Raw genomic sequence first — 230686 nt, 5'->3', positions numbered from 1 at the left:
CATCTCTCCGTTGTTGAGGCGCATAATATAAGGCTTTGAAAATGTTGTAAACCCCTAGTTGAACTGATTGGATGTTTACTGCGCAAATTTGTGGTTTGTGTTGTTTAAATAAACAAAAACTCCCCCAAAAAGGGGAGTTTGAATAGTATATGGATTGCTAGGTATTAATCGTTTTTAGAATAAAAACGCTGTAACTCAGTTAAACCTTGCATCAAAACTGGCAACTTCGGTGCATCATCTCGAAGTCGTTTGTAGTTTTTGTCATACAGCTTGTAGTTGCCAAACTTATCGATCACTGTGGTTTGTGAGCTAGTAATTAAGGCAAGCTCGCGAGTATCGCCCGCCAAGATCCAGCGACGACGGCTTTCATCGAATAGGTTGCGACCACTACTGTAATCATATGGGTTGGAAGATACGCCGAGCATATCTTGCAACAGTGTAACCGAGAGGTCCAAGTGGCTTGTGCTGTGATTAAACTCGCCAGCCAGCATTCCAGGCCAATGGATCACCATCGGAACTTGTAATTGATAACGGCTGTAGTTGCTGTTTGCTCCCCAGCTGTTCGTATTGGTTTCGTTAAATTCACTACCGTGATTAGAAGTGATGATTACGATGGTGTTTGTCAGTTGTCCCGTCGTTTCTAGTTCATCAATAATACCGGCGATAGTTCTATCCGCCGACTTCACTGCATATTCATAAGCTTTTTTGAATCGCTCACTTGCGGGCATTTCTTCGTCATTATTTGAAGGAATCGATTCAAAATTATCAACGGTGGTGACTTCGATGTAACTAAACCATGGCTGACTTGCTTTCTCTGCTAACCATGTATTCCAGTTTGCGATAGATTGTTTATCGGTATGAGCTTGCGTGCCATCTAGGTCTTCCGCTAAGTTCAAGTCGCGGAAAATAATTTCTGAGTAGAGATCATCTTCAAACCCACTGCCACTGAATAAACCAAAGTTGTAGCCCTGATCTTTCAGTACATCGAGCAATACTGGGGAAGCACCTTGCGCCTTGATGCTTGATGCATAACTGGTCGGTAAGCCATAGAACAAACCAAAGGCCCCGTATGTATCATTACTTGAGCTGTAATGATTACGGAAGTTCTGATTGTTTTCAGCAAACTCATAGAGGTTAGGCATCTCTTCTTGGTTAAGCGCATCCGCTCGTAAATTGTTTATGCTGATCATCAACACATTGAGCTTATTAACTCGGCGGTTAAACTCAAGCTTTTCAAGAGGATAGTTGACTAACTCTACGTTGCCTTCGTTTTCTGCTAAACGTTTTAGGTATTCCTCACGGTCAAGTAGACCATGTTTTTCCATAAAACTCTTCGCCGTCATCGGGTAAGACAACGGGAAGTTTGAACGCTGGCTAGTAATTGGGTTATAAAAATACGCATCTGCCCAAATGTAAACCAAATGGCTGGTCATAAAGCTGAGGAAAAAGACGGCCGCGAGAGGGCGTCCTACGTGCTTATGAGATAGTTTGCGCTGTTTTCGCCATACCCATTCGGATAGTGCGAGTTGAATAAGGAAGATCAGCGGCATCACAACAAATAAATGTTGTAGGTCAGTGCTGAGTGCACTTTTGTCTTCGCTGAATAGTAACTCCCAGACAACGGGAGTTAAGTGCAAATTGATCGACTGATACGCTTGGGTATCAATTAATAATATGGTTTGCCCAACGGTTGCGAAAATCACTGCCACCAAACGGAACAATTTCCGCGATGGCAGGATAAACGTCAACGGGAATAGAACAAGCAAGTAAAGTGCGAAAACTAGAAAGCCAAAGTGACCAACCCAAGAAACCGCCAGATAAAACTGACCAAGTAACGTCTCGGGCCAAGGAGACTGAACAATGTAGCGTGTGCCTATCAACATCGACGCAACGATATTGAAGAATGCAAACCAGTGACCCCAACCAACTAGTCGAGATACACGTTCGCCGTATGAGTTTCCGCTGTCTACCATGTATGTGTTCTATTGTCCGTGATTAGTGTGTTTTTGGTGTTTCTAAAGAAGACATCAGCGCCTGAGCAAATTTTTCAGCAATCGCTTTGCGTTGTGAAGCAGCAACACGTTGATTTAAGACATTGGTTGCGATATTTCCGGCAATCATTAGCGTCAACTCAGGAGAAGCAGCATGTTTTTCAAGAACTGTTGCTACTTCAGCAAGAATTTTTTCTACTTGCTCGTCAGTATATTTAGATGTAATCGGCATAAAGACTCTAATAATGATAGTAAAAGCGGCTTATGATAACCTACAATGCCCATCAACTAAAACCTTGTAGCAAGATAAAATCACTATGAGTCTTCATCTTTCAAACGTTATTCTGCATCAACTGTGCAAAAACGATCAGGACGAGCTGGTTGTAAACTTTCGTCCAGCATCATTAGAGAACGATGCATCTACAGAAAACTTAGTCGCTGAGCTTCACCGAGTATTCCATTCTAAAGCTGGTAAAGGTTTTGGCGCTTTCCAGTCAGACAGCGAATTTCAATTTTGGCTTCAAGAAATGCGCAAAGGAGAGCGAGATTTTTACGACTTCTCACAAATTAGTGCAAATCGCTTGAAAGAAGAGTTGATTAAGTACCCATTTGCGGATGAAGGTATCTTGGTTTTCGCTGAGTATCAGAGTTTAGCAACGGACTACTTGTTCATCGGTATCTTACCAATGAATCAGAGTTTAAAAGTGACCGAAGGTTTGGACATCAGTGCGACAGATTACCTTGATATCACCAAAATGGATATTGCCGCACGCATCGACCTGTCGAGCTACGAGACCGACAAGGAATCCAATCGTTATCTGCAATACATTAAAGGACGCGTTGGCCGTAAAGTGGCGGACTTCTTCCTAGATTTTCTGCAAGCGGATATTGGCTTAGATACTAAACAACAAAACTTAGTGTTGATGCAGGCGGTGGATGATTTTTGTGCTGACTCGAAGCTAGAAAAGCAAGAAGTGAACGAGTACAAGAAACAAGTTTACGACTACTGCAATGAGCAAATTAAATCCGGTGATGAGGTTCAAATCTCAGAGCTTTCCGGAGAGCTTCCTCAAAGCCAAGATGGCACGAGCTTTATGGATTTCACCAAAGAGCAAGGGTACGAGCTTGAAGAGTCTTTCCCAGGTGATCGTGCGACGGTTCGCAAACTGACTAAATTTGTTGGAGCTGGTGGTGGTTTGAATATTAGCTTCGATAGTCTCTTACTTGGCGAGCGTATTTTTTATGATCCAGAGACGGATACCTTAACGATTAAAGGGACGCCTCCAAATCTAAAAGATCAGTTAAGTCGCAATTAAAATCATATCGTTAAATAAAGAGAGCAAACGGCTCTCTTTTTTTATGTGAATAAGAAACATCCATAGTATATGCTTGTAATTAATGGAGATATGCGAGGGGCAAGTGTTGCTGAAGCTAAAAGAAGGAATACGGCGGTTTGTTTGGTTCTGGTTCGTTTTGTGGTGTGTTTTAGCACTTGGCATTTGGCTGCAAGCCAAACAAACGATTCAAACGATTTCGACTGTAAATGAGTTAGGAAGTAAAGTTGAAGAAGTCAGGCACTTTTTTAACTTCGATCTGCCTTACCGTGTTAAACACGTCGACCAAATTTCACTGAAACTTCAGTTGGCTTATGCAGTTCGCTTACAGCTTGAAAGTGAGTTTTCTGAAGGGAAAATCACACCAGATATCACTCAATTGCTTTATACGACCGACCGATTTTTAGAAAGTGCTCGAGCTTTTGTAAGAAGTGACAGTGAATTGGTTTCGTTAGCAGAACAGTTACGAAGCAGCCGTGCTCGAACAGAAAACTCTGAGCAAATTCAGGCAATGTACTATCGCTTAGGTGCGCTTGTTTTTGAGTCTGTCTTTAGTGACTCTGCAACGAATAGCGATACTTACCGTGACTTAGACCGACTTTTTATTGAATCAGAGACGCTCTCTCCCGAAGAGCGAAGCGCTCTTCAGCGCCAGCTTGCTCAAACCTCAAGCGCACTATCTGCTCAGGCACAGGGCAGTTATTTATCCAATCACCTGCTTAATCCAGATTTCCCGAACCAGTTAACTTCGATAAATGATCAGTTGGAACAGAAGCTAATGACTTTTATTGTTTGGTTGTCTGTAATCAGTGGTTTGCTCCTTTTCCTCATTTCATGGGGAGCCTTCTCCCCAAAAACGATTCAACCGATACCACTACCCAGAACCGATGATAAAAAGTCAGAGCAAGTTGGCGATGATGAAAATGGAGCTAACGCTGTTCCCTCAGCTCAGTCAGAAAATTTTCAAAACGTCCAAATGAACGAAGAAAGTTGTAATGAGGTGAATTCATCACAAGTGGAAGTAGTGGAACGTGAGCCGTACATAGATATCAATAAAATGTTAGATTCTCTGTCTGGTGACGAGGGCGCTGTGCGGATGTTACTGGAGGTCTTTATTCAGGATCACTCTGGCGATGGCACTAAAATGTATCAGCTGTTAGAAGAGGATAAAGAGCAAGCGCAAAGAGCCGCACACAGTCTTAAAGGGGTCTCAGGGAGTTTAGGTGCAATGCCATTGCACTGTATTTCGGGTGATATTGAACTGTTGATTAAACAAGGGCAAAAAGTGCCGGAAGAGAAGTTGGCATGTTTAGATGATGTCCTAAAACAAACCATACTTTTTGCTAATAATGTTCTCAATAGTGAAAAGATAACAGAAGCGCTAACAGATTGATATTGCTCTGACTTAATGTCATAAGAGTTGAGGTAATAAAGGCTCGAACTATATGACTTAGTTCGCTTTATTCCTGTTCTATACAATTTGTTAAAGGTGTTTTCATGTCCGTTCGCCGAATGTCTTCAATGATGTTGATAGGGCTGGTTATGATGCTTTCAGGGTGCTCCCTGCTCGAAGTCAAGATCGAGAGTCAAACCGTCCCTCTTACCAAACAAGAGCTCAATATGCGTCTTTTGACTCGTGAGTATGCGCAGCAGTTTTTTGCTCAGGTTGAGCAAGCAGCAGATGCACTACACGAACAATATGATCCTCATGATAAAGTTCATCAATCTTATATTTTACTTTGGAAGATAAATGCTGAAGAGGGCATCCAAGCTTCTGCGTATCAAGTGTCCCCAATGGCTGCACTGATTGATACATGGACTTTCACGCTACAAATGGAACAGTTCTTTACTACCGCTTCTGGTAATGAGCTCTTTGCGTCTGATGAGGCCAAGTTAGTTTCCGTTTATTTAGCGAAAGAGGTAGATAAACTGGCTCAATCTTTATTGAAGAAAGAAGCATACATCAAGACACAAACGTTTGTTGCAGAGTTCGCCAAGCAGCATCCATTCGCTGATTTAAGCATGATTAGGACTCCGGCTTACCGTAGGTGGTTAGATGCAAACCAAATTAGCGAAGAGGAAGCCGTTACAACGCTAGGCACGATGCCAGAAGCACTTGGGGATGTCTCTGATCGTCTAAGTCTGGTATCAGAACAGACACCAAAAATTATGACGTGGAAAGCGCAGTTGTTGGCCTTGAATAGCTCTGCCAGTATCGAAAAAGTCAATGCGGCGCTCAATAGTTTGCAAGTTACCGCTGATTCGATGAGGGATTTTATCGATAACAACCCAGAGTACATGCGTTATTTGGCAGAACAAATGGCGCTGGAGTTACAACCTTTGGTTGACGATATCGATCAAAGGACGGAGGCGCGTTTATCTCAGTTGGGTGAAGAACGCCAAGCTATAGAGCTGATGGTTGCCAGAGAACGTCAAGAAATCGCACAGATCATTACCCATGAGCGCGAGAAGTTTGCTCAAGATATGGATCGAGTGTCGCAAGAGGTTGTGAATCTCGCCATGACTAAGCTGATTGAACTTGTCAAAAGTACCATCATCTACTTTATTCTGTTCATTGCCGTTATATTCTTTGCACCGCTTGGCTTGGGCTATTGGTTTGGGAAGCGTGCAGCCGTAAAAACGCCAGTAAAACAAAGCTAACGATTTGTTTTGGAAATAAAAAAAGAGCGCTTTAAAGCGCTCTTTTTTAGTATTGAATTCGGAAGGGAGGTTCTTCCTATCTCTACGAAGTTAAGCGGTTTGCTGCTTCAATTCGCCTTCAGCTTCTTCAACTGCTTCTGCTGTTGGTTCGCACTTATCAACAAACCAACCCATGTAAGAAGTGAAGATCGTTACGATGATACATACAAAACTCAGCCACATGAACGGGGCATAAGACAGTGTAGCAACACCCAAAATACTGGCCATGTAGATACCGTTGTCACTCCAAGGGACCATACCTGAGGTTAGCGTGCCGCCAAATTCTGCGTTACGAGACAAATTCTTACGTTTGTAGCCTAGACGGTCATAGTTCTTCGCACAGATTTTTGGGGTCAGAATAAGTGAAACGTACATCGCTGAACCAAATACGTTGCCCATAAAGGCCGTACCAATTGTGCTTGTTGCCAATGAACCTGCACTTTGAACGCGTTTTTCAAACAGCTTCGCGATAGTCTCTAGCACGCCTACTTTATCTAGTAGACCGCCAAAACCAAGGCCGAATACGATAACCGCTACCGACCCAAGCATTGAAGACATGCCGCCACGGTTAAGGATTGAGTCAATGAAATCTACGCCAGATGAGATTGCAAACGGAGCCCAAGCCGTGTTGAACGCGGTTAGGAAATCGACATCTTGGATCATCACTGCCCAAATAATACCTAGCAGAGAACCAAAACTGATCACTGGGAATGAAGGCATACGCATCGCTAGAAGTGACAATACGATGATCACAGGAACAAATGAGTAAGGGGTGATGTAGAACTGCTGTTCCATCGCTTTAATGACAGAGTCTACCTGGCTCATGTCAACTTGACCTGCGTAGTGGAAGCCAAATGCAGTAAACATAATGCCTGTAATAATGTAGCTAATGAGTGCTATCGGCAACATGCCTTTAATATGTTCCATCACTTCAACGTTAGACATAGATGAAGCAAGGATTACTGAATCCGATAGAGGCGACATTTTGTCACCAAAGTAACAGCCTGAAAGTACGGCACCTGCAGTGATTGGCGCAGGAACACCAAGACCTTGACCGATACCCATCATTGCAATACCTGCCGTGCCAGCCGCACCCCAAGACGTGCCAGTCGCTAGCGCAGTCAATGAACAGATGATCATGGTCGCGAGCAAAAAGATGGAAGGGTGGATTGCTTTAAGGCCGTAGTAAATAATGGTTGGAACAATACCACCAGAGATCCAAGTACCTACAAGCGCGCCAACGGCCAAAAGGATTAAAACGGCTCCAAGTCCATTGGAAATGCCATTTAGTGCTGCTTTTTCCAGATCTTTATACTGATGGCCAAGCTTTATGCCCAATATCATGACAATGAACCAACCGATGTATAGCGCTAGCTGAATCGGTAGGTCTAGCTTGGCTGTGAACGAAAATGCCAGCAGGAGAAATAAACCGAGCGAGATAAATACCTGTATCAAGCTTGGTAGGCGTGGTGTAACTTGCTTCATATGTGCCTCTGTCAATCTTGGAGCAATAGAGGAAGGCGCTCCTTGTTGTAATCGCGCATAACATACATTAACAAAAATTATATTTCGAACATTTGGTGTTTTATCTTGATGTTCGTCGGTAAAAACGTTTGCTTGTGAAATTAACTGTTAGTTTGTTTTAACTTTTTTGGTTTTAAATGTTGTGTAATGTGAAATTATTGTGCTTCATGTGTTATTTTCTCATTGAGTGGTAAGACCAATTAGGGGGCTAAAGTGCTTTCCCTACTTGAAAAATGGTTAAAACCGCAAACCAAACACTAAAAAATCTCGTGTAACCCGGTTTTTCAGAGGAAAAGGTTAAAAAACGCGCTTATTTACAAAATAGGGGTTGAGATTTTGCTGTGAAAAATTAACTATGGGGTAGGTTTTTTAATACATGGAGAGTTAATACGATGAGAGTTGGTTTAGTTGGTTGGCGCGGTATGGTTGGTTCAGTCCTTATGCAGCGTATGGTTGAAGAGAAAGACTTCGACCTAATCGAACCAGTATTCTACAGTACTTCTCAAGTTGGTATTCCTGCTCCTAACTTAGGAAAAGACGCAGGCTTACTGCAAGACGCGTATGATATTGAAAGCTTAAAACAGCTTGATGCGGTAATCACCTGTCAAGGTGGTAGCTACACAGAAAAAGTTTTCCCTGCACTTCGTCAGGCTGGTTGGAAAGGCTACTGGATTGATGCGGCCTCTACGCTACGTATGGCTGAAGATTCGATCATCACACTTGATCCAGTGAACTTAAAGCAAATCCAACAAGGCATCCACGGTGGCACGAACACATTTGTCGGTGGTAACTGTACGGTTAGTTTAATGCTAATGGGGCTAGGTGGTCTATTTGAGAAAGGCCTTGTTGAGTGGACAAGCGCAATGACTTACCAAGCCGCATCTGGTGCTGGTGCGCAAAATATGCGTGAATTGATCTCGCAAATGGGCGTTATCAATGACTCTGTGAGCTCTGAACTTGCAAACCCATCAAGCTCTATCCTAGATATTGATAAGAAAGTTGCGGATACAATGCGCAGCGGCTCTTTCCCTACCGATAAATTCGGTGTGCCACTAGCTGGTTCGTTGATCCCATGGATCGATGTGAAGCGCGATAATGGTCAGAGTAAAGAAGAGTGGAAAGCGGGCGCTGAGGCGAATAAAATTTTGGGTTCTCAAAGTTCATCTGTTCCAATTGACGGTACTTGTGTGCGTATTGGCGCGATGCGTTGTCACTCTCAAGCACTTACTATCAAGCTTAAACAAAATGTACCAATGGACGAAATCGAAGAAATCATCGCCACTCATAACGATTGGGTGAAAGTGATTCCTAACGACCGTGACATCACTGCTCAAGAGCTAACACCGGCAAAAGTTACGGGCACAATGTCTGTACCAGTGGGTCGTTTACGTAAGATGGCAATGGGTGATGATTTCCTAAATGCTTTCACTGTTGGTGACCAACTGCTTTGGGGTGCTGCGGAGCCATTGCGTCGTACTCTGCGAATTATTCTGTCTGAGAAAGCATAATCACATCAATCCTTTATTTGATGACAAAATAAAAGAGCTCCTTAGGGAGCTCTTTTTTCATGCGTCGTCTTCCGTTCGAACGACTCTTTTGTCTGGATCGGCCAGTTCACTACCACAATGTTTACAGTAAATTGCGTCAGAGTCGTGCCCTGCGTGGGAGCAGTTTGGGCATTTCACCAATACTTTGTGCGATTGCATCTCTTGGTGCAGTTCGGCAGTGAAAATACCTGTAGGTACCGCCAAAATGGAATAACCCAGTAACATGGTGAGTGATGCAAGCCCTTTACCTAGGTCTGTTTGAGGGACCAAGTCACCATACCCAACCGTTGTGATGGTCACGATCGCCCAATAAATACTTTTAGGAATGCTAGTAAATCCGTTTTCAGGTCCTTCAATGATAAAAATCAATGAGCCGAAAATCGTTACCATAATGGCGACTGAGCTAAAGAAGATAAAAATCTTTCTGCGCGCCATAAGCAGTGAACGTAAGAGGATATTGGACTCTTGGAGGTATCGGACTAACTTGAGTATGCGGAATATTCGCATCACTCGCAGCGCCCTGATCACACCCATAAACGAAGCCGATGGGAAGAAGAGTGCTAAATAAGTGGGCAAAATCGCAAGTAAATCGACGACACCATAAAAACTCTTTGCGTAGGCGGCAGGTTTGGGGGAGCAATAAAGCCTTAGAAGGTATTCAATCGTGAATAGGCCAGTAAATGTGTATTCAATAAACTTCAGCTCTTTTTCCCACTCGGCCCGAACGGAGGGTATCGAATCTAACACCAGTACGATTAACGAACTGATGATCGCGATAATGAGAGCAATATCGAACGTTTTACCAGCTTTGGTATGAGTACCAAAAATGGTGACATATAGAGTATGTTTAAGAGAGTCAGTCGTCATGACAAAGCGATCCATTGTTGAATCGCTCTATCATACAATTTTATAGAAACTCAGGCTAATCCTGGAAATAAGTTGCGTAAGCCATTCGCAATGAACTCTATGCCAAGTGCGCCCAATATCAAACCCATGATACGAGTAATGACGTTGATTCCAGTTTGACCTAAAAATCGTACGATCAATGGGGCAGAACGGAATAATAGCCATGAACAAAGGCAGAACAAACCAATCGTAATACTAATGCCCACGGTATCGAACATGCTTGGGTAGCGTGCACCATAAACAATAGTCGAACTGATTGCACCAGGACCTGCCATTAAAGGCATTGCAAGAGGGACCACACCAATCTGTTCACGACTGACGTATTCCGTTTTCTCTTGTTTGTTCTGCTTATCTTCCCCCAGTTTACCGCTCATCATCGAGAATGCGATGCTAAGTAATAGCAACCCGCCAGCGACACGAAACGAATCCAGAGAAATACTGAACATGTCTAACAGTAACTGACCAGCAAAAAGCGAAATGATCAGGATGATCGCAACAGCCACATTTGCTGTTGTTGCCGTATTGCGCTTTTCGTCGGGTGTCATATGCCCGGTTAGTGACACAAACACAGGCATGATACCAACAGGGTTTACTGCGGCGACCAAACCGAGAAAAAACTGCAAGAAGATAGCAAGTTCAAAAGTTTGCATGTTGCGTACTCATCAAAGTTCACATTAGTGAAAAGGAGAAGGGGTAATTTGGGCGTAATGTAAGGCAAAAGTTAGGTTGTAAGAAATGAAAAAAACTAACGCATTCCCTGCCATTTAAGTGAGAAAAACTAATTCTTTAATAAACTGTATCTAATCTGGAAAGGAAATGTTACGTATAAAGTTGCTGATAAATTGCACTGTTTTATATAAACGTTAACATTCGCACATTTTTGATAAAAACCAAGGTGGTTTGTAGAGAGATGTATTCGGTTCGATATACTCTCAGTAGCACAAAGAATTGGGCCTACATGTAATTTTGTTGGTCAAAAATGAAACTTTTTTACAGGTTGTTGTAGTTTCTTTTATTTATTTGTCCATTTGCTTCTTTTTTACTCAATAAAAAATGAGAGTTAATTTATTTGTTTATCAGTGATTTATGTCATTTTGGTGTGATGAGGCACCACTTTGGTAGTATTTAGGTGGTGAGAACTGATCCAAGTCAATTTTTTTCACACTCTGAAATATTATACTCAGTCCTGAAAGCAATTTACTAAGACGTTTGTTTTCTAAGTGACTGATAAACAGTAAAAACGATAAGTAATAGCCTTAGTAAAAAGTTTTTAATATTTGTTAATTTTAGGAGATTCCCTATGCCTGTAACTAATATGGCTGAACTAGATGCAATGGTTGCTCGCGTTAAGAAAGCGCAAGAAGAGTTCGCTACTTACTCTCAAGAGCAAGTAGATAAAATCTTTCGTGCAGCATCGCTTGCAGCTAACCAGGCCCGTATCCCGCTAGCTCAACAAGCGGTAGAAGAATCTGGTATGGGTATTGTTGAAGATAAAGTAATCAAGAACCACTTCGCTTCTGAGTTTATCTACAACAAATACAAAGACGAACAAACGTGTGGCATCTTAGAAGAGGATGACAACCTAGGTACTATGACTATCGCTGAGCCTGTAGGCATCATCTGCGGTATCGTACCAACGACTAACCCAACTTCTACAGCGATCTTCAAATCTCTAATCTCTTTGAAGACTCGTAACGGTATCATCTTCTCACCACACCCACGTGCGAAAAACTCAACTAACGATGCAGCTAAACTCGTTCTAGATGCAGCAGTAGCAGCAGGCGCACCAAAAGACATCATCGGTTGGATCGACCAGCCTTCTGTTGAGCTTTCAAACGCTCTAATGAAACACGATGACATCGCTCTTATCCTTGCAACTGGTGGTCCAGGCATGGTTAAAGCCGCTTACTCTTCTGGTAAGCCAGCAATCGGTGTAGGTGCAGGTAACGTTCCGGTTGTTATCGATGAAACAGCAGACATCAAACGTGCTGTTGCTTCTATCCTAATGTCCAAGACTTTCGACAACGGTGTAGTATGTGCTTCTGAGCAGGCGGCAATCGTAGTTGATGAAGTATACGACGAAGTGAAAGAGCGTTTTGCTTCTCACAAAGCTTATGTCCTAAGCAAAGCAGAAGCTGATAAAGTTCGTAAAGTTCTTCTTATCGATGGCGCGCTAAACGCGAAAATCGTAGGTCAGCCAGCAGCAGCAATCGCTGAAATGGCAGGCGTTAAAGTTCCAGCAGACACTAAAGTTCTTGTTGGTGAAGGTCTGGGCAAAGTATCTCACGATGACGCATTCGCTCACGAGAAACTATCTCCAACTCTAGGTCTATTCCGTGCTGACAACTTCGAAGACGCGGTTGCTCAAGCGGTAACTATGGTTGAGATTGGTGGTATCGGCCACACATCTGGTCTTTACACTAACCAAGATACTAACGCTGACCGTATCCGTTACTTCGGTGACAAGATGAAGACAGCTCGTATCCTAATCAACATCCCGACTACTCACGGCGGTATCGGTGACTTGTACAACTTCAACGTTGCGCCATCTCTAACGCTAGGTTGTGGTTCTTGGGGTGGTAACTCTATCTCTGAGAACGTAGGTCCTAAACACCTAATCAACAAGAAAACTGTAGCGAAGCGAGCTGAAAACATGTTGTGGCATAAACTACCTAAGTCAATCTACTTCCGTCGTGGTAGCCTTCCAATCGCACTGGGCGACCTAGAAGGTAAGAAACGTGCATTCCTAGTAACTGACCGTTTCCTATTCAACAACGGTTACGCAGATGACGTAGTAAGCCTACTAAAAGCTCAAGGCATGGAAGTTCAAACATTCTTCGATGTTGAAGCTGACCCAACACTGTCTGTAGTAGAAAAAGGTGCGGCTCAAATGGCTAGCTACCAACCTGACGTTATCCTAGCGCTAGGCGGTGGTTCACCAATGGATGCAGCGAAAATCATGTGGGTAATGTACGAGCACCCAGAAACTCACTTTGAAGAACTAGCAATGCGCTTTATGGACATCCGTAAACGTATCTACAAGTTCCCTAAAATGGGTAAAAAAGCTGAGCTTGTATGTATCACTACAACTTCAGGTACTGGTTCAGAAGTTACTCCATTCGCGGTTGTTACTGACGACAAGACTGGTGCGAAATACCCACTAGCTGACTACGAAATCACGCCAAACATGGCAATCGTTGATGCGAACCTAGTAATGAACATGCCTAAGTCTCTAACAGCATTTGGTGGTTACGATGCCGTAACTCACGCTCTAGAAGCTTACGTTTCTGTTCTTGCTAACGAATACTCAGATGGCCAAGCTCTTCAAGCACTTAAGATGCTAAAAGAGTACCTACCATCAAGCTATGCGAACGGTGCAAATGACCCAATCGCTCGTGAGAAAGTACACAACGCAGCTACTATCGCTGGTGTTGCATTTGCGAACGCATTCCTAGGTGTTTGTCACTCAATGGCTCACAAACTGGGTGCTGAGTTCCACTTGCCACACGGCCTAGCTAACGCACTACTTATCTCTAACGTGGTACGTTACAACGCGAACGACAATCCAACTAAACAAACTGCGTTCTCTCAATACGACCGTCCACAAGCACGTCGTCGTTACGCTGAAGTTGCTGACCACCTAGGCCTAAGCCAAGAAGGTGACCGCACTGCTCAGAAGATTGAACGTCTACTAGCATGGTTGGATGAACTAAAAGTTAACCTAGACATCCCAATGTCTATCCAAGCGGCAGGTGTTGCTGAATCAGATTTCGTAGCGAAACTGGATGAGCTAGCGGTAGAAGCGTTCGATGACCAATGTACTGGTGCGAACCCACGCTACCCTCTAATCAGCGAACTTAAAGATGTGTTGATGGCTTCTTACTACGGTAAAGCATTTGTTGAAGGCGAAACTTTCGAAGGTACAACTGTTATCAAGAAGAAAGCAGACCAAGAAGCAGCAAAAGCAGCACCTAAAGCAAAGAAAGAAAAAGCTGACGCGTAATTAAAAAATCGAGTGAGCAAGGTTTTCGCTAGCACGAAACCTTAATCGGGAAAAGGTTAAAGCCCCAGTCAAGTGACTGGGGCTTTTTTATTTTGGTGCAGGAGTTACATCTGGCTCGGGAAAACAGAGTTGCTGTGTATGCTTACACTTCGGTCGCAACTACTCGGCCACTGAAGTATTCATTCGCGACGATGTATGCTGTGTTGCGGACTAGTTCGTCTTGGATCTCAGCCCAGTGCCTCTCGTTGAGCTCTTCTTTTGTATGATTTACCGAGGGAATAACGCCGCCCACTCGAATGTTGAATGGTGTGAGTTCTTTTGCCCAGCTGTGAGTAAAACCTGACACCAACGCCGCCATGCTTTCAACTCCCGTAAAGTCTTCATGGTTGTCATGAGAAATGACGTTAACAATGACGCCTTTCTTGTTTCTGGCTCGAAAGCGCTCTGCTCCTACTTGGCCGTAGGTATAAAGGAAGCGTGCCGCAGACGACAAGTGATCAATGTAAGTACTCATTGGTTCTGGCGCCATTAAGCCAGGCATAGGGGAGCTGGTCCAGCAATTAACAATCACATCTGGTGTCGCACGTAGCTGTGATTCTATCTGGTCAAACAATAAGTTAATGGACGTTGTGTTATCACTACACACATTCATCGCATACACTTTGTCAGTGAAAGCGCTGATTTGCTCATAGCTCGCTCTCAAAGCGCTAGAATTTTGGTCACAAAGAATCAACGTTGCTCCAAGGTGAGCAAAGTGATTTGCACAGGTTCTTCCTATAACCGAACCTGCAGACGTGACGAGAATAATTGATTCTTTGATATCCATAGCACCTTCACTGTATCCATATGTGAAAAACAATACACCAGTGGTTTGTGCTAATAGCATGGTTGAAATTCGTTGGGTTCAGTGTGAAAGGCTTCAAACTAACGCTTTCGAGTGAGGACTATTGTGCGGTAATTTGTAAGACGTCACATTTCTGACGTGTAGGTATTGCAAGCTATTGGATAAAAAGCGGATCTCTATGCTTTAGCTTGAATTTGATGCTGACGTTGAGCCGTCACTAGCTGATTATATAGCCCAGCATCTGGGATCAGTTGTTTGTTGCGTTCGCCCAATCTGCGTCGCTCATGACCAGATAGGTTGTGATAAACCTCCTCTGGTAGGTTGAATGTGTCTTCAGGCAGGTAAGTCAGCGCATCTGGTTTTAGGTAATGGCTCAGCTTTGCGGAAGGCAATCCTGCATCGTGAAACTGTTTCGCTTGTTCAGCTGCGAGTTCATAGCTGCTGCTATCAGAACGAAGAGCTTGAGGTTGCGATAAACCCAATTGTTGGCGAAGAATACTGTCACTGGTGATGACTTCCTGGACCTCTTCAACTGGGACCACATCGCGAACATCATTAGAGAACATAGACAGAATCAGCGAGAAATCCGCACGACGACCTTCGTGTACGGCATGGTTAATACCATTACCGAACTGAAGTTCGTTGATAATTGCAGCTTTGTCTAACGTATGAATTTGCATGATGTTCCTCGCTCGATGCTCTGTTAACGGCGTGGATAAGAAAAACTTTAGTAAAAGAGGGAATTATTTAAAGGTGCTAGGGAAGGCGAAACAAAAAAGCCCGCTAAATAGCGAGCTTTTGAATAAGACTAAATTGAACTTAGGGGGAAGTATATTACTTCGCTAGGTTCTCAGCTACGAAGTCCCAGTTTACTAGAGCCCAGAAGCCGTTCATGTAATCAGGACGTACGTTGCGGTAATCGATATAGTACGCGTGTTCCCATAGGTCAACAGTTAGAAGTGGTGTTGTACCTTCTTCTGTTAGAGGAGTAGCAGCGTTAGAAGTGTTAACGATCTCTAGAGAGCCGTCAGCTTTCTTAACAAGCCAAGTCCATGAAGAACCGAAGTTGTTGATTGCTGAATCAGTAAACTTCGCTTTGAATTCTTCAAAAGAACCGAATGCTGCGTTGATAGCGTCTGCAACTGCGCCAGTTGGCTCGCCGCCCGCATTTGGAGCAAGACAGTGCCAGTAGAACGTGTGGTTCCAGATTTGCGCTGCGTTGTTGAATACGCCACCAGTAGAAGTCTTGATGATCTCTTCTAGAGTTTTGCCTTCGAACTCAGTACCAGGGATAAGACCGTTAAGCTTAACAACGTAAGTGTTGTGGTGCTTACCGTGGTGGTAGTCTAGAGTCTCTGCTGAGATGTGTGGTTCTAGTGCGTCTTTCGCGTAAGGAAGAGCTGGTAGTTCAAATGCCATTACTCGATTCTCCATTGATTTGAAAGGATGACCTTTCGATTGCTTCCAGTGTTTTTTATAGCTATGTCGCCTTTAAGGCTGACTTGCTAAGTATTTTAGCAAGTTTTTACTTTATTAAAACCCCGATATGAAAATATTTTAAGAGGTTAGCAGTGGTGAAGTGCTGCATTGCTCGCCAATGAGCAACCTAAAATTAAGCCTTATTAATTATATGGTTTTTATTCTGTCGTTATTGAGTAGAATGTGGCAAATAAATAAAGTTCAAACCCATGAATGAGGAAGCGATGGAAACTATCGACAAAATCAAACAGCAGATCTCTGAAAACTCAATCCTGCTGTACATGAAAGGATCACCGAAACTACCTAGCTGTGGTTTCTCTTCTCAAGCGTCACAGGCACTAATGGCATGTGGTGAGAAGTTCGCTTACGTAGACATTCTGCAAAACCCAGATATCCGTGCTGAGTTACCAAAGTACGCGCAATGGCCAACTTTCCCTCAACTATGGGTTGAAGGCGAGCTTGTCGGCGGTTGTGACATTATTCTAGAAATGTTCCAAAAAGGTGAACTGCAGCCTCTAATCAAAGAAGCAGCAGCGCGCGCTGAAGATCAAGCTGAGTAATTCGTAAATACTCACATTTAGCGATAGAATACGAAGGAGCCGTACTGGCTCCTTTTTCTTTTTAGGTTAGTGGAATGAACATAAAGCTTTACTACGTGCATGACCCAATGTGCAGTTGGTGTTGGGGTTACAAACCAACGCTGGATAAACTAAAACAGCAACTGCCAGGTGTGATTCAGTTTGAGTATGTGGTTGGTGGTCTTGCGCCAGATACTAATTTACCGATGCCGCCCGAGATGCAACAAAAACTCGAAGGTATTTGGAAGCAGATTGAGCGCCAGTTAGGCACTAAGTTTAACTACGATTTCTGGAAGCTTTGTACGCCAGTTAGAAGCACTTACCAATCTTGTCGTGCGGTTATTGCAGCGGGCTTTCAAGACTCTTATGAGCAGATGCTAGAAGCGGTTCAGCATGCGTATTACTTACGTGCGATGCCTCCTCATGAAGAAGCCACTCACTTGCAACTAGCGAGAGAAATTGGCTTGAATGTTCAGCAATTCAAGAATGACATGGATGGCTCTTTCTTAGAAGGTGTGTTCGAAGATCAATTGAGCCTTGCAAAGAGCCTAGGTGTGAGCTCTTACCCTAGCTTGGTTCTTAAAATTAACGACGCTTATTTTCCGATTGCCATCGATTACCTGTCGACAGAACCAACCTTGAAGCTGATTCGTGAGCGTATTATTGACAATATGCCAGCGCAATAACCACAGTTATGAATAACAAAAAGCCGCTCATTGAGCGGCTTTTTCGTAACTAAATGTATATCCATCCAAACAATAGTATTAAAGCACCATTGCTGCAATCCAACCAAAGATGATTAGAGGGATATTGTAATGGATAAAGGTTGGAACGACTGTTTCCCAAATGTGCTCATGTTGACCGTCGGCATTTAGACCAGATGTAGGGCCTAATGTAGAGTCAGAAGCTGGAGAGCCTGCATCACCTAACGCCGCTGCAGTACCTACCAGTGCAATCGTTGCCATCGGCGAGAAACCGAATGCTAGCGCAAGAGGAACATAGATGGTTGCAAGGATTGGAATCGTAGAGAACGATGAACCAATGCCCATTGTTACCAACAGACCAACGATCAGCATCAGTAGTGCAGCTAAAGGCTTATTGTCACCGATGCTGGTTGATAGCGATTGTACTAGTGTTTCAACACCGCCAGTTTGCTTCATTACTGCTGCAAAACCTGCCGCTGCGATCATGATGAAGCCAATCATTGCCATCATGTGTACACCTTTAGTGAACACGTCGTGCGTCTCTTTCCATGCGATAACGCCGCCGAAAGTGAACACCATAAAGCCAGCTAGAGCACCGATAATCATTGAACCCGTGTAAAGCTGAACACCCAAAGCAGCGACAATACCAAGTGCCGCAACTAAGATGTGCTTTTTATTGATGACATGATCGGTTTCGTCAACGACAGTCAACTCAGTTTCTTTGTAGACACGCGGTTTACGATAGCTCACAAAGATAGCCAGTAATAGACCAAACAGCATACCTGCACCTGGCAGTAACATGGCGGTTGGGACTTGGCTTGCAACCACATTATCCAAACCGTTGTCATGTAGGTTCTTTAACAGAATGTTGTTTAAGAAAATACCGCCGAAACCAACAGGCAAGATCATGTAAGGTGTGATCAAACCGAAGGTAAGAACACACGCGACCAAACGTCGGTCGAGTTTAAGTTTCGCGAATACGCCCAAAAGAGGTGGAATCAAAATTGGAATAAAGGCGATATGGACCGGAATTACGTTTTGAGATGACATAGTGACAAGAACGAGCGCGACTAACACCGCGTACTTTAACCCGGTAGTTGACGCCGAGTTTTCTTTACCATTTAAGCGCTTGATAACACTTTTGGCCAGTAGATCCGTGATGCCTGATTTCGAGATGGCAACAGCGAAAGTACCTAACATGGCGTAGCTTAGTGCGATAGTTGCACCGCCACCTAGACCACTTTCAAATGCGGCAACCGTATCCCCAAGGCTCATGCCTGCGACTAGGCCGCCTACGATGGCACTAAACGTGAGGGCAACCACCACGTTTACGCGCATCAATGCTAACACGAGCATGACGCACACTGATATAACGACAGGATTCATACTTTTCCTAATATGTTGTGTTTACTTATTATTCTTCGTCGACAAGCGGCCAACCGCCGAGGGCCTTCCATTTGTTGACAATACCGCAGAATAATTCTGCTGTTTTTTGTGTATCGTAAAGCGCAGAGTGTGCTTCACGGTTATCAAATTCCACCCCGGCTGTTTTGCATGCTTTAGCGAGAACTGTTTGGCCATAAGCAAGGCCACTTAATGTAGCCGTATCAAAAGTAGCAAAGGGATGAAAAGGGACTCTTTTTAGTTTACAGCGTTCATTTGCTGCGTTTACAAAACCCAAGTCGAATGCAGCGTTATGAGCAACCATAATTGCACGTGAGCAATCTGCGGCTTTTTGTTCTTTGCGAATAAGCTTATAAATTTCCTTTAGCGCCTCTTGCTCAGAAACAGCACCTCGAAGAGGGCTGAAAGGGTCACGAATACCGTTGAATTCAAGCGCTTCTTTTTCTAAATTAGCGCCTTCAAATGGTTCCACATGAAAATGAATGGTGGAGGCCGGATGCAACACGCCATGTTCGTCCATTTTCAACGTAACGGCACAGATTTCTAAAAGTGCATCAGTTTGAGCGTTGAAACCAGCGGTCTCAACGTCTACTACCACAGGGAAATAACCACGAAAGCGTTTTTTCAAGGTTAGAGCTTCATTTTCTAGTGTCATGTTGGCTTATTTTTGTGTGACGAAGGCTGCATTATTGCAGATTATACCGATGAGAAAAACCGCAATTTAAGAGAAAACCGGAATTCTATTTTGCATCCAATCAATAAGTTTGTATTGCATATTATGTAGACGTTTATTCGCCATACTTTGCATCATGTAAACCGATAAAACATGAGGAAGTAAAACGCTAAGTGGCGGTTAAGGTGATTGGAACACTATGGCTCACATTAATGGCAGTGTGACAGATATTCCGATATTGGCGAGATTTTTGCATGCCCGTTGAAGTGTTTTTATTGATGCAATTTGACGGCAACAGACTGCCGTTTAAGAGACAGTATTAGATGAAGAAATGGCTGATTACCAGTGGTGTTGTATTTTCGTTGTTTAGCACAAGCAGCTTCGCTTTGATGGGCAAACGTTATGCTGCAACTCCACAGCAATCTCAATGGGAAATGGTGGTCAATACACCATTAGAATGTCAGCTTGTACACCCCATTCCAAGCTTTGGAGATGCGGTATTTTCATCTCGTGCGAATAAAAAAATTAATTTAGACTTTGAGTTAAAAATGCGTCGTCCGATGGGAGAAACACGTAACGTCAGTCTCATTTCTATGCCGCCACCTTGGCGGCCAGGTGAACACGCCGATCGAATTACAAACCTAAAGTTTTTTAAACAGTTTGATGGTTATGTCGGAGGGCAAACAGCATGGGGCATTTTGTCTGAGCTGGAAAAAGGCCGTTATCCGACTTTTAGTTACCAAGATTGGCAGAGCCGAGATCAGAGAATTGAAGTCGCATTGTCATCAGTACTATTTCAAAACAAGTACAACGCGTTTAGCGACTGTATTTCCAACTTATTGAAATATAGTTTTGAGGACATTGCTTTTACGATTTTGCACTACGAAAGACAAGGTGATCAGTTAACCAAGGCTTCTAAAAAGCGTTTATCACAAATTGCAGATTATATCCGACATAATCAAGATATCGATCTCGTGCTGGTGGCGACGTACACAGATTCAACCGATGGTAAAAGTGCGAGTCAAAGTTTATCAGAGCGACGTGCAGAGTCACTTCGTGATTACTTTCAGTCTCTAGGGCTACCGGAAGATCGAATTCAAGTGCAAGGGTACGGCAAGCGTCGTCCTATTGCAGATAACGGTTCGCCAATAGGAAAAGACAAAAACCGCCGAGTCGTGATATCTCTAGGGCGAACCCAAGTGTGATGCTTATAAAAACGCCGAAGCTGAAAGCTTCGGCGTTTTTGATTTACTGACGTTGTTAATAATATTTTAGTGGTATTGTGCCAAGCACGTTTCGGTGATTCCTGCTGTATAATTTGAATGTTAGTTTAAGCGGAATTTGGCAATGACTTCGCAATTGGTGGCGGTATCTATTTTTTCAACCTGTTTGGCAATAGCCGGATTAGGGTGACGCTTCATAAAATCTATCAACGCCTTAGTACAACATCCTATCGAGTCGATAAAGCTTGCACACTCTTTATTTGGGCATTGTGGGATAAGTGTTAAGACTTTCTCAGAGGCCAGTTGAAGGTATTTGAGTTCATAGTCAGTATCTCCAGCCCAACGCCAGAACTGCGCTAAGTTATGACAAGAAATCACAGAAATTAATAATCGCTCGTCCGCCTCAATTTCCACACATTCGCTGATATCTTCACTCAGGCTTAGGGCTTGCTGGTAATGAAGAATGCTGCGAACAGGGTCATCTAGTTGAAGTGCCGTATCGGCTAGAAGTGTGTGTTTTTCCCATTCACTGATCATTATCGTAATCCCGCATATCGAAGTTGCGGATAAATCTAAACGATAACTATTATCAAGTAAAGAGTTTTGTTTATAAAAGGACAGGCAGATCGCAGACCTGCCTGTAATCGGAGTTCAACTTGCAGTACAAGTGATTATTAGAAGTGCCGCTTAGCCTTCAAGACCTGCTGAAGCTTGCTTGTTTTGAATAAGCTCAATCATATAACCATCTGGGTCTTTTACGAATGCAATGTGCGTGCTTCCGCCTTTTACTGGACCTGGCTCACGCGTCACATTACCGCCCGCCGCTTTGATAGCGTCGCAAGTTGTGTAGATATCGTCAACACCAATGGCGATATGACCAAAAGCGGTACCTAAGTCATACTCAGTTTTACCCCAGTTGTAAGTCAGTTCGATCACTGCACCTTGGGATTCGTCACCATAACCAAGAAACGCTAGCGTGTATTCGTACTCTTTATTTTCGTTAGTACGAAGCAGCTGCATGCCCATAACTTCAGTGTAAAACTTGATGGATTTGTCTAGATCACCTACGCGAAGCATAGTGTGGAGAATTCGACCGTTTGACATTTTTTGCTCCTAGCTTTGATTTACAAATAGCATTAGCTATCTGGGTATACTTTCTCTTTATATTCGCACAAATCTTCGATAATACAGCTACCGCAGCGAGGCTTTCTTGCTACGCACGTATAACGACCATGAAGAATGAGCCAGTGGTGCACATCGAGTTTGAACTCTTTTGGCACAACTTTTAATAGCTTCTGCTCGACATCATCAACCGTTTTTCCCATCGCAAATTTAGTGCGATTCGACACGCGATAAATGTGCGTATCGACGGCAATAGTTGGCCAACCAAAAGCGGTGTTGAGCACGACGTTTGCGGTCTTGCGACCTACGCCTGGTAGCGCTTCTAACGCGGCACGATCTTCAGGAACTTCACCATTGTGTTTTTCCAACAAGATCTTACAAGTCTTGATTGTGTTTTCTGCCTTTGAGTTAAACAAACCGATGGTCTTTATGTATTCTTTTAAGCCATCGACTCCCAAATCGAGAATACTTTGTGGTGTATTAGCGACAGGGAAAAGCTTGTCGGTGGCTTTATTGACACTTACATCGGTTGCTTGCGCTGATAGTAATACCGCGATTAGCAGTTCAAAAGGGGAGCTCCAGTTAAGCTCAGTTTGAGGATTCGGATTGTTTTCTCGTAATCGCTCAAGAATTTCGATTCTTTTTATTTTGTTCATTGCTGACTTCCAATACCGTCTCTGCGGTTTATGAAAAAGGCTCCTATGACAGAGCCTTATCTTGTTATGCGTTGGTGACGCGAGCACGTTCTATGGTTGGTTTTTCTTCTTTAGGTTGACGTGCCTGGACTGAATTATCGATGACATTTTTAAGCGCTATCAACAGACCAACACCGATAAATGCACCGGGTGGAAGAAGCGCTAGCAGAAAGCTGTTGTCAAATTGGAAAACTTGAATGCGGAGAGCGGATGCCCAGTCTCCTAATAGCAGATCTGCCCCGTCGAATAGTGTGCCATTACCAATTAACTCACGCATGGCACCTAGCACGACCAAAACGCTTGTCATACCAAGCCCCATCCATAAACCGTCTAATGCTGCAGGCGCAACATCATTTTTTGAAGCATATGCTTCAGCTCGACCAATAATGATGCAGTTGGTTACAATCAGAGGAATAAAGATACCAAGAGATAGGTATAAACCATACGCATAGGCATTCATCAATAACTGAACACAGGTAACGAGAGAGGCAATGATCATCACGAACACAGGAATGCGGATCTCTTTTGGTACGTAATTACGAATAAGAGAAACCGTGACGTTGGAGCCGACCAGCACTAATAAGGTTGCAATACCAAGACCTAAGGCATTGGTTATCGTGGAAGAAACCGCTAGTAGTGGACACAGACCCAGCAGCTGTACGAGAGCAGGGTTATTGCTCCACATACCGTTTTTCATCAGCAATTTATTTTCACTCATTACTGCTCTCCTTCACAGCCCAAAGGCTGGCTAAGAATGTCTTCACGAGATTGGTTTACGTAGTTAACGGTATTTCGCACCACTTTTACGACGGCTCTTGGCGTGATCGTTGCACCAGTAAATTGATCGAAATCGCCGCCATCTTTACGAACTTTCCACGAATTCCAATTGTTTTCCGTGACTTGTTTTCCTGTAAAGCTCAGGATCCAGTCGGTGACACGAAGATCGATTTTATCGCCCAGACCAGGGGTTTCTTGGTGGTTTAGGACGCGTGTCCCCAAAATATTGCCCTGATTATCAATCCCAGTAATTACTTTTATCTCACCATTGTAGCCATCTGGCGCGATAGATTCTATTGCGATTGCTGTTGGTTCACCATTCTTCGTGGCGAGGTAGGCTGGCATCGCACGTAATGTCCCCAGATCTGGAGACGTGACCATTGTACAAGCTTGCGTGAGTGCGTTGTCATGCATGTTTTCTGGAATGACTTGATTCAAAACAGAAAGTAATTGTTTTTGCTCTTGTACCTTGATTTGGTCTTTTGTTAGGTACTGAGTAAGGGCGACTAATCCGGTTGTTGCACATGCAAATATAGCGAGTGTCAGACCATTTTTTCTAATAGCGGTTAACATGTTTACCTCAGTGACCGTAAGTTCTAGGTTTGGTGTAGTAATCGATCAGTGGCACACACATATTTGCAAGCAACACTGCAAATGCAACACCATCTGGGAAACCGCCCCAACTGCGAATGATAAAAACCAAAGCACCAATAAGCGCACCGAAGATTAAACGTCCTTTGACGGTGGTAGACGCCGAAACGGGATCGGTTGCAATAAAGAATGCGCCAAGCATGGTTGCACCAGATAACAAGTGTAAAATTGGCGACGCAGTTTCCCCTGGCGTCAGCAACGTGAACACTAGGCTAAACAGAGTCAGACTCGCAAGGAAACCTGCTGGAATATACCATTGGATGATACGCTTTTTGATCATGACTATGCCGCCAAGAAGGTAAGCAAGGTTTACCCATTGCCAACCAATACCACCTAAGCCATCAAATATTGGCTGCGACATTACTTCGCTTGGAGTGGCACCTGTAAGAATGCCAGTCTTAAATGCATCAAGTGGTGTCGCCATTGTCACGCCGTCAACTCCTGAGCGAACTTGCTGAAGTGATAAGCCGTCGTAATCATAGCCCGTAAAAATTAAAGAGAGTGTATCTGCAAAATTTACATGATCAGGTATGAGTGATGTCGGTGCACTCCAACTCGTCATTTGTACTGGGAAAGAGATCAACAAGACCACATAAGCGACCATTGCAGGGTTGAATAAGTTTTGTCCAAGGCCACCATAGAGGTGTTTAGCGATTACTATCGCAAAAATAAGCCCGATCACCATAATCCACCACGGAGACCATGGTGGTATAGCAACGGCTAACAACCAAGCGGTAACTATTGCACTGTTATCACGTAGCGCTCTCATTGGTGAGCGTTTACGACAGATCATGACTAAGGCTTCAAGGGATACAGCGACTGCAATGGCAAAAATCAGTTGAATAAGCGTACCCCAGCCAAAGAAGTAGGTTTGAGCTACTAAACCTGGAAGTGCGCAAAGTGCCACCCATTTCATTAAGTCTGGCGTACTACGACGACTGTGGGTATGCGGTGAACTGGCAATAAAAAACGACACTACTCGTTCTCCTCAGTATTATTTTTATTAGCTTCTTGTTGCGCTTTGCGTGCCTTCGCGCGCGCAATTGCTGCGGCAACCGCGGCTTTTTTCGGATCTTCGGTTTGCTCGGCAGGTGCTTCAGCTTCTTCCGCTTCAGTTGAGTCTGCTTGTTTCGCTTTACGAGCCTTCGCGCGTGCAATGGCAGCAGCAACCGCGGCTTTTTTCGGATCCACTTCTGGTTCTTCAGAAGTTGCGTCTTCAACAGGCTCAGTTTGCGTTTCTTGCTTCGCTTTGCGCGCTTTGGCTCGAGCGATGGCAGCAGCCACGGCGGCTTTTTTCGGATCGTCGGTTTGCTCGGCAGGTGCGTCAGCTTCTTCCGCTTCAGTTGAGTCTGCTTGTTTCGCTTTACGCGCTTTGGCACGTGCAATGGCAGCAGCCACTGCGGCTTTCTTCGGATCGTCGGTTTGCTCAGCAGGTGCTTCAGCTTCTTCCGCTTCAGTTGAGTCTGCTTGTTTCGCTTTACGTGCTTTGGCACGTGCAATCGCGGCAGCCACGGCGGCTTTTTTCGGATCTTCGGTTTGCTCGGCAGGTGCTTCGGCTTCTTCCGCTTCAATTGAGTCTGCTTGCTTCGCTTTTCGTGCTTTGGCACGTGCAATCGCAGCAGCCACGGCGGCTTTTTTCGGATCTTCGGTTTGCTCGGCAGGTGCGTCAGCTTCTTCCGCTTCGGTTGAGTCTGCTTGCTTCGCTTTGCGCGCTTTGGCTCGAGCAATTGCAGCGGCAACTGCGGCTTTTTTCGGATCGTCGGTTTGCTCAGCAGGTGCGTCAGCTTCTTCCGCTTCAGTTGAGTCTGCTTGCTTCGCTTTACGTGCTTTGGCACGTGCAATGGCAGCAGCAACCGCGGCTTTTTTCGGATCGCCGTCTTGCTGCGCAGACGTTTCCGATTCTACAGATTCAGTTGAATCTTCTTGTTGTGCTTTTTTCGCTTTAGCTCGGGCGATGGCGGCCGCAACTGCCGATTTTTTATCATCAGCGTTATTGTCTGGCGTTTCGCCTTGTTCTTTTTGCGCTTTACGTTCGCGAGCAAGACGTTTGCGTTCTTCGCGCAGTTTTGCCATTTCTGAGTTATCAGGTTCACTAGAGCCTGCTTTAGCTGCTGCCGCTTGTTTCGCCTTCGCTTTGGCAATGGCTGCCGCTACGGCTGGTTTTACTGCTGGCTCTGCTTTTTCAGTGGTTTCTGTCTTTTGAGCTTTCACTCGTGCGATCGCTGCTGCTATCGCATCATCGCTACCAGAAGACTTCATCTCTTTTCGGCGTTGATCGGCAGCTTTCTTGAAGCGATTTTCACGTTCTGCTTTTTCGCGTTCCATACGCGCTTTTTTCTCTTCAAAACGCAGTTTTGCTCGCTCTGCAGCTTCCGCTTCTTGTGTTCTAGTTCTAATTTCTGCTTTCGCTTGGCGGTAGTACTGTACAAGCGGAATTTCACTTGGACATACAAACGCACAAGCGCCGCACTCGATACAATCCTTTAAGTTTAATTCTTCGAGTTTGTCATACTCTTCAGCTTTCGCATGCCATTGCAGTTGTTGAGGCAGCAGCGAAGCAGGGCATGCTTCGGCACATTGGCTACAGCGAATACATTCCATCTCATACTGGTGCGGAGAGATCTCACGACGAGTCGGAGCAAGGATACAGTTTGCTGTCTTGGTAATCGGCACTTGGGAGTGAGGAAGGGTAAAGCCCATCATTGGCCCACCCATAATTAAACGCTGTAACTTCTTATCTGCTTTATAGCCAAACTCATCCAACAGTGCTTGTACTGGTGTCCCTAATAATGCCCAAACGTTGCGTGGTTGTTTGAAGGTTTTACCAGTGAGAGTCACGATGCGTTTTATCATCGGCTCACCGTCGATGACTGCGCGTTTTATAGCGTAAAGAGAACCAACATTCTGAACCAAAATACCAATATCGGCTGGAATCGCGCCACTTGGTACTTCTTTATTGGTTAAAATTTTGATCAGCTGTTTTTCACCGCCAGAAGGGTATTTAGTCGGGATAACGCGAATAACGATATCTTTGTTTATAGCCGCAGCTTCTAGCGCTTTGATTGCTTCTGGCTTGTTATCTTCAATGCCAATAATCGTGAGCTTTGGTGTCAGTATATGTTCGACAATTTCGATACCTTGAATAAGCTCTTCGGCATGTTCTTGCATGAGCTTGTCATCAGACGTGATGTATGGCTCGCACTCTGCTGCATTAACGATAAGAATCTCGGTACGAGCAAAACCTGATTGGATTTTTTTTGCAGTAGGGAAGCCTGCGCCACCCATACCAGAAATACCAGCGAGACGAATAATATCAATCAGTGCGTCAGGGGTTTCTTGTTGGTAATCTGCGACGGGGTTTCTTTCACACCATGCATCTTTCCCATCAGGCGTGATGACTGCGCACAACTCACTTAACCCAGAAGGGTGCGCGACAGTTCGTGGCTCAATCGCGGTGAGCGTACCTGATGTTGGAGCATGCACTGGAACCGTAAAGCCGGTCTCCGATTGCGTTAATGGCTGACCTTTTAATACGTAGTCACCTTCGGCAACCAGTAGGTTACCCGCTTTACCAATGTGCTGTTTTAGCGGCAATACAATTTCTGACGGGATAGCCGCATGAGCGAGTTCAGTTTTGTTGGACTGCTTTTTATTTTCTGCCGGATGCACACCACCTGGGAAATCCCAAAGCGCGCCTGTACGAATTTGTTCAATCAAAGACAACATGTGAAACCTTACTTAATTGAATCTTTCACGTTCGCTGCATTGTCGGCAGCATCCGTAATGTTAAGTACCGGAATGGAGTGAAGTTGCCACTTCCAGCTTTCTGTGGTCGTTGCCACAGGAATCATTTCAATACAATCAGTCGGACATGGGGCAACACACAAGTCACAGCCCGTACATTCGTCTTTGATTACGGTATGGACCGCCTTTGTTCCGCCTACAATTGCATCCACCGGACACGCCTGAATACACTTAGTGCAGCCAATACACATGTCTTCATGAATAAACGCAACGGTTGGGATTTTGCTGTCGAGATCGTGCGCAGATTCTTCTGGCTCAACACCCATTAAGTCGGCGAGCTTTTCGATTGTTGCCTGACCACCAGGGGGACATTTGTTTATGTGGTCGCCATTTGCAATTGCTTCAGCATAAGGGCGGCAACCAGGGTAGCCACATTGACCGCATTGAGTTTGCGGTAAAATGGCGTCGATTTGATCCACAATAGGGTCCGCTTCAACTTTAAAGCGAATAGAAGCAAAACCAAGTATCGCGCCGAAAATCGCAGCCAGAACCGCTAACGCGATAATCGCAATTAAAATCGTACTCATCGCTTACTTCACCAAACCTGTAAAGCCCATAAAGGCGAGTGACATTAAACCTGCTGTAATCATTGCTATTGATGCACCTTTAAAAGGTACAGGAACATCGGCGGCGGCTATGCGCTCTCGCATGGATGCAAAAAGTATCAACACCAATGAGAAACCAACAGCGGCGCCGAAGCCGTAGATGATCGATTCAATAAAGTTATGGTTTTCATTAATGTTAAGAAGTGCCACGCCCAATACTGCGCAGTTTGTTGTGATCAGCGGTAAGAAAATGCCAAGCAAGCGATAAAGCGTCGGGCTGGTTTTGTGCACAACCATTTCGGTGAACTGCACCACAACGGCTATCACCAAAATAAAACTCATGGTTCGAAGGTACTCAATACCCAGTGGACGAAGGATGTAGCTTTCCACTAAATACGCACACACTGACGCGAGCGTTAGCACAAAAGTTGTCGCTAAGCCCATACCTATTGCTGTTTCCAGTTTTTTGGACACACCCATGAAAGGACATAGGCCCAAAAACTTCACCAGTACAAAGTTGTTCACCAGCACAGTGCCGACCAACAACAAAACATATTCGGTCATAGTTATTACGTTCTTAAAATCCGATCTTGATATTATCGTGTTTTGTGACACCAATAACAACCAGTGAACGATGTGGTTTTACATACACGATGGAAAAATAGTCGTCTATTTGATCTATTTTGATGAATCAATAAGAAATTGAATCGTTTGCTGAATGTATTGTTAGCGAGAGGATACTACCTATTAATTTTCATCTAATGTGTGATTTTAAAAAAAGCCCGCCTCTCCCAGGTAGAAAAGAGAAGCGGGCAATGCATATTTACAAGCTAATTATTTAAATCTTCTGAGTGCTTGATGGACTATGTTTATATCTTACTTGTGAAAGTACGAGTGATGACGTCTTGCTGTTGCTCTGTCGTTAGAGAGTTAAAACGTACCGCATAACCAGACACTCGAATCGTCAACTGAGGGTATTTCTCTGGATGTTCAACCGCATCCAATAACATCTCTCGGTCTAGAACGTTGACGTTAAGGTGTTGACCACCTTCAATCGCAATGCCCTCGTTGCTTGCTTCGTGATGGAAGTAACCATCCATTAGCGCAGCTAGGTTCTTCTTCTGACTCAAGTCATCTTTACCCAATGCGTTAGGCACAATTGAGAAAGTGTAAGAAATACCATCTTTAGCGTAAGCGAACGGTAATTTAGAAACCGATGCCAGAGACGCAACCGCCCCTTTTTCATCACGACCGTGCATTGGGTTTGCACCCGGGCCAAAAGGCATACCTGCGCGACGGCCATCTGGTGTATTACCCGTTTTTTTGCCGTAAACCACGTTAGATGTGATCGTTAGGATCGATTGAGTTGGCACTGCTTCGCGGTAGGTGTGCATCTTCTGAATTTTCTTCATGAAGCGCTCAACCAGATCACAAGCGATGTCATCAACACGGGCATCATTGTTACCAAATTTTGGATAATCACCTTCGATTTCAAAATCAACGGCGATGCCATCTTCATCACGAACAGGCTTTACCGTTGCGTATTTAATTGCTGCCAAAGAGTCTGCGACAACAGACAGACCTGCAATACCACACGCCATCGTGCGGTGCACGTCGCGATCCATCAGTGCCATCAGTGACGCTTCGTAGCTGTAACGGTCATGTGAGTAATGGATGATGTTCAACGCTGTGACGTATTGCGTTGCTAACCATTCCAACATGTTGTCGAAACGAGGCATCAAAGCGTCAAAGTCGAGAATTTCATCTTGAACTTTGTCCACTACCGGACCCACTTGCGCTTTCGATTTTTCATCGATACCACCATTGATGGTGTAAAGCAGTGCTTTTGCAAGGTTGGCACGTGCACCAAAGAATTGCATGTGCTGACCAACAACCTGCGGGCTCACACAACAGGCAATCGCGTAGTCGTCATTGTTGAAATCAGGGCGCATTAGATCGTCGTTTTCGTATTGAACCGAAGAGGTATCAATCGACACTTTTGCAGCGTATTGCTTGAACGCTTCAGGTAATTGATCTGACCAAAGAATCGTCATGTTTGGCTCAGGAGCAGGGCCCATAGTATGTAGTGTATGTAAGTACCGGAATGTCGTTTTAGATACTAGCGTACGGCCATCAACGCCCATACCAGCCATGGCTTCGGTTGCCCAGATTGGGTCGCCAGAGAACAATGAATCGTATTCTGGTGTGCGTAGGAAGCGAACCATGCGTAGCTTCATGATGAAGTGGTCAATCATTTCTTGCGCTTGTGATTCATCAATCAAACCGTTTGCGATATCGCGTTCTAGATAGACGTCTAGGAAAGTCGAAGTACGGCCCAGTGACATTGCTGCGCCGTTTTGCGATTTAACCGCCGCTAGGTAGCCAAAGTAGGTAAATTGGATCGCTTCTTGTGCTGTTTTTGCAGGTAGCGACATATCAATGCCGTATTTCAGACCCATTTGATGAATGTCTTCAAGCGCTTGAACTTGATCAGCTATTTCTTCGCGAAGACGAAGTGTTTTCTCAAGATCGTTGCCTTGTTCTAAGAACGTTTGTGTTGAGTTGTATTGTTCTTTTTTGTCTGCTTTTAAGAAGTCGATACCGTATAGGGCGAGACGGCGATAGTCACCAATGATACGACCACGGCCATAGGCATCAGGAAGACCCGTGATGATGCCTGATTTACGACAGGCTAGAATTTCTTTGGTGTAAAGGTCGAAACACGCTTTGTTGTGAGTTTTACGGTATTCAGTGAAGATCTTTTCAACCGTTGGATCCAATTCGCGGCCATAAACTTCGCACGAGTTTTTTACCATGCGAATCCCGCCATTGGCGATGATTGCACGTTTTAGCGGTTGATCAGTTTGTAAGCCAACGATCTTTTCCAGATCTTTGTTGATGTAGCCTGCATCGTGGGAAGTGATTGTTGAGGGCAAGTCTGTGTCAAAATCAATAGGGGCGTGTGTGCGGCTTTCTTGTTTTATGCCTTCAAGCACTTGGTTCCATAATGCTGAAGTGGATTTGCTAACCTCGGCTAAGAAAGACTCGTCTCCCTCATAGGGTGTATAGTTTTTTTGGATGAAGTCACGAGTGTTGACAGAGTTTTGCCATTCACCAGCAGTAAATCCAGCCCATGCATCTAGCATGTCAGTTGTCGGAATAGTCATAAGTAAATCCCTAAGTTATTGATAATTAGAATGGAGGCGACGAGTAGGACGGAACCATTCTTAACCCTTTTAATCGTATGGATTTATTTGGTATGAGTAAAATGAATGCTTTTCATTTTTTCAATGATTAAATTGCATTAATAATAGATTCAATTGGTTATGATTGTTTTTTGCTAGAAAAGAGACAGAATTAAATGTGTGGTGCTGTGAGAACACTATCTATGACAATGTTATGAGTTCTGTAATTTGAACTTATTTCGGTGTGATTTTATGACGCCTAGATTGGCTTAGATTTCATGGCGATTAAGATACAAAAAAAGCCGTGTCTTGCGACACGGCTTTTCTATAATCTGGCTCCTCCTGCTGGGCTCGAACCAGCGACCTGCGGATTAACAGTCCGTCGCTCTACCAACTGAGCTAAGGAGGAATTGCTTTGCTTGAAAGCGGGACGAATCTTACCGAGCACTCAAACTACTGTCAACAGTAAAAAAATACATTTTTAGCAAAAAATATTGAGTTAAGGGCTTTACTTTTCTGTATGGCTTGCCAGTAAAGGCTCGAGGTTAGTTATCCACTAAATTTGTGGATAAGTATGTTGATGAGATCTGGGTAAAGAAAATCGATATGCAACTAAGTTTTTATTTAATGAATTTTTAGTCAGAGTTATGCGTAAAATAAGCAAATAAAACAGAGATTTATCGATGTTAATCAAAAGGTATTCAAAGTGGATAAAAATCAATCTTTTGGGGATAAGAAAGTTTTAAGCTAATTTTTGGGGAAAAGTTGTGGAAACTATAATGTGAAGAATGTGTGTAGCTCTTCAACTAGGGCGAAGTACTATATCAGAGTCACTTTTGTATGGCTATAGCATTCTAGACAAACAAGAAAATTTATTAACAATGATGGTTAAATTCTCGATAGACGTAGATTTCATTAGCTAAGGTGTATATATATACAGCCAAAGCGCAGTAAAATTGAGGAAGGGTATGAGTAAAGTCTATGAATTGGTCTCCGATTATCAGCCGTCGGGCGATCAACCAGGAGCGATCAATCAGTTGCTTGAGGGGCTCGATGCTGGGCTAGCACATCAAACCTTGTTGGGGGTCACAGGCTCAGGTAAAACCTTCACACTAGCGAATGTGATTGCTCAAGCCCAACGACCTGCAATATTACTTGCGCCAAACAAAACGCTTGCTGCTCAGTTATATGGTGAGATGAAGTCATTCTTTCCTAATAATGCGGTTGAGTATTTTGTTTCTTACTACGATTACTACCAACCTGAAGCGTACGTTCCGACCACGGATACCTTTATAGAGAAAGACGCTTCAGTTAACGCGCATATAGAACAAATGCGTTTGTCTGCTACAAAAGCACTACTAGAACGTAAAGATGCCATTATTGTTGCATCGGTATCGGCTATCTATGGCTTGGGTGATCCTGAATCGTATCTACAAATGATGCTGCACCTACGTCGCGGTGATGTGATTGACCAGCGCGATATGCTACGCCGTCTTGCAGAGCTGCAATACTCACGCAATGACGTTGCATTTGAGCGTGGCCAATTCCGTGTTCGAGGTGAAGTGATTGACATCTTCCCAGCCGAATCAGACCAAGACGCTGTGCGCGTTGAGATGTTTGACGATGAGGTGGATTGCATCAGTGTGTTCGATCCATTGACAGGCGTGGTGAAACAACGAGACTTGCCGCGCTATACCATCTATCCCAAGACGCACTATGTGACGCCAAGAGATCGCATTCTTGAAGCGATTGAAAATATTAAAGTCGAACTAGAAGTGCGCAAAAAGCAGCTTCTAGATAACAACAAGCTACTGGAAGAGCAGCGAATTAGCCAGCGCACTCAATTCGATATCGAAATGATGAATGAGTTGGGCTTTTGCTCCGGTATCGAAAACTATTCTCGTTATCTCAGTGGACGCTCGGAAGGTGAGCCGCCACCAACCCTGTTTGACTACTTACCTCATGATGGCTTGTTGATCATCGATGAATCTCACGTGACAGTACCGCAGATAGGTGCCATGTATAAAGGCGACCGTTCGCGTAAAGAAACGCTGGTGGAGTTTGGTTTCCGGTTACCTTCAGCTTTGGATAATCGTCCACTGAAGTTTGAGGAGTTTGAAGCACTAGCGCCACAAACGATTTTCGTCTCTGCTACTCCTGGAAATTACGAACTAGAAAAATCGGCGGGTGATGTAGCGGATCAAGTCGTTCGTCCTACAGGCTTGCTTGACCCTGAGTTGGAAGTTCGCCCAGTAGCGACCCAAGTCGACGACCTATTGTCTGAGATCCGTATTCGCGCTGCTAAAGATGAACGAGTTCTGGTTACAACACTGACCAAACGAATGGCTGAGGATCTCACCGAATACCTTCACGAACATGATGTTAAGGTACGTTATTTACACTCAGACATTGATACTGTTGAGCGTGTGGAAATTATCCGTGACCTTCGTCTTGGGGAATTTGACGTGCTGGTGGGAATAAACTTATTGAGAGAGGGCCTGGATATGCCAGAGGTCTCGTTAGTTGCAATTTTGGATGCGGATAAAGAGGGCTTCTTGCGGTCTGAACGCTCACTCATTCAGACCATTGGTCGTGCTGCGCGAAACATCGAAGGTAAGGCGATTTTATACGCTGACCGAATCACCAACTCAATGAAAAAGGCGATGGATGAAACTAACCGTCGTCGCGAGAAGCAGGAAGCGTACAACGAAGAAATGGGTATTTCGCCACAAGCGCTCAAACGAAATATCAAAGACATCATGGAACTTGGCGATATCACTAAGTCTAAACGCCAGCGTAACACTAAACAGGTACCATTATCGAAAGTGGCGGAGCCTTCGCAAACTTACGAGGCACTGTCCCCTCAGCAGCTAGAAAAAGAAATCAGTCGACTGGAGGCAGCGATGTATCAGCATGCGCAAGATTTAGAATTTGAGTTAGCGGCACAAAAGCGTGACGAGATTGAAAAACTACGAGCGCAGTTCATCGCAAATAGTTGAACAAACTTACCGATTTAACTATCCAAGCATTTTAGATCGCTTGTAAAAAAAGAAGCCAATAGGCAGTCGGGTCTATTGGCTTGTTTTGTGAACATATCGTTCACTAACAACGTCAGTTGGCTAGGTGACCCGAGGGGTCACTATCGTTACAGCATGGTTTGTGCCACTTTTTAAATAATTGATATTATTTTTGAATTTTTTCCTTTGCCCATAATTTAGCTAATGTTATTTGCAAAATGCAAAGCGTAATGCGATTATTGTTTAAAACACAACAAAATAATAGCTAGGTTATGCAACAAAAACCCGAAGGCCCAAAGTCTCGTTACCTTTTAATGGTCGAGGACACCGCATCTGTTGCGGCTCTGTACCGCTCATACCTGACACCGCTTGGCATAGATATCAATATTGTCGGCACAGGTAGGGATGCCATTGAGAGCCTAAATCATCGAATTCCAGATCTTATTTTACTCGATCTCCGTCTGCCAGATATGACGGGGATGGACGTTTTACATGCCGTTAAAAAGAGTCATCCCGACGTACCTATAATCTTTATGACCGCTCACGGTTCTATCGATACCGCTGTCGAGGCCATGCGTCATGGCTCACAAGACTTTTTAATCAAACCGTGTGAAGCAGACCGTTTACGTGTCACGGTTAACAATGCCATTCGTAAAGCGACCAAGCTAAAAAATGAAGCCGATAATCCAGGTAATCAGAGCTATCAGGGGTTTATCGGCAGTAGCCAAACCATGCAGCAGGTTTACCGTACGATAGATTCAGCGGCGAGCAGTAAAGCGAGTATTTTTATCACAGGTGAAAGTGGTACTGGTAAAGAGGTATGTGCCGAGGCTATTCACGCAGCAAGTAAACGTGGTGACAAACCTTTTATTGCAATTAACTGTGCTGCAATTCCAAAAGATTTGATTGAGAGTGAACTGTTTGGTCACGTAAAAGGGGCCTTTACTGGCGCTGCGAATGATCGTCAAGGGGCAGCTGAGTTAGCGGATGGCGGCACACTTTTTCTAGATGAGCTTTGTGAGATGGACTTGGATTTACAAACCAAGTTGCTACGATTTATTCAAACGGGCACATTCCAAAAAGTGGGTTCCTCAAAAATGAAGAGCGTGGATGTGCGCTTTGTGTGTGCCACTAACCGTGATCCCTGGAAAGAGGTACAAGAAGGTCGATTCCGTGAAGATTTGTACTATCGTTTGTATGTCATTCCTTTGCATTTACCGCCTTTACGCGAACGAGGCGAAGATGTTATTGAAATTGCATACTCACTGTTAGGTTACATGTCACACGAAGAAGGAAAAAGCTTCATACGTTTTGCGCCTGATGTCATCGAACGATTCAACAGCTATGAGTGGCCGGGTAACGTTCGTCAGTTACAAAACGTGCTACGCAATATCGTTGTTCTAAACAACGGTAAAGAGATTACGTTGGATATGTTACCGCCACCGTTGAATCAACCGCTTGACCGTCCGTCGTCTGTGGCTAAATTAATTGAGCCGAAAGCGATGACCGCATCTGAGATTATGCCATTATGGATGACGGAAAAAATGGCAATCGAGCAAGCGATTGAAGCATGTGATGGCAATATTCCTCGAGCGGCGGGATACCTTGATGTCAGTCCGTCGACGATTTACCGCAAGTTACAGGCATGGAACGGCAAGGAAGAGCGGCAAAAAGTATGAGTGTAAATGTATTAAATCAGCAAAAAATAGATGAACTGTCGATGGAAATTGGCAGTGACAACGTACCTGTACTGTTCGATATCTTCCTAGGAGAAATGGATACCTATATCGAGAACTTATCCCAACTACAGGGGGCAGAGCGATTAGCTTACTCAAAAGAAATCAGCCACGCGCTGAAAAGTAGTGCTGCGAGCTTTGGGGCAGATCGCCTTTGTGAACTGGCGATGTCCATAGACAAAAAAGCGAAAGCCGATGATTTAACTGCGGAGTCTGAGGAATTAGAGGCGATGTTCGATCTTTTGCACGAAACTCGAGATGCTTATCGCTCTTGGCGACAGTAGCTATTTATTCCTATTAACCATTTTTTCTTAGTAAACATCTGTTCTTACTGGATGCCTGAACTAAAACCCTTCGATGACAGAAGGGTTTTCATTATCAATAAACAACTTAAAAGAGGGCGCTAGTCAGGTAACGTGCTCCTAGATAGAAAGTTGTAGCTGATTTTCAATCGCTAGTTTGAGCTTGTTTCTATCGTGACGCCAGTCTCGGTTAGAGGAGGCGAGTGACTCCGTCACTACATTCCATTGACTTAAGACGTCTTGCTCGGTTTTCTCTGCTAGAACCACGTCTATTTTTCTTCCTTGACAGGCACGTTCACACCATTCTAATTTTTGAGCCATCGTCATTCGTCCCGCTGGGCCGTATTCTGGACTCAGGTTAGCAACAAAAATGACTTTTGCTTTTGTGTTTGCTGCAATCGCTTTGCCGAGTTCAGGCAGCAATAAAGGAGGCATGATACTAGTTAAAAAACTGCCAGGGCCAAGAATAATCGCGTCCGCTTCCGCCAAAGCTGTGATGGCTTCTTTGGTAGCAGGCACTTCTGGTGAAAGATCCAAACGTCGCAAGTCTGCTTTCATTTCGTCGACATTTGTTTCTCCCGTAACCCACTTCCCATCTACGGATAACGCGGAAAGATCCGAAGGGTGTTCGGACATAGGAAGGATGTTAACATCGACTTTTAACATATTGCGAATCAGATTAATGGCATCTAAAGGTCTGACCGATAAGTTATCGAGTGCAGTAAGCATCAAATTACCAAGATTATGACCATCAAGTTCGCCAGTGCCTTTGAAGCGATATTCAAACATCATAGAACTGATCGAAGGCTCTGTAATGAGCTGATTAATACAGTTACGTGTGTCTCCCCAAGCGATTCCTCCTTGGCAGTGACGAATTCTTCCTGTTGAACCACCATTGTCAGTCGTGGCAACAATCCCAGTTGCATTGCTGCCAAAATCTCGTAATGCGGCCAGCATTCGACCTAAGCCATGACCACCGCCAACAGCGACCACTTTTTTATCTGTGTAGATATTCATTATGTTCTTCTAATAATCTAATAAAAAACGGCTACAATTTATCTTAAGGAGTGTCTTAAAGGTACTCACTTAGCGGTAAATTGTGTCTCTAGAGAGTTTTTTATCACTCAAGTCTGGATTCCATTACAAATATTAAGTATTTTACACCGCAAAGCTATCAGAGATTTCATATCTCTGGTTGCCATAACTCCGAGCTCACTATTGCTAAGTCCTTGGATAAGCGTTTTGAGCCAGTGGCATACTGTCACAAGGGCATGATTGGAAATGGCCATGCCTCCCGTGTTTGGAAAGGTGTTCCGTGGCGCAACAATTCGAAGACAAATTTCATCGTAAGTTTTATTACTTGCGTCTGTCTGTGACCGACGTATGTAATTTCAAATGTACCTATTGCCTTCCTGATGGCTATAAGCCTTCGGGCAATAAAAACTCGTCTTTTTTATCTCTCCCTGAAATCAAACGGGTCGTAAAAGCATTCGCTGATTGTGGCACGTCAAAAGTGCGCATCACTGGTGGTGAGCCTAGCTTACGCAAAGATTTTACCGACATTATCCATTCAGTAGCGGCGACGCCAGGCATCAAAAAGGTGGCGACGACGACCAACGGCTACAGAATGGCGAAGCAAGTTGCAGACTGGCGTGAAGCCGGTTTAACAAACATCAACGTGAGTGTAGATAGCCTTGACCCGCGTATGTTTCATCAAATCACAGGTGAAAATAAGTTTACTGAAGTCATGAATGGTATCGAACGTGCGTTCGAGGTCGGTTATGAGCAAGTAAAAGTTAATGTGGTGTTGATGAAAGATCTGAACCATCACGAGCTGCCAGCGTTTCTTAACTGGATAAAAGATCGTCCAATCCAACTGCGTTTCATTGAGTTGATGCAAACGGGTGAGATGGATGAGCTATTTAATAAGCACCATGTATCCGGAGTTGCAATTCGTAACCAGCTAATTGCAAATGGTTGGTTGCTGAAAGTGCGCTCGCATAATGATGGTCCTGCGCAAGTATTTGTTCATCCTGATTACAAGGGTGAAATAGGTCTTATCATGCCTTATGAAAAAGACTTTTGTGAAAGCTGCAACCGACTGCGCGTTTCTGCGATGGGTAAGCTGCACCTATGTCTGTTTGGAGACCACGGTGTAGAATTGCGTGATCTTTTGGAACGTGATGAGCAAGAGAGTGAGCTTATTGAACGTATCCAGGCGCAGTTACAAACCAAGTCGGTAAGCCATTTCTTGCATGATGGCAATACTGGTATGACGCCACACCTCGCGTCTATCGGCGGCTAACTTCATTCAACTTTTAGAGCGAGCTTAGTGATAAGCTGGCTCTAACTTTTTCCGAATCGATACCAAGCGTATCAAAGCTAATTAAGAGAATAGGTGAACAAATGGGTCACGCTGAAAGCAAATTCCAACCTGCAAATATTGCCGTTCTAACGGTATCTGACACTCGTACTGAAGAAAACGATACCTCTGGTCGTTACCTAGCTGAGCATGCTCAAGAAGCGGGTCACAACGTAGTAGACAAGCAAATTGTTATTGATGACATGTACAAGATCCGCGCGATTGTTTCTCAATGGATTGCTGATGAAAGCGTACAAGCGATCATGATTACTGGCGGTACAGGTTTCACCTCACGTGATAGCACGCCAGAAGCACTTAAGCCTCTATTTGATAAAGAAGTTGAAGGTTTTGGTGAGTTGTTCCGTATGGTGTCGTACGAAGAGATCGGTACGTCTACGATTCAGTCTCGTGCGATTGCTGGTTTTGCTAACCACACCGTGATCTTCGCAATGCCAGGTTCAACTGGTGCGTGCCGCACAGGCTGGACAAAAATTATTAAACAGCAGTTGGATGCAAGTCATCGCCCTTGTAACTTCATGCCACACCTATCTGTATAACCTTTCCTAAAAGCGAAGGAAAAACAATGACCCAATTTACACATATCAATGCTTCTGGCGAAGCAAACATGGTTGACGTGTCAGCAAAAACGGAGACGGTTCGTGAAGCTCGTGCTGAAGCATTTGTTCACATGGCCCCAGAAACACTTCAACTGATTGTCTCTGGCCAGCACCATAAAGGTGATGTATTTGCGACGGCTCGTATTGCTGGTATTCAAGCTGCGAAGAAAACCTGGGATTTGATTCCACTTTGTCATCCGCTACTACTCTCTAAAGTTGAAGTTCAACTGGAAGCTATCGAAGCAGAAAACAAAGTTCGCATCGAATCAGTATGTAAACTTGCGGGTAAAACTGGTGTGGAAATGGAAGCGCTCACGGCAGCTTCCGTTGCTGCTCTAACGATTTACGATATGTGTAAAGCAGTACAAAAAGACATGGTCATTGGTCAAGTTCGTCTACTAGAGAAAACGGGTGGTAAATCTGGTCACTTTAAGGTGGAATCATGATTAAAGTACTTTTCTTTGCTCAAACTCGCGAGCTGATTGGCATCGACAGTGTCGAGTTAGACGGGCCGTTTGAAACGGTTGAATCAATTCGTGCACATCTAGTGGAAGAAGGCACTGAGAAAGATGGCAAGTGGGATTTAGCGCTCGAGCCAGGAAAGCTACTTGCTGCAGTGAACCAATCCATCGTCCCTCTGGATACACAAGTAAAAGCAGGTGACGAAGTTGCGTTTTTCCCACCGGTAACTGGGGGTTAAGATGGATTCTCGTGTTTCTGTACAAATTGAAGACTTTTCGGTTGAGCAAGAATATCAACGTCTATCTGAAGGGACGGCTGCCGGCGCTGTCGTTACATTCGTTGGTAAAGTTCGAGATATGAACCTTGGGGATAATGTCATTGGTTTACATCTAGAGCACTATCCGGGGATGACAGAGAAGAGCTTGAGCGACATTTGCGATCAAGCTGAGTCTCGCTGGCCACTATTAGGTGTACGCGTGATTCATCGTGTCGGAGACATGGATAGCGGTGATCAAATTGTATTTGTGGGCGTTTCCAGTGCGCACCGCGGCGCGGCATTTGATGCGTGCGAGTTCATCATGGATTATCTGAAAACCCAAGCACCATTTTGGAAAAAAGAGCGTACGACGAATGAAGATCGTTGGATTGAGTCGCGCGACACCGATCATCAAGCTGCACAGCGTTGGGAAAAATAGAACTAACCCGCATTCTAGTGAAAAAAGCTAAGTGCTAATGGTACTTAGCTTTTTTTGTATTTATCTTCATTGTATTGCTCACTTTGTTTCAATATTTCCTATCTTTTGTCTGGTGATATTCTTCACAATAAAAGTTTTTTGCCCAATATATAAACAATTATTTGTTAGACTTGATTTGTCATAAATGTTAAATGATGTGTAAATATCTAGCATAAGATGCTAGTAAATGGTTTAAACTCAGATTAATCGAAAGTTTCGCCTGTTAAATGTCGCTTCTGGTCTTTATTTGGCTGGTGAATGCTTTGGGGTTAGAGTTTACTGCTAGATATGTGTGGTTTAGTCAGCATTATTGGTTTTTTTGCTACATTTTTATGGCAAATTACTTCAATGATTGCTAATGTGTGCCGCAGTCTTTGTAAGGTTTTAGACTTTTGTGCTCAGAAAGTGCACTAAAAAAATCTAAAACTCTGACCGTTCCAGGCCCTTACAAAGAAGTCATGGATGCTAACGAAAAAATTTGGAGTTTTACGCATGTATAAGAATAAAATCACGCGCGCTTTATTTATTGGTGCTGGTCTTTCTCTCGCTCTAGCTGGTTGTGGTGAAAAGCCTGCGGAGAAACAAGCTGCTGAGCCTGCTCCGGCTCCAGCCCCTGAAGCTAAATCTGATTCTAAAGAGCCAAAACTTGCTGCTGTTCAAGAATTGGTGCGTGGTAACGGTACAGAAGTTGCGACAATAGACCCTCATAAATCTCAAGGTGTTCCAGAATCCCACGTGATTCGCGATCTTCTTGAAGGCCTTGTAAACCAAGATGCGGACGGTAACACTATCCCTGGTGTTGCAGAATCTTGGGAAACTGAAGACAACAAAACATACACTTTCCACTTACGTGAAGACGCAAAATGGTCAAACGGTGATCCTGTCACTGCAGGTGATTTCGTTTACAGCTTCCAACGTGCAGTCGATCCAGCAACCGCCTCTCCATATGCTTGGTACATGGAATACACCAAGATGAAGAACGCAAAAGACATTGTTGCGGGTAAAAAAGATAAGAGCGAGTTAGGTGTTAAAGCGGTTGACGATCACACGTTAGTGGTTGAGTTAGATACTGCAGTACCATATTTTGTAATGATGATGGGCCACACGACAGTGAAACCTGTTCATCAAGCAACTGTTGAAAAGTTCGGCGATCAATGGACGAAGCCAGAGAACTTTGTAGGTAACGGTGCTTATGTTGTTGACAACTGGGTTGTAAACGAGCGTTTGGTTCTAAAACGTAACGAACAGTACTGGGACAACGAAAACACGACGCTTGACCAAGTTACTTTCCTACCAATCGAGAACCAAGTAGCGGAAATGAACCGCTTCCTAGCGGGTGAAATCGACTTCACGAACGAGCTGCCTACAGAGCACTTCAAGCGTCTGAAGAAAGAGCACCCACAAGAAGTGTCTGTAACCGGTAACTTATGTACTTACTACTACATCTTCAATACGAAGAAAAAGCCGTTTGATGATGTTCGTGTGCGTAAAGCGATTTCTTATGCGATTGACCGTAACATTGTGACCGATGCGATTTTAGGTCAAGGTCAAAAGCCAGCTTACTTCCTAACACCTGAAATTACGGCAGGTTTCAACCCAGAAATTCCTGCATACGGCAAAATGACGCAAGAAGAGCGTAACGCAGAAGCTGCGCGTCTATTGGAAGAAGCGGGTTACGGCGCAGACAACCCTCTTGAATTTAACCTTCTATACAATACATCAGAGAACCACAAGAAACTTGCGGTTGCACTGGGTTCAATGTGGAAGAAGACACTTGGTCTAGACGTTACGCTAGAAAACCAAGAGTGGAAAACTTATCTATCTACCAAAGATTCTGGCAACTTTGAGGTTGCTCGTGCAGGTTGGTGTGGCGACTACAACGAAGCTTCATCTTTCCTAACGCTGATGATGAGTAATAACACTACTGGTGGTATTCACTACGACAGCAAAGAGTACGATGCGATCATGAACAAAGCATTTGCTTCAACTTCTGACGAAGAGCGCCAAGCACTTTACCTAGAAGCAGAGAAGTTGATGGCAAAAGATATGCCAATCGCACCTATCTACCAGTACGTGAAATCACGTCTACTATCACCGAAAGTTGGTGGCTTCCCAGTAAATAACGCGGAAGACAAGATTTACTCTAAAGATCTCTACATCACAGAGTAATTCGTAACTCGATAGAACTATAAAAATGAGGCCCTACATGTGAGAAATTGCATGTAGCGCCTATCTTTAGTCCAAAAGAATTGGACGACTTCTTTAATTTAACTGTCACAGACTGAAAGAGTGAGTTTATGCTTAAATTCATCGCAAAAAGGATATTTGAGGCGATCCCAACAATGTTGGTTTTGATCACCGTATCTTTCTTTCTTATGCGCTTTGCACCGGGAAACCCTTTCTCGACAGAGCGTCCATTGCCACCCGAAGTAATGGCAAATATCGAAGCTAAATATGGCTTGGATAAACCTGTATTTGAACAATACACCACGTATTTGACCAATGTTATCCAAGGTGATTTCGGACCGTCATTTAAATACCTTGATTACTCAGTAAACGAGCTGATCGCGGTTGCCTTACCTGTTTCGGCTAAAGTGGGCTTCATCGCCTTTATCTTTACTTTGATAATGGGGGTTACCGTCGGTACCATTGCTGCGCTCAAGCAAAATACTTGGATTGATTACACCATTATGTCGACTGCGATGCTTGGTGTCGTAATGCCATCCTTCGTATTAGCGCCTGCGCTTATCTACATATTCTCGCTTCACTGGAATATCTTCCCTGCGGGCGGTTGGCAAGATGGTAGCTGGCAGTATTTAGTGCTTCCTGTTATTGGTATGTCGCTACTGTATGTTGCTACCTTTGCTCGTATCACGCGTGGTTCGATGATCGAAACCCTAAACAGTAACTTTATTCGTACGGCACGTGCTAAAGGTCTAAGTTACCGTTATATCATTATCAAACACGCTCTTAAGCCGGCACTTCTCCCTGTTGTTTCTTACATGGGTCCAGCTTTCGTAGGTATCATCACCGGTTCCGTTGTTATCGAAACCATTTTTGGTCTGCCTGGTATTGGTAAACTATTCGTTAACGCTGCGTTTAACCGTGACTACTCGCTAGTAATGGGGGTAACCATTCTGATTGGTTTCCTATTTATTCTATTCAACGCGATTGTAGATATTTTACTTGCAATGATTGACCCGAAAATTCGCTACTAACAGGGACGTTTGGTTATGTTAACGAAAAAAGAAAACCTAGAAGCGATTGAGAAATTCTCCGAAAACTTGGAGATTGAAGGTCGCAGTCTTTGGCAAGATGCTCGTATCCGTTTCATGCGCAACAAAGCGGCGATGGTGAGCTTATTCCTTCTTGTTCTAATGACGTTGGCGGTTATTATCCTGCCAATGATCGCACCGTACACATTTGATGATACTGACTGGTACGCGATGCACGTTGCACCGAATGCTGACCATTGGTTTGGTACTGACAGCTTAGGCCGTGATTTATACGTGCGTACGCTAATTGGAGGTCGTATTTCGTTGATGGTAGGTGTTATGGGTGCATTTGTAGCGGTACTGATTGGTACGCTCTACGGCGCAGCATCTGGTTTCATCGGCGGTAAAGTTGACCGCGTAATGATGCGTATTCTAGAAATTTTATACGCGGTACCGTTTATGTTCCTGGTGATTGTACTGGTAACATTCTTCGGTCGTAACATCATGCTGATCTTCGTTGCGATTGGTGCTATCGCATGGCTAGATATGGCGCGTATCGTACGTGGCCAGACTCTTAGTCTACGTAGCAAGGAGTTTATCGAAGCGGCACATGTGTGTGGTGTAAGCAACTGGAAAATCATTACTCGTCATATCGTACCGAACGTACTGGGTATTGTAGCGGTATACTCTACGCTGCTTATCCCAAGTATGATTCTAACGGAATCATTCCTATCATTCCTTGGTCTTGGTGTTCAGGAACCAATGACAAGTTGGGGCGCTCTTCTACAAGAAGGTGCACAGACAATGGAAGTAGCAATCTGGCAGCTGGCATTCCCAGCAGTGTTCATGGTTGTGACGCTATTCTGCTTCAACTACGTTGGTGACGGCCTGCGCGATGCGCTGGATCCAAAAGACAGATAATTAAAAGATAAGATTAAGGAAGCAATGATGAGCTTATTAGATGTCAAAGATCTGCGCGTCGAATTCACCACGCAAGATGGTATCGTAACCGCAGTAAACGATTTGAACTTCTCTCTCAACCAAGGCGAAACCTTAGGTATCGTTGGAGAGTCGGGATCAGGTAAATCTCAAACCGTATTCGCAATCATGGGCCTTTTGGCTAAGAATGGTATTATTTCTGGTAGCGCAAAGTTTGAAGGCAAAGAAATCCTAAACTTACCAGAAAAAGAACTGAACAAAGTGCGTGCGGAACAGATCGCAATGATCTTCCAAGACCCAATGACATCACTGAACCCTTACATGAAAGTCAGTGATCAGTTGATGGAAGTGCTTATGCTGCACAAAGGCATGGGCAAAGCGGAAGCATTTGAAGAATCAGTACGCATGCTGGAAGCGGTAAAAATCCCTGAAGCGCGTAAGCGTATCACGATGTACCCGCATGAGTTTTCAGGCGGTATGCGTCAGCGTGTAATGATCGCGATGGCGTTGTTATGTCGTCCTAAACTGCTTATAGCCGATGAGCCAACAACAGCACTTGATGTGACGGTACAAGCACAGATCATGGACTTGTTGAATGAGCTGAAATCTGAGTTCAACACAGCGATCATCATGATCACTCACGACCTTGGTGTGGTTGCAGGTTCGTGTGACAAGGTGCTGGTGATGTATGCAGGCCGTACCATGGAGTACGGCAACGTAAACGAAATTTTCTACAATCCAAGCCATCCTTATGCGGAGGGGCTGCTGAAGGCGATTCCTCGCCTCGATACTGAGGGTGAAATTCTGCCGACCATTCCTGGTAATCCACCAAACTTGCTTCGTCTACCGCCGGGCTGCCCTTATCAAGAGCGCTGTCACCGTGTGATGGATCGTTGTAAGCGCGAGGCGCCAATTCTGACACCATTTGGTGATGGTCGTCAGCGTGCATGTTTTTCTGAATGGGAGGCTTGGAACAAATGAACGCAGTAGACAAAAAACTAATTCTGGACATTTCTGAGCTGAAAGTTCACTTCAGCATTGCCTCAAAGTCGGCATGGCCGTGGTCAAAGCCTTCGAGCCTGAAAGCGGTAGATGGCGTGAACGTTCGACTATACGAAGGGGAAACGCTTGGTGTAGTAGGTGAATCAGGTTGTGGTAAATCGACGTTTGCTCGTGCCATCATTGGTCTGGTTGAAGCTACTGACGGCCAAGTAGTTTGGTTGGGTCAAGACCTTACTAAAATGAAAAGCGTTCAGCGCCGTGAGACGCGTAAAGAAATTCAGATGATTTTCCAAGACCCATTGGCATCGCTGAATCCGCGTATGACTGTTGGTGATATCATTGCTGAACCTCTTGAGACATTCTATCCAGAACTGTCTAAGCAGGAAGTGAAAGATCGCGTTAAAGAGATGATGGCGAAAGTTGGCCTATTACCTAACGTGATTAACCGTTACCCACACGAGTTCTCGGGTGGTCAGTGTCAGCGTATCGGGATAGCGCGTGCGCTTATCCTTAAGCCTAAGATGATCATTTGTGACGAGCCAGTATCGGCGCTTGATGTATCTATTCAAGCTCAGGTGGTTAACCTGCTTAAAGAGATTCAAAAAGAGTTAGGGCTTTCTCTGGTATTCATTGCGCATGACTTGTCTGTCGTTAAACACATTTCAGATCGCGTTTTAGTTATGTATTTAGGTAATGCCGTGGAACTTGGCGAGGCCGAGGCTCTGTTTGCTGATCCTAAGCACCCATATACGCGTGCGCTGATGTCTGCGGTTCCGATCCCGGACCCGGATATTGAGCGCAATAAGAAAATCCAAATGCTAGAGGGTGATCTTCCTTCACCTATCAACCCACCGTCGGGTTGTGTATTCCGCACTCGTTGCCCACAAGCAACCGAAGAGTGTGCGAAGACAAAGCCAACCATTTTAGGTAATGACGTTCACGCGGTATCTTGTTTACACGTTAGTGTATAAATTCAGCCTGTGACGGGCTTAAGCGCGACACCTTCATCGGGTCGCGCTTTTTTTATGTGTCTGATTTATACATTCGAATTTCTTGAACATGATGTCCTAAGTTCGATGATTCTCTGTTTGATAGGAAACGCTAATATAGACACAAACAGAACGAGAGGAGAGCAATCATGGGTAAGTTGGTTGAAGGTGTTTGGCAAGATGTCTGGTATGACACAAAATCAAATGGTGGCAAATTTGTGCGCGAAGATGCCGGATTCCGTAACTGGGTTAAAAACGACCCTGATGCGGAGTTTACACCAGAGTCCGGTCGATACCATTTGTATGTCTCTCTTGCTTGTCCGTGGGCACATCGAACCCTCATTTTCCGCAAGCTGAAAGGTTTAGAACCACATATTGATGTCACGGTCGTTTGCCCTGATATGCTCAGCCAAGGTTGGCAAATGGGGCTTCCTGAGCCATTGTTTGGTCACACGCGCATGTATCAAATTTACACGCAGGCCAAACCCGATTACACGGGCCGCGTAACCGTGCCTGTATTTTGGGATAAAAAGACCAATACTATTGTGTCAAACGAGTCGTCAGAGATCATTCGTATGTTTAACTCGGAGTTCAATGCGTTAACAGGGAATCACGACGACTACTATCCAGAACATCTAAAACACGTTATTGATGAGTGGAACGATTTTGTTTATCCGAATGTCAACAACGGAGTGTATCGTTGTGGCTTCGCGACTACGCAAGAGGCGTATGAAGAAGCGTTTGATTCTTTGTTTAATGCGTTAGATAAAATAGATGCTCACCTAGCGACGCATCGTTACTTAGCAGGGAACACAATTACTGAGGCGGATTGGCGTTTGTTTACGACTCTTATTCGTTTTGATGCGGTGTATGTGGGGCATTTCAAGTGTAACAAGCAGCGCATCGCAGACTACGAAAATATACAAGGCTACTTAAAAGAGTTATATCAAGTCGAAGGCGTCGAAGAAACAACGGATTTCTATCACATTAAACGCCACTACTACTTCAGCCACACTGGGATTAATCCGACGCAAGTTGTACCAAAAGGGCCTGATTTAGACCTAAATACTCCTCATGGAAGAGAAAGGATTGGCTAGTTTGCTGCTTCCATCGCAAATGAAAAAGTACTTAACGGTTAGCAATGCCGTTAAGTACTTTTGTGTCATCTAAATACCGGGAGTAGGAAGTTTACTTTTTCATTCATCGCCACCTTACTTAGCGCGTACGATGTCCATCACTAGCTTTCCGTCCACTTTTACAGGACCGTCCTCTTTAGCGCCGAGCGTATACTCAAACACACCAGTCTTCATGCCACCTTTCTCTCCGTGGACCATTAACATCAGCATATCGCCTGATTCTACTGGTTCCATCAAAATTGCATTTACGTTTTCATTCTTTCCCATTTTTAACGGAGCGTAGCCGATAACAGGACCAGGCTTCATTGATTCGTCTGTTCGGTGGACAACCATCCACCCATTGTCATCAGCATGAGCCATTTCAGCGGTCACCGTTCCTCCGGACATATCTTGATCGACGCCTTTAATACTCGGGGCGGAAAAGCTGAATGAAGAAAAACTAATCAGAAACGCAGCTAAACCAAACTTTATCAGTGATGTATTGATGAAATCCTTCATATATATTCCTTAGCAGTCAATGAGTTTGTGCATTGCAGTAGCTTTTACGTATTTCCTAGCAAAAAAGTTTAGCTAAAACGTAAATAATGCCGATAAATTGAACAGGGGCCGTGCTGCCTTGGAGCCAATGTATTTTGGGGAATGGGTCAATCGGTGTAAGAACAAGCGCGAGCATTGTCGATTAGGTGTGGTGGGGCGATAGGGAGAAAAGCTTTGCGCACCAGTAATTATAGGTTGTGCAGTGATTGGTATAAAAAACAAATAAGTGTTCTGGCCAGCAATAGAAAAAGCCCTCGACGAATCGAGGGCTTTGTATCTATATCTAACTAGATGTCAGAAGCGATTATTTAGCTTCTTGGTCTGCTTGGATAGCTGTTAGAGCGATGGTGTACACGATGTCGTCTACTAGCGCTCCACGAGACAAGTCGTTTACAGGCTTACGCATACCTTGCAGCATTGGACCGATAGATACTAGGTCAGCTGAACGTTGTACCGCTTTGTAAGTCGTGTTACCCGTGTTTAGGTCTGGGAATACAAATACTGTCGCTTTACCTGCAACTGGAGAGTTTGGTGCTTTAGAAGCAGCAACGTTTTCCATAATAGCAGCGTCGTACTGTAGAGGACCGTCAATGATAAGATCAGGACGTTTCTCTTGAGCCAGTTTTGTTGCTTCACGTACTTTATCAACGTCTGCACCCTTACCAGATTCACCAGTAGAGTAAGAGATCATTGCAACGCGTGGTTCGATACCAAATGCTGCTGCAGAGTCAGCAGATTGGATAGCGATTTCAGCAAGCTGTTCAGCAGTTGGATCTGGGTTGATTGCACAGTCACCGTAAACCAGTACTTGATCAGGCAGAAGCATGAAGAATACTGAAGATACGATAGACGCATTTGGTGCCGTCTTGATGATTTGGAACGGAGGAACGATAGTGTTCGCCGTAGTGTGAACAGCACCAGAAACTAGGCCGTCAACTTCGTCGTTCTCAAGCATCATTGTGCCTAGGAATACTGAATCTTGTAGCTTCTCACGAGCCACAACTTCAGTCATGCCTTTAGCACCGCGCAACTCAACTAGGCGAGCAACGTAGTTTTCACGAACAGCATCTGCATCAATGATGGTTACACCAGTACCTAGCTCAACGCCTTGTTGAGCCGCTACGCGACGGATTTCATCTGGGTTACCTAGAAGTACACAGTCTGCAATGCCGCGTTCAGCACAGATTGCCGCTGCTTTAACTGTGCGTGGTTCGTCACCTTCTGGAAGAACGATACGCTTACCTGCTTTACGAGCAAGTTCAGTTAGCTGGTAACGGAACGCTGGTGGGCTTAGACGACGAGACTTCTGAGTGCCTTCAGTCATAGACTCGATCCAGTTACCGTCGATGTGGCCAGCAACGTGTTCGTTGATGAACTCGATACGCTCTTTATCGTCTGCAGGTACTTCGATGCTGAAGCTCTGTAGGTTTAGAGACGTTTGCCAAGTGTTACCTTGTGCTTTGAAGATAGGTAGACCAGTGTCGAATGCTGGTTTACATAGACCTTCGATTTCGCTAGGGATATCGTAACCGCCAGTTAGCAGTACTGCACCAATATCCACACCGTTCATTGCAGCAAGAGAAGCAGCAACGATAACATCAGGACGGTCTGCAGAAGTAACAAGTAGAGAGCCCGGTTTGAAGTGCTCAATCATGTTTGGCAGAGAACGTGCACAGAAAGTGATGCTCTTGATGCGACGAGTGTTGATGTCACCTTCGTTGATGATATCTGCTTTCAGGTGCTTAGCCATGTCGATTGCACGAGTCGCAATCAGATCAATGCTCCATGGCACACAACCTAGTACACGAATTGGAGAAGTGTTAAAAATTTCCATCACTTTCAATTCGTTTTGTTTCGCGCTGTCTGCATCGTCAAAGATTTCAGAAAGGTCAGGGCGAGTACGGCCAGCTTCGTCAACAGGAGCGTTTAGCTTGTTGATGATAACACCAGAGATGTTTTTGTTTTTAGTGCCGCCGAAGTTAGAACATGCTACTTCGATACGCTCTTTCAGTTGCGCAGGGTTATCAGTACCTGGAGTCGCAACTAGCACGATTTCTGCACCAAGTGTTGCCGCGATTTCCGCGTTTACTTGGTTTGCAAATGGGTGCTTACGAGTAGGTACAAGACCTTCGATTAGCGTAACGTCTGCGTCTTTGTTGATTTGGTTGTAACGTTCAACAACGGTTTCTAGCAGCTCGTCCATGTTGTCGTTACCGATTAGGCTTTCAGCAACAGACATCGCCATTGGTTCACCGATCTTCATATCGCTGTTACGACCAACGATAGTTGAAGTCAGATCTGGCTGATCACCACCTGAACGTGGCTGACAGATTGGCTTATAGAAAGAAACTTTAACGCCTTTACGCTCCATAGCGCGAAGAACACCCATGCTAACGCTTGTTAGGCCAACGCCTGCGCTAGTAGGGATAAGCATAATAGTACGAGACATTCGTAGAGTACCTTTAGCTATTTGGGGGATAAAAGCTCAACTCTTATTCCATGAAGCTCGAAGAATAGGAGTTGAGCCCCTAAGAAATTCGTTTGAATGAAAATCTGGCTAGCCGAGTGGCTAGCCAGGAATTCAATTAAAGACCTGTCAGGCGAGCAGTGTCTTCAGCGATGACTAGCTCTTCGTTAGTAGAGATAACCATTGCAGGGATACGGCTGTTTTCAGTCGTGATAACGCCTTCGCCGCCGAAGCGAGCTTTAAGGTTAGCTTCGCTATCTACTTCGATACCGAAGATGCCAAGACGGTTTAGAACCATTTCACGGATAGGGCCAGAGTTCTCGCCGATACCGCCAGTGAAAGTGATTGCGTCTAGACGGCCTTCCATTGAAGCAGTGTAGCCAGCAACGTATTTAGCTAGACGGTGGCAGAACACGTCCATTGCGCGTGTTGCTTCTTCTTTTTGACCGTAGTTGTCTTCAACGAAACGACAGTCAGAAGTCACTTCAGTTAGACCTTGAAGACCAGACTCTTTAGTTAGCATCGTGTTGATTTGATCAACAGAGTAACCTAGAGCGTCGTGTAGGTGGAAGACGATAGCAGGGTCGATGTCGCCACAGCGAGTACCCATTACCAGACCTTCAAGTGGAGTAAGACCCATAGAAGTGTCTACAGATTGACCGTTCTTGATCGCACATACAGATGCGCCGTTACCTAGGTGACAGTTGATGATGTTTACTTCTTCAACTGGTTTGTTTAGTAGGCCTGCAACTTCACGAGTGATGAACAAGTGAGAAGTACCGTGCATGCCGTAACGACGGATACCGTGTTCTTTGTATAGGTTGTATGGAAGAGCGTATAGGTAAGACTCTTCAGGCATAGTTTGGTGGAACGCAGTGTCAAATACAGCAACGTTTTTCAGCTCTGGGAAGTTTTTCTTAGCCGCTTCGATACCGATGATGTGAGCAGGGTTATGAAGAGGTGCAAATGTTGCAGCGTCTTGAATACCTTTTAGAACTTCATCAGTAATTAGTGCAGATTGAGTGAACTGCTCGCCGCCGTGAACGATACGGTGACCGATTGCGCCTAGGTTAGCTTTAAGCTCTGGCTTAGAAGCAAGAATAGTTTCTACCATAAACGCTAGTGCTTCTTCGTGAGCTGCACCATTGCCTAGTTGAGCTTCGTGCTTGCCATCAAGTTTCCACTTGATGCGAGCTTCAGGAAGGTGAAGACACTCAGCAAGACCTGACAAGTGCTCGTCGCCGTTCTCGGCATCAACAACGGCAAATTTAAGAGAAGAACTACCGCAGTTTAAAACTAAAACTAGCTTAGACATGTATGACTACCTGTTATTCGTCTGATAAAAAATCAGTTAAAGAATGAAAAATTAATCACAAGAATAGCCGATACCCAGAAGGCTGCGTACTAATCCTGGTCAAAAATTGTTCTAATTCCATATAAAGAAATAGTGATGAACCCTTCCATCACTATGATGCGATCCGTGCAGATAGATATCTCGGAGTTGCTTAAATTGTAAATAACAGCAACAATGAGATTGAGGGTCTGCAAAGGATAGCGATAATAAGCAATGATAACAAAAAAAATTTGAAAGAATATTAACTTTCATCAATTTTTTGTACCTTCAGTTGAAATGTTCAACTATTTTTTAGTGAGAGAGCGGTATGAGTAATAAAGTCGGATTGATCCATAGCCTGAAAGATGGCCAGAATTACATGGAGATCTGGCCGGTTCGTAAAGAGCTAAGCGCCATATTTCCGGAACAGCGTATCATTAAGGCGACTCGCTTTGGCATTAAAGTCATGCCGGCCGTTGCTGCGATCAGCATACTCACTCAAATGGCATTCAACAATTACCACGCGTTACCTCAATCCATTGTTGTCGCCTTGTTTGCGATTAGCTTGCCACTTCAAGGCATTTGGTGGCTTGGTGCTCGATCCAACACGAAATTGCCGCCTTCTTTGGCCTCTTGGTATCGGGAGTTGCATCAAAAAATTGTGGAAACAGGTTTTGCATTAGAGCCTGTCAAAGCTCGCCCTCGTTACAAAGAGCTTGCGATAATACTGAACCGAGCGTTTCGCCAGCTCGATAAATCGTCATTAGAGCGTTGGTTCTAATTTAAATTGTTTGAAATGGAGTGTGCACTGGCCGCTCCATTTTTGATCCTGCCTCTATTACCTACTTTGACGGTCGTTGATGAAGCGAGCGAAGCTTTGTTTACCAAAGATTCTTTCCGGATGAAGAAGTCCCCCCGATCACAAATGTTGCTTTAGTGTTAAATCTTTCTTTTCTTTACTAAGACTTAGTAGTAATAATAAAAACAAGATGCGCAAGAAGTGCACAGTTATATGAACACAACAATACCGCCTTCAAACATTTGAATTCACGAGTCGATACACATATTGAAAGCTCGTGAAACAAGGACGAAGTCACATCAAGGAGTTATGATGAAAACGAAACGTTTATTAGCCACTGCCGTTCTATCAGCTACTGCTATTTTCTCTTCTACCAATGTACTGGCCGCCACTGCAACTGTCGCAGTTTCACAGATTGTCGAACACCCGGCGTTAGACGCGACGCGCCAAGGGTTACTTGATGGTTTGAAAGCGAAAGGCTACGAAGAAGGCAAAAATCTAGAATTTGATTATAAGACCGCACAGGGTAATCCAGCGATTGCGGTGCAAATTGCCCGTCAGTACGTCGGCGAAAATCCTGATGTGTTAGTTGGCATCGCGACACCTTCGGCACAAGCTTTGGTGTCGGCTACTCGCTCTATTCCTGTTGTCTTTACTGCGGTAACAGATCCGGTTGGTGCGAAATTGGTTAAGTCGATGGAACAACCAGGCAAAAACGTAACTGGCCTGTCTGATCTTTCACCCGTTGCTCAGCATGTCGATCTCATCCAAGAAATTCTTCCTCAGGTGAAAAGCATCGGGGTTGTATTTAATCCCGGTGAAGCTAATGCCGTGACTTTAGTTGAATTACTAAAAGAAAGCGCAAAAGCAAAAGGCATACAAGTGGTTGAAGCGACCGCACTAAAAAGTGCTGATGTTCAGTCTGCGACTCAAGCGATTGCAGCGAAATCAGACATTCTTTACGCCCCAACAGACAATACAGTTGCAAGTGCGATTGAAGGGATGATTGTGGCAGCGAATCAAGCGAAGAAACCTGTATTTGGTGGCGCGACGTCGTATGTCGAAAAAGGTGCAATTGCAGGCTTAGGTTTTGACTACTACCAGGTTGGTGTACAAACCGCGGATTACGTGGCGGCGATTCTTGATGGTCAAGAACCAGGCAAGCTAGATGTAAAAGTCGCGACGGGCTCTGACCTTGTAATTAACGAAAGCGCAGCATCTAAGCTCGGTATCAAGCTGCCAAGTTCTGTGGTTGAACGTGCGACAAGCATGCAATAAGTAACGCTTTTTGGGGTAAAGACCGTCACGTTGGTTTGTAGACGCTTGCCCCAAAATTGATACTCGCCGGATTTCTCGTGTAGAGCATTCTGCTAGAGAAGAAGGGGAGTATACGTTAGAAGTCTTACGTTCAGGTTGGTATTAGCCAGCCTGAGCATGCAGAAAGGAGCAGTTATGTCTGCATTTGCTTTTTTTGGCGCACTCGAAATTGGCTTGATTTATGGCCTAGTCGCTCTGGGTGTGTATCTTACGTTCCGTGTTCTCGATTTCCCCGATTTGAGTGTGGATGGCAGCTTTCCAATGGGAGCTGCGGTGGCTGCAACGGCGATTGTCGCAGGTATTAATCCTTGGCTTGCGACAATAATGGCGATGATAGCTGGTAGTATGACGGGGTGGGTAACCGCTTTTCTGGCTATTCGGTGTGGTATTTTACACCTGTTAGCTTCCATTCTTACCATGATCGCTGCATTTTCAATTAATATTCGTATTATGGGCAAACCTAATATGGCGTTGCTTGGAGAGGATACTATTCTCACTCCGTTTGAAGCATTGGGCGATGCGATGTTTATTCGCCCTCTGGTTGTTGGGGTCTTAGTTCTTCTTTCCGCTTTCTTTGTCATTCGCCTGCTGAACAGCGACTTTGGTCTTGGTTTACGAGCCACGGGTGTGAATGCGCGTATGGTTTCTGCGCAAGGGGCGAGCACTGGCTTTTATACCTACTTTGGCTTGGCTTTATCCAACGGGTTTGTGGGATTCGCAGGCGCGTTGTTTGCACAAACGAACAGCTTTGCGGATGTGACCTCTGGCGTGGGCACCATTGTCGTTGGTTTGGCAGCTGTGATTTTGGGGCAGACCCTTATTCCCGGGCGCAAGATTTGGGTTGCGGTATTTGCGGTCATCATCGGTTCGGTACTTTATCGCCTTGCAGTGGCTTTCGCTTTGAGCTCTGGCATGTTTGGTTTACAAGCTTCAGACCTCAACCTTGTTACCGCAGTATTGGTGGCTGTGGCGCTTATTGCTCCAAAGCTAAAACAGAGCATGAGAGCGAAACAACGCGTTACTGATGCTAAACAAGCGGCATCAAAAAATGGTTCTGGGGAGGCATTATGATCGAACTAAATAATATTCAGGTCACGTTCAACCCTGGGACGATTTTGGAAAATCGTGCATTGAAAGGCGTCTCTTTAGAGGTTCCAGAGCATCAATTTCTTACCGTGATTGGTTCTAATGGCGCAGGAAAATCCACGTTGCTTGGTGCGGTGACAGGTGAGACGCCGATGATAGGTGGTCAGGTGATCATTGATGGCAAAGACGTCACCAAGCAGACGGTAGCCCAACGTGCGACGCAATGTGCCCGAGTGTTTCAAGATCCATTGGCCGGGACTTGTGGTGAACTGACGATAGAAGAGAACATGGCTCTAGCGCACATGCGTGGTAAAAAACGCAGCTGGGGATTGGCGCTCTCTACTAAACGTCGCAAGCTGTTCCAAGAGCGAATTAGCATCCTCGGTCTTGGTTTAGAAGACCGCTTGGGTGATAGCATTGGGTTGCTGTCTGGTGGACAACGACAAGCCGTTAGCCTTGTGATGGCGACGTTATCGGAGAGTAAGCTGTTATTGCTTGATGAACACACGGCTGCGCTTGATCCTCGTATGGCGGCGTTTGTTATCGACTTAACTAAACGTATTGTCGATGAGTTCGATTTAACAGTGATGATGGTGACGCATTCGATGAAAGACGCATTAGCATGTGGCGATAGGACCGTAATGCTTCACCAAGGTGAAATTGTGCTTGATGTGGCTGGAGAGCAGCGCGCTAACATGCAAGTACCAGACTTGTTGGATATGTTCTCCAAAGTGCGTGGTGAAGAGCTGGCAGATGACAGTCTCTTGTTGAACTAAGCGTTATCCGACAAGTCACTACGCCTACTAAGTGTGATCCTCCTTGAGAAAATTGGCTGATATGTCAACTCGCAAGGAGGATTTCTTGTCTCTAATTCTTCAATAACATAGTGGCATATCCGATGACGAGGAGTGCCCATAATGAACCTGCCATTTATTTTTCATAGTCAAACTATTGATGGTTTAGCTTTTAATGACGAGCAAATTACAGTCAGACTGAAAACCGAGACATTGGATTTTGATTCCGTCTATGTGCGTATTGAGCCGGACAATGAAGAATATCTGGTCGACATGGCTCAAATTGGAACAGCTGGGGAATTGTTACTATGGGAGGCATCGTTTCGACCAAATCGAGATCGAGATGTCACACATTATGTGTTTAAGATCCTCAAAGACGGACAACAATACTGGCTCGATGCACGGGGTGTGCAAAAGCGTATTCCACCCAAAGAGTTCCACTTTAAGTTGAATGTAAACCATCAACCACCAAGCTGGGTCCAAGAGCAAGTTTTCTATCAAATCTTTCCTGACCGTTTTTCTGCTAGTAAAAGTGAGTCTGATATTCGCCACGCTTATGCTCAGTATGATTCTGCATCGATCGTCAAGGCGTGGGGAGACGCGGTAGGCTCTCACCAAAATACCGGGGCGCGTGAATTCTTTGGCGGCGACCTCAAAGGTGTGGAGCAAAAGTTGGACTATCTTGAGCAGCTCGGCGTTACTGCGCTTTATTTTAATCCGATCTTTTCTTCACCAAGTAATCATAAATACGACACCACCGATTACTTCACTGTTGACCCTATGTTCGGCACCAACGATCAGTTTGCTGAACTGTGTGAGAAAATCCGTGGTAAGAATATGAAGATTGTCTTAGACGCGGTGTTTAACCACACGTCAGTGCATCATCCTTGGTTTGATATCCAACAAAAAGGAGAAGGAGCATATGGCAATCCGCAGTCAAAGTTCCGTGATTACTACTTTTTCGAAGGCGAAACCAATCACTACATTGGTTGGAAAGGCATTGGTAACTTACCGGTTCTGAACTTCGAAAATGAACAGGTGCGCGACTACATCTACCAAAGTGAAGAGTCTGTCATCAAGTACTGGCTGAAGCCACCGTACTTGGTTGATGGCTGGCGGTTTGATGTAATTCATATGCTTGGCGAAGGGGACGGCGCGAAAAACAATGCTCATTATGTGGCAGCGTTTCGTAATGCGACTAAGTCAGTAAAACCGAATGCTTATGTGTTAGGTGAGCACTTTTTTGAAGCAACGCAGTGGTTGCAAGGTGATCAAGAGGATGGGGCGATGAACTACTACGGTTTTGCTCATCCAGTCCGAGCTTTTATCGCACGACAAGACATTATGTACGATCCAATCAACATTGATGGTTTGGAGTTTAAAGCATGGTTGGACGAAGCCAGAGCAAAAATCCCATTTTCTAATCAGCTATCGCAGCTAAATCAACTCGATAGTCACGATACTGCTCGGTTTATCACATTGGTTGATGGTGATAAGCGTAAAATGAACATCGCGCTAGCAATGCTTATGACTTACGTTGGCACGCCTTGTATTTACTACGGGAGTGAAGTCGGTCTAGAAGGAGGTCTAGACCCGGATAATCGTCGCTGTTTTCCTTGGAATGAAATCGAAAGTTCACAATGGCTATCGCTTTACCAACAATGGATCAAGATACGTAAACAATGTAAGCCTTTACAGTCGGGCTGTATTCAATGGCTTCATTGCACTAACAACCAGTTGGCGTACGCACGTGTACTGGGTCGCGAAGCAGTCGTTGTTATGATTAATCTCAGTGGTAATGAATGTTCAATCGATTTACCTATGTGGCAACTGGGCTTGGAGGTTAGCCAAGTTATATCGTTGTTAGATGACACAGAACAGGTTGATTATAAAGGTCATATCTCTGTCAATATGTCGGCACAGAGCTGCAAATTATGGCGACTAAAGTGACACCACACTCTATATTGATTAAACTCCTTTAATATATAAACGGTCTCAAGCAGCGCGCACACATTTGTTTGGTCTCTTGTTATCTGGTGCTGCATTGCATGCGTCACCAGATAACGAGTATCAATTTAATAGCAGTCATAAGAGACTATTGACCTTTCATATGCATGGTACTCAATGGTAAACCAAAGGCGATTTAGCCTCTCATTTGTCATCTTTTTTCCTCTGGCGTTATTTGTAGTGGTTTTACTCGTGACAACGAAAAATTACTATGATGCGGTTAACCGCTATATCGATTCTGAGTATTCGCGTATCGAGCGTGCAATGTCTCGCGGTATTAAAGTACTCACGGCTTTAGATTACAGCTTCACCAACTATACCAATTACGCTAACCCACTGTTTGAAGAACATAATTCTTTAGTCAAAGAAGGGCTTTGTTATCTTTGGCCTATAGATGTGTTATTACTCGAAAGTGTTTATAGTGAAGGGTTACCTGCGGTTGACCTTGATTATATGATCGTAGGGGACGAAAGCTTATGTCAGCAAGGTTCAACGATTAACCAGTTAGCTGAACAAAAGGCGGGTTTTGCGCCGTCATTGTCATTTCTGCACGATATTGAATCGCACATTGTTGGAATCCATTACATTGACAAGCGCGGTTACGTTATCTCCTCACCCGATACCTACGCAAAAAATTTCACAAGAGAGCTTTTGTCAACGCTAAAAGCCCGACCTTTTTGGCAAAAAACCGTGCAAGATAAAGTGAACATTACCTTGGCTGGACCAGGGCCTGTGTTGGACTCGATGGAAGGTCAAGTCATTAGTATGACGGTACCCGTCTATGAGAAAGGAGAACATCAAGGTGTTTTGTCTATTGATTTTGACATCAATACGCTCATGGCTTCGTCGCTAGGTCTTGTTGGTCAGTTTCATTTGGTTTCCAATTTACAATCCATTCCTTCAAACAGTACACGAATCAAACCAGTCGAATTAGAGCGATTGAGTGCGAATCACAGCATGTACTACGAGTACAACCTTTGGGATGAAGCTAAGAACCTAGCGGTTTTTGAAAAATACAGCCTTATTGTCGCACTATTTATTTACGTGCTGAGTACCGTCGTCTTGTTCTATGTGAATATGCATAGCGAGCGACGTTACTTTAAAGAACTGGCAGCAAGAGACCCAATGACCAGCTTATTGAATCGTCGAGGTATGCAAACCGTGTGGCGTAATAAGATGACAAAAAAACAGGTTGCTTTGGCAGTGTTCGATATTGATAACTTCAAGAAGATCAACGACACCTATGGTCATGATGTCGGTGATTCTGCAATTCAGCTTGTTGCAAAATGTATACGTGAAAATATTCGCCATACCGATGTTGCCTCAAGGTTTGGTGGCGAAGAATTCGTTTTAGCGATTTATGACGAAGATTCAGAAGGCATTAAACTCATTTTAGACAGAGTAAAAAAAGCCATAGATGAGCGCTCGACACGCGTAACGAAAGAAGGCTTTACGATCTCTGGCGGTGTGGTGTTTAGTAAAGAGAGCCGAGTAGAAAACTTTGATGAATTGTTTAAAGCGGCGGATGAAAAGTTATATCAAGCCAAAAGTACCGGCAAAAATAAGATCTGTTACTAGGATTTAGGTACAAAAAAGGACGAGATATTCGTCCTTTTTTGTGTTCGGGAGTTATGCAACCTGAGAGTTTAAGTCATCGCGGTAGCGTTGAATATGCTCAACAATTGGTGCGGCTTTGTTGAACGTTCTGATTTCTCTAAATAGGTCTTTTGCTTCAGGATAAGCCTGACGTAAGTAAGAGAACCATTGTTTTACGCGGTTTGGGTAATACAAGCCTTTATCGCCTTTCATCTCAAACTTGGAATAATAGATGAGCAACTCAACCACCTCGGGCCATGACATTGGCTGGTGGTTATGTTTTACCATATTGCCTAAGTTAGGGATATTGAAAGCGCCTCGGCACACCATCAAAGAGTTAACGCCAGTCGTTTCAATGCAACGTTGACCGTCTTCATAATTCCAAATTTCACCATTCGCTATCAGTGGGATATCGAAACGTTCGCGAATTTGGTTGATGTAATCCCATTTTATCTCAGAAGCTTTATAACCACCTTGTTTAGTACGTGCGTGTACGGTCAATTCATTTGCGCCAGCAGACTGAATGGCATCGACAATTTCAAAGCAATCTTCAGGGTTCTCCCAGCCAAGACGAATTTTTGCAGTTACGGGAATGGCTTCTGGAACGGCTTCTCGACAAGCTTTAACCACACGGTGAATGAGCTCAGGATGCTGAAGTAGAGCAGCACCACCTTTACTTTTGTTGACCATTTTGGCTGGGCAACCAAAGTTTATATCAATACCTCTGGCGCCAAGATTTGCCGCTTTAATTGCGTTCTCAGCCATCCAGTTTGGTTCTTGTCCCAACAATTGCACATGTACTGGCACACCAGATGCAGTCTGAGAACCTTGCAACAGCTCCGGGCATAAACGGTGAAATACATGATCGGGTAATAGCTGGTCGATTACGCGAACAAACTCCGTAACACACAGGTCATAGTCGTTTATCTCGGTCAGGATTTGGCGCATCAAATGATCTAAAACGCCTTCCATTGGGCCTAGTACTACTCGCATAGCTTGCCTAATACAGTTTGGTGGTAAAAAGGAGGGCGATTGTAGCGATGTAAGTTAAGTTTGTCATTAAAAGAGTCGAAGCGCCCAGTGCAGTCAAACACACAACGTTAGGTTACGTGCTTTTGAGCTCTGAGGTATAATGCCGCCAAATTTATGGGAAACCAGATGTCATGCAATACACATTGATTGAAAAAGGTGAAGTTCACGTCGATGAATCTTGCCTATTTATCGAAGGCGCAGTGTTAGCTGCGAATCTGACGACAAAACCACTCGCTCCTGAAAAGTGGTTAGAGCCGCTATTAGGTGAGGGATTCAAAGCGATTCAACCAGCTGTGGAAGAGCAAATTCACAAGCAGCATAACCGAATTCAACGAAACGAATATTCCGTGCTAGAGCTAACAGGCAAAGAACCTGAACAACTTGCTGATTTTGCCGAAGGCTTTATGTCTGTTTGGCCAATGATTGAAGAACAATGGCAAGACGTTGAGCTCAATGATGGATTACAGCGTATGCTGCAAGCATTACTGACCACTTTGATGCTGGCTATCGATGAGCCAGCAACGCAGCAACAGATGCGCGACGCAGGTATTGAAACGCCACCGGCCCTGACAGATTTAGTCGATCAGCTTGATTTAATGGTCGGTGAAGTCGCGCTGGGCGCGGATGAGTTGATGGTAGGCAATAAAGCTCAAAGCCTAAACCCATTCAAAGGTATCGGGCGCAATGATCCCTGTCCTTGTGAGAGCGGAAAAAAATTCAAGCAGTGCTGTGGTCAATCACGCGGCTAAAGCGAATCGCCGCGCTATCCACTTAACAAAAAGCCGACCAGATGGTCGGCTTTTTGTTAATTTTTACGCGTCAGTAGGATTAACGAATTGGATTAACGGGTTTTGCTGGGAAGAATTGTGCAATTACAATTAATGCCAAAGCGATTAAATTGCCTGCAAAAATTACGACTAACCATTGTGGCATTGATAAATCAAGGAGCTGCCACACAACCTTAGAGCAATCACCATATGCTTCAAACATCCAAGGAACCCACTGATTGAGCGGAGCCCAGCTGGGGAATGTGACGAATAAATCGCAAGTCGCGAATGGTGATGGATTAAACTGGTAGTCAACGTGCTGCATCGCAAGTAACAAACCCTTGTAAGCACTTAATCCCCAGCCTATCAAACCTAGCCAGCGGAAAATTGGGTTCTTGGGTGCCAATATACCAACCATTGCAGCGACGCCCACTCCCATCATCGCGACTCTTTCATAAATACACATGACACATGGTGCAAGCATCATGACGTGCTGAAAATAGAGGGCACATGCTTCAAAGAAAACGACGAATAGCAGAAGCAGTAGCCACGATAAACGTCCCTTTGAAAACTGGTTAAGTGAATTTAAAATAGTCACGTTTTTGTTCCTGTCTGAAATAGAAAAAGCTCTGAATACTCAGAGCTTTTTATCGTGGATAAGTTTCCTAATCAACTCAAATTTTAGTGACCACCGGATACTACGGGAGTCAGATCACCACTATGAGGTAAAATCCAACCAGCTTCGTAGAAAGAAGCTGTTGCAGGCTCTAGGAAGAACATGATTCCCATCAGACCGACAATCGCAAGAACGACGGTGTAAGGCAGCGCCATGATAACCATTCGACCGTAAGACAGACGAATTAATGGAGCGAGAGCCGATGTGAGTAAGAATAGGAATGCCGCTTGACCGTTTGGCGTTGCAACAGAAGGCAGGTTAGTACCAGTATTGATTGCCACCGCCAGTAAGTCGAACTGATCACGAGTAATGAGACCCTCAATGAGTGCAGTTTTTACTTCATTGATGTAAACCGTACCAACGAACACGTTATCCGACACCATAGATAATAAGCCATTCGCCACATAGAACAGAGCTAGCTGAGTACCTTTATCTTCAACGGCAAGCACCGCATCGATGACTGGTTTAAACAGCTCTTGGTCAATGATTACAGCAACGATCGAGAAAAATACTGCAAGCAGTGCAGTGAAGGGCAGGGCCTCTTCAAACGCTTTCCCCATGGAGTGCTCTTCAATGACACCAGTAAATGCGGTCGCTAAAATGATCACAGAAAGGCCAATTAAGCCGACAGCCGCTAAGTGCAAAGCGAGTGCAACGATCAACCAAACCGCAATAAGACCTTGAACCCAGAGTTTTGCGACATCTTGATTTGTTCGCGTTTTACGCTCTTCACGGTCAAAATCGACGAGGATCTGACGAACGTTGTTAGGAAGCTTCGCGCCGTAGCCAAACACTTTAAGCTTTTCAACTAAAGCACAAGTGATGAGACCACAGAAAAATACAGGGAGTGTCACTGGAGACATACGGATTAGGAATTCACCAAATAACCAACCCGCTTGGTCTGCAATAATTAAGTTTTGAGGTTCACCAACCATCGTGGTTACGCCACCTAAGGCAGTACCTACACCAGCATGCATCAACAAAGAGCGCAAAAACGCACGATAGTTTTCTAGGTCATCACGCGTTAGTTCAGTGATCGTGTCATCTTGTGTATGGTCATGGTCACCGATAGGGTTTCCAGACGCCACTTTGTGATAGATAGAGTAAAAGCCGATCGCCACGCTGATAACAACGGCGATAACCGTCAAGGCATCCAAAAACGCAGACAAAAATGCCGCAGCAAAGCAGAACGCGAGTGATAGTAGGGTTTTAGAGCGAATGCCAAGTAAAATTTTGGTAAAAATGAACAGCAATAGCTGCTTCATGAAGTAGATGCCCGCAACCATAAATACCAGAAGTAGCAGTACTTCGATATTTGCTACTAATTCGTGCTTAACTTGCGCAGGGCTAGTCATGCCGATAGCAATGGCTTCAATAGCAAGTAAACCGCCAGGTTGTAATGGGTAGCATTTTAATGCCATTGCTAGCGTGAAAATAAATTCAGCGACCAACAACCATCCAGCTACAAATGGGTTTATTAGGAAGAATACAATCGGGTTAATTATTAAGAAGGCTATAATGGCAACTTTGTACCAATCAGGCGCTTTACCAAGGAAGTTCTTGATAAAAGCGTTTCCGAGCGATATCGGCATGATAATTCTCTTTATAACAAAATTATGAATAGACACTACAATAGTGCTTAAGTATCTGTTTGTTAGACTTATTAACTAGTCTTTAAAAACAATAACTTAGTAAAACAACAATCCTTTGTTTATTGTAGTCTTGCCAAGTTACTTCCCCTGAACTCAAGCACCGCTCACTTTCGACCGCAAACTCTACACTCAGGCATTTATTAGTCAATAACAAAACGTGATGCTACCGACTAAAATGACTTTTTAAATGTAATAACGCGATCAAAACGGCGTTACTATACCATGAAAGTCTTAAAAAAATCCTCTTGGATTTTAAATGACGGTCAGTGACGAGAAAAGGCAAATTAAGAAAGAATATTAACTGTGATATACAAAGTAATTTTTCATATTTTGAATATAAAAATGTGACACGGTTGTCTTTATTTCTCCGAGATTTGTGAGCTGTTTAATTAAATGAAAATTCATATTTTACTGCTTTCGCTCGCATGTTAGAGCCTCTTAAATTGACACAACATATAGAGTATTAACTCTATGTTATGGAGTCGTTTCCACTATTGATCGTAAATTTTCTCAAACCGCTAAGTAGTGGTATGATGAGTAGTATCGACCCTCAGAAATCAATATTGGATAAAAAGTAGAATGGTCATAAAGGCGAAAAGCCCTGCGGGATTCGCAGAAAAATATATTATCGAGAGCATTTGGAACGGCCGTTTTCCTCCAGGCTCAATTTTACCTGCTGAGCGCGAGCTGTCCGAACTGATTGGTGTTACTCGAACGACTTTAAGAGAGGTTCTTCAACGACTAGCCCGTGATGGATGGCTGACTATCCAGCACGGCAAACCTACGAAAGTTAACCAATTTATGGAGACCTCTGGTCTGCATATTTTGGATACTTTAATGACGCTAGACGTTGATAATGCGACAAACATTGTAGAAGATCTGCTTGCGGCACGTACTAACATCAGTCCTATCTTTATGCGCTATGCATTTAAAGCGAACAAAGAGAGCTCTGAGCGTACAATTAAGAATGTAATCGAATCTTGTGAAGCTTTAATGAATGCGGCTTCCTGGGACGAATTCATCGCTTCTTCGCCGTATGCTGAAAAAGTTCTGCAGAATGTGAAAGAAGATAACGAGAAAGATGAAGCGAAGCGTCAAGAAATCTTGATTGCTAAAACGTTCAACTTTTACGATTATATGCTTTTCCAGCGCCTAGCATTCCATTCAGGAAATCAAATTTACGGTTTGATCTTTAATGGTTTGAAGAAGCTCTACGATCGTGTCGGTAGCTACTACTTCTCAAATCCAGCTTCTCGTGAGCTAGCTCTGAAGTTTTACCATCAATTGCTCGAAACTTGTGAAAGTGGCCAGCGTGAGCAACTACCAGTAGTGATTCGTCATTATGGTATGGAAAGTGCGTTGATCTGGAACGAAATGAAAAAGCAATTACCAACGAACTTCACGGAAGACGACAGCTAAGCGCTGACAAGTTGAATAAACGAAAACCGCAGTGCCTTAGGCCTGCGGTTTTTTTGTTTTTATTTATAAGTCGGCGACGAACCAAGCACCAATAATAAGGTATGGAACGTTTATCCTGCTAGTGAGAGTCTGGGTAACGGTAGATATAATGACTCTACGACATCTGAAAGGACATGGTCGTAAGTATTGAAGATGGTCAATGACAAGTCCGATGTGACGCCATAAAGCTCTGCTTCTGTTAAGTCGACATGACTCCCTGTCACGTATTCATTTAGCGTCTGTATTGAGCGCGTGGAAGCAGGAGAGGTAATGCTAAGTGGAGCGATAACCGCTAGTTGGTTTAGCTTACGCATCATGACCGATGCATAATTTTTGAAACGTTCATTTCCGCCTTGCTCTCCTAAATCTTGAATGCTGATTCGCAACTGAGTCAGGGTCTCCAAGCTATCCATAATGTTTTGCCAGTTCATGTGATACTCATTATGCAAGTCATCTCTTTGTTCAACCGCTAGCCATGCGATGGTTACTTCATCCATCAAAAACAAGCAATGACGAATTAACTTACCATGCTCCATCTGGTTTCTTGCAACACTATGGTCATTCCATTGTTCAAGTAGTTTCCCTACTTTAATCTGTAATACGCGATACATGGGTTTGTTTTCAAACCGTGATGTTTCGACTAAAAGATGCAGCTTGTTAGTCAGAGCATCATGAAGAGCGTCCAATTTTTGTTGATCGTTTTGTTGGAATTGAAGCGAGTAGTGAGTAGCAGCTCGGTGGTGTCTCAGAAGGTGAACAACATCTCGCAACAATGTTAACAGCTGATATTTGCGCGCATGTTGCTGCTCTCGTTTAGAAGATAAGTGATATATTCCGGCTAAAATAGCGATGGACAATAGTGTGGAAATCAAAACAAACATAACCAACTCCTTGTTAGTGTTTGGACCTAGCAAGGAAGATTGCAGTTTTGATGCCACTAATTAAATTCTATTAAAACAGTAATTTAGGATTGTGATGGGAGAGGTGCTGTACAAGTTTGGTGCACAAATTCCCCAAAAGTGTGAATTCAGTCAAAAAAAGTCCCCGCTGAACTGGCGAGGACTTTTTAAATTTGATTGTAAAGCTACAACTTACATTACGCGCATACCAGGTTGAGCGCCTTCGTGTGGCTCAAGGATCCACAGGTCGCTACCACCAGGGCCTGCCGCTAGGATCATACCTTCAGACATACCAAACTTCATCTTACGAGGTTTTAGGTTTGCTACCATTACCGTTAGCTTGCCTTCTAGCTCTTCAGGTTTGTAAGCTGACTTGATGCCAGAGAATACCTGACGAGTTTCACCACCGATGTCCAATTGGAACTTAAGCAGTTTGTTGGCTTTTGGTACTTCTTCACAAGAGATGATACGAGCGATACGCATATCTACTGCAGCAAAAGCATCGAACTCAATCTCTTCAGCGATTGGTTCTTTGTCTAGCTCGGTTTGGCTAGCCTTGTTCTTTTCCGCTTCAGCTTTCTCTTTCGCCGCCATTTCTACCGCCGCATCTTCTTTAGACGCTTCGATCATAGCTTCAACATTCTTCGGATCGATACGGTTGAACAGTGCTTTGAACTTAGTGATCTCGTGGCCTGTTAGTGGAGCAGCGATGTTTTCCCAAGTTAGCTCTTGGTTTAGGAACGCTTCAGTACGCGCAGCTAGCGATGGCATTACTGGTTTCAGGTAAGTCATCAGTACGCGGAACAGGTTGATACCGACAGAACAGATGTCTTGTAGTTCCTGATCTTTGCCTTCTTCTTTTGCTACAACCCACGGTGCTTTCTCATCAACGTATTGGTTAGCTTTGTCTGCCAATGCCGTGATTTCACGGATTGCACGACCAAACTCACGCGTTTCGTAAAGCTCAGCGATACGGTCAGCAGCAGCAACAAATTCGTTGTAAAGTTCAGGCTCTGCAAAGTTGTCAGACAGTTTGCCTTCAAAACGTTTCGCGATGAAACCTGCGTTACGAGATGCAAGGTTAACGATCTTGTTAACAACGTCAGCGTTTACGCGCTGAGTGAAGTCTTCAAGGTTAAGATCTAGATCATCGATACGGCTGTTTAGCTTCGCAGCGTAGTAGTAACGTAGACACTCAGGGTCTAGGTGCTCTAGGTAAGTGCTTGCTTTTACGAACGTACCTTTAGACTTCGACATTTTCGCGCCGTTTACGGTTACGTAACCGTGTACGAATACGTTGTTAGGCTTGCGGAAGCCAGAACCTTCTAGCATTGCTGGCCAAAATAGGCTGTGGAAGTAAACGATGTCTTTACCGATGAAGTGGTACAGCTCTGCTGAGCTGTCTTTTTTCCAATACTCGTCGAAATCTAGGTCGTCGCGCTTGTCACATAGATTTTTGAAAGAGCCCATGTAGCCGATAGGCGCGTCTAGCCATACGTAGAAGAATTTGTTCTTCTCACCAGGGATCTCGAAGCCAAAGTATGGTGCATCACGTGAGATATCCCATTGCTGCAAACCAGATTCGAACCATTCTTGCATTTTGTTCGCTGTTTCAGCTTGTAGCGAGCCAGAGCGAGTCCACTCTTTTAGCATGCTTTCAAACTGAGGCAGGTCGAAGAAGAAGTGCTCTGAATCTTTCATTACTGGCGTCGCACCAGAAACCGCAGATTTAGGATTGATCAGTTCTGTTGGGCTATAAGTCTCACCACAGTTGTCACAGTTGTCACCGTACTGGTCTTCAGACTTACATTTTGGACAGGTACCTTTTACGAAACGGTCCGGTAAGAACATCTCTTTTTCTGGATCGAACAGCTGAGAGATAGTGCGGCTAGAGATAAAGCCATTTTTCTTCAACTCAAGATAAATGTGTGACGCTAGCTCACGGTTCTCATCTGAGTGTGTGCTGTGGTAGTTATCAAAGCTGATATCAAATCCAGCGAAGTCTTTTTGGTGCTCTTCGCTAACTGCGGCAATCATTTCTTCAGGAGTAATACCCATCTGTTGCGCTTTAAGCATGATTGGCGTGCCGTGAGCATCGTCAGCACAGATGAAGTTTACAGTGTTGCCGCGTAGGCGTTGGTAACGAACCCAAATGTCCGCTTGGATATGCTCAAGCATATGACCAAGGTGGATCGAACCGTTAGCGTACGGAAGGGCACAAGTTACCAGCATTTTCCTTGACGGAAAGTTTTTTGGATCGTTTGCCATACTTAATATTCGCTTTTCTTGATAGGTATAAATAAATTTTGATGGATAATACTACCCCATGAACTGACTAACTCCAAGGTGTCAAACTGCGGAATGCCTTAGTTTTTTTGGGGTTCTGGTTGAGCCTGGACGGTGGTAGCATGACATCTAAAAGGAGGGCTTATGCATCAGTTCACTTCAAAACAAGATTTTTGTCACTGGTTTAACCAATTCCAACATCCACAGTTGGTGGAAAACTGGGCAGATACTCATGGCGCAATTTCGATTACGACAAAGGGTTCTATTGATATAACGTTGCCATTCGCAAGTAATGAGCTTCAAACCGTACTGCATGACTGGATCAAACAGCAGCAAGCCTCGGGTAAAGTGGCTGAATTCCCATTTAATATTCGCCTTGGAGTTAAAGCTTTAGAAACTCAAGTGGCTAACTCGGTTAAGGGTGTTAAGAACATCATTGCTGTCAGTTCTGCGAAAGGTGGCGTTGGTAAATCTACTACCGCAGTTAACTTAGCGTTGGCGATTGCTCAATCTGGGGCGAAAGTGGGATTGTTGGATGCAGATATCTATGGTCCGTCTGTACCTATGATGTTGGGGCAAGAAGATGCTAAACCAGAAGTTCGTGATGGCAAGTGGATGGAACCCATTTTTGCTCACGGCATCTATACTCATTCTATCGGTTATTTGGTGGATAAATCAGAAGCGGCGATATGGCGCGGTCCAATGGCTTCAAAAGCATTGTCGCAGTTATTAACTGAAACAGATTGGCCAGATTTGGATTATTTGGTGATTGATATGCCGCCAGGTACGGGGGATATTCAATTGACTCTGTCACAACAAATTCCGGTAACAGGTAGCGTGCTAGTCACAACGCCGCAAGATTTAGCCCTTGCCGATGCAAGGAAGGGAGCGGCAATGTTTAACAAAGTCCATGTCCCGGTTATTGGTGTTGTGGAAAACATGAGTTATCACATTTGTAGTCAATGTGGCGCGAAAGAGCATATTTTTGGTATGGGCGGAGCTGAAAAAATGTCGCAAGAATTTGGCTTAGCATTGTTAGGACAAGTTCCGCTTCATATCTCTATGCGAGAAGATATTGACGCTGGCGTGCCAACGGTAGCAAGACGCCCAGAAAGTGAGCATGCAGGGTATTATAAGCAACTTGCCGATCGCGTATGTAGCACGATGTTTTGGCAAGGCAAAGCAAAACCAGATGCGATTAGCTTTACAATGGTGAACTAAGTTTACTATGCCTGTTGGTTGATAATTGCACATTTTAACGTTTGCTCGGAGGTTAATCCTCTGAGCAGGCAGAAACTTATGACTAAACCCTAATTCCAACTAGTAACTATGGGGTGAACTCCCTATAATCAGGCAGTTTATCTTTTTATGTGACTAGAAATCATCATCGGGTGCAAACTAATGTCTGATAATAATCAATGCGTCATCGTAGGTATTGCTGGCGCTTCTGCTTCTGGAAAAAGTCTGATCGCGAGCACTATTTATAATGAGCTTCGCGCGAAAGTAGGCGATCATCAAATCGGTGTCATCACGGAAGATTGCTACTACAACGACCAAAGCCACCTAAGCATGGAAGAGCGAGTAAAGACGAACTACGATCACCCGAGTGCGTTGGACCACGACCTACTGTGTGAGCACCTAGAAAAATTGGTACGTGGTGAAGCAGTAGAAGTGCCTGAGTACAGCTACACTGAGCACACAAGAACAATTAACACCACCACAATGACACCTAAAAAGGTGATCATTCTAGAAGGTATCCTTCTTCTTACAGACCCTCGTCTTCGTGATTTGATGCATGCGACAGTATTTATGGACACACCGTTAGATATTTGCTTGCTTCGCCGTGTTAAGCGTGATGTGGAAGAACGAGGCCGAACTATGGAGTCTGTTCTTAAGCAATACCAACAAACAGTACGTCCGATGTTCATGCAGTTTATCGAACCTTCTAAGCAATATGCGGACATTATTGTTCCTCGCGGTGGTAAAAACCGTATCGCAATTGATGTATTAAAAGCTCACATTGCAAGACTTTTGAAAGCTTAAGCCTATAGACGGCTATATCGCTTTATTTTTAAGAGAAGAAGTGGCACCTTAAGTGCCACTTCTTTTTTTGTTTTTAAATTAGTCAGTTGCAGGTTAAAACCAGACATTTTTCACGCTTTTGTGGAACTGTCAGCGGTAAATGGAGTCTGCGCTTATAATTGTAAAAACACTCGAGCAAGGAAAAACAAATGAAGAAACTGCTCTTAATTCTAGCAATACCGATTGTGGTCATTTTGGTCGCAATTTTAGCGTTAACCATCTTCGTCAATCCGAATCAGTTTAAACCCCTTATTGTTGAGCAAGCGCAAAAGCAAACGGGATTAGAGTTGGTGATTGAAGGGGATATCAGTTGGCAATTTTTCCCATCGATTGGCTTTGAGTTGGGACATACAGAGTTGCGAAACCCACAAGGCTTTAGTAAACCCAATTTATTCAAAGTTGATACCGTTGGTGTAGACATCTCTGTTATGCCACTTTTTAGTCAACAGCTTGAAATTGGAAACGTCACGCTTGATGGTGCTGAGTTCTACATTGAAACCAAGAAAGATGGCAGCAAGAATATTGATGCATTGACGAAAGCCCAAACACAACAAGCAGAACAAGAGAACAATGCTGCGCCTACGCAAAATGGTGAAACGCAAACTTCTGGTTCTGATTGGAGTATTAATCTTGCTGGCGTTACGGTTTCTAACGGTTCATTAGAAATGCAGGATAAGCAAGCCGGTAGTTACACCAAACTTTATGATATTTCATTAAACCTTTCCGAATTCGCTTTTGACAACTGGACAACGGCTGATTTTGGCGTGAAGGGCGAAATGAACGACCAAAAGTTCACCGCGAAAGGTCAGGCAGACTTTAAGCTAGAAAAAGGTTTGGCAAACTACGCGCTAAAGAACATCAACTTTGATGCGACATACTCTGACCCTGCCAATAAAATTGAATCGGCAACGATCGGTTTAGACACGTTTGAATTCGATAAAGTAAATAACCTGACTTATGCCATTAAGGGTGACGCTGGTGGTATGAAGTTAGATATGCAGGGTGCTGGTCAACTTAGCGTGGACAAGGCTATCAGCAAAGTACAGTTGGATAAGTTAACTCTTAAATCGACTTTTGAGGGTGATGCTTTACCTCAGTCCCCGATGAAAGTCGACATGGTGTCTGATCTGTCTTTCGACCTAACGAAAAACCATCTGAGTTTTGTTCTAGAGAAGTTAACAGCGAATGCTATCGCCTTAGATGGTAAGGCTGATGTGGCACTCGGTGATATTCCTAAAGTACGCTTTGCTCTCCATAGCCCCAATATCGATCTTGATGAGTTCTTAGGGTTAGATAAGCAAGCTGCCGAAGGTAATAAGCCTGCTTCTGGTGGCGAGAGTGCTCCTGCCGGACCTGAGGTTGAGCCTGATTTGTCTGCGTTGAAAACGTTAGATGTAAAGGGTGACATTACCATCGACAAATTCAAAGCGGCAAATGCGAAGATGGAAGCGGTAAAAACGAGCTTCACTGTAAATCGTGGCGTGTTTGAGCTTACATCTTTTAGTTCGAAGTTGTACCAAGGCTCAATCTCAGCGACAGCGAAGTTAGATGCACGCCAATCACCAGCGACTTACAGTGTTAAAAAGTCAATCAAAGGCGTGAAAGTTCAACCGCTACTTATAGACGTTGCTGAAAACGACAAACTTGAAGGGACAGGTAACATTGATGTGAATGTTACAGGTAAGAGTCTCACGCCTACCGGTATCAAGAAGAATCTATCTGGTACGGTTGTTATCAATTTTGCTGACGGTGCGGTGAATGGCATCAACGTTGCTCAGTTGATTCGTGAAAACTATGCGAAATTTAAAGGGCAAAAAGTTGAAGGCACCAATGAAGCTAAGAAAACAGACTTCAGTGCGATGACGGCGACATTGAAACTCAACAAAGGTGTTGTATCAACGGATAATATGCAAGCTCAGTCTCCATTGTTACGTGTTCGTGGTAAAGGTACCGCAAACTACATCAATGAAACAGTCGACTTTACTATCAGCACGTCAGTTGTAGGCAGCCTAGAAGGCCAGGGCGGTAAAGATATAGATGAGCTGAAAGACATCACGATTCCAATCAATGTGTCTGGTAAGTGGGCAGATCCTAAATTCAAGCTCGTATTCGATGATGTTCTGAAGCAGAAAGCTCAAAAAGAAATCGATCGTGGCGTGGAGAAGCTAACGGACAAAATCAAAGACGAGAAAACCAAAGATGCGGTCGATGGTTTATTGAAGAATCTTTTCAACTAACCGTGCGTGAAAATCAAAAGGGTTGGCATTTTGCCAACCCTTTTTAAATTACTCTGCGAGTGTTACCAATCGACGCCTTTGAGGGCTTTTACGCCAGATTCAAATGCGTGCTTTACATTTTTCACTTCAGAAACGGTATCGGCCATTTCAATCAGGGTTCGATGTGCGCCACGCCCAGTAATAATAACCGACTGCATTTTAGGTCTGTTGCTCAGTGCTTCGACCACTTCGTCTAAGTCGATGTAGCCGTAGCTCACCATATAAGTTAGCTCGTCAAACAAGATGACATCGATAGAGTCGTCTTGCAGCATGCGCTTACATTCTTGCCATACGCCTTGCGCTGCTTCGGTATCAGCGGCTTTGTTTTGAGTTTCCCACGTAAAGCCGGTTGCCATTACTTGGAATTCAACGCCGAGTTTCTCAAGTAGGTTGCGCTCACCGTTGTCCCAAGTACCTTTAATAAACTGCGCGACAGCACAATTCAAACCATGACCCACTGCGCGTGCGATCGTACCGAATCCTGATGTCGATTTACCTTTACCATTTCCGGTAATGATCAGTAGCAGACCTTTTTCCTCTTGAGCAGCAGCGATTTTTGCGTCTACCTGTTCTTTGACTTTTTGTTGGCGAGCTTTATGGCGTGCTTCTTTATTTTCTTCGATAGACATAATACTTCCTCAATTCCTTTTCGTGCTGTGCCCAAGCTAATTTGGGTTCATTGATTTATCTCGCTATGATAGACCAACATATCGTGAAGAAAAACCACCGATAATTCAGGGAATAAAATGAAGAAAATACTTGTTGTTTGTATGGGAAACATTTGTCGGTCACCAACTGGAGAGGCAGTGTTAAGAGCGAAAGCTCAAAAGCTAGGCGTTGAAGTAGAGGTTGATTCGGCAGGTACAATTGGCTACCACGCAGGAAACCGACCGGATTCAAGAGCGATGGCAGCAGGAAAGCAGCGAGGTTATTCTTTTAAAGGAATGCAAGCGCGCCAAGTCACCATTGATGACTTTGAAAAGTTTGACCTTATATTAGCCGCAGATAAAGCAAATTTGGCCGATTTATTGGATATTTGTCCGTTGAAGTATCGACACAAAGTATCGTTATTTTTAAGTCATTCTGAGTCAGGTTACGACGAAGTCCCGGACCCATATTATGGTGGGGAAGATGGCTTTGAACTGGTGCTTGATTTAATCGAAGAGGCATCAGACGCAATTTTGAAGAAGCTATAATCGCCGTGCTTGAAGACAATAGAAAAAGGGATGAGCTCAGCTCATCCCTTTTTATTCGTGTTAACCCGCTAGTATGTCGGTTGCGACTTTGTAGCTTGGGTCTTCCTTCACGTTAATTTCAACCAAGCTGCCAGCTTTGTCCAAAAGTTTACGACAATCTGGGCTTAGGTGACGAAGGTGCAGCGTTTTACCTTGAGCATTGTAACGCTCAGCCAGTGTTTCAATGGCTTCAATTGCAGAGTGATCTGTCACGCGAGAGTCTGCAAAATCGACAATCACATCTTTTGGATCTTCAGGCGCGTTAAACAACTCCAGGAAGTTAGCCGCAGAGCCAAAGAAAATAGGGCCGTGAATCTTGTACTCTTTTGAACCTTCCTCGTTTAAGCACGTGTCGGCATAGATGTGCTTAGCGTGTTGCCATGCAAACATTAATGCAGAAACGATAACACCAACCGCTACGGCAACAGCAAGGTCAGTAAGAACAGTAACAACGGTCACAAGAACAATAACGAAGAAGTCTTGCTTCGGTACGCGGCGTGCTAGCTTAAATGTTGCCCATTCGAATGTACCAATGACAACCATGAACATCACACCAACCAGAGCAGCGAGTGGGATCATTTCAATTAGCGAAGAAGCGAATAAGATAAACATCAATAGAGCGATAGCCGCAACGATACCAGATAGACGGCCGCGACCACCTGAGTTTACGTTGATCATCGACTGACCAATCATCGCACAACCACCCATTGCGCCAAACACAGAACACGTCATGTTTGCCATACCTTGACCGATACATTCGCGGTTAGATTGACCACGAGTATTCGTCATCTCATCTAAAACTGTCAGTGTTAGTAGAGATTCAATTAGACCAATGGCCGCTAGAATGATCGCGTATGGAAGAATGATTTGTAGAGTTTCTAGCGTAAATGGCACCGCCGGAATAGAGAAGGTCGGCAGTGAACCTGCAAGTGTTGCCGCTTCATCACCAGACATTGTACGCAGGAAGTCAACAACAGTACGAGTTTCCAGATCCAAACCAACCACTAAAGCAGTCACCGTTACGATTGCAACAAGTGAAGAGGGTACAGCCGTTGTGATTTTTGGTAGAAAGTGAATGATTGCCATAGTTAGCGCAACCAAACCAAGCATTAGTAGCATTTGGTCTTGTGGTAGCCAAGTAAGCATGCCGTTGATATCTGGCGCTTTAAACTGACCCAACTGAGCTAGGAAGATAACAATAGCCAGACCGTTCACAAAACCAATCATCACAGGGTGAGGCACGATACGGATGAACTTACCCAATTTAAACATACCAGCGGCAATTTGAAGTATACCAGCGAGCATGATGGCTGCGAATAGGTACTGGACACCGTGAGTCGCGACAAGCGAAACCATTACGACTGCCATGGCACCTGTTGCACCAGAGATCATGCCGGGACGACCACCGAAAATGGAAGTAATAAGACCAACGATGAATGCAGCGTAAAGACCGACCATCGGATCTACGCCTGCGACGAACGCAAATGCGACAGCTTCAGGAACCAATGCTAGCGCAACGGTTAAGCCTGATAGCACATCATTTTTTACGGAGTGCTTAGAAAATTGGGGAAATTCGAACATGTTTGTTTTTAAGTTCTCTTTGCAATGAGTTAAACCCGACACATATTCGTATTTGCACAAGCCACTGAGTGGTTGATTTCTAATCAAACATTGCAGTGTAAACCGTAGTATTAAAAGAGCAGCATCAGAATGGTGTCGAAAACTTGAGTCGGCGCATGCTACCGAAAAGTGTGATTAAGTTCAAGAATGATACGAATAATGGCGTACAAATGTGATCACGAATTGGTATTTATATGAACAATTTATAGGGCAAATATGAAGATAAAAAAGGCTACCAGATGGTAGCCTTTAATTTATTTATGCCGTTAAGCAGTTGAACGTAATGATTTAGCCTAGTTAAAGTTAGGCTTTGTCATCTCTGCTGATGCGCGGTTTTTAGCCACTTGGCTACCCGCACCTTTAGCTTGGTAACGTTCGGTTTTGAACGGTGCTGCTGCAACCGTGATTTCGCGTAGCTCTTGAGGGCCAGGTGCTTTAGTCATCGGTGCGCTAGCGTTTAGCTTAGCCGCAACTTTAATGGCTTCGACTTTAGGCTCTGATTTAGCTACTGGCGCTTCGGCTACAATCTCTTTTGCTGCTTCAACGATAGGCTCTTCAGTAGGTGCCGTTTCTACAATGGCATCAACCGGTTCAGCATGTTCAGTTACAGGAGTTTCAACGATAGGCTCTACCGATGCTGTTTCTACTACTGCCGATTCAGTTTTTTCTGCGATTACTGCTTCCACAACAGGTGCTTCCACTTTCGCTTCAACTGTTTCTTGAATCTTTGATTCAACAACTGGCGCTTCTGTTACAACAGGTTGCTCGCGGCGAATAATCACTTTACCCATAGCCATCTCTGGACAAGCAAAACCACCTTGCATTGTAGGTACTGCTGCTACTGTTTCTTCCTTAACTTGCTCTTCTTTCTTAGGTGCTGGTTTCGGAATGTAGCGTGGCATTACTTTACCCATAGCCATCTCAGGAGAAGCTACACCACCTTTACGCAGGCGGAACGGGTTAGGACGGCGATCGCGGCCACGGCGACGGCGCTGGCCGCTTGCACGCAGGTGACGTGGCGAACGACGGTTACGACGTTGCTTAGACTCTGCTTGCTTGTTGTCTTGTTGTGCTTCTACCGCTGCTTCTGTTGGCTTCTCAACTTTAGCTTCAACCGTTTCTTGAGTCTTAACCGCTGTTTCTTCGGCTTTCTTCTCAATAGCTTCTTGGTCCTTAACGCGTACAGACTTGTTCAATTTGCGACGTTGGCGGCGCTCTTTCACTTTTTCTGCTTTCGCATTTTGCTGCTTCGGTTTGCTCTCTTCTGGTTTTGTTTCAGTACGAGCTTCCGCTGCTAGCTGCAGACCTTTTTCCGCTACTTTTGCGTTTGCTTTCTGCTCTTGGGCTTTATCTGCCTGTTGAGCTTTAGGTTTACGCTTTTGGTTGCGGTTTTGCTGTTTATTGGTTTGTTGTTGAGCTTCGTTTTGCTCATTCGCTTGCTCATCACGAGGCTTACGACGACGTCGGTTATCGCGATTGTCGCGGTTATCACGATTATCGCGCTGGTTGTTATTGCGACGACGATCGTTGCGATCACGCTTGTTACGTCGATTATCGCGATTTGGTTTTTTCTCTTCCTGAGGTTTCTGTTCTTCTTTTGTTTCTTCAGAACCACCGAATAGGAAGCTACCAAGTGCTTTAAACAGACGGCTGAACAATCCAGGTTTCTCTTCTTGTTCAACGTTTTGTTCTTTCTTCTTCGCCTCAGGAGCTGGTTTAGCTGCTGGTGCAGGTGCGGTTTGAGACGGAGCAGCAAAGCCTTTAAGAACTGGCTCTTCAATTCGTTTTGGTTTTACGTCAACTTCCGCTGGCTCTTTACCTTCTGCTTCTTTCATTGCTTCCAGTTTCTTAGGAAGTAAGTAAGAAATCAGATCGAACTCTTCGCCTTCACGAACACGGATAACTTCAAAGTGCGGTGTTTCCATATCAGAGTTAGGAACAACCGTAATTTTCACTTCTTGAATGCGTTCGATATGGTTTACTGAACGACGTTTTTCGTTCAATAAGTAAGAGGCGATTGGCACAGGTACGACTGCAAGTACTTGTGCTGTGTTGTCTTTTAGCGCTTCCTCTTCAATTAAACGAAGTACAGAAAGTGCTAGAGATTCGTTGTCGCGAACGACACCAGTTCCGCTACAGCGAGGACAGATGTGATGGCTTGCTTCTGCAAGAGAAGGGCTCAAGCGCTGGCGTGACATCTCCAACAAACCAAAGCGAGAAATACGACCGATTTGTACACGAGCGCGATCAAGACGAACGGCTTCACGTAGACGGTTTTCTACTTCTCGTTGGTGACGAACCGGGGTCATATCGATAAAGTCGATAACCACTAAGCCACCCAAGTCACGTAGACGTAATTGGCGAGCAATTTCGTCGGCTGCTTCTAGGTTCGTGTTTAGAGCTGTTTCTTCAATATCGCCGCCCTTGGTTGCACGAGCAGAGTTGATATCGATAGACGTTAGTGCTTCAGTCGGGTCAATAACAATAGAACCGCCAGATGGCAGACGCACTTCACGTTGGAAAGCCGATTCAATTTGGCTTTCGATTTGGTAGTGGCTGAATAGTGGAACTTCGCCTTCATATTTCTTAACGCGGTTAAGGAAATCAGGGCGCACCAATTGAATGTGCTCTTTTGCACGTTCGTAGATGGTGTTGCTATCAATTAAGATTTCGCCAATATCACGACGCAAATAGTCACGGATTGCACGAACGATAACGTTACTTTCTTGGTGGATTAAGAATGGAGCAGGGTTAGAGTCCGCTGCACCTTTGATTGCACCCCAGTGGTTAAGTAGTACATTCAAATCCCACTCAAGTTCTTCAGCACTCTTGCCAACGCCAGCAGTACGTACGATTAGGCCCATGCCCTGAGGCAGTTCCAAAGTACTTAATGCGGCTTTTAGTTGAGTACGCTCGTCACCTTCGATTCGACGAGAAATACCGCCAGCACGAGGGTTGTTAGGCATCAGAACAAGGTAACTACCAGCAAGAGAAATGAAAGTAGTAAGAGCAGCGCCCTTGCTTCCACGTTCTTCTTTTTCCACTTGAACGATAACTTCTTGGCCTTCCGTTAGCACTTCTTTGATGCTTGGACGACCTTGGTAGGTGTAACCTTCAGGGAAATATTCGCGGGCAATTTCTTTGAGAGGGAGGAAACCGTGACGCTCGGCGCCGTAATCAACAAATGCGGCTTCTAAGCTTGGTTCGATACGTGTGATACGTCCTTTGTAGATATTCGCTTTTTTAGATTCATGTCCTGGACTCTCGATATCAAGATCGAAAAGTCGCTGGCCATCAACCAGAGCGACACGCAACTCTTCTTTTTGAGTTGCGTTAATTAACATTCTTTTCATTGAAAATTCTCGTTGTCTTTTCTTTTATATCTTTCTTGTCGACTTGCCACTGTTTTTTCGCTCTTTCACGGTGCCTGATCCCATGGCTTGTATTTTGCAGCCTCCCGGCTGGAAGGGGATGCTCTCGGGCACTTCAGTCATCACAAGCCTCTTGTGGTTTCTGTTGGAAACGTAGACTTGTGACCCGCTATTTGGGCGGTAGGTACTCAACGTGAATATGCGAGGAGTAGGGTGGCAAGAGTGTTGAATTCGATGTGTCTCACGCCAATGCTGCACTCGACCTTCAACGATCTACTCACATTGCTTGAGGATAAATGATTGGTAATGAATAAAATGTAACCAAACCTTCCTTAGCAGCTGTGAACTATAGCAGTGCGCGTGGCTATCAGCAATCTGCTTTCACGCAAACGATAGAAAATTTGCCGCTAAACTCAAAATTTCTATTTTATAACTGGCTGTTTCATAAGCAATTGAGATGTGCAAACTGTTCAAGACAGAAAACAAATTGAGAACTTGATTGAGAGTTTTAATAATTTAAACAAAAGCTTGGCGAAATTTAGACCAGTATGTGCCACCGAGTGTTTCTTTTACGACAAGAATAATGTGAAGTCGCACGAAATTGAGTTTACAATACCGCCCATGAACGAAATAAGAACAAAAGTCCAGTTCGTCGACATCGACGAAGATATGGCGGGTCAGCGCATTGATAATTTTTTGCGCAACCAATTAAAAGACATTCCTAAAAGCATGATTTACCGAATTGTGCGTAAGGGCGAAGTGCGCGTAAATAAAAAGCGTATAAAAGCAGAGTACAAGTTAAAAGCAGGCGATCTCGTTCGTATTCCACCGGTGACCGTCGAGAAAAAAGATGACGATGTCGCACCAAGTACGAAACTTAACAAAGTCGCTGAGTTGGAAAATATGATTATCTTCGAAGATGACCATATGTTGATTCTAAACAAACCATCTGGCACCGCTGTGCATGGTGGCAGTGGTTTAAAGTTTGGTGCGATTGAAGCGCTTAGGGCTCTGCGTCCTCAAGCTCGCTTTCTTGAACTTGTGCATCGTATTGACCGTGATACTTCAGGGATTTTGCTGGTTGCTAAGAAGCGTTCTGCACTTCGTCACTTGCAAGCCCAGTTTCGTGAAAAGACAGTAAAGAAGTTTTACTTAGCTCTTGTCATGGGGCAATGGAAAAGCAGTTGTAAGGTTGTGAACGCGCCACTGCTCAAAAACGAAGTGAACAGTATTGTTCGTGTTAACCCTAATGGTAAGCCGTCAGAAACGCGTTTTAAGATTTTGGAAAAGTTCGAACAAGCTACATTGATTCAGGCGAGTCCGATTACTGGTCGAACTCACCAAATACGAGTTCATACGCAATACACCGGTCACCCAATCGCTTGGGATGATCGCTACGGTGATCGTCGCTTTGATGCTTACACAGGTCAAGTTGGTTTAGATCGTTTGTTCCTACACGCGGCAAACATCAAGTTCCAACACCCATCAAATGATGAGTGGATGGAAATCAACGCACCGATGGAACCGAAACTAGAAAAAGTGTTGGCGGGTTTAAGAAACGCGTAACCATGTTTTCCTCGCGGATGCAAAAGGGAGCCTGTGGCTCCCTTTTATCGTATTTGGGTTAAAGGACATCGAGTCCTTGAACATGCAACATATCAATCAAATCAATCAATGGTAGTCCGACAAGTGTGTTCGGGTCTTTACCGACTAATTTCGTAAACAAGCAAATTCCCATGCCTTCGCTTTTAAAGCTGCCTGCGCAGTAAAAAGGTTCTTCCCTGTCGACGTAGCGTTCGATTTGTTCAAGTGTTAAATCTCTAAAGTGCACCTCGAAAGAATCAAAGCCGACTTCTGTATGGTTTGTGACGGTGTTATGTACCGCAAGACCAGTATAGAAAGTGATGACTTTTCCACTTTGAGCCAAAAGTTGATTTATCGCGTTATCTCTATTTAAAGGCTTGCCAACGATTTCACCATTAATGACACAAACTTGGTCACTGCCGATAACTAAACTTGCTTTATCCGTCTGGCAAGATATTGCTTTCTCTTGGGCCAGTCTCTGTACAAGTTCAGTTGGCGTTTCTTGGTCAAAAGGTGTTTCATCGCAATCAGGTGGTAAACAAACGAATGGTAGTGAGAGCTTTTCAAGCAGTTGTTTACGAAAAGGGGAAGTTGAGGCTAAAACCAGTTGGTAATTTTTCATTTTGAATTACAATTCGTGGGAGCATTTCCAATAGGATAATCGATCAAAAATGATTCTGGCTAATGCTCTGTATGTTAAGCGTAAAAAAGTACAACTTTTTTGCCTTTTTCTTTGACTAATTTTGATTTGGAAGATAATATTCGCGCCCTATGCAAAAGGTAAAAATACCGCGAACGGTTGACCCAGCTAAAGCTGCACAGAAACGATTGGATTACGATGGCATCATCCAAGCTAGTCTTTTCAAGCGCTTAGTGGAAACAACTGAAGGCGTAAAACGCGACGCAGAAGTCTCATTGTCATTTGGGATGGATGAACAGCGACTCGTTGTTATCTCTGGTAAAGCTAACATCGAAGTCGATTTAGAGTGTCAGCGTTGTAATGAGGTATTCGCACATGAGTGCGAAGTTGAATTCCTTTCTACTCCTTACTACGGTGAGAAAACAGAACAGGAAGCACCAGAAATTTATGATTTGGTAGATCTAAATGAATATGGTGAATTAGACCTCATACAACTTGTTGAAGACGAGTTCATCTTAGCATTACCTCAAATTGCGATGCACGATGAAGCGGATTGTAGCGTTGATTCAAATAACATGGTTTTTGGTGAGATTCCTGAAGAAATTGAGGAAGAAAAACCGAATCCATTCGACGTTTTGAAAAGTCTGAAAAAGTAATAGGTGTGGTAGCCGATTCTTCTTCAGGTTTTTAACCCAATAGTATAGGAGTAGGGTCAATGGCCGTACAGAAAAACCGTAAAACTCGTTCTAAGCGCGGTATGCGTCGTTCACACGATGCGCTAACTACAGCTGCTCTATCTGTAGACGCGACTTCTGGTGAAACTCACCTACGCCACAACGTAACTGCTGAAGGTTACTACCGTGGTCAAAAGGTTATCAACAAGTAAGGTTGAACCTTTGCAAAGTATTACCGTTGCACTTGATGCAATGGGCGGGGATTTCGGTCCACGCGTAACAGTGCCTGCCGCCGTGCAGGCACTGTCTCATTTCCCAGAGCTAAAAGTGATTCTTATTGGTGATCAATCTCTGATCACGTCTCAATTATCTCAACTCGGTACCTCGACCAGTTCTCGCTTGACTATTCTTCACAGCGAGAAAGTTATCTCGAACTCAGAAAAACCTTCATTGGCGTTACGTAATAGCCAAAATAGTTCTATGCGTATGGCTATCGATTTGGTTTCTGAGCAGAAAGCGGATGCTTGTGTTAGTGGTGGCAACACCGGTGCATTAATGGCACTATCGCGTTTCATTCTTAAGTTACTTCCTGGCATTGAACGTCCTGCTTTAGTTTCCGCTTTACCGACGATTACCGGAAAGCGTACTTGGATGCTGGATCTGGGGGCGAATGTATCGTGCGATGCTGATAGCTTGTTCCAATTTGCTGTAATGGGCAGTGCATTAGCTGAAGAACACTTGGGTCGTCCTCCTCGCGTTGCTGTACTCAATATTGGCGCAGAAGAGATTAAAGGTAACGATTTAGTCAAACGTTGCGCAGAAATGCTTTCTCAGACCGATGCGATTAACTTTGTCGGTTATATTGAAGGTAATCAAATTTTGCATGATGTTGCGGACGTCATTGTTTGTGATGGATTTGTCGGCAACGTATGCTTAAAAGCCAGTGAGGGAACAGCTCAACTTTTTATCGAAAAAATTAAAACCAGCATAATGGCATCAACGATAAAGGGTTGGATAGCTAGAAAGTTGTTTTCTAGGCTGTTTAATGAACTAAAAACACTGAACCCCGACCAGTATAACGGCGCAAGTTTGCTAGGATTGCGCGGCATTGTCATAAAAAGCCATGGAAGTGCGGATGTATCTGCGATTGTCAATGCACTTGGCGAGGCAGTACACGAGGTCAAACGACAAGTACCAAGCCGTATTAGCGATCGTTTGGAAGCGGTTTTACTCGAGAGGCATTATTAGTCTTCATGTATAGCAAAATTTTAGGTACTGGCAGCTACCTGCCATCTCAGGTGCGTACAAACGCAGATCTAGAGAAAATGGTAGATACAAGTGATGAGTGGATCGTTGCTCGCACAGGTATTAAAGAGCGTCGAATTGCTGCAGAAAACGAAACTGTAGCAGACATGGCATTCTACGCAGCTGAAAACGCTATCGATATGGCGGGTATTGATAAAAACGATATCGACCTGATTATCGTAGCCACAACGAGCAGTAGCCATACTTTCCCTTCATCTGCGTGTCAGGTGCAGGCAAAGCTTGGCATTAAAGGTTGTCCAGCTTTTGACTTAGCCGCTGCTTGTTCTGGTTTTGTGTACGCATTATCTGTTGCAGACCAACATATCAAATCTGGTATGTGCAAAAACGTACTTGTGATTGGTTCAGATGCTTTGTCTAAAACGTGTGATCCGACAGACCGTTCAACCATCATCCTATTTGGTGATGGTGCCGGAGCCGTTGTCGTAGGCGCTAGCCAAGAGCCTGGCATTATCTCTACCCACATATACTCGGATGGTCAATTCGGAGAGCTTCTAAGCCTACCTGTACCTGTGCGGGGGCAAGATGCGGATAAATGGCTTCATATGGCTGGGAACGAAGTATTCAAAGTCGCTGTAACTCAGCTATCGAAACTAGTAAAAGATACGCTTGAAGCCAACAACATGCATAAGTCTGAACTAGACTGGCTAGTGCCGCACCAAGCGAACTACCGCATTATTTCAGCGACAGCGAAGAAACTTTCGATGTCACTAGACCAAGTCGTGATTACACTTGATAAACACGGCAACACATCGGCTGCAACTGTGCCAACAGCACTAGATGAAGCGGTACGTGATGGTCGTATTAAACGCGGTCAAACTCTGCTTCTTGAAGCGTTTGGCGGCGGATTCACTTGGGGCTCAGCCCTTGTGAAGTTCTAAGTTTCACAAGAATTCAAAATTTAAGGTGCACTTGGTGCATCTTATTTCTTTTTACTTTGCTTAAAGGAAAACAACATGAGCAAGTTTGCTATCGTATTTCCAGGTCAAGGTTCTCAAGCTGTAGGTATGCTTGCAGAACTAGGCGAACAATATGACGTAGTAAAACAAACATTTGCAGAAGCATCTGACGCACTAGGTTACGATCTATGGGCGCTTGTTCAAAATGGACCTGCAGAAGATTTAAACGAGACTTTCCGTACTCAACCAGCTTTGCTAGCTTCATCTGTTGCAATCTGGCGTGTATGGCAGGAACTTGGCTTAGAGCAACCAGCAAACCTAGCCGGTCACAGCCTAGGTGAGTACTCAGCACTTGTATGTGCGGGTGTTATTGACTTTAAAGAAGCCATCAAGCTGGTTGAATTACGTGGGCAACTTATGCAAGAAGCAGTACCAGCTGGTACTGGCGCAATGTACGCGATTATCGGTTTGGCTGATGATGCGATTGCAAAAGCGTGTGAAGACGCAGCGCAAGGCGAAGTGGTCTCTCCAGTAAACTTTAACTCGCCTGGTCAAGTCGTTATCGCTGGTAGCAAAGACGCAGTAGAGCGAGCTGGTGCGCTATGTAAAGAAGCCGGTGCGAAGCGTGCGCTTCCTCTTCCTGTTTCAGTACCTTCACACTGTGCACTTATGAAGCCAGCAGCGGAAAAACTTGCTGTAGCTCTTGAGTCTATCGAATTTAACTCACCACAGCTGCCAGTTATCAACAACGTTGATGTGGTTGCTGAGACAGATCCTGCAAAAATCAAAGATGCGCTTGTTCGTCAGCTACATAGCCCAGTTCGTTGGACTGAAACAGTTGAACTGATGCACGAACAAGGCGTAGAAAATCTTCTTGAGCTTGGCCCTGGTAAAGTTTTAACAGGTCTAACAAAACGTATCGTGAAAACGCTAACTGCAGCAGCAGTGAATGATATCGCATCGCTAGACGCTGCGAAGTAATCCATCAAGCGATAAATTTGCGATAAGAAAAGGAAACACAACATGATGAATCTCGAAGGTAAGATCGCGCTAGTTACCGGCGCAAGCCGTGGTATTGGCCGCGCGATCGCGGAACTTCTTGTCGAGCGAGGTGCTACGGTTATCGGTACTGCTACTTCTGAAAGTGGTGCGGCTGCTATCAGCGAGTATCTTGGTGATAACGGTAAAGGCTTAGCGCTTAACGTGACTGATGTCGAGTCTATCGAAGCGACATTAAAAACGATCAACGAAGAATTTGGTGTGATCGATATTCTGGTGAATAACGCTGGTATTACTCGTGACAACCTATTGATGCGCATGAAAGATGATGAGTGGAACGACATCATCGATACCAACCTAACGCCTATCTACCGCATGTCTAAAGCGGTTTTACGCGGTATGATGAAAAAACGTGCGGGTCGTATCATCAACGTAGGCTCTGTTGTTGGTACCATGGGTAATGCTGGTCAAACTAACTACGCAGCAGCGAAAGCGGGCGTGATTGGTTTTACTAAATCAATGGCTCGTGAAGTTGCGTCTCGTGGTGTAACAGTGAACACTGTTGCTCCTGGTTTCATCGAAACTGACATGACTAAGGCACTAAATGATGACCAACGTGCGGCAACTTTGTCGAACGTGCCAGCAGGTCGTTTAGGGGACCCACGTGAAATTGCATCAGCAGTAGTTTTCCTTGCTTCTCCTGAAGCAGCGTACATTACTGGTGAAACTTTGCATGTAAATGGTGGCATGTACATGGTTTAATGCGACAGTTTATGCAAAATAAGCTATTTTACATTGTGAAAAATAGCCTATAGTTGCAGTTAACTGTCATGAACTTGTCATGCTTATGCGCAAGATTTGTGCATGATTTAAGTCAAAAATGTATTGAAATTCGGTTAAATTCGCTAATTTTGTGGTTTGACCAGCAAGGACCCCCTTGCAACTTTCAATAGTTCGAATAAACTACGGAATCATCGCATTAGGCGAAATCTGTAAAGGAAAAGAAAAATGAGCAACATCGAAGAACGCGTAAAGAAAATCATTGTTGAACAGCTAGGTGTAGACGAAGCAGAAGTTAAAAACGAAGCTTCTTTCGTTGATGATCTAGGTGCTGATTCTCTAGACACTGTAGAACTAGTTATGGCTCTAGAAGAGGAATTCGACACTGAGATTCCTGACGAAGAAGCTGAGAAGATCACTACTGTTCAAGCTGCAATCGACTACGTAAACAGCGCTCAGTAATTAGCTCTCCCAGGCGGTCTCCTAGACCGCCTGTGTTCTTTCTAACTTCTTCTATCCTCTCATAGAAATATTCAATTCCCGGAGAATTATATCGTGTCCAAGCGTCGTGTAGTTGTCACTGGCATGGGTATGTTGTCACCGGTAGGCAACACAGTAGAATCATCTTGGAAAGCCCTGCTAGAAGGTCAAAGTGGTATCGTAAATATTGAGCACTTTGATACTACGAACTTCTCAACTCGTTTTGCAGGTCTTGTTAAAGATTTCGATTGCACAGAGTACATGTCTAAAAAAGATGCTCGTAAGATGGACCTTTTCATCCAGTACGGCATTGCAGCGGGTATTCAAGCTCTTGATAACTCTGGCTTACAAATTACCGAAGAAAATGCGGCTCGAGTTGGTGTTGCTATCGGCTCAGGCATTGGCGGTCTTGACCTTATCGAAACTGGCCATACTGCATTAGTAGACAAAGGCCCTCGCAAAGTTAGCCCATTTTTTGTTCCTTCGACCATTGTAAACATGGTTGCAGGTAACCTATCTATCATGCGTGGTCTTCGTGGTCCAAATATCGCGATTTCTACCGCATGTACTACTGGCCTGCATAATATCGGTCATGCAGCACGTATGATTGCCTACGGCGATGCAGATGCGATGGTTGCTGGTGGTGCAGAAAAAGCTTCTACGCCTCTTGGCATGGCTGGCTTCGGTGCAGCTAAAGCACTATCTACTCGTAATGAAGAGCCTCAAAAAGCGTCTCGCCCATGGGATAAAGGCCGTGATGGTTTTGTTCTAGGTGATGGTGCTGGCATGATGGTGCTTGAAGAGTACGAACACGCAAAAGCACGTGGCGCGAAGATTTACGCAGAACTGGTTGGTTTTGGTATGTCTGGTGATGCTTACCACATGACATCTCCAAGCGAAGACGGCTCTGGTGGTGCACTTGCGATGGAAGCGGCGATGCGTGACGCTAACATCACAGGTACTCAAGTAGGTTATGTGAATGCTCACGGTACTTCTACTCCAGCTGGTGATGTTGCAGAAATCAAAGGCGTGAAACGTGCTCTTGGTGAAGAAGGTGCGAAGCAAGTTCTTGTATCTTCAACTAAGTCGATGACGGGTCATCTATTAGGTGCTGCTGGCTCTGTTGAAGCAATTATCACGGTTATGTCTTTGGTTGACCAAATTGTTCCGCCAACCATTAACCTTGATGATCCAGAAGAAGGTCTAGACATCGACCTTGTGCCGCATACAGCGCGCAAAGTTGAAGGTATGGAGTACGCTATCTGTAACTCGTTTGGCTTTGGTGGTACAAACGGTTCTTTGATCTTCAAGAAGTTCGCTGAGTAACACTATCTAACCTAATTTAGATAAGCGAAACTTGTATTCTAACGGCTCGATGCTTAGCATTGAGCCGTTTTGTTTTATTTGTTGTCTGCTAATTTGAAGGTACGTGAATGTTTTGGGTAAATGGAGTTCCGCAAACGCATGTAGAGCTAGGTGATCGCTCATTCCAATACGGTGATGGAGGCTTTACCACCATCCTGACCCAAAATGGAGAGTTGGTTTACTGGCAGGAACATACTGAGCGCATGAGTGCTTGCCTTGACGCTTTGAAGATCTCTTCACCTGACTGGAAAGTTGTGCATGATTGGGCAAGCAAAGCGGTTTTATCTGACGCACGAGCGGGGGTGAAGATTCACGTTAGCCGCGGTATTGGCGGGCGAGGGTATAGCCCTAATGGGATTGAAAGCCCTATCGTGACGATTTCCAATTTTGCGTTTCCTTCTCATTATTCATCTTGGCAAGAACAAGGCGTGGACTTGGGCGTTTGTAATACTCGTCTAGGGATTCAACCTTTACTTGCGGGACATAAGCACAACAACCGTTTAGAGCAGATTCTCGCCAAGGCTGAAATCGACAATACAGAGTTTGCAGATGCAATAACGTTAAATGTGCAAAACCATGTCATTGAAACTACAATGGCCAACCTTTTTTGGGTTAAAGGTAATAAAGTATTTACGCCGGAGCTGACCTTATCAGGCGTTACGGGCGTAATGCGTCGTAAGGTGCTTGAGTTACTTAAAGTAAGTCATATTGAAGTCATCGAGGGGCGTTTTATACTTCCAGATTTTCTGAGTGCTGATGAGGCTTTCATGTGTAACTCAATATTAGGTGTCGCACCTATTCGCAGCATAGTGACATCGACCTCTAAGACTATATTTCCGATAGGAAAATTGACTCAACGACTGCAAGGGAATTTAACTACGTGATTAAAAAACTGTTGGCTTTTGTTGTGCTGATCGCAGTGATAGGCGCAGCAGCTGTTTTTTATATAATTTCACAGGCTAAACAATACGTTGAAAAGCCTGTTCTATTGGAACAACCTCAGCTGTTTACTGTAGAAAGTGGTACAAGCTTTCATCATGTCATGCGCGCCTTAGTTGAAGATGAGGTGATTGAAACATCGGAGTACATCCGTTTAATTCCTCACTTATATCCAGAATTGTTGCAAGTGCGAGCGGGTACTTACCAACTTGAGCCTAGTATGTCACTTTCGCAAACATTGGAGCATCTGAATACTGGAAAAGAATACCAGTTTGCGATCACTTTTGTTGAAGGCAGCCGCTTTTCTGAATGGGTAGATCAACTAAAAAGTGCTCCTTATTTAAAGCATGATTTAACCGATCTTTCAGAAAAAGAAATGGCTGCGAAGCTCGGAATTGAGAGAGAAAAGCTAGAAGGGTTGTTTTTAGCAGAAACCTACCATTACACAGCGGGTGCGAGTGAAAGCCAGTTATTAAAACGAGCGCATCGAAAACTCAATAAAATACTGGACGCTAGCTGGGAAGCTCGTCAAGAAAAGCTGCCATTACAGGATAAATATGAAGCCTTGATTCTCGCGTCTATCATCGAGAAAGAGACGGCTATTGATTCTGAGCGTGAGCGCGTCGCTTCTGTGTTTATCAACCGATTGAACAAACGTATGCGGTTACAAACTGATCCGACAGTTATTTATGGTATGGGTGACGCCTACGATGGCAACATTCGTAAGAAAGATTTGCGTACGCCGACACCATATAACACCTATACCATCAATGGTTTGCCACCAACACCGATTGCGATGGCTGGTGAAGCTTCCATTGAAGCGGCTTTGAATCCAGAAAGCAGCAACTATTTATATTTTGTAGCAAGTGGAAAGGGCGGACATGTATTCTCGAAATCCCTTGCTGAGCACAACCGTGCTGTTCGTGCCTATTTAAGAGAACTAAGAAAGAACAAATGATGAAAGCAAACTTTATTGTCGTTGAAGGCCTAGAAGGCGCGGGTAAAAGCACTGCGATTAAAACCGTTTTAGATACGCTAAAAGCGGCCGGTATTGAGGATATCGTAAATACCCGTGAGCCAGGAGGCACACCGCTAGCAGAAAAAATGCGCGCTCTGGTGAAAGAAGAGCACGAAGGCGAAGAACTTAAGGACATGACGGAGTTGCTTCTTCTGTACGCTGCACGTGTTCAGTTGGTTGAGAACGTGATCAAACCAGCTTTGGAAAACGGTCAGTGGGTGGTTGGTGACCGACACGATATGTCGTCGCAAGCTTATCAAGGTGGTGGCCGTCAGATTGACGCATCGTTAATGAAAAATCTCCGGGATACAACGCTTGGTGATTTTAAACCTGCTCTCACTCTCTATATGGATATTGACCCTCGTGTTGGGCTTGAGCGTGCACGTGGGCGTGGTGAGTTAGATCGTATAGAGAAGATGGATATTAGTTTCTTCGAGCGTACACGTGAGCGTTATTTGGAGATTGCTCATGCCGATCCTTCCATCGTTATCATTAACGCAGAACAGACGATTGAAGGCGTGTCGCGTGATATTCGGGACGCTCTAAACGAGTGGCTAGCTCGTCAATAAGTGAAACGTAAATTTAGGTGACTCATGTTAAATGATTATCCATGGCTACAGCCAATATGGGATAACCTCAAAGTAGGGTTAGAGTCGGACAGAATACCAGGTGCGCTTTTATTACAAAGCGAGCAGGGCTTGGGCATCGAAAAACTTATCGAGTTTTTTAGCCAAGCACTTCTTTGCCAAAATTACGCGAGTGAAGCATGCGGTTTTTGTCATAGCTGCCAGCTAAATCAATCTCAAAACCACCCTGATTTACACTGGATCAAGCCAGAGAAAGAAGGAAAGGCGATAACGGTGGACCAAATTCGCGCTTGTAACCGTCTTGCTCAGGAATCATCTCAGCTTAATGGTTACCGCCTATTTGTAATAGAACCGGCGGACTCTATGAACGAGTCGGCATCGAATGCGCTGTTAAAGACGCTAGAAGAGCCTGGGGCAAAGTGCTTGTTTTTGCTCGTTACCCACAATCAGGAGCGTCTGCTCCCAACGATTCGTAGCCGTTGCCAACACTGGGTTGTTGCGCCTCCGTCAGCGGAACAAGCGATGCAATGGATGCACGAACAAGGGGCGAAGCAAGTTCCTGCTTACGCCTTAAAACTGAATATGGGCTCTCCAATAAAAACATTGGATGCGTTAAATAATGGCGATCTCGAAGCTTACTTGGCTTTTGAACGCAGTTTTATTAAGGCAATGTCTTCGCCTGTTTCAGACGTTTCTGAGTGTGCTTCTTTAATCGCTAAACACTCAGAGCAATCACTAGACTGGGCATGGTATTTACTGACAGATGCTCAGAAAGCGCAGTTTGGTGTATCAGAAGCTCAAATGCTTCCGGGCGCGACAAAGTTTCAACCGGACAACTATAACGGTTTGTACTCATCAGCGAAGGCGCTGATGAACCTGAAAGCTCAGGTGCAAGCCTTTCCTGGCCTGAACCTTGAGCTACTATCAATGAATTGGTTAATTGAATCACGAGAGGCATTATGTTCGTAGATTCTCATTGTCATTTAGACAAATTGAATTACGACGATCTCCACATCAATGTGGAAGACGTTATTAACAAAGCTAAACAAGCAAACGTAACTGAGCTACTTTCTGTTGGAGTAACGCTGGATTCTTTCCCGAAAATGATGGAAATGATCGAGCCTTATGACAATGTTTATGCTTCGTGCGGTGTGCATCCACTTGATGTTGAAAGCGACTTTTCGATGGACGTATTGCGCCACCATGCGTCGAATGCAAAAGTCGTCGCTATTGGCGAAACGGGTTTAGATTATCATTACAAGCCCGAAACGGCCGCGTTACAGAAAGAGCGCTTTGAGCAACACGTTGATCTTGCAGTGGAGCTCAACAAACCTTTAATTATCCATACCAGAAACGCACGTGCGGATACTCTTGATATTTTGCGTAAGGGTGGGGCAGAGAAATGTGGTGGTGTTATCCACTGTTTTACAGAAGATCTTCCATTTGCTGAAGCTGCACTGGAGCTGGGGTTTTATATTTCTATCTCGGGGATTGTTACTTTCCGTCAAGCTACAGAGTTAAAAGAAGTGGTGAAGACTCTACCTTTAGAGAAGCTTCTTATTGAGACAGATTCTCCTTACTTGGCTCCTGTCCCTCATCGTGGCAAAGAGAATCAACCCGCTTATGTTGTCGAAGTCGCTTCTTATATTGCGCAACTCAAATCGTGCTCTCTTTCTGAAGTGGCACAAAAAACCACCGAAAACTTCCGAAATCTTTTTTTGCGATGAAAAAATAATAAGAGCATAAAAAAGGAGCTTAGGCTCCTTTTTTGTTGATAAAAACAACAGATACGCTCACGAGTTTAATGTTTACTAAAAATGTTGATTTAATAACATTCAAAAATCACAAATGTAATTTTGTTACTAAAAATAACATTGGGGCGTATTTTATTTACGCCTTAAAATTAATTATATAAATAATTAATTCTTTATAAAACAGTAATATAAGTGCAATGCAAACCTTTTCATCGGCTGTTTTTGGGTGTGATCCAAGACTTGTTTTGAAACTAAATTTCGTAACTGTGTGGAAAGTTTGAGGGTCATCAATATATATTTAGAGCCGGAAAATATAATGCAGTTGTGGTTACATTTTCATTGGGTGCTAACCTTTAGGCTACGGGGGTGTGCCGTTAGTGCCCAAATAATACTTATAAATTTATCAGGAGCATAAACATGTTTAAGAACCTTTTTGCTAACCTGCAAAAAGTTGGTAAGGCTCTGATGCTTCCAGTATCAGTTTTACCAGTTGCAGGTATTTTATTAGGTGTGGGTGCTGCCCATCTAAGCTTTATTCCAGAGATCGTTTCTAATCTTATGGAACAAGCTGGTGGTTCAGTATTCGGCCAAATGGCACTTCTATTTGCAGTAGGTGTAGCGCTAGGCTTCACTAACAACGACGGTGTTGCAGGTCTTGCAGCTATCGTTGGTTACGGCATCATGACGGCAACGCTAGGTGTAATGGCGGGCGTTATGGGTGTTGAGAAAATCGATACAGGTGTACTAGGTGGTATCCTTGTCGGTGGTGTGGCTGCTTGGGCATTCAACCGTTTCTTCAAAATCCAACTTCCAGAGTACCTTGGCTTCTTCGCTGGTAAGCGCGCAGTGCCAATCATCACTGGTTTTGCTGCGATCATCCTAGGTGTTATCCTTTCTGTTATCTGGCCACCAATTGGCGGTGCAATTTCTGCATTCTCTGATTGGGCTGCACACCAAAACCCACAGCTAGCATTCGGTATCTACGGTGTTGTTGAGCGTTCTCTAATCCCATTCGGTCTACACCACGTATGGAACGTACCGTTCTTCTTCGAAGCAGGTTCTTGTGTTAACGCTGCCGGTGAAGCTCAAAATGGTGTACTAACTTGTTACCTAGTTGCTGATGAAGCATCTCGTGCTGCTGGTAATGGCTTCGGTCAGCTAGCGGGTGGTTACATGTTCAAGATGTTCGGTCTACCAGCTGCAGCAATCGCAATTGCTCATTGTGCTAAACCAGAAAACCGTGCAAAAGTAATGGGTATCATGGCGTCAGCTGCACTGACTTCATTCCTAACTGGTATTACTGAGCCAATCGAATTCTCATTCCTATTCGTTGCTCCACTACTATACGGTATCCACGCTCTACTAGCTGGTTCTGCATACATCGTTTCGAATACTCTAGGCTTTGTACACGGTACTTCTTTCTCTCACGGTCTGATCGACTTCCTAGTTCTATCTGGTAACGCTCAGAAGATGGTGCTAATGATTGCCGTTGGTCTAGTTTACGCAGTAATTTACTACGTAGTGTTCCGTGGTGTAATCACAGCGCTTGACCTAAAAACACCTGGCCGTGAAGATGAAACGGAAAGTGCAGCTGTAACTTCTGGCTCTGATATGGGCGGTGAACTGGTTGCAGCGTTTGGCGGTAAAGCTAACATTACTGGTCTAGATGCATGTATCACACGTCTACGTGTAGCAGTTGCAGATACAGCAGCTGTTGACCAAGACAAGCTAAAACAACTAGGCGCTGCTGGTGTTGTAGTTGTAGCTGGTGGTGTACAGGCTATCTTCGGTACTAAGTCTGATAACCTAAAAACTGAAATGGATGAGTGGATTCGTAACCACGGTTAATCGCAGTCATTCATAGTAATGCATAAAAGGAGGCTTCGGCCTCCTTTTTTAGTTCCTATTTTATTAACTGACAGTTCCTTTTTAGTGTGATCCTAAACTCATCTTTACTTTTGTCAGCTTTTTCATACATCGAGCTTACCCATCGTTGACATATTGATATGCCATTATGTTTGAATAGCGAATAATGTTTTTTTGAATAATTGATAACGTGTATGAAGAACAAATTCATTTTAGTTTTGGGACTAGTTTCTAGTACGGCAATGGCGGCAAGCGAGCCAACGGATCTATCAGTTGGTATGGCTGTCGATCAACAATTAAGTGTTGTTGTAGAGTTAGATAACAAATATCGTGGCATTATCGGAAACGATGGTATGGCGTTTGATTACATCGCTAAGCGTGGAACATTCGATCAAAACATGCCTGTGACTTGGTATGTCGGCGTTGGTGGCTGGTATGAATGGGATGACGAGTTTGGTGTGAGAGTACCACTTGGTGTGAACTGGGATTTATCACGCGGCTGGGACCTTTATGGTCAAATACACCCAGAGCTAGATCTTTACAAAGGTGCTGACTTGCAACTTGGCGGCGCCGTTGGCATCAAGTACAGTTTCTAGAATTGAACTAATGTATGTATAAAAAAACGCCGGTAACTACCGGCGTTTTTTTGTATGGAACTTAACGTTCTATTGTTTATTCATGGCTCGCTTAATGCAAACGGCAGCGCCGCCCCAAGTGATACCTAAACCAATAACCATCATAATAATTGCGCTGATTGTCATTTTGCTGTCTCCTTGCGGTTCACTGCGTTGATCACTAGACCAAAGATAAAGAGTGCGGCGATAAGTGCCCAGCCTAAAGTTAGATCATAGCCACCGTAGCCTTCAGTAATTAGGGCGTATAGCTTGGTCGCTAAGATAATGGCGAGCATGATTGGTGTAACGAAGCGTAAGCAGATCTCGAACCATTGACCAACAGAGAAATCAGAGCGCTCGTTAACGTAATTACGTACTTCTGGCACGCGCTTCAATAGCCACGCCATCAAGACAATCTCAACCAGACCACCAACCATGATGCCAACGTTGTTTGCAAAGTGGTCTACTAGATCGAGTAGCAGCAGACCGCCATTGGTAGCAAACGCCATAGAGACAACGAAGCCAATACCAATCACAACATTTGCAGCTTTTTTACGGCTCCACTTCAGCTTGTCGATAATGGCTGAAGTTACGGCTTCCATAATTGAAATATGCGAACTTAGACCAGCAACCACCAGTGCAAAGAAGAACAGTGGACCAAGAATATATGGGGCAGGTAGTAGGTTAATTGCCGCAGGTAAAGTAACAAAAGCCAAGCCAACGCCTGCAGATACCACCTCTGTTAACGGCTTACCTTGCTCTTGAGCCATGTAACCCAATACTGAGAAGATCATGATGCCGGCTAGGATCGAGAAGCCACAGTTGATCAACACGGTCATAAACGCGTTATTCGTTATGTCCGACTTTTCTGGTAGGTAGCTAGAGTAAGCTAGCATGATGGCGAAGCCGATACTTAGCGTAAAAAAGATCTGACCATATGCCGCTGCCCATACTTTCACATCCCAAATTTTGCTGAAATCGGGTTCGAACATGTAGTTCACGCCATCTAGAGCTCCTGGCAAGAAAATCATACGTCCGATTAAGAAAATCACCATCAAGAATAGGATTGGCATCATAATTTTAGATGCTCGTTCAATTCCTGATTTCACGCCTTTGGCAATGGCGGTGTAAGTAATTGCCCAAGCAATTACCATGGATAAAGCAATCTTCCATTGAATACTGCCTAAGTCTGTTGGTGAGTTGTCACCTAGCTTTAGGTATTCACTAAAGAAAAATGCGTTGGTATCGGTTCCCCAACCTTGAGTGAACGACAACCCAAAGTAAGAAATCGACCAACCGATAACAGCCACATAGTAAACGGCAATAACTGCAGCCACACCAACTTGGAACCAGCCAAGCCATTCAAATTTAGAATGAATTTTCGCAAGTGTTTTTGGTGCCGAGCCTCGGTATTTTTGTCCCATACTGAACTCAAGGATCATAAATGGAATACCGGCAGTGATCATGGCAAAAATGTAAGGAATAAAAAATGCGCCGCCACCGTTTTCATAGGCCATGTATGGGAAACGCCAAATGTTTCCCAAACCGATAGCAGACCCAACTGCTGCTAAGATGAATCCCGCCCGGGATCCCCATTGTTCTCGCTTCATATTTGACTCCTATAAGACTCCCTGAGGAATGAAGCTCTCTACGTAACACAGTAATAATTGCGCAAACAGTTGGAAGAAAGGACCGCTGTTATCCATCAGCTTTTCTATCCTTAATTCTAACTTATTATAATTTTATAGAGCTATATTCTGGCTACTGTAAGAGAAAGTAGATTATTAATCTTAAAATTTTGATGTGTGTTTGATAAAACTGAAATATTTATCTGTTTTCACTGATCAGACTAACTTCTAATAATACTTAGCGCAATAGAATCTAAATGTTAATTCAGATGCGTTGTCTGGTTTTAATCTTGTTAAATTTGAGTTTGATTGTGGTTTTGTGTGGGTGGTTGGTTGTTTGTCTGGAATAAATGACTGGGATATAATAATTGCTTTGGTGTTTAAGACTATTTTGATGAATTAGGGCGTACGGCTATCTTTTGTGCACCTATCTAGATGATGCTTCGTTACTTTGCCAAACAATGGTGCTTAGACGATATCCTTTATCGGCTCTGTGCAGGACTCGTTCAGCGTTCTTTGTGACGAGTCCTGCAAAGGAACATGCATAAAAATTAGAAGCGGAAACTAAAACCGACATTTGATTGGAATTGGTTCATCCAATCAGTATCGAACTTAATGATACAGTTTGAGCCGTCATTAGGTAGAGTACAGGCGCCAGATGTATCGTTATCAACGACCGTTCCTAACCATCTCAGTTGGGCTGTTAATGCAAAGTTCTTTGAAAATTCATATTCCAGCCCTGCAAAAGCGCTAGCCGAAAATCCGTATTTTTTGTCTACCCAATCCACATCGGCATAAGAAGCGCCCAAACCTACACCGATATAGGTTTGCCAATTTTCTGCGACAGGATAGTACATGCTGCTTTGGAAGTGCAGATAATGGATATCTGCCGAGTTGGACAGCTTTTCAAGTTCCGTCGATTGATTGGAGTAAAACAATCCGATCCTTCCTTTTTCTAAGGGAGTCTCGACTGAAAGAGCGTAATTCACTGCGGGGTCGAGATCGTATGTATTATCACTTTCATCCTCTACTTGGCCGCCTCCTGTATAGCCTATGTATGGCGTAATGATGATATTCGCTTGTGCATTGATAGCAGTACTCATCATCATGATTCCTACTAGCCAGCTGAGTTTTTGGTTCATGCCCTATCTCCTTATTATGACTAAGCTAATTGTGATGGGTTAGTCAAAATTGCGCGACTAAATTAAGCAAATCTTGAACATATTTCACACCGGTGTTATTAATTTGTTACATATTAAGGAGGTGTTTATGGAACACGATCTAAAATCCGCATTAATCATTGTGGTGACTGTTTTTGCAGTGCTTTTGTCATTTGGCATCATTGCTATTACAACAGCTTAAGATAACCACTTTTACCAAACGTTTTAACAAAATGGCGTGAGCCTATGATACGTAACAGCGGTATAATCACAGAAAGCCATGCAGAGCTTGATGTAAAAGTTTATGAGCACTTTAGGCATGGTAAAACTGCTTTAGTCACGCAAGGTGGAGGGCAGAGAGGGATTTTTACCGCTGGCGTTTTAGACGCCTTTTTACTTTCCAACTTCGATCCTTTCGATGAATTCTATGGCACTTCTGCCGGAGCACTCAACTTATGTTCTTACTTGTGTCGTCAACATGGCATGGGCAAAGCTTTTATTACCGAGCTGACAACGTCTCCTGAATTTTTTAATCTGTTTCGCTATATCCGAAAGCAGCAGTACTTAGGTTTAGAGTGGGCATTAGAACGGATTCAAGATTTCCCATACAAGCTTGACCTTGATTTAGGTCGCAGTGCATTGGGAAAACGAGGAGCGTTTGCTGCGGTAACGAATATAGAGACGCTATCAGATCAATATCTACCAATCTTGGATGACTCGTGGTTTAACACTATGCTAGCGACATGTGCGATTCCCAAGTTGTACCACGGACCTGTCGACGTAAATGGCAATAAGTTTGTTGATGGCGGCGTGTCTGCCTCTATCCCTGTACAAGAAGCGTGGCGTCAGAATGCTCGCAACATTATTGTCATTCGCACAGAGCCGTTTTCAGAGATTGAAGCGAGAGCCCAAAGTGAAGTGGGGGATGCGCCTGTCGAATGGTATCGGGAGTCTATCAACTCAGTACAGCAATCATGGCAGCAAAAAGTGAATCAGTGGAAGCTGGATTGGGCGTCGTTCTTCCAACAAAAAATTAATGCAGCACATCAATCGAAGCTTGCAGGGAAAATGCTGTTAAATGGAGGTCGTTGGTTGTTCGGTGCCGATAACTTGTATCGTTTAAGTCATCTGATTGGTGAGAATTTTGATTCAGGTTTAGCCGACATGCTGATGATTCATTATCAAACATTTGAGCTCACTCAGGCCTTTATATCTGCTCCACCTGACGACACTTTTATTTTACAAGTAGCGCCTAAAGAGGGACTTCGTTCTTCTTCTTTGTTAAGTGACCAAGAGTCACTAGAGCATGACTATCAACTTGGGCTTCAAGCTGGGTTTAACCTAGTTCAACTCTATGACCAGCTGGATGTTGAAATTGATGGTAGAGAGAGTGCATAAACCTTCTTACGTTCACGATGTGCGCAATATACAAAGCATATAAATAAGGCTCCATTTTCGGAGCCTTATTTGCGGGTTCTTGTGGTTAATTCCAGTTAGGTATAACGACTACGCTTGTAGAATGCGCATGCAGTTGGTTGAGCCCACAACATCCATTACATCGCCTTGAGTAATAATGACTAAATCACCTTTGTGCAAGAACCCTTGCTCTTTAAGGCTAGTAATCGCTGCTTGAGCCGTTGGTAAACCCGCATCACTTTTTGACTCGAAATATACAGGTGTCACGCCTCGGTATAATGCTGCTCGATTTAGTGTCGATTCATTCCGTGATAAGGCAAATATTGGCAAGCCAGAGCTTAAGCGAGACATCATCAACGCAGTCCTGCCGGACTCAGTTAACGAGATCATCGCTTTAATTCCTTCCATGTGATTCGCAGAGTACATGGTTGCCATTGCGATGGTTTCTTCAGCGGTTTCGAAGGTTCTATCTAAGCGATAGGTTGATAGACTTGCCTCCGACATTTTTTCTGCCCCCACACATACTTCGGCCATGGATTTGACCGTTTCTACAGGATATTTACCTGCAGCAGTCTCTCCAGACAGCATCACCGCGTCAGTGCCGTCTAGAACCGCATTGGCTACATCCATCACTTCAGCACGCGTTGGCATTGGGCTAGTAATCATGGATTCCATCATTTGTGTCGCAGTAATCACGATACGGTTTAAACTGCGTGCGCGGCGAATCAGTTTTTTCTGGACACCAATGAGCTCAGGGTCACCGATTTCTACACCAAGGTCACCACGTGCAACCATCACCACATCGGATGCGAGAATAATGTCGTCAATAGACTCATTGGTCGCGACGGTTTCTGCTCGTTCGACTTTAGCCACTAACATGGCTTCAAGGCCTGCATCTCTGGCTAAGCGTCGAGCGTAATGCATGTCTTCGCCGTTACGTGGGAATGAAATAGCAAGGTAGTCCACTTGAATTGCTGCGGCGGTAAGAATGTCGGCTTTATCTTTCTCTGTGAGCGCATCGGCTGACAATCCGCCGCCTTTTTTGTTGATCCCTTTATTGTTGGACAGTGGACCACCGACAATCACACGGGTATGAACTTTATTACCCTCTACTTTGGTAACTTGCAGCTGAACGCGTCCATCATCGAGTAATAAAATGTCATTTGGTGAAACATCTTGCGGTAGTTCTTTATAATCTAACCCTACAGATTCTTTATTGCCTTCACCTTTTGGTAAATCACTATCTAATGTGAATTTATCGCCCACATTCAAAATGACTTGGCCGTCTTTAAACGTTGATACACGGATTTTAGGGCCTTGTAAGTCACCAAGAATAGCAACCTGACGCCCAAGTCTTGCTGCAATGGTACGGACTTTGTTCGCACGTTGAATGTGGTCTTCACTGGTTCCATGTGAAAAATTCATACGGACAACGTTTGCACCGGCTTTGATGATCTCCTCAAGTATATTGTCCTTATCCGTTGAAGGACCCAGCGTAGTGACAATTTTTGTTCGTCTTAATTTGGAAGTCATAGATTCTCCGATGAATGTGTGTGTAAAGGTAACTTGAACTCTATCCTTACTTTACGCAATCGCTCTCAAGGTTAGCCTCGTTGCTGAGCCCACACCTTAAAGCTACTTGAATATAAGTATATGCACAGAATGTTTACATTAAGAGTAACCCCGGTAAAACAGACAGATATTCGACAGGCAATGGCCTTATTGATAAAAATGCGCTGCTTTAAAGGCACTACTTCATAATTTAGTGAATAAAAATAAGTTATTTTTCAAACAATTTAACAGGAGTAGATTCTTCGTTATTTGATTGAATACACAAACAAACAGGTTTATACGTGATGCTTGTCACGGGGATTTATTAATTCACTTCACAATTAGTTCGCAAAGTAAAAAAATTGTCCCGTTATAGAATTTCGGAGTGCAAGATGTACATGGCTCAACCGGGCCATATTGATCATATCAAACAGGTCAATGCTGGTCGTGTATATAAACTAATTGACCTAAAAGGTCCTATTTCTCGAATTGATTTGTCCAAGCAGAGTGAGCTTGCTCCTGCTAGTATCACCAAAATCACTCGAGAATTAATTGAAGCGCACTTGATTCATGAAACGACAGTACAAGAAGCGACGAGTCGTGGTCGACCTGCTGTCGGTTTGCAGGTCAATAATGAAGGCTGGCAATTTTTGTCAATGCGTTTGGGGCGGGGTTATTTAACCATTGCTTTGCATGAGTTAGGCGGTGATGTACTGATCGATACTAAAATCGAGATACACGAGCTTGACCAAGACGATGTGCTTGAGCGCCTGCTTTACGAAATTGATGAATTTTTTCAGACTTACGCGGATCAACTGGATCGGGTTACCAGTATTGCCCTTACACTGCCTGGTCTCGTGAACTCAGAGCAAGGTGTCGTTTTGCAGATGCCTCATTACAATGTCGAAAATCTTGCTCTTGGACCAGAGATATACAAAGCAACAGGCTTGCCAGTTTTCATTGCCAATGACACGCGAGCTTGGGCATTAGCAGAAAAGCTTTTTGGTCATTCTCAAGATAATGACAACTCCGTTCTTATCTCTATCCACCACGGTTTAGGTGCGGGCATCATTCTGGATGGGCGCGTTTTGCAAGGCCGTCACGGTAACATTGGTGAACTCGGGCATATTCAAATTGACCCAAATGGAAAACGTTGTCATTGCGGCAATATTGGCTGTTTGGAAACCGTTGCCAGTTCTCAGGCAATTCGTGAAGAAGTCGTAAGACGAATCGCTGATGGCGAAGACTCTATTCTTGCTAAACAAGAAGAAATGAGTATTGAGAGCATTTGTGAAGCCGCTGCAAACGGTGATCCTTTGGCCGTCGATGTGATTGAAAAACTTGGAGGTTACTTAGGCTCTGCAATTGCTATTGTGATCAACTTATTTAACCCTGAGAAAATCTTGATCGGTGGTGTGATTAACCAAGCAAAAGATGTGCTTTATCCTGCGGTTCGTCGCTGTATCGAAGAGCAGAGTTTACCTGTTTATCACCAAGATCTTGAGCTGGTGGAGTCTCGTTTCTATAAGCAAGCCACAATGCCTGGTGCCGCGTTGATTAAGCAAGCGTTGTACGATGGTCAACTATTGATGAAGGTTGTGGAAGGTTAAGTACTTTTTAACATGATGATGTGCCTGGCTGTTGAGACTGCATTTGTAGGTGATTTAGGGTGAGACTTAACGGCTCACCCTTTTTGATCGCCTATTACTAGAAAGGGAATTTGAGTTATGTTGCATTGCTATATCTGCGCCATTCATGTAATTTCCTAAAAAGCTCAAGTAAATAAACAAAATGGCTTTCAATGTGCTGCGTGACTTTGCGTCTGATGCAAAGAGAAGTAATACGCTAAAACTGTTGTACTTTAAAGCTGTGCTCGAAAAGCCAAATATTTTAAGGTTATTTGGTTATATAACCTTGCTGTGTCTGTACTGATTTCGAGTAAAATAAGAATTATCCATAATTTAGGTAGTAGTATGTCCGGAGTGTTAAATACGGTTGACCAGCGTACAAACTTGGTTGGTGAAAATCGACTAGAGCTTCTGCTGTTCACTTTAAATAGTCGCCAATTATTTGCGATTAATGTGTTCAAAGTGAAAGAGGTCATCAAGCTTCCACCGTTAACCAAGCTCCCTGGATCGCACTACAATATTCGTGGGGTTGCTTCTCTACGAGGTGAAGCGGTACCAGTGATTGATTTACGAGGCGCAATTGGTTTTCCTGCTTTACGTGGTGAAGCGGAAGAAGAAAATTTGATCGTGACAGAGTACAACCGCACGGTGCAGGGCTTCTTAGTCGGTCCGGTTAAAAACATTATTAATACGGCATGGACTGAAATTCAGCCGCCTCCTTCCACGTCTGGTCGCTCGAATTACCTCACGGCTATCACGCAAATCAAAGAGGGGGATGCCTCTCAAATTGTCGAAATTATTGACGTTGAAAAAGTTTTAGCAGAGATCGTGCATTACGACGTGACTATTTCGGAGGACATTCTCGATCAAGAACTGGCCCAAGCAATGGTCGGGCGTAATGTTCTGATTGTGGATGATTCCTCTACAGCTCGTAATCAAGTTCGCGATACGCTTTCTCAATTGGGTATGAATATCATCGAGTGTCGTGACGGGCTAGAAGCGTTAACGGTTTTAAAACGTTGGTGTGATGAAGGTAAAGATGTAGAAAAAGAGCTGTTGATGATGATTACGGATGCTGAAATGCCTGAAATGGACGGTTATAAACTGACCCATGAAGTGCGCCAAGATCCACGTATGTCTAAGTTGTTTATCACATTGAACACTTCTCTGAGCGGTAGTTTTAATGAAGCCATGGTACAAAAAGTAGGCTGTGATCGCTTTATATCTAAATTCCAACCGGATCTGCTGGTTGAAGTTGCTCAAGACCGATTACGCCAGATGCTTTCTAAAAGTGCATGATTAGATCTAGTGAAATCAGAGGGAGCGCACCTCTCTCTGATTTTTAACATCTCTCTCCTTAATTCCTCTGTACTAATGGAAATCCCGAGATTTACTTTGTAGATTGTTCAAGTAGTGCGTGCAATCAATCAACTTACCAGCAATGACGTGCGTGACTTCTCCCTCTCTTTCAAGAATGCCTTTCACCATTAATACTTTAGCGCCTAAATACGCTTGCTTTTGGGCTCGTGCTGTAGCTTGCCAAACGACCACATTAATGTTGCCCGTGTCATCTTCTAACGTAAAAAATGTCACGCCAGCGGCGGTGCCTGGAGATTGTCTTCCTGTTACCACACCTACCACTGTGACCAGTGACTTATGCGGTTTCTCTGTCAGTTGCCTCATGCGGGTAAAGTGAGGGAGTTTGCCCGTTTCTTCTAATAATTTAATTGGATGGCGGCTAAGAGATAGTCCCGTGCTTGCGTAATCCTCAATTAAGTCTTCATATTCAGAGGGTTGAGTCTGGTAGCTAACATTGGGTTCTTCGACCTTGTGAAACAATGGTAGGTCAGATAAGGAATCCATTGCTGCCCAGCGAGCGTTATAACGATTTCCCGATAAGGCCTGAAATGCATTGGCTGAAGCCAATAATTCAATGTCACTTCGGCTTCTTAATATCTGCTTTACTTCTTGAATCGATCGGTAACCATTAAGTGGTTTGCGCTCAATAAGCCTTTGTGCGCTTTCTGCGTTAAAGCCTTTCACCAAGCGAAAACCAAGTTGCACGCCGAGCCTGCCATTCGGACGTGAGACGAGATGATGTTGATATTTTGAATGATTGACGCACACCGGCAATACTTCGACGCCATGTCGGCGAGCATCTTGTACTAATTGCGATGGGCTATAAAATCCCATTGGTTGGCTGTTCAACAATGCAGTGTAAAATTCGGCTGGGTAATAATATTTTAACCATGCAGAACAATATGCCAGCACTGCGAAAGACGCTGAATGACTTTCAGGGAAACCGTACTCACCAAAGCCGCATATCTGATCGAAAATGCGCTCAGCAAACGCTAAGTCATAACCTCTCTCTTGCATACCATTGATCAGTTTTGGCCTGAATTTAGCGAGATCGCCATTCTTTTTCCATGATGCCATCGCTCGACGGAGTTGATCGGCCTCGCCGCCGCTAAACCCTGCGGCTACCATGGCTAGCTTGATGACTTGCTCTTGGAAAATAGGGACGCCCATAGTCCGCTCCAGAACGCTTTTTACTTCTTCCGATGGATAACTGACAGGCTCTTTGTGATCTCGTCGTTTTAAAAAAGGATGCACCATATCACCCTGAATAGGGCCTGGACGAACAATTGCAATTTGAATCACTAAGTCGTAATAACAAGCAGGCTTTAGGCGAGGAAGCATGCTCATTTGTGCACGAGATTCTATTTGGAATACGCCTATCGTGTCAGCTTTTTGGATCATGCGATACACGTGTGGATCATCTTGTCGGCGAGTGATTTCGGAAATAGAGAGGGATCGCTGGTGATGTTTCTCGACCAGCTGAAAGCACTTTTTGATGGCGTTTAACATGCCGAGTGCGAGCACATCGACTTTTAGTAGCTTCAAGCTTTCTAAATCGTCTTTATCCCATTGAATGATAGTGCGATCTTCCATCGAGGCATTTTCAACAGGTACCAACTCATATAAAGGGCCAGATGAAATTACAAAGCCACCTACGTGCTGAGATAAATGGCGCGGGAAGCCAATGATCTCGTTGACCAATTGGATAAACTGCTGCCCTTTGAGAGATTCTGGTTGTAAGCCAAGTTCAATAATTTGAGCTTGCCAGCCTTGGCTGCGATCTCGGCGATTAACGTTCTTAATGAAAAAATCTAATTGGGTCTCTTCAATCCCTAATGCTTTACCGACTTCACGCACGGCACTTTTAAAGCGATAGCTGATCACTGTTGCAGCAAGTGCTGCACGCTCACGGCCATATTTTTTGTAAATATACTGGATAACTTCTTCACGGCGCTCGTGTTCAAAGTCCACATCAATATCCGGCGGTTCCTTACGTTCTTTACTGATAAATCGTTCGAATAAGACAGCGATTTGTCGAGGATCGACGGCGGTAATTTCCAGGCAATAACACACCACAGAGTTTGCAGCGGAACCTCGCCCTTGGTAAAGAATGCCTTGCTGTTTCGCGAACATTACGATGTCGTGAATAGTAAGGAAGTAGTAGTGGTATTTCAGCTCTTGAATAAGCGCCAGTTCATTCTCGATGGTTTGATTGACTTCTGCTGGCACGCCTTCAGGAAAACGCAGCTTTTTACCGCGTTCGACCAACATACGTAAGTAAGAGTCGGGTGTGTAACCATCTGGGATCAGCTCGGTAGGATATTCGTATTTTAAATCGGAGAGCTTAAACTCGCATAAATCGGCGATGTAAGTGCTTTCTTCCAGCCATTCTGGTTTGTAAATCCGAATCAACTTTTTAAAAGGACGAAGCGCTCGCTCAGTATTCGAAATACGATCAAAACCGAGTTTATCGACGCTACACCCATGCTTTATAGCAGTAAGTACATGCTGTAATGGCAAGCGTTCAACATCATGCATGAGAACGCCTCCGCAGGCAGTTATAGGTAATTGAAATTCATGTGCTAACTGCTCGCAGTGCGCAATGTATTCAGTATCGTTGTTACTCAAATGGCGCTGAATCGCTACCCACAAACGATTAGCGTGGTGTTGATTGAGCCAGCGCCCCCAATAGTGATCACTCTCTTGATGTGTGGGCAGCCACAATACCAAACAATGTCGAACCGACATCAAATCCCATTCGAACAGTTGATAGTTGCCTTTTTCACTGCGTCTCCTTGCGTTTGTGATGATACGACACAACTCGGCATAAGCCTTGCGACAAGGGCAAAGCAGTACGATTTGGCATTCATCATTTAACCAAAACATACTTCCAACGATTTGTTTGATATCGAGTTTATGTTGTTCGATGGTTGCATGGGCTTTGACAACGCCCGCGACTGAACATTCATCCGTTATAGCTAGAGCTTGATAGCGATAGAAAGCAGCTTGGAGTACCAGATCTTCTGCATGAGAAGCCCCAGTCAAAAAAGAGAAGTTAGACTGACAAAATAGTTCCGCGTAACTCATAATGATCCAACAAAAATAACTGTCGATTTAACAAAAATAGCCATGAAGAAACCAGTGCTTGTGCTGATCGCGAAATATCCATAACCAGCGGCCTTGCTTGGTGTATGCAATGTAGTAATCACGCATGATCTCATCACCATCCCACCACCCAGAAACTATTCGCTCAGGTCCGTGGACCAAAGAAACTTGTTCTTGCAATACAATGGGAGTCGGTAATTGCATTGCGGGGCGTAGTATGGAGGGTATGGCGTGCCCCTTTTTATCTGGAGCATCAGCAGGGCGATACTGACTGGCCTTTTCTGGTCTAGGATCGCAAGCAATATTGGGTTTTAAAACGGCACTTTTCCCCAATTTAGCTTGCAGTAAAGAGAGCAGCTCTAAAGCATTCATGTTTCCTTTCTGCCCAGCAAAGAGATCGCGTGATGCACTAAGAGGCTCACCTTGACGGATGACTTTTAACGTTAGCCCTGTGACTGGGCCATTAAGCGAGAGTGATTCTAAGCTTAAACTCGCTAACTGTTGCCAACGCTGACATAGGTAATCACCTTGCGCAGAAGTGAGTTGAAGGTGTTGCTCTTGTTTCTCACGCTGGTGGAGTGTTAAACACAGTTCAAAAGCGACCTTATCTCTTAATTTAAGAAAGGTTTCGAGTTGACGAAGTAATTTGGCCAACGGTTTTTCAATCCACTGAACGTTTTCGATCTCAAACAACAGCTCTAAATAAACTTGGAAGGATTCGGTAGGGTGATAAAGGTCGACAGGGTGTTTAAACTGCCCAGTCAGTCGACCAACGTAGTTCACCAAATCGATATCAAAGCGTCGTGCGATGTCTTGCAATGGCAGTTCAAGCAGGTTTTGCAATGTGGTGACGCCTACACGTTGTAACTTCTCTACTGTAGCGCTTGATAAATCTGCCAGTGTTAACGGTAATGGTGATAGGACTTTTTGTATGGCAGATTTGTCTTCACTGATGACGTTCGCTCCTGATATTGCCATCAATTTGGCAGCAAAAGGCGAAAAACCACATCCGAATTGAAAACTCAGTTTCAGCTCCGATAAGTGAGCTCTGACTTTATTCCAATAGTTTTCAAGCCCTTCATACAGAGCGAGCATTGGAGTAGCACGCAGTAAAATACCTTGGTTTGGCATCAACACAACGTCAGATGTGATCAAATACAACCACTGGGCTACCTCTTGTAATTTATTTAATTCGGTTTGTGGATGATAAGGATGCACTTGTAAATCTCGACACAAGGACGCAGCACTGCCTAAGCCCATACCAGGCTTAATGCCTTGTTGTTCGGCAATCTCGTTGTATTGAAGAATCTGGCAACGTTGGCTTTCGACAATCACTACGGGTTGTTCTTGGTTATCACCAAAGAGTGCGTCTAGCTGCAGGCGAGGGAAGTGCAAGTAAATCCACAGAGACATATCACTAACCTTGGTTCGCCAGTGGGAAATTGACCACAGTCGAGTGCACAGTTTCAGATGATGGTTTCACCAGTTGCGGGTAATGGTGTTGGAATCCGATACTAACGCTACCTCTATTCCAGCCTCCTTTCCTTTTCAGCACTTCAACATGAATCCCTTGCTCGTCGCCTTTCAGTTTTAAACTGAGTGACACAGGTAAAGACAAGCGGTTGATAGTATCTGTTTTAAGCATAAAGAGAGGGCAACTCCCTTGTTCACTTGCTACCTGTAAGCGTTTCACTTGATGTATTTCAAGCTCTTCTTGCCATAACAAAACATTACTGCATACCCCACTTTTCAGACATTGCTCTGCAGCCCAAAGAGCATCTTTGGGGTGAGTTGGAGTAACAACCCACACTTGGTTTATATCCAACCCGATGTAGTGTAAAAACAGAGAATTCACTAGCGCAGGTGGTTGAATAAATGCGGTCATACCATTGGTCTGAGTGGCTTTTAAATAGGGAGCGAGCAAACGCAATTCACCAATACTACCAATAGATTCCATCTCCACTACGCCATGAGGTGGAAAGCCTCCGCCGAGCAAATCATCTAATTCAGAAAAACCGGAACTAGTCTGCAACTGCTGAGGATCTGCTTTCGTTAAATTTGCTTGCCAAACAAGGTGTTGGCTTTTTAAGTTCTGAATAATATCTTGCATAATAAATACCTGTATATATATACAGTATATTTCTGTGGGAGAAAGTCGCAAGATTTTTATGAAGAGAGAAATGAAAAAAGGCAGCGTTTGCTGCCTTTTCAATCGATTATGTGAGGTAACCTGAATGAGTTATTTACGCTTCGGTTGAGCGTCGATGCACTGACCGTTCACATCGGTAACCGCAGGATCCATTAAGTGCAAATATAGCGGCATGATATCCAGTGGCGTTTTGAGAGTATTCGCATCTTCACCCGGATATGCTTTTTCACGCATGCGAGTACGAGTGGCACCAGGGTTAATTGCGTTAACGCGGATCGGTGTATCACTCAGCTCGTCAGCCAAAACTTGCATCATGCCTTCTACGGCAAATTTAGAGATAGCGTATGGCCCCCAGAATGCGCGGCCAGAGTGGCCGACGGTTGAAGAGGTAAAGATAATACGCCCAGCTTCTGATTTACGCATCACAGGCAGTAGTGCTTGAGTCATTAGCACTTCGGCTTTCACGTTGATCTGCATGATATCGTCGAAGTCTTCCTCTTTGATTTGATCAAATGGACACAGCGAACTCAAGACACCTGCGTTGTGTAATAGACCATCCAAGCGACCAAACTGTCCTTCGATTGTCTCTGCCATATCAATGTAATTCTGCTGAGTTGCGCCCTTGAGATCCAATGGAATGATAGCTGCTTGTGGATAGCCAGCAGCTTCAATCTCATCATAGATAGATTCAAGGTTTTGCACATTTCTACCCAAGAGAATAACAGTTGCACCGTGCTCTGCATAAGAAAGCGCGGCTTGACGGCCGATGCCATTACCAGCGCCAGTAACAAGAATGACTTTACCTTTTAGAGCATCAGCTGAAACGGAGTAGTTCACGGCGATAAATCCTTATTATTGTAAGAGGGTCCATGATAGTTAATTGACGCTAAAAAACGCCTGTTTCTCAATGGAAAATCTTGGTAATCGTGACAAGATGGTTACAATACACCAATTCATGTGTTATACCAATTCCAGAACTTTCGTTAGGTATGCTATCAATCAGAACAAGTGGTTACAAACCGCGCTGCCTTCTCGCTGATGTTTCTGCGTAACATACTAACGTCATCTGAAATGAGATAAAGGAGCTCTCGTTGGAATTTTTATTAGATTATGGTCTGTTTCTGGCCAAAATTATCACGGTGGTTGCTGCGATAATTGTTCTGCTCATTATTGCAAAATCGGCTGGTGGCAAATCGGGTGCGGCGAAAGGGGAGTTAGAGATTACCAACCTTTCAGAGCAACACAAACAATCTGTTGAGCAGTTAGAGCATCATTTGCATGACGATGCTTTCATCAAGGCTCGAGATAAAGCCGTCAAGAAAGAAGAAAAAGAGAAGAACAAATCTCGCGAGAAAGAAATCAAACAAGCGAGCAAAGACGGTTCATTAGATAGCAAGCGTGAACCACACCTATTTGTTCTTGATTTCAACGGTAGCATAGACGCAAAAGAAGTCGCGTCTCTACGTGAAGAAATCACCGCTATTTTGGCTGTCGCACGTGAAGGTGATGAAGTGTTACTTCGCTTAGAGTCTGGCGGTGGTATGGTTCATGGTTACGGCCTTGCCTCTTCTCAACTGGACCGAATCAAAGCTGCGGGTCTTCCTCTGACCATCTCTGTTGACAAAGTTGCGGCAAGTGGCGGTTACATGATGGCATGTGTAGCAGATAAAATTGTTTCTGCACCATTTGCAATTGTGGGTTCTATTGGCGTTATCGCACAGATTCCTAACTTCAACAAACTGTTGAAGAAACATGACATTGAGTACGAACAACTAACAGCGGGTGAATATAAACGCACGCTAACGATGTTCGGTGAGAATACCGATAAAGCGCGCGATAAGTTTAAGCAAGAACTTGAAGAAACACATGTCTTGTTTAAAGACTTCATCCGTGAGCGTCGTCCTAGTTTGGACCTAGACAAAGTAGCCACTGGGGAGCACTGGTTCGGTACACAAGCGAAAGAGCTTGGTTTGGTGGATGACATTAGTACATCTGATGATATCGTTGTTGCAGCATGCAAAGATAAAACTGTACTTTCTGTGCATTATGTACAAAAGAAAAAACTGGCCGACAAGCTAGCAGGTGTGGCGGGTAAAGTCGCTGATAGTGTGATTTTAAAGTTAGCTGAGCGTGGTCAAAAGCCGATTGTTTAATCGAGCTTAAGTTCATGACATTTAAAACGGCGAGGGCGGAAGCTCTCGCCGTTTTTGTTGAACTTTATGTTTATTGATGAATCCAATTACGCATTAGGTGTAATGCTTTACACGACATTTTTCCTCGCTCCAAAGACTGATTACCCGTATAATGTGCGCCTCGAAAACCGAGCAAATTGCTGAAAAGAAACTATTGGTGGAGAAGAACATGTCCTCTCAAACTCCGGTTGTAACCGTAGATGGACCTAGTGGTGCAGGTAAAGGCACTTTATGTATGTTGCTGGCGAAAAAGTTGGGTTTCCAACTCTTAGATTCTGGCGCAATTTATCGTGTACTTGCACTCGCTGCGATTCACCACGGTGTCGACACCGAGTCAGAAGATGCTCTTGTCCCACTAGCAACCCACCTAGACGTTCAATTTATCGCGGAAGGTGACTTAGTTAAGGTCATTCTAGAAGGCGAAGACGTGTCAGGGGAGCTTCGTAAAGAAGAAACGGGTATGGCAGCATCTAAAGTTGCGGCTTTGCCACGTGTTCGTGAAGCATTACTACGTCGTCAGCGTGCATTTGAGACCGCTCCGGGTCTGGTTGCTGATGGTCGTGATATGGGCACAATTGTATTCCCGAGTGCGCAAGCAAAAATCTTCCTTGATGCGAGTGCTGAAGAGCGTGCAAATCGACGCCTTAAACAGTTGCAAGAGAAAGGGTTAGATGTTAGATTTGCTGACCTTTTAAGCGAGATCCAAGAGCGTGACGACCGAGATCGTAACCGCCCAGTGGCGCCATTACGCCCTGCTGAGGATGCGCTTGTGCTAGATTCTACGTCGATGACTATCGACGAAGTAGTAGAAAAGGCACTACAATATATCGAATCGAAGCTAGCTGAGTAATAATACTCGACTAGGCTAAGAGCGTTGGTCGCAAGGATGATGACTGGCGAATTTAATAACCCCATGCGGTAGGATACCCGTGGAAGTTTAATTTATTGAAGATTAATTAAATGACTGAATCTTTTGCTCAACTCTTTGAAGAGTTTCTAAACGAAACAGAATTCCAACAAGGCAGCATCGTTAAAGGTACTGTAGTAGCTATCGAGAACGGTTTCGTTCTTGTTGACGCTGGTCTTAAGTCTGAATCTGCTATCCCTGCTGAACAGTTCAAGAACGCTGCTGGCGAACTTGAAGTTGAAGTTGGCGCTGAAGTAGACGTAGCTCTAGACGCTGTTGAAGATGGTTTCGGTGAAACTCAACTTTCTCGTGAGAAAGCTAAGCGTCACGAAGCTTGGATCGTACTTGAGAAAGCTTACGAAGAAGCTGAAACTGTTGTTGGTATCATCAACGGTAAAGTTAAAGGCGGTTTCACTGTTGAACTAAACGGTATCCGTGCTTTCCTTCCTGGCTCTCTAGTAGACGTACGTCCAATCCGCGACACTGCTCACCTAGAAAACAAAGAGCTAGAGTTCAAAGTTATCAAACTTGACCAAAAACGTAACAACGTAGTTGTTTCACGTCGTGCAGTTATCGAATCAGAGAACAGCGTTGAGCGTGACGAGCTTCTAGAAACTCTACAAGAAGGTTCTGAAGTTAAAGGTATCGTTAAGAACCTTACTGACTACGGTGCGTTCGTTGACCTAGGTGGCGTTGACGGTCTTCTACATATCACTGATATGGCTTGGAAGCGCGTTAAGCACCCATCTGAAATCGTTAACGTTGGTGACGAGATCCAAGTTAAAGTTCTTAAGTTCGACCGTGAGCGTACTCGCGTATCACTAGGTCTTAAGCAACTAGGCGAAGATCCATGGGTAGCAATCGCTAAGCGTTACCCAGAAGGTCACAAACTAACTGGTCGCGTAACTAACCTAACTGACTACGGCTGCTTCGTTGAAATCGAAGAAGGCGTTGAAGGTCTAGTTCACGTTTCAGAAATGGATTGGACTAACAAGAACATCCACCCTTCTAAAGTTGTTAATGTTGGCGACGAAGTTGAGGTTATGGTTCTTGAAATCGACGAAGAACGTCGTCGTATCTCTCTAGGTCTGAAACAGTGTAAAGCTAACCCATGGCAGTCATTCGCTGAAGCACAAGCTAAAGGCGACAAAGTTACTGGTAAGATCAAGTCTATCACTGACTTCGGTATCTTCATCGGTCTAGAAGGCGGCATCGACGGTCTAGTTCACCTATCTGACATTTCTTGGAATGTTGCTGGCGAAGAAGCTGTACGTGAGTACAAGAAAGGCGACGAGATCTCTGCAGTTGTTCTAGCAGTAGACGCTGAGCGTGAGCGCATCTCTCTAGGCATCAAGCAAATGGAAAATGACCCATTCAATGCTTACGTTGCTGACAACAAGAAAGGTGTTCTAGTTAACGCTACTGTAACTGCTGTTGACGCTAAAGGCGCTACTGTTGAAATCGCAGAAGGCGTTGAAGGTTACATCCGTGCTTCTGAAGTATCACGCGATCGCGTAGAAGATGCTTCTCTAATCCTAAGCGCTGGTGATGTTGTTGAAGCGAAGTTCACAGGTGTAGACCGTAAGAACCGCGTAATCAACCTATCTATCAAAGCTAAAGACGAAGCTGACGAGCAAGAAGCAATGGCATCTATCAACAAGCAAGATGACAATGCATTCGGTAACGCAATGGCTGACGCTTTCAAAGCTGCTAAAGGCGAATAATATACTCGCTTAAGCAAAAAAGGAGCCGCAAGGCTCCTTTTTTATATTTGGTCATATTTAAGTAGTAATACTAATGACAGTAAACTATCTTAATAAAAGGCATTTCTTCATTGCGCATTTTGCATAAAATTTGTCTAGAATTGTCAGCAAGTGTTTGTTGGAATTAGTATTACTTACTATAATAAGTGATAAAGATACTCAAAGAGGGCAACTATGACTAAGTCTGAACTGATTGAAAGACTCTGCGCTGAGCAAACACACTTATCAGCGAAAGAGGTAGAGGATGCTGTAAAAGATATTTTAGAGCACATGGCCTCTACACTAGAGAGCGGTGACCGTATCGAGATCCGTGGCTTTGGTAGTTTTTCTCTTCATTACCGCGAGCCTCGCGTAGGTCGTAACCCTAAAACGGGCGATAAAGTGGAATTGGAAGGTAAATACGTTCCACATTTCAAACCAGGTAAAGAACTTCGTGAGCGTGTAAATATTGGTTAATGCACTCTTATTAGTTTGAAAAAAGCGGCATACGTTTGTGTATGCCGCTTTTTTGTAATGTATCCAAGTTAGTCATACATCCAAGATCGTTTACTAATCTAATTGTGGATTCAGCCGTTTTCCTTGCTGCTTTCTATACCCAAATAACTTTAACTTCTAAGCATGTCTACAAACTAAGCATCTTGAGGTTACTTGGGTATAGATTATTGCTAATATACGTAGTCTGAAGAAGCATTTTCCTGCATAATCTTACCGACTTACTCCTAGAAGGGTGATGTAACATGAAAATTATAAAAATCGTTGCTGTTTTAGCTCTCTTTTTAATTGCATTGGCGTTAGGTTCCCAAAACCAAGAGCTCGTGACTTTTAACTATCTTCTAGCAAAAGGAGAGTTCCACTTATCTACGCTATTAGGTGTAGTATTTGTGGTTGGCTTTGCTTTAGCGTGGGTTATCTTTGGTAGCATCCAACTGAAAACTCAGCTACAGGTCCGTCGTTTAAAGAAAAAACTGAAAAAGTACGAACCAACTGAATCAAGCAACGCTGCTGATAAGCCTGCCATTGAAAAACAGGCATAAGGATAAGGCTTAACTTTAATGCTTGAACTACTCTTCTTGTTGTTGCCTATAGCTGCTGCGTATGGCTGGTATATGGGGCATCGCAGCGCTCAGCAAGACAAGCAGAAGCAATCTCATCAAATCTCTCGTCAGTATATGACGGGTCTTAATCTGCTGCTCTCTGACCAATCAGATAAGGCTGTCGATCACTTTATTGAATTGCTCCAAGTTGATAACGAGACCATCGATACTCACCTTGCGTTGGGTAACCTGTTCCGGTCTCGTGGTGAAGTCGACCGCGCAATCAGAATTCACCAAAATCTTATTTCTCGTTCAGGCTTAACACTGGACCAAAAGAACCTCGCCCTTCAACAGTTAGCGAAAGACTACATGGTCTCTGGTTTTCTTGATCGTGCAGAGAAAATCTTTGAACAGTTAGTCGAAGAGCCAGATTACAAAGAGGCGGCTCTTCAACAATTAGTGACCATTTATCAGCAAACACGAGAATGGGAAAAGGCGATTTATTACGCGAACCAATTGGCTAAGTTAGGTAATAAACGCTCAAGGATGCGTGCAAATATTGCCCATTTTTGGTGTGAAATAGCCATGCTCGACCAAGCTGATGGGAATACTAATAAGGCAATACAGCATTTTAAAAAAGCGTTAGCGGAAGACCCGAAGTGTGTTCGAGCAAGTATTGCTTTGGGACGAATTTACCTAGAGTCTGAAGACTATAAGCACACCATCAAATATCTGACGGGGGTACTTGAGCAAGATAAAGACTTTATCAGTGATGTCTTGCCAACTATTGCAGAATGCTATCATCATCTGGGTCAGGAAGATGAACTTGTCGAATTTCTGCGAGCTTGTATTGATAAGAAAGCAGGCGTATCAGCCGAGTTGATGTTGGCTCAATTAGTTGCTCATCACGAGAACGTTGGGGCTGCTCAAGAGTTACTGACGAAACAATTGCTGAAAAACCCAACCATGAAGGGCTTCTACCGTTTAATTGACTACCACATTGCAGAAGCAGAAGATGGTCGAGCGAAAGACAGCCTATCAACACTACAAGCGATGGTGGGTGAACAGTTAAAAGTGAAACCGCATTACCGATGCCGGAAGTGTGGATTTTCTACCCATTCCCTTTATTGGCATTGTCCGTCCTGTAAAGGATGGGGGACGATCAAGCCAATCCGCGGATTGGATGGTGAATAATTCTTAATGCAGCTGGCAGAGTTTCTGTCCGCTGCATTTTTTTAACTTTTTATTTAATAAGAACCAAAACAGTTAGGAGATGAAATGATCGACCAAAAAGTTATTGTCGCACTGGATTATGATAACCAAGCAGATGCACTTGCGTTTGTAGATAGAATTGATCCTGCGTCATGCCGACTAAAAGTTGGCAAGGAGATGTTTACGCTATTTGGTCCTGATTTTGTACGTGAACTCCATAAACGTGGTTTCTCGGTATTCCTAGATTTAAAATTTCACGATATTCCAAACACCTGCTCGAAAGCAGTTCGCGCTGCGGCTGAAATGGGTGTATGGATGGTGAACGTACACGCGAGCGGTGGTGAGCGTATGATGACGGCATCACGTGAAATTCTTGAGCCATATGGTAAAGATCGTCCACTTCTTATCGGTGTAACGGTGCTAACCAGTATGGAACAAAGTGATTTAGCTGGTATTGGTTTGAATGTTGCGCCTCAGGAGCAAGTGATTCGTCTAGCAACCTTGACCAAAAACGCGGGCTTAGATGGTGTCGTATGTTCAGCGCAAGAGTCCTCACTACTGAAGAGCGAACTAGGCCAAGAATTTAAATTAGTGACCCCTGGTATTCGACCTGCTGGCTCGGAACAAGGTGACCAACGCCGTATCATGACGCCAGTAGACGCTATCCAATCAGGTTCAGATTATCTTGTGATTGGTCGCCCTATCACTCAAGCGTCAAATCCTGCAGAAGTGCTGAAGTCGATCAATGAGAGCTTATCTAACATGTAAGCACTGTCTCGATTGTAAGGAGAAAAGTGAGGCTAAGATGCCTCACTTTTTATATCGAATGAAAATACTGATCGCGGTAAACAACCATTCCTTTTAGCCAGCTATGTCTGATCATTTACGCGCTGTAACTGGTATATCGGGGCCAATTGAGATAAAGGTTCTGCGGTTTATTCTGAGTAAAGTAGGGCTTGGTACTATGCTGATCACACTTTTGTAACATAACTCACTGTGATGCCCCGAAAATGCAATCATGTGTTATTGATGGCTTGCGTTACAAATATCTAAAGAATACTATGGCGAAGATGCATTCACTGCGTTGTAAGGTCTAGGATGACCTAGTGAAACTCTTTGAAATTAATATAGAAGCTGGCAGGACGTCACTTCATATTACGTTCCTATTATTTCCTATCTGCGTATTTTAAATCGCAGCTTTCTGTGAGCTTTCACACGCTGTCTTCCTTGTTACGACCTTAGTGCGCAAACACAACAAGGAAGAAACATGACTAAAAAACTGCCATTTTCAGTACTAGCAACACTGACCGCTGCCAGTTTTCAACTGAGTGCGGCAGAATTGCCAGCGGATATCGAATGGATTTCAAACAACAACGAACCTCTATTTGCCTCTGAAGAGGCGGTACGAGGGGGCACCTATCGCACTTACATTCAGAGCTTTCCGCAAACATTACGAAGTGTTGGTCCAGATGCGAACTCAGGTTTGCGCCAATACTTAATGGATGGTTCACCAAAACTGGCTCAGCGTCATCCAAATACTGGCAAATGGATCCCTCAACTTGCTAAGTCATGGGCATTTGGAGAAGACAACAAAACCGTATTCTTTAAACTCGACGAAACGGCCGAGTGGTCAGATGGTGAAAAAATTACAGCAGATGATTACGTCTTTATGATGAAGTACTACACGTCAAAAGACATTATCGACCCGTGGTATAACGACTTCTTCACAAACAGTATTGTGAGTGTTGAAAAAATTGATGACTACACGATCAAAGTCAATCTTGCTGTAGCTCAAAGTCATGACTCACTTATGGTTATGATTAACATGCCAAGTAATGGTTTTCAGCCTCGTCCTGAACACTTCTTTGAAGGAGAAAAGGACGCAAATAACGATGGCATGCCTGATAACTTCGTCAGAAAGTTTAACTTTAAATCTGAGCCAACCGCAGCGCCTTACTACATTGATCAAGTGAAGAAAGGTAAGAGCGTGACATTCAAACATGTCGGTGAAGATTGGTGGGGATACAACAACCGCTACTATAAAAACCGTTATAACGTTGAAAAGGTTCGCATTAAGGTAATTCGCGATCCTGATATTGCCATGAAGCACTTTGAGAAAGGTAACTTAGACTACTTTGAGATGGTGCTACCAAGCTTTTGGCATGACAAAACCAATAGTGATGTGTACAAAAAAGGCTATATCCAAAAGTACTGGGGCTTTAACGAAGCACCGCAAGGAGCTGGTGGTCTTTGGATGAACACAGCGATGCCTATGTTGGATAACCTAGAAGTGCGTAAAGGTGTTATGGCAGCCACTGACTATGACGGCATGATTGAAAACATCATGCGTGGAGATTATTCACGTAAACCGCATGGACTCGGCTTTGGTCATGGCGAATACGATGATCCTAACAATACACCGCCAAAGTTTGATGCTGATGCGGCGGTTAAACACTTCGAAAAAGCGGGCTTTGATAAAGTGGGCGCAGATGGTATTCGTGTTAACGACAAGGGCCAACGCTTGAGCTTTGCTATCACCTACGGATACAACTCTTGGACACCGCGTATTGCATACCTGAAAGAGCAAGCGAAACTTGCTGGTCTTGAGTTCACGTTAAACTTGGTGGATGGCTCATCTGCGTTTAAATACATTCTTGAGAAAAAGCATCAGCTAGCGTTTTTGAATATGGGCTCTGGTGAGATCCCTGCGTACTGGGAATACCTACACTCGGATAATGCAAATCGACCACAAACGAATGCTCACACCAACTACAGCAGCCCTGAGCTAGACAAGTTAATTGAAGCGTATGATTCTGAGTTTGATCAGGAGAAGCGTTACGACTTGTCGCATCAAATCCAAAACTATGTCAGCAAAGCGAATATCATCGTTCCTGGCTACATGGTGCCTTATTCTCGAGTTGCTCATTGGCGCTGGGTTAAAATTCCTAAAAACGGCATGACAAAAGCGACAGAATGGGTGCTTCATCCAATGGATATCGGTAATTTCTGGATTGATAACCAAGTAAAAGAAGAGACAGAAGAAGCGATGGACGAGGGTAAAACCTTCCCAGAATTAACGGTAATTGATGATCGTTACAAATTGTAAATCAGTAGTTTAGATAGAAAATGATAGCCCCGGTAATGAATTTTATCGGGGCTTTCTTTTTTACTTAACAAGGTAAGACACTTCTAAAAGGTAGGTTTTTGCATCACCAAGCAAAGAGAACGCTTTATCGATGGTTTTAAATCGATCATCAAGCGAGTCGCTGGATATCAGCTGGCTGAATGTTTGCAACGAGAAAGCTTCGTTTGCTTTGAAGAACTGATGTACGTTTTCAAGCTGCACTTTATGAATATGCTCCACCTTATTTAGGGCGGTGGTTAAATCGGAAATGTTAATCGACATTGCTACTCGGGAACCTTATCAACAAGACCTATATGAGGTCATAGAGTGGGGTTTTATATTTTGCGACAGAGAGTAACACCGAAGAGCAATTTATAGTCTGATGAAGATCAATTTGCCTTATTTAAGCATCTGTAACGCGGCACTAGACGTGTACCTAGAGCTAGTACACGTTACAACGCTTGAATATAGGCTAGGGTTTCACCTGATCAAAAGTAAAAGCCAAGTCCGACTAAAAGCCCTTGAGAAGCCGTATCATATTCAAATACCTCTTCATTTTTGTAATCGACCCAGGTCGACTTGTAAGCTAAGTTGAGATCAGACCATTCGTTAAAGCGATAACGAACACCAGTTTGAATGGCATAAGTGAAGTGAGTATCGTTGCCAAGTCCGGCGTCGATGCTGGCATGAAGTCGCCAGTTTTCGCTCAATTCATCAATGAGTCGCAAGCCAACTAAAAAATCGACCCAATCTTCTTGTAATGACAGTCTATCTTCTAGTACCCGGTTATCATTACGATACAGCTTGCCGGTGATGTCATTGTCCCACCAACGTAATCCAAACATATAATCCAGTTTACCAAATGAATATTGTTCGCGTTGGAATGCCTTTGCTTCTAGAACACCTTGCCGTATTTCGATGTCCGCACGATAACGAGCGTTAGGCAGAGCGCCCTTGATATTATTAACATCACCACTTAAGTTCATGAAACTATAATCTATGTAGTAGCCCCACTTACTTTGGTAAATACTCTCGAATCGCAACATCGCCCCAATATCGAGGTGGTCTACGATGAACTTAGGATCGACATCCACCTCTGATGAAAAGCGACCAATACTGGTATCCCCGTGGATATTCAGTCCTAGCATGTACACTTCTATGCTATTTCGCCAACGAGATTCTTGTGTCTCGGCTGAGAGCGCTACTGATGTAGGTAATACAAGAATGAGTGAGGAGAGTGATAGCAGGTTACATGGTTTCATCCAATTTCCTTTTCGGCTTTTCGTCAGCTTTCAGCTTAGTAGAAGTCGCTACACTCTGCATAAAAAAGGGAAGCAACTTGCTTCCCTGTAATTAACATTGACTTAGAGTTGTTTGGCAATGTCTGAGGTTAGGCTTTCTAAGCCTATGGATAAAGCGTTGACGAGCGCTTCATAGCCCTCATCTTGAAGCGGCTGAGAGATTTGTATTGGCGCGCTGTTTTCTACCTTACCTTCGGCATTAATGAGTAACCATTCCCCCTCAATTTCGATATTACCTTTGTAGCTGCCATTAAATTTATTTAACGTAAGCTGGAGTTTGGCTTCACCGCTTTGATCCAACAGATTATTCATTTCAGCCGGCCAGTAATGACTTTGCTTGTGACGCAGCTCCGCGACGACTCTCTGAGTGATTTGCTCAGAAATACTGTGCGCCCATTGATTGTGTTTCGCCTGAATAACTTGGGTCTCAGAGGTTCGATAAACAATGCCACTATCATTCAAATAACTCGCCAATGTCACTGGACGAACAACTAAAGTTGGGCGCTGAGCGATATCAGAAGAGCTCAGCGTCACTGGTTCCACCTTAGGTAGAAGGTACATAGCTCCTTTAGTTTGCGGAGCGCTACTGCAACCCGTTAGACCGACAAATAGCGCGATAGACAGAAAGAATACTCGTTTCATTAGTTTTGGCCTTTAACTGGTATTGGGTCACTGATTTCATCTTCTCCAAACACAAGAGAGTTTGGCTTTTCGTTTAGCTGTTTAAGTACGGGTTTAAACTCTGTCATCACGCTTTCTAATTCTTTTAGCGTGGCTTCCATTTCGCTGTACATGGTTGAGTTGGGCCCATAACCATCGAGTGTTTTTTGTAATTGCTGTAAGCTTTGGCGAATATCTGTTGGGATCTCTTGCGTCTCTTTTTGATTCAAAAGTTTATCAATACTGTCCGCCACGCGTTCTGCTGAAGCTAACGTTTTTTCAGACGTTTTTAACGTTGAATTGAGAGAATCTAGCGTTTCTTCCATCGGTAAGTTATTAATCTTATTTAGGAAGTCGTTCACTTGGCGCTGAACCTGCGCAAAACCACCACGCATGGTTGGGAAAACATCTAAATCAGCAAACTTACTCGGTACGTAAGGCTCGTCATTTGGATAGAAGTCGGCGTCAACATATAGTGCGCCTGTTAATAAGTTACCTGTTTTTAAAGTACCACGTAGGCCTTTAGCAAACTCACTCTTCAATTTATCTTTTAACATTGGTAAAGATTGGGATTGGAAATCGCCATAAACACGGCCGAGCTCGATTCGTACCAATACAGGGATTTTTTTCGCAGAAAAGTTCTCTTCTGGGGTTGGAAGTCGCATTGGTACACGCATCACAGTACCAATTCTCAAGCCTCGATATTCGACAGGTGCCTTACGTTTAAGTCCTCGTACCGATTCATCAAAAAGCATAACGAATTCAATATAATCATCGTACATGCCTTCTCGAAGTTGTTTAATATCATCGTACAAGCGGAAGTTGACCATATTTTCAGTGAGCTGTTCACCGGATTCAAGACCTGGAACGGTATCGAAGGTAACACCACCCGTTAGCATGCTCTCTAATGAGCCAAACTTGACTTCGAACCCTTCAGCGTTGAGCTGTAAATCTACGCCAGAATTCAGCCAGAACTTGGTACGAGTGCGCACTAAGCTGTCATAAGGCTTGAAAATAAAGAGTTGGTATAACGCTTTGCGAGTGTCAACATCAAAGCTGGTTTTCTCTACACGACCAACCGTAAAGCCTTTATAAATGACGGGGTCACCAACGCCTAGCTTACCAGCCTCGCGGTGTGTTAACACAAGGCGTAACCCCTCTGCATCAGGAGAGGCGACTGGGGGAACATCTAAGACCGTAAAGCGCTCTTTCTCTATCTTAGATTTACCCGGCTGAAGTTGGATATAAGCGCCAGAGAGCAAGGTCTCTAAACCTGAAACGCCATCACGGCCAATACGAGGCTTCACAACCCAAAACATGGTGTCATCTCGCAGCATGCGTTCTGCATCCTTGTTCATTTGTGCCTTAGCGATGATGTGATCGTAATTTTCACTGAGAGTGACTTCAGTAATCAGTCCGACTTTTACATTCAATGCTCGGATTTCGGTTTTGCCAACCTCAATCCCATCTGCGGTTGGCAGTTGGAGAGTAATTTGTGGGCCTGTACTGTTGATATATTGGAACAGCATCCACGCTCCCATGGCTAGCGCAAGGATCGGGACAATCCATATCGCAGAAATCTGCTTTTGCGGTTTTATTTGAGCGGTTACGTTGTTCTCATCACTCATATTTGGCTTTCTCGTTTAAGTTGTCAGAAATCGGCTCCTGCACTTCGTTTTGTGGCAATTGCCACAACAAACGTGAGTCAAATATCATTGCAGAAAGCATAGTAAAAATGACCACTGCCGCGAAAGAGAGCGCAGCAGGACCTGGATAAATCGCCATTAAGTTTTGCAGCTGAACCAGTGCAACTAAGATCGCGACGACGAAGATATCGATCATGGACCAACGGCCAATAAACTCAGTTATGCGGTAGATCTTTAAGCGTGAAATACTCTCTTCGTGCGGAAGATATCGCGCTTTTTGCGCATTGTAATACAGCCACGCGAGTGCCAGCATTTTCGCCATTGGAATAAATACGCTAGCAAAGAAAATTACCATCGCAATAGGGTAAGAACCTAAATGCCAAAGCAATATTACCCCCTCCATGATAGTCGAACCTTCTGCATGTCCAAGACTTACGGTGTACATCATAGGGTAGAGGTTTGCAGGGATATAGAAAATGACTGAAGCAAACAAAAGCGCCCAAGCTTTTTGTAAGTTGTCTGCGGGGTTGTATTTGTGAATAGGGCTTTTACAACGAATGCAGTGTTGGTGTTTTTTAGCTTCAATAGGGTTGAGCTGGTGACACGTATGACAACCAATATGGTTGTGGTTATGGTGCGTATCACCCTCTTTTACATTAGATAGCTCGATAGCTGGAATAAAGTGCCCCCAGAGCCAGCTTTTGTCGACCATTGATATGCATTTGACTACCAGAACGGTATATACACAAAACGCCCAGAATGAAGTGCCCATTCCTATGTCTGCGAGGGAAGCGATTTTAATTAAGCTGACCAACACGCCAATCAAAAAGACATCCACCATTAACCAGGGTTCGACTCGAAACAGAAGACGGCATAAAACTTTTGCCATTCGTTGCTGCTTTCTAGAGGGGGTATGTTTACGTGCTTTTAATGCTTCAAGGTGAAGAAAGAGAACGAGACCAACATAGATTGCAGGCAAAACGATAACTGTTGCGAGTAGCAGCACACCCAAAAGCACATTTTGAAACTCAGCCAGCATTTTGGCAGCGTGCAACAAGGTGATTTCTTGCGACAACCCTTGCACGCTGAACGACATAAAAGGGAAAGAAATGCTTAGCACTAACATGATCAAACATGCCGATGATATGGCGATCACGCTTTGGTAAGGCTTGGCATTCACTTTAGTCAGCGAATGCGAACATCGAGGACATTGTGCTTTTTGCCCCTGTTCGATATCGGGAATGCGAACAACAAGGCCGCACTCTTCGCATGAAATTAACTGACGGGAATTAGGTTGAATACTCATCGGGTAGGTTTTAGATTCATTTGCTTTAAGAATACTCTTTTTTCACTAGGCACGCTTGTTTTGATTCAGGAGTTTACGAGTTTCTTACTTTTGGCATTAGAGGATATGGGAGATCTAAGACATAAACGAAGTCGCGTTTGGTACAAGATTTTACGGCGAAGATGAGTATGTTGGAAGTCGAAAATAATGTGATATTGCTTGTCTGTGGAGGGGGGTAATTACTTGTTTTTAAGGGTAAGTAACCCTGCCCAGATAATCTGAGCAGGGAAAAAGAGCATTTTATTTAAGGTACTTAGTTGTACTTTACTTGACCGTTCCGCTCTTAAAGGCATTGGAGCCGACTTGCGTACCGTTGAGCGTTTTGCCGTAATAGCCTTGGTGCTGGTGATATTTCTCCGCGTTTGCGGTGACATTGCCTTTGAATCGAGGATCTTGTGGACGCTCATGGCTGTTGACGTATGCTGCGACATCCCAAGCTTCTTGCTCTGTCAGCTGCACACTTTTCCCAAGCGGCATGTTTTCGTAAATAAAATAGGCTGCAGTGTTAATCCGGTGCATACCTGCGCCCCAGTTATACGCATATTCGCCCCAAAGTGGTGGAATGTATGAATGGTCGTTGGTGTCTTTGATGCCTGAACCGTCGGCGCGATGGCAAGTTTCACAGTTCTTTTCGTAGACCAATGCGCCTCGCTCTATTGATGGTTCTTGCTCAGGGGCGGCGATTTTTGGGTAGCCTCGCCCAGAGAGATTACCCCGCTTTTCAATTGGTAATGCTTGTGCGATGGCTTCGGGCAACGGGAAGTCTTTTGCTTTTCCACCAATTTGCAACGTTTTTGCGTCTAGTTCTGGAATGGGCTCATCCGCCATACCATGTTTGTCAAGCAAGCCGCCCATCGCTAACCAGTAGGCGTAAGCACTAAGGGCAACAATTTCTGTCGAATCGTAAGTGGGCGCTTTACCGTTCATGGAATACTCGAAACAACCTTGGATACGGTCAGCATAGCTGTTTACGCGATCGTTTTTCTTACGATATGCCGGGTATGCCATGTAAGCTGCCCACAGTGGCGCAGCGTTTGCTTTTCGTCCTGCCTCCATATGGCAGTTCACACAGTTTTGTTCGTTGCCAACGTATTTTCCGCGCATTTGTTGTGAGTTAACAAAGAGCGAGTAACCGCGTTTTACTTGCTCACCAAATGCGGTGTTTGGGATTGTGCTGAGATCACGCGGTTTTAAGTATTCACCGTGATTTTCTTTTTCTATCGCAGGTAGCTCTTTCTGGCGGTCCGGTAATGGATCGTTAGCTAGTACGAGCGTAGAAATGAAAGGCAGTGCGAACAAAGAATAGAAACGTTTCATGACTGCTCCTAGTAACGTAATGAGGCAAAGTAGTAAGCAAGATTTTCGATCTCTTTGTCAGTGAGATTTTTTGCGATGGTCCCCATCATATTGAGCGGGTCGCCACTGCGAGTGCCGTTTTTCCATGCCATCAATTGCGTTTTTAAGTAATCAGCATGTTGGCTTGCGAGGCGAGGGAACTTGTCGACGCCCATACCGCTGGCTCCATGACAAGTTGCGCAAGCTGGAATATTTCTATCCCAATCGCCTTGGAAAATTAATTTACGATACGGGTTACGAATATCAGCTTGGTCGCCGCGTTGTTCTGGATTCGTGAACTCATAGCTCGGGAGGTTAGCAAAGTACTCCATAACTTCCTTCCGATCTGCGGGATCGCTGAGTTCCTTCGCCATGCCTTGCATGACCACATTTTGGCGTTCGCCACTAAGGAATAGTTCGATTTGAGTGTTGAGATAATTCGCGTTTAAACCAGCGATCATCGGCGCGATATTTGGCTGTCCCATGCCATCTTGGCCGTGACAACCGCTACATACGCTGGCTTTTTCCGGAATAGACGAGGCGCTTGCGCCCATAGTGGTTGCTAATAAACAGGCCACCACCACTGGAAGAATTTTTGACATGCTGACTCACTTTAATTTTTATTAATATGTCTAAGTGCTACTTGGTAGTCACTTGGACGATATTGTCGGCCTTGTCAATAATGAAAGGTATTGTGGATTTCCACATATTTAATAAGTGTAAATGGCCGTATTTGTTTTTATTGGTTGTTCTATAAGCGATAAAAACAAAGTGGTGAAGAGCTGCACAAATCTGCAGCTCTAAGTGGTAGAGACGTCTTAACGTGCGGCGTTACGCTTTGCGGATTTTGGCCGGCAAGGACTGACGTGCCGCCGCGCCCACGACCCAATCCAACAACACGCCTTTGCCTTCTCGAGTAGGGTCAATTAAGCCAATGTCGTTAATATTGACGCCATCTTGGCTGCGCGTTTTTACGGGTTGTTGTTTATCGCCGATCCAGTGCGAGCGTTGTCCTAGCTCGGTATGACCAAACCCATGTTCAAATCCGAGTGTGCCAGGGCGAATTCCGCTGACTATCATCGCAAGTGCTTTGGTGCTTGCAGATGGTGTCTCGATAACAAACTCATCACCCGTTTTAATGCCTGCGCGCTCGGCATCGATTGGATGGATGTACACTGGATTTACGCATTTAATCGAGTTCAACCTTGGCGATAGGTTGGATACCGCACTGTGAATGTTGGATTTAAAGTTCGTTAGGCTGAAAGGCCATTCTGAGCTTGGGAACTGGTCTTCCATTGGTGTGCCATCGGCCAGTTTTTGTGGATGCCATGTTGGGCAACCCGTGTAGAAATCACCGGTCATGGTGTTTCTTGCGCTGCCGACACGTTCATTCCATATCGCGACAGGTCGTGTCCATTTGTGCTTCATTTGCTCACCTTGATACGCTTCGGTTGCATTTTCAAAACGTCCACCGCGAGCAAAAATAAACGCCACACGTTTCATCTCATCCGCTGTCAGCGTCTTCTGCATGGCTGGCATTAAACGCTCTAGGCCGGACCACGCAATGTCTTCTGCCGAAACTTCAGGCACCCCGCCTTTCACATAAGCCAAATTTGCCGCGGAACGTAAGTAGAAATCTTCAGCGCTGTGGAGGGCGTGCCAATTCCCTTGCGCATCTTGAATCGCGTTGTCACCAAAGCCGCCTAGTTGCATTTTCTTGGCGACATCAATCAAAAAGTTTTCTAAGCAAATTGAACGACCATCGGCGGTTTTCTCTGTTCGCGCTCCCACAATCGGCCAGCGAGCGGTGACGGTTTTCACCGGAACGTCGTGCCAAGGCGTTGCCATACCCCAGCTTTCGTAGGTGACCGTGTCCGGCACAATATAGTCCGACAATGCGGTGGTTTCGTTAATGAACGCATCAACAGACACAATCAAACCGAGTTGTTTTGGATCTTTAAGCTTGTCTTCCAGAAGCGCTTTCAAACCGGGTACACCATACATTGGGTTCGCCATGTGATTGATCCACGCTTTAACGCGGTATGGATAACCATCAATAGCCGCAGATAGGTGCTCTGTCAGCAGTGGCGCGGCAAACGGATACCAAGGCGCGCGAGTTGGATAAGGGGATTTTCCTGCCTCAACGCGACGTTTGTATTCGCTTGTTTTGTGGTAGGGGAATTTACTGCGCGACAAAAAGACGCCTTTCGGGCCGACTTTGCCAGCAAATTTGGTGAAGTCGTAACGAGGACCCGCAGCGGAAGTTGGGTAGCCACCCGCTTTGGCCATCGCGCCGCCTTTCATATTTATGTTACCAATCAACGCATTGAGCATCATGATGGTAAACGAGTTATAGAACCCATTGGTGTGCATGTTGCCACCGTGGGTATCGACCACCGCTTTTGTTCCGTGACTGGTAAAGCGCTTTGCTAGTTCAACAATTTGTTCGACAGGGATTTCACATTGTTGGCTGTAGAACGCAAGGCTGTATTTGAACGCCTCTTCTTTGAGTCTTTGTAGAGACGATTTTACGCGCACTTCGCCCGATGCAAGCGAAACCGTTTTATCGATAAACAGTGCCGCTTCCTCAGCTTGGGTATGAACACCAAATTCGCCTCTTTGCTCATCCACGATGACGTACGGGTCGGAGTCAGACAACGCTTCGCCCTCAAATGGCAGGTTCAGATCAGATGCGCGTAAAAACGTGCCGTTTCTCGGGTGCTGCTCATCGCTGATTACCAAGTGCGTGGCATTACACCAGTGCGCGGTGCCGGCTCGCTTCATCGCGTTTGCCCCCGGCTGCGCCAAGAAGGTTTTGTTGTAGCGTTGGTTTTCGATGATCCACTGGATCATGCCAAGCACGAGGGCAGAGTCGGTGCCCGGTTTGATTGGTATCCAGCGGTTGTTGTCACCGGCGGCCAAGCTCGATGAACCCGCAGGCAAACTTGGCGTGATGATGGTGTATTCCAAGCTACCTTCTGTTCGCGCATTGGCGAGTTGGCGCGCCTGACGCTTAAAAGGGTTGCCAGCTTGCGCAGGCGACATACCGATGAAGATGATGTATTCCGCATTATCAAAATCTGGCTTTAAGTGTGCGTTCTTATCTAAGTCGTTCATAAATGCGCCGCTGCCAGCACGAAATGCGTAGCCGCAGTAAGAGCCGTGATGCCCAAAGTTACGTGTACCATAGCTGTTGAACGCGAAGCGTTTGAATATGTCGTCTCGGCCTTCGTTACCGGCGTTGGTCATTAACAATTGGTTGGCTTTCGGTCCATATTCTGGGTTTTCAGGATCTACGGGCGTTGTTAAATCGTGAATGTCGCGTAAACCATCAACATGGCCTTCACCAAATAAATCACCACCTTCTACGATTTCTTCTATCAATTGCTCGTAGCTGATCGGAATCCATTTTCCTTCGCCGCGTTTTCCAACTCGTTTCAGTGGCTGAGTAATGCGGTACGGGCTGTTGCGAATTTCTAGCATCCCATTGCCACGTGCGCATGCTGTTGAACGACCGTCAAGGCCCGCTTCTCCTGCCAAACTTAAATAAGCATCTTTGACTGGCGTTTCGAACGGAATGTGTTGCTGATGAGAGAGTGGGTGATATGGGTTGCCAGTAATACGCAAAATATCGTCGCTGCGGTTATCAATGCGTACACGCAATCCGCACAGTGACCAACAACCAAAGCACATCGATGGCGCAACGCGCTGATTTGGATTAGGGATTAGGTTGCCTTTGCTGTTGACCGTGTACTCTGGTTCAAGCGAGTTACCGTGGTGAATATCACGCGTTTTTTCTCCCGCAGTGCCTTCGAGCGCACCTTCGACCATATGTTTGGTGGTGGTGGCGTAACCCGCAGCGAATGCGCCAAGCCCACCCACTGCAATGCCTGATTTCAAAAACTGACGGCGTTTGTTATCCATGATGAAATCCTCTTTGATTAGCGTTCAGTTAAGGTGAGTGATGAAGCTTTTACTTCGATATTTTGTTTTGGCTGAACCAGCTCCGAACCGAGCAGTGCCAGTGCAAGCCATAATCCGAGCATGCCGATAAGGCCTATCCAGCCATTTCCATCCATAGTGAGTTGGTATGGATACAGCCCTGCATCGAACTTGGCGATGGTTTGCACTTCCATGATGGTAAACCAGCGGATCAGCCATGCACTTGCCAGTGCGGCAGCAGACACAAAACTGAGCACTATGACGTGACGAAATCTGGCTGATGTGGACTTTTTGGTATCGCGAAAGAAGATGAAAGCGAGCAAAACACAACCTAAAACGACAAAAGTGAGCAGGGCAATGTTGTGGATCCATTGTTCGCTAGAATAGAGCGAAAATGCGGAATTGTTGGATGCCCAAATGGGTAGGAGAATCAGCGTCAGAACGCCGCTCGTTACCAGTGACTTCTTGAGTAAATTGCTATCACCAGAAGTGAGGGATTTCGATTGGCTAGGCAGCAGTAACCAAATCAGCAGAGAAAATCCGACCGCGCCCATAAATGCAGTGACAAACCAAAGAACCGGCGACGCGGGTTGGTGCCATAAAGAGCGCGATTTAACGACCGCAATTTCAGCGCCTGTGTAGACTGCAATGGTGATGCCTGATAGCACCGTGATGGCAGATACCATAAGCATGACTCTACGAGAGAGCGCCCAGTCACCCAGTGACAGCTTTGAAATTAGAGGCAGTACTTTCCCAGGCTGATTACGTAAGTTGATCAGATCCTCGCGGAGATACAGCCATGCAGTCACTACCGCTAAACCTGTGAAAACGGGCAAGAAAAGCGACCCTAAAGACATCCATGACCACGGAGTGATGTGTGCGTAAAAATGCCATGCGCGTCCCGGTTGGTGAAGGTCGCCAGTTAACGCTAATGGCCCCACGATGGCGCCAATGGCCAGCGTCAGCACAAGTGCAGCGCGCAGTCTGTGGCTGGTGTGTTTTTCAAATAATAGGGCGATTAGGAATAAAATAGCGGCCGCATAAGCCGAACCGATGTAGAAGAAATACTGCACCGCCCACGGGAGCCAAGCCATCGCTTGAGGTTGGACTAACACTTCGGTGATGTTCATGCGCGATCTCCTTGTGGGTCGTAAATAGCAGGTTGTCCGTCGATGTGGCTGGTGAAGTGTTCATCCATGCCGATGTAAAACACGTGAGGCTTGGTGCCTTCATTGGGTTTTAGCACTTTGATATCGTCTTGGTGCTTCGTAATTAAGCGGCGGACTTCACTTGATGGATCATTCAAATCACCAATCACACGTGCTCCGCCAACACAGGTTTCCACGCAGGCAGGCAATAGACCTTTTTCTAGACGGTGAGCACAGAAGGTACATTTATCTGCGGTGAGGGTGTCTTCATTGATAAAGCGAGCATCGTAAGGGCAAGCTTGTACACAATACGCACACGCTACGCAGCGACTGTTATCCACCATGACAATGCCATCTTCGCGCTGAAAGGTTGCTTGAACCGGACACACTGCCACGCAAGGTGGGTTGTCGCAGTGGTTACAAAGGCGCGGTAGCATAAAGGCTTTTGCTTCTCGCGTGGCTGTAGAGCCATCATCTAACGTAACTTCGTATTGCTTTACGGTGGTTCGGAATTGACCGATAGGCACTTGGTTCTCGATGCTGCAACCCACAGTGCAAGCCTGGCATCCGACACATTTACGCAAATCTATCACCATGGCATAACGCTTCCCGACTTGTCCTTTTCGGTCAGCGGACTGGTTATTTCGAATAATGTTTCCCGCAGTTGCCGTGCCAATGCCTGCGACTGGAATTAACGCGGCTCCGGCTGTGACCGCGCTGAGAAAGCGACGTTTGGTGGAATCCATAACTCACCTGCTTTTTTGTTGTATTTGAATTGACTGATTCCATTGTGAGAAATGCACTGCGAGGCTTATATTGTGGATTTCCACATACCCAGATCAAACTTGATCTAAAACAAATGTGGTTTAGGGAAGGTAGCTGTTATTCTTGTCGCACTCTCTTGACGGAACGATTCGACTCATCATGAAAAAAGCACTGTGGCTTCAGCTTTGGATTCTTTGCTTAGTTGCCTTTGCATCTTTGGCTCAGGGCGCTGTTTCTGAACAAGAATATCTGCAAGGAATGCAAGAGCAAAAAGCAGAGCAGCCACAGGTCAAGCAAAAAGTCGAAGTGGGCGTGTTAGCGATACGCGGCCATCTTTATGCTGAGCAGAGATGGCAACCGACCATTGATTGGCTCAATCAGCAAATTTCCGATGTGCATTTTGTCCTTCATCCCCTTAACTTGGATGAAATGGGCGAAGCGGTGAAGTTTCAGAAGATAGATTTCATCTTAACCAACCCAGGTCAGGCAGTGCGATTGGGCAGGCAATACGCGCTGTCGTGGATGGCAACGCTAACCAGCAGAGCACCACAAAACTCGAATTACGGCATTGGTTCGGCGCTGGTGGTTCGAGCCAATTCAAGTTATCAAACGGTGCAAGATGTCTCAGGACGTCCCGTTGCGGCGGTATCAGAAAAAGCGTTTGGTGGTTATCTAACGATGCGCTATCAAATAGTCAAAATGGGGCTTAATCCAAACGATTTCTTTTCTGATGTCCGCTATCTTGGTTTTCCTATTGATGCCAACCTGTATCAATTACGTGATGGTAATGTGGAAGCGGCCGTCGTCCCCGCTTGTTTATTGGAACAGATGTTAAGTGAAGGGCTTTTACAACCGGGTAATTACCGAGTTTTAAATCAACAGCCGAACGAGCGCTCGTTATGCGCTGTTTCCACACCGCTTTATCCTAACTGGTCATTTGCCAAAACAGAGCGCGGCTCAGCTCAGATTGCCAAACAGATTGCGCAAGTATTGTTAGCGATGCCACCTGAACACCCTGCGGTTATTGCGGCAGGCGCGTCAGGTTGGACGTCCCCCGTCAGCTTGCTGAGCATCGACAAACTTTATCAGGCGTTGGATCTCCATCCGTTGCAACAACCTTGGTGGAGTGAGGCTCTACGCTGGCTGCGTAGTCATCAAGAGTGGGCATGGGCGCTGTTCATGTTTGTGATTGTGTTGAACGCGTACCACTTTTGGCTTGAGTATCGATTTAGCAAGAGTAAGCAAGCGTTGGAGCAGACATCGTTACGATTAAAAGAGAAAAGTGAACAGTTAGAACATTCACAAAGGGTCGCGATTGTCGGAGAAATCGGCACTAGTCTTGCTCATGAACTCAATCAGCCACTGGCAGCCATTCGCAACTATAGTGAAGGCGGTTTACTTCGCTTGGCCAAAAAGCGCCCTCATGAAGATATTGTCCCTGTACTTGAGAAAATACAGGGCCAAGTTGAAAGAGCCGATACAATTATTCAGCGATTAAGAACGTTGATTCGTAAGCGCAGTGTCGACAAAACGTCGTGCGATCTTCAAGTACTCATTGATGACACGATTGAGTTACTCCATTTTCGAATGCAGAAGCAAAACATTTCTATTGTGGCCAGTACAGAAGGGAACATTCGTCCATTACTTGTCGATGCAGTTGGCGTACAACAGGTTTTAGTTAATGTGATCAGCAACGCGATTGATGCGTGTACTTTGTTCCAAGAGAAATATCACTCATCAGGTTATCAAGGTAAAATTGCCCTGCATTGCGATTACCAAATCAGTCAACTCTCTATTCGAGTGTTAGACAATGGTACAGGGTTGCAGCAAGAGAATCCGACTCAAGCGTTTGTGAGTAGCAAAGAAGAAGGGCTTGGGCTGGGGTTAGCCATTTGTCGCGATGTGATGGAAATGCATGGTGGCGAGTTTGTCATCAGCTCGATAGCACCACATGGTTGTTTGGTTGAGCTTGTGTTTCCATATCAAAACTAATCTGAACTAGGCATAGGAGCACTCAATGAGCAGCGGTGAAAAGCAGCTACCTGTTTTTGTAGTCGATGATGATGAATCGGTGCGTGACTCGCTCGCTTTTATGTTGGAAGAGCATGACTTCAACGTGACGACTTTTGCTGATGGGCAATCTTTTCTCGATAAAGTGAACATTCATCAGGCCGGATGCGTGATCCTTGATAGCCGAATGCCCAACCTTCGTGGCCAGCAAGTGCACCAAATTTTAAATCAAGCCAACAGCCCGCTAGCCGTTATTTATCTGACAGGGCATGGTGATGTTCCGATGGCGGTCGATGCATTGCAAGCTGGGGCGGTCAATTTCTTCCAAAAACCAGTCAAAGGCGATGAACTGGCACGAGCCATTTTGCAGGGACAGGCGCAGTCTGCCACAAACCTCGATATGGCAGCAGCTAAATCGGCTTATGAATCGCTCACACCTAGAGAAAAAGACATTTTACGTTTGATTATTGAAGGAAAGCGCAACATTCGTATTGCTGACGAACTTTGCATAGCAATGCGAACGGTTGAAGTACACCGAGCTAATCTATTGAAGAAGTTCTCGGCAAAAACCGTCGCAGAGTTGGCATATATTTATGGCAAGCTAGATTAAAGCTTACCGAGTGAAGCCTCTTAAGGCTATTTAGAGGATACAACTTGAGCTTTATGACGACTCGCGTATTATCTTCTTCGTTCTTACTTTATCTGAATTCTTATGAGTTTGTTGACTAAACGACATCACACGCCACATAAGCGGGCAAAATGGCTACTGGCGATTATTGGCTGGGTGGTCGTTGTGTGTCTGATGCAAAATTCAGGCTTTGCATCGTCATGCTCTATGAAATATGAGGCGGAATCGCCCGCGGTTTCACTTGCTGATGAGCGTTCGAGCGTCAAGTCGATTGATACTAAAGAAACCAGCAAGTGCGAATTGTCTGAAAAGTTAATTCAGTTTTCTCAACATCAACTCGATGTATTTATTGTTGTTCTGTTTGTCGGTCTTTTTGCTTCGGCAATTTGGTTGTGCAGTGCCTATATTGGTGCGCAACATTGGACGGAACCGATAGGCCGTAAGTATCGAGTCCATCTGACTTTCTGTGTGTTCCGAGAATAAAAGCGTGCTTTCTGACCACTAGCGTCAGTTATTTAGCACCTTTGTCTTTTAACTAGGAATCACTATGAATCAAATTACTAAACTGACTCAGTTTGCGTTCATGTTTTTTATGACGCTTGCTTTGAGTTTGCTCTCTCTGAGTATTTCAGCTCAAACTACTGATACAGGTTGGCTAACCAACCCACAACATCCTCCAGTGCAAACGCGCTTTGTGCTCACTGGTCAACAAGATCCGCAAGCCAAAACACTTACAGGTTATTTGGATGTCAAGTTAACCGGAGACTGGAAAACTTACTGGCGTTCACCTGGTGAGGGCGGCGTAGCACCATCTATTGATTGGCAAAATTCACAAAATTTATCCAAAGTGGATTGGCAATGGCCGCACCCACAAAAATTCGAACTGTTAGGTATCGAGACTCTTGGGTATAAAGGCGATACTTTGTTCCCCATGACGCTGCACGTCGAAGACATGTCCAGACCTGTCACGATTGATGCGGTACTGACACTTTCTTCTTGTACGACGATTTGTGTGCTGACCGACTATCAAATTCAATTGACGTTCTTGCCTTCTGATCTAACAGTCGATGAAGGCGTGATGTTCAGTTACGCTCAAGCAGTGAGTAACGTGCCGCAGCCATCGCCGTTTATTGATGTTACTCAGGCGAGTTGGGATGCGAACCAATCGAAACTACAAATCAAGCTACAGAACAGTCAGGGTTGGCAACAACCACAAGTGCTGGTGGATGGTGTCGATGAAGCAACGCGAGACTATAGCTTCAAGCTTGAAGGAATGTATCAAGAAGGAAACATCGTCACCGCGAGCTATATCGTTGATACTTGGCTGGGCGATGTGGAGTTAGATGGTCAGTCGCTGTTTGTGACCATCAAAGACACCAATTTACTAGCAGAAGAAACCACTCAAGCAACTGCTGAGGCAATAGTTGAACCGTTGCCGAGCACGTCTCTAACGAGTGTTTTTCTATTCGCGTTGCTCGGCGGTTTAATTCTTAACATTATGCCTTGCGTTCTTCCGGTTTTGGGGATGAAGCTAAGTAGTATTGTTGCCGCTCAAGGTATCGAGCGTCGTCAAATTCGCGCTCAGTTTGTTGCCTCGTCACTTGGTATATTAACGTCGTTCTGGATTCTCGCTGGTTTTATTTTGGTGCTTAAGCTAACAGGTAATGCCATTGGCTGGGGCGTGCAATTTCAAAGCCCTTGGTTCTTAGGTTTGATGGTGTTGGTCACCACTTTGTTTGGGGCCAATATGCTGGGGCTGTTTGAAGTCCGTCTATCATCGGGTACCAATACATGGCTGGCCTCGAAAGGTGATAACTCCCTAGTTGGTCACTATGTTCAAGGTATGTTTGCCACATTGCTTGCGACGCCTTGCTCCGCGCCTTTTCTAGGAACGGCCGTGGCGTTTGCCTTGGGTGCCGACGTATTAACGTTATTTGCAACTTTTACAGCATTAGCATTGGGTATGGCACTGCCTTGGCTCTTAGTCGCTGTGTTTCCAAATATCGCGCTGAAACTACCAAAGCCTGGCTCGTGGATGAATGTCGTTAAGATCGTGTTTGGCATAATGATGTTGGCAACCAGCGTTTGGCTACTTTCATTAATGGCAAATCATGTACCGATGTTATGGATTGCACTCATCGCTGTGGTTGCTTTTGTCGTCATGATGGCAAGAATTAAGCGTGTGTATGGTGAGAAAGCACTTGCTGTATCAGGGACCGCATCGTTAGTGTTAATAGCTGGCGGCTTACTACTTGGCAGTGTCACTGCTGACCAATGGGCAACGCCACTTCCGGATGATCTAGCTTGGCAAAAGCTTTCTAATTCAGCGATTGAAGAGCACGTCAATAATGGGCGAGTGGTGTTTGTGGATGTGACTGCGGATTGGTGTGTCACGTGTAAAGCGAACAAGATCGGCGTGATCTGGCAAGATCCTGTCTACTCATTGCTGCAAAGCCCTAATGTGGCGACGTTAAAAGGGGATTGGACGCATCCGGACGGCTCGGTAACGGACTTTTTACGAGCTAATGGGCGTTACGGTGTGCCGTTTAACATCGTCTATGGCCCGGCGGCGCCACAAGGTATCCCGTTACCTGTGATTCTGACTGATGATGTTGTTTTAAGCGCGGTGAAACAAGCGAGTGGGGGATCCATTCAATGAGTTCGACAAAGCAGCGTAGAACAGTCCGGTATTGGCTCGTTCAAATCGTACAGATGGTGCTCATTGTCACCGTTATTTCTATCGCGATGGATTGGTATCGCACCAAAGATATTCCCAAACAGGAGGCACCACCATTGAGCTCCGTATTGAGCTCCGTATTGAGCTCCGTATTGAGCGATGGTGAATACTTCGATGCAATCGCACAAAGTCATGAACAACCTGTCGTTGTTTACTTTTGGGCGACTTGGTGTCCCGCTTGTAAATTTGTAAGTCCAAGCGTGAGCTGGCTGAGTGATGACTATGCCGTAGTTGGTGTTTCTGGCTCATCAGGGCCAAATGAGCGTGTGGCGCAGTTTATGCAGGCAAAAGAATATCGTTTTGAAAACATAAACGATCCTTCAAGCGATATTATGCGTGAATGGAAAATTAGCGTGACCCCAACCATTTATGTTTTAAGAAATGGTGAAATTTCCTCTGTCACAACTGGCGTTACCACTCCGATAGGAATACTAGCGAGAATTTGGTTAGCTCGATAACGCTATAAAAATCCGATATTCAAAATATTGAGTATCGGATTTTTTTGTTGTCCTAAACAACCAGTCGGTCACATACCATAAAGAACTAGTTAACCAATAAGTGTCTAGATGCTTATTGCGTGCTACATTCGAGCATCGTTCTGGTTATCAAGGAGGAAACGATGAACGTAGCAAAAATGTATGATGATGTGTCGGATCGCTATCAAAAGTTGGTGGATGACAGTCACTACGTCGGTCCACGTTGGATTTCTGAGAAGTTAAAAACCTTTCCCATCGAGCAAGGCTCGGTTCTCGACCTAGCCTGTGCGACTGGCAGTATCGGCCATGTCGTAAAAAGTCACTATCCAGAACTCGCCATCCATGGCTTAGACATCTCGTCCAAAATGGTTGATAAAGCGCGCCAAACTAACCTCTATCAAAGCGTCGCGGTTCATAATCTCGATGAGCCATTTTCCCCTTTGTTTGAACAAACCTTCGACCTTATCACCGCACTTGGTTTTACTGAGTTTCTAGCAGAGCCTCAACAACTTCTGGAGTGCATTTCGCATAAGCTAACTGCGAATGGACGATGTTTTATCAGCTTTCAATACCACGATCCGGATGGACAAGATTTGCCTCGAAATACTTATAGTGGATCGGTCGTGCATACGGCATATACCGAAAGTGAAGTTGAGCAACTCTGTCAGCAAGCGGGGTTGGAAGTGGTTTCCCTAGAAAATGTGATTGGTTACGTATCTGGTGTTGGTTATGTGTGTCGATACTTGATGCTAGAGCTGAAAAAGTCACACCGCTGAAATAAGTAACAAACAAGGATTGTTTTTGAAAACACAAGATTTAACCGAATTCGGGTCTGGCATTGAATACGATGCTCAATACGACCAGCATTACCATCACGACATTGCTTTTATCACAAGGTTAATCGAAGAAACCAATGCTCGAAGTGTACTGGATGTCTGTTGTGGTTCCGGCATTGTCACGATTCCAGTCTCTGAGCAACTCAACGAAGCCATTGGCATTGATATTTCTGAAGGGATGCTCAAACACGCAAAGGACAAAGCCAAAAGCAGGAGTAACTTGCGTTTTCTTCATCTCGACGCAACCCAGTTTTCGTTAGGTAAGAAGTTTGACCTAGCCATAATGACAGGGAATGCATTCCAAGCCTTTTTAAGTGATGAGATGCTAGCAGGTGCACTGAGCTCAATATCAAGACACCTCGAAAAAGGTGGGCGATTTGTCTTCGATACGCGGTTACCAACGCCAGAGAATCTAGAACTGGATAATGAGATGGCACTGTGGCAAACCTATGTTTCTCCAACTTATGGTGAAGTGAATTATTTAGGTATGAAGGCCGAGTATGACTTGCAAACATCCATCCTGTATTTGAAGAAAGAGCGCCATTTTGAAGGTGGAACGATTGAGTATTCCAGCATTGATTTAAAATATCGTCCGCTGGAAGACATAGAGGTTTTCCTTGAACAAGCGGGATTCAGAATCATAGAGAAGTACCAGTCTTGGTCAGCGCAAGCATTTGAGGCGAATGCCAACTCGCTTGTCTGTGTGGCTAAGAAAATCTAAATCAATGTTGAGGGATACAATGCAAGGATTTCAAATTACTACGTCGTTAGATGACATGGATTTAGACGTTATCTACGAGTTCATTTCAAACAGTTACTGGGGAAAGGGCATTCCAAGAGAACGCCTTGAGAAGTCATTGCGCCATTCGTTCTGTTTCGCGGTTTTGGATGATGAAAATCAACTCGTTGCTTTTGCTCGGTTAATTACCGATCGTACCACGTTTGCGTACCTTGCCGATGTGTTTGTTATGGAGGTACACCGTGGTAAAGGCATCAGTAAGTGGTTGATCTCAGAAATTGTTGCTCATCCAGAACTACAAGGCTTACGCCGTATGATGCTTGCAACCCGCGATGCTCATGGGTTGTACGAACAGTTTGGGTTCACTCCTATTGCTCCAGTAGAAAACTTTATGCAAATCTGGAAACCGAATGTTTATCAGAGCTAAATCATGATGAGAGTTGAATCTCAACAAGTGGCAATCAGATACCTCAAAACAACAGACGCTGCTCCCCTGTTTGAAAACTATTTAGGCGATGAGCAAGCATGCCGCTTCCTCAATCGCCAAGTCCACCAAAATGTTAATCAAACCCTTGAAGCTATCGAAAGATGGCGTGCTCAATATGATCAAAAGTCTCCCAATCTATTAGTCTTCGCTATTGAAGAACTCACTTCTCAAACTCCTATTGGTTGTCTGGTGCTGATACCTGAGCAAGACAGCAGTGAAATCCATTTTGGTATTTCTGCTCGCTATCGGGGAAAAGGCTATGCAACCCAAGCCTGCAAACTTGGCGTTGTCTACCTGCAAAGCTTGGGTATAACGCGCATTCGCACCGCCCCGCATATTGGCAACCACGCGAGTATCCGTGTGTTGGAGAAATGCGGCTTTATCAGCCAAGGCATTTTAAAAGCGCATGCAGTTTTTCCTGCTCTAGGACGTGAGGCGCAAGACTGTATGGATATGCAATTGGAGGATATCGAACTGCGCCATTTTGCACATTGTTCAGAATGAAATTGATAGCGGTTGAAACGAGCGGTTACAGATCTTGTCAGTCGCCATCGTAGACAGCGTCTTCGCTGAATGATTCCTCGAGATTTTTTTAGTCTTTGATTGTCAGAGGTGACTGACAAAACCATACCAACTGTGACAACCAAACCGCTATTAAAGCAGGATATTATTCCTTCAACTTTGTGTTTTAGGAGTAGTCATTAGACTACCCAATAATTGTTGGAATAAATAATGACGAAACGTTGGCTTGTCTCCGCAGTGAGCATTGCGCTGCTCGGCGGTGGTACGTACTTCTATCTCCAATCTGCTGCTCAACCAGAATTGCTGCCTACATTGATTGTGGAAAAAGGCACGATTGAAAAACAAGCGGTGGCTGTTGGTAAAATTGTCCCTGCACACTCCGTGTCTATCAAGTCACAAATCGACGGTATCGTCGGTGAAATTTATGCGAAAGTTGGTGAAAAGGTGAAGCAAGGCCAGCCGCTGATCAAAGTGCGTCCAAACCCAACACCCCAAGCATTAACGGATGCATCGGCAGAACTCATGCGTAGCGAAGCCGATCTGGAATCCGCCAAACAAAAACAGTCCAACTTAGAAAGCTTGGTCAAGCAGGACATTATTCCAAGTAACTACGACGAATACGTAAGTGCGCGCTCGGCAGTCAAATCTGCGCAAGCGGACGTATTGCAAAAGCGCCAGAATCTCGAACTCATCCGCAGTGGTGAGGCGTCTATCGGTGATGCGCGTTTAACGTCGACGATCTACGCGCCAATTGATGGCACGGTACTCAACCAGAAAGTTGAGGTCGGAGAGCCGATCATCTCGACTCAATCAAGCCAAGCCGCGACTGAAATGATGTCATTGGCCGACATGAACAGTCTGATTTTTAAAGGTAGCGTCAGTGAGCATGATGCTGCGCAGTTGTCTCCGGGAATGCCCGTTATGTTGACGGTTGCGCCTTATCCTGATGTGGCGATTTCTGGTGTGCTAACCAAAGTGGCGATTCAATCTGAGAACCTTAACTCACCAGAGGGCAATGCTTCTGCAAAAAGTTTTGATAACGGTTTTGAGGTTGAAGTGGGAGAACTCAAGATCCCACAAGATGTGTTGCTTCGTTCTGGTTTTTCATCGACGGCTCAAATCATTCTGAAGAAGTCTGAAAACGTGCTCACTCTACCGGAGCGCGCTCTGCAATTTGATGGTGACGCACCGAATGTTCTGATCCCCGACAGCTCAGAACAAGGGTTTCATAAACAACCTGTGAAACTCGGTCTGTCAGATGGCATCAATGTCGAAGTGCTTGACGGCGTGGAGCTTGATGAAGAGGTTATCGACAACAGCATGATGGGAGCGGCGCATGGTTAAGCTGCAACGATCAACAATCGCCTTTGCATTGTTGGCTGCCACGCTCAGTTTGCCGACCTACGCAATTTCTATTGAACAAGCTTGGCAACAAGCAAAGCAGAACGATCCAAATTACGAAAAAGCGAAAATCGGCGTCCAGCTTGGCGAGGTTGGCGTACAGAGTAACCGCAGTGCGTTATTGCCGGGCTTAAGTGCCAGTGCGTCAGCGGATTGGAATGAGTCCTCAAGCCATTCCAACAGTTACGGCGCTACCTTAACTCAAACTATTTGGGATAGCAGTTTGTGGTCGGAACTGGATCAAGCGAATGCCAATTATCTCAAAGTACAGTTAGAGTTATCTCAAGCGCATAACGAGCTTGCGCAAAAGTTGCTCACCGCTTACCTAGATGTGGCAAGCGCACTGGGCGACCTCAAATTGGCGCAGTCCAAGCTGGAGGAGGGGAAAGAACTTCTCAACATCATCGAGAAACGCTATCGAGCAGGCAAAGTGAAGTCGGTTGATGTTGAAGAGATGCGAGCGAATCAAGTCTCTGAGCAAGCAAGTATCCTCAATGCGAAAGCCGATCTCGAAGTGAAAAAAGCAGAGCTTGCGGCGTTAATCAATCAAATGCCGGAGAGTGTCGACCAAATTCGAACGGATTCTTTGATTCAGCCGCCGATGCTGGTGGACTCTCAGGAGCAATGGCTAAAACTGGCGAAAGACAGCAGTCCAGAGCTGTTGGTGGCGGCGCAGATGGTGAAAGCGAGCGAGTTCGCGAAAGATTCAGCTAAAGGTGGATACTACCCGACCGTCAAAGGCAGTGTGGGCTACAGCGATGGTGACAATCGTTCAAACGGCGAGTTTAACGCTGGGATTAGTTTGAGTTTGCCGATTGACCTCAATGGTGCAGTGCGAGCGAAAGTGGACGAAGCATCGTTGAACATTTTAAGCGCCAAGCAAGATATGCGTAGAGTGGAAATTGATATTCAGAAACGAGTTATTCAGCAGTTTACTCAGGTCGATATCAACTGGAATCAAGTTTTGATAGCGAACGAGCTGGTTGAGTCGCGCGCCAGAGTGTTGCAAAGCAAAGAGAAACTTTACGACGCTGGTCTGCTTGAAGTGTCGGAAGTTATCAGTGCACACAACAGCTTGTTTGAGGCGAAAAACAGTCTGCAAACCAACTTGTACAGCTACTGGCGTAAGAGAATCGGCTTACTGCAAACCGCAGGGAAACTCGATGACGATACCATGGCGTTGATCTCTCGAGCTTTTCATTCATGAGCAGTCTATTGCAACAAACTTGGCAAACGTTGATGGCGCACCGCATGAAGAGCGTGCTGGCCATTATCGCGATTGCTTGGGGCGTGATCTCTGTGGTGGTGTTAATCGCACTTGGCGAAGGCTTTTATCGCCATCAGACCCAGTCGTTTTCCTTTATGATCAACAATGTGCAAGTGGTGTTTCCGTCGAGTACCAGTAAACCGTGGCAAGGGTTACCTTCAAGACGACAAATTGATATTCCACAAGAAAAAGTCGACATGATCAAACAGTCGGGCTTCGTGCAACAGGCGTCGAGCGTTTACGCCAAATGGGATGCGAATATCACCAATCTCAAAGGACAGAACTTATCGAGTACGGTCAGCGGTATTGATACGTCTTACTTTCCTTTAATGCAACGCAAGCTGCAATCCGGTTCGAGAAACCTGTCACCAAGTGATATGAAAAACCACACTCGCGTGGCAGTGTTAGGCGATCAAATTGCGCAAATGGGCGGAATCCAAATCGGGGATAGGCTCAAAGTCAACGGCATTCCGTTTTTGGTGATTGGGATAACCGTTGGTGAGGACACTGGCATTTCATTCGGCGATAGCCGCACGGTTTTCATTCCTCAAACAACGTACCGCGATTTGTGGGATGCGAAACCTTGGATGGTATTGATGAAGCCGAGAGATGGGATGGATGCACCGTCGTTTCGACAAAATATCGTGAACTTTTTCGCCAAGCAGCTTCATTTTGACCCAAGTGATAAAGATGCGGTCGAATTACCCGATTTTAGTGAAGGTGCGGCGGTCATCAGTGGAATTTTACGTGGCATTCAGATTTTTCTCGGAGCGAGCGGCGCGATGACCATGGCGGTCGGTGCGCTTGGCGTTGCCAACATCATGTTTTTATCTGTCACGGAGCGCACGCGTGAAATCGGTGTGCGTTTGGCGATCGGGGCGACTCAAAAATCCATACTCAGTCAGTTTATTCTTGAGGGGCTTATTTTGGTAGCCGTGGGCACGGCATTAGGTCTGATGTTTTCGTATGCCGTGGTATCTGTCTTAAGCAGCATGGCATTACCGGAATGGATTGGTTTGCCTGTGATCACGCCAGATTCCATTGCTTGGTCTTTACTTGTGACACTTATCTTGGCATTGATGGCATCGTATTTCCCAGCAAGGCGAGCATCGCGTCTCACGCCAGTCATTGCTTTGAGTGCGAGGGCCTAGTCATGTTGTTACCATTGAGACAAATTTTCCAAGAAATGGCCGCAGAAAAGCTGAGATTGGGTTTGACTATTCTGGCTGTAGCGTGGGCGACCCTCTGTATCGCTGCTATGTTGGCGGTAGGTGAGGGCATTCGTCAGGGCGTATTGAAAACCGCACAAAATGGTAACGGCAACTTGATCTATTTGACCGGAGGGATGGCCACCGTCGACCACGGTGCTTTTCACCAAGGTAAGTTTCTGACATTAAAAATGGACGATTCAGAGGTCGTTCGAGCGTTACCCGATGTAAAAAGCGTTGCGCCAACTGCGAAGTGGAAAGAGCGCATCACCGTTGGTGACAGAAGCTCGTGGCAAGAACCGTTAGCGGTCACGAGCGAGTTTCAATCCATGACCAATTTGGTGCCGATGGCGGGGGGGCGATGGTTAAATCCACTCGATCAAAAAGAGACGCGCAAAGTCGTTGTACTGGGTTATGAACTGGCAGCCGACTTATTCAACCCGAATGAGGACTTTAGTTGGTTTGCGACAGTCACATTGCAAGTCAACCCTGTGGGGCAAAAGGTAAAAATCGGCAATGAGCAGTTCACCGTTGTGGGCGTATTGGAGAAAAACAGCGCCCAAATAGAACTGGGGGATCTTATCAACTATTCCAGCTTTGTGCCGTTAGCGACGTGGAAGCGATTTCATGTCAACGGTGAAATTGGTGGCATCAATGTGCAACCACAAGCCGATGTAGACCGAGAAGCCTTAGCAAAGACGATCAGGCAAGTGATTGCCCGTAAGCACGGGGCAAGTGTCAGTGATGAACAGGTCGTCCAAGTCGATGATATGTTCCTTAAACAAAAGAGTATGCAGCAGTTTCTGATAGGTTTGCAGAGTTTTCTTGGCATTATCGGCTTCGTGACGTTAGCTGTTGCTGGCGTTGGCATCGCCAATGTGATGTATGCCACCGTAAAGCGATCTACGCGTGATATCGGCGTGCGCATGGCGGTCGGTGCAACCCCAACGGCCATTCGCATGCACTATTTAGTGCAGTCTTTATTGACAATGATGATGGGGGGCGCGCTTGGATTAGCCGTGACGTACGCGCTGGTGTCTGCCATCAGTTCCATTCCTTTAGAGGGCAATGCCTTTTATGAACAACTGGGTAAACCTGTCCCTGAGTTGTCGTGGGTCGTTGTCGCGATTGTCATCCTCACCTTAGTGATCATAGGTGTGGCATCTGCATGGTTACCTGCAAACCGAGCCGCAAAAGTCAGCCCGTTGGAGGCGCTACAAAGTGAATAACAATAATAACTCTGGAGAGAACATGTCGAACAAGCCGCTTGTTGAGCTGACCAACATCTGTAAATACTACTCAAGCGGGGAGGCGGAAGTTCGCGCGTTAGACGGCGTTGACTTAACCATCAATCAAGGCGAGTTTCTTTCGATTCTTGGCCCGTCCGGTTCGGGTAAATCAACGTTGATGAACATGCTCGGCTGTTTAGATAAGCCCACCGATGGCGAGTACCAACTTGGCGGCCAAAGCGTCGCAAGTTTAAGTGCGAATGAGCTGGCTAGCATTCGTAACCAAAAGATCGGGTTTGTCTTCCAAAGCTTTAACTTATTGGAATACGCGACGGCGCTTGATAACGTGGCGCTGCCGTTGGTTTACTCTGGCATCAAAGCCAAAGAACGTCGCCAGCGCGCAGCTAAATTGCTAGAGCAAGTCGGGCTAGGGGATCGTTTAGACCATAAACCAAACCAGCTTTCTGGTGGTCAAAAGCAGAGAGTTGCGATTGCAAGAGCCTTGGTCAACGATCCGCAAATCATCTTAGCGGATGAACCAACGGGTGCATTGGATTCAAAATCCGGCGCAGAGATTGAAGCTTTGTTCAACCAACTCCACGCCGAAGGTAGAACATTGATCATCGTGACGCACGATAACGCTCTGGCAGAGCGCACTAAACGCATCATCACCATCAAAGACGGCAAGGTAATTTCGGATAGGGTGCCGGTAAGTAGGGAGAGTTGAGCTTTTCTTAATTGAGAACTGAGTTTTAAGGGAAATAGCGATACAGAGGCTATCTCCCTTTACTTTTTATTCGCGATGTTCGTTTTGTCTCTCTTTTATCAAGTCATGCTTTTGTTCTTTAAGTAGAGTGATTGCGAGCTTAGTGTCCTCAATCAATTTACTGTTATCGTTGAGATCTTTGCTCTTCAAAGGCAAAACTAGATAATGAATGCTGCCATCTGCATTCTGTACTCCGGTAGCGATGATGACATCACCTTCAGACGCCGTACCAAAATACTCTGATACGACTTTGGTTTCGCTGACACCGTAGCTATCCAAATAGGATGACTCCGTATTGTCAAACAAGATAGGAACCCCTTGCCTAGCTAATGTTCGCAATTGTTTTTGCTTTTGCTCGTCGAATGGATAGTCGGTCGTACTGATGTAACTTACCTGTTCAGCTTCAATAAAATCGTACAGTTCATTGCTCAGTTCATTTAATGGGGCAGATATCCAAGGTGTAGCTGGAATGACGTCGGAAGTATCATCATTGCCACTTTGTGGTGTTGGAGTGGTAACCACCTTTTGAGCAGCATCGCTCTCAGGAGGCGTTACACTTATTGTAGCAGCGTCTTCTGTCTTGATTTGCTCGTCAAGGCTTGCAACAGGTTCGGTCTGGGCATTCTTGTTATTTGAATTAATCAGAAATATGGCGAGTACTGCACCAAGTGCCAGCACCGATCCAGTCAAGAGTTTTTTGTTACTTGTCATGTGTCATGTCTTACCGTTTATTTCATTAGTAAATACGGCGGCCACTTATTTATTCCGTGGCCGCAGGCTAATAAGTTAGTGGTAGAGATCGTCATTCCAAGAGATAGTTACGGCTCGGCTAGTCTCTGTCCATTGACTGCTATCACGATTTTTCTTCCAGGTATTTTCTGGAGTGGTATACCAGCTACACCAGTCGCGACCAAAGTAGTAATTGGTTTTTCGCCAACCAGCAACCAGCTTGACCTCTGATGTATCTAGGCCATCTTGAATGTCATTTTTTCTATATACGACGCCGACTTGTGGTTTAAAATCTGAACGCATAACGACAGGTAACTCATTGTAATCAATCAAATTACCCATGTCACAACTGGTCCAACGATACAATAACCAGTCTTTAGCTGGCGTATTATGGCGGATAGTCTTGTTTTCAATTAACCAATTAATGCTTTCGTTAGCTTGGTTAAAATCGGCGACCGTTTGAAACTCGGGCTGGTCGTACGTTACACGGTTGCTCCAGGAGATTTCCCCACTAATATTTGGAGAAGTAGAAGCACTGAATCCAAGGTTAAAATCTAGAGGCTCACTGACAGATGCCGTTGCAATGGTGTTTTCTGGAGCATGGCTCATGTGGCGTAAAGGGGCGCCATTTAAATAGCTCAGTGCCAGCTTAAAAGCCGTTGGAACGGTGTAACGGTAATCTCCCCCAGTGGCAAAACCATAGATTTGTTCTTTGTTTGGAACATTAGTCATGTCGAAGCCAGAACCGCCATTTAGGATCAACTTGGCTTCTTTAGCGCCATTTGGTAGCAAAGATTGGTTCCAGACATTTTCTAAAGAATAAATTAAGCGGATTTTTTTCGAGCGTGCATCACCATCATCAAGCTGAAGCAATGTCGAAGTGTAAGATTTCAATGTATCTTCAGCATGTGCTGGTGCTAAAGAACCAAGTAAAGCGAGTGCGATAATACTCGCGGAAAGATGCTGTTTTTCCATTATTTTTTCCTATTAGTCAGCCCATAAAGACTTTTGTTTTAAACCATCTTGATGGGCACTTTATAATTATGGACAGGTTATAAATTCAAGCTCAATAAATGAGCGGTGAAATAGTGCATCTTGTTTTTTATTAAAAAAAGAAAAAGGATAGATTCGTGGGATTAATGTCTCATAGTTTTTAAATTCACCACTCAACTATAATAAATAAGAATTTGGTTATTAAGTCTTGTCTTTTTAAGTTATTGCTTAATTTTAATTTTCTAATGTTTTGTTGAGATTTTCTATTGATAAAAGTGAATTTTATAAATGTTAGCCATGTTATTTTTAGGGTTTTTGTTATACCAAATTAAGTAAAGTATCGTTATGTGGTTATCTCGGGTTTATGGGTTTAATTCAAATTAAAACAGTGGTTTATGTTTTTTTTTGTTATTATTTTTTTAGAGCTTAATGTAATAGTTTAGTGATAAAGTCCGTCAATGAAGTTGCCATGTTCGTGTATGAAGTTATATGTGCTTTTACAGCAGGAAATTAAACTTTACGTTTAAGATGGTAAAGATAGAAAAAGAAATAAATAAGATTATTAAATAATCATGTTTCGAGAATATAAAATGTAACGTACTTCTAATTAAACGAATGCTTGAATAAACGATGGAGTGTGAAAAGTGCTATTTAAGTTACGCTGTCCTATATTCCAGTTGGTGCCTTGTTCATACAATGCGTTTTCTCGGCTTAAACTGGTTTACGTACTGCTAATCTCTTATCCGTTTCTTAATTACACATATTGGCAATATGCTCGCCAAGTTACGTGTATTGGTGTCAATGAAAAACAGTATCTACGATAGCTCTCTCAGGGTTGGAACTGCCACTATGAATTTCCTTCATGTTCAATGTGAAACAATACCAATATTACTCAACTCGTGAAGCAAGTATAAAAAAAGGACTGCTCTGGTGTTAGGCACTGCGACGGTCGTTTTTTGTACGAACCGTTCGTCGTAAGTGCTGTGCAACCTAACGATTGGGAAAACCAAAAAACAAAAAATGTCCCCATGCACAGAGTTAGGAAAAGTCTGCTTTATCTAAGGAAATAGGATACCAACTCACGATGAATAACGATTTCACATTTGCTATCAAAAGCATTCGCTTTGATGAGAATTACCAACCATCAGACAACACGCGAATCACTACCAACTTTGCTAATCTGGCTCGCGGAAACTACCGCCGAGAGAATCTGCGCAATGCGCTCCGAATGATCGATAATCGTTTTAATGCGTTGGCATATTGGGATAACGCGCAAGGTGACCGCTACTCAGTTGAACTTGAAATCATCTCTGTTGATATGGATATCCAAGGTAGTGGAGAAGCATTCCCATCGATTGAAGTGCTCAAAACTAACATTGTTGATCACAACACTAACGAGCGCATCGAAGGCATTGTGGGCAATAACTTCTCTTCATACGTTCGTGATTACGACTTTAGCGTTTTGCTGTTGGACCACAACAAAAACCAGCCACAGTTCAGCATCCCAGCGAACTTCGGTGATTTGCATGGCAAACTGTTCAAAGCTTTCGTTAATTCTGAGTCTTATAAACAGCATTTCAAAAAGCTGCCAGTGATTTGTCTGAGCGTATCGGACAACAAGGTATACCGACGCACCGAAAATCAACATCCTGTTTTGGGCTTTGAATATCAGCCGAACGAATCTTCGTTGACGGAGCAGTACTTCAAGAAGATGGGCTTACAGGTGCGCTACTTTATGCCGCCAAACAGCGTTGCACCGTTGGCATTCTACTTCTTCGGTGACTTGTTGAACGATTATTCAAACCTAGAGCTTATCAGCACGATAAGCACGATGGAGACATTCCAGAAGATTTACCGACCTGAGATTTACAATGCCAACGCGGTTGCCGGTAATTGCTACCAGCCAAACCTAAAAAACCTAGACCACTCGCTAACTCAAATCGTTTACGACCGAGAAGAGCGCAGCCAACTGGCAGTTGAACAAGGGAAATTTGCCGAGGAGCATTTCATCAAACCCTATCAATCTGTGCTTGAACAATGGTCTGCAAGCTACGCGTAATCGATAACGAGAATCTAGAAAGGAATGACGATGAAAACACTATTACCGACTTCAACGGCTGGCAGCTTACCGAAACCTTCTTGGCTGGCCGAACCAGAAAAACTTTGGTCACCGTGGAAACTGCAAGGTGAAGAACTGATTGATGGCAAACGCGATGCGCTACGCGTCGCTTTGCAAGAGCAAGAATTGGCAGGCGTTGATATCGTCAGTGATGGAGAGCAAACTCGGCAACATTTTGTGACGACCTTTATTGAGCATTTAAGCGGCGTAGATTTTGAAAACCGCAAAACGGTGACTATTCGCAACCGTTATGAAGCAAGTGTTCCGACTGTGGTTGGCCCAGTAAGCCGCACAAAGCCCGTGTTTGTTGAAGATGCCAAGTTCTTACGTCAGCAAACTAAGCAACCTATAAAGTGGGCGCTGCCAGGCCCTATGACGATGATCGACACACTTTATGATGATCATTACGGTAGCCGTGAAAAGCTGGCTTGGGAATTTGCGAAGATTCTCAATCAAGAAGCGAAAGAGCTTGAAGCTGCAGGTGTCGACATCATTCAGTTTGATGAACCTGCGTTCAATGTGTTTTTCGATGATGTGAACGAGTGGGGCATTGCATGTTTAGAGCGTGCTATTGAAGGGCTGAAATGTGAAACGGCGGTGCATATCTGCTATGGCTACGGCATCAAAGCGAACACGGATTGGAAGCAAACGCTAGGCACTGAATGGCGACAATACGAAGAAGTATTCCCTAAATTGCAGCAGTCGAATATCGATATTATCTCGCTTGAGTGTCATAACTCGCGAGTGCCTATTGAGTTGCTTGAGTTGATTCGCGGTAAGAAAGTGATGGTTGGTGCAATTGATGTAGCAACCAGCGAGATTGAAACGCCAGAAGAAGTGGCGAATACACTGCGAGAGGCATTGAAATACGTTGATGCCGACAAGCTTTACCCATGTACCAACTGTGGTATGGCGCCTTTGTCTCGTGAAGTATCAACCGCTAAGCTCAATGCGCTAAGTGCGGGAGCGGAGATTGTTCGTAGAGAGCTGTCTGCTTAAGTTATTCAAAATATTTTCCCCTTAGATAAACAAAAAAACCAAGAGCTCGGTTCTTGGTTTTTTTCTTAAAACAGACGTTGTAACTTCGCGCTAGTTCATTTCTAGCTGTCGAACTTCAGGATGTTTTAGCAACATCACACGAATCCAGTGATGCACCACCCACATCACCATCGCGGTGAGCAGAACCGCAACGAAAATCGAGCTGAAACGGTACAAGATCGAAAAGAACGCGTCTTTTTGTTCTGGCACCAATGAGGTCGTCAGCGGAACCGATAGGGCAGACATGGCAGAAAACGCGATAGCCGCTTTAATTTGCCCCTTGGTGAGCCACAAGCAGAATGGCCCCATCGCAATGGTAAAGGCGAGCCAAAAGAGTAGCCCATGCCCATACCAACTGCCCAATATGAGCTGAACAGCCATCCCTGCGATGCAGCCTAGTGCGGTGCCGGTGATGCGAATTTTTGCCATGGCGAGCGAGCCCGCTAAAGTCATTGGGGTTAGGATGATCAAAATGGAAGCTTGTGCGGATAGCGAGTCATATAAGTCTGCTACTTGGAATACGATAAATGCCGCCATCGCCACTACCCAACCCATGGCAACTTGGCTGATGTAGTCAATATCGCTTTTTACGGGGGTCGATATCTCAATGTGTTCGGCGGAGGATTTTGGCTCAGGGAACAACCAATACGCGAATGCGCAAACAAAAATATTGCTGAACGCCATCACCCACATGTTGACATTGAACTCTTCAATATCCATGAAGTTATAGCTGGCAAAATTCAACACAATTGAACCCACCAACAGCCCCATGTAACCAAACAAATAGGTTTTCTGGTTCATCATTGCAATGCACTTGAACAGCATCATGATTCCGACGGCAATGGTCATTAATGTTGGATGAAACTGCAAGTATTCCAGCAAAAATGTGGCTTGTATGGTTGTCCACACCGCAGAGAAAAACACGATCAATAAAGCCGCTAGATTAAAGTTGTCCATTCTGCCCAATATAAACAGCGGCATCATGATGGCAAAAAATCCGTAAGACCAACCGAAGATCATGCTTAGCGCGAGTCCTAAAGAGCAGCCGAACCAAATTCGTAAGGTTTTCATTGTCGCCGCCTAGTAAATGAAGTGGAACCAGCTTGCGAGGTGAATCTGTGCTTGCGCCATCAACTGCCAGAAAATGCTGTTGTCTGGGTACAAAACAATGGTAGCGCGAGAGCCGACAAACAGTGCTGGTGGTAACTCTTCGCTGCTGGTTAGGTTCACTCGTGTACGCTGCGCATCACGTACCCAGCGGTTGTTCACTTCCACTTTGGTCAGTGCGCCATTAGGCGTTTGTTGTGCGGCTGCTACACCGTAATCGCGGCTAGCTAAATCAAAGTCGTACACCGAACCTGGGTTGGCATCAAATGTGACCAAGGCGTGGAAAGTCTTGTCTACGTTCGCGACGGACTTTTCACGAAAATCAGCGGCTACCCAGAGTGATCCTGTTGGTACAAACGTCAGCAATGGCATGTTGGTGTTTGCCATCGTGCCAACTTCTAGTTGCAGGTTGGTCACGACACCATCACTGGGAGCGAGTACCGCGGTATTTGCCAAATCAAGTTGCGCCTTTTCGATGCCGTTTTTGGCAATTCGAACGGCGGTGCTTTGACCTTTTTGGTCGCCTAATTGCGCCTCAATGACTTTTAAGTTTTGTCGTTCCGCTTTAAGCGCTGCACGTGATACCTGATTTTGGGCAAAGGCATTATCGAGTGTCGATTGAGAGATGACTTTCTGCTTCGATAGTGTCAGTAAGCGGTTGTACTCGCGGTGTGCATTATCAAATGTCGCTCGTGCGCGGGCAATATTGGCAAGAGCGGCTTCGCGTTGAGAATACAGTGTTGCTTCTTTTTCATAGGCGGATTGCAGAGACAGCTCCGCCTGTTCAAGCGCTATCTTGTATTTACGATCATCAATCGTAAACAACACATCGCCTTTTTGAGCGGACTGGTTATTCTCGATGAGAACGTCGGTCACTTTACCAGATACCTCGGGTGCGACTTGGACAACGTATCCTTGCACTCGTCCTTCGGTCGTTAAGGGGGCGTGGCGGTCAGCAATGATAATGTACAAAAGTAGTACGATGAACAGGACAATCAAAGTTCGCATCCAGTGTTTGAATTTTTGGTCAGCCGTCATTACAAGTTCCGTTAAACATATTGGATAGCGGATTATAGAGAAGTCACTCACAATTCAGTAGAATGATAATACGAACATAAATGACCTAAAAATAGGACAATGAACGTTAGTTTTGATGATATTTACCTATTCACTCAGACGGTGGTTCACGGCGGTATAAGTGCAGCGGCAGAGGCGAATCAACTACAACGCTCAAAAGTGAGTCGTCGCCTGCAAGAATTAGAGAAATCGCTCGGGGTACAGCTTTTGATCCGCACAACACGCAGCATTGAGTTGACGGAGCACGGGAAACGCTTGTTTGAGTTGGTGGGGCAGCCTATTGACCATATTCAGCAAGGTTTAAATGCCATGCACGAATATCAACAAGAGCTGACGGGCAAGGTGCGTTTAGCCATTCCTTCCGCATTGATGAGCTCTGCCGCGTTTAACGCGATCATCACCGAGTACACAACGCGGTATCCGGATATTTCGGTCGAGATTGAAAACCATCAAGAGAGTGTCGATCTCAAGCGTCAATCGTTTGATTTGCAGCTTCTTCCGAGCGTGGTCAAAGTCACCGATGACAGCTATGTGCAGTTCAGTCTTTTGCCTTATCGTAGTCACTTTGTTGCGTCAAAAGCCTATCTAGAATCGCATCCGCCAGTAAAAACGGTGGAAGATCTTAAGCAGCATCGCCTTTTAACTAATCGTTACAATGCTGATTTGCTCGATTCAGATCTGCATGTGGCGTTGCGCTCGGACGACCTCAACTTGCTGCGCTCGATGGCGATAGCAGGAAACGGCATCGCGTTTATTCCACAAATTCATTCCAAGCCTGCATTGCGAGATGGTTTGTTGGTCGAGGTGCTGCCTCAATTTGCGCATCCGAAGCAGCATCTTACTCTGATTTATCCCTCGGCCTTATTTCTGCCCAATAAAGTCAAAGCCTTGATTGAGCTAATTCGAGAGAAATTTAAATAGTCAGTTCAAACCACCCTTACCTAAGGGCAAATGTGTGAGCGAAGGTCATCTTTCGAGGTTTTATTGCTCTAACATGAAAGGGTTCTGATACATTAACTGTTGTTCAACTTGTTGAGTATGTTTTGTGGTCGCACAAGATAGGAGATGGAAATGTTATCGAAAGGAAACACGGGCCTGATTGTGGTGGATGTTCAGGGTAAACTCGCTACATTAATGCATGAAAGCGACGCACTGATTGAAAATATCACGAAACTGGTAAAGGGGGCCAAAGCGCTAGATTTGCCTATTCTGTGGCTAGAACAGAATCCAGAAAGGTTGGGCCCAACCGCGGAGCCGATTCGTGAAGTGCTTGAAAGCACGCATTTACCTATTACCAAGTACACGTTTGATGGTTGCAAAGAGGCGACGTTTAAGGTCGCGGTGGAGAACGCGAAAGTTGATACCTGGTTGGTTTGCGGTATTGAATCCCACATTTGCGTCTATCAAACCGCGGCTTCTCTGCGCCAGTCCGGTTATCGCGTTGAATTAGTCACGGATTGTGTATCTTCCCGAACCGCTGCCAATAAAGCGCTCGCTCTTGCGAAGTTAACCGCTAACGGTGTGGTGCTCACTGGGCTAGAAATGTGTTTGTATGAAATGGTCGAAGATTGCCGAGCACCTGAATTCAAAGAAATTCTGGCGCTCATCAAATAGAGTAATCACTGGAATCAACAACAACTTTATCTGAACACGCTATTCAAATTCTCGTTGATATCTTGGCAACATCGACTCGTTGCCAAGTAACCCGCCTTGGTGAATGTAAATCACCGTTTTATCTGTGTTCTCTTCCAACCAAGGGGTGAGGCATTGCCACATATACGGGTCGTATAACAGGTCAAATTCGAGGTCGGTTTGCTCAAAGAGTGCTTTCCATGTGATGTAATCTTCTTCGTACAAGCGACCAAAATGGTGTTTGTTGCGCACGGTTAAAATGGTTGGGTGGCTGTTTTCACCGAGCTGGTTGAACTGCTCAGTTAAGTAATCTGCATTGCCTACGCAAGGGCAAGTTAGCACTTCTATGCCGTGTGGGCTTAAATGTTTATGAAGATATAAAGCGGTCGTGCCAGTGCCTGATGGCAGGGCGACGGTAAACTGTTCTTTACCTCTCAATCGCGTCCAATCAAGAATTTCTCGTGCTAACTGTTTGATGCCAGCTTCAGCGAGGTGGGAACGTCCACCCTCTGGAATCAGCAATGTCGACTCATCTACTCTTCGTACCTGGTGGATGTATTCACTAGGGTGAAGTTCGCTACCGATGTCTTGCATGGCGGTGATTTTCATACCCAAATCAAGCGCACCACGATAGTTGCCGATAGGGGAGTCTTTAAGCCAAGAAGGAATGTGTTGAACGTAGAATTCGAAGTTCCAGCCTTTGATTTGCGCCAGAGCGGCAAGCGAATACATCGCGTTGGATTGAGCAGAGCCATAACTGATGAGGGTTTTGATGTCGCTGTTCTGCGTTTTCATCAACGCCATAAACTTACGTGCTTTGTTCCCAGAAAAGTGAGAATGCAGCATGTCATCACGCTTAAGAAAAAACGTATGACCGTTGAAGTTGTGTTGAGTTATCGGGCTTTCAGAGAGTTTCATGCTACTGCTGACGTGTCCAACCACGCGACCTTGCCGTTAAAAAGGGCGCGTAGTGTAACGCCATTAAACCCAGATAAAAAGTCTGGGTTTCAGTACATCCATTTCGTTATTCCTGATGTTTTGCCGCTTTGGTTTCAGGGGATTCAATTCCACGGCTCGCCTTTCTGCTTTAAGCCACGTACACTACGCCGCTTATTTCAACTCAATCAGAAGGCTTGGTTTTGCAAACTCTAGAACAATTAAAAACAGGACAATTAGTAGGAACGAAACAACTGAAGTTGGCGGAAGGGCTAACTGAGTTTCCTATGGAAATATTAGAGCTTGCAGAAACGCTTGAAGTGTTAGATTTATCTGGCAACGCACTGTCAGATTTACCACCAGAACTGGAACAGCTGACCAAGCTAAAAATCATCTTTGCTTCCAACAACCTGTTCACCCATCTGCCAGAGGTGTTGGGCAAGCTGCCAAACCTTGAGATGGTTGGGTTTAAAACCAACAAGATCAAAGTAGTCAGTGAAGCCTCACTACCAACTCAGTTACGTTGGTTGATTCTGACCGACAACGAGATTGAAGTTCTGCCAAACAGCCTGGGTGAAAGACCGCGCCTAAGAAAGCTTGCTTTGGCGGGCAATCGCATCAAACAACTGCCAAACAGCATGGAAAACTTGGTCAATTTAGAATTGATTCGTTTATCTGCAAACCAGTTAGAGCATTTCCCGGATGTGTTGATGAAGCTGCCTAAATTGGCATGGTTTGCATTCGCAGGTAACCCATTCTGCAAACATCCATCTTCGCTAGACAGCGTGCCTAAAGTGACCACAAACAGTTACTCACTTAACCATGTTCTTGGCCAAGGTGCGAGTGGCGTGATTTCTCATGCTAACTGGACTGACGCTCAATACGACTTCCCGAACGAAGTTGCGGTGAAAGTGTTCAAGGGTGAAGTGACCAGTGACGGCTACCCACATGATGAACTTGAAGCATGTTTGCAAGCCGGGCATCACAACAACTTGGTGAAATCCATCGCGCAAGTGGATGACGGTAATGAGCTTGCTTTGGTTATGGAGCTGATCCCAAACAGCTACTACAATTTGGGTTTACCGCCAACGCTGGAAACTTGCACCCGAGATACATTCCCAAAAGGGTTTACGCTAACGGTCGAGCAAGTGAATTCTATTGTGGAGCAGATGGTGGACGTGTTTAATCACCTGCACGACAACAAGGTGTGCCATGGCGATTTGTATGCGCACAATACTTTGGTGAATGACCAAGGTGAGATGATCTTCGGCGACTTTGGTGCAGCGAGCATTTACGGCTATTTATCGGACGAGCAGCAAGCGGCAATCCGAAACATTGAATCGAGAGCGCTGAAGTACTTTATCGAAGATATGTTTTCTGTGTGTGACGCGTCGGAATCGGCATCGCAAGCATTCAATCGACTAGCAGCGCTTGCGGCATAGGGTTTCATTCAATTGAATCAAAAAGAGGTATCGAATTGCTCGTTTGATACTGAGCAAAGTAGATACCTCTCAATTGAATTAGGCGCTGGGGAAGTTACTCTGAGCAAGCCTCTTGATGCTCTGACGCAAGATCAATCACTGCCTCACAACCACCTTCTGGATGTGTACCAATCTTAAATTGCCAGCCATAGCGTTGGCACAAATCATCCACAATCATCAAACCTAATCCGTGCCCATCAGAGTGCGGAATGGTCGAAAAGCCTTCGCCTTCATCGCGCACTGAGATGGTGTTCTCATCCATGCTGATATGAATTGCTCCCGAAGGTGTCGCGGCGATGCCGTTGCGAATCAGGTTGCCAAGAATAATGGTCAACACGGCATTGGTCGCGCGCGTTCTTGGGTTGCCGTCGATCTGCACATCAAAGCTGAGTGCTTTCTCATCCGCCTGAGCTTGGCTTTGGAAGATGATTTGGTTGAGTTCTTCTTCGGTGATGCTGCGCACTGGTGAATCATCTGCATTACGCTCGTAACGCACTAAGCCGAGTAGGGCATCCACCATGGTCGACATCTGCTGCGTCGCATCCTGAATTCGGTTCACTTGGCGGGTTTGGAAATCCGTGTTCGCACTTCTCGCCAGTAAGCTGCTTGAGCCTTTCATTACGGTTAACGGTGTACGCAGTTCATGGCTTGCGTATCGCGCAAAGGCTTGCTCGCGCTTGATGACTTGGTTGATTTTGTGGCGATATTCATTCAACTCATCCGCGAGGGTTTGGAACTCTTTGGCCGAGCCCTCAGGCACACTAAAGGTCTGCGTGGCATCGCCTTGGTGGTGATCGAGTTGAGTTTTAAGCGCATTGACGGGTTCAATTAAGCGCTGTGATAAGCGCAGCAGCAGACTACCAAACAGAAACACCAGCACGGCGACAATGGACAGCACCATAGCGACGACGAGAATGAATTCCTCTGAGGTGATCTCGATTTCATCAATCAAGGAAACCAGAATAACGGGATGTTCAACGCCTTTGTAGGTGTAAGTGCTCATGTAAACCATGCGCGAGTATTCACCGTCTTCTACTTCATCAAGAAAGTGCTTTTGACCAATCAGGTATTTTTGATAGCGCTCGGCAACCAATGAGATGTCGTTGTATGCAGTGGTGAGCAGGTCAAGCTGAATACTGCCTTGCTCTGGGTGGGACTGGAAATGTTCAATTGCTTCTTTTTTGTCGACCATAATACGACGCTCGCCCACGCGGTCTTCAGACCAAAGCAGGGAGCCGGTAATCAACAAAAAGCAGAAGATGCCAATCACGACAGACACAAAAGAGAAAAACAGAGCGAGTCGCCCTGTCATACTTTGTGTGCTTTGCGTGCTAGCAAGTAAGCGATTGATCATGCACCTGTCTCCAAGCGGAAGCCAACTTTCGGTACGGTGATAAGCACATGATGTTCAAATGGCTTATCAAGTTGGTTGCGAAGTTGGTAAATGTGGCTACGCAGAACGTCGTTGTTCGGCTCGTTCTCTTGCCAAAGTTGGAAGGCGATTTCTTCGCGTGTCACTACATCTGGTGCGCTTTTTACAAGCATTTCCAGAATGGTGTAAGTGGTGGGGTTTAGCGCCAGCAGTTTATCTTGGCGGTAAGCTTTACGCGTTTTTTGGTCGATAGACACTTCACCGTATTCCAGCTTGCTCGACGCGACAGTGCCACGGTAACGGCGGATCAGTGCCATCATGCGCGCTTCAAGAATATCCAGATCGAAAGGTTTAGTCAGGTAATCATCGGCACCGTGTTGGAAGCCTTTGAGCATATCGTCACGGCTATCAAGCGCCGTCAGCATAAGCACTGGTGTGTTGTTGCCCGCGTCGCGAAGTTTATTACACATGGTCAGGCCATCCATGCGTGGCAGCATGAGGTCGAGCAAGATGATGTCGAACGTGTTTTCCATCGCCAGTTTCAAGCCGAGCTCGCCGTTGTCTGCATAATCGAGTTCCATACCTGCACACTCAAAATAATCGAACAGCATGCCTGCGATTTCTCGATTATCTTCGACTAAAAGTACGCGTTTCATGTATTTCTCTCCAAGTGGGCGGGTTTTCGAAAATAAGACTTCGTCTTAACCGAACATTATTCACTAAGAACGTGAAAAAGATGTCAACAACATCTCTTTCACATTGATGTTTGTAGACTGGATTCATTCATCGGATTTAGTGGAAGAGTAGCATGTCAACCTTCAACATTCACGCTGCAACCTTTTCAAAGGTGAGCCAACACACTGAGCCTAAAACAGTTTTGTCTGTTGTGGTGCCATTCTTTAACGAGCAAGAAGTCTTGCCTGAATTTCATCGTCGTTTAGCCGCCGTTTTGGATGAAATGCCAGAACGCTGCGAAATCGTCTATGTGGACGACGGTAGCAAAGATGACAGCCTAATGATCGCGCAAAACTTTTCTCAATCTTCTAGCGACGTTCGTTGTATTGCACTAAGCCGAAACTTCGGCAAAGAGTCCGCCATGAGTGCGGGGCTGGAACACTGCCAAGGTGAAGCGGTGATCGTGATTGATGCTGACTTGCAAGACCCGCCGGAGTTAATCCCGCAAATGGTATCAAAATGGCGTGAAGGGTATGACGTGGTGAACATGCAGCGCAGCGAGCGCCATGGTGAAACCTGGTTCAAACGCTTTTCGGCCGCTTGCTTTTACAAAGTTCTTAACAGCATGGCGAAATTGGAGGTGCCAGAGAATGTTGGCGATTTCCGTCTACTGAGCGCAAAAGTGGTCAAACACATCAATGCGCTACCAGAGCGTAACCGATACATGAAAGGCATTTTCTCTTGGCCGGGTTTCAAGCAAGTGACGGTTCAGTTTGAGCGTGACGCTCGTTTCTGTGGTGAGACCAAATGGAACTATCTCAAGCTGATTGGCCTTGCAATGGACGGCATTACCTCGTTTTCCATTCGTCCTTTGCGCTTAGCGACACTTGCCGGTGCGTTAGTGGCGTTCAGTGCCTTTATCTATGGCGCATTCATAGTGATAAAAACCGTTGTGTTTGGTGAGCCTGTCACTGGCTACCCATCCATGATGGTCGTCCAACTTGCATTGGGCGGTGTGCAACTGCTGTCGATTGGCCTTTTGGGCGAATACATTGGCCGCATTTTTGTCGAGACCAAGCAACGTCCTCTTTATCTTGTTCAGTCTGTTTACGAGCAGCCTGCAAAACATCAATCCATCCAAACCATGAAGTTTAAACTGGGAGAAACCGCGTAATCATGAGTATTAATAAAACCCATCTGTGGTTGTTGTTGGCGTTTGCTCTTTTACTCCGTCTTATTTCACTTGCTGCTTACCCTTTGATGGACACCACAGAAGCCCGCTACGGCGAAATGGCGCGCTTAATGGTGGAAACCGGCAATTGGCTTACCCCACAGTTTGATTACGGCGTGCCTTTTTGGGGGAAGCCACCGCTGTTCACTTGGATGAGTGCTTATGGCATTGAGCTGTTTGGATTGAATGAATTTGCAGTGCGCGCGCCTCATTGGTTGGCGGGTGTTGCGACGATTGTTTTTGTTGCTTTCATGGCGTATCGCGCTGGCTTTAATGCTGTCATCGCAGCGTTGGTACTGGCGACGTGTGGCATCTTTTCAATTGCGGCGGGTGCGGTGATGACCGACATGGCACTGACGTTGGCCATGACGATGGCGATGGTTGGTTTTTACTATTGCTGGCTTGGCAAAGACAAACACAGCCGATTATGGTGTTACCTCGGTTTCTTTGGCTTGGCTTGCGGGCTGTTAGCAAAAGGTCCAGTGGCGATCGTGATTATGGGTATCGCAGTGTTTCCTTGGCTCGTGATTCAGCATGGTTTCTTCGGTGCCTTCAAAGCCTTGTGGCAGCGTTTTCCAATTGTGTCGGGGTTGGCGCTCATGCTGGCGATTGCTCTACCGTGGTACATCATGGCTGAAATGGCGACGCCTGGATTTATTGATTACTTCATTGTTGGCGAGCACTTTAAGCGTTTTGTTGTCAGCGGTTGGGAAGGGGACCTGTATGGCTCTGCTCATGATCAACCACGTGGGATGATCTGGGTATTCTGGCTACAATCGGCTGCGCCTTGGTCAATCGTATTGCCTATCTTGGCGTGGAAACGTCGTAAGGTGCTCAAAGCCATTGAAACCGATCATCAAGGTTTGTTTAGCTTCCTGATGTGTTGGCTGATTTCACCAATGATCTTGTTCACCATGGCTGGGAATATTTTGCCTGCTTACGTACTACCGGGTGTGCCTGCATTGGGGATCTTGATTGCAATGCTGGTGGATAAACACGATTTCAAATGGCTGACCGGAACGGCAGCGGTGTTGCCAGCCCTGCTTATGATTGCGATGTTGGTTTTGAATATGGGCAAAGCAGACAGTCGCAGCGACCGCATCATCTTCGCGCAAATTAATGACAACGCTCCAGTCTTCTACATTGGTAAGCGCCCGTTCTCAGGCCAGTTCTATAGTCATGGTCAGGCGAAAAAGCTTGAAGATAAGAATGACTTAAACAATCTGAAGAAATTCCACCTGATTGGTAAATCGCAGCAAGTGGATAGCATGATTCATGAAAATGCGTTGAGTTGTACCAACGAGTTCACAGCAAAATCGAAACGCTCACTCTACACCTGTGTGGTTGGGTAACGGAATGTGCAAATTACCAAGATTTGCTTCTTTAGAAAGGTTTGCTTCGTTAACAAGGTTTGCTCTGGTAGGTGGTGTCGGCTTTATGGTCGACACTCTTATCTTTTCTGTGTTGTTCCATTGGTTTGGTCTGGAGTTGATGCTGGCTCGTGGGATAGCATTTTTGTTTGCAGCAACCACGACTTGGCTTGGCAATCGCTGGCTGACTTTCTCTCAAGCAGAAAAAACCAACCCTTTCGCTCAATGGCAAAAATTTATGGCGAGTGCCTGTATCAGTGCTTTGCCGAATTTTATTGTGTTCAAAGGCGTAACGCTCGCGCTTGGAACGCAAGGAGTGATGGTCTATTTGGCTTTGATCTTAGGCATATTGGCAGGCATGGTGAGTAACTATTTACTCAGTGCAAAATGGGTGTTTAGTAGAGGATAGAAAGGTTCGGGCTTACTCTCCTATCCTCGAGTTAAAAATTCGTTATTTGAACCAATTTTTCTTTTTGTACATCAGAGTAAACCTAAAGCTTTTCATGGGGGATGTAAAAAGGTAAATAAGCCAAGGTTTATACCTTGGCTGCCGTTAGTTCAGATTTTGATTGTTCGATTTCAGATTCCGTTTGCCACTTGCCGTTGTAAAGGTATTCACGCTCAGGAAGTGGGGCATTTGACGCCCTTAAACCAAATACCTCTTCGGTTTGATATTCTCTACTACAAACTGGAATACTAAAGAGCCTTGATTCTGGCTTTGCTTCAAACAGCTTTTTATGATCATCGACCTCTTTACAATCCAGTTTGTAGACCTCTGACAGTTGTGTGGCCATGGATTCTAAATCCGCTTCAGTTTTAAAGAAAATGTAACAATCGAATCGATCTTGTGAGCGAAAGACAATCTTTTGAGCAGTATCTTGGTATTCGCACCTGTCATACTTAAAATAGAATTGGAGTACTTTTCTTTTCTTATTGTAATCAGCAAAAAGCCAATCTTCTCGCTCTCCAACTCTCACTTCTGTTGGTTCATCAGGCTGACGTTTAAGCATTTTAAAGGAGACTAATATAAAAGCACCAGCTCCTGCTAACGCCATCGGGCCAACCACCGCTACCATCACCGCACAAACCACTGCACTTATCCAGCCAACGGCTTGCGTGGCGGTATTCACCCAGTTAGGCATGTTGCGACGTTTCTTCATCACAAAGCCTTTGTCAGAAAAAATATAGTCATAGCGATAATCGAGACCAATCGTAAGGTAAAAGGCTCCAGATACCATCACCGATAAAATAAAAGAAAAAATAGTTACGTCAACCGTGTCACTCGTGTGTATAAACAAAGTTAATAGGAATGGAGCGATCACAAATGGAAACGCAAAAAGTTTAAAGTAATAGCGAAATGGTTCCTCTACATCATACTTATGCCATGTTCTGACGTTATCGCCTGCGAGTATTTCTTGCTCTTGTGCCTCTTGATTAACTGCCAACTCTTCTGGAGTGATATAAAATGGTGAATATGCCAAGGGTTACTCCAGAGCTGTAGTTAGTTTAGACTTTGATTGTTCGATTTCAGACTCGGTTTGCCACTTACCGTTGTATATACGTCGCCATTCAGGAAGCGGGGCGTTTTGAGCTCTCAGGTCAAAGGTATCGGCTACTGGAAATTCAAGGCAGCGAGAAGGGATATCTTCAATTCGAGGTTCAGGTCTTCCTTCAAAAAACGCTTTATGGTCAGGAAAATCAATACATTCAATACCGTACTTGTTTGAAAGGGTTTCTAGCATCGCATCTAAGTCTTGAACAGTCCTAAAGAATATGTAGCTATCACCACGAGTTTGAGCTCTGAAGACGGTGTGCTTCTCTAGATTCCATTTAGAACACTCGTCATACTTGTGGTAGAAGCGAATCACTTTACGCTTTTTATTGTAGTAGGCGAACAGCCAATCTTCACGCTCACCGACTTTAATTTCGGCTACTTCATCTGGTTGGCGTTTAAGCATTTTAAAGGAAACCAATATAAAGGCACCTGCGCCTGCTAGCGCCATTGGGCCAACAAGTACTACCATTAATATACATACGATAGCACCAATCCAACCGACAGCTTGCGCGAAAGTATTCACCCACTTTGGTGTGTTTCTACGCTTTTTTACTACGAAACCGTTGTCAGAAAAAGTATAACTATAAAGATAATCGCGAGCGAACATCCAATAACTAATTAAATAAGTGAGTAAAGTAATGCCAAAAGATACAAGGTCTTTCGCCCAACCTCCATCCCAAAAACCAAGGATGTAGTACAAGATAAGTACTGGGAGCATTGAAACTAAAGAGTAACCGAGATAAAGATATCTAGATGACTCCTCAATATCGTATATTTCCCATGTTTGTAAGTTTTTACTCTTTCGGATACCTTGCTCTTTAGCTTCTTGATAAGCATAAAGCTCTTCCGGAGTTATATAAAAGGGTAGGTAAGCCAAGGGTTACTCCTGTAAGCCTAAAGCGCCAACGACAGGGGTTAGCAACTTCTGAATCGTTATTTGTTTCGTATTGTCGGAGATTGCCGTGTAAGTTGCACGTTGTTTTATACTGTTTTGGAAGCAGTACTCACGACGATTTGGCGTGCCTTCTTCTAATTCATATCCAATTTTGAGAGCAAAGTACTGATTAGGCTCTTCGATCGGTAACTCTAATTTGTATATCACCTGACTTTTCGCATCCTCGTTTATCGGCTGAAGTGTTTCCAAATCGACATTTATATGCCAAGACCCCGACATTAGCTCCTCTTCAGAGGCTTGAGTGTTGGTTTGCAGTTTTATCCCTTTGTGCGCGACACTTTTCGGTATTTGAATATGTACTTCTAATCCTATTAATTCGCGATGAGTGTATTGAGGGTAAGCGTGAATGCGCTCGATCGGCTTTTGAGCAACTAAAGGTTGCTGAATAATCGAATCTAGCTCAAACAGTGCATTTTGAACTAAAGAACTGTTGTGCTTTTCTCTTTCAAACAACGTTGGAGAGTGACTCCAATGTGACCTATCTGGGTGGTAGCCCCAGGGAAGCTTGTCTAGCCACTTCTGGTAGTCGTCTTGCTTTAGCTGACTCAGTGCCGCATTTACTAATAAATATGTAACGGTTAGAACAACCAACGCGGCCATTACCGGAGCTCCAAAAAGTATGTTGGAAGAGAGGGTTCCAGTTGTAGCGCCGGCAAGCTGTATTATACCTATTGCGCTAGTAAATCCGAGCGTATAGGTATTAACTTTTTGTAAAACGAGTTCTCTTCCATACACATGGTCTTCTTGTTGTAATGACCTATAGGCTTCGATTCCTGAGGCTAATGCGCCTAATGCGCCGGTGATAGCAAGCCATTTATTGAATACTTTTAAGTCATCAAGTACCAAAGTTTCAAAACCATGAACCTGATTCGAGACTAAATATTTTAGCGTTTTGATGGAGTGAGCTCTTAGTTTGTCATTCTCTTTTACGCTATCCCAAAACCTACCAGTACGAATACCTGTCCAAGCTCCGGCCGTGTAAAACAGCTTTTGTTGAATATCCAAGAAATCATCTCGAGACATGAGCCCTGTTTCTTCAATACTGTTCATCGCATCAGCAAGAGCAACACAGTTAAAAATTAATGCAAGGAAGCCCAACCCTCCAACATTCTCAAAGAGCTCGTGCAGGTTCTCCAATCGATTATTCCAAATATTTGTCCGAAGTTTTACAGTGGCTTCAAGTACGTCATCTGGAAACTCGATGTATTGTGGGTATTCTAATGTTGCCACTGCTAGACTTTTTTGGAGGTGACTTTGTTGTTTTAAGGCTTGTTTATATTGTTGTTTTGATACTGTTTTATCGCCTTTATTAAAAGCTGCTATAATGGCCTTGTTTTGGTTTGAGGCAACCACTCTTTTATCATGGTTAGACTTCCAATCGCCAAAACCTTGCGCATAGTTTTTATTTATTTTGACAGCAGTATTGGTAGCTAAACGTTCAGCGAACACTGCTCGCCAATAAAAGCTATTTCGAGTTAAAGGTTTTGAGAAAACGGGCATGATCAGAAGTGAAACTTGAGAAGTAAAGCTAACTCCTACTTTGAGTACACTCTTCATTATTGCGCTATTTGCGGCTTTGAATATGGTATCTAGCTCTTCGAATCCTTTTGCTATATCTTTTAAAAACTCGGTTTCTGCAGTATTTGGGTTAGAAATAAAGTCCATTACCTTTGCATACATACCCACACGGTTACTTGCTGTCGAAACGTAGTCCATAAACTGTTTGTCTGAGCTTTCAGTGTCTGGAACAATTTTGGCGACGTCTACTTCACCTACCTGATTTGAAACTTGTTCAGGAATTAATTTCTCCACTTGTTTAAAGAGACTACGACTAAACCCGGAAGTGTAGAGTGCGAGTAAACTGGTTGGTTTCTCCCATTGGCTTTCTGCCCATTGGCGGTCTTCTTCTTGCATCACCAAAGTAAATGACTCAACCGCTTGCTTGTGCAGTTGATACAAGCTGTACTGCGTGTCTTCGCTGTATAGGTCGAAGGTTCTCTCAAGATGATGAGGTGTTAAGGACTCCATTACTGCGATAAAGTCGCGTTTGACCGAAACCACTTGGGCTAGCATGGTTTCTTTTTGTTCTGACAGCTCTTGCATCTCGCTCAGCATTTGCTTCCAGTTGAGCTGCTGACGCCAGCGTTCAGTCGCTATCCATTGTTCGTATTTACCAAAACGGCTCGCAGAAATTCGATATTTGTCCTGTATCGCTTTAGCAATGTCACTTTGGGTATGTTGGTGTGATTCAATCGCTCCAGCGGAAAATTTAGCAGGATAGCCGGACTGAACTGAGCTTTTGTTCTGCTCTGCCAAATCAAGTTGGTGAGAAGAGTCATAATAGTCAGCCATGTCGGTATAAAACGACAGCTCTTCGCCGTTACGCTTAACGCTAGCTGGCATGTCTATCTCGTCACTTGCACCAAACATACACAGTTGCATGGCGGTCTGCATCAAGTTCCACTGGTTTGAAAACTGGTCAGTGAAAAGGCGGTAAGGGCTTGCGGCACCAACAAAATGCAGTGACATATCTTGAATGTCTGCGGCGTAATCTTTTATCGCGACGAAGTAGCCTGATTCTTCTTCTGGAATCGCAGAGGTTAAATCGCTTTCGACTACGACAGGTTTAAAGACAGAACCATCTTCATCTGCTTTGGTGGCGATGCCAGAATCCGCAAAGCGATCATCATCGACGGCAGAAGATTCAATATCAGCGACTTGGGTTAACTTATCTATTGGTGCAATGTTGTGCTGATTCTCGTTTGAGGACAGAACAATGGTTTGCATGCGATCGATATGATTACTCGGATTGTTAAGTACGCGCATGAACGTGTGCCATGTCCACCGGTGCTCAGAGAAGCAAATCGATAGTACGCTTCCGTTGACGTAAGTAAGAAAGGGCTTTGCATCTTGTGGTGTCCCACGCTGCTCTGATTTTGGGCTTTCTGATTCTCCCAACTTATAGAGCGTGAATTGCGTTCCTTTGATTTCGTATTCGTCTAAGCTTTTGTTGATTGCATCATACACATACAGCCAACCGTCGCGCAGTTGACGCAGGGTGTAACCAACGGTATTGAGTTTGGCTGGGCCTTGGCCTTTCCATTCTTCAGGCAAACCAAAAGGTTGTGTCTCTTCTGTTTCTAGCTGATCGATGGCATAGCGGACTGGGATAAAGTGCGCAGGTGATGCTTCCGTTGCTTCTTTCTCAGTTTTTAAATTGAGAGGCTCTGGTTCAGACGGCGGTGGCGGATCGATTTTTTTTGTTTCTCCCTCCCAAAACATACTGCGCTCTGGGGGTGAGCCAGCAAGATCATCGGATTCCGTGGTTGGAACGATATTCAGCGATTTCAGTGTACCATCGCTTTCAAATGCCTGAACGGCCTCCTCATAGGTATAGCTGTTGTCATACCAGAACATAGAAGTTTTTGGAGGAAGTGGATTATTCATCGTTAGCCCATGTTTAAGAGTTTTACTCCATTAGGCAAATATCGCACCAAAATAAAACTACTAAAAATCAGTAGGTTATTTCTTGCGTGATTCTGGTTTAACCAAAAAGTTGTTTGTTTTTCCAATAAGTTGGTTGGCGTTTACCATTTTTTGTATTGATTGAATCAAAGTTTGAGTTGTGAGTGATGCCTCAATGAGCCGACAAAACAAAAGGGCTCCAGAGTTAACTCTGGAGCCCTTTCTCGTATTTAAGCTCTAAATAATTAGCGACGCTTTGGTTTACGTTGACCAGCTGGTTTGCCTTGTCCTTGCGGGCGACCTTGGCCTTGCGGTTTGCTACCTGCCGGGCGGTTTGCACCGTTGCCGCTAGGACGTTGGCCGTTGCTTGCAGGGCGTTGACCACCTGTAGCTTTGCCCGAACCGTTACGGTTGCCAGATGGTTTACCATCTTTTGAACCGCCTTCAGAGCGTTTGTTCAAATGACCACCGAAGCCTGGTTGGTTTTTGGTATGTTTGGTTGCAAAGCGGTTTGCCCCGTGACGACCAGATTTACGACGTTGCGCAGGTGTTTGTGCTTCAATGTCTTCTGCAGGAACGAGACAGCCTTGTTTGTCACCAATCAAATGTTTTTTACCCATACTGACTAGGGCTTCACGGATCATTGGCCAGTTTGCTGGATCGTGGTAACGCAACAGCGCTTTATGCAGGCGACGTTGACGTTCACCTTTTGCTACAGGTACATCTTCACGTTTTTTGTACTTCACGCGTTTCAGAGGGTTTGTCTCTGAGTAGTACATCGACGTTGCGTTACACATTGGCGAAGGGTAGAAGTTTTGTACTTGGTCACATTCGAAGTTGTTCTTTTTCAGCCACAGAGCAAGGTTCAGCATGTCTTCGTCTTCTGTGCCTGGGTGCGCAGAGATAAAATAAGGGATTAAGTACTGCTTCTTGCCTGCTTCTGCACTGTATTTCTCGAACATCTCTTTAAAGCGATCGTACGTACCCATGCCTGGCTTCATCATTAGATCAAGAGGACCTTTCTCTGTATGTTCCGGTGCAATCTTCAAGTAACCGCCCACGTGGTGAGTCACGAGCTCTTTCACGTATTCTGGTGATTCAATCGCAAGGTCGTAACGTACGCCAGATGCAACCATCACTTTCTTCACGCCTTCAACTTTACGCGCTTCGCGGTATAAATCGATCGTGTGTTTGTGGTCTGTGTTTAGCTTGTTACAGATGCCCGGGAATACACAAGAAGGACGACGACAGTTCGCTTCCGCTTTTGGATCTTTACAGCCCAGGCGGTACATGTTTGCAGTCGGGCCACCAAGATCGGAAATTGTGCCGGTAAAGCCCGGAACTTTGTCGCGAATTTCTTCAATCTCGTTGATGATAGACTCTTTCGAACGGTTTTGAATGATTCGACCTTCATGCTCGGTAATCGAACAGAAAGAACAGCCACCAAAGCAACCACGCATGATGTTCACAGAGGTCTTGATCATGTCGTACGCAGGAATTTTTGCTTTGCCGTACATAGGATGAGGAACACGCGCGTAAGGCAGGCCAAACACAAAGTCCATCTCTTCGGTCGTCAATGGAATTGGAGCTTGGTTTACCCAAAGTTCACGATCACCATGGCTTTGAAGTAACGCTCGACCAGAGTACGGGTTCGTTTCTAAATGCAGTACACGGCTTGCATGCGCATAAAGAATGCGATCGTTTCTTAGCTTTTCAAACGAAGGTAAACGGACCGCAGTCGTCGCAGCATCGTGGCGTGATGGGCGAATCGTGATTGGTTGTGCAACTGGTTCGTCTTTTTTAGTTTCACACTGAGTTTCTACTTCGTATGGGTTCTTTGGTACGAACGCTTCTTTACGAGGTTTTTCAATGCGAGAAGAATCAATAACCGTGTAGCCTTCTGGCGCAGCTGGCAAGTTCACGGCAGTACCACGAATATTGGTCATGGTGCTGATGTCTTCGCCGTTTGCGATGCGATGTGCTACTTCGACAAGTGCGCGCTCTGCGTTACCAAAAAGTAGGATGTCTGCTTTTGCATCAAACAGTACAGAACGGCGAACTTTATCTGACCAGTAATCGTAGTGCGCAACACGGCGTAGGCTGGCTTCGATACCACCTAAAACAATAGGTACTTCTTTGTATGCCTCACGACAACGTTGAGAGTAAACCAACGTTGCGCGGTCTGGGCGTTTACCACCTTCGTTATTTGGTGTGTACGCGTCATCGTGACGAAGCTTTTTATCCGCTGTGTAACGGTTTATCATGGAGTCCATGTTACCCGCAGTGATCCCGAAGAACAGATTTGGCTTACCAAGTTGCATGAACGCATCTTTATTTTGCCATTCTGGTTGAGCAATGATACCGACACGGAAACCTTGTGCTTCTAGCAGGCGGCCAATGATAGCCATACCAAAGCTTGGGTGATCCACATAAGCGTCACCGGTTACAATGATAATGTCACAGCTATCCCATCCTAGGGCATCCATTTCTTTGCGACTGGTCGGCAAGAAAGGTGCCGTACCAAAACACTCTGCCCAGTATTTTTTGTACTCATGAATAGGAGTGATGTTATTGGTCATATTTTGCTCTCTGTTCCAGGGAGCGCGAATTATAGCGATTTGATTATCAGGTATCTATAACAAACTCATCTATTCCAGCTTAGTTCATCGAGTTTTATTTGGTTTGTAAAAATATCAATGCTCTATCGGCGATTTTCTGTCTAATTTCACCTTGAAAGCCTCATGGTTATAGATCGGTTCATGAAAAATGTCGCAATCTTAATACAAAGTATAAGCAATGGTGTGCTTATATGAGGTAAAGCCTATAATCAAATTGGTGCATATTAAATGCAAAAAGGCTGAGCTGCTCTGGAAATAGTTCTAAGTCGATAGGCTTATCGTTGACACAATCCATCTATAAAGAGGATCGGCAGGTCCCAACTGGAATGTCGCGAATTGACTGTGAATTTTGAGCCTTGGGCTAATTACAAAAAAAGGGGCTAGGGTATGAGTGAATCTACGACAACAGTGCATCCAAAAATGCAAACGACTTCCAGTCTAACTCCTGTTATAGAGTGGTCTTACGATATTGATACTCGCGAGTTCGAATGTGATCAGCAAGGAATGGCAAAGGCATTTGGGATAAGTACGCCAGTAACCAGCCTAAATAACTTGTTTGATCATATGCTGATGGGGCAACAAGAAACGCTAAAACAACGAATTCTAGAAGTGGAACTCTTTGGCGGACGGGGGCGGTTTTCTTGTTGCATGATGCTAAAAAACGTTAACTTAGTGCACGTTACTATTAGTTTTGAAAGGCTCAATAAGCGCATTATCCAAGGCACTATCATTCCACAATTAACAATCACTGGTTGCGAGGAGTTAGCGAAAATCCTCGAAACGATTTTTGATTTGCCGAATGTAGGCGTTTTAGTTGCCGATGAAGATACGCGCATCTTAGGTTGTAACCGTGCCTTTGAGTTACAAATGGGCTATCAAAACCGAGATCTGGTTGGGCTTAAAACTCATATTTTCAGTACCTCTCACCATAGCCAAGCGTTTTATGATCAGCTGTGGCAGCAAATTAATGATGAAGGATGTTGGTGTGGTAACTTGCTGAGCAAAACAGCAAACGGTAGCAACCAAGCTCATCATCTTTGTATTTACCGACTTACGTTTCATTCTGGACGAATTCTTTATCTCGGATTTTCTACGGATATTTCTGCTTCGTTGTTGTGGATGAAAAATCGTTGTGAACAACAGCATGATTGGGCTGCCTTTTTACCAACGAGGAAAGAATTTGAACTCCAATTAGCTACCTTAGCGAATGAAAGCAGAAATAAAGAACTCAACATTGTTATGACACTCAGACCCAAGTTTTCGGAGAGATACTTGCTTGAACAGCAATTAGGTTTTGCAGATTTTATTATGCGAAGTCGCTACACCAGTATTGCGGGGCAGTTATCTCGGGACGTGTTTGTCGTATGCTTGCAGACCCCTCATTGTCAATGGTTGAGCCCGGTTCGTTTGATCCAAATTGCCATGAAAGGATTCTTTAATGAGCTTAGAAATGAAATGGGCACAAAAATGCATGCCACTATCGTTAAAGGCCAAACTGGTGTGTCAATCCTTGGCTATGATACGAACCGACCAAGACAAGCGCTAGCACATGCAGCGCAAGCGATGTTGTCCTCTATTTCCGGTGAAGGCAGCTATTTCAACTTTTACGACAGTGAACTTCACTCTGAATTAGTGAAGCGCCAACATCTCGAGGCGTTTTTGGAGGCGCAAATAGAGAGTGGACTAGTGGACGTTTACTTTCAACCGATTATCGACGTTCAAACCGGAAGAGTGGTTAAGTTCGAGGCCCTCGCACGCTTCTATGATGAAAATGATGCGTATTGTACGCAGAAGATGATCGCTATTATTGAAGATCTAGAACTCATAGCGGCACTTGATGATGTGGTCTGCCAAGCTGCGTTGAAGCACTTTCCGCGCTTACAAGAAATTTATGGCGAGGAAGTGGGCGTGACCATCAATCGCTCCCTCAATACGAAATTGGATTCTCTTCAGATCCTTCAGCGGTCGCATGATTTGATTAAAGCCAGTGGTGTAGACCCTAAGCGAGTAACTATCGAGCTAACAGAAACCGCGTATTTTGAACAAGATGAGGAGCATACTCGAGCTCTAGAGGAAGTGCGGAAAGAGGGCATTGAGATCGCGATTGATGACTTCGGTACTGGGTATTCTTCTTTTTCTTATCTAGAAAAAGGGCAGTTTGATTTACTGAAAATAGACCGAAAATTCATCAAGAACATTTATAAAGGGAGCACCAGCTATAACATTGTGAAAATGGTCACCGAGCTTGCACAGCAAATGAATGTAAAAGTGGTTGCTGAAGGCGTGGAATCTAAGCAAGAACTTCAAGTATTGGCAGAAATCGGTGTCGATTACATGCAGGGCTTTCTATTTTCTGCTGCCGTGCCTGTCGATTTGATGGATAAAGCGGACAGTTATGAGCATCTGTTCTCTGACATCGCGATTGAGTCTAAGCAAAGTGATGTGTTGCAATCTGTGAGCCATGAACAAGTCAGGTCTATAGACCCTGGAGAACCGCTTTCCTTGGCAGTGGAGTACATGAATTTGAATCCAAGCTCGCCTTTAGTTGTTCTCAATGAAAATCGTTGTGTTGGGTTAATTACGAAAGAGACGGTGAATTTACACCTAACGCCTTCGATGGGAACAGAGCGAGAAACTGAACGAGAAAGCCGAATTTGGAAACGTCCTGTTAATCAGATAATGAGCACCGAATTTGTGTTGGTTGATGAGGATTTACCTGTCTCTGTTATTCGAGAGTTGGTTAAAACCGGCATCCGTTTCCCTTGGGTACTGTGTAATACCAAAGAAGAGTACCGTGGAGTTTTAACGCAGGAAGACGCGTTGAAGTATCTTGCTTCTCTGTGAATAAAATTGTCTTACCGTTTTAGCTCATTTGGGGGCTGACTTTCGGTGGTTTGGCGATAGTTGATTTGATATTATCGCCCCCCAAAATGACTTTTGAGCGTGCATTCAACATGATTCAACAATTGCTGGTTACTTTCCCTCCGATGCTATTTGGCGCACAAGCGCTACTGACTTTGCTTCTAATAAAGGGCGATATTTGTCCTGGTCAGCGAGGACGTCTTCATAAAATGTTGCCAGCAGTAGCTGTATTGTGGCTCGCTGTTGCGTCACTTCGCATTGAAGCATTTATGATCGTGTTTGCTATTTTCTACTTCTATTCTCAGGTTCAAACCAAGAAAACGCGTGAAAAAGGGCCACTATGGGCGATGCATTTAGCGAATGGTTTGGCCTTTGCGTATGTGAGTATTCAAGTATTTGAGCAATCAAGCTGGCCAGCATCGATAGCGATGGCGCTAATGATATTTTTCCTTGGGGCGTCATTTTCTCAATTGCTGCTTACGATAGCTCGCAGCAGATTACAGGCATTTCACCGTATTTTACCAGTTACGGGCATTGTGTCCGGAATGCTATTAGTCATCGCAACGTTGTTTGCTTCTTACCAGTTAAATGAAGCTGCACTGAACGCTGCAACACAGCCAATCTTGCTGTCTTTAGCTATGTTAATTTCTTCAATTATTGTGTGGTGTTGGCATATTTTTACGCATAAGAAACCAGAAAAGGTGCAACTGAGCGTTGCCTTGTTGCTAGCACTCGCGTCGATGACGAGCCTGCAAGGTTTATTCTCTCTCGCGGCTTAACCTCTATTCTAAAGACAAAGCTAGACGGCTTATATCCAAGTGCTTTCTTGGTGCTTGGGTATAAGGTGATCACGTTTTAGATCGTACTCACTTTAAATTCGCGTGATTACTACTACGCTTGTTTATATACCTTGTCGAAGAGGAGAGTCGCGATGGATTTAAGCAATGTAGGTAATCTGGACAGCACTATTTTGCTAGGTATCGTCAACGAAAAGCTACGTTTAGAGTGCGACAGTTTTGACGAGTTAGTATCAGTGTATGAGATGGATGTAGAGTCTGTAGTCGGCAAGCTTGATATGCTCGGTTATCAGTACGATCCATTGACTAACCAATTTAAAGCATATCAACGCTAAGCCTTTCATAATCCAAATCTTTTAAGCCACTTTGATTCCGTCAAGGTGGCTTTTACATTGTAGCCTCGCGGTTGCGAAAAAAGCTTGTAAGTAACGCTTTTCTTTCTCTGAGTGACGCGTTGCAGCAAACAAGCGACGCCATAAGCCTTGGCCGAAAGGTTTACTGGTAATAAGACCTTGGCGAGAAAATTCAGAAATCGCCCAATTGGGTAGTGCCGCCACCCCCAATCCAGCAGAGACCATCTGAACTAACATGAGAGTGTTGTCGGCTTGCTTCCATTTCGCAGGTTCTATTCCTGCTGGCTGAAGAAAGTGTTTTACGACGTCTAGCCGTTGTTTTTGAACAGGATAAGAGAGCATGGTTTGATCTGCGAGATCTTGCGGATCAATAATTTCTTTTTCCGCCAATGGGTGGTTGGTTGCGGTAATTAAACGCATTTCAAAGTCGAATAGAGGCTCGTAGTGGACTTCGGATCGAGGTTGGATATCGGAAGTAATAACAAGATCGAGTTCGCCTGCCAATAGAGCTGGGAGTGGTTCAAAGCCAAAACCAGAGGAAAAGTCCAATGTTACGCTTGGCCAAGCAAGTTGGTACTCCCTAAGTGCAGGCATTAGCCATTGGAAGCAAGAGTGACATTCAATGGCCATATGTAATCGGCCATTGACGTCCTCTTTCAAGCTCGCTAAATCATTTTCTGCTCTTGCGAGTTTCGGAAGGATATCTTCTGCAAGACGCAATAGGATTTCTCCCTCTGAAGTGAACTTCACCGGACGAGTCTTTCTCAGGAACAGTTGCCCTCCAATTCGCGCCTCCAAATCTTTGATCTGATGAGACAGTGCCGACTGAGTGAGATGCAAAGCGGTCGCTGTCGCCGTTAGAGAGCCAGTGTCTCGAAGCGAAGTGAGTGTCCGCAAATGTTTTAGCTCTATCATGAATTCCTTTCATCCTTTGTTGCTCGCTATGAACAGAATAGCAATCGTGTAAATAACTTAACGACAAAAAATGGATATGTAAACGTCTAGACGTCTATTTGTTGTTTTTATTTGCGAATCATGTCGCTTCATGATGAATTTTTTTAATAAACAAGTTGAATAAATGGACGTTGTTCTAATATCAGATGAGAGCGATAGTTTAGCCATCCAGACATCTTATTCTTTACCGAAAGATGCTCTGATCCAAACAAATTGAACAAAATTGAGAAAGGAATAGGGACATGGCGACAACGACTCACATACTAGGTTATCCACGCATTGGTGAAAAAAGAGAATTAAAATTCGCTCAGGAGAAATACTGGCGAGGAGAAATTGATCAAGCTGAGCTTAAAAAGGTTGGGGCAGATCTACGCGCCAAAAACTGGCAAACACAAACGGATGCTGGTCTGAGTTTTGCCACCGCTGGCGACTTCGCTTGGTACGATCATGTACTGACGACCACGTTGCTATTGGGTCATGTGCCAAAGCGTCACGCTGATGGTTTCCCTAACCTGGATACGTTGTTCAAAGTGGGTCGCGGTCAATCTCAGGCGGGTTGCAGCTGTGCGGGCGCTGCGGCATCGGATATGACCAAATGGTTCAACACAAACTACCATTACATTGTCCCTGAATTCAGCAAGGACGATACGTTTGAAGTGAGCTGGCCGCAACTGTTTGAAGAAGTCAACGAAGCGCTTCAAGCTGGCCACCAAGTGAAGCCTGTTTTGCTTGGTCCAGTCAGTTACCTTTACTTGGGCAAAGAGGTCGAAGAAGGGTTTGACCGCTTAACCCTGCTACCACGCTTACTTACTGCTTACCAAGCTATTTTGGCAAAGCTAGCAAGTCAAGGTGTTGAGTGGGTTCAGATTGATGAGCCAATTTTGTCACTGGAGCTAGAAAGCAAATGGGCTGATTCGTTTAAGCTAGCCTACCAAGTGATTCGAAGCGATGTAAAAGTGCTGCTAACGACGTACTTTGACTCCGTAAGCGATACGCTAGGCAAAATTGTAGAGCTTCCGGTAGATGGTTTGCATATCGATTTATCTACCGTCCCTAAGCAGCTTGACGATGTGGTTGCCAAGTTACCGGAGGGGTGGGTGCTTTCTGCTGGCGTTGTGAATGGTCGTAACGTGTGGCGTTCAGATTTAAGTGCCCAACTCGAGCGTCTACAGCCAGTCAAAGAGAAACTGGGCGACAAACTTTGGGTTGCCAGTTCATGCTCTTTGCTACATAGCCCGGTTGATCTGGAACAGGAAACAGAACTCAGTGAGGAAGTGAAAAGCTGGTTTGCGTTCGCAAAACAAAAAGTAACAGAAGTCGCCTTGCTTGGCCGCGCACTCGATGGTGATCAAGATGCGATTCTCGCTTGTGATACCTACAGCCAGCCAATCAAAGCACGTAAAACGGCAACGCATGTGAATAAGCCACAAGTTCAAGCACGTTTAAACAGTATTACTGCGTCACTTGCCGAGCGCAGCGCACCTTACGCGGAGCGTGCTGCGCATCAAGCTGAAGTATTGGGCTTGCCTTTGTTGCCAACAACGACAATCGGCTCTTTTCCTCAAACGGGTGAAATCCGGGTGCAGCGCAGCGCTTATCGTGCAGGTCAATTATCTGAGTCTGAATATATCCAAGCACTTAAAGGACATATTGCTGACGCAGTAAAACGTCAAGAGGCGCTCGACCTAGACGTGCTTGTTCACGGCGAAGCAGAGCGTAACGACATGGTGGAATACTTCGCTGAGAACTTGGCGGGTTTTCAAACGACCAAATTTGGTTGGGTACAGAGTTATGGTTCTCGCTGTGTGAAACCTGCCATTGTAGTTGCTGACATTGAACGTGAAAAACCGATCACAGTTGAATGGTCGACGTACGCACAATCGCTAACCAGCAAACAGATGAAAGGCATGTTGACTGGACCAGTAACGATTTTATGTTGGACGTTCCCACGTGAAGACATCACACGTCAAGAAATTGCGCAGCAACTTGCTTTGGCACTGCGTGATGAGGTGTCTGACCTGCAAGATGCAGGCATCAATATCATTCAAATTGATGAGCCAGCCATTCGAGAAGGTTTACCACTCAAAAAACGCGATCACAAAGCGTACTTAGAATGGGCCGTAAATGCGTTTAAGGTCTCTGCGGCAAGTGCAAAACCAGAAACTCAGATTCACACTCATATGTGTTACAGCGAGTTCAATGAAATCATTGATTCGGTTGCGGCACTCGATGCGGACGTCATTACCATTGAAACATCTCGCTCGAATATGGAGTTGCTGAAAGCATTTGAAGAGTTCAATTACCCGAACGAAATTGGCCCTGGTGTTTATGACATTCACTCACCAAACATTCCTACGGAAGAATGGATTGAAGGTTTAATCAAGAAAGCGGCAGAAAAAATTCCGGCTCAACGTTTGTGGGTAAACCCAGATTGTGGTCTGAAAACACGAAACTGGAAGGAGACAGAAGCCGCATTGGCAAATCTGGTTTCAGCGGCGAAGAAGCTCCGTGCTGAGCTGGCGTAACACATCGTTACAGCAAATAAAAACGGAGACTGTGGTCTCCGTTTTTCTATTCTTAATTGTTAACTTTCGTTTTCAGATTATCCAATAATAGCGAATCATCGTCTCATGCCGAAAGCAACAAAAATTACTGTAGCTACTTCACCTGAGTACAAGTCTGTGCGGAAACCAACTCATCTGCCATCAACTGACCGCGAGAATTACGTACCTTAATACGATACATCAAGCCCATATCAATTTGCTTGCGAACTTCTGGGTTGCTGCAGTAGGTATAGATACTGGTATTCAGTACTTGATTTAACGGCTTTGCACCGAGTGCGCCATCGTTATAAATCATCATCATCTCTACAACATTTTTGTTGGATGAGACACGCATTATTTGCAGTGGACCGTACTCTAAAGGGAGGCCCGCTGACAAGACTCCTGCTCGGTTTGATGCCATAAGCTCAAGTTGGCGCTGATTATCATCGGTTGATGAACAGCCAGCCAGAGCACCAAATACCAAGAAAAGACACAGTAATTTTTTCATAAATTAAAACACTTTTTTGAACGGTTTCACGATTACATTATCGTAAACACCAGCCGCTACATAAGGATCGGCTTCTGCCCACGCTTTAGCATCCTCTAGAGAGGCGAATTCAGCGATGACAGTTGAGCCCGTAAATCCAGCTTCACCAGGATTGTCAGAATCTATCGCAGGCATCGGACCAGCTGTAAGAAGGCGACCTTCGTCTTGTAGCTTTTGTAAGCGATCCAAGTGTTGTGGGCGAACGCTCATGCGTTTTTCCAACGAGTTCTCAACGTCCTGTGAAAAGATGACATACCACATAGCATAGTTCCTTAATTGGTAGGGTAAAGTGTTAATTTAACGCCTTTTTTGTGTCTCTCACAAGTGAACAACAGAAAATGTGAGATCCTTTCTAACTGTTAGCGTTGTAGGTTGACTAATTCTGAACCGGACGTGGTTTACCTTCACTGTCAATGGCTACGTAGTTGAAGGTCGCATCACAAACCATGAAGCGTTCGCCAACACCGTGAGCTTTGACGGGTTTGACCCATACTTCCAAATCGACACTCATGGATGTGCGGCCGATCTTAGTGCATTCGCCGTAGCAGCATACGACATCGCCCACACCAACAGGTTTTTTGAACGTAATGCTTGATACCGAAACGGTGACAACGCGACCACAAGAGATCTCTTTTGCCAGAATCGCGCCCGCTAAGTCGAGCTGAGACATTATCCAACCGCCAAAAATATCGCCATTGGCGTTTGTATCTGCAGGCATTGCAAGGGTACGAAGCAGCATTTGACCTTTCGGAGAGCTAATTTCTTGACTCATTGTGACATCCTAAATCTTAAAGGCGCTCAAACTAAGCGCCAACATAGTAAATACCTAGAACCAAAGGTCCTTAAAAAACCGCAGATACCGGACCAGAGAAAGTTGGTTTACAGCAGCAAGAATGGTCTGAAAACGGTACGTTGTTTGAGCGGTTTACTGATACATGGAGCAAAACAGCGACCCTAAGGTCGCTGTGAAGTCGCGGATTATAGCAAAACTGAGTTTTTAATCATCAGTGGACACATCGGATGAGTTATTTTTTTGTTCTTTTGGCATGTGTTTATAAATGTAAAAGCCAGTCGCAATCATGTAGGCAAATGTCGCGATCAACATTCCAAATACTTTGAAGTTAACCCAAACATCCAACGGCAATTCGTAAGCAATATAAATGTTTAGGCCAGCGAAGAATGAGAAGAAGCCAACCCAAGCCCAGTTAATCTTTGCCCAAACAGCGTCAGGTAACGTAATTTCCTTGCCTAGCATACCTTTGATGGCTGATTTTCCCAATGCGTGGCTCACTGCTAAGCCAATCGCCAGAATCGCGTAAATGATGGTGACTTTCCACTTTATAAAATTGTCGTCGTGGAAGAAAAGGGTCATGCCGCCGAAGATAGTGACGATAACAAATGTTATTAGCTGCATCTTTTCGACTTTCTTATACAGCGCGTAGGTGACGACAAGTTGAATGGCTGTTGCTACGATCAGTGCACCTGTCGCCACGTAGATGTCGTACAGCTTGTATAAAGCGAAGAAAACGATGAGTGGTATAAAGTCTAGGATCTGCTTCATGATGGCAAAATCTACCTAATTATTGAATTGAAGACAGTCTAACGGAATCTGACAAGATGTGAATACTGAGGAAGTTAAGGTAAGAATAGTAACGCTTAGTATATCGTATAGACCGCAAGATTCTTCCATGTCGAAACAGCATATGGAAGGAATAAAAATTGCCGCGATGAGGCGGCAATAAAGTTGAGAGTTTTAAACCTTAAGCAACACGTTGATATTGGGAAATAAGCGTTTTTACATCTTCTAAATAGCCTTCCCGTAGTAAGTTATCGACCGTTGCTTCTAGCTCTTCAAGAGACATCGTGAAGCAAGTGGATTTACCAGTCATCAGGCTCAGATAGTGATGATACTCTTCTTCTGTATAGTGGCCTAAGCGATCAAGTAACAGTGTTTTGATTCCATGATGAATCAGGCCGTAGTATGTATGTCGATGAAGTAACATGGCGATCTCCTTATCAAGCTCATACGCTACTCATTTGCAGCCTGCTTGACCTTCTGGATAATTCGATTTACTCCAATAATGCACATCTAGTGCCAATTCTATATTTGCAAATTAAAAAGTGTTGGAAGGTGCAAAATTCTCGTTCTGTAACCATCTTTGGATGACGACTTGAAGTGCATTTAACGTGGTGGGCTTTTCGAGCCTGTCATCCATGAGTGTCGAAATTAGCTCCAACTCTCTAGCTCCAGACTCACCAGATAAGGCAATGATTGGAACGGAGGATGTGATTTGCTTAATCCGTTGGCTGGCGTCAAATCCATTCATTACCGGCATTTGGACATCCATAAGAACGAGATCAATCTTGTGAGAGTGGAATAGTTCTACCGCAGAGGCTCCATTATTTGCTTGTAAGCTGTTGACTCCCAATCTTTTTAAATACATCTGTACCAAGGTGCGTTGCACCTCTTTGTCATCAACAATGAGCACTGTTGGTGCATCTTTACATACTTGTACGTGTTGAGCTGAATGATTTTCAGAATGTGATGGAGTTGCTTTCCAGTTATCAAAGTCCGGTGCTCTCAATGTCTCTGGTTTTGGTGCGTTTGGTACGACTGGGAAATACAAGTAGAATTCTGTGAACTCGCTCAATTCAGACTGGCACTCTATTCGTCCTCCGAAGGAGCGCATAACACGTTGGCAATAGCCCAAACCTAAGCCACTGCCTCCGCTTTTTTGATACGAGAAAAAGTCATCAAATATCTTGTGTAAGATACTGCGATCTATACCTGGCCCACTATCTCGGAAGATCAGAATGTTTTCGTAAGCCCCCGCCTGGGTACGAATCTCAATTTGACTGTCGGGATAAGAATCAAAATAGTAGATAGCGTTACGAATCAAATTGAAAATGACAAAGTTAAACAGGGTCTCATTTAACTTCGCGACAAAATCGTGTGCCTGTGGCAGGTTAATTCTCTCAATTATTTGATCGTTTTCAAAACCATAACGGCTTACTGCTTGGTCGATGGCTTTATGTATGGAAGTGAGAGCTAAAGGCTCATGCTCTGGTGAGCTGTCGCTAACTTCTCGTAAAATAATATCGATAAGTTGTCGACCGCGTTGTATAGCGGCTTCACCTTTATCAATTTCTCTTTTTAGCATATCCAGTGAGGCGTTTGACTCTATATGCTGTTTTAAAGCTTCAAATTGTAATTGTACTTGAGCGAGAGGGTTACGCATTTCATGTGCAATGGAGTTAGCCAGCGCACGGCTTTGGCGTACCTTTCTATCGGCTTCAATGGTGCTCTGGATGCGAACTAATAACGTTTGCAGAGCTGAGATTTCTTCATTAGAAAACAGCTTATTATCTATTTTATGTGAAGAAATCAGCAAGTGAGTAACAGATTTTCCACGACCGAAGAGAGGCATAACGAGCGCAGTATTGCTTGAGCGCATACGCTCGTAGAGCTTTCTCATCGACCCTTTAGAAGAGGAGGCATAATCAATTTCTTCAGACAACTCATCAAGCACGAGAACTGACTTGCTTGACGGCAGGTACTCTTCGTAAAACGTTTCTGTGTAATTGCTAGTGACTAGCTGTAGCTTGTTGTTTGGTATGTTAAGTAACGATGCCAACTGACGCATAGCATCATCTATTGAGCGTTTAAACTCTTCCTCTAACCCAAGGATTTGCTGAACGGGAGTGTGTCGTTTCCCATAAATAAAATATGAAGCGAAACGACTGACTCGCTTAAAAAGCAAGTGCCAACTGATACCGATAAGCGCGCATAAAGGTACCGCAACAAGCCATTGGTTATCTTCAGAGATAGGAATAAATATCGCCCCTAGCGGCAGAACAAAAATGGCGCAGACTAAGAGCGCGCTTACCGTTAAGTACGTGAGATATTTAGCGCTGTAGAAGCGAGAGGTAAGTAGGGCATAGCCCACAAACAACATTTCGCTGATTGAAAGTGCTGGTGGTAACCAAGTTAGGGAGAAGTCGCCAAGGAAATACGTCATTCCAAGGTGTATCACTGCCGTAGATAACATGAATACCAAAATGCCAGCGATCATATAGTTGCTTTTTGCTAACGTGAGCTTGCTGCTGTTAGCGCGCATGGCAATCAAGTTAAGCAGCGTTAGTACCACGAAAGCTAGCAAACTAATGAAAAAATATGAGGTATGTGGGCCAAATTTAATGACGAACTGGCTTGGACCACTAATGGTGACATTTTCGACAGTAAGATTCGGTACTAAGTTGATGTACAGTGAATACGTTGCTAGTGCGACAAAGACGACTTTTTGCCAGGCTTTGACCGCTGTTTTTTTAACATCTGCGGTTAACTGGCAAGAAAAATAGAATGCAAACGCAAAGGCGAAAAAAGACGCTAAGTTCGCTAACTTAGCCATAAAAATGCCACCAACAGAGCCTAATTCTGGCAATAAATCGGTATGGAAATAGGCGTTGCTGCTTATCCAAACAATGATACAGCTGGAATAAGCGATGTAAGGCGCGTGATGCGAGCCTAAGATTGATTCACTCTTCTGTTTTAGGCGATAGCAGTAATACAGTAGCCAAGCGAATACTATTAGTACAGTCGCGTACAATGCCATTGCTTTTGGGTAAAAGAGACCGTGCAAATGAACATCAAGCATGCTCATTCACCTTTTTATCCATTCTTTTTGTTCGTACGCAATGTTTGTAGTCGCGAAATTGTATGTCTTGAAATGCTTCAACCATCATACCTAAATTCCAGAAACCGCGGTATGTCTTGGTACCGTCACCGTTAATGTCGCGGTATCCTGAGTGAAAGTAGGCACTTAAATCAATAGATTGATAGAAATTTAACATAAATACTTGCTCAATAATGGTAAAGCCGAGCTTATAGCCTGCTTTATAGAGCTCGCTCATCATAGTTTTTTGCGCCAGATACAAAAAATACAGCTTTTGTTGAATGTTGCCTCCCACCGTAAGACGCAGTACTTCGCAAACCGCTTCACTGTTCTTTACACGAGATTGAAACTGAGCATCAAACTCAATAAGAGTGTGCTCATGAGTTAGAGCACGACACTCCAAAATACCCAGTTGATTGAGAACACTGTACCCATGATTAGGAAAGCAAAACTGCCATTGTTCGTTACTAAACTGTGGTGAGTAACTGAGCCAGTTATTTCGTTGATGCCAGCTTTGCACTAAAGCGGAGGAGACCATGATTGGTGAAGATGACGATTTGAGCAAGAGGGCAAAGTGCTGCCCTTTTTGCGAGAGTGATAAAAGAGGCAAGATTTCAAACCATTGTTCAGTTTGGACGAAAAGCTCAAGATTACTCAGTGTGATCGCTTCGGAAATCGGCATTAACGCTGCATGATTTGGCAGCATTACCTCAAGATCGCAATCTGCGATATCTTCAATTAACACGCTAGTATAGCTGTGGTCGTCAAACGGAAGCGGAGTAGGAATCGCAGCTTCGTTTGAAGGATATTTTTGCTTGATTGCTTCGATCTCGCATTGACACCAGAAAACCATCCAATGCGGGGAACAATCTGCGGCAAGTTGTTCAAGTAAACGAATCTCTTTGGAGAAACCTGTCGGATACTGTTGCACTAAATCTCGATAATCCATTAACTCAAATAGTGCAGAAAGACTTTTTGATGCGTGTTTAGGAAAGAGAGATTTAAGCAGTTTTATTCGATACAGAGCAACCTGTTGAAAAAGAGCATCTCGTTTTTGTTTCGTTAGGGTAAGAATAACTGAGTCAACCAGGGCCTGCTGCTTTGATTCGATCGGCAAATTTATTTTGGTGAGATATTCCAAAGATTGCTCAAGACTCATGATATAACCTAGCTCTAACGTTTTGTTATATTTTGTAATGGTTTATATCATTTTGAAAAATTTATGCCATCGGTTTCTATTTGTATAGTTACGTAATGCAAGAAAAGACAAAAAAACCGCTCATTATGAGCGGTTTTTGGTCTATTCAAGAAAGGGTTAGGCTTCTTGCTTTTTTAGCTCAGCTTCTGCCGTTTCTTCTTCAATTAGCGCATCAACGATAACTGCACATGCAGCATCACCTGTGATGTTCAGTGCTGTACGAATCATATCGAAAATACGGTCAAGAGCGAATAGCAGCGGTAGACCTTCAATTGGAATGCCAGCGGCAAGAAGCACGGCAACCACTAGGAAAGAAGGGCCAGGAACACCCGCTTGACCAACCGCACCCAATGTAGACGTTACGATAATTGCAATGTAAGCGCCCATGCCTAGATCGATATTGAACAGTTGAGCAAAGAAGATAGCAACCAAGCCATAGTAAATCGCATTACCTGACATGTTGATCGTTGCGCCTAGAGGCAGAACAAATGATGCAGTTGAATTTTTTACGCCCAGCTCTTTTTCACAGGTGTCCATTGTGACAGGCAGTGTTGCCATAGAAGACGCTGTTGAAAGCGCAACTGCTTGCGGTTTCTTCATTGAAGACAGGAATTTCTTCGCAGATGTCTTCGTGAAAACATGCACCATTGCTGGGTAAACAACGAAACCGAAGATTAGGATGGCGGCAACGTAAACAACGAACAGTTTAAACACCACCATTAGCGCACCAAAACCAAACGTACCGACGGCTTCTGCCATCAGACCAAATACACCGATAGGTGCAATGATCATTACTTTGTTGATCATCCAAACCATTGCGTCAACGATGCAGTTAACACCATTGATGATTGGTTCACGACGCTCTTTTGCTTGCTTAGAAATCGCAATACCAAAGAACATACAGAAAACGAGGATCTGTAGGATGTTTGCTTCATTTAGTGATTGGAAAACGTTGGTTGGGATCATACCAGTGATGGTTGCCCAGAAAGTAGGTAGTTCACCTTTTGAAGCGTATTCTGCTGAGAACATGCCTTCAACGCCAGAGACGTCGATACCCATGCCTGGTTGGAATACTTCACCCATAAATAGTGCAAGCGCAACGGCTAGGGCGGATGTTAAACCAAAATAACCTAGAGTGACGATGCCAACTTTACCTGCTGACTGGCTGTTCCCAAGACCAGCGGCGCCAGAAATCAAGGCTACAGCGACCAAAGGAATAACCAACATTTTGATTAAGTTGATAAAGATAGCACCTAAAGGAGCGAACACTGTCGCATCATGACCCATCATGGCACCAACGGCTGTGCCCACGATCATGGCGATTACGACTTGTACGCCAATGTTGTTTAGTAAACTCTTTTCTTTTAACACTTCCATAACCTCTGTGCTAATAAAATGTAAAATCCTAAGATTACCCACTAACCATAAATGGATTTACGGATAATTATCTCGCCTTGCTTTTTACACTTATCGTTTACAATTGGCAATATGCAGCAAGGTATTATTGATGGATTAATCGATATTTTATTGACGAACGATAAAGTTTTGTTCAATAGCAAACGTTTGCTATTGATTTTTCTTATAAGGGTCGCGCTTAGGATTGTTCAAGTTTATTTTTCTTTATTTGTTTTCTTTTTGTTAATTTTAACCGCTTTTGTATTTGCTATTGCAGTCAGAGTTTTTAGTGACTTGGGTTGATATTTATAACAATTCATCTCTTTCAAGCTCACACTTTTATTAATTTGCCTTCTGAAATGTTAATTGCTTTACATTCTTGGCTCTAATTGCGTTGTAAACGTAATGTTAAATTGTAATGACTGGTGAGACTCAATGCTGACGATCCAGTGTTAGAGATAACTTGCTTAGTTAATGCTCCTGAGCTGATTAGACGAGAAAGACAAGTAAGAGGTGAAGAGACTATGATGAATCTTGCTGCTGCGTTACAAAGAAATGCTGCGAGTAAACCAGATAAAACGGCGTTGATATGTGGCACTGAAAAGATAAATTATGCGCAGTTTGATGCGATCGCCGGCAAGATCGCAGCGTCTTTAATCAATAAAGGCGTAAAGCCAGGTGACCGCGTTGCGATTTCATGCCCAAACATTCCTTTTTTCGCGTTTGTTTATTATGCAATACAAAAAGCTGGCGCGGTTGCAGTCCCATTAAATGTGCTTTTGAAAGCGCGAGAAATTAAGTATCACTTAGAAGATTCAAAAGCGAAGTTTTATTTCTGCTTTGAAGGGACGAAAGAACTGCCAATGGCAAAAGAGGGTGTCAAAGCCTTTGAACAAGTCGATACATGCGAAGGCATAGTCGTATTGACTCAATCTCAAGATGAAAGCTATTGGAATGGTGTAATAACTCTCAATGCGTTTATAGCCGATGTCCAACCGTTGCCGGATTATATACCGCGTAATGCGGATGATACTTGTGTGATTTTGTATACATCAGGGACGACAGGCTTACCAAAAGGCGCTGAGCTGACTCAGCAGAACATCATAATGAACGCTCTGGTGGCACAAAACATTATGGGCAGCCAGGCCGATGATATTCACTTAGTAACTTTGCCTTTATTTCATACATTTGGTCAAACCGTCCACTTAAATGCTAGTGTTTTGGGCGGGGCAACATTGGTGTTAGTGCCTAGGTTTGAGCCTAAACATGTTCTTGAGCTGGTGGAAAAACATAGGGTGACGATATTTGCTGGTGTGCCAACGATGTACATCGGTCTGCTTCACGTGCAGCATCAATTTGATACCTCGTCATTGCGTGTTGCAGTAAGCGGTGGTGCGCCATTGCCAACCGAAATCTTTCGAACCTTTGAAGAAACATTTAATGTGCCGATCTTAGAAGGATACGGGTTATCGGAGACAAGTCCTATTGCATGTTTTAATCATTTGGATCAGGAGCGCATACCAGGCTCGGTAGGTCAACCGGTTCAAGGTGTCGAAGTAAAAGTTATCGATATTGAAGGTAATGCACTACCGATAGGCGAAGAAGGTGAGATTGTTGTGCGTGGTCATAATGTTATGAAGGGATATCTTGACCGCCCAGAAGTTACTGAATCTGCGCTACAAAATGGTTGGTTCCATACTGGTGATGTGGGCCGCTTTGACAGTTCAGGTAATTTATTTATTGTCGATAGAATGAAAGATCTGATCATTCGAGGTGGATTTAATGTTTATCCCAGAGAAATTGAAGAAGTTTTCATGACTCATCCTGCAGTTTCAATGGTAGCGGTGATAGGGATTCCAAATGAAGAGTATGGCGAAGAGATAAAAGCCTACGTTGTACTTAAACCAAAAGAATACATTGACGCCGATTCATTACAAAAGTGGGGTAAAGAGCAATTAGCCTCGTTTAAATATCCTCGTTATGTCGAAATTCGTGAACACCTCCCGATGAGTGCGACAGGAAAGATTTTGAAACGTGAGTTGAAATCTGAATTGAATATAGCTTAGTCAATTCAATGGTTTTTGTGTCACAGCGCCACTTGCCTAAGTGCAAATGGTGTTGTGCTCTTGACCAATTAGATGCATAAGGTTTTTAGCTATCGTTAGACAATACTTACCGTTTGTTGAATGGATCTATTGCTCGAGTTCTTTAAAGTATTCTTCTAAGCGTTTCGGATTGGTAATGGTTACTGAGCCATAGTTTAGCTCTAGCATCCCAATACTTTCTAATCGTTTTAGTATCTTGTGTACGCTCTGACGAGTTAGCCCCATCATGTTAGCGATATGTTCTCTTGTTACCCTGACAACGCATGGTCGAGTATCGATCGCTTGATTAAGTTGGTATTCAGCAAGCAGCAGCAACCTTTTGGCGACTCGTTCTTCAATTCCTCTAATCGCGTCATCTTCGATAACAGAAATAGCAGACCATAAACGGCGGCTAAGTAAGTCGAGTATAGTGGGGTAACTTTGAGGGTATTTGGCGAGTAACTGGCGAAATTTATCTCCAGGAAGCTCCATTACAGTCACGTCCGAATGCGCGGTCGCACCAAAAATACGAGGCATACCGGGAGAAAAAACATTGTCTCCAAACCAGCCACCAGCTTCGAAAATCATCAGTGTGACTTCTTTGCCTTTTGAACTAATTGAGTTCACTCTCACTGCACCTTGAGCTATGACCATAAGAGAAGATTGAAGTGCACCTTTATTGCAAATCAGTGCTTTTTCGTCGAAGCAGCGAACCTTAGTCATTTGCGCTGCTTCACTGAGCCCTTTATCTGGCAGCCCTGATAGTACAGGACATTTGGCTAGCAGTGTTTTGACTTCTTCCATGTAGCAACCTTACTGCACATTGCTTTATTGAGTTAGTTAAGTGACCCAAGCTTAACACTCTTTGAGTGCTCTGCTTGAGATAGATTTGGAAAGTGCGGGCGTTGAACAAAAAATGACGTGGTATAAACGCGATAGTAAGAAAACGCCCACTAAACATAATGTTAAGCGGGCGTTGTTGTGTCATATCAAACTGAAATTATTTTTGAGTGGCAGCTTTCATTGCAGAAACGAATTCACCTAGCTTGTCGAGCATAATTTGTGGCTGCTCAACGTTCGCTTCAATGATTTTGACCACGGCTGAACCAGAAATTGCACCAGCCGCACCAGATTCTAGTGCTTGTTTCACCTGTGCAGGCTCAGAGATGCCAAAACCAAGTAGCGCTGGTGGTGCATCAAATTGGTTCAGTCTATCGAGCATATGACCTACAGGCATGTTTGCTTTGGTTTCTGCGCCAGTAACACCTGCACGAGAGAGTAGGTAAGTGTAGCCGCCACCTAACTCTGATACTTGCTTCAGTGTTTCATCACTTGCTGTTGGTGGTGCGATGAAGATTGGGTGAATATCAAACTTCTCTGCAGCCGCAACGAACTCAGTACTTTCATTAGTTGGTACGTCTGCAATCAAAACAGAATCGATGCCTGCTTTTGCACAACGCTCATAGAAGTTCTCGATACCACGAGAGTAAACAAGGTTCGCGTACATCAGAAGGCCAATAGGTAGCTCTGGGTACTTAGCTCGGATCTTACCAATTTGTTCGAAGCAGATATCCGGTGTTGCGCCTGAATCTAGAGCACGAATGTTCGCACCTTGGATAGTCGGGCCATCCGCAAGAGGATCTGAAAATGGAATACCGAGTTCAAGGGCATCTGCGCCAGACTCGACCAGTGTTTCCATGATTTTGTAAGACTGCTCGGCGTTTGGATCGCAAACCGTTACGAACGGTACAAATGCGCCTTGGTTCTTTTCGTTTAGGCGCTCAAACATCTTTTCATAACGGCTCATTAGATTGCTCCTTTTTCTTCTAAGATGGCGTGTACGGTGAAGATGTCTTTGTCACCACGACCTGATAGGTTAACGACCAATAATTGCTCTTTTTCTGGATTCTCACGAGCCATACGCAGTGCATGAGCCAGTGCGTGAGAAGATTCTAGAGCAGGGATGATACCTTCGTGACGCGCAATTTCTTGGAATGCTTCTAGTGCTTCATCATCCGTCACGTTGTCATATTCAGCACGGCCAATTGCGTTTAGATGTGCGTGCTGTGGACCAACTGAAGGGAAATCAAGACCAGCAGAGACAGAGTATGACTCTTCAACCTGACCGTTTGGATCTTGCATCAATGGCGCTTTCATACCAAAGAAAATACCCGTTTTACCATGTTTAAGTGGTGCACCGTGCTGGTCAGTATCGATACCTTTACCTGCTGGCTCAACACCAATTAGACGAACGCTTTCTTCTTCGATGAAGTCAGCAAACATGCCAATCGCGTTTGAACCACCGCCCACACATGCGATAACCGCATCAGGAAGACGACCTTCACGTGCCAAAATCTGATTCTTCGTTTCTTCACCAATCATGCGTTGGAAGTCACGCACGATGGTTGGGAATGGGTGAGGACCTGCCGCTGTACCTAATAGGTAGTGTGCATCTTCATAAGTTGCAGACCAGTCACGCAGCGCTTCGTTACATGCGTCTTTAAGTGTTGCTGAACCCGAGTGGACAGGAATAACTTCTGCGCCCATTAGCTTCATACGGAATACGTTCGGGCTTTGACGCTCAACGTCTTTTGCACCCATGTACACGCGACACTTAAGGCCAAGCAGTGCACATGCTAGTGCGGTTGCAACACCGTGTTGACCTGCGCCAGTTTCAGCGATGATTTCGTTTTTGCCCATGCGTTTCGCAAGTAGCGCTTGACCCAACACTTGGTTAGTCTTGTGGGCACCACCGTGAAGTAGGTCTTCACGTTTTAGGTACAGTTTGGTTTTCGTACCTTTGGTTAGGTTACGAGTTAGAGTCAAAGCCGTTGGACGACCCGCATACTCTTGAAGAAGCGTCATGAATTCGCTGCGGAATTCTGGATCTTCTTGCGCGTCGATAAACGCTTGCTCTAGTTGCTCCAGCGCTGGAACTAGAATTTGCGGAACGTACTGACCGCCGTATTCGCCAAAGTAGGCATTCAGTTTTGCCATCGTTATATTCCTTCTCGTATTTTTCGCTACGAATAGCTTTAAATTTTTTAGCTGATATCCAGCTTTAGTAGTTGCGAATAGCGGTGAATGCCGCGAGCAACTTCTGTGAATCTTTTTTGCCTGGTGCGCTTTCTACACCAGAGTTTAAATCTAATCCCAAGCAACCTAGTGTCGCTGCTTGTTGAGCATTTTCTGGCGACAGTCCGCCCGCTAGCATAATTTGACTTGGGTCGCCGATCAGTGACCAGTCGAACACTTGGCCGGTACCGCCGGTTTGAGTGCCAACTTGCGCATCTAATAGATGGCGGTCAATGTTGTCTGCTAGCAGTTGTGGCTTGGCATCAGTCACGCCATAAGCTTTCCAAATTTCTACTGTTGTTGGCAGTTCGGCTTTGAGTTGGTTTACGTAAGCTTGGTCTTCTTGACCGTGCAGTTGCACTGCTTTTAAACCCAAAGAGGTCACGACAGAAGCAACAAAATCGATATCGTGATTTTGGAAAACGCCTACATAATTCAGTGGAGCACCGCTCATGGTTAAGCGAGCACCTTCAAGGTCAACTGCACGCTTCGACTTCTCGACAAAAATCAGGCCACCAAATACCGCACCAGCTTGATACGCTTTTGCTGCGTCATCTTGATGCGTTAAGCCACACACTTTGTTTTCGCCTAAGGTCACTTTACGTACAGCAAGTTCTAGGTTGTCTTCCGCCATCAGTGAACTACCAATCAAGAAGCCGTCTGCGTATTCCGCTAAATCACGAACTTGTTGATGTGTATAAATGCCAGATTCTGAGATTACTGTTGCGTTAGGAGCCAGTTCGCGAATAGTCGGTGCCAGTTCTTTTGTACGATTCAAATCAGTACTTAGGTCGCGAAGGTTACGGTTATTGATGCCGATAACGCGTGCGCCCAGCTTAACGGCACGATGAAGCTCTTCTTCGTTGCTGACTTCGGTCAAGATACCCATGTTCAGGCTGTGTGCTGCTTCCTCTAGCGCTTTGTACTCTTCGTCATTCAGGACAGAAAGCATCAGTAGCACGGCATCAGCACTGTAATGACGTGCTAGGTAAACTTGGTAGCTATCTACCATGAAGTCTTTGCACAGAACGGGTTGTTTGACTTGACCACGTACTTGAGGAAGAAAATCAAAGTTACCTTGGAAGTACTTCTCGTCTGTTAGGACTGAAATTGCATCTGCGTGGTTGTTGTAAACCGATGCAATGTAATCCAAGTCGAAGTGATCACGAATCAAACCTTTAGAAGGAGATGCCTTCTTACATTCGGTGATGAAGGCCGTCTTTTCGCCACTCAGAGCATCATAGAAGCTGCGGTCCGATGGCTGCAAATCAGACTGAAATGTGCTTAGCGGTTGAGACACCTTACGGTCTGCTACCCACTGATATTTGTCGCGGACAATTTTCGCCAGTACTTCTGCCATTTCTGCTTCTTTCTTAGAAACGTGTTCAGACAGGTTGTCAGCTTGCTGAGTGTTGAAGTCAGTCATCTTCTTCAATTCCTTAAGCGTGTGCGGCAAGTTGTTGTACCAATTGGTACGCCTTGCCTGAATTCATTGCCTCAATCGCTTGTTGCGTGTTGGCTTTTAAATCTTCGTGGCCGAATAGACGCATTAGCAGAGCAACGTTTACTGCCACTGCACCCAACTGTGCGTCTGTACCTTTACCCGTCAGAATATTGGTAATGATCGCTTTGTTTTCTTCAGGATCGCCACCTTTGATTGCTTCTAGTGGGTGCGCTTCTAGACCGAAGTCTGCAGGCGTTAATTTGTATTCTGTGATCTTACCGTCTTTGATTTCGGCAACGGTTGTTTCACCGTGAATTGCTACTTCGTCCAAACCACTGCCGTGTACTACAGCGGCGCGCTTCATACCCATTTGTAGCATGGTTTCTGCGATAGGACGAACCAGTTCTTCACTGTAAACGCCCATCAATTCGATGTTAGGACGAGCAGGGTTAATCAGTGGGCCAAGAATGTTAAAGATGGTGCGTGTTTTCATGGTTTGACGCACTGGCATCGCATGGCGCACACCACCGTGGTATTGAGGTGCAAATAGGAAAGCAACACCGATATCGTCTACCGCTTTGCGCGTATCTTCTGCGCTCATAGCTAGGTTGATACCAAATGAATCAAGAAGGTCAGAAGAACCCGATTTGCTTGAAACGCTGCGGTTACCGTGTTTCGCTACTTTTAGACCACATGCTGCAGCAACAAACGCCGCAGTGGTTGAAATGTTGATGGTGTTGTGACCGTCGCCGCCAGTACCTACGATATCCGCGAAATCATAATCTGGACGAGGGAATGGGTTTGCGTTTGCCAGCAGTGCTTTTGCAGCGCCTGCAATTTCGTCTGGCGTTTCGCCTTTGATTTTTAGTGAAGTCAGCGCTGACGCCATCAAAATTGGATCTAGTTCACCACGGATAATAATGTCGAATAGCTGTTGGCTCTCTTCCTGAGTAAGCGATTCTTGCTCGTACAGTTTGGTAATAATAGGGTTGATGATTGCTTCCATATTTCCTCTCCTAAATTTCTTATGTGCCAAGTGCTTTTTAAGCAGTGAGTGGGGTCGCTGAAGTCTGTTCTTCAAGTGCCCATTCAATGGCATTGGCCAACAGTGTTGCTCCGTAGGTCGTCATAATAGATTCCGGGTGGAACTGGAACCCGCAAACTTTATCTTCTTCATGTACAACAGACATTACCAAGTTATCCACTTCTGCTGTGATGGTTAGGCTCTCAGGAACCTTGGTCGCAACCAGCGAGTGGTAACGTGCAATTGCAAGTGGTGATGGCAGGTTTTGGTAAATCGCATGGTTTTGGTGCTCCATCATAGAGACCTTACCGTGAATGATTTCGCCCGCGCCAGCAACGGTGCCGCCGTATGCTTCAACAATCGCTTGGTGACCAAGACAAATACCAATCATTGGCACTTTGCCTTTCATACGTTGGATAAGCTCTGGCATTGAGCCTGCCTCTGACGGTGCGCCAGGACCTGGTGATAGCAGAACCACTGGGTTTTCAAGCTCGTTTACCGCTTGTTCGATGGTTTCTGCTGGGATGTTGTTTCGGTAAATCTTGACTGAGTAACCTAGCGAGCGGAACTGATCCACAAGGTTGTAGGTGAACGAGTCAAAGTTATCGATAAAAATGATATTAGCCATCTCTGAACCCTATTCCTTATTGTGACTTATGCGCTGCTTGGATAGCAGAGATTACCGCTTGTGCTTTGCCGCGCGTTTCGTCTGCTTCCGCTTGTGGATCAGAGTCGAACACCACGCCAGCACCAGCTTGAACTTGAGCAATGCCGTTCTCAACGTACGCTGAGCGGATCACGATACAGGTGTCGAGTGTGCCTTCACCAGTGAGGTAGCCAACAGCGCCGCCGTAGCTACCGCGTCGTGCGCCTTCTACATCGCGAATCAACTGCATGGCACGAATCTTAGGTGCGCCGGTGAGCGTACCCATGTTCATACATGCTTGGTATGCGTGCAGGGCGTCTAGGTCTTCACGCAGTTGACCAACCACACGAGACACCAAGTGCATTACGTGGCTGTAGCGGTCGACTTTTAGAAGGTCTGCTACGTGGCGAGTACCAGCTTGAGCAATACGAGCGACGTCGTTACGTGCCAAGTCAACCAACATCATGTGTTCTGCGTTTTCTTTCATGTCTGTGCGCAGTTCAAGTTCGATGCGGCTATCTAGGTCGAAATCAATCTCTCCATTCGGGCGTTTACCGCGGCGACGAGTGCCTGCGATTGGGTAGATTTCAATTTGGTTGGTATCGGTTTCATACTTAAGCGCGCTTTCTGGTGATGCGCCAAACAGAGTGAACAGCTCATCTTGCATGTAGAACATGTAAGGGCTTGGGTTACTTTGTTTCAGTTCTTTATAAGCCGCCAGTGGAGAAGGACAAGGTAGAGTGAATCTACGAGACGGTACAACTTGGAATACATCGCCTTTCACTACGAACTCTTTTAAGTCGCGAACGGTTTGGCAGAAGTCTGCATCAGACACGCTAGGTTCTACCGTTACATCTGTTATTTGCTCTGCACTCGGCAACAGTTTTGGCGCTGCACACTGGGCGCTAATTTCTGCAATACGAGTCTCTAACGCTGTTTTCTCTGAACCATCAACAAACAACGTCGCTTGAAGCTGGCAAGATTCCGTTTGATGGTCGACAACAAGTAGTGTTTCCGCGACGTAGAAAACGTAATCTGGACACTGATTTGTTGCTTCGGCATTACCAAGCGGCTCGAAGTTTGCGACTAAGTCGTAGGCAAACAGACCACCAAGGAAAATCGCGTGTTTGTCTTGCTGTGAAATATCAAAACTATGCTGAACTAAACGCAGCGCATCGAAAGAAGAAGCTTCACGTAGTCGAGAGTCTTCATCTAACGTGTCGCATGGCTGGTTAAACTCCAAAGTTAGCGTTTCGCCATCGAACTTGCTCTCAACGTCACCGCGGATGTTCTGGTTTAGGTGAGACAGTAGGTTTTTACCGTTATTGGTCAAGGCGTGCATGCTAACGGTATGGCCGAAGCAAACAATGCGAACCGCTGAATCTACGATCAGCAGGGATTTTAAATTTTGCTTTGAATCGATCTCAGCAGATTCCAGCAATAGGCTGTCAGTTTTGTTCTCACATAGTGTGTGGAACAAGCGAGTCGGGTCTTGAGTATAAGGGACGGAAGCCGTTAGCACTTCAAGCTGTCCAAGTTTCTTAATTTCAATGGCCTTGTTCACAAGACCTCCTTGTAGCTGTTTAAATCTTCCTGCCGTACATAGTCGCATAAAGCAAACGTTCTCCCAATCTAGAGTTGGCTATATTCGATTAATGTTTAGGCAGTTGAATGTGAAATGAGCAACAAAACAAAAAAGCCCGCTTAAGTAGCGGGCTTTACAACGTTTGGTTCTATAAACTAGAAGTATACGTTTGCCCACCAAGAACTAGTCCAAGTGCGCCACCAAGCAAGATCTGATGAGTTTGCCTTATTAAGACAAACCGCAACTTTCGCTTTTTGGTTTTGGTTAAATTCTTGTAACATGGTGAACCTTAAATTACGTACTTTGTATTTGTGTACTAGTTAACTAGTGCGAGAGTAAAAAGTCAACCCCAAAACGGCATTAAAACGATAAAAATATGAGAATTGATTTACATAGTCACACCACTGCATCGGACGGTCGGTTAGAACCTAAAGATTTAGTGGAAAGGGCGCTGAGTTTTGATATCGAGGTTTTGGCGATCACTGATCACGATACGGTTGACGGTTTGGCGTTAGCTAAGCAATACGTTCAAGATAATAATTTGCCGATAAAAATCATCAATGGCATTGAGATATCGACCGTCTGGCAAAACAAAGACATTCATATTGTCGGCCTGAATATTGATCCGGAAAATGAACAATTATCTGCCCTCATAGAACAGCAGAAGCAGCATCGCATAACACGATCTGAGTTAATTGCAGAGCGACTACAAAAAGCAACTCGAGTAGGTGTGCTTGAAGAGGTAAGGCAAATCGCCGGTGATGCTCCAGTGACAAGAGCGCATTTCGCGAAATGGTTGGTAGATAATGGTTACGCAAAAACCATGCAAATGGTGTTTAAAAAATACCTAACGCGTAATAACCCAGGTTATGTACCACCGAATTGGTGTTCGATGAAGGATGCGGTTGATGCTATCCATGCGGCTGGTGGAATGGCGGTATTAGCGCATCCTGGTAGATATAAGTTGACAGCGAAGTGGATTAAGCGTCTTCTAGCAGCGTTTGTCGAAGCGGGTGGTGATGCGATGGAAGTTGCACAGCCACAGCAAGCGCAACAAGAAAGGCGCAACTTGGCTGATTATGCTATACAATACAAACTATTAGCCTCTCAAGGCAGTGATTTTCACTACCCATCACCGTGGATGGAGCTAGGAAGGAACCTATGGTTGCCTGCTGGCGTCGAACCAGTTTGGAAAGATTGGGGAATAGATCCTTCGTTGAATAATACTCAGTAATACGAAGTCGAGAACCCATAAAAATATAGAGCCGAGAGGCTCGATAATGAGGAATTACAATGAGCCAGTTTTTTTACGTTCACCCAGAAAACCCACAGGCTCGCTTGATTAATCAAGCAGTAGCAATCATTCGTAACGGCGGCGTTGTGGTTTACCCTACTGATTCAGGGTACGCACTTGGCTGTCAGTTGGAGAACAAACAGGCACTGGAACGAATCTGTCAGATTCGTCGTCTGGATGATAAGCATAACTTTACTTTACTGTGTCGTGATTTGTCGGAGCTTTCTCTCTATGCGCGAGTGGATAACTCTGCATTCCGACTGCTGAAAAATAACACACCAGGTCCTTACACCTTCATCTTCAAAGGCACAAAAGAAGTGCCGCGTCGTTTGATGAATGCAAAACGTAAGACCATCGGTATCCGTGTTCCAGACAATCAAATTGCCTTGGACTTGTTGGAAGCATTAGGTGAGCCGATGATGTCTACGTCGTTGATTCTACCTGGCAGTGACGTAACAGAATCTGATCCAGAGGATATTCGCGATAAACTAGAACATGCGGTTGATGTGATTCTTAATGGCGGTTACTTAGGTGAACAACCTACGACTGTAATTGACTTTAGCGAAGGTGAACCTGTTGTGGTTCGTTTGGGATCTGGTGACCCTGCACCATTCGAATAGTAGACGCACACCACCGTCAAACAAAATAGGAGGCATCGCGCCTCCTATTTTAGTTGTCATATCGAATATCTCATTGAACTTAACTGATTGAGGTTAAGCGAAATCGAAAATGTCGATACCATTTTGTTCTGCATAGTTGATGTATGCAGAGCTCACACCGTTTAGTGTCACTTCAACATTGTATTCATCACTTGAGAATACTGCCCAGCCACATTCATTGTAAGATAAAGTCAGATCATCCGCTGAATCCAAGAACGTATCTCGAATGCCATCGTTATCAGTGTCTCGGCCCATATCAAAGACAAGTTTGTCATGGAAAATATTAAAATCGACAATGTCGGCTTTAACATCAATATCGTTGGAAGACACTGGCTGATCAGGTACACCAATAGCCAGGCGGTTTGTAAGCACGAAGGTGTCGTCTCCACAGCCACCGCTCAGTACCGATTCACCATCACCAACAACGAGCGTGTCGTTACCCCAGCCACCACTCAAGTAGTTGTTGCCTGAATAATCAAAAATTGTGTCGTCGCCACAGCCACCAAAGAGTTTGTCGTTTCCTAATCCGCCGGATAGGAAATCGTTTCCAAAGCCGCCAGAAACAAAGTCGTTACCTCGGCCACCAAGCAAGGTATCATCTCCCCAGCCACCGAAGACAATATCATTACCTCCGTATCCTACAAACTTATCATCACCACAGAAGCCGAAGAAAATATCGGTTGTTTCAGAGCCTTTTGTGCCTGTCATATCGTCATCTTGAGATGTCCCAAAAATCCAATTTAGGTCGAGATTTAGCATAGACATTGTTCTATTCCTTTTTGTCTGATTTATGCCAATCGCCAAGAGTGCAGAGCGAACCTAGAGAGTCAGAGTACACGATAGCATTAGTGTTATTTTTGATGTGAACTAATGACTTAAAGACAATTTTTGTCTTGTTACCCACGACCTTGTTTTGCTATGAGCGCTCATTGTCTGCGGTGATTGGTATTACTTAGCAGCAAACAGGGACGGCTTATTCTTCGTTGCTTTCTAGCAATACGAACAGTAAACACACCCCAAGTGGTTATTGTTGTAACCCTGACAATTTTATCAGGTACAGCGTGGTTAAAGTGGTTCAGGAAGACCGATATTAGTGGGATTCTCGTTAAGCAATGCCTGCATTAAGTAGTAAAAAAGTTGCAGAATAGGACAAATATTTCGGTCATTTTTGAAGTGAATTTTGGTGTGGAGAATGGCGCCGATTTAGCTTACATTAACTAAGAAAGTTACGTATAATGTCCGACCGAAAAATCCCACTGAAATGGGTAAATAGCAAAATGCAGACCAATCCTGGTCTAGACGTCTGTGAAGACGACACATAGGTAGATAAATGAGCGAAAAGTTACAAAAAGTATTAGCACGTGCTGGTCACGGTTCTCGTCGTGAGATTGAATCGTTAATTAAATCTGGTCGCGTTAGCGTGAACGGTGTAGTCGCTAAGCTTGGTGAAAGACTTGAAGACGAGAGCAGCGTAGTTCGTATCGATGGTCACATTGTCTCTGCAAAGATTCAAGAAGAAGTGATTTGTCGTGTACTTGCGTACTACAAACCTGAGGGTGAACTGTGTACTCGTCACGATCCAGAAGGTCGTCGTACTGTTTTTGATCGTCTGCCAAAAATTCGTGGCTCTCGTTGGATTTCAGTTGGTCGTCTGGATGCGAACACTTCTGGTCTTCTACTTTTCACAACGGATGGTGAACTGGCGAACCGCTTAATGCACCCAAGCCGCCAAGTTGAACGTGAATACCTAGTACGTGTGTTCGGTGAAGTAACTGAACAGAAAGTTCGTAATCTAGTGAAAGGTGTTGAACTGGAAGACGGTTTAGCTCGCTTTGAAGATGTTGTTTACGCGGGTGGTGAAGGCATGAACCACACGTTTTACGTTGTTATCAACGAAGGTCGTAACCGCGAAGTTCGTCGACTATGGGAATCGCAAGAGTGTACCGTTAGCCGTCTGAAACGTGTTCGTTACGGCGACATCTTCTTAGACAAGAAACTGCCTCGTGGCGGTTGGATGGAGCTTGACCTGAAAGAAGTAAACTACTTGCGTGAGCTTGTAGAGCTTCGTCCAGAGAAAGAAACCATGCTTGATCTGAACAAAGACAACACGTCACGCAAACGTGAGCGTGCACGCAGCCAAAAAATTCGTCGCGCAGTTAAGCGCCATGAAGAGCGTGTTAACACGCCAAAAGGTCGCAGCAACAACCCTTCTCGTCGTAAGCCGAAGAAGACTGCTGGTGACCAAGGCGCACGCAACAAGCATCGTTAATCGATAGCAAAACATCAGAAAGGCTTGCCAATTGGGCAAGCCTTTTTCTTATCTGTTACATAACAAAAGGATCTAAAGCCTATATAGAGCAGGGTGCTTTGTATAAACAAATATCTCAGCTAGACGAAAACAACAGATAAAAAAATACCAGCACTAGGCTGGTATCTTTGTTCATGATGAAGAAACGTTAATCGCGTTTCCAAAGCATATGGCAGAACTTATGTTCAGGGTCTCGGCTGATTAGCATACGAGCAAATACGTCATCAAGAACGTCATTTTCCTCATTTACTAGGCCGATACGAACCTCTGCATATACTTCTTTGTCGATCTCGAAGCCAACATGTTCAACCCAGTCATCACCAGTTTCAACAAGTTCTGCGGCACCACGATCTTCAAATTGCGCAGTAAACAGAATCACGTCAGCAGGCTCTAGGTTATCTGGAGCCATCTCAAGGAAAATGTCGTACGCTGCGTCGATGACGTCGTCGTAAGAAATCAAATCAGACATGCTTATGCTCGGCTCATGTATTTACGTTCAGCTGTGTTAATGATAACTCGGTCACCAGTTGCAATGTACTCAGGAACCTGGATGACAAGACCTGAAGCGAAGCGTGCTGGTTTAGTACGAGCAGATGCCGAAGCACCTTTGATTGAAGGGTCAGTTTCTTCAATCACTAGCTCAACAGAAGATGGTAGTTCAATACCCACTGCAGCACCGTTAACAAGGATAATGTGGATACCTTGTGTATCTTCGTTGATGAACAGCATGTCGTCTTCAACTTCATTGTGCTTGAATGTGTATTGTGAGTAGTCTTCGTTATCCATGAAGATGTGCTCATCGCCGTCAGCGTATGAGTACACAACTGCACGTTTGTTCATTTCTACCGTTTCAACAACGTCATCAGACTTGTAACGCTCATCTACACGTGCGCCCGTGTTTAGATCTGTACAACGCATTTTGTAGATTTTAGCGCCGCCACGACCGCCAGGAGTCGTTACTTCGATGTCTTTAACGAGAAGAGTTTTACCATTAGACTCGATTGCGAAGCCTTTTTTGATTTCACTTGCCTTTGGCATTGTATATTCCTATTCATACTTATTAAGCAAAACTCGGTGATTATAGCGCTAAGTTAGCCGCCTAGCATTAAAATTCATTGCAGAAATTTGTTGTTACTCCCATGACTAAACACCTGAATGGACTTGATTCAGTGAGTCGGCTAAGAGAACATATAGTCCAACTTCTTGAACCATCTGAGAACACGTTTTAAGTCATGTCTCTGCCTGTTATCGATCCTAAACAACCATTTCAACCAGAGTTTGCGCCTTTAATTAGGGAAGTCACCGCTTGTCTCAAAGGTGGACTGGGGCAAAACTTACACAGCGTTTATGTATACGGTAGTGTTGCTCGTAAAACAGCGATCGCAGGAAGGTCGAACTTAGACCTGGTTGTCGTTACTCAATCATCCTTTGAGCACAATCGCGCGACTTTGCTCAACACAATTAAGTGGCGTGCGCAGCAGAGTTACCCTCACGTTAATGGTGTATCGGTCCGTACAGCCTTAGTGAGCGAAGTAGCTAATTTAGATAGTATTTTCACTTGGGGCTTTATGCTTAAGCATTGCTGTGTCTGTGTTTATGGTGATGATCTAGCAGACTGTTTTGGTGATTACGTCCCAAGTTGGGAAATTGCTAAGCACTGGAATATGGATGTGGAAGATTGGATTACGGCTTATCGCAAAAAAATCGTACAAGCGAAGACGATAGAAGAGCAGGTGGCCGCCCAGCGCGTGATTGCTAAAAAGTTACTAAGAGCGTCATACTCTTTGGTGATGTATCGAGATAAACGTTGGTTTGATGACCCTATACAATGTGGCAAGGTATTCTTAACTTATCATCCTGAAAAGCAGCTTGAGATCGAGCGGCTAGAAATTTTACTTTCTGGCCGGGGGATTCCCAAGCGTTCTGTTATCGGGTTAATTGATGCGTTTGGTGATTGGTTAGTCAAACAGTACCAGAAAACAGAGTTTCGTATCGGCTAAAACAACCCCATTTGTGGCGCTGAAAGCCTGTCAAAGTCCGTCCCAATGAAAGGGAGAATCGCATCCGCAACAGGTTTGAGTTGTTTATCAATGTAATGTTGATAATCAATAGGGCTATTGAGGTACTCATAAGGTTCAGGGCCGTTCACGGTAATAATGTATTCAATTCGCCCTTTGTTTTGATACTGTAATGGGCGGCCAAGCTTGGCATTTATCTCATCCGCTAAACGAGCTGCACGCACTTGTGGCGGGACGTTCTTCTGATACTCATGCAGTTTTCTGCGCAGTCGCTTTTGATACACCAACTGTTCATCAAATTCACCGTTGTTAGTTTTCTCAACCATCTCTCGGACATAGTCGCTTGGATCTTCACCATGGAAAATCATGCTATAGAGTGTATTTTGAAATTTCTGTGCTAACGAGGTCCAGTCAGTACGGGCACTTTCTAACCCTTTAAATACAATCCGTTCTTGCTCTCCTTCACCGATTAAACCCGCATAGCGCTTTTTCGAGCCAGTTTCTGCGCCACGAATCGTTGGCATAAGGAATCTGCGATAATGGGTTTCATACTCGATTTCCAACATAGATGTTAGGTTGTACTCAGAACGCAGGTGTTCTTGCCACCAAGAGTTGATGTAATCAACTAATTGATTTCCAACAGCGTCAGCTTCTACTTGACTGTATGGTCGATTCAACGACACGAATGTGGAATCCGTATCGCCGTAAATCACTTGATATCCTTGCTCCTCAATCAGCACCTTAGTTTGCTTCATGATTTCATGTCCGCGCATGGTAATACTAGAAGCTAACCGAGTATCAAAGAAACGACATCCCGATGAGCCCAGTACGCCATAAAAGGAGTTCATGATGATTTTGATTGCCTGAGAAAAAGCTTTTTCATTGTTCTTCTTTGCAACATCACGTGCTGCCCAAAGCTTTTCAATCATTTCTGGTAAAAAGTGTTTCGTACGATGGAACTGCCCACCGCGAAAGCCAGGTACAGCCTGATTTTCTTCTTTTCCAATATCGAGCAATAACCCCTCAACTAAACCCATAGGATCAATCAAGAAAGAGCGAATAATCGATGGATATAGACTCTTAAAATCCAATACTAAAACAGAATCATATAGGTTAGGGATGGAGTCCATCACGTAACCGCCGGGGCTCGCAATCCAATTTTCAGGGTGTAGGTTTGGGGCAACGTAGCCTGCTCGGTGTATCTGAGGCATGTATAGGTTTGTGAATGCTGCAACCGAACCGCCGACACGATCCAGTTCGACACCAGTGAGACGAGAGCGCTCTATTGCAAAGTCGAGCAGGTGAGTGTGATTGAAAATCTTATTCACTAACACGCAGTCTTGTAAATTATATTTAGCCAGCGATGGTTTGTCGGAGCGGTACATACGATTGATCTCATCCATGCGGTCATGAACGTTGTGGATTTCTTTCCCTTCCCCTAAGAGTTCTTGAGATACAGACTCTAATGACCAAGATCGAAAGTGATAAGTCGCCGTTTTTAACGTATCGATACCGTCCATTACAACTCGCCCTGGAATGGAAATAAACCCTTGTTGGCTTTGAGATGAACTTCTGAAAAAGCTGGCTTGGTCTGCTCTACCAAGCATTAGCTTCATGTTGTGCCATTCTGCTCGTTTGTGTAGCAGACGAAAGTCAAAATCAATGACGTTCCAACCGACAATGACATCGGGGTCGAATTGTTTAAACCAAACGATGAGTGCTTCTAGAAGCGCTTTTTCATCCTTAACCCATTGTATCGGTGTCTCCGAAGGTTCTGGTTCTCCGATCATGATAACGCGGGAATCCATGACGCTGTTTAATCCGATTGAGTAAAGAATGCCTTTCTCAGAGCATTCTAGATCTAACGAGACAACGTTTAACTTCGGCTCATATTGCCCCGCACGGCATTTTGCGCTTTGGACGCGTTGGTAGCCATTGGTGCGAGTCACATTGCCTGTAAACTCGATACTGCCTTTGATAAAACGCTCCATTAGGTAGCGATCGGCGAGGCGAATATCACTTTCATACGTAGTGATATCTTTTTGAGCGAATGTGTCTTTGAGTGCGAGAGCGTCTCTGGTTACATTGGTATAGCAGGCAGCAAGAGGCGTATGTTCAAACGTTTTGAGATCCAAAAGGCGGATGTCGACGAATATGTTTTTTTCTCGTGCGAGTGTCTTTGCTTGTTCTGAGTGTTTCTGAGCGATGAAAAATACTGGCTTCTCACCATTAATAAGTAACTGAGTAGGACCTGCTTCTGTCGAAAGCCACAGCTCGATTTGAGTTTGACCTTTGATGTCTCGTGCCTGTCGAGTTAGCAGGAAGCCTTGTTGAATATTCAAATGTGAGAAACCTTAGAAAACTTGAAGAACGTTAGTTTAACACTAAGAACTGTAAAAATAACCAGTAAAGAAAGCGTCTCAAATTTTTGCTGGAATTAGTGATTACAAGTTAGTCTTTGGTGCAAGAGGGACAGTGTCATTTTAAGTTATAGCGTGTTTCTCTGGGCAATATGAAACCTAGTTACTTGATTTATTGTACTTAATGTTGTTAATTGTCTTTTCTTAGATTTCGGTTCTGCTCATCACGCTCTAAAATAATAGAGTGGTTTATGAATAAGTTCTTGCTAAAGTTTGCGTTTCAGCACATATTCATAGAAAGCAATTTTTTGTCGATTACGTTAGTATATAGGCAGTCATACTGATATCCACATTTAACAAATAATGGTTATGTGGGTGCAGAACCAATACAAAGTGTGGAGATACAAGTTTGATAAATGTTTTCCTTGTAGATGATCACGAGCTGGTTCGCACAGGGATACGACGTATTATTGAAGACGTCCGTGGAATGAACGTAGCAGGAGAAGCTGACAGCGGTGAAGATGCAGTAAAATGGTGTCGCAGTAATCATGCTGACGTCGTTTTAATGGACATGAACATGCCAGGAATTGGTGGCTTGGAAGCCACTAAAAAAATTCTTCGCGTGAATCCTGATGTGAAAATCATCGTACTTACCGTTCATACAGAAAACCCGTTTCCAACCAAGGTGATGCAGGCAGGTGCGTCTGGTTATTTAACCAAAGGTGCTGGCCCTGACGAAATGGTGAATGCGATTCGTGTAGTTAATAGTGGTCAGCGTTACATCTCACCAGAGATTGCGCAGCGGATGGCATTGAGTCAATTTTCTCCAGCCTCTGAGAACCCTTTTAAAGACTTATCCGAACGTGAATTGCAGATCATGCTTATGATCACCAAAGGCCAAAAGGTAACGGATATTTCTGAGCAACTTAATTTAAGTCCAAAGACAGTCAACAGCTATCGCTACCGACTCTTTAGTAAATTGGACATTAATGGTGACGTTGAGTTAACTCACTTAGCGATTCGCCACGGAATGCTGGACACCGAGACCCTTTAGCGTGAATCCTCCTTTCGATTCGGCTTCCTTTCTCAAGACAGTAACTCATCAGCCCGGCGTTTACAGAATGTACAACGCCGAAGCTGTTGTAATCTACGTAGGTAAAGCCAAAGACCTTAAAAAGCGCCTTTCAAGCTACTTTCGAAAAAAAGTAGACAGTGAGAAAACTCGCGCGCTTGTCAGTAATATCGCCAAAATAGACGTCACGGTGACTCACACTGAGACAGAAGCGCTGATCCTAGAGCATAACTACATCAAGCAGTATTTGCCGAAATACAATGTGTTGCTGCGAGATGATAAGTCTTACCCTTATATCTTTATTAGCGGTCATAAGCACCCACGGCTTTCTATCCACCGTGGCGCCAAGAAGCGCAAAGGTGAATATTTTGGCCCCTACCCAGATTCTGGTGCAGTAAGAGAAACATTGCATTTGCTGCAAAAGATATTTCCTGTGCGCCAGTGTGAAGACACTGTCTATTCCAACCGAACGCGCCCATGTTTGATGTACCAAATTGGTCGTTGTGCAGGACCATGCGTTAATACCATCATTTCTGATGAAGAATATGCAGAGTTGGTTGGCTTTGTGCGCATGTTTTTGCAAGGCAAAGATCAGCAAGTACTCAAACAGTTGATTGAGAAAATGGAAGATGCCAGTCAGCAGTTGCGCTTTGAAGATGCCGCTAAATTTCGCGATCAAATCCAAGCGATTAGACGTGTTCAAGAGCAGCAGTACGTCTCAGAAGACAGCATGGATGATATGGATGTACTCGGGTTTGCTCAGGAGAATGGTATCGCGTGTATCCATATCCTGATGATACGCCAAGGTAAATTGCTTGGTAGCCGTAGCCATTTTCCGAAAATCCCACAAAATACAAGCCAGCAGGAAGTGTTCGATAGTTTTCTGACTCAATACTATTTGAGCCATAACGAAGCACGTACAATTCCTTCTCGTATTATTTTGAATCAAGAGTTGGCAGAAGATATTGCGCCAATACAGAAAGCGTTAAGTGAAGTGGCAGGCCGTAAGGTTCATTTTCATACGTCGCCAACTGGCTCCCGAGCAAGGTATCTCAAGCTTTCGAACACGAATGCACTAACGGCGATTACCACCAAAATCAATCACAAGATGACGATTAATCAGCGTTTTCATGCGCTTCGCGAAACATTGGAGTTGGAGTCTATAGCTCGAATGGAGTGTTTTGATATCTCCCATACTATGGGGGAAAGTACGATTGCATCTTGTGTGGTGTTCAACAGTGAAGGGCCCGTTAAACAGGAATACCGTCGTTACAATATCACAGGCATTACGGGTGGCGATGACTACGCAGCGATGGGACAGGCATTAGAGCGCCGTTATTCGAAGCAATTGGACGTAGAGAAAATTCCCGACATCATCTTTATCGATGGCGGTAAAGGTCAGTTAAATCGTGCGCATGACATCATTTCGCAGTACTGGGGGGATTGGCCAAAGCGTCCTATCATGATTGGTATTGCAAAAGGCGTTACTCGCAAACCAGGTTTAGAAACGCTGATTACAGTCGATGGGGACGAGTTTCATTTACCAAGCGATGCTCCTGCGCTGCATCTTATTCAACATATTCGTGATGAAAGCCATAACCATGCTATAGCGGGGCACCGTGCTAAGCGAGGTAAAACCAGACGTACGAGTGCACTCGAAGGGATTGAGGGAATCGGCCCTAAACGACGTCAGGCGTTACTCAAGTACATGGGTGGGTTACAAGAACTTAAACGTGCAAGTGTCGAAGAAATCGCCAAAGTACCGGGAATAAGTCACTCTTTAGCAGAAATTATTTTCCAAGCATTGAAACAATAAGGAAAATCGCGCAACATTAAGCCGCAATGTGTAAGAGAATAATAAAATGCGTTTGAATATCCCGAACATTCTGTCTCTTCTTAGACTGTTCCTAATCCCTGTTTTTGTGGTTGTCTTTTATCTACCTTATTCATGGGCACCGTTTGCAGCAGCAATGGTGTTTTGGGTAGCGGGTTTTACTGACTGGCTTGACGGCATGTTGGCCCGTAAACTTGGCCAAACTTCTCGTTTTGGCGCGTTTATTGATCCTGTCGCTGATAAAGTGCTAGTGGCAACGGCATTGATTCTAATCACGGAACATTATCATTCAATTTGGGTGACCATTCCTGCGGTAACGATGATTGCGCGAGAAATCATTATCTCAGCATTGCGAGAATGGATGGCTGAAATCGGTAAGCGAGCGAGTGTTGCGGTATCTTGGGTTGGCAAAGTAAAAACTGTCTCGCAAATGTTCGCCTTATGGGTGTTGATATGGCGTTACGATGAATGGATGGTTTGGCTAGGCTTTGCGGCCTTGTATGTGGCAACTTTCTTGACATATTGGTCAATGATTCAATATTTAGCTGCTGCGAAAGACGATCTGTTGAATGAAGAGCACCATTAAATTCTGATGTTAGAAAGCAGGCTTAGTAGCCTGCTTTTTTGTATCTAAGGCAATCTACAGCATTTTTTGCTTCTCTCGCTTTTCAATGCTTGTTAACGGCCATGCTTGCAATTTGTATCTGGGGCTTTTGCTTCGATAGAGTTCCATTTGTGATCTAAGTCTTGTTTTTGTCCTTGGAGAGTCTTAGAGAGGCGAGTCTTCTGATTATTAATACTTCAATGCACGCAACGCACTGCCAGCAGTGTAAGGCGTAGCCAAAGTTTTATGATAAACAAGTGTATTTAAGCGATTTTTAGTATTAAAACTAAGCAATCCATCGTCTTTCGCACAAATTCTAGTCAAACGATTTAAAAAAATAAAAATAGTGTTGACTCGATCGCTCGAATCCGTAGAATGCATCCCGTACCCAAGAGAGCACGGCTCGAAAGGGTGATGAAAAAGCTTAGCTTTATTCACAAATGAGGCGCCTTGGCAGAGTGGCTATGCAGCGGATTGCAAATCCGTGGACCTCGGTTCGACTCCGGGAGGCGCCTCCATTATTCTTTTGAGAGCGAATGGCTTTCGAGAAAAATGCGACACTAGCTCAGTTGGTAGAGCGCAACCTTGCCAAGGTTGAGGTCACGAGTTCGAACCTCGTGTGTCGCTCCAAATTTTATTGATATGGCATTTAGCGGTATCAGATGGTGTTTTACTTTTCTGTAAAGGCATCACAAAGAATATTTGTGTGCCCTGGTGGTGGAATTGGTAGACACAAGGGATTTAAAATCCCTCGACGTTCGCGTTGTGCCGGTTCAAGTCCGGCCCGGGGCACCATCTCATATTAAATGCGACACTAGCTCAGTTGGTAGAGCGCAACCTTGCCAAGGTTGAGGTCACGAGTTCGAACCTCGTGTGTCGCTCCAGATTTAAGGCCTAACATGAAAATGTTAGGCCTTTTTCGTATTTTTTTGAAAATCTCAAACTTCTTTTCTGTCACAGACTTCGTTAAGTAGCGAACCCTTTGTCTCATTGACTCAAGTGATTGTTAATTCTGCCATTGCAAAACATCTTAGCTATTCCTACTAGTCTATGTTTAAACCATTACTTGTGGTGAATAACCACTCTTACTCCAGGCAAAGCTGTGACGAGAATGCTATCTTTTTAAATGTTCCGGATATAGAAAGGAATGTTTTACGATTAAGCAGCACAACCTTAAACCTCTGTTGGATGAGGTGATGATATCTCAAGAATATTTGTTTAAATAACAGCTGTTTGAGAGAAGCAGAAAAGCATAGCTCATGAATATGAACATGCGAGTTACGATGGGGTATGTTTTGTTGTGATTTACATCACTGTTACTAATATGAAAAATCGTTGCCAGAAGATTTTATTTTGTGATAAATTCGCGCGCAATCTCGGAGCGTAATTAACAACGTTTGATCTCTGGGGGATACGCGTAGTGACCATTCAAGCTGATTGTGACACTGCGTAGGGTAGGTATCGGCAAAGCCTTTTGTCGATAGACGGGATACTAATGCTGTAAACGCGGCATATTAATGGGAAACCCAACATTGAAACCTTTGAATAAACACACACTAATCAGCTTCATACTGCCGAAATGTCCTGTTTTACAAAACGGGTGCATTACAGAACCTTGATTAATCCCTTTTACATATAAAGCCGCGAGTATCGTGGCGGATGATCTGTATTTGTCATTTATGCACTGACAAATGCGGAGGGGTATTTACACCTCCTGTAATTTCATTCTAATGATTATTAATACAGGATACAGAATTATTATAATTCAAGGGATTATGTAGTATGAGCACTGCCTTTGAAGTCGATAGCAATATCGCAAACATTTTTTCGTCTCAGGTTCCTATCGTTGAGGGAACGTATGACTTAACGCCAGATCAAGTATTGATTGATCAGGCTGAGCATGAATCTGAAGTACGTTCTTATCCACGTCGTTTGCCGATCGCAATTAAACAAGCCTTTGGGTGCTTGGTTGAAGATACGCGTGGACAGATCTTTCTAGACTGCCTTGCGGGGGCAGGCACTCTAGCTTTGGGGTATAACCATCCTGAAATAAACCAAGCTCTGAAAGAGCAATTAGATTCAGGACTGCCATATCAGACGCTAGATATTGCAACATCAGCAAAAACGACGTTTATTCAATCTGTTAAGTCTTTTCTTCCTCAAGAGTTAAGCGAGAACAGCGTTATCCAATTTTGTGGCCCGTCTGGAGCTGATGCGGTTGAAGCTGCTATCAAGCTCGCGAAACAGACTACCGGTCGCAACACTATGTTTGCCTTCCGTGGCGCATACCATGGTATGACTAATGGTACGATGGGGATGATGGGTAACTTAGGCACGAAAGCTCGTCGAACTGGTTTGATGTCGGATGTGCACTTTATGCCTTTCCCATACAACCTGCGTTGTCCTTTTGGGCTTGGCGGTGATGAAGGTGCTAAAGCAAGTATCCGCTATATCGATCGTCTTTTAAACGATGATGAGTCAGGCATTATGAAGCCTGCCGCGATTATCGTGGAGCCAGTGCAAGGTGAGGGTGGTGTTGTTCCTGCGCCAGCATTCTGGCTACGAGAGTTACGTCGTATTTGTGATGAACACGGTATCTTACTGATCTTCGATGAGATCCAGTGTGGTGTTGGTAAAACTGGCTACAATTTCGCGTTCGAAGAGTCGGGCATTGTTCCAGATATTCTGTGTTTATCAAAAGCAATTGGTGGTGGTTTACCAATGTCGCTATTGGTTATCAACAAGCAACATGATACATGGAAGCCGGGCGAGCACACAGGTACATTTCGTGGTAACCAGCTAGCTATGGTCTCTGGTGCGAAAGCATTAGAAATTATCCAGCGTGATAACCTTGTTGAGCATGCCAATGTTGCGGGTCAGTACCTGCGCTACGGCCTTGAAAGTATTCAAAAGCGTGTGAATTGTATCGCAGAGGTTCGTGGCAAAGGTTTGATGCTAGGCGTGGAGATTAAAACTCCAAACGGTGAGCTCAATAAATTTGGTGAACCTCAAGCGGATAGTGAACTCACACTTTCTATTCAACGCGCAGCACTCGAGCGTGGCTTGATCGTTGAGAAAGGTGGACGCGAAGGCGCAGTAATTCGTTTCCTTCCTCCTCTTATCATCTCGTTTGAGCAAATCGACTTTGCTTTACGTGTATTTGAAGACGCGATTTTAGCCGCTGGCGGTAGTCACATCGAAACTCAGCCACAAGATGAATGGAAGAAGCATTTCATCCACACTGGAGAGATGGGCAGCAATGAATTTGCTTCGGTGATGAATCACACTACTACGGCAATGAAGTCAGTGTTTGAACAAGTGACTGCACCGTATTCAGGTATGGATCCAAAAGCATTGGAAGCAGCGATTCACGACGTTGATCTTGATAATGGAAATGCGCCTCTTAAATCCGTTATCGACGATGCTGCTGATCTGGTCGCGAAAAACGCAATTTTTACTCAACATCCAGATTGTATTGCTCACCTGCATACTCCACCGTTGATGCCAGCGATTGCGGCAGAGGCAATGATTGCGGCTTTGAACCAGTCGATGGACTCATGGGATCAAGCTTCATCAGCGACTTATGTTGAACAGAAAGTTGTGAACTGGCTATGCGATAAATATGAGTTAGGTGAAAAAGCGGACGGTATCTTCACGAGCGGCGGCACGCAAAGTAACCAAATGGGTTTGATGCTTGCGCGAGATTGGATTGCTGACAAACTCAGTGCACACTCAATTCAAAAGCTTGGCCTTCCTGAATACGCAGACAAGCTACGTATTGTATGTTCGAAAAAATCCCACTTCACGGTTCAAAAATCAGCGTCTTGGATGGGATTGGGTGAAAAAGCGGTCATGACCGTCGATGCTAATGCCGATGGAACGATGGATGTCACTAAGTTAGACGAAGTTCTCAATCAGGCCAAAGCAGAAGGTTTGATCCCATTTGCCATTGTTGGCACCGCGGGTACAACGGATCACGGTGCTATTGATGACTTAGACTTTATCGCCGATATCGCAGCGAAACATGACATGTGGATGCACGTCGACGGTGCATACGGTGGAGCTCTGATTCTAAGTAGCCAAAAAGCGCGTCTGAAAGGTTGTGAGCGTGCACATTCCATCAGCGTAGACTTCCATAAGCTGTTTTACCAAACCATCAGTTGTGGTGCGCTATTGGTAAATGACAAGTCTAACTTTAAATTCCTGCTTCACCATGCAGACTATTTGAACCGCGAACACGACGAACTACCGAACTTGGTGGATAAGTCTATTGCGACAACTAAGCGTTTTGATGCGCTCAAAGTGTTTATGACGATGCAAAGCGTAGGGCCAAAAGCCCTAGGCGATATGTATGATCATTTGCTTGAACAGACGCTTGAAGTGGCGGACATGATTCGAGATAACAAACACTTTGAGTTGTTGGCTGAACCATCACTATCTACGGTTCTGTTCCGCGCGACACATGAATCAGCGGATCTTGATGAACTGAACAAAACGTTGCGCTTAGAAGCGTTAACACGCGGTATCGCGGTATTGGGTGAAACCATTGTCGACGATAAAACTGCATTGAAATTTACGATTTTGAACCCGTGTCTGACGACGGCGGACTTTGAATCTTTGCTCTCAAAAATCAATACGCTAGCGGCAGAGCTAGTTTAACAAAGGTAACGGAAAACTATGGCAATTCTACAGATTGGTGCAGGCGGCGTTGGCTGGGTAGTTGCACATAAAGCAGCACAAAACAACGACGTTCTGGGTGATATCACAATCGCATCACGTACCGTAGGTAAGTGTGAGAAAATCATCGAATCGATTCAGAAGAAAAACAATCTGAAAGATTCAACTAAGAAATTAGAAGCGCGAGCGGTAAACGCGGACGACGTAGATTCTTTAGTTGCTTTAATTAAAGAAGTACAACCTGACTTAGTGATCAACGCAGGTCCTCCTTGGGTGAACATGTCTATTATGGAAGCATGTTACCAAGCTAAAGTGTCATACCTTGATACATCTGTTGCGGTTGATTTGTGCTCTGAAGGCCAACAAGTACCTCAAGCTTACGATTGGCAGTGGGGTTACCGTGAGAAGTTTGAAGAAGCGGGCATTACAGGTATTCTTGGTGCTGGTTTCGATCCGGGCGTAGTATCGGTGTTTGCCGCATACGCAGTGAAGCATCTGTTCGATGAAATCGATACTATCGACGTAATGGATGTAAACGCAGGCGACCACGGTAAGAAGTTCGCAACTAACTTTGATCCAGAAACGAACATGCTTGAGATTCAAGGCGATTCGTTCTACTGGGAAAACGGCGAGTGGAAACAAGTACCTTGTCACTCACGTATGCTTGAGTTTGAATTCCCGAATTGTGGTTCACACAAAGTGTACTCAATGGCGCACGACGAAGTTCGATCTATGCAAGAGTTCATCCCGGCGAAACGCATCGAATTCTGGATGGGCTTTGGTGACCGTTACCTAAACTACTTCAATGTGATGCGCGACATCGGTCTACTCAGCCCAGATCCACTAACGCTTCACGACGGTACGGTTGTTCAACCTTTGCACGTGCTAAAAGCACTACTACCAGATCCAACATCACTCGCACCAGGCTACACTGGCCTAACGTGTATCGGTACTTGGGTTCAAGGTAAGAAAGATGGTAAAGAGCGCAGTGTATTTATTTACAACAACGCTGATCACGAAGTCGCATACGAAGATGTTGAACACCAAGCTATCTCATACACCACTGGCGTACCAGCGATCACTGCGGCTTTGCAGTTCTTCCGTGGCAAGTGGGCAGACAAAGGCGTGTTCAACATGGAACAACTAGATCCAGACCCATTCCTAGAAACCATGCCATCTATTGGTCTAGATTGGCATGTTCAAGAACTGGAGCCAGGACAACCTGTTATCCATAAATTGAAGTAAGAATTTAGCGACTCTTATTTGTACGTTTAAGCCGATGCACTTGCGTCGGCTTTGTTCGATTTTATAGTGCCTTTGCTAAGGCGAAGGGACGTAAGGTATCAAAATGCAACAAAACGAACTAAAAACGCCATACTTCATGATCAATGAAGACAAGCTGATTGAGAACCTAGAGAAAGCAAAACAGCTAAAAGACATCTCTGGTGTGAAGCTTGTATTAGCACTGAAGTGCTTCTCAACATGGGGTGTATTCGACATCATCAAGCCTTACCTAGACGGAACAACAAGTTCTGGCCCGTTTGAAGTGAAGCTTGGCTACGAAACGTTTGGTGGTGAGACACACGCATACAGCGTGGGTTACAGCGAAGATGACGTTCGCGATGTGGCGGACATCTCTGACAAGATGATCTTTAACTCTCAGTCACAGCTAGCGGCTTATCGTCATATTGTCGAAGGTAAAGCATCGATTGGCTTGCGCCTGAACCCAGGTGTGAGCTATTCAGGGCAAGACTTAGCAAACCCAGCGCGTCAATTCTCTCGTCTTGGTGTTCAGGCTGATCACATCAAACCGGAAATTTTTGATGGTATTGATGGCGTAATGTTCCACATGAACTGTGAGAACAAAGACGTGGATGCGTTTATCGGTTTACTCGATGCTATTTCAGCTCAGTTTGGCGAGTACCTAGATAAGCTGGACTGGGTAAGCATGGGTGGCGGCGTGTTCTTCACATGGCCGGGTTATGACATCGAAAAGCTTGGCCTAGCGCTGAAAGCGTTTGCTGAAAAACACGGCGTGCAAATGTACCTAGAACCGGGCGAAGCGATCATTACCAAGACGACTGACCTAGTGGTCACTGTGGTTGATATCGTTGAGAACGTAAAGAAGACGGCGATTGTCGATTCAGCCACAGAAGCTCACCGCTTAGATACGTTGATCTACAATGAGCCAGCGTCAATTCTTGAAGCATCTGAAAATGGTGAACACGAGTATGTGATCGGCTCGTGCTCTTGTTTGGCTGGAGACCAGTTCTGCGTGGCGAACTTCGAACAGCCTCTAGAGATAGGACAGCGTCTGCATATTCTAGATAGTGCCGGTTACACCATGGTGAAACTGAACTGGTTTAACGGTCTACGTATGCCGTCGGTCTACTGTGAACGCTCGAATGGTGACATTCAAAAACTGAATGAATTTGACTACTCTGATTTCAAACGTTCACTGTCTCAGTGGTCAGTGATATAAAACGTATTGAGTATTAGAACGACAAAGAGCAGCTGAATTGCTGCTCTTTTTATTGGGGAAGCGTTAAAGGTATGCAGTTAGCTTTCTACAATTACACGAGTGTCTTCACTCAGAGATTCTAACTCATTGGCTATGTCTTCAATTTCTAGCTCGCTAGGTAGTTTTATCGCCATTTTAGCGCTGAATAAGCTAGAGCTTACCCCTCCGCCTCCTGCAATGAATACACGCTGACAATCCATATCTAAAATTGAGATACCTTGATTATCGAGAACGTGAGTAATTTCATTCACAATACCCGCTCTATCGTTGGCATCTAAACGAAGTTGGAAGATAGTGTCTTCACGATATGAGTGAGGCTCAGAGTCGACGAACCTAACAACAAGAGTCTGACAAGAAGAGAACGCTTGTTTAACGATGTCGGCATTTTCTCTTGGAAGCTCTACTTTGATGACACCTGCAACTTGGTCTTCGATAAAGTTTACTTTGCTGATCAGCCATTTCCCGCCGTTTTCGTGTGTGATTGCAGCGAGCTCTTTAATCGTGGCGGGTGACGCTTGTCCGACAAAATTAACAATAAATACGGTGTTCATAATGTCCCCTCCTGGAATCAAGGTTTGGACGCAGTACGAATAAACGTGCTACTTAAGTTATTGGAATAAATCCTTTTATTTAGTGTAGGTGCTAAGGGCGGGTAATGTTTGATGAAAGTCAATTTTTAACACTAATTCGTGATGCAAATAATTAAAACAATGTTCAGAGCACAAAAAAGCAGCCATCGTAAGGCTGCTTTTTACCGAGTATCAACTTAGGATTAGAAGGTTACTTTTAACTCGACACCATAAAATTGACTGTCGTAGTTTGCGCCTGCGTCCATGGCGAATTTTGCAACATCTTGGTTTCCAAACCAAGGTGATGAATTGAATTGTAGTTCTGCACTACCGCCCCATGCATCAGTTACCCAATAATGAATATGTCCAACAGGGTTTAAGAAGAAGAGCGAAACATCACCTGCGGTTTCAGAACCCATAACTTCGCCGCCGTTTGCAATAATGTCTTGCTCAGCCGTTAACATCATTTCACCAACAACAGCACCAAAGAATGGTGTGATAAAAATATCCTGCCAAGATGGTACTTCTGCGAACGCCTCCACGCCATACTCCCAAAAGAACGTCGACATAGTTGCGGAGTACAAAAACGACTGAAATTCATTATAGCCAGCGTGACGTGCTGCCGTGTAGTAAACGCCGCCAAAATATGGGTGCATGATGTAGTTGAGGACATGTTCATCGCGATCCCAAACGGGGCCGTCAGAGACATTATCTTTCCACTTTTGCCCCAACTTACTCATGTCTCGGTCTTCTTCGTCCCATTTGGTGATACTTTCTGGAAGAAAAGTCATCATGCCTACGGTCGCGATACTGAGACCTAGAATGGTGTAGGTTTGACCCATCAGATAATCCCAGTCTTTATCTTGAGGGATGATGAGATGTTTAGGCTGAAGCCCTGCGTCAAGGTTTAGCGAATCATCATTATTCTGTTCATACATAACACCGCGATTTTGAGCCTCGAAGGTGTACAGAGTCGTCGTTTCGCAGTAACCTGACAAGCAATCAGGTGTGTAAGAAAACTCTGTATGACGGTTTAGGTCATAGCGACTTGCGTGCGCAAGCGCTGACGAAGCCAAGCAAAGGCCTGTTAGAGTCGTCTTGAACATGGATGATTTTGACACAAAGGTCTCCGAGTTAATGGTGTATGTTCGGGCTCGTAATTATCCCTCAAAACATCAATCATTTAAACACTTGACCCTTATTTAGTCCCAACAAACCTCGGCGAGATTTGTCCAAATAAAAAGAAAAATAAGCGCTATAACGAAAATAGGATTGTGCTTACGTTCAGGAGTCAGTTGTGAAAATAGCAATGCTTAGTACTGGTGAGGAAGTCCTCCACGGTGATATTGTTGATACTAATGCGGCATGGTTGTCTAGCCTGTTTTATCAACATGGATTTGGCTTAACAAAGCGCTCTACGGTTGGTGATAGCCTATCGAGTTTGGTTGAAGAGTTTTTAATGCTCAGCTTTAACAACGATGTGGTTATTGTTAATGGTGGTTTAGGCCCTACAACGGATGACATGAGTGCTGCCGCCGCCGCGAGAGCCGCCGATTGTAAACTGGTGCTATTCAAAGAGTGGTTGCAGCATCTAGAAAGTTTGTATGCTCGACGTGGCATCCCTATGCCGGACAGTAATTTAAAGCAAGCAATGCTGCCAGAAACGGCAGAGATATTGGACAACCCGATAGGCACTGCTTGCGGTTTCAAAATGCTGATTAATGATGCCATTTTTTATTTCACACCGGGTGTACCAAGTGAATTTAAGCTCATGGCAGAGACGCAAATTCTTCCCGATCTGAGAAGAGTGTTTCCCGATGTTCAAGGTTCATGTTGTAGTCGAATCTACACGTTTGGTCTATCTGAATCCGGTATTTCAGATAAGCTAGATCAGCTAAAACTTCCTCAAGACTATGAGCTAGGGTATCGCTCTTACTTGCCTTTTATTGAAGTGAAACTTTTTGGTCCTTCAGATCAGATTGAACAGCGTTTGAAACTAGTACAGATAATTAATAAACACCTTGAGAGTAATACCGTTAGTATTGATTTACCTATGGTTGAAAATGTCGGCCAGTTGTTGGTCGATAAAGGACTAACAGTGTCGACCTCCGAAAAAAGTAGCGGAGGATACTTAACGTACTGGCTAAACGGTGATGAAAACGCTGAAAAACAACTAGGGCATGGTTGGATACTACCGAGCCTGACTCAAGCGATGGCCAACAGCGGAGATCCATTAGCAGAAACGTTTGCTCTGGCTGGTGCTACGCGAGAGAAGTGTGGGACGGATTTATCACTCGTCACTGGCCATATTGAAGAGGGCGTTTTTTCCGTCGCTTTATCGACACCGTCAGGCGAGTGGGGAGCGTTATATAAACTCTCGAAAAAGTATCAGCGCAGTGATCAAGTTAAAGTGATCAGCACGGCAGCACTAGACTTGTTGCGTCGCTACCTAGAACGTAAACCGATGTTTGCGCATTATGCATTTTTAGAGAAAGTTAAAGAGATGCACCTCCCGAGCAGTGCTTTATAACCAAAGCTCTATACAGTAGTCTGAGAGACAATACACAGAGACAAAAAAGCCAAGGTGATTACCTTGGCTTTTGCATTTTATACCGTCGAGTCAACGTTATGCGCGCTGCTTTTCTTTCATCGCGTAGTTAACGCCGCTAAGTGACAAATCTGATTTTGCTTTACAGATACAAGGTAATATTTCATCACTTTGTGTGTAAGCCATGGCAAAACCAACATACTCCACTTCACCAGACTCCAATTTGCAGCGACAGGCGCCGCAGTGCCCATCACGGCAGTTGTATTCTGGTAATAGGCCAGCTTGCTCCATTGTTTCCAAAATCGTATTGGAAGGGTTGGATTCAATGCTGATCAGTTTGTTGATTTTGAGTGTTGCCATTACAGCTCGAATCCTTCGAAGTCATCTGCGCGAACTTCATTGTCAATTTGACCCACAAGGTAAGAAGAGATTTCTGCTTCTTGAGGCGCAACTTGAACGTTATCTGAAGACAACCAAGCGTTAATCCATGGAATTGGGTTGGTTGTTGCTTCTGGATACGCTGCTGGTAGACCTACCGCTTGCATACGAATATTTGTGATGTATTCAACGTATTGGCTTAGGATGTCTTTGTTTAGACCGATCATAGAGCCATCTTTGAATAGATACTCTGCCCACTCTTTTTCTTGCTCAGCCGCTTCTTTGAATAGGTCAAAACAGTCCTGTTTTGCCTCTTCTGCGATTTGCATGAAAGTGAAGTCATCTTGACCGTTACGTAGCAGGTTGATCATGTGCTGCGTGCCGTTTAAGTGAAGTGCTTCGTCACGAGCGATCAGCTTGATGATTTTCGCGTTACCTTCCATTAGTTCGCGTTCTGCGAAAGCGAAAGAACATGCGAAACTTACGTAAAAACGAATAGCTTCTAATGCGTTAACAGACATCAGACAGATGTACAGCTTCTTCTTAAGATCGTACAGACTAACCTTAACCGTTTCACCGTTAAGGACATGCTCACCTTCACCGTAGCGATGGTAATCATTCGTCGCTTGAATCAAATCGTCGTAGTAGTGCGCGATGTCTTTTGCACGCTTCAGAATGTGCTCGTTCTCAACGATATCATCAAACACTACAGCAGGGTCGTTCACGATGTTACGAATAATGTGTGTGTAAGAACGAGAGTGAATCGTTTCAGAGAAAGACCAAGTCTCAATCCAAGTCTCTAGTTCTGGCAGAGACACAAGCGGCAGCAGTGCCACGTTAGGGCTACGACCTTGAATAGAGTCAAGAAGCGTTTGGTACTTCAAGTTAGAGATGAAGATGTGCTTCTCGTGATCTGGCAGTTTGTTGTAATCGATACGGTCGCTAGATACGTCTACTTCTTCTGGACGCCAGAAGAAAGAAAGTTGTTTCTCGATAAGTTTTTCGAAAATCTCAAACTTTTGTTGGTCGTAACGTGCAACGTTTACTGATTGACCTAGGAACATTGGTTCCTTCAATTGGTCATTCTTTTTTTGGTTAAAAGTACTGTAAGCCATAATGCCTCAATTCCTTTTAAACCTCCCCGTAAGGGGGAGGTTATCGATAGTCTGTCTTTACGGGTTCGCTAGGTACGGGAAGATTAAATCTTACAACCGCCGCCAGCACAATCGTCATCTTGTGGTTGAACAGCGTCTTTCTGTTCATCTTTCGCGCCATCACGAGTGTTGTGGTAGTAAAGCGTTTTCACACCAAACTTATACGCTGTTAGCAGGTCTTGAAGTAGTTTCTTCATTGGAACCTTGCCAGTCTCGTAACGTGACGGGTCGTAGTTAGTATTAGCAGAGATAGCTTGGTCAACAAACTTCTGCATAATACCCACAAGGTGTAGATAACCGTCGTTCGAACCGATATTCCAAAGCAGTTCATAGCTGTCTTTAAGTTCTGTGAACTCTGGTACAACTTGCTTCAGGATACCGTCTTTCGAAGCTTTTACTGAAACGTAACCACGTGGTGGCTCAATACCGTTAGTTGCGTTTGAAATCTGAGAAGAAGTCTCAGAAGGCATTAGCGCAGTCAGTGTTGAGTTACGTAGGCCGTGCTCCATAATTTCTTTACGTAGGCTGTCCCAGTCGTAATGCAGCGCTTCGTCACAAATTAGGTCGATATCTTTCTTATACGTATCAATCGGCAGTAAGCCTTTCGCGTAGTTCGTCTCGTCGAATGAAGGACACTTACCTTGTTCTTTCGCCAGTGCTACAGATGCTTTCAATAGGTAGTACTGCATTGCTTCGAACGTACGGTGAGTTAGGCCGTTCGCGCTACCGTCAGAGTATTTCACGCCATTCTTCGCTAAGTAGTAAGCAAAGTTAATCACACCAACACCTAGCGTACGACGGTTCATAGTCGATTTGTATGCCGCTGGTAGAGGGTAATCTTGGTAATCAAGCAGTGCATCTAACGCACGAACAACAAGATCGGATAGCTCTTCGAAATCATCTAGAGACTTGATAGCACCTAAGTTGAATGCAGAAAGCGTACACAGTGCGATCTCGCCTGAGTCATCTTCAACGTTAGTTAATGGTTTCGTTGGCAGTGCGATTTCTAAACATAGGTTCGACTGACGAACTGGAGCGACTTCAGAATCAAATGGGCTGTGAGTATTACAGTGGTCCACGTTCTGGATGTAGATACGACCCGTTGATGCACGCTCTTGCATTAGCAGAGTGAACATTTCAATCGCTTTAACCGTTTCTTTCTTGATTGAAGGATCGTTCTCGTACTTCACGTATAGACGCTCAAACTCTTCTTGGTTTTCGAAGAATGCGTCGTACAGACCAGGTACATCAGATGGTGAGAATAGCGTAATATTGCCGCCTTCAACTAAACGTTGGTACATCAGTTTGTTTAACTGAACACCGTAGTCCATGTGACGAACACGGTTTTCTTCAACACCACGGTTGTTCTTAAGTACCATTAGTGAGCGTGCTTCACCGTGCCACATTGGGTAGAACACAGTAGCTGCGCCACCACGTACACCACCTTGTGAACAACATTTTACTGCTGTTTGGAAGTACTTGTAGAACGGAATACAACCAGTGTGGAATGCTTCACCACCGCGAATCTCTGAGCCTAATGCACGGATACGACCTGCGTTGATACCAATACCAGCGCGCTGAGATACATAACGAACAATTGAGCTTGCTGTTGCGTTAATAGAATCAAGACTGTCTCCACACTCGATCAGAACACATGAGCTGAACTGGCGAGTAGGGGTACGCACGCCAGACATAATTGGCGTAGGTAGAGAAATCTTAAATGTCGATGTCGCATCGTAGAAACGTTTGATGTAATCAAGACGTGTCGCTTTTGGATATTTCGCAAATAAGCACGCTGCTACAAGGATGTATAAGAACTGAGCACTTTCGTAAATTTGGCCCGTAACACGGTTCTGTACGAAGTACTTACCCTCTAGCTGCTTAACTGCCGCGTATGAGAAGTTTAGGTCGCGTTTATGGTCGAGGTACGCATCAAGTTCGTCGAGTTCTGCTTTTGTGTAGTCTTCTAGAATATGTTGATCGTACTTACCCATATCGACGAGGCGAGACACGTGATCATAAAGCGTTGGTGGCTCGTATTGGCCATACGCTTTTTTACGCAGATGGAATACCGCTAGGCGAGCAGCTAGGTATTGGTAATCCGGAGTCTCTTCAGAGATCAGGTCTGCCGCAGACTTGATGATTGTCTCGTGAATATCTGTCGTTGTGATGCCGTCATAAAACTGGATGTGAGCGCGAAGTTCTACTTGAGAAACCGAAACATTATCTAGACCTTCTGCAGCCCAAGTGATAACGCGGTGGATTTTATCCAGATCGATACTTTCTTTACGGCCATCACGCTTGGTGACGGTAAGTTGTTGGTTCATTCTGCTTTATTTCCCTAAGAAAACTGATAAAAGCCGTATTTTTGTTTGTTTATGTGCAATATGAGTAAAGCTTGCGGCGGCTTTGTGATCAAAGTCTATCTATATATTGTCGCTTAAACACAACATATAGGGGTTCATTTGTTTGCGGGTTACAAGATAGTGCTATTACACTGATTTATCAAGGTACAGTTCGGGGATGACTTGTGGATAACTGACAAAATGAAAAAAATCAGTAAGTGAACACTAACCGATGAGAAAAGGGCAGACTTGAATGGTTAAAAGTACGGTTTCGAGATCGGTTTAGAAATAACCGCATGCAAAAATATTTTCCTTGATCTTTGGCCGTTTTTATCTACGAAAAATGGCTTGGTCAAAATGGAATCTAGAGCACGAATTTTAGCCATAAAAAGACAAAAAAAGCGGCAACTTTGTGCTACCGCTTCCGATTCATTTTCTTTAAAAAATGTCAATCACAAAACTCATTTTTTAACTTAATAGCGTTCAGTATTTTTTAGTATGAACGATGTAGTTTACATCTACATTACGACCGAGTTTGTAGCTGTCATTTAGAGGGTTGTAATGAAGCCCAGTAATGCCCATTTCCGTCAGGTCAGTTTGGTCTATCATCTTCATCATTTCGGCTGGCTTGATAAACTTATCGTGCTCATGAGTGCCTTCAGGAACAATCTTAAGAAGCTTCTCAGCACCGACAATAGCAAATAAGTACGACTTAATGTTTCGGTTCAAAGTTGAGAAAAACACGTGACCACCGGGTTTGACTAGCGCAGCACAAGAGCGGATAACGGAGAGAGGATCTGGAACGTGTTCAAGCATCTCCATACAAGTCACGACATCGTAAGTTCCTGCGTTTTCTATAGCGTGGTCTTCTATTGTGCTCTGAATGTAGGTCAGTTGAGTGCCTGTTTCTAATGCATGTAGTCGCGCGACTTCTAATGGTTCTTTACCCATATCAAGCCCCGTCACAATAGCGCCTTCTTTTGCCATGCTTTCAGCAAGAATGCCACCACCACAGCCGACATCAAGTATTCGCTTGCCAAACAAGCCATTTGCTTTTTCAAGTACATAGTTCAAACGAAGTGGGTTAATTTGATGAAGCGGCTTAAACTCGCCTTCTAAATCCCACCATCGAGAAGCCATGTCCTCGAATTTCTTAATTTCACTTGGGTCGACGTTTTGTGCTTTAGTCATAATTGGTTTTATTGCATTCAATCTGAGTCCTTTAGAGGGCGCCAGTATACTCCAACGTTTTACACCCAAACAACCTCGATGTTCTTAGTTAAGGGACAATGACAGAGTTCACTGGCGCGGCAATCGAGACAGGTGCCTGTAATTTGTAAAGCGCTAACTATTGTTTTTGCTTCATCCTTGAACTGGTGCCAGTGACAATAACTCTAAAACCTGCATTTTCGCGTTGTGTGGTTAAAGGAATTTACCTCGCTTTTCCGCGTAAAGGGTCCGATTTTGCTCAATATTGACCGAAATATAACCACTAATCAGAAAGATATGGGATGAGTGTGCAAATTCTCGACATTTGATTCATAACCAAGCTCACAACCTGATAAAAGGAGAGGGAAAGTGATGCCGAAGTGATGAATTGTGTGTTATATTTTTGCACCTTACACGTATCGTAATTACGATCAGATAATAGAGGGATAATGGCTCTATGAGCGATTTAGCTAAAGAGATCACGCCCGTAAACATTGAAGATGAGCTTAGAGGTTCATACCTAGACTATGCGATGTCAGTCATCGTGGGTCGTGCTCTTCCAGATGTGCGTGATGGCCTAAAACCAGTACACCGCCGCGTTTTATTCGCGATGAACGTACTAGGCAACGATTGGAACAAACCATATAAAAAATCAGCCCGTGTTGTCGGCGACGTAATCGGTAAATACCACCCACATGGTGATAGTGCTGTGTACGACACAATCGTACGTATGGCTCAGCCGTTCTCGCTTCGTTACATGCTGGTCGATGGTCAAGGTAACTTTGGCTCGATCGATGGCGACTCTGCTGCGGCAATGCGTTACACCGAAGTTCGAATGGCAAAAATTGCCCATGAACTATTGGCTGACCTAGACAAAGAAACCGTAGACTACGTACCAAACTACGACGGTACTGAGCAGATCCCAGCGGTTCTTCCAACTAAAATTCCAAACCTATTGGTTAACGGTGCTTCTGGTATCGCAGTAGGTATGGCAACCAACATCCCGCCTCATAACCTTGGCGAAGTGATTGATGGCTGTCTTGCATACATCAATAATGAAGAAATCACTATTGATGAACTAATGGATTACATTCCTGGTCCTGATTTCCCAACGGCGGCGCTTATCAGCGGTCGTAAAGGCATTGTAGACGCGTACAAAACAGGTCGTGGCAAAATCTACATGCGTTCGAAAGCGGACATCGAAGTGGAGAAGAATGGTAAAGAGACCATTATCGTCACTGAAATTCCTTACCAGGTGAACAAAGCTCGCTTGATCGAAAAGATCGCTGAGCTAGTTAAAGATAAGAAAGTAGAAGGTATCAGTGCACTGCGCGACGAGTCAGATAAAGACGGTATGCGCATTGTTATTGAGTGTAAGCGCGATGCTGTGGGCGAAGTAGTTCTAAACAATCTTTACGCTCAGACTCAGCTGCAAACCACTTTCGGTATCAATATGGTGGCTCTAAACAATGGCCAGCCACAGCTATTCAACCTAAAAGATATGTTGAAGTGCTTCGTTGATCACCGTCGTGAAGTTGTGACACGTCGTACTATCTTCGAACTGCGTAAAGCTCGTGAACGTGCTCATATCCTTGAAGGTTTAGCTCTAGCGCTTGCTAACATTGATGAAATCATTGAGCTTATCCGTAAGGCACCTACACCGGCTGAAGCAAAAGCGGGTCTTATCGCTCGTGGTTGGGATTTAGGCAACGTTTCAGCAATGCTAGAGCGTGCTGGTACAGATGCTGCGCGCCCTGAATGGCTAGAGCCTGAATACGGTATTCGTGATGGTCAGTACTTCCTGACTGAGCAACAAGCACAAGCTATCCTAGATCTACGTTTACATAAACTAACAGGTCTAGAACACGAGAAGATTCTTGGCGAATACAAAACACTTCTAGAAGAAATCGCTGAACTCATGCATATCCTTGCGAGCACTGAGCGTTTGATGGAAGTGATCCGTGAAGAACTTGAAGCAGTTCGTGACGGCTTTGGTGACGCTCGTCGTACAGAAATCACAGCTGCGAGCCATGATATTGACATGGAAGAGCTGATCGCACGTGAAGACGTTGTGGTTACTCTATCTCACGGTGGTTACGTTAAGTACCAAGTACTGAGCGACTACGAGTCACAGCGCCGTGGTGGTAAAGGTAAGAGTGCGACTAAGATGAAAGATGAAGACCATATCGAGCGTCTTCTAGTGGCGAATACCCACGATAACATCTTGTGTTTCTCTACTCGTGGTAAGACATACCGCCTGAAAGTTTACCAATTGCCTCTAGCGAGCCGTACTGCGCGTGGTAAGCCAATTGTGAACATCCTTCCCCTCGAAGAAGGTGAGCGCATTACCGCGATTCTACGTGTAGATGAATTCTCTGAAGACAAATTCATCTTCATGGCAACAGGTGACGGTACGGTTAAGAAAACGCCGTTGAACCAGTTTGCAAACGTACGTTCAAATGGCCTAATCGCTGTGAACCTACGTGAAGACGATTCGTTAATCGGTGTGGATATCACTAACGGCGAAAACGAAATCATGCTGTTCTCTAAAGCGGGTAAAGTGGTTCGCTTTAAAGAAGCAGAAGAGATTCCAGTACTTGATGAAAATGGTAAACCAGTTCTTGATGAGAATGGTCAGCCAGAGATCAAGTTTAAAGGTGTTCGTCCTATGGGTCGTACCGCCTCTGGTGTTCGTGGTATGAAACTGGCTGAAAATGATCAAGTTGTATCACTTATTGTTCCTTCGCACGAAGGCGACATCCTAACGGTTACAGAAAACGGTTATGGTAAACGTACAGCACTTAGCGAGTACCCGACAAAAGGTCGTGGCACTCAAGGTGTAGTTTCTATCAAAGTTTCTGAGCGAAATGGCCCGGTAGTTGGTGCTATCCAGGTTGTTGAAGGTGATGAAATGATGATGATCACCGACGCTGGCACGTTAGTACGTACTCGTGTGGGTGAAGTTAGCCAGGTTGGTCGTAACACACAAGGTGTAACGCTTATCCGTACTGCGGAAGATGAATCAGTTGTTGGTTTGCAACGTATTGAAGAAGTTGATGATGAAGAGCTGCCTACTGATGAAGATGCAGAAGCGTTAGAGTCAACAGACGAAAATACGCAGCAAGACGCTTCAGAAGCTCCAGCTGCTGATGATGCAGAGGAAGGTAACGAAGAGTAATCTTACATCGTTATCCTGATATGAAAAGCCGAGCCTTAGTTGCTCGGCTTTTTTGTATCTGTATCAACGCATTTAAAGTAAGAAATGCGTACACTGACGTTATCTTTGTTTACAGGACGTGTTATGTCTGTTTGGTTTTTCGCTGCCATCACTCTGATGGGGTTGTTTATCGTACTCTTATCATTGAGTGCATCAAAAGTTAAACCTGCTCAATGGTTTGGCTTTTGCCTGTTAGTACTTGTCGTGACGAGTGCCAGTTTCTTATTGCTGCATCAAACACCGCCTAAACCAATACAAGCGGAAATGTCACGAATGATGACTGCTCGTGACATCATGAAAGAGATCCAAGACCAGTTGCGTGAAGATCCGAACAACGCTGAATTGTGGTTCCAACTCGGGCAGGGCTACCTGCTAGAGGGTGAATTTGACGGTGCGTTGATTTGTTTTGATTACGCGATCCAACTGACTGAGCCTGTCAGTGCCACGCAACTTGCTGCGAAGGCGACCACTTTATACTACATTCACCAGCAATCAATGACGCAAGAAGTTAGCTTGCTTTTGGAGCAAGCTTTGCAGATAGAACCGCACAATGAAGCCGCTTTGTCTTTGATCGCAAATGATCATTTTCTGTCATTCCGATTTCAGGAAGCGATTGATGCCTGGGTACTATTATTAGATTCTAATGATCCAAATTTAGATAGGGTGCAAATCATTAACTCTATTAACAAAGCAAAAGAGCTATTGTAAGCGTACAATTTAACAAGCAATAGAGGGAAAGGTGGGCAACGAATGAAAAATAAAGCACTAAGCATATTGGTTTTGCTGTGCGGCTCTGTGCTGGCGGGTTGTAGCTCTTCCGATCGTTCTGGCTCTTCCTCTATGGTTTATTATTCATCGGGTTATTACGATCCGTGGTGGTACGATCATGACGACTACTGGATTTATTACTATCCGGGGTGTTGCGACAACGACGACGAATACAAAGAGAAACTGGAAGAGTGGTGGAATGGTTTAGATGAAGACGAACAGCAATCCATCAAAGACAAAGTCGAGGATTGGAAAGACGATGATATGTCCGCCAATATCGATAACATGAAACGCCAACTCGACGATCATTGGCAATCATTGCCTGACGAGCAAAAGCAAGAGATTCAAACCAAATGGGAGAATCGTCCGGAGCGTATTGAACCAGCGACTTTACAAGGCAAGGCGGTGAAAGAAAAGGTTCAACAAAGAAAAGCACTGCCGGAAACGAAGATCCAGCGTCCAGTTGCTCGCCCAAATGTGCAGATACCTAAAGCGCGTCCAAATATTCAACCTAGACCTAGGCTTCCTCGTCGCTAGTACATTCGATTTTTGTCTCTCGATAGAATCAGGATGAAGAAATAAAGATAATAAAGATAATAAAGAAAGAAAAGGGGCGTTCAGTACGCCCCTTGTTGTATCTATAAACTAACCTCTGCAAGTTAGACTAATATGTGGCTTCGCGTTCAGCTGCTGCTTTATCCCATTCTGGTGCCACCGTTTCTAGGAAGTGTTTCTTGTCTGCGTTCATCTTATCCATATCCATGCCCAGTGCTTGCTGTGCTTTCGCTTTGGTCGAGATATCTGGAATTTGAACAGGGTCAGTAATGCCTTTGGTTGCCAGTAAGCGAACCAACTTGGTACGGGCGTCAGCAGCGCGGTCAACTGCAGTACCAAGTACTTCTAGTGCTACCTCAGGAGCATGCATGTGGACACCGTGAGAAGCAATCGCGTAGTCCCAACGCCATTGTGCATGGCGAATATCTTGTAGGATAGGTTCCATCTCTGCTTCTGTTGCACCTGCTTTCCACGCTGCGCCTGCTTCAAAGTGTGCCGCTACGATTTGCTTCTCGGCGGTTAGCTTCATGTTCAGTACTTGCGCTTTGCGAGTCGAGACGATGCCTTGTAGCTGCTCTTTAGTTTGGGTATGGCATTGCGCACAGGTGTCTTCAAAACGATCAAATGGGTTACCCACTTTGTGGTCTGTGTAGACTGTACCGTCTTCTTTGGTCACTTTGGGCATGTGGCAGTCCACACACACCACTTTGTTTTTACCATGAATACCCGCTCTCCAAGTTTCGAAACCTGGATGTTGCGCTTTTAGCATCGGCGCTTTAGATACGGCATGCGTCCAATCTTTGAAATTCAACGCGTCGTAGTATTTCTCCATGTCGTTAACGGTGGTGCCCATATCCCATGGGAATTTAACCGCTTTAGTTGGGCCGGTGAAGTAGTATTCAACGTGACATTGAGCGCAGACCGATGCTTGCTTATCTAGGCGAGACTGTTCATCAAAGTTTTTACCAATAGTATCAAAAGCACGCTCGACGTATGGGCGAGTCAGTGCTAGCGCAGGTTCGCCTTTCTTGAAGGCTTCAGAGCCTGTATTGTGGCAATCGGAACAACCGATAGGGTTGACGATTTCTGAGCCTAAGCGTGCCCATTTACCTTCGAAATAACCGTCTTCACCACGTTCATCAATCACGCGCGCAACGTCTGGGCTTTTACAGCTCCAGCACGCCATCGGCATAGGGCCGGATTTTTCATCAGTCGGTGCACCGGTACGTAAGGTTTGGCGAACATCATCAAGTGCGTAAAAGTGACCGCGCGCTTTGTTGTAGTCTTTTGCGAAGCCGTAGCCAGCCCATAAGATCACCATGTTTGGGTCTTCACTTAGGGCATCTTCAATGTGTTCGCTTTCGGATGTTGCTTTCCAAGAATGGTATTGATCAGGGTGGTTCTGTTCAAAGACATCGTTACGAGGATCGATAAAATCCTTCTCTTCTGCCGCTAACGGAGCGTCAACCAAAAATAATTGGCTGGCGAATAAGGTCGCAACCGCAATAGGTGCGCTCATCCAGTGTTTTATGCTCACAGTGTTATCTCCATATTCGTTTTTATTAGCAGCGTTGTGAGGAGCTATTCCAAATAAGAACTGGAGATCTACGATTAATAATATTGCTTAATTGGATAGATGAAATAGTGAGTGAATCTTGTCTTGTTTTAGATCAATTTACACCAGTGATCTCAGTCATGTTTGAATTTATATACCCCTAAAGTGGTAGTTGTTAAGTCATTGTTCTGCAATGCTTTGGGTTTTTAACCTTTTTAAAAATAGGGTGATTTAGTTCGCTTTTTGAGCAGTCGTTTCTACCCCTTATGAATAATAGAGGTATTATAAATATAGGTTTAGCGTTGTGGCTTTCCGAAATAAGAATTGATGTCATTTGAAGATCTAAAAAATATCTTCAGAGGAAATTAATTGTCGCTCAAATAAATAATTGAGAATAGTTATCAATTATTATCGAGCTAAGGAAAGAACAATATGGGCAATATAAAATTGACCATAGAGACAATGCTGAAACTTCTCTTCGTCTTTGCCATCTATGGTTTCTCCATCGCCGCCCATGCGACTTCTTCAGAGCCGATTGAAGGTGCTCAAGCTGAGCGTCATCAAGTCGAGTTGATCCGTGACCGTGACTACAAGTGTCTGCAATGTCATAAGGATGCAAAAGAGACTCTGAACCTTTCGCATGACCCGCAAGCTCTACTCAGCCAAGGGAAGCAACTTAATTGCACCAATTGCCATAGCAACATTGGTCCCGACCATCGTGAGGGCGCGCCTGATGTGATTAAGTTTTCTGCCGCGCAATCGAAAGAGGTACACGACAAAGTGTTCCTTGATCCAAGCATGATTCTTAAAGCCAACAGCCAATGTGTGGATTGCCACGCACCGACACAGCTGAGAGAAAGCCACTGGACGCACGATGTGCACGCCAAAAACCTCACTTGTTCAAATTGCCACGATGTACACGCAGCGAAAACCAAAGCGTTGTCGTACGACAGAAAACAACTGATCAAGCAGTGTGTGGATTGTCACTCTGAATTTGCCGTCGAACCTGAACTTGCCAAAGAAGAGGAGAGATAGCATGAAATGTTCGAGAAGAAACTTTTTAGCCGGCAGCGGCGCGTTGATTTTAACTACAGGCGTTGCAGGCACTTCCGTTGTTAGCTCCTCTCTCTATGCCAGCAACAGTGAACAAGCGAAACGCATGGGTATGGTTCATGATGAAAATGCCTGTATTGGCTGTACCGCTTGTACCGATGCTTGTCGCGAAGTAAATAAAGTCCCTGAAGGCGTAACGCGACTTAAAATTCATCGCAGTGAACCGATTGGCGAATTTCCAGATGTGGAATACCAGTTTACTCGCGAATCCTGTCAGCACTGTGATAACCCACCATGTGTGTACGTTTGTCCAACAGGCGCTGCATACAAAGATGAAGCGACCGGCATCGTGGATGTGCACAAAGAGAAATGTGTCGGATGTGGTTATTGCCTTGCCGCTTGCCCTTACCAAGTGCGCTTCTTTAATCCAGTCGATCACTCTGCGGATAAATGTAACTTCTGCCGTGATACCAACCTAGCGCAAGGTAAGCAGCCAGCTTGCGTGGAATCTTGCCCAACAAAAGCACTCATCTTTGGTGATTTGAATGACCCAACTAGCGAGGTGAGCAAAGCTATCGAAAGCCATGTTGTCTATCGCGATAAATCGCATTTAGGTACGCAACCTAAACTGTACAAAATTCCGCATAGCAAAGGGGAGGTGTCATCATGAACGGCTTCGAAAGTGCATTCCACTTTGACTCGTTAGTCTGGGATTGGATCATCGCGATTTACTTATTCCTTGCTGGGATGTCTGCAGGTGCGGTGAT

196 protein-coding genes, 6 tRNA genes, 1 riboswitch and 1 other annotated feature (2 of these 204 only partly in view) are annotated in these 230686 nt (G+C 44.6%); of the genes, 110 read left to right on the top strand and 92 right to left on the bottom strand.

Going from position 1 to position 230686, the window contains the following annotated elements; all coding sequences use genetic code 11:
• From KI742_RS15065 to KI742_RS15055, 3 genes are all read right to left on the bottom strand, one after another.
• A tRNA-Ser gene (locus KI742_RS15065) sits at nt 1-9 on the bottom strand (it extends 82 nt beyond the left edge of the window).
• Between the two features lie 155 nt (nt 10-164).
• Complete coding sequence (locus KI742_RS15060; RefSeq protein WP_005380721.1) at nt 165-1973, bottom strand: DUF3413 domain-containing protein; 1809 nt, start codon at nt 1971-1973, stop codon at nt 165-167.
• A gap of 22 nt (nt 1974-1995) precedes the next feature.
• On the bottom strand, nt 1996-2223 hold the full coding sequence (locus KI742_RS15055; RefSeq protein ID WP_005380722.1) for a YejL family protein: 228 nt from the start codon (nt 2221-2223) through the stop codon (nt 1996-1998).
• Nucleotides 2224-2308: 85 nt separating this feature from the next.
• Between KI742_RS15055 and yejK the strand changes: the two genes are divergently transcribed.
• From yejK to KI742_RS15040, 3 genes are all read left to right on the top strand, one after another.
• A complete protein-coding gene (gene yejK, locus KI742_RS15050; RefSeq protein WP_005380723.1) occupies nt 2309-3307 on the top strand; it encodes a nucleoid-associated protein YejK in 999 nt (332 codons plus the stop codon).
• A gap of 82 nt (nt 3308-3389) precedes the next feature.
• Nucleotides 3390-4718, top strand: a complete 1329-nt coding sequence (locus tag KI742_RS15045) for an Hpt domain-containing protein (RefSeq protein WP_080996147.1) — start codon at nt 3390-3392, stop codon at nt 4716-4718.
• A 104-nt stretch (nt 4719-4822) separates the two neighbouring features.
• Nucleotides 4823-5986 (top strand): chemotaxis protein, encoded by a 1164-nt coding sequence (locus tag KI742_RS15040; protein ID WP_085569750.1) that lies wholly within the window; start codon nt 4823-4825, stop codon nt 5984-5986.
• Between the two features lie 90 nt (nt 5987-6076).
• Here KI742_RS15040 and nhaC read toward each other — a convergent pair whose 3' ends face one another.
• On the bottom strand, nt 6077-7510 hold the full coding sequence (gene nhaC / locus KI742_RS15035; protein WP_005380726.1) for a Na+/H+ antiporter NhaC: 1434 nt from the start codon (nt 7508-7510) through the stop codon (nt 6077-6079).
• Between the two features lie 431 nt (nt 7511-7941).
• Here nhaC and asd point away from each other — a divergent pair, with 431 nt between their 5' ends.
• Nucleotides 7942-9057, top strand: a complete 1116-nt coding sequence (gene asd / locus KI742_RS15030; protein WP_085569751.1) for an aspartate-semialdehyde dehydrogenase — start codon at nt 7942-7944, stop codon at nt 9055-9057.
• A gap of 57 nt (nt 9058-9114) precedes the next feature.
• Here the strand turns inward: asd and KI742_RS15025 are convergent, their stop codons facing one another.
• A complete protein-coding gene (locus KI742_RS15025) occupies nt 9115-9978 on the bottom strand; it encodes an ion transporter (protein ID WP_005380728.1) in 864 nt (287 codons plus the stop codon).
• Nucleotides 9979-10013: 35 nt separating this feature from the next.
• Nucleotides 10014-10652, bottom strand: coding sequence for a YchE family NAAT transporter (locus KI742_RS15020; protein WP_005380729.1), 639 nt, complete (start codon nt 10650-10652; stop codon nt 10014-10016).
• 650 nt (nt 10653-11302) lie between these two features.
• Here KI742_RS15020 and adhE point away from each other — a divergent pair.
• A complete protein-coding gene (adhE, locus tag KI742_RS15015) occupies nt 11303-14005 on the top strand; it encodes a bifunctional acetaldehyde-CoA/alcohol dehydrogenase (RefSeq protein WP_005380731.1) in 2703 nt (900 codons plus the stop codon).
• A 142-nt stretch (nt 14006-14147) separates the two neighbouring features.
• Here adhE and KI742_RS15010 read toward each other — a convergent pair whose 3' ends face one another.
• The 3 genes from KI742_RS15010 to sodB form a co-directional block, all read right to left on the bottom strand.
• A complete protein-coding gene (locus KI742_RS15010) occupies nt 14148-14891 on the bottom strand; it encodes an SDR family oxidoreductase (protein WP_005380732.1) in 744 nt (247 codons plus the stop codon).
• Nucleotides 14892-15025: 134 nt separating this feature from the next.
• Nucleotides 15026-15529, bottom strand: coding sequence for a VC2046/SO_2500 family protein (locus KI742_RS15005; protein WP_033907342.1), 504 nt, complete (start codon nt 15527-15529; stop codon nt 15026-15028).
• 154 nt (nt 15530-15683) lie between these two features.
• On the bottom strand, nt 15684-16268 hold the full coding sequence (sodB, locus tag KI742_RS15000; RefSeq protein ID WP_005396533.1) for a superoxide dismutase [Fe]: 585 nt from the start codon (nt 16266-16268) through the stop codon (nt 15684-15686).
• Nucleotides 16269-16552: 284 nt separating this feature from the next.
• Here sodB and KI742_RS14995 point away from each other — a divergent pair, with 284 nt between their 5' ends.
• Both KI742_RS14995 and KI742_RS14990 read left to right on the top strand, forming a co-directional pair.
• Entirely contained in the window at nt 16553-16888 is a 336-nt protein-coding gene (locus tag KI742_RS14995; protein WP_285385562.1) for a Grx4 family monothiol glutaredoxin, read from the top strand.
• A gap of 74 nt (nt 16889-16962) precedes the next feature.
• Nucleotides 16963-17592: a DsbA family protein gene (locus KI742_RS14990; protein ID WP_025767201.1), complete on the top strand. Its 630-nt coding sequence runs from the start codon at nt 16963-16965 to the stop codon at nt 17590-17592.
• Nucleotides 17593-17670: 78 nt separating this feature from the next.
• Here KI742_RS14990 and KI742_RS14985 read toward each other — a convergent pair whose 3' ends face one another.
• Together KI742_RS14985 and rnt are read right to left on the bottom strand one after the other, a co-directional pair.
• Complete coding sequence (locus KI742_RS14985; RefSeq protein ID WP_085569754.1) at nt 17671-18996, bottom strand: Na+/H+ antiporter family protein; 1326 nt, start codon at nt 18994-18996, stop codon at nt 17671-17673.
• Between the two features lie 28 nt (nt 18997-19024).
• Nucleotides 19025-19669: a ribonuclease T gene (gene rnt, locus KI742_RS14980; RefSeq protein WP_213880845.1), complete on the bottom strand. Its 645-nt coding sequence runs from the start codon at nt 19667-19669 to the stop codon at nt 19025-19027.
• Nucleotides 19670-20010: 341 nt separating this feature from the next.
• Here rnt and KI742_RS14975 point away from each other — a divergent pair, with 341 nt between their 5' ends.
• A complete protein-coding gene (locus KI742_RS14975) occupies nt 20011-20892 on the top strand; it encodes an OmpA family protein (protein ID WP_005384887.1) in 882 nt (293 codons plus the stop codon).
• A gap of 120 nt (nt 20893-21012) precedes the next feature.
• Here KI742_RS14975 and KI742_RS14970 read toward each other — a convergent pair whose 3' ends face one another.
• From KI742_RS14970 to KI742_RS14920, 11 genes are all read right to left on the bottom strand, one after another.
• On the bottom strand, nt 21013-21447 hold the full coding sequence (locus KI742_RS14970; RefSeq protein WP_005384886.1) for a DUF2753 domain-containing protein: 435 nt from the start codon (nt 21445-21447) through the stop codon (nt 21013-21015).
• Between the two features lie 150 nt (nt 21448-21597).
• Complete coding sequence (gene gloA / locus KI742_RS14965) at nt 21598-22014, bottom strand: lactoylglutathione lyase (protein ID WP_005380739.1); 417 nt, start codon at nt 22012-22014, stop codon at nt 21598-21600.
• A gap of 32 nt (nt 22015-22046) precedes the next feature.
• Nucleotides 22047-22688 (bottom strand): endonuclease III, encoded by a 642-nt coding sequence (gene nth, locus KI742_RS14960; protein ID WP_005380743.1) that lies wholly within the window; start codon nt 22686-22688, stop codon nt 22047-22049.
• 64 nt (nt 22689-22752) lie between these two features.
• The gene (locus KI742_RS14955) at nt 22753-23445 is read right to left on the bottom strand and encodes an electron transport complex subunit E (protein WP_005396543.1); all 693 of its coding nucleotides are present in this window, start codon (nt 23443-23445) and stop codon (nt 22753-22755) included.
• Entirely contained in the window at nt 23445-24077 is a 633-nt protein-coding gene (gene rsxG / locus KI742_RS14950) for an electron transport complex subunit RsxG (RefSeq protein ID WP_005380747.1), read from the bottom strand. Before rsxG ends, KI742_RS14955 begins: the two co-directional genes overlap by 1 nt.
• Nucleotides 24078-24084: 7 nt before the next feature.
• Nucleotides 24085-25131, bottom strand: coding sequence for an electron transport complex subunit RsxD (gene rsxD, locus KI742_RS14945; RefSeq protein ID WP_005380749.1), 1047 nt, complete (start codon nt 25129-25131; stop codon nt 24085-24087).
• The gene (gene rsxC, locus KI742_RS14940; RefSeq protein ID WP_285385565.1) at nt 25131-27881 is read right to left on the bottom strand and encodes an electron transport complex subunit RsxC; all 2751 of its coding nucleotides are present in this window, start codon (nt 27879-27881) and stop codon (nt 25131-25133) included. Before rsxC ends, rsxD begins: the two co-directional genes overlap by 1 nt.
• A gap of 8 nt (nt 27882-27889) precedes the next feature.
• The gene (rsxB, locus tag KI742_RS14935; protein WP_005380760.1) at nt 27890-28486 is read right to left on the bottom strand and encodes an electron transport complex subunit RsxB; all 597 of its coding nucleotides are present in this window, start codon (nt 28484-28486) and stop codon (nt 27890-27892) included.
• Between the two features lie 3 nt (nt 28487-28489).
• Nucleotides 28490-29068 (bottom strand): electron transport complex subunit RsxA, encoded by a 579-nt coding sequence (rsxA, locus tag KI742_RS14930; RefSeq protein WP_005380762.1) that lies wholly within the window; start codon nt 29066-29068, stop codon nt 28490-28492.
• A gap of 305 nt (nt 29069-29373) precedes the next feature.
• Entirely contained in the window at nt 29374-31671 is a 2298-nt protein-coding gene (gene pflB / locus KI742_RS14925) for a formate C-acetyltransferase (RefSeq protein WP_167415364.1), read from the bottom strand.
• 351 nt (nt 31672-32022) lie between these two features.
• Nucleotides 32023-32098: transfer RNA gene (locus tag KI742_RS14920), tRNA-Asn, on the bottom strand.
• A 559-nt stretch (nt 32099-32657) separates the two neighbouring features.
• Between KI742_RS14920 and uvrB the strand changes: the two genes are divergently transcribed.
• From uvrB to luxU, 3 genes are all read left to right on the top strand, one after another.
• A complete protein-coding gene (gene uvrB, locus KI742_RS14915) occupies nt 32658-34688 on the top strand; it encodes an excinuclease ABC subunit UvrB (protein ID WP_017636056.1) in 2031 nt (676 codons plus the stop codon).
• A 290-nt stretch (nt 34689-34978) separates the two neighbouring features.
• Nucleotides 34979-36385, top strand: a complete 1407-nt coding sequence (gene luxO / locus KI742_RS14910) for a quorum-sensing sigma-54 dependent transcriptional regulator LuxO (protein ID WP_005380768.1) — start codon at nt 34979-34981, stop codon at nt 36383-36385.
• On the top strand, nt 36382-36726 hold the full coding sequence (gene luxU / locus KI742_RS14905; RefSeq protein WP_136976695.1) for a quorum-sensing phosphorelay protein LuxU: 345 nt from the start codon (nt 36382-36384) through the stop codon (nt 36724-36726). Before luxO ends, luxU begins: the two co-directional genes overlap by 4 nt.
• Before the next feature lie 138 nt (nt 36727-36864).
• Here the strand turns inward: luxU and KI742_RS14900 are convergent, their stop codons facing one another.
• Complete coding sequence (locus KI742_RS14900; protein ID WP_005388931.1) at nt 36865-37761, bottom strand: YvcK family protein; 897 nt, start codon at nt 37759-37761, stop codon at nt 36865-36867.
• Between the two features lie 175 nt (nt 37762-37936).
• A riboswitch (molybdenum cofactor riboswitch) is annotated at nt 37937-38071 on the top strand.
• Here KI742_RS14900 and moaA point away from each other — a divergent pair.
• The 11 genes from moaA to KI742_RS14845 all read left to right on the top strand — a co-directional run bounded on the left by moaA (nt 38060) and on the right by KI742_RS14845 (nt 48161).
• The gene (gene moaA / locus KI742_RS14895) at nt 38060-39049 is read left to right on the top strand and encodes a GTP 3',8-cyclase MoaA (RefSeq protein WP_285385566.1); all 990 of its coding nucleotides are present in this window, start codon (nt 38060-38062) and stop codon (nt 39047-39049) included. Its footprint overlaps the riboswitch before it by 12 nt.
• Nucleotides 39050-39150: 101 nt before the next feature.
• The gene (gene moaB / locus KI742_RS14890; RefSeq protein ID WP_005388935.1) at nt 39151-39663 is read left to right on the top strand and encodes a molybdenum cofactor biosynthesis protein B; all 513 of its coding nucleotides are present in this window, start codon (nt 39151-39153) and stop codon (nt 39661-39663) included.
• A 26-nt stretch (nt 39664-39689) separates the two neighbouring features.
• Nucleotides 39690-40169: a cyclic pyranopterin monophosphate synthase MoaC gene (gene moaC, locus KI742_RS14885; RefSeq protein ID WP_005380779.1), complete on the top strand. Its 480-nt coding sequence runs from the start codon at nt 39690-39692 to the stop codon at nt 40167-40169.
• Nucleotides 40166-40423: a molybdopterin synthase sulfur carrier subunit gene (moaD, locus tag KI742_RS14880; protein ID WP_017636051.1), complete on the top strand. Its 258-nt coding sequence runs from the start codon at nt 40166-40168 to the stop codon at nt 40421-40423. Before moaC ends, moaD begins: the two co-directional genes overlap by 4 nt.
• 1 nt (nt 40424) lies before the next feature.
• Nucleotides 40425-40880: a molybdopterin synthase catalytic subunit MoaE gene (gene moaE, locus KI742_RS14875; protein ID WP_005380781.1), complete on the top strand. Its 456-nt coding sequence runs from the start codon at nt 40425-40427 to the stop codon at nt 40878-40880.
• A 531-nt stretch (nt 40881-41411) separates the two neighbouring features.
• The gene (locus KI742_RS14870) at nt 41412-43088 is read left to right on the top strand and encodes an ABC transporter substrate-binding protein (RefSeq protein ID WP_017633862.1); all 1677 of its coding nucleotides are present in this window, start codon (nt 41412-41414) and stop codon (nt 43086-43088) included.
• 128 nt (nt 43089-43216) lie between these two features.
• Nucleotides 43217-44137 carry an oligopeptide ABC transporter permease OppB gene (oppB, locus tag KI742_RS14865; RefSeq protein ID WP_005380786.1) on the top strand — a complete coding sequence of 307 codons (921 nt, stop codon included), beginning with the start codon at nt 43217-43219 and terminating at the stop codon, nt 44135-44137.
• Nucleotides 44138-44152: 15 nt separating this feature from the next.
• Nucleotides 44153-45055, top strand: a complete 903-nt coding sequence (oppC, locus tag KI742_RS14860) for an oligopeptide ABC transporter permease OppC (protein ID WP_017633861.1) — start codon at nt 44153-44155, stop codon at nt 45053-45055.
• A gap of 27 nt (nt 45056-45082) precedes the next feature.
• Entirely contained in the window at nt 45083-46054 is a 972-nt protein-coding gene (locus KI742_RS14855; protein WP_005380792.1) for an ABC transporter ATP-binding protein, read from the top strand.
• Nucleotides 46033-47046: a murein tripeptide/oligopeptide ABC transporter ATP binding protein OppF gene (gene oppF / locus KI742_RS14850; protein WP_005387265.1), complete on the top strand. Its 1014-nt coding sequence runs from the start codon at nt 46033-46035 to the stop codon at nt 47044-47046. Before KI742_RS14855 ends, oppF begins: the two co-directional genes overlap by 22 nt.
• A 167-nt stretch (nt 47047-47213) precedes the next feature.
• The gene (locus KI742_RS14845; RefSeq protein ID WP_167415362.1) at nt 47214-48161 is read left to right on the top strand and encodes a glutathione S-transferase family protein; all 948 of its coding nucleotides are present in this window, start codon (nt 47214-47216) and stop codon (nt 48159-48161) included.
• A 114-nt stretch (nt 48162-48275) separates the two neighbouring features.
• Here KI742_RS14845 and KI742_RS14840 read toward each other — a convergent pair whose 3' ends face one another.
• The 3 genes from KI742_RS14840 to KI742_RS14830 form a co-directional block, all read right to left on the bottom strand.
• A complete protein-coding gene (locus KI742_RS14840; protein ID WP_005380804.1) occupies nt 48276-48698 on the bottom strand; it encodes a hypothetical protein in 423 nt (140 codons plus the stop codon).
• Nucleotides 48699-49041: 343 nt separating this feature from the next.
• Nucleotides 49042-51186, bottom strand: coding sequence for a phosphate acetyltransferase (gene pta / locus KI742_RS14835; RefSeq protein ID WP_005380805.1), 2145 nt, complete (start codon nt 51184-51186; stop codon nt 49042-49044).
• A 136-nt stretch (nt 51187-51322) separates the two neighbouring features.
• Complete coding sequence (locus tag KI742_RS14830; protein WP_005380807.1) at nt 51323-52519, bottom strand: acetate kinase; 1197 nt, start codon at nt 52517-52519, stop codon at nt 51323-51325.
• A 346-nt stretch (nt 52520-52865) separates the two neighbouring features.
• Between KI742_RS14830 and yfbV the strand changes: the two genes are divergently transcribed.
• From yfbV to KI742_RS14800, 6 genes are all read left to right on the top strand, one after another.
• Nucleotides 52866-53318, top strand: coding sequence for a terminus macrodomain insulation protein YfbV (yfbV, locus tag KI742_RS14825; protein WP_285385569.1), 453 nt, complete (start codon nt 52866-52868; stop codon nt 53316-53318).
• A gap of 330 nt (nt 53319-53648) precedes the next feature.
• Nucleotides 53649-54614: an ABC transporter substrate-binding protein gene (locus tag KI742_RS14820; protein ID WP_017633858.1), complete on the top strand. Its 966-nt coding sequence runs from the start codon at nt 53649-53651 to the stop codon at nt 54612-54614.
• A 174-nt stretch (nt 54615-54788) separates the two neighbouring features.
• On the top strand, nt 54789-55724 hold the full coding sequence (locus KI742_RS14815; protein ID WP_213874807.1) for an ABC transporter permease: 936 nt from the start codon (nt 54789-54791) through the stop codon (nt 55722-55724).
• Nucleotides 55721-56515 carry an ABC transporter ATP-binding protein gene (locus tag KI742_RS14810; RefSeq protein WP_005387275.1) on the top strand — a complete coding sequence of 265 codons (795 nt, stop codon included), beginning with the start codon at nt 55721-55723 and terminating at the stop codon, nt 56513-56515. Before KI742_RS14815 ends, KI742_RS14810 begins: the two co-directional genes overlap by 4 nt.
• A 141-nt stretch (nt 56516-56656) precedes the next feature.
• Nucleotides 56657-58483, top strand: coding sequence for a maltodextrin glucosidase (gene malZ / locus KI742_RS14805; RefSeq protein ID WP_285385570.1), 1827 nt, complete (start codon nt 56657-56659; stop codon nt 58481-58483).
• Nucleotides 58484-58657: 174 nt separating this feature from the next.
• A complete protein-coding gene (locus KI742_RS14800) occupies nt 58658-60118 on the top strand; it encodes a sensor domain-containing diguanylate cyclase (RefSeq protein WP_262656387.1) in 1461 nt (486 codons plus the stop codon).
• A gap of 51 nt (nt 60119-60169) precedes the next feature.
• Here the strand turns inward: KI742_RS14800 and dusC are convergent, their stop codons facing one another.
• Nucleotides 60170-61129 (bottom strand): tRNA dihydrouridine(16) synthase DusC, encoded by a 960-nt coding sequence (gene dusC, locus KI742_RS14795; RefSeq protein WP_017633856.1) that lies wholly within the window; start codon nt 61127-61129, stop codon nt 60170-60172.
• 170 nt (nt 61130-61299) lie between these two features.
• Here dusC and KI742_RS14790 point away from each other — a divergent pair, with 170 nt between their 5' ends.
• Complete coding sequence (locus tag KI742_RS14790; protein WP_005380818.1) at nt 61300-61917, top strand: YecA family protein; 618 nt, start codon at nt 61300-61302, stop codon at nt 61915-61917.
• 79 nt (nt 61918-61996) lie between these two features.
• Here the strand turns inward: KI742_RS14790 and dsbB are convergent, their stop codons facing one another.
• The gene (gene dsbB, locus KI742_RS14785) at nt 61997-62533 is read right to left on the bottom strand and encodes a disulfide bond formation protein DsbB (protein WP_031781113.1); all 537 of its coding nucleotides are present in this window, start codon (nt 62531-62533) and stop codon (nt 61997-61999) included.
• An 83-nt stretch (nt 62534-62616) separates the two neighbouring features.
• Nucleotides 62617-64203 carry a Na(+)/H(+) antiporter NhaB gene (gene nhaB, locus KI742_RS14780; protein WP_005380822.1) on the bottom strand — a complete coding sequence of 529 codons (1587 nt, stop codon included), beginning with the start codon at nt 64201-64203 and terminating at the stop codon, nt 62617-62619.
• A gap of 639 nt (nt 64204-64842) precedes the next feature.
• Between nhaB and fadR the strand changes: the two genes are divergently transcribed.
• Nucleotides 64843-65682 carry a fatty acid metabolism transcriptional regulator FadR gene (gene fadR / locus KI742_RS14775; RefSeq protein ID WP_005380824.1) on the top strand — a complete coding sequence of 280 codons (840 nt, stop codon included), beginning with the start codon at nt 64843-64845 and terminating at the stop codon, nt 65680-65682.
• Between the two features lie 110 nt (nt 65683-65792).
• Here the strand turns inward: fadR and KI742_RS14770 are convergent, their stop codons facing one another.
• On the bottom strand, nt 65793-66602 hold the full coding sequence (locus KI742_RS14770) for a hypothetical protein (RefSeq protein WP_017821380.1): 810 nt from the start codon (nt 66600-66602) through the stop codon (nt 65793-65795).
• Nucleotides 66603-66812: 210 nt separating this feature from the next.
• On the bottom strand, nt 66813-68888 hold the full coding sequence (gene metG / locus KI742_RS14765; protein ID WP_053306621.1) for a methionine--tRNA ligase: 2076 nt from the start codon (nt 68886-68888) through the stop codon (nt 66813-66815).
• Nucleotides 68889-69050: 162 nt separating this feature from the next.
• Between metG and apbC the strand changes: the two genes are divergently transcribed.
• The 3 genes from apbC to KI742_RS14750 all read left to right on the top strand — a co-directional run bounded on the left by apbC (nt 69051) and on the right by KI742_RS14750 (nt 73225).
• The gene (apbC, locus tag KI742_RS14760) at nt 69051-70127 is read left to right on the top strand and encodes an iron-sulfur cluster carrier protein ApbC (RefSeq protein WP_132936840.1); all 1077 of its coding nucleotides are present in this window, start codon (nt 69051-69053) and stop codon (nt 70125-70127) included.
• 180 nt (nt 70128-70307) lie between these two features.
• The gene (gene udk, locus KI742_RS14755) at nt 70308-70949 is read left to right on the top strand and encodes a uridine kinase (RefSeq protein ID WP_005380833.1); all 642 of its coding nucleotides are present in this window, start codon (nt 70308-70310) and stop codon (nt 70947-70949) included.
• 188 nt (nt 70950-71137) lie between these two features.
• Nucleotides 71138-73225, top strand: a complete 2088-nt coding sequence (locus tag KI742_RS14750; RefSeq protein ID WP_258641155.1) for an AsmA family protein — start codon at nt 71138-71140, stop codon at nt 73223-73225.
• A gap of 62 nt (nt 73226-73287) precedes the next feature.
• Here KI742_RS14750 and cobO read toward each other — a convergent pair whose 3' ends face one another.
• Nucleotides 73288-73893: a cob(I)yrinic acid a,c-diamide adenosyltransferase gene (gene cobO, locus KI742_RS14745; protein ID WP_005380837.1), complete on the bottom strand. Its 606-nt coding sequence runs from the start codon at nt 73891-73893 to the stop codon at nt 73288-73290.
• A 117-nt stretch (nt 73894-74010) separates the two neighbouring features.
• Here cobO and KI742_RS14740 point away from each other — a divergent pair, with 117 nt between their 5' ends.
• The gene (locus tag KI742_RS14740) at nt 74011-74460 is read left to right on the top strand and encodes a low molecular weight protein-tyrosine-phosphatase (protein ID WP_025767219.1); all 450 of its coding nucleotides are present in this window, start codon (nt 74011-74013) and stop codon (nt 74458-74460) included.
• Between the two features lie 60 nt (nt 74461-74520).
• On the opposite strand, the gene KI742_RS14735 is transcribed toward KI742_RS14740, so the two are convergent.
• Both KI742_RS14735 and rne read right to left on the bottom strand, forming a co-directional pair.
• Nucleotides 74521-76080, bottom strand: a complete 1560-nt coding sequence (locus KI742_RS14735) for a SulP family inorganic anion transporter (protein ID WP_005380840.1) — start codon at nt 76078-76080, stop codon at nt 74521-74523.
• A gap of 332 nt (nt 76081-76412) precedes the next feature.
• A complete protein-coding gene (gene rne / locus KI742_RS14730; protein ID WP_285385573.1) occupies nt 76413-79472 on the bottom strand; it encodes a ribonuclease E in 3060 nt (1019 codons plus the stop codon).
• A 639-nt stretch (nt 79473-80111) separates the two neighbouring features.
• Between rne and rluC the strand changes: the two genes are divergently transcribed.
• Nucleotides 80112-81056, top strand: a complete 945-nt coding sequence (rluC, locus tag KI742_RS14725) for a 23S rRNA pseudouridine(955/2504/2580) synthase RluC (RefSeq protein WP_021033985.1) — start codon at nt 80112-80114, stop codon at nt 81054-81056.
• Nucleotides 81057-81114: 58 nt separating this feature from the next.
• Here rluC and KI742_RS14720 read toward each other — a convergent pair whose 3' ends face one another.
• Nucleotides 81115-81696, bottom strand: a complete 582-nt coding sequence (locus tag KI742_RS14720) for a nucleoside triphosphate pyrophosphatase (protein WP_054729223.1) — start codon at nt 81694-81696, stop codon at nt 81115-81117.
• Nucleotides 81697-81845: 149 nt separating this feature from the next.
• Between KI742_RS14720 and yceD the strand changes: the two genes are divergently transcribed.
• From yceD to KI742_RS14645, 15 genes are all read left to right on the top strand, one after another.
• Nucleotides 81846-82370 (top strand): 23S rRNA accumulation protein YceD, encoded by a 525-nt coding sequence (yceD, locus tag KI742_RS14715; RefSeq protein WP_005387307.1) that lies wholly within the window; start codon nt 81846-81848, stop codon nt 82368-82370.
• A 59-nt stretch (nt 82371-82429) separates the two neighbouring features.
• A complete protein-coding gene (gene rpmF / locus KI742_RS14710; protein ID WP_005396978.1) occupies nt 82430-82600 on the top strand; it encodes a 50S ribosomal protein L32 in 171 nt (56 codons plus the stop codon).
• Between the two features lie 10 nt (nt 82601-82610).
• Entirely contained in the window at nt 82611-83636 is a 1026-nt protein-coding gene (plsX, locus tag KI742_RS14705) for a phosphate acyltransferase PlsX (RefSeq protein ID WP_017633846.1), read from the top strand.
• A gap of 5 nt (nt 83637-83641) precedes the next feature.
• Complete coding sequence (locus tag KI742_RS14700) at nt 83642-84592, top strand: beta-ketoacyl-ACP synthase III (protein ID WP_017821385.1); 951 nt, start codon at nt 83642-83644, stop codon at nt 84590-84592.
• A 75-nt stretch (nt 84593-84667) separates the two neighbouring features.
• On the top strand, nt 84668-85591 hold the full coding sequence (gene fabD / locus KI742_RS14695) for an ACP S-malonyltransferase (RefSeq protein ID WP_005387313.1): 924 nt from the start codon (nt 84668-84670) through the stop codon (nt 85589-85591).
• Nucleotides 85592-85636: 45 nt separating this feature from the next.
• A complete protein-coding gene (fabG, locus tag KI742_RS14690) occupies nt 85637-86371 on the top strand; it encodes a 3-oxoacyl-ACP reductase FabG (protein ID WP_031781117.1) in 735 nt (244 codons plus the stop codon).
• 246 nt (nt 86372-86617) lie between these two features.
• Complete coding sequence (gene acpP / locus KI742_RS14685) at nt 86618-86851, top strand: acyl carrier protein (RefSeq protein WP_004406112.1); 234 nt, start codon at nt 86618-86620, stop codon at nt 86849-86851.
• Between the two features lie 93 nt (nt 86852-86944).
• On the top strand, nt 86945-88195 hold the full coding sequence (gene fabF, locus KI742_RS14680; protein WP_005372948.1) for a beta-ketoacyl-ACP synthase II: 1251 nt from the start codon (nt 86945-86947) through the stop codon (nt 88193-88195).
• A gap of 107 nt (nt 88196-88302) precedes the next feature.
• Complete coding sequence (pabC, locus tag KI742_RS14675) at nt 88303-89118, top strand: aminodeoxychorismate lyase (RefSeq protein ID WP_151515009.1); 816 nt, start codon at nt 88303-88305, stop codon at nt 89116-89118.
• Nucleotides 89115-90131: an endolytic transglycosylase MltG gene (mltG, locus tag KI742_RS14670; RefSeq protein ID WP_151515008.1), complete on the top strand. Its 1017-nt coding sequence runs from the start codon at nt 89115-89117 to the stop codon at nt 90129-90131. Before pabC ends, mltG begins: the two co-directional genes overlap by 4 nt.
• On the top strand, nt 90128-90760 hold the full coding sequence (gene tmk / locus KI742_RS14665) for a dTMP kinase (protein ID WP_005387350.1): 633 nt from the start codon (nt 90128-90130) through the stop codon (nt 90758-90760). Before mltG ends, tmk begins: the two co-directional genes overlap by 4 nt.
• Before the next feature lie 24 nt (nt 90761-90784).
• Nucleotides 90785-91747 carry a DNA polymerase III subunit delta' gene (locus tag KI742_RS14660; RefSeq protein ID WP_005372955.1) on the top strand — a complete coding sequence of 321 codons (963 nt, stop codon included), beginning with the start codon at nt 90785-90787 and terminating at the stop codon, nt 91745-91747.
• Nucleotides 91738-92505, top strand: coding sequence for a TatD family hydrolase (locus KI742_RS14655; RefSeq protein ID WP_005372957.1), 768 nt, complete (start codon nt 91738-91740; stop codon nt 92503-92505). The genes KI742_RS14660 and KI742_RS14655 overlap by 10 nt, the downstream gene beginning before the upstream one ends.
• 444 nt (nt 92506-92949) lie before the next feature.
• Nucleotides 92950-94380 carry a PTS glucose transporter subunit IIBC gene (ptsG, locus tag KI742_RS14650; RefSeq protein ID WP_005372959.1) on the top strand — a complete coding sequence of 477 codons (1431 nt, stop codon included), beginning with the start codon at nt 92950-92952 and terminating at the stop codon, nt 94378-94380.
• Nucleotides 94381-94592: 212 nt separating this feature from the next.
• The gene (locus KI742_RS14645; protein ID WP_005372960.1) at nt 94593-94994 is read left to right on the top strand and encodes a hypothetical protein; all 402 of its coding nucleotides are present in this window, start codon (nt 94593-94595) and stop codon (nt 94992-94994) included.
• A gap of 69 nt (nt 94995-95063) precedes the next feature.
• Here KI742_RS14645 and KI742_RS14640 read toward each other — a convergent pair whose 3' ends face one another.
• From KI742_RS14640 to KI742_RS14630, 3 genes are all read right to left on the bottom strand, one after another.
• The gene (locus KI742_RS14640) at nt 95064-95159 is read right to left on the bottom strand and encodes a MetS family NSS transporter small subunit (RefSeq protein WP_017633863.1); all 96 of its coding nucleotides are present in this window, start codon (nt 95157-95159) and stop codon (nt 95064-95066) included.
• Nucleotides 95156-96622 carry a sodium-dependent transporter gene (locus KI742_RS14635; RefSeq protein ID WP_005372966.1) on the bottom strand — a complete coding sequence of 489 codons (1467 nt, stop codon included), beginning with the start codon at nt 96620-96622 and terminating at the stop codon, nt 95156-95158. Before KI742_RS14635 ends, KI742_RS14640 begins: the two co-directional genes overlap by 4 nt.
• 569 nt (nt 96623-97191) lie before the next feature.
• Nucleotides 97192-97782: an outer membrane protein gene (locus tag KI742_RS14630; RefSeq protein ID WP_285385575.1), complete on the bottom strand. Its 591-nt coding sequence runs from the start codon at nt 97780-97782 to the stop codon at nt 97192-97194.
• A 127-nt stretch (nt 97783-97909) separates the two neighbouring features.
• Here KI742_RS14630 and KI742_RS14625 point away from each other — a divergent pair, with 127 nt between their 5' ends.
• A complete protein-coding gene (locus KI742_RS14625; RefSeq protein WP_005372970.1) occupies nt 97910-98002 on the top strand; it encodes a YnhF family membrane protein in 93 nt (30 codons plus the stop codon).
• A 44-nt stretch (nt 98003-98046) separates the two neighbouring features.
• Nucleotides 98047-99198 carry a patatin family protein gene (locus KI742_RS14620; RefSeq protein ID WP_258494406.1) on the top strand — a complete coding sequence of 384 codons (1152 nt, stop codon included), beginning with the start codon at nt 98047-98049 and terminating at the stop codon, nt 99196-99198.
• A gap of 108 nt (nt 99199-99306) precedes the next feature.
• Here the strand turns inward: KI742_RS14620 and pyk are convergent, their stop codons facing one another.
• A complete protein-coding gene (pyk, locus tag KI742_RS14615) occupies nt 99307-100749 on the bottom strand; it encodes a pyruvate kinase (RefSeq protein ID WP_151515006.1) in 1443 nt (480 codons plus the stop codon).
• Between the two features lie 410 nt (nt 100750-101159).
• Here pyk and KI742_RS14610 point away from each other — a divergent pair, with 410 nt between their 5' ends.
• A complete protein-coding gene (locus KI742_RS14610; RefSeq protein ID WP_005372973.1) occupies nt 101160-102377 on the top strand; it encodes an ROK family protein in 1218 nt (405 codons plus the stop codon).
• 363 nt (nt 102378-102740) lie between these two features.
• Nucleotides 102741-103694: a chemotaxis protein CheV gene (locus tag KI742_RS14605; protein ID WP_005372976.1), complete on the top strand. Its 954-nt coding sequence runs from the start codon at nt 102741-102743 to the stop codon at nt 103692-103694.
• Nucleotides 103695-103766: 72 nt separating this feature from the next.
• On the opposite strand, the gene KI742_RS14600 is transcribed toward KI742_RS14605, so the two are convergent.
• The 4 genes from KI742_RS14600 to KI742_RS14585 form a co-directional block, all read right to left on the bottom strand.
• Complete coding sequence (locus KI742_RS14600) at nt 103767-106841, bottom strand: error-prone DNA polymerase (RefSeq protein ID WP_285385576.1); 3075 nt, start codon at nt 106839-106841, stop codon at nt 103767-103769.
• Between the two features lie 27 nt (nt 106842-106868).
• Nucleotides 106869-108272, bottom strand: a complete 1404-nt coding sequence (locus KI742_RS14595; protein ID WP_285385577.1) for a DNA polymerase Y family protein — start codon at nt 108270-108272, stop codon at nt 106869-106871.
• A gap of 4 nt (nt 108273-108276) precedes the next feature.
• The gene (gene imuA, locus KI742_RS14590; RefSeq protein ID WP_033905734.1) at nt 108277-108969 is read right to left on the bottom strand and encodes a translesion DNA synthesis-associated protein ImuA; all 693 of its coding nucleotides are present in this window, start codon (nt 108967-108969) and stop codon (nt 108277-108279) included.
• Nucleotides 108970-109098: 129 nt separating this feature from the next.
• Complete coding sequence (locus KI742_RS14585; protein WP_005372980.1) at nt 109099-109845, bottom strand: YciK family oxidoreductase; 747 nt, start codon at nt 109843-109845, stop codon at nt 109099-109101.
• 254 nt (nt 109846-110099) lie between these two features.
• On the opposite strand from KI742_RS14585, the gene sohB reads away from it, so the two are divergent.
• The 8 genes from sohB (at nt 110100) to KI742_RS14545 (ending at nt 119222) form a co-directional block, all read left to right on the top strand.
• On the top strand, nt 110100-111161 hold the full coding sequence (gene sohB, locus KI742_RS14580) for a protease SohB (RefSeq protein ID WP_005385819.1): 1062 nt from the start codon (nt 110100-110102) through the stop codon (nt 111159-111161).
• A 208-nt stretch (nt 111162-111369) separates the two neighbouring features.
• Complete coding sequence (gene cmk / locus KI742_RS14575) at nt 111370-112050, top strand: (d)CMP kinase (protein ID WP_021033981.1); 681 nt, start codon at nt 111370-111372, stop codon at nt 112048-112050.
• A 110-nt stretch (nt 112051-112160) separates the two neighbouring features.
• Complete coding sequence (rpsA, locus tag KI742_RS14570; protein WP_005385817.1) at nt 112161-113831, top strand: 30S ribosomal protein S1; 1671 nt, start codon at nt 112161-112163, stop codon at nt 113829-113831.
• A gap of 213 nt (nt 113832-114044) precedes the next feature.
• Nucleotides 114045-114326, top strand: a complete 282-nt coding sequence (gene ihfB, locus KI742_RS14565) for an integration host factor subunit beta (RefSeq protein ID WP_005385816.1) — start codon at nt 114045-114047, stop codon at nt 114324-114326.
• A 281-nt stretch (nt 114327-114607) separates the two neighbouring features.
• On the top strand, nt 114608-114904 hold the full coding sequence (locus KI742_RS14560; protein ID WP_206957918.1) for a LapA family protein: 297 nt from the start codon (nt 114608-114610) through the stop codon (nt 114902-114904).
• Between the two features lie 18 nt (nt 114905-114922).
• Nucleotides 114923-116098 (top strand): lipopolysaccharide assembly protein LapB, encoded by a 1176-nt coding sequence (gene lapB, locus KI742_RS14555; RefSeq protein ID WP_005376665.1) that lies wholly within the window; start codon nt 114923-114925, stop codon nt 116096-116098.
• A gap of 84 nt (nt 116099-116182) precedes the next feature.
• Nucleotides 116183-116884: an orotidine-5'-phosphate decarboxylase gene (gene pyrF, locus KI742_RS14550; protein ID WP_005376667.1), complete on the top strand. Its 702-nt coding sequence runs from the start codon at nt 116183-116185 to the stop codon at nt 116882-116884.
• Nucleotides 116885-117383: 499 nt separating this feature from the next.
• Nucleotides 117384-119222, top strand: a complete 1839-nt coding sequence (locus tag KI742_RS14545) for an extracellular solute-binding protein (RefSeq protein ID WP_017633867.1) — start codon at nt 117384-117386, stop codon at nt 119220-119222.
• 60 nt (nt 119223-119282) lie between these two features.
• On the opposite strand, the gene KI742_RS14540 is transcribed toward KI742_RS14545, so the two are convergent.
• The 10 genes from KI742_RS14540 to dsrO all read right to left on the bottom strand — a co-directional run bounded on the left by KI742_RS14540 (nt 119283) and on the right by dsrO (nt 131363).
• A complete protein-coding gene (locus KI742_RS14540) occupies nt 119283-119522 on the bottom strand; it encodes a hypothetical protein (protein WP_017821658.1) in 240 nt (79 codons plus the stop codon).
• 206 nt (nt 119523-119728) lie between these two features.
• Nucleotides 119729-120502 (bottom strand): hypothetical protein, encoded by a 774-nt coding sequence (locus KI742_RS14535; protein WP_130545143.1) that lies wholly within the window; start codon nt 120500-120502, stop codon nt 119729-119731.
• A 102-nt stretch (nt 120503-120604) separates the two neighbouring features.
• The gene (locus tag KI742_RS14530; RefSeq protein ID WP_158156711.1) at nt 120605-121183 is read right to left on the bottom strand and encodes a membrane integrity-associated transporter subunit PqiC; all 579 of its coding nucleotides are present in this window, start codon (nt 121181-121183) and stop codon (nt 120605-120607) included.
• A complete protein-coding gene (gene pqiB, locus KI742_RS14525) occupies nt 121183-122829 on the bottom strand; it encodes an intermembrane transport protein PqiB (RefSeq protein ID WP_005376682.1) in 1647 nt (548 codons plus the stop codon). The genes KI742_RS14530 and pqiB overlap by 1 nt, the downstream gene beginning before the upstream one ends.
• The gene (locus tag KI742_RS14520) at nt 122822-124153 is read right to left on the bottom strand and encodes a paraquat-inducible protein A (RefSeq protein WP_285385580.1); all 1332 of its coding nucleotides are present in this window, start codon (nt 124151-124153) and stop codon (nt 122822-122824) included. Before KI742_RS14520 ends, pqiB begins: the two co-directional genes overlap by 8 nt.
• Nucleotides 124154-124456: 303 nt before the next feature.
• Nucleotides 124457-125509, bottom strand: coding sequence for a c-type cytochrome (locus tag KI742_RS14515; RefSeq protein ID WP_285385582.1), 1053 nt, complete (start codon nt 125507-125509; stop codon nt 124457-124459).
• A gap of 8 nt (nt 125510-125517) precedes the next feature.
• On the bottom strand, nt 125518-126081 hold the full coding sequence (locus KI742_RS14510; RefSeq protein ID WP_370687796.1) for a cytochrome c: 564 nt from the start codon (nt 126079-126081) through the stop codon (nt 125518-125520).
• Nucleotides 126082-126358: 277 nt separating this feature from the next.
• Complete coding sequence (locus KI742_RS14505) at nt 126359-129451, bottom strand: tetrathionate reductase subunit A (RefSeq protein ID WP_285385584.1); 3093 nt, start codon at nt 129449-129451, stop codon at nt 126359-126361.
• Between the two features lie 17 nt (nt 129452-129468).
• Nucleotides 129469-130599: an NrfD/PsrC family molybdoenzyme membrane anchor subunit gene (gene nrfD, locus KI742_RS14500; protein WP_285385586.1), complete on the bottom strand. Its 1131-nt coding sequence runs from the start codon at nt 130597-130599 to the stop codon at nt 129469-129471.
• Nucleotides 130596-131363: a sulfate reduction electron transfer complex DsrMKJOP subunit DsrO gene (gene dsrO / locus KI742_RS14495; RefSeq protein WP_285385588.1), complete on the bottom strand. Its 768-nt coding sequence runs from the start codon at nt 131361-131363 to the stop codon at nt 130596-130598. The genes nrfD (KI742_RS14500) and dsrO overlap by 4 nt, the downstream gene beginning before the upstream one ends.
• A 178-nt stretch (nt 131364-131541) precedes the next feature.
• Here dsrO and KI742_RS14490 point away from each other — a divergent pair, with 178 nt between their 5' ends.
• The 14 genes from KI742_RS14490 to KI742_RS14425 all read left to right on the top strand — a co-directional run bounded on the left by KI742_RS14490 (nt 131542) and on the right by KI742_RS14425 (nt 145649).
• Nucleotides 131542-133374: a sensor histidine kinase gene (locus KI742_RS14490; RefSeq protein ID WP_285385589.1), complete on the top strand. Its 1833-nt coding sequence runs from the start codon at nt 131542-131544 to the stop codon at nt 133372-133374.
• A 25-nt stretch (nt 133375-133399) separates the two neighbouring features.
• Complete coding sequence (locus KI742_RS14485) at nt 133400-134002, top strand: response regulator transcription factor (protein ID WP_025767241.1); 603 nt, start codon at nt 133400-133402, stop codon at nt 134000-134002.
• Between the two features lie 102 nt (nt 134003-134104).
• Complete coding sequence (locus tag KI742_RS14480; RefSeq protein ID WP_025767242.1) at nt 134105-134503, top strand: hypothetical protein; 399 nt, start codon at nt 134105-134107, stop codon at nt 134501-134503.
• 64 nt (nt 134504-134567) lie between these two features.
• Complete coding sequence (locus tag KI742_RS14475; protein WP_285385590.1) at nt 134568-136679, top strand: protein-disulfide reductase DsbD; 2112 nt, start codon at nt 134568-134570, stop codon at nt 136677-136679.
• Nucleotides 136676-137215 carry a protein disulfide oxidoreductase gene (locus KI742_RS14470; RefSeq protein ID WP_285385591.1) on the top strand — a complete coding sequence of 180 codons (540 nt, stop codon included), beginning with the start codon at nt 136676-136678 and terminating at the stop codon, nt 137213-137215. Before KI742_RS14475 ends, KI742_RS14470 begins: the two co-directional genes overlap by 4 nt.
• 161 nt (nt 137216-137376) lie before the next feature.
• Nucleotides 137377-138009 (top strand): class I SAM-dependent methyltransferase, encoded by a 633-nt coding sequence (locus tag KI742_RS14465; RefSeq protein WP_170891293.1) that lies wholly within the window; start codon nt 137377-137379, stop codon nt 138007-138009.
• Nucleotides 138010-138034: 25 nt separating this feature from the next.
• On the top strand, nt 138035-138790 hold the full coding sequence (locus KI742_RS14460; RefSeq protein ID WP_256902934.1) for a class I SAM-dependent methyltransferase: 756 nt from the start codon (nt 138035-138037) through the stop codon (nt 138788-138790).
• 19 nt (nt 138791-138809) lie between these two features.
• Nucleotides 138810-139235 (top strand): GNAT family N-acetyltransferase, encoded by a 426-nt coding sequence (locus KI742_RS14455; protein WP_161440840.1) that lies wholly within the window; start codon nt 138810-138812, stop codon nt 139233-139235.
• A 3-nt stretch (nt 139236-139238) separates the two neighbouring features.
• Entirely contained in the window at nt 139239-139799 is a 561-nt protein-coding gene (locus tag KI742_RS14450) for a GNAT family N-acetyltransferase (RefSeq protein ID WP_222712516.1), read from the top strand.
• Between the two features lie 228 nt (nt 139800-140027).
• Nucleotides 140028-141161, top strand: coding sequence for an efflux RND transporter periplasmic adaptor subunit (locus tag KI742_RS14445; protein ID WP_213916377.1), 1134 nt, complete (start codon nt 140028-140030; stop codon nt 141159-141161).
• Nucleotides 141154-142425 (top strand): TolC family protein, encoded by a 1272-nt coding sequence (locus KI742_RS14440; protein WP_285385597.1) that lies wholly within the window; start codon nt 141154-141156, stop codon nt 142423-142425. Before KI742_RS14445 ends, KI742_RS14440 begins: the two co-directional genes overlap by 8 nt.
• Nucleotides 142422-143636: an ABC transporter permease gene (locus tag KI742_RS14435; RefSeq protein WP_137282245.1), complete on the top strand. Its 1215-nt coding sequence runs from the start codon at nt 142422-142424 to the stop codon at nt 143634-143636. Before KI742_RS14440 ends, KI742_RS14435 begins: the two co-directional genes overlap by 4 nt.
• Before the next feature lie 2 nt (nt 143637-143638).
• Nucleotides 143639-144922: an ABC transporter permease gene (locus KI742_RS14430; RefSeq protein WP_285385599.1), complete on the top strand. Its 1284-nt coding sequence runs from the start codon at nt 143639-143641 to the stop codon at nt 144920-144922.
• Between the two features lie 22 nt (nt 144923-144944).
• A complete protein-coding gene (locus KI742_RS14425; protein ID WP_285385656.1) occupies nt 144945-145649 on the top strand; it encodes an ABC transporter ATP-binding protein in 705 nt (234 codons plus the stop codon).
• 66 nt (nt 145650-145715) lie between these two features.
• Here KI742_RS14425 and KI742_RS14420 read toward each other — a convergent pair whose 3' ends face one another.
• Together KI742_RS14420 and KI742_RS14415 are read right to left on the bottom strand one after the other, a co-directional pair.
• Nucleotides 145716-146399: a topoisomerase I gene (locus tag KI742_RS14420; RefSeq protein WP_042523048.1), complete on the bottom strand. Its 684-nt coding sequence runs from the start codon at nt 146397-146399 to the stop codon at nt 145716-145718.
• Between the two features lie 75 nt (nt 146400-146474).
• Entirely contained in the window at nt 146475-147392 is a 918-nt protein-coding gene (locus KI742_RS14415; protein WP_285385601.1) for a leukocidin family pore-forming toxin, read from the bottom strand.
• Between the two features lie 1102 nt (nt 147393-148494).
• Here KI742_RS14415 and KI742_RS14410 point away from each other — a divergent pair.
• Nucleotides 148495-149469, top strand: a complete 975-nt coding sequence (locus KI742_RS14410; RefSeq protein ID WP_025767248.1) for a DUF1852 domain-containing protein — start codon at nt 148495-148497, stop codon at nt 149467-149469.
• 30 nt (nt 149470-149499) lie between these two features.
• On the top strand, nt 149500-150528 hold the full coding sequence (locus KI742_RS14405; protein WP_258473913.1) for a methionine synthase: 1029 nt from the start codon (nt 149500-149502) through the stop codon (nt 150526-150528).
• 90 nt (nt 150529-150618) lie between these two features.
• Here the strand turns inward: KI742_RS14405 and KI742_RS14400 are convergent, their stop codons facing one another.
• Together KI742_RS14400 and KI742_RS14395 are read right to left on the bottom strand one after the other, a co-directional pair.
• The gene (locus KI742_RS14400) at nt 150619-151638 is read right to left on the bottom strand and encodes a DUF2955 domain-containing protein (RefSeq protein ID WP_285385602.1); all 1020 of its coding nucleotides are present in this window, start codon (nt 151636-151638) and stop codon (nt 150619-150621) included.
• A gap of 9 nt (nt 151639-151647) precedes the next feature.
• Complete coding sequence (locus tag KI742_RS14395) at nt 151648-152712, bottom strand: HlyD family secretion protein (RefSeq protein WP_285385604.1); 1065 nt, start codon at nt 152710-152712, stop codon at nt 151648-151650.
• 99 nt (nt 152713-152811) lie between these two features.
• Here KI742_RS14395 and KI742_RS14390 point away from each other — a divergent pair, with 99 nt between their 5' ends.
• Both KI742_RS14390 and KI742_RS14385 read left to right on the top strand, forming a co-directional pair.
• A complete protein-coding gene (locus tag KI742_RS14390) occupies nt 152812-153672 on the top strand; it encodes a LysR family transcriptional regulator (protein ID WP_005494676.1) in 861 nt (286 codons plus the stop codon).
• Nucleotides 153673-153822: 150 nt separating this feature from the next.
• Nucleotides 153823-154365, top strand: a complete 543-nt coding sequence (locus KI742_RS14385; RefSeq protein WP_285385606.1) for a hydrolase — start codon at nt 153823-153825, stop codon at nt 154363-154365.
• 39 nt (nt 154366-154404) lie between these two features.
• Here the strand turns inward: KI742_RS14385 and KI742_RS14380 are convergent, their stop codons facing one another.
• Nucleotides 154405-155301 (bottom strand): 1-aminocyclopropane-1-carboxylate deaminase/D-cysteine desulfhydrase, encoded by an 897-nt coding sequence (locus KI742_RS14380; RefSeq protein WP_285385607.1) that lies wholly within the window; start codon nt 155299-155301, stop codon nt 154405-154407.
• Nucleotides 155302-155522: 221 nt separating this feature from the next.
• Between KI742_RS14380 and KI742_RS14375 the strand changes: the two genes are divergently transcribed.
• Nucleotides 155523-156761, top strand: a complete 1239-nt coding sequence (locus KI742_RS14375) for a leucine-rich repeat-containing protein kinase family protein (protein WP_285385608.1) — start codon at nt 155523-155525, stop codon at nt 156759-156761.
• Between the two features lie 94 nt (nt 156762-156855).
• On the opposite strand, the gene KI742_RS14370 is transcribed toward KI742_RS14375, so the two are convergent.
• Both KI742_RS14370 and KI742_RS14365 read right to left on the bottom strand, forming a co-directional pair.
• Nucleotides 156856-158154 carry a HAMP domain-containing sensor histidine kinase gene (locus KI742_RS14370; protein ID WP_213968751.1) on the bottom strand — a complete coding sequence of 433 codons (1299 nt, stop codon included), beginning with the start codon at nt 158152-158154 and terminating at the stop codon, nt 156856-156858.
• A complete protein-coding gene (locus tag KI742_RS14365; protein ID WP_213968750.1) occupies nt 158151-158828 on the bottom strand; it encodes a response regulator transcription factor in 678 nt (225 codons plus the stop codon). The genes KI742_RS14370 and KI742_RS14365 overlap by 4 nt, the downstream gene beginning before the upstream one ends.
• A gap of 152 nt (nt 158829-158980) precedes the next feature.
• On the opposite strand from KI742_RS14365, the gene KI742_RS14360 reads away from it, so the two are divergent.
• From KI742_RS14360 to KI742_RS14350, 3 genes are read left to right on the top strand one after another with little or no spacing between them, the layout of a single operon-like run.
• Nucleotides 158981-160021, top strand: a complete 1041-nt coding sequence (locus tag KI742_RS14360) for a glycosyltransferase family 2 protein (protein WP_138940433.1) — start codon at nt 158981-158983, stop codon at nt 160019-160021.
• Between the two features lie 2 nt (nt 160022-160023).
• Nucleotides 160024-161430 carry a glycosyltransferase family 39 protein gene (locus tag KI742_RS14355; RefSeq protein ID WP_115386169.1) on the top strand — a complete coding sequence of 469 codons (1407 nt, stop codon included), beginning with the start codon at nt 160024-160026 and terminating at the stop codon, nt 161428-161430.
• Between the two features lie 4 nt (nt 161431-161434).
• Complete coding sequence (locus tag KI742_RS14350; protein ID WP_138940434.1) at nt 161435-161857, top strand: GtrA family protein; 423 nt, start codon at nt 161435-161437, stop codon at nt 161855-161857.
• 127 nt (nt 161858-161984) lie between these two features.
• On the opposite strand, the gene KI742_RS14345 is transcribed toward KI742_RS14350, so the two are convergent.
• The 4 genes from KI742_RS14345 to KI742_RS14330 all read right to left on the bottom strand — a co-directional run bounded on the left by KI742_RS14345 (nt 161985) and on the right by KI742_RS14330 (nt 170002).
• Nucleotides 161985-162929, bottom strand: a complete 945-nt coding sequence (locus KI742_RS14345; protein ID WP_285385613.1) for a hypothetical protein — start codon at nt 162927-162929, stop codon at nt 161985-161987.
• 3 nt (nt 162930-162932) lie between these two features.
• Nucleotides 162933-163880, bottom strand: coding sequence for a hypothetical protein (locus KI742_RS14340; RefSeq protein ID WP_238762356.1), 948 nt, complete (start codon nt 163878-163880; stop codon nt 162933-162935).
• A 3-nt stretch (nt 163881-163883) separates the two neighbouring features.
• Nucleotides 163884-167405, bottom strand: coding sequence for a T6SS effector BTH_I2691 family protein (locus KI742_RS14335; protein ID WP_285385615.1), 3522 nt, complete (start codon nt 167403-167405; stop codon nt 163884-163886).
• 263 nt (nt 167406-167668) lie between these two features.
• Nucleotides 167669-170002, bottom strand: coding sequence for a YgiQ family radical SAM protein (locus tag KI742_RS14330; protein ID WP_064368606.1), 2334 nt, complete (start codon nt 170000-170002; stop codon nt 167669-167671).
• 426 nt (nt 170003-170428) lie between these two features.
• Here KI742_RS14330 and KI742_RS14325 point away from each other — a divergent pair, with 426 nt between their 5' ends.
• The 3 genes from KI742_RS14325 to KI742_RS14315 all read left to right on the top strand — a co-directional run bounded on the left by KI742_RS14325 (nt 170429) and on the right by KI742_RS14315 (nt 174035).
• The gene (locus tag KI742_RS14325) at nt 170429-172885 is read left to right on the top strand and encodes an EAL domain-containing protein (protein WP_285385617.1); all 2457 of its coding nucleotides are present in this window, start codon (nt 170429-170431) and stop codon (nt 172883-172885) included.
• Nucleotides 172886-172971: 86 nt separating this feature from the next.
• The gene (locus KI742_RS14320) at nt 172972-173682 is read left to right on the top strand and encodes a hypothetical protein (RefSeq protein ID WP_064354144.1); all 711 of its coding nucleotides are present in this window, start codon (nt 172972-172974) and stop codon (nt 173680-173682) included.
• A 152-nt stretch (nt 173683-173834) separates the two neighbouring features.
• Nucleotides 173835-174035: a DUF4250 domain-containing protein gene (locus KI742_RS14315; protein WP_005376762.1), complete on the top strand. Its 201-nt coding sequence runs from the start codon at nt 173835-173837 to the stop codon at nt 174033-174035.
• Nucleotides 174036-174056: 21 nt separating this feature from the next.
• Here KI742_RS14315 and metR read toward each other — a convergent pair whose 3' ends face one another.
• Nucleotides 174057-174968, bottom strand: coding sequence for an HTH-type transcriptional regulator MetR (gene metR / locus KI742_RS14310; protein ID WP_005376763.1), 912 nt, complete (start codon nt 174966-174968; stop codon nt 174057-174059).
• Between the two features lie 281 nt (nt 174969-175249).
• On the opposite strand from metR, the gene metE reads away from it, so the two are divergent.
• Nucleotides 175250-177532 carry a 5-methyltetrahydropteroyltriglutamate--homocysteine S-methyltransferase gene (metE, locus tag KI742_RS14305; RefSeq protein ID WP_285385620.1) on the top strand — a complete coding sequence of 761 codons (2283 nt, stop codon included), beginning with the start codon at nt 175250-175252 and terminating at the stop codon, nt 177530-177532.
• A gap of 133 nt (nt 177533-177665) precedes the next feature.
• Here metE and KI742_RS14300 read toward each other — a convergent pair whose 3' ends face one another.
• The 8 genes from KI742_RS14300 to KI742_RS14265 all read right to left on the bottom strand — a co-directional run bounded on the left by KI742_RS14300 (nt 177666) and on the right by KI742_RS14265 (nt 185345).
• Complete coding sequence (locus tag KI742_RS14300) at nt 177666-178058, bottom strand: GspS/AspS pilotin family protein (RefSeq protein WP_005386726.1); 393 nt, start codon at nt 178056-178058, stop codon at nt 177666-177668.
• 3 nt (nt 178059-178061) lie between these two features.
• Nucleotides 178062-178358 (bottom strand): YciI family protein, encoded by a 297-nt coding sequence (locus tag KI742_RS14295; RefSeq protein WP_005376766.1) that lies wholly within the window; start codon nt 178356-178358, stop codon nt 178062-178064.
• 115 nt (nt 178359-178473) lie between these two features.
• Complete coding sequence (gene yciA, locus KI742_RS14290; RefSeq protein WP_005376768.1) at nt 178474-178869, bottom strand: acyl-CoA thioester hydrolase YciA; 396 nt, start codon at nt 178867-178869, stop codon at nt 178474-178476.
• A 225-nt stretch (nt 178870-179094) separates the two neighbouring features.
• Nucleotides 179095-179658, bottom strand: coding sequence for a septation protein A (locus tag KI742_RS14285; protein ID WP_005376769.1), 564 nt, complete (start codon nt 179656-179658; stop codon nt 179095-179097).
• A gap of 199 nt (nt 179659-179857) precedes the next feature.
• Nucleotides 179858-180100 (bottom strand): hypothetical protein, encoded by a 243-nt coding sequence (locus tag KI742_RS14280; RefSeq protein WP_169644167.1) that lies wholly within the window; start codon nt 180098-180100, stop codon nt 179858-179860.
• 111 nt (nt 180101-180211) lie between these two features.
• Nucleotides 180212-182752, bottom strand: a complete 2541-nt coding sequence (locus tag KI742_RS14275) for a hybrid sensor histidine kinase/response regulator (RefSeq protein ID WP_115386165.1) — start codon at nt 182750-182752, stop codon at nt 180212-180214.
• A complete protein-coding gene (locus KI742_RS14270) occupies nt 182745-183929 on the bottom strand; it encodes an acyl-homoserine-lactone synthase (protein ID WP_285385622.1) in 1185 nt (394 codons plus the stop codon). The genes KI742_RS14275 and KI742_RS14270 overlap by 8 nt, the downstream gene beginning before the upstream one ends.
• 156 nt (nt 183930-184085) lie before the next feature.
• Nucleotides 184086-185345: a dicarboxylate/amino acid:cation symporter gene (locus KI742_RS14265; protein ID WP_005376774.1), complete on the bottom strand. Its 1260-nt coding sequence runs from the start codon at nt 185343-185345 to the stop codon at nt 184086-184088.
• A gap of 542 nt (nt 185346-185887) precedes the next feature.
• Here KI742_RS14265 and KI742_RS14260 point away from each other — a divergent pair.
• Nucleotides 185888-187429, top strand: coding sequence for a long-chain fatty acid--CoA ligase (locus tag KI742_RS14260; protein ID WP_042522823.1), 1542 nt, complete (start codon nt 185888-185890; stop codon nt 187427-187429).
• Between the two features lie 126 nt (nt 187430-187555).
• Here the strand turns inward: KI742_RS14260 and KI742_RS14255 are convergent, their stop codons facing one another.
• The 8 genes from KI742_RS14255 to KI742_RS14220 form a co-directional block, all read right to left on the bottom strand.
• The gene (locus KI742_RS14255; protein ID WP_005376777.1) at nt 187556-188251 is read right to left on the bottom strand and encodes a Crp/Fnr family transcriptional regulator; all 696 of its coding nucleotides are present in this window, start codon (nt 188249-188251) and stop codon (nt 187556-187558) included.
• Nucleotides 188252-188447: 196 nt separating this feature from the next.
• Nucleotides 188448-189254, bottom strand: coding sequence for a tryptophan synthase subunit alpha (gene trpA, locus KI742_RS14250; RefSeq protein ID WP_054574754.1), 807 nt, complete (start codon nt 189252-189254; stop codon nt 188448-188450).
• Nucleotides 189254-190444, bottom strand: a complete 1191-nt coding sequence (gene trpB, locus KI742_RS14245) for a tryptophan synthase subunit beta (protein ID WP_005445041.1) — start codon at nt 190442-190444, stop codon at nt 189254-189256. Before trpB ends, trpA begins: the two co-directional genes overlap by 1 nt.
• A 64-nt stretch (nt 190445-190508) precedes the next feature.
• The gene (trpCF, locus tag KI742_RS14240; RefSeq protein WP_285385624.1) at nt 190509-191948 is read right to left on the bottom strand and encodes a bifunctional indole-3-glycerol-phosphate synthase TrpC/phosphoribosylanthranilate isomerase TrpF; all 1440 of its coding nucleotides are present in this window, start codon (nt 191946-191948) and stop codon (nt 190509-190511) included.
• Between the two features lie 13 nt (nt 191949-191961).
• The gene (gene trpD / locus KI742_RS14235) at nt 191962-192972 is read right to left on the bottom strand and encodes an anthranilate phosphoribosyltransferase (RefSeq protein ID WP_115386161.1); all 1011 of its coding nucleotides are present in this window, start codon (nt 192970-192972) and stop codon (nt 191962-191964) included.
• 37 nt (nt 192973-193009) lie between these two features.
• Nucleotides 193010-193618, bottom strand: a complete 609-nt coding sequence (locus KI742_RS14230) for an aminodeoxychorismate/anthranilate synthase component II (RefSeq protein ID WP_085569788.1) — start codon at nt 193616-193618, stop codon at nt 193010-193012.
• Nucleotides 193619-193634: 16 nt separating this feature from the next.
• Entirely contained in the window at nt 193635-195200 is a 1566-nt protein-coding gene (locus tag KI742_RS14225) for an anthranilate synthase component 1 (protein WP_025767265.1), read from the bottom strand.
• A 126-nt stretch (nt 195201-195326) separates the two neighbouring features.
• Nucleotides 195327-195430: a sequence feature (Trp leader region), on the bottom strand.
• Nucleotides 195377-195502, bottom strand: coding sequence for a trp operon leader peptide (locus KI742_RS14220; protein ID WP_005376787.1), 126 nt, complete (start codon nt 195500-195502; stop codon nt 195377-195379). Its footprint overlaps the feature before it by 54 nt.
• A 95-nt stretch (nt 195503-195597) precedes the next feature.
• On the opposite strand from KI742_RS14220, the gene KI742_RS14215 reads away from it, so the two are divergent.
• Nucleotides 195598-196455, top strand: coding sequence for a PHP domain-containing protein (locus tag KI742_RS14215; protein ID WP_005386777.1), 858 nt, complete (start codon nt 195598-195600; stop codon nt 196453-196455).
• Between the two features lie 59 nt (nt 196456-196514).
• Nucleotides 196515-197135 (top strand): L-threonylcarbamoyladenylate synthase, encoded by a 621-nt coding sequence (locus tag KI742_RS14210; RefSeq protein WP_005376791.1) that lies wholly within the window; start codon nt 196515-196517, stop codon nt 197133-197135.
• Nucleotides 197136-197228: 93 nt separating this feature from the next.
• Here the strand turns inward: KI742_RS14210 and KI742_RS14205 are convergent, their stop codons facing one another.
• The gene (locus tag KI742_RS14205; RefSeq protein ID WP_005376796.1) at nt 197229-197939 is read right to left on the bottom strand and encodes a calcium-binding protein; all 711 of its coding nucleotides are present in this window, start codon (nt 197937-197939) and stop codon (nt 197229-197231) included.
• Nucleotides 197940-198504: 565 nt separating this feature from the next.
• On the opposite strand from KI742_RS14205, the gene rluB reads away from it, so the two are divergent.
• Entirely contained in the window at nt 198505-199443 is a 939-nt protein-coding gene (rluB, locus tag KI742_RS14200; protein ID WP_005376798.1) for a 23S rRNA pseudouridine(2605) synthase RluB, read from the top strand.
• Nucleotides 199444-199630: 187 nt separating this feature from the next.
• On the opposite strand, the gene KI742_RS14195 is transcribed toward rluB, so the two are convergent.
• Nucleotides 199631-199951: an HI1450 family dsDNA-mimic protein gene (locus KI742_RS14195; RefSeq protein WP_005376800.1), complete on the bottom strand. Its 321-nt coding sequence runs from the start codon at nt 199949-199951 to the stop codon at nt 199631-199633.
• Between the two features lie 2 nt (nt 199952-199953).
• Nucleotides 199954-200520: an elongation factor P-like protein YeiP gene (gene yeiP / locus KI742_RS14190; RefSeq protein ID WP_005376801.1), complete on the bottom strand. Its 567-nt coding sequence runs from the start codon at nt 200518-200520 to the stop codon at nt 199954-199956.
• A 194-nt stretch (nt 200521-200714) separates the two neighbouring features.
• Here yeiP and KI742_RS14185 point away from each other — a divergent pair, with 194 nt between their 5' ends.
• Nucleotides 200715-201482 carry a nucleotidyltransferase domain-containing protein gene (locus KI742_RS14185; RefSeq protein ID WP_285385627.1) on the top strand — a complete coding sequence of 256 codons (768 nt, stop codon included), beginning with the start codon at nt 200715-200717 and terminating at the stop codon, nt 201480-201482.
• Here the strand turns inward: KI742_RS14185 and KI742_RS14180 are convergent.
• Nucleotides 201479-203842 carry a DNA polymerase II gene (locus KI742_RS14180; RefSeq protein WP_285385629.1) on the bottom strand — a complete coding sequence of 788 codons (2364 nt, stop codon included), beginning with the start codon at nt 203840-203842 and terminating at the stop codon, nt 201479-201481. The genes KI742_RS14185 and KI742_RS14180 overlap by 4 nt on opposite strands.
• A 427-nt stretch (nt 203843-204269) precedes the next feature.
• Between KI742_RS14180 and uvrY the strand changes: the two genes are divergently transcribed.
• The 10 genes from uvrY to nspC all read left to right on the top strand — a co-directional run bounded on the left by uvrY (nt 204270) and on the right by nspC (nt 214529).
• Nucleotides 204270-204914 (top strand): UvrY/SirA/GacA family response regulator transcription factor, encoded by a 645-nt coding sequence (gene uvrY, locus KI742_RS14175; RefSeq protein ID WP_029855354.1) that lies wholly within the window; start codon nt 204270-204272, stop codon nt 204912-204914.
• A 1-nt stretch (nt 204915) separates the two neighbouring features.
• A complete protein-coding gene (gene uvrC / locus KI742_RS14170; RefSeq protein ID WP_213970691.1) occupies nt 204916-206748 on the top strand; it encodes an excinuclease ABC subunit UvrC in 1833 nt (610 codons plus the stop codon).
• Nucleotides 206749-206794: 46 nt separating this feature from the next.
• The gene (gene pgsA / locus KI742_RS14165) at nt 206795-207352 is read left to right on the top strand and encodes a CDP-diacylglycerol--glycerol-3-phosphate 3-phosphatidyltransferase (RefSeq protein ID WP_005394805.1); all 558 of its coding nucleotides are present in this window, start codon (nt 206795-206797) and stop codon (nt 207350-207352) included.
• A 462-nt stretch (nt 207353-207814) separates the two neighbouring features.
• Nucleotides 207815-207888: transfer RNA gene (locus KI742_RS14160), tRNA-Cys, on the top strand.
• 36 nt (nt 207889-207924) lie between these two features.
• Nucleotides 207925-208000, top strand: a tRNA-Gly gene (locus tag KI742_RS14155).
• A 78-nt stretch (nt 208001-208078) separates the two neighbouring features.
• Nucleotides 208079-208165 (top strand) — tRNA-Leu (locus tag KI742_RS14150).
• Between the two features lie 13 nt (nt 208166-208178).
• Nucleotides 208179-208254 (top strand) — tRNA-Gly (locus KI742_RS14145).
• Nucleotides 208255-209152: 898 nt separating this feature from the next.
• Nucleotides 209153-212029, top strand: a complete 2877-nt coding sequence (locus tag KI742_RS14140) for a pyridoxal phosphate-dependent class III aminotransferase (RefSeq protein WP_053350827.1) — start codon at nt 209153-209155, stop codon at nt 212027-212029.
• A gap of 18 nt (nt 212030-212047) precedes the next feature.
• Entirely contained in the window at nt 212048-213292 is a 1245-nt protein-coding gene (locus KI742_RS14135) for a carboxynorspermidine synthase (RefSeq protein WP_012841628.1), read from the top strand.
• A 103-nt stretch (nt 213293-213395) separates the two neighbouring features.
• Nucleotides 213396-214529 (top strand): carboxynorspermidine decarboxylase, encoded by a 1134-nt coding sequence (nspC, locus tag KI742_RS14130; RefSeq protein ID WP_285385630.1) that lies wholly within the window; start codon nt 213396-213398, stop codon nt 214527-214529.
• 77 nt (nt 214530-214606) lie between these two features.
• Here nspC and KI742_RS14125 read toward each other — a convergent pair whose 3' ends face one another.
• Together KI742_RS14125 and KI742_RS14120 are read right to left on the bottom strand one after the other, a co-directional pair.
• Complete coding sequence (locus KI742_RS14125; RefSeq protein WP_005376814.1) at nt 214607-215119, bottom strand: glycine cleavage system protein R; 513 nt, start codon at nt 215117-215119, stop codon at nt 214607-214609.
• A gap of 221 nt (nt 215120-215340) precedes the next feature.
• Nucleotides 215341-216243, bottom strand: coding sequence for a DUF3943 domain-containing protein (locus tag KI742_RS14120; RefSeq protein WP_213866519.1), 903 nt, complete (start codon nt 216241-216243; stop codon nt 215341-215343).
• A gap of 191 nt (nt 216244-216434) precedes the next feature.
• Between KI742_RS14120 and KI742_RS14115 the strand changes: the two genes are divergently transcribed.
• The gene (locus KI742_RS14115) at nt 216435-217667 is read left to right on the top strand and encodes a CinA family nicotinamide mononucleotide deamidase-related protein (protein WP_017820471.1); all 1233 of its coding nucleotides are present in this window, start codon (nt 216435-216437) and stop codon (nt 217665-217667) included.
• Nucleotides 217668-217763: 96 nt separating this feature from the next.
• On the opposite strand, the gene yfaE is transcribed toward KI742_RS14115, so the two are convergent.
• The 4 genes from yfaE to ubiG all read right to left on the bottom strand — a co-directional run bounded on the left by yfaE (nt 217764) and on the right by ubiG (nt 222753).
• Nucleotides 217764-218045 carry a class I ribonucleotide reductase maintenance protein YfaE gene (yfaE, locus tag KI742_RS14110; protein WP_005376817.1) on the bottom strand — a complete coding sequence of 94 codons (282 nt, stop codon included), beginning with the start codon at nt 218043-218045 and terminating at the stop codon, nt 217764-217766.
• Entirely contained in the window at nt 218045-219178 is a 1134-nt protein-coding gene (nrdB, locus tag KI742_RS14105; protein ID WP_005376818.1) for a class Ia ribonucleoside-diphosphate reductase subunit beta, read from the bottom strand. The genes yfaE and nrdB overlap by 1 nt, the downstream gene beginning before the upstream one ends.
• Before the next feature lie 83 nt (nt 219179-219261).
• A complete protein-coding gene (gene nrdA, locus KI742_RS14100) occupies nt 219262-221544 on the bottom strand; it encodes a class 1a ribonucleoside-diphosphate reductase subunit alpha (RefSeq protein ID WP_005376819.1) in 2283 nt (760 codons plus the stop codon).
• A 501-nt stretch (nt 221545-222045) separates the two neighbouring features.
• Nucleotides 222046-222753, bottom strand: a complete 708-nt coding sequence (gene ubiG / locus KI742_RS14095) for a bifunctional 2-polyprenyl-6-hydroxyphenol methylase/3-demethylubiquinol 3-O-methyltransferase UbiG (protein WP_154204455.1) — start codon at nt 222751-222753, stop codon at nt 222046-222048.
• A gap of 475 nt (nt 222754-223228) precedes the next feature.
• On the opposite strand from ubiG, the gene gyrA reads away from it, so the two are divergent.
• The 3 genes from gyrA to KI742_RS14080 all read left to right on the top strand — a co-directional run bounded on the left by gyrA (nt 223229) and on the right by KI742_RS14080 (nt 227293).
• Nucleotides 223229-225949, top strand: a complete 2721-nt coding sequence (gene gyrA, locus KI742_RS14090; RefSeq protein WP_054574746.1) for a DNA topoisomerase (ATP-hydrolyzing) subunit A — start codon at nt 223229-223231, stop codon at nt 225947-225949.
• Between the two features lie 123 nt (nt 225950-226072).
• Nucleotides 226073-226696, top strand: coding sequence for a tetratricopeptide repeat protein (locus KI742_RS14085; protein WP_054701274.1), 624 nt, complete (start codon nt 226073-226075; stop codon nt 226694-226696).
• Nucleotides 226697-226738: 42 nt separating this feature from the next.
• Nucleotides 226739-227293, top strand: coding sequence for a hypothetical protein (locus KI742_RS14080; RefSeq protein ID WP_167415318.1), 555 nt, complete (start codon nt 226739-226741; stop codon nt 227291-227293).
• Nucleotides 227294-227420: 127 nt separating this feature from the next.
• Here KI742_RS14080 and nrfA read toward each other — a convergent pair whose 3' ends face one another.
• Nucleotides 227421-228848, bottom strand: a complete 1428-nt coding sequence (gene nrfA, locus KI742_RS14075; RefSeq protein WP_025998734.1) for an ammonia-forming nitrite reductase cytochrome c552 subunit — start codon at nt 228846-228848, stop codon at nt 227421-227423.
• Between the two features lie 450 nt (nt 228849-229298).
• Here nrfA and nrfB point away from each other — a divergent pair, with 450 nt between their 5' ends.
• The 3 genes in view from nrfB to nrfD (KI742_RS14060) are tightly spaced (at most 1 nt apart) and all read left to right on the top strand, a layout consistent with a single transcriptional unit that may run on beyond the window.
• A complete protein-coding gene (gene nrfB, locus KI742_RS14070) occupies nt 229299-229901 on the top strand; it encodes a cytochrome c nitrite reductase pentaheme subunit (protein WP_009706898.1) in 603 nt (200 codons plus the stop codon).
• 1 nt (nt 229902) lies between these two features.
• Nucleotides 229903-230589, top strand: a complete 687-nt coding sequence (nrfC, locus tag KI742_RS14065; protein ID WP_017636123.1) for a cytochrome c nitrite reductase Fe-S protein — start codon at nt 229903-229905, stop codon at nt 230587-230589.
• A protein-coding gene (nrfD, locus tag KI742_RS14060; protein ID WP_167415317.1) for a cytochrome c nitrite reductase subunit NrfD crosses the window boundary here: on the top strand, nt 230586-230686 show its 5' portion. 871 nt of this gene lie beyond the right edge of the window; only the first 101 of its 972 coding nucleotides appear in the window; it begins with the start codon at nt 230586-230588; its stop codon lies off the right edge, out of view. Before nrfC ends, nrfD (KI742_RS14060) begins: the two co-directional genes overlap by 4 nt.

This window comes from Vibrio sp. D417a (genome assembly GCF_030248595.1).
Taxonomy (GTDB): domain Bacteria; phylum Pseudomonadota; class Gammaproteobacteria; order Enterobacterales; family Vibrionaceae; genus Vibrio; species Vibrio alginolyticus.
Note: the sequence above shows the minus strand (reverse complement) of the source record. Positions and strands in the feature narration are given on the sequence as shown.

What these genes read in the sequence shown, in the direction of transcription:
- KI742_RS15060 (WP_005380721.1), bottom strand. Translation starts at nt 1,973, where the DNA reads ATGGTAGACAGCGGAAACTCATACGGCGAACGTGTATCTCGACTAGTT.
- KI742_RS15055 (WP_005380722.1), bottom strand. Translation starts at nt 2,223, where the DNA reads ATGCCGATTACATCTAAATATACTGACGAGCAAGTAGAAAAAATTCTT.
- yejK (WP_005380723.1), top strand. Translation starts at nt 2,309, where the DNA reads ATGAGTCTTCATCTTTCAAACGTTATTCTGCATCAACTGTGCAAAAAC.
- KI742_RS15045 (WP_080996147.1), top strand. Translation starts at nt 3,390, where the DNA reads ATGGAGATATGCGAGGGGCAAGTGTTGCTGAAGCTAAAAGAAGGAATA.
- KI742_RS15040 (WP_085569750.1), top strand. Translation starts at nt 4,823, where the DNA reads ATGTCCGTTCGCCGAATGTCTTCAATGATGTTGATAGGGCTGGTTATG.
- nhaC (WP_005380726.1), bottom strand. Translation starts at nt 7,510, where the DNA reads ATGAAGCAAGTTACACCACGCCTACCAAGCTTGATACAGGTATTTATC.
- asd (WP_085569751.1), top strand. Translation starts at nt 7,942, where the DNA reads ATGAGAGTTGGTTTAGTTGGTTGGCGCGGTATGGTTGGTTCAGTCCTT.
- KI742_RS15025 (WP_005380728.1), bottom strand. Translation starts at nt 9,978, where the DNA reads ATGGATCGCTTTGTCATGACGACTGACTCTCTTAAACATACTCTATAT.
- KI742_RS15020 (WP_005380729.1), bottom strand. Translation starts at nt 10,652, where the DNA reads ATGCAAACTTTTGAACTTGCTATCTTCTTGCAGTTTTTTCTCGGTTTG.
- adhE (WP_005380731.1), top strand. Translation starts at nt 11,303, where the DNA reads ATGCCTGTAACTAATATGGCTGAACTAGATGCAATGGTTGCTCGCGTT.
- KI742_RS15010 (WP_005380732.1), bottom strand. Translation starts at nt 14,891, where the DNA reads ATGCTATTAGCACAAACCACTGGTGTATTGTTTTTCACATATGGATAC.
- KI742_RS15005 (WP_033907342.1), bottom strand. Translation starts at nt 15,529, where the DNA reads ATGCAAATTCATACGTTAGACAAAGCTGCAATTATCAACGAACTTCAG.
- sodB (WP_005396533.1), bottom strand. Translation starts at nt 16,268, where the DNA reads ATGGCATTTGAACTACCAGCTCTTCCTTACGCGAAAGACGCACTAGAA.
- KI742_RS14995 (WP_285385562.1), top strand. Translation starts at nt 16,553, where the DNA reads ATGGAAACTATCGACAAAATCAAACAGCAGATCTCTGAAAACTCAATC.
- KI742_RS14990 (WP_025767201.1), top strand. Translation starts at nt 16,963, where the DNA reads ATGAACATAAAGCTTTACTACGTGCATGACCCAATGTGCAGTTGGTGT.
- KI742_RS14985 (WP_085569754.1), bottom strand. Translation starts at nt 18,996, where the DNA reads ATGAATCCTGTCGTTATATCAGTGTGCGTCATGCTCGTGTTAGCATTG.
- rnt (WP_213880845.1), bottom strand. Translation starts at nt 19,669, where the DNA reads ATGACACTAGAAAATGAAGCTCTAACCTTGAAAAAACGCTTTCGTGGT.
- KI742_RS14975 (WP_005384887.1), top strand. Translation starts at nt 20,011, where the DNA reads ATGAAGAAATGGCTGATTACCAGTGGTGTTGTATTTTCGTTGTTTAGC.
- KI742_RS14970 (WP_005384886.1), bottom strand. Translation starts at nt 21,447, where the DNA reads ATGATCAGTGAATGGGAAAAACACACACTTCTAGCCGATACGGCACTT.
- gloA (WP_005380739.1), bottom strand. Translation starts at nt 22,014, where the DNA reads ATGTCAAACGGTCGAATTCTCCACACTATGCTTCGCGTAGGTGATCTA.
- nth (WP_005380743.1), bottom strand. Translation starts at nt 22,688, where the DNA reads ATGAACAAAATAAAAAGAATCGAAATTCTTGAGCGATTACGAGAAAAC.
- KI742_RS14955 (WP_005396543.1), bottom strand. Translation starts at nt 23,445, where the DNA reads ATGAGTGAAAATAAATTGCTGATGAAAAACGGTATGTGGAGCAATAAC.
- rsxG (WP_005380747.1), bottom strand. Translation starts at nt 24,077, where the DNA reads ATGTTAACCGCTATTAGAAAAAATGGTCTGACACTCGCTATATTTGCA.
- rsxC (WP_285385565.1), bottom strand. Translation starts at nt 27,881, where the DNA reads ATGTTGTCTTTGATTGAACAAATTCGTACAGGCGCGCTTTGGGATTTC.
- rsxB (WP_005380760.1), bottom strand. Translation starts at nt 28,486, where the DNA reads ATGAGTACGATTTTAATTGCGATTATCGCGTTAGCGGTTCTGGCTGCG.
- rsxA (WP_005380762.1), bottom strand. Translation starts at nt 29,068, where the DNA reads ATGACCGAATATGTTTTGTTGTTGGTCGGCACTGTGCTGGTGAACAAC.
- pflB (WP_167415364.1), bottom strand. Translation starts at nt 31,671, where the DNA reads ATGACTATTCCGACAACTGACATGCTAGATGCATGGGCTGGATTTACT.
- uvrB (WP_017636056.1), top strand. Translation starts at nt 32,658, where the DNA reads ATGAGTAAAGTCTATGAATTGGTCTCCGATTATCAGCCGTCGGGCGAT.
- luxO (WP_005380768.1), top strand. Translation starts at nt 34,979, where the DNA reads ATGCAACAAAAACCCGAAGGCCCAAAGTCTCGTTACCTTTTAATGGTC.
- luxU (WP_136976695.1), top strand. Translation starts at nt 36,382, where the DNA reads ATGAGTGTAAATGTATTAAATCAGCAAAAAATAGATGAACTGTCGATG.
- KI742_RS14900 (WP_005388931.1), bottom strand. Translation starts at nt 37,761, where the DNA reads ATGAATATCTACACAGATAAAAAAGTGGTCGCTGTTGGCGGTGGTCAT.
- moaB (WP_005388935.1), top strand. Translation starts at nt 39,151, where the DNA reads ATGGGTCACGCTGAAAGCAAATTCCAACCTGCAAATATTGCCGTTCTA.
- moaC (WP_005380779.1), top strand. Translation starts at nt 39,690, where the DNA reads ATGACCCAATTTACACATATCAATGCTTCTGGCGAAGCAAACATGGTT.
- moaD (WP_017636051.1), top strand. Translation starts at nt 40,166, where the DNA reads ATGATTAAAGTACTTTTCTTTGCTCAAACTCGCGAGCTGATTGGCATC.
- moaE (WP_005380781.1), top strand. Translation starts at nt 40,425, where the DNA reads ATGGATTCTCGTGTTTCTGTACAAATTGAAGACTTTTCGGTTGAGCAA.
- KI742_RS14870 (WP_017633862.1), top strand. Translation starts at nt 41,412, where the DNA reads ATGTATAAGAATAAAATCACGCGCGCTTTATTTATTGGTGCTGGTCTT.
- oppB (WP_005380786.1), top strand. Translation starts at nt 43,217, where the DNA reads ATGCTTAAATTCATCGCAAAAAGGATATTTGAGGCGATCCCAACAATG.
- oppC (WP_017633861.1), top strand. Translation starts at nt 44,153, where the DNA reads ATGTTAACGAAAAAAGAAAACCTAGAAGCGATTGAGAAATTCTCCGAA.
- KI742_RS14855 (WP_005380792.1), top strand. Translation starts at nt 45,083, where the DNA reads ATGAGCTTATTAGATGTCAAAGATCTGCGCGTCGAATTCACCACGCAA.
- oppF (WP_005387265.1), top strand. Translation starts at nt 46,033, where the DNA reads ATGGGAGGCTTGGAACAAATGAACGCAGTAGACAAAAAACTAATTCTG.
- KI742_RS14845 (WP_167415362.1), top strand. Translation starts at nt 47,214, where the DNA reads ATGGGTAAGTTGGTTGAAGGTGTTTGGCAAGATGTCTGGTATGACACA.
- KI742_RS14840 (WP_005380804.1), bottom strand. Translation starts at nt 48,698, where the DNA reads ATGAAGGATTTCATCAATACATCACTGATAAAGTTTGGTTTAGCTGCG.
- pta (WP_005380805.1), bottom strand. Translation starts at nt 51,186, where the DNA reads ATGTCTCGTACTATTATGCTTATCCCTACTAGCGCAGGCGTTGGCCTA.
- KI742_RS14830 (WP_005380807.1), bottom strand. Translation starts at nt 52,519, where the DNA reads ATGTCTAAGCTAGTTTTAGTTTTAAACTGCGGTAGTTCTTCTCTTAAA.
- yfbV (WP_285385569.1), top strand. Translation starts at nt 52,866, where the DNA reads ATGAGTAATAAAGTCGGATTGATCCATAGCCTGAAAGATGGCCAGAAT.
- KI742_RS14820 (WP_017633858.1), top strand. Translation starts at nt 53,649, where the DNA reads ATGAAAACGAAACGTTTATTAGCCACTGCCGTTCTATCAGCTACTGCT.
- KI742_RS14815 (WP_213874807.1), top strand. Translation starts at nt 54,789, where the DNA reads ATGTCTGCATTTGCTTTTTTTGGCGCACTCGAAATTGGCTTGATTTAT.
- KI742_RS14810 (WP_005387275.1), top strand. Translation starts at nt 55,721, where the DNA reads ATGATCGAACTAAATAATATTCAGGTCACGTTCAACCCTGGGACGATT.
- malZ (WP_285385570.1), top strand. Translation starts at nt 56,657, where the DNA reads ATGAACCTGCCATTTATTTTTCATAGTCAAACTATTGATGGTTTAGCT.
- KI742_RS14800 (WP_262656387.1), top strand. Translation starts at nt 58,658, where the DNA reads ATGGTAAACCAAAGGCGATTTAGCCTCTCATTTGTCATCTTTTTTCCT.
- dusC (WP_017633856.1), bottom strand. Translation starts at nt 61,129, where the DNA reads ATGCGAGTAGTACTAGGCCCAATGGAAGGCGTTTTAGATCATTTGATG.
- KI742_RS14790 (WP_005380818.1), top strand. Translation starts at nt 61,300, where the DNA reads ATGCAATACACATTGATTGAAAAAGGTGAAGTTCACGTCGATGAATCT.
- nhaB (WP_005380822.1), bottom strand. Translation starts at nt 64,203, where the DNA reads ATGCCGATATCGCTCGGAAACGCTTTTATCAAGAACTTCCTTGGTAAA.
- fadR (WP_005380824.1), top strand. Translation starts at nt 64,843, where the DNA reads ATGGTCATAAAGGCGAAAAGCCCTGCGGGATTCGCAGAAAAATATATT.
- KI742_RS14770 (WP_017821380.1), bottom strand. Translation starts at nt 66,602, where the DNA reads ATGTTTGTTTTGATTTCCACACTATTGTCCATCGCTATTTTAGCCGGA.
- metG (WP_053306621.1), bottom strand. Translation starts at nt 68,888, where the DNA reads ATGGCAAACGATCCAAAAAACTTTCCGTCAAGGAAAATGCTGGTAACT.
- apbC (WP_132936840.1), top strand. Translation starts at nt 69,051, where the DNA reads ATGCATCAGTTCACTTCAAAACAAGATTTTTGTCACTGGTTTAACCAA.
- udk (WP_005380833.1), top strand. Translation starts at nt 70,308, where the DNA reads ATGTCTGATAATAATCAATGCGTCATCGTAGGTATTGCTGGCGCTTCT.
- KI742_RS14750 (WP_258641155.1), top strand. Translation starts at nt 71,138, where the DNA reads ATGAAGAAACTGCTCTTAATTCTAGCAATACCGATTGTGGTCATTTTG.
- cobO (WP_005380837.1), bottom strand. Translation starts at nt 73,893, where the DNA reads ATGTCTATCGAAGAAAATAAAGAAGCACGCCATAAAGCTCGCCAACAA.
- KI742_RS14740 (WP_025767219.1), top strand. Translation starts at nt 74,011, where the DNA reads ATGAAGAAAATACTTGTTGTTTGTATGGGAAACATTTGTCGGTCACCA.
- KI742_RS14735 (WP_005380840.1), bottom strand. Translation starts at nt 76,080, where the DNA reads ATGTTCGAATTTCCCCAATTTTCTAAGCACTCCGTAAAAAATGATGTG.
- rne (WP_285385573.1), bottom strand. Translation starts at nt 79,472, where the DNA reads ATGAAAAGAATGTTAATTAACGCAACTCAAAAAGAAGAGTTGCGTGTC.
- rluC (WP_021033985.1), top strand. Translation starts at nt 80,112, where the DNA reads ATGAACGAAATAAGAACAAAAGTCCAGTTCGTCGACATCGACGAAGAT.
- KI742_RS14720 (WP_054729223.1), bottom strand. Translation starts at nt 81,696, where the DNA reads ATGAAAAATTACCAACTGGTTTTAGCCTCAACTTCCCCTTTTCGTAAA.
- yceD (WP_005387307.1), top strand. Translation starts at nt 81,846, where the DNA reads ATGCAAAAGGTAAAAATACCGCGAACGGTTGACCCAGCTAAAGCTGCA.
- rpmF (WP_005396978.1), top strand. Translation starts at nt 82,430, where the DNA reads ATGGCCGTACAGAAAAACCGTAAAACTCGTTCTAAGCGCGGTATGCGT.
- KI742_RS14700 (WP_017821385.1), top strand. Translation starts at nt 83,642, where the DNA reads ATGTATAGCAAAATTTTAGGTACTGGCAGCTACCTGCCATCTCAGGTG.
- fabD (WP_005387313.1), top strand. Translation starts at nt 84,668, where the DNA reads ATGAGCAAGTTTGCTATCGTATTTCCAGGTCAAGGTTCTCAAGCTGTA.
- fabG (WP_031781117.1), top strand. Translation starts at nt 85,637, where the DNA reads ATGAATCTCGAAGGTAAGATCGCGCTAGTTACCGGCGCAAGCCGTGGT.
- acpP (WP_004406112.1), top strand. Translation starts at nt 86,618, where the DNA reads ATGAGCAACATCGAAGAACGCGTAAAGAAAATCATTGTTGAACAGCTA.
- pabC (WP_151515009.1), top strand. Translation starts at nt 88,303, where the DNA reads ATGTTTTGGGTAAATGGAGTTCCGCAAACGCATGTAGAGCTAGGTGAT.
- tmk (WP_005387350.1), top strand. Translation starts at nt 90,128, where the DNA reads ATGATGAAAGCAAACTTTATTGTCGTTGAAGGCCTAGAAGGCGCGGGT.
- KI742_RS14660 (WP_005372955.1), top strand. Translation starts at nt 90,785, where the DNA reads ATGTTAAATGATTATCCATGGCTACAGCCAATATGGGATAACCTCAAA.
- KI742_RS14655 (WP_005372957.1), top strand. Translation starts at nt 91,738, where the DNA reads ATGTTCGTAGATTCTCATTGTCATTTAGACAAATTGAATTACGACGAT.
- ptsG (WP_005372959.1), top strand. Translation starts at nt 92,950, where the DNA reads ATGTTTAAGAACCTTTTTGCTAACCTGCAAAAAGTTGGTAAGGCTCTG.
- KI742_RS14645 (WP_005372960.1), top strand. Translation starts at nt 94,593, where the DNA reads ATGAAGAACAAATTCATTTTAGTTTTGGGACTAGTTTCTAGTACGGCA.
- KI742_RS14640 (WP_017633863.1), bottom strand. Translation starts at nt 95,159, where the DNA reads ATGACAATCAGCGCAATTATTATGATGGTTATTGGTTTAGGTATCACT.
- KI742_RS14635 (WP_005372966.1), bottom strand. Translation starts at nt 96,622, where the DNA reads ATGAAGCGAGAACAATGGGGATCCCGGGCGGGATTCATCTTAGCAGCA.
- KI742_RS14630 (WP_285385575.1), bottom strand. Translation starts at nt 97,782, where the DNA reads ATGAACCAAAAACTCAGCTGGCTAGTAGGAATCATGATGATGAGTACT.
- KI742_RS14625 (WP_005372970.1), top strand. Translation starts at nt 97,910, where the DNA reads ATGGAACACGATCTAAAATCCGCATTAATCATTGTGGTGACTGTTTTT.
- KI742_RS14620 (WP_258494406.1), top strand. Translation starts at nt 98,047, where the DNA reads ATGATACGTAACAGCGGTATAATCACAGAAAGCCATGCAGAGCTTGAT.
- pyk (WP_151515006.1), bottom strand. Translation starts at nt 100,749, where the DNA reads ATGACTTCCAAATTAAGACGAACAAAAATTGTCACTACGCTGGGTCCT.
- KI742_RS14610 (WP_005372973.1), top strand. Translation starts at nt 101,160, where the DNA reads ATGTACATGGCTCAACCGGGCCATATTGATCATATCAAACAGGTCAAT.
- KI742_RS14605 (WP_005372976.1), top strand. Translation starts at nt 102,741, where the DNA reads ATGTCCGGAGTGTTAAATACGGTTGACCAGCGTACAAACTTGGTTGGT.
- KI742_RS14600 (WP_285385576.1), bottom strand. Translation starts at nt 106,841, where the DNA reads ATGAGTTACGCGGAACTATTTTGTCAGTCTAACTTCTCTTTTTTGACT.
- KI742_RS14595 (WP_285385577.1), bottom strand. Translation starts at nt 108,272, where the DNA reads ATGTCTCTGTGGATTTACTTGCACTTCCCTCGCCTGCAGCTAGACGCA.
- imuA (WP_033905734.1), bottom strand. Translation starts at nt 108,969, where the DNA reads ATGCAAGATATTATTCAGAACTTAAAAAGCCAACACCTTGTTTGGCAA.
- cmk (WP_021033981.1), top strand. Translation starts at nt 111,370, where the DNA reads ATGTCCTCTCAAACTCCGGTTGTAACCGTAGATGGACCTAGTGGTGCA.
- rpsA (WP_005385817.1), top strand. Translation starts at nt 112,161, where the DNA reads ATGACTGAATCTTTTGCTCAACTCTTTGAAGAGTTTCTAAACGAAACA.
- ihfB (WP_005385816.1), top strand. Translation starts at nt 114,045, where the DNA reads ATGACTAAGTCTGAACTGATTGAAAGACTCTGCGCTGAGCAAACACAC.
- KI742_RS14560 (WP_206957918.1), top strand. Translation starts at nt 114,608, where the DNA reads ATGAAAATTATAAAAATCGTTGCTGTTTTAGCTCTCTTTTTAATTGCA.
- lapB (WP_005376665.1), top strand. Translation starts at nt 114,923, where the DNA reads ATGCTTGAACTACTCTTCTTGTTGTTGCCTATAGCTGCTGCGTATGGC.
- pyrF (WP_005376667.1), top strand. Translation starts at nt 116,183, where the DNA reads ATGATCGACCAAAAAGTTATTGTCGCACTGGATTATGATAACCAAGCA.
- KI742_RS14545 (WP_017633867.1), top strand. Translation starts at nt 117,384, where the DNA reads ATGACTAAAAAACTGCCATTTTCAGTACTAGCAACACTGACCGCTGCC.
- KI742_RS14540 (WP_017821658.1), bottom strand. Translation starts at nt 119,522, where the DNA reads ATGTCGATTAACATTTCCGATTTAACCACCGCCCTAAATAAGGTGGAG.
- KI742_RS14535 (WP_130545143.1), bottom strand. Translation starts at nt 120,502, where the DNA reads ATGAAACCATGTAACCTGCTATCACTCTCCTCACTCATTCTTGTATTA.
- KI742_RS14530 (WP_158156711.1), bottom strand. Translation starts at nt 121,183, where the DNA reads ATGAAACGAGTATTCTTTCTGTCTATCGCGCTATTTGTCGGTCTAACG.
- pqiB (WP_005376682.1), bottom strand. Translation starts at nt 122,829, where the DNA reads ATGAGTGATGAGAACAACGTAACCGCTCAAATAAAACCGCAAAAGCAG.
- KI742_RS14520 (WP_285385580.1), bottom strand. Translation starts at nt 124,153, where the DNA reads ATGAGTATTCAACCTAATTCCCGTCAGTTAATTTCATGCGAAGAGTGC.
- KI742_RS14515 (WP_285385582.1), bottom strand. Translation starts at nt 125,509, where the DNA reads ATGAAACGTTTCTATTCTTTGTTCGCACTGCCTTTCATTTCTACGCTC.
- KI742_RS14510 (WP_370687796.1), bottom strand. Translation starts at nt 126,081, where the DNA reads ATGGGCGCAAGCGCCTCGTCTATTCCGGAAAAAGCCAGCGTATGTAGC.
- KI742_RS14505 (WP_285385584.1), bottom strand. Translation starts at nt 129,451, where the DNA reads ATGGATAACAAACGCCGTCAGTTTTTGAAATCAGGCATTGCAGTGGGT.
- nrfD (WP_285385586.1), bottom strand. Translation starts at nt 130,599, where the DNA reads ATGAACATCACCGAAGTGTTAGTCCAACCTCAAGCGATGGCTTGGCTC.
- dsrO (WP_285385588.1), bottom strand. Translation starts at nt 131,363, where the DNA reads ATGGATTCCACCAAACGTCGCTTTCTCAGCGCGGTCACAGCCGGAGCC.
- KI742_RS14490 (WP_285385589.1), top strand. Translation starts at nt 131,542, where the DNA reads ATGAAAAAAGCACTGTGGCTTCAGCTTTGGATTCTTTGCTTAGTTGCC.
- KI742_RS14485 (WP_025767241.1), top strand. Translation starts at nt 133,400, where the DNA reads ATGAGCAGCGGTGAAAAGCAGCTACCTGTTTTTGTAGTCGATGATGAT.
- KI742_RS14480 (WP_025767242.1), top strand. Translation starts at nt 134,105, where the DNA reads ATGAGTTTGTTGACTAAACGACATCACACGCCACATAAGCGGGCAAAA.
- KI742_RS14475 (WP_285385590.1), top strand. Translation starts at nt 134,568, where the DNA reads ATGAATCAAATTACTAAACTGACTCAGTTTGCGTTCATGTTTTTTATG.
- KI742_RS14470 (WP_285385591.1), top strand. Translation starts at nt 136,676, where the DNA reads ATGAGTTCGACAAAGCAGCGTAGAACAGTCCGGTATTGGCTCGTTCAA.
- KI742_RS14465 (WP_170891293.1), top strand. Translation starts at nt 137,377, where the DNA reads ATGAACGTAGCAAAAATGTATGATGATGTGTCGGATCGCTATCAAAAG.
- KI742_RS14455 (WP_161440840.1), top strand. Translation starts at nt 138,810, where the DNA reads ATGCAAGGATTTCAAATTACTACGTCGTTAGATGACATGGATTTAGAC.
- KI742_RS14450 (WP_222712516.1), top strand. Translation starts at nt 139,239, where the DNA reads ATGATGAGAGTTGAATCTCAACAAGTGGCAATCAGATACCTCAAAACA.
- KI742_RS14445 (WP_213916377.1), top strand. Translation starts at nt 140,028, where the DNA reads ATGACGAAACGTTGGCTTGTCTCCGCAGTGAGCATTGCGCTGCTCGGC.
- KI742_RS14440 (WP_285385597.1), top strand. Translation starts at nt 141,154, where the DNA reads ATGGTTAAGCTGCAACGATCAACAATCGCCTTTGCATTGTTGGCTGCC.
- KI742_RS14435 (WP_137282245.1), top strand. Translation starts at nt 142,422, where the DNA reads ATGAGCAGTCTATTGCAACAAACTTGGCAAACGTTGATGGCGCACCGC.
- KI742_RS14430 (WP_285385599.1), top strand. Translation starts at nt 143,639, where the DNA reads ATGTTGTTACCATTGAGACAAATTTTCCAAGAAATGGCCGCAGAAAAG.
- KI742_RS14425 (WP_285385656.1), top strand. Translation starts at nt 144,945, where the DNA reads ATGTCGAACAAGCCGCTTGTTGAGCTGACCAACATCTGTAAATACTAC.
- KI742_RS14420 (WP_042523048.1), bottom strand. Translation starts at nt 146,399, where the DNA reads ATGACAAGTAACAAAAAACTCTTGACTGGATCGGTGCTGGCACTTGGT.
- KI742_RS14415 (WP_285385601.1), bottom strand. Translation starts at nt 147,392, where the DNA reads ATGGAAAAACAGCATCTTTCCGCGAGTATTATCGCACTCGCTTTACTT.
- KI742_RS14410 (WP_025767248.1), top strand. Translation starts at nt 148,495, where the DNA reads ATGAATAACGATTTCACATTTGCTATCAAAAGCATTCGCTTTGATGAG.
- KI742_RS14405 (WP_258473913.1), top strand. Translation starts at nt 149,500, where the DNA reads ATGAAAACACTATTACCGACTTCAACGGCTGGCAGCTTACCGAAACCT.
- KI742_RS14400 (WP_285385602.1), bottom strand. Translation starts at nt 151,638, where the DNA reads ATGAAAACCTTACGAATTTGGTTCGGCTGCTCTTTAGGACTCGCGCTA.
- KI742_RS14395 (WP_285385604.1), bottom strand. Translation starts at nt 152,712, where the DNA reads ATGACGGCTGACCAAAAATTCAAACACTGGATGCGAACTTTGATTGTC.
- KI742_RS14390 (WP_005494676.1), top strand. Translation starts at nt 152,812, where the DNA reads ATGAACGTTAGTTTTGATGATATTTACCTATTCACTCAGACGGTGGTT.
- KI742_RS14385 (WP_285385606.1), top strand. Translation starts at nt 153,823, where the DNA reads ATGTTATCGAAAGGAAACACGGGCCTGATTGTGGTGGATGTTCAGGGT.
- KI742_RS14380 (WP_285385607.1), bottom strand. Translation starts at nt 155,301, where the DNA reads ATGAAACTCTCTGAAAGCCCGATAACTCAACACAACTTCAACGGTCAT.
- KI742_RS14370 (WP_213968751.1), bottom strand. Translation starts at nt 158,154, where the DNA reads ATGATCAATCGCTTACTTGCTAGCACGCAAAGCACACAAAGTATGACA.
- KI742_RS14365 (WP_213968750.1), bottom strand. Translation starts at nt 158,828, where the DNA reads ATGAAACGCGTACTTTTAGTCGAAGATAATCGAGAAATCGCAGGCATG.
- KI742_RS14360 (WP_138940433.1), top strand. Translation starts at nt 158,981, where the DNA reads ATGTCAACCTTCAACATTCACGCTGCAACCTTTTCAAAGGTGAGCCAA.
- KI742_RS14355 (WP_115386169.1), top strand. Translation starts at nt 160,024, where the DNA reads ATGAGTATTAATAAAACCCATCTGTGGTTGTTGTTGGCGTTTGCTCTT.
- KI742_RS14350 (WP_138940434.1), top strand. Translation starts at nt 161,435, where the DNA reads ATGTGCAAATTACCAAGATTTGCTTCTTTAGAAAGGTTTGCTTCGTTA.
- KI742_RS14335 (WP_285385615.1), bottom strand. Translation starts at nt 167,405, where the DNA reads ATGAATAATCCACTTCCTCCAAAAACTTCTATGTTCTGGTATGACAAC.
- KI742_RS14330 (WP_064368606.1), bottom strand. Translation starts at nt 170,002, where the DNA reads ATGACCAATAACATCACTCCTATTCATGAGTACAAAAAATACTGGGCA.
- KI742_RS14325 (WP_285385617.1), top strand. Translation starts at nt 170,429, where the DNA reads ATGAGTGAATCTACGACAACAGTGCATCCAAAAATGCAAACGACTTCC.
- KI742_RS14320 (WP_064354144.1), top strand. Translation starts at nt 172,972, where the DNA reads ATGACTTTTGAGCGTGCATTCAACATGATTCAACAATTGCTGGTTACT.
- KI742_RS14315 (WP_005376762.1), top strand. Translation starts at nt 173,835, where the DNA reads ATGGATTTAAGCAATGTAGGTAATCTGGACAGCACTATTTTGCTAGGT.
- metR (WP_005376763.1), bottom strand. Translation starts at nt 174,968, where the DNA reads ATGATAGAGCTAAAACATTTGCGGACACTCACTTCGCTTCGAGACACT.
- metE (WP_285385620.1), top strand. Translation starts at nt 175,250, where the DNA reads ATGGCGACAACGACTCACATACTAGGTTATCCACGCATTGGTGAAAAA.
- KI742_RS14300 (WP_005386726.1), bottom strand. Translation starts at nt 178,058, where the DNA reads ATGAAAAAATTACTGTGTCTTTTCTTGGTATTTGGTGCTCTGGCTGGC.
- KI742_RS14295 (WP_005376766.1), bottom strand. Translation starts at nt 178,358, where the DNA reads ATGTGGTATGTCATCTTTTCACAGGACGTTGAGAACTCGTTGGAAAAA.
- yciA (WP_005376768.1), bottom strand. Translation starts at nt 178,869, where the DNA reads ATGAGTCAAGAAATTAGCTCTCCGAAAGGTCAAATGCTGCTTCGTACC.
- KI742_RS14285 (WP_005376769.1), bottom strand. Translation starts at nt 179,658, where the DNA reads ATGAAGCAGATCCTAGACTTTATACCACTCATCGTTTTCTTCGCTTTA.
- KI742_RS14280 (WP_169644167.1), bottom strand. Translation starts at nt 180,100, where the DNA reads ATGTTACTTCATCGACATACATACTACGGCCTGATTCATCATGGAATC.
- KI742_RS14275 (WP_115386165.1), bottom strand. Translation starts at nt 182,752, where the DNA reads ATGCTTGATGTTCATTTGCACGGTCTCTTTTACCCAAAAGCAATGGCA.
- KI742_RS14270 (WP_285385622.1), bottom strand. Translation starts at nt 183,929, where the DNA reads ATGAGTCTTGAGCAATCTTTGGAATATCTCACCAAAATAAATTTGCCG.
- KI742_RS14265 (WP_005376774.1), bottom strand. Translation starts at nt 185,345, where the DNA reads ATGGAAGTGTTAAAAGAAAAGAGTTTACTAAACAACATTGGCGTACAA.
- KI742_RS14260 (WP_042522823.1), top strand. Translation starts at nt 185,888, where the DNA reads ATGATGAATCTTGCTGCTGCGTTACAAAGAAATGCTGCGAGTAAACCA.
- KI742_RS14255 (WP_005376777.1), bottom strand. Translation starts at nt 188,251, where the DNA reads ATGGAAGAAGTCAAAACACTGCTAGCCAAATGTCCTGTACTATCAGGG.
- trpA (WP_054574754.1), bottom strand. Translation starts at nt 189,254, where the DNA reads ATGAGCCGTTATGAAAAGATGTTTGAGCGCCTAAACGAAAAGAACCAA.
- trpB (WP_005445041.1), bottom strand. Translation starts at nt 190,444, where the DNA reads ATGGCAAAACTGAATGCCTACTTTGGCGAATACGGCGGTCAGTACGTT.
- trpCF (WP_285385624.1), bottom strand. Translation starts at nt 191,948, where the DNA reads ATGACTGACTTCAACACTCAGCAAGCTGACAACCTGTCTGAACACGTT.
- trpD (WP_115386161.1), bottom strand. Translation starts at nt 192,972, where the DNA reads ATGGAAGCAATCATCAACCCTATTATTACCAAACTGTACGAGCAAGAA.
- KI742_RS14230 (WP_085569788.1), bottom strand. Translation starts at nt 193,618, where the DNA reads ATGGCTAATATCATTTTTATCGATAACTTTGACTCGTTCACCTACAAC.
- KI742_RS14220 (WP_005376787.1), bottom strand. Translation starts at nt 195,502, where the DNA reads ATGTTACAAGAATTTAACCAAAACCAAAAAGCGAAAGTTGCGGTTTGT.
- KI742_RS14215 (WP_005386777.1), top strand. Translation starts at nt 195,598, where the DNA reads ATGAGAATTGATTTACATAGTCACACCACTGCATCGGACGGTCGGTTA.
- KI742_RS14210 (WP_005376791.1), top strand. Translation starts at nt 196,515, where the DNA reads ATGAGCCAGTTTTTTTACGTTCACCCAGAAAACCCACAGGCTCGCTTG.
- KI742_RS14205 (WP_005376796.1), bottom strand. Translation starts at nt 197,939, where the DNA reads ATGTCTATGCTAAATCTCGACCTAAATTGGATTTTTGGGACATCTCAA.
- rluB (WP_005376798.1), top strand. Translation starts at nt 198,505, where the DNA reads ATGAGCGAAAAGTTACAAAAAGTATTAGCACGTGCTGGTCACGGTTCT.
- KI742_RS14195 (WP_005376800.1), bottom strand. Translation starts at nt 199,951, where the DNA reads ATGTCTGATTTGATTTCTTACGACGACGTCATCGACGCAGCGTACGAC.
- yeiP (WP_005376801.1), bottom strand. Translation starts at nt 200,520, where the DNA reads ATGCCAAAGGCAAGTGAAATCAAAAAAGGCTTCGCAATCGAGTCTAAT.
- KI742_RS14185 (WP_285385627.1), top strand. Translation starts at nt 200,715, where the DNA reads ATGTCTCTGCCTGTTATCGATCCTAAACAACCATTTCAACCAGAGTTT.
- pgsA (WP_005394805.1), top strand. Translation starts at nt 206,795, where the DNA reads ATGCGTTTGAATATCCCGAACATTCTGTCTCTTCTTAGACTGTTCCTA.
- KI742_RS14140 (WP_053350827.1), top strand. Translation starts at nt 209,153, where the DNA reads ATGAGCACTGCCTTTGAAGTCGATAGCAATATCGCAAACATTTTTTCG.
- KI742_RS14135 (WP_012841628.1), top strand. Translation starts at nt 212,048, where the DNA reads ATGGCAATTCTACAGATTGGTGCAGGCGGCGTTGGCTGGGTAGTTGCA.
- nspC (WP_285385630.1), top strand. Translation starts at nt 213,396, where the DNA reads ATGCAACAAAACGAACTAAAAACGCCATACTTCATGATCAATGAAGAC.
- KI742_RS14125 (WP_005376814.1), bottom strand. Translation starts at nt 215,119, where the DNA reads ATGAACACCGTATTTATTGTTAATTTTGTCGGACAAGCGTCACCCGCC.
- KI742_RS14120 (WP_213866519.1), bottom strand. Translation starts at nt 216,243, where the DNA reads ATGTTCAAGACGACTCTAACAGGCCTTTGCTTGGCTTCGTCAGCGCTT.
- yfaE (WP_005376817.1), bottom strand. Translation starts at nt 218,045, where the DNA reads ATGGCAACACTCAAAATCAACAAACTGATCAGCATTGAATCCAACCCT.
- nrdB (WP_005376818.1), bottom strand. Translation starts at nt 219,178, where the DNA reads ATGGCTTACAGTACTTTTAACCAAAAAAAGAATGACCAATTGAAGGAA.
- nrdA (WP_005376819.1), bottom strand. Translation starts at nt 221,544, where the DNA reads ATGAACCAACAACTTACCGTCACCAAGCGTGATGGCCGTAAAGAAAGT.
- ubiG (WP_154204455.1), bottom strand. Translation starts at nt 222,753, where the DNA reads ATGACTAAAGCACAAAACGTCGACCCAAGTGAAATTAAGAAATTCGAG.
- gyrA (WP_054574746.1), top strand. Translation starts at nt 223,229, where the DNA reads ATGAGCGATTTAGCTAAAGAGATCACGCCCGTAAACATTGAAGATGAG.
- KI742_RS14085 (WP_054701274.1), top strand. Translation starts at nt 226,073, where the DNA reads ATGTCTGTTTGGTTTTTCGCTGCCATCACTCTGATGGGGTTGTTTATC.
- KI742_RS14080 (WP_167415318.1), top strand. Translation starts at nt 226,739, where the DNA reads ATGAAAAATAAAGCACTAAGCATATTGGTTTTGCTGTGCGGCTCTGTG.
- nrfB (WP_009706898.1), top strand. Translation starts at nt 229,299, where the DNA reads ATGGGCAATATAAAATTGACCATAGAGACAATGCTGAAACTTCTCTTC.
- nrfC (WP_017636123.1), top strand. Translation starts at nt 229,903, where the DNA reads ATGAAATGTTCGAGAAGAAACTTTTTAGCCGGCAGCGGCGCGTTGATT.